The sequence below is a fragment of the Hasllibacter halocynthiae genome (assembly GCF_003003095.1).
GTDB lineage: Bacteria > Pseudomonadota > Alphaproteobacteria > Rhodobacterales > Rhodobacteraceae > Hasllibacter > Hasllibacter halocynthiae.
Window position 1 is genome coordinate 218,738 of record NZ_PVTT01000001.1, and the last position, 219,678, is coordinate 438,415.

A 219,678-nucleotide genomic window follows, 5' to 3' on the forward strand; every position below is an offset into this window, starting at 1 on the left:
GCCTACCGCGAGACGCGCGACCAGATCCGCGAGCGCATGGTCAGCCGCTTCGGCGAGCCCGGAGCGTAGCCCGCCCGCCACCTCGGGGCCAGCGCGGGGCGACCTCCTCTCGGTCCGACGCCGCGACTTGAAAACCGTGTCCTTCCGTCGCATATGCGCCCGGCCTCCAATCGGAGGCAGCTGCAAGGAGTGCTCATGGCCAAGGAAGAACTGCTCGAATTCCCGGGCGTCGTGAAGGAGCTCCTGCCGAACGCGACGTTCCGTGTCGAGCTGGAGAACGGCCACGAGATCATCGCGCACACGGCGGGAAAGATGCGCAAGAACCGCATTCGTGTGCTGGCTGGCGACAAGGTACAGGTCGAGATGACGCCCTACGACCTGACCAAGGGCCGCATCAACTACCGCTTCAAGTAGTGCGACTGATCCTCGGCTCCGGCTCGCCCCGGCGGCTGGAGCTTCTGGCGCAGATCGGCGTGGTGCCTGACGAGATCCGCGCTGCCGATATCGACGAGACCCCGCGGAAGGCAGAGTTGCCGCGCCCCTACTGCGTCCGCATGGCGCTTGAGAAGTCCGAGGCGCTGGAGGTTCGTGCGGGCGAGGTCTTGCTGACTGCCGACACCACAGTCGCCGTGGGCCGCCGCATCCTCGGCAAGCCGTCGGACGAGAGCGAATGCCGGGCGTTCCTGTCCCTCCTGTCCGGGCGTCGCCACAAGGTCGTGACGGCCGTTGCGATGCGCACCGCCGGTCGCACGTGGCAGCGGGACGTCGTCACGACCCTCAAGATGAAGCGGCTGGCGGGCGAGGAGGTCGATGCCTACCTCGGCACCGGCGATTGGAAGGGCAAGGCGGGCGGCTACGGCATCCAAGGGCCTGCAGCGGCCTTCATCCCCTGGCTGCAAGGATCCTATTCGGCGGTGGTGGGCCTGCCGCTGGCCGAGACGCGGGGGCTGCTGACGGCAGCGGGCCTGCCATGAAGGGGCGCGTCGCCGCGCTCGGGATCGTGGAGGGGCGCCAGGTCGCGGGCCTCGTCGTCGATGGGCGGGTCGAGGATCTGCTGGTCGAGGGACCCGGCCTCGCCCCTGGGGCGGTGCTGCGGGGGGTGGTCGACAGGCCGCTGAAGGGCACGGGGGGGGTCATCGTGCGCCTGCCGGGAGGCACTGGTTTCCTGCGGGGCGCGAGGGGGCGTCGCCCCGGCGAGGCGATCCTCGTTCAGGTCGTCGGCTGGCCCGAAGGTGGCAAGGCCGTACCGCTGACCGACCGCGTCGTCCTGAAGTCGCGCTACGCGATCGCCACGCCGGGCGCGCCGGGAATCAACGTCTCCCGCGCGATCCGTGACGAGGACATGCGCGACGAGCTGACAGTGCTGACCCGCGAGGTGCTGGTGGACGCGCCCCTGCCGGACGGGGTGGGACTGATCCTGCGCTCCGCCTGCGAAGGCGCTGACATGGACGCGGTCGCGGCGGACGTGGCGGCCGCCGCGGGCCTGGCCGCGCAGGTACTTGGCGATGCCGGGGGTGGGCCCGAACTCCTCGTCGATGGCCCTGACCCTCATGTGGCCGCATGGCGCGACTGGGATGCGCGGCCCGACGACGCCCCGGATGCGCTAGCTCGGCACGGCGTGCTCGACGCGCTGGACGCGCTCTCCCGCCCCGACATGCCGCTGCCCGGCGGCGGCACGCTCGCGGTCGAGGCGACGCGGGCGCTGGTTGCTGTGGACGTGGACACGGGGTCCGATCGCTCGCCGGCCGCGGGTCTCAAGGCCGGGATCGCCGCCATGCGCGAGCTGCCCCGCCAGCTCCGCCTCAGGGGGCTGGGCGGCATGGTGGTCGTGGACCTCGCGCCCGTGCCGAAGAAGGACCGTCGCCAGATCGAGGCGGCGCTGAAGGCCGCGCTGCGCGCCGACCCGGTCGAGACCTCGGTCGCGGGCTGGACGCCTCTCGGCAATCTCGAGATGACCCGCAAGCGCGAGCGGCTGCCCCTGTCGGTAGCCCTTTCCCGGCGCTGACCCCACACCCATATCGGCGGAGAAGGAGATGCCGATGGCTTGCCCGATCTGTTCGAAGGAGGCGGACGCCAAGTACCGCCCGTTCTGCTCCAAGCGGTGCGCGGACGTCGACTTGGGACGCTGGATGACGGGCGCCTATGCTGTCCCCTCGCGCGATCCCGACGACGCCGAGAAGGCCGCCGACGCGTTCGAGCGCGGCATCGGCGACTATCCGACCCGGCACTGACCGGGCCCCTCTTGCGGCACCTGGGAGGGGTCGGTAAGGGATGCGGACCCCGCGGAGGCCCAGCTTCCGAAGGACCCGGTGCCTGGGTAGCTCAGGGGTAGAGCAGTGGATTGAAAATCCTCGTGTCGGTGGTTCGATTCCGCCCCCGGGCACCATCTCATCCTATCTGTCCCGCGGTCGCCTCAGCGCCTCTCTGATGGGGCATCTCCGGCGTCATGATTTCGGCGCCGATCCTTTTCGGCAGCCGCCTCGTGACGAAGGCGCGCCTCCCGTGCGGGGGGTGCGGTCCGGTCGGCCGCCGGGTCCGGGCGGCACGTGCTGATGCCGGGGGCGGTCAATGGAAGTCGCGCGACTTCGGAATGACGCGTGCCTCGCGCGGATGGGTGCGAGGCACCTGAGCCATCGCGTCCACCTGGTGCGGGATCGGCTTGGTCGGATGGTCGCCGCGCACGGTGACGGCGCGCATATCCTCGTTCGAAAGGGCGGCGAGGCGATCCGATCGGTCGTAGAGCGCCTCGGCCACCAGATGCGTGACCCGCCCATCGGACTGAACCGTTCCTTCCACGGCCATCAGGCGAGCAGACATGATCCGTCCCCGCCACAGCGCAAACCGATCGGGCCAGATCACGAGGTTGATCACCCCCGTCTCATCCTCGAGCGTAACGAAGCACACCCCCTTGGCGCTGCCGGGCTTCTGGCGGACGAGGACCAGCCCGGCCGCCTTCGCGCGCCGCCCGTGGCCGACTTCGCGTCCCAGGGCCCGGGCGGGAACGTAGCCCTGCCGGGCGAGCGAGGCGCGAAAGAAGGACATGGGGTGGCGCCGCAAGGAGAGGCGGGTGGTCTGATAGTCGGCGACCACCTCCTCCGAGGAGGGCATGGGTGGCAGCGCCACCGGACGATCGGGCCCTTCGGATCGGGCGTGGGCGGCGTCGAACGCGGGCAGGGCGCGTCGATCCCCGAGCGCGTTGACGTCCCACAGAGCCTCGCGCCGGGCGCGGCCCAGCGAGGCGAGCGCGTCTGCCTCCGCGAGAAGGCGCATGGCGCGGGCGTCGAGGCCCGCCCGGGCCCGCAGGTCGGTCGCGTCGCGGAACGGGCCCTCGGCGCGGGCCCGGGATATCCGCCTCGCGTCCTCCTCGCCGAAGCCGTCGATCTGGCGCAGGCCGAGGCGCAGGGCGTGCATCATCATTCCTGCGCGGGGGCCCCAGGCCCGCGGAACGGAAGGCTCGGGCGCTCCGCCGTCTTCCACCGATCGCGTCCATCCGGCCGCCGGGGGCGAAGGCGCCGCAGTCCCGTCCCCGCCGGCCCGGCTCGCGGCATCAACGCGGCGTGGCCCATCATCCTTCGCCGGCTCCAGCGTGCAATCCCATTCCGAACACGAGACGTCCGCTGGCCGCACCTTGACCCCGTTCTCGCGCGCGTCCCGCACGATCTGGGCGGGTGCGTAGAACCCCATGGGCTGCGAGTTCAGCAGCGCAGCCGCGAAGGCGTCCGGAAAATGGCACTTCATCCAGGACGAGACGTAGACCAGCTTGGCGAAGCTGGCCGCATGGCTCTCGGGAAAGCCATACTCGCCGAAGCCTTCGATCTGGGAGAAGCAGCGCGCGGCGAACGCGCGCTCGTAGCCCCGCGCGACCATGCGTTCGACCATGCGCTCCTTGTAGGACGAGACCTTGACCCCCTTGTCGCGGAACGTCGCCATCGCCTTGCGAAGCTGGTTCGCCTCCGCGGGGGTGAACTCGGCGGCGACCATGGCGATCTCCATCGCCTGCTCCTGGAAGATCGGCACGCCCAGGGTCCGGCCGAGGATGTTCTCCAGCTCCATCGGGTCGTGCCCGGGACCCGGCCGGGGATACTCGATCGTCCCGATCCCCGAACGCCGCTTGAGGTACGGATGGACCATGTCCCCCTGGATCGGCCCCGGACGGACGATCGCGACCTCGATCACGAGGTCGTAGAAGCACCGTGGCCGCAGCTTCGGGAGCATGGCCATCTGCGCCCGGCTCTCGACCTGGAAGACGCCGAGGCTCTCGCCGCGGCAGAGCATGTCGTAGGTCCGCGCGTCGTCCTTCGGGATGGTGTGCAGCTCGTGCCGAGGACCGCCATGGGCGGCGATCAGGTCGAATCCCTTGGCCATGCATGTCAGCATTCCCAGAGCGAGGACGTCCATCTTGTAGAAGCCCATCGCATCGACGTCGTCCTTGTCCCATTCGATGAAGGACCGCTCGGGCATGGCGCCGTTGCCGACGGGGACCAGCTCGGTCAGGGGGGCGTTCGTCATGACGAAGCCGCCCACGTGCTGAGAGAGGTGCCGGGGCAGGCCGATCAGCTCCCGTGCGAGCTTCACGCACAGGGTCAGCCTCCGGTCGCTCATGTCCAGGCCCGCCTCGGCCACGCGGTCGTCGCCGACCTGGCCCTCGAAGTGGCCCCAGATCGTCCCGGCGAGCTTGGCGGTGACGTCCTCCGTCAGCCCCAGCGCCTTGCCCACCTCGCGGATCGCGCTGCGGGGGCGGTAGTGGATCACCGTCGCCACGAGGCCGGCCCGGCGGCGCCCGTACTTGCCGTAGATGTACTGGATGACCTCCTCGCGGCGCTCGTGCTCGAAATCGACGTCGATGTCGGGCGGCTCGTTGCGCTCGGCCGAGAGGAACCGCTCGAAGAGGAGCCTGTGCTCGTCCGGGTCGACGGCCGTGATCCCCAGGCAGTAGCACACGGCGGAGTTCGCCGCCGAGCCGCGCCCCTGGCAGAGGATCGGGACCGGACGGGTCCGCGCGAAGCGGATCACGTCGTGGATGGTCAGGAAGTAGCCTGCGATCCCGCGTGCGCGGATCAGCTCGAACTCCTTCTCGATGGCCTTGGCAACCTTCCCGGGCACCCCCTGGGGATAACGCTCGGCCGCCCCCTCCCAGGTCAGGTCCTCGAGATGTTCCTGGGGGGTCTTTCCCGGCGGCACCGGCTCGTGCGGGTAGTCCTGGCGTAGCTGGTCCAGCCGGAAGCCGATCCGGTCGGCCAGTTCGCGCGTGGCGCGGATCGCATGGGGCCATTCGCCGAAGAGGCGGACCATCTCCTCCGGGGGCTTGAGGTGACGCTCGGCGTTGGCCTCGAGGAGAAGGCCGGCCCCGTCCACCGTGACGCCGTGCCGAATGCATGTGAGGACATCCTGCAGAGGGCGGCGGGAGGGGACGTGGTAGAGCACGTCGTTCGTCGCCAGAAGCCGCAGCCCGTGCCGACCCGCCAGGGCGTCTAGACGATTGATCCGCGCCCGGTCGTCGCCCCGGTGAAGGTGGCTCGCCGCGAGATATCCCATTCCGGGCAGCGCCGCGGCGAGGCGCGCCAGATCGCCCTCGAAGGCATGGAGGTCCGGCTTCGGCAGGGCGATCAGATGCAGCCCTTCGGCATGCCCGGCCAGCATGGGAAGGGTGATCTCCGTGACGTCCTTCGCCTGCCACTTTCCTTCCGGCGTCTCCATCTTGCCCCGGGAGAGGAGCGAGGAGAGGCGGCCATAGGCAGCGCGATCCTGGGGATAGGCCAGAAGCTCGGCCCCGCATGTCAGGGCGAGGCGGCAGCCGATCAGGGCATCAACATGGGCCGTGCGCCCCTCGACCATCATGCGGACGGCCCCCGCGAGGCTGTTGCGATCGGCAAGGCCCACCCTGTCATAGCCCAGGAGGTTCGCCGTGGCGGCAAGGTCCATCGGCTCGGACGCGCCGCGGAGAAAGGAGAAGGCCGAGGCCATCCCCAACTCGACGAAGGGGGCGGGCGGGTTCGGGTGGAACCGCTCGTCCGGCGCGAGGGTGCGCTTGGCGGGGCCGTCGTTCAACGGCATGGCGCAGCCTCCCGGAGGGGGGCAAGGGACAGCCCGCCCGCGGGCGGCGGGGGCGGCACGCTGCTCCAGGCAGGGCCGCGGGGCGTGGGGCACGACTTCGGCGGGGATGTCCTCGCCGACAAGGAGAGGGCGGGGCGCCCTTGCGTCCCATGCCGCGCCGCGCCGGCCCGGCGCGCCATGCCGACATCAGGGCCTTCCGGGCAGGGCGAGGGATTTTCGCCCCTCGCCCGCATGCCCTTCGACTCCGTCCATGCAAGCATCCTGGGTGCCCGTGAAGGCGGCGTTCCCTCGCGCGGCCCGGTGGCGGAGGCCGAGATGCCGAGACGGGCGGGGGTGCCTTCTTCCGGTCCGCGCGCGCCGCTCATGCGAAGAGGCCGTGAAGGTACCAGGCGGGCCAGTCGCCGCGTCCGTCGTCATGGGTGCCTTCGCGGTAGATCCAGAAGCGCCGCCCGTCCGCGACCTCGACCTTCCAGTAGTCGCGCAGCCGCGTGCCGGGCCGGTCGCGCCACCATTCGGGGGCGATCCGTTCCGGCCCCTCCCGGCGAGCCACGTCCATGGACACGCCGCGCCAGGCGAAGCGGCGGGGCGGGCCGTCGGGCATGGCATGGATCACGCGCACCTCCTCGGGGTGCGGAAAGAGGCGCAGGGGCCGCTCGGAACGGGCTGGCGAGGAGACGAAGGCGGTCTCGACCGGCGGGGCGTCGATGGCCGGCACGGGGCGCTCGCACCGTTCGGGCAGGTGGCTCTCGCGCCAGTCGGTCCAGGTGACCGCGCGTGGGCCGAAACGGGCGGTCAACCGATCGACGAGGGCGCTCAGGTTCCCTTCGGGGTCCGCGCGACCCGTCAGGTCGGTTTGACGGGCATCCATCCGCTCGGCGCGCACGGCCTCCAGCACGGCGAGGTCGAAGCCGAAGCCGGGGTCCATGTTGTCCAAATGGCCGGCCAACAGCCGAGCGACATGGCCCGCGTCCCGCGTCGCCGCAGCGGTGGAGACCCGAGCCTCGCGCCGTTCGCCGTCGATGCGGTAGATCGTCAGCCGAAGGAGGCGCGCGCCCACCCCCTCGCGGTCCAGCGCGCGGCAGAGGTCCACCGCCAGCCCCTGGAGGAGGGGGGCCACGTCCATCACCGGCTCGACCAGCCGGGCGCGGGCGAGGAAGCGGGGCACGTCGGCGTCGGGGACGACCGGCTCGGGCATCCTGCCCGTCGCACGGTCGAGTTGCAGCACCGGGTCTGTCAGCCCCCTGCGGGGCGGGAAGCGCCGGGCCAAGGCGACGCGGTCAACTTCCGAAAGGGCACCGATCGTCTTCAAGCCCACCCGTTCCAGAAACTTCGCCTGGTCCGCGCCGATCCGCAGTGCCCTGACGGGCAGAGGGGCGAGCGCCGCTTCCAGGTCCTCCGTCCCGACCACCGCCCGCGCCGGGCCGAACCGGGCCAGCGCCCATGCCGCCCCGCGCGTGGGCGCGACGGCCGTGCGGGTGGACAACCCGAGAAGGCCTAGCCGCTCCTCGATGTCGAGGAGGGTTCGCTCGGCTCCGCCCTGCAGGTGCTCCGCGCCCGTCAGGTCCAGGACCAAGCCGTCCGCGCCGTCGGTGGCCGTCCAGGGACACCAGCGGCGCGACCACCCCGTCAGCCGGCGCAGCGCGTCCTCCTCGAAACGGAGGTCCGCATCCTCGACGTGCAGCGGGGGATAGGCCGCGCGGGCGTCCACGATGCGTTGCCCGATCCGGATCCCGGCGGCCTCCGCCCCGGTGCTGAGCGCATGGATCACCGCACCGTGCGCCCCTTCCACCTTCAGGGCGACGAGGTCGTCGTCGGAGGGCAGGTCGCGTTCGCGTGCGGCGGTGCGACGCCACAGGTCCATCCCGAAGCGCGGCAGCCAGACGGAGGCGATCGATCGGTGCTGGGTCATTCCTACCCTCCGGCACGCATGGGAGAGGGGCGGGGCGGGGCGGGGCACGGGGAACGGCGTCCTGGCCAGCCAACGCAGCGGCGCCTCTCGAACGAACGGGGCCCGTGTCCCGAAAGGGTCCGCAGAGCGAAGGGGAGGGAGCGGGCGTGAAGCCGTTCCGGCCGCACCTCGGTGAGATCATGTGGCCTGCGAGGCCGCGACAGCGCGCCGGTCGTGGCGGGAGCCATCCGGTTCATGCCACGAAGCCATCCATCCCCCCCGCCGGCCGGAGGTCCTTCGGGCGCCCTTGCCGCCATCCGGTCAGCCCATGAAGACGCGGCCTTCCATCCCCGAAGGCCCGCTCCTTGCTGCGGCTTGATCCGGCAGAAGGCCTTCGCCGCCCTCATTGCAGAACGTCCATTCGCCGGGTGGGCGTCCCTTCGCGCGTGTCAGCGCCGCGCGCCATCGTGGGCATCCCGGCGCGGCGGGATCGTGCGGATGCGCCGCCGCCGGTGCGGAAGCCAGCCTCCAGCGCGCGCGTGCTGCCGACAAGCCGGCGGCGTCCGCCCCTCGCAGGAGGATCGCCGGCACGCCCGTTGCCTTGGCCCGAAAGGCCAGGCGCTGCGTCGCCACCATGTCGAGCGTGGGCGACCGGCCGTCCACCTCGCCCACCACGGCTGCGAGGGCGTTGCATCCCAACCCTTCTTCCATGGCGCGAAGGGCGTCCCTCGGGTGGCCGACGCGGACCTGCAGTATCGGTCCCTCCAAGCCGAATGCATGTCGCAGCCCCGCTTCGTAGAGGACGCCCCCCTCGCGGCGCGAGGCATGATCCTGCACCCAGAGCACGGGTCCGTCGCGCCCCGCCGCCAGCGCGGCGGCGAAAGCTGTCGCCGCGGCATCCATGACATGCATCCCCGAGACGTCGTGCAGCAGCCCAGCCACCTCCAGCGGACCCGGCGCCGATGGCGCATTCCATGTGGCGCTCGTCCCTTCCAGTCCGCGATCCTGGGCCGGGATGCCTCCACGGCTTCCCGAACCGGAGGTGCGTTGCAACGGGTGGGGCGGGGTGGCGCATCGAGGCATCCGTTCTCCGACTCGGGATATTTGTTCACCTAATGTTCTGCAAAAGATTCGGGTTCCGGCTCAAGCGATTCTTGCTCGGCACCCCGACATTCGGCAGCGCGCCCCCCGGTGAGAGGCTCGCCGGTGCGGCGACTGCCCCTTCAGGGCGATCATCCGTGCCCACGGCGAACAGGCTTCTTCATGCCTCCGCTGCATAGGGACGGGTGGTGGATGCAGGCGGCGAAGCCGCTGAGGCAGGGAAGCCGGCTTCACTCTCTAGCGGGGGGCGTCCCCCCGCTAGAGCCGCCGAATCGGCGTTCTCTTCCCCTCGTCGAGGAAGGGGATCTCTTCGGGTGGGTCCTCGCCCCGCGCGGCCGCGATGACCTCCTGGAGGGCGATCTCCGTTACGAATGCGATCTCGCGTCGGGGCGCATCTTCCAAGGGCACCCACTCCAGGGGCTCCAGCTCGCCCGATCCCGCTAGGGCGTCGGGGTCGTCCGCTAGGGCCCGTGCGTCGGCCAGAAGGAAGCGCGCATCGAAACGCCGGGAATGCCCGGGCGGAGTGACCGCGCGGAAGACGAAGCGCAGCGCGCCCGCGTCGGGGCGAAGTCCGAAACCAGGCCATCCCTTCGGTTCGGGACCCGGCACGCCGAACCGCAGCCCCGTCTCCTCCCAGAGCTCCCGCAGCCCGGCGGCGGCGATGGCGTCCGGAACGCCAGGGCACGGCCGCACGAGCGTCACGCCGGCGTCGTCCGGATCGACGGCGCCGCCGGGGAAGACCCATTTCATCGGCATGAACACCGCGCCGCTGCGGCGGCAGCCCATCAGGACGTGTCCCTCCCGCAGAAGCGCCACGGTCGCGGCGTCGCGGATGGCCGTCAAACGAACGCCTCGTTCCGCCCCGCCCACATCCACCCTACCATCGCCCCCTTGAAACGTGGCAGGAGGAACAGCGAAAGCACGAGCGCGAGGCCGCCGAACACGGCGAAGAGATGCAAGGGATCGGGCCGGACCTCGACGAAATAGACGTGCAGGGGCACTACCAGAAGGTGGCCGACGAGCAGGATCGTCAGGTAGGCTGGCCCGTCATCCGCCCGCACGCGTGACAGATCGAGGTCGCAGACAGGGCACTCGGTCCGCAGCTTCAGGTAATCGTGCAGGATCCGTCCTTCGCCGCAGCGGGGGCACCGGGTCCGCAGGCCCCGCCAGATCGAGCGGGCCATGGGGCGTTCTTCGGTATCGGGCTGATCGGTCATCATGCCTCCATCGAACGGCAGAAGGAACGCCCCCCCGCGACGGGCCCCTCGTCCCACCTTGCAGAATATGGGTCAATGCAGGGGCACCGCGGGACGTTCCAGCCTCCCGAACGGCCATGTCCGACGAGATGCGGCCGCCGGCAGCCGCCTTCAAGGCTTGCGCGCCGGCGGCGCTGCCCAATGCCGGGAAAAGAGCCCGATCCGTTTCGCCGCCGCCGAAGCGCCGGCTCTTCGCACCGCACGCTTGGCCCATGCGTCGCACGGCGCTAGGCGGCGTTCCGACCCACCGTCACCCGATCCCGGCCCCCGCCCTTCGCGCCGTAGAGCGCGCGGTCGGCAGCCTCCATCAGGCGCTTGACAAGGGCCGGCCCCTCCGTCCCGGCCAGCTTGCGACCTTCCGCATAAGCCACGCCTATGGAGAGCGTCATGGGAATGGACGTCTCCTCGTGCTTCACGGGCATGGCCGCGACGAGGCGGCAGAGCCGCTCGGCCGCCGCGGTGGCGAGGGGAAGCGAGGTGTCGGGCATCACGACGAGAAACTCCTCCCCGCCGATCCGGCCCAGCATGTCGACGCTTCGCAGGTTCTCGCGCATCCTTCGGGCGACCTCGACCAGCACCGCATCGCCGCCAGCGTGCCCGTGCCTGTCGTTGACGGCCTTGAAGCGGTCGAGGTCGAGCACGAGCAGCGCGAGGTCGCGCCGCTTCGTCGTCGCGGCCTCGGCGGCCCGCTCGAGATGCGAGATGGCATAGCGCCGGTTGAAAACCCCTGTCAGCGGATCGGTCACGGCCATCTGCAGGCCGTCCCGCACGTGCTGGCGCAGGCGGTCCCGCTCGCGCTTGCGGGCGAGCTGATGGTCGATCCGGAGCGCCCATTCCCCCGGCTTCGACTCTGCCGAAAGCGCATCGTCCACCCCGAGATCGAGTGCGAGCGCCGAGGTCCCGGTCTCGGCCTCCGGCAGGACGGCGAGGATGCCCGCATGCCGCGTTGCCACCCGCGCGCGCAGCTCGGGCACCAAGCCTGAGATCGTCTCGGCCGCGCCACCGGGCTCGCTTCCCGTGCCATCGACGAGCAGGATGTCGATCGGCGCCTCGCCGAAAGCACCGGCGAGCGCATCGTCGGGATCGGCGAGCGTGAGCGTATGGGGCAAGCTCCCGCGCAATTCGTCCAAGAGGCGGGAGCCTCGCGCCCAATCCGCCGTGACGAGCGACACGCGGGCAGGTGCGTCGTCCTCGCCGAAGGCGGCCGGACCTTCGGCGAACCCCAGCGCACGGGACGTGCCTTCGCGCAGCTGAAGCTCCTCCGCCGCATCCGAGCCACGTAGGAGCGAGCGGATTCGCGCGAGTAGGTGCCGCTCGTCTACGGGCCTCGCGAAGACGTCCTCCGCCCCGGCGCGAAGGTGGGCGATCCGGTCGAGATCCGGCGCATCGCCGACCACGATGATCGGCACGCCCGACAAGGCGGGATCCGCGCGCAACCGGCGGCAGGTGCCGGGGCCGCCCAGCTCGGCCGACAGAACCACCAGCTTGGGTCGCCTGAGGCGCGCGACGCGCCGCGCGGATGCCGGAGAGTCCGCAAGATCGACCTCGTAATGCGCGGCGGACAACTTGACCTTGAGGACGATCCTGTTGGTCGTCACGTCATCCGCGATGAGGATTCGCCCCGTCATGGCATACGTTCCTCCCAGCCCGGCCGCGCCCCCCGCGCCGCCGATGGCCATGAGCGAGCATGGGGGGATAAAGGTTAACGAAACCTTTAACGGATGAGGGAGAGCGGAATGTCGCCGATCACCTATGGCCCAGAGGCCGCGGAACGTATCGCCTTGAGCGCCTTGGCCTTCATCGCGGCCGATGAAGAGATCGGCGGCGCGTTCCTCGGCGCGACGGGTGCGACGGCCGATGATCTGAGGGCCGCCGCGACCGATCCGGCTTTCCTCGTGTCGGTGCTCGACTTCTTGACGGGCCGGGACGACTGGACGTTCGCCTTCGCGGAGGCGGAGGGGCTGCCTCCGGAGGCGCCGCTGGCAGCGCGCCGGGCGTTGCCGGGCGGCGAGGAAGTCGCTTGGACCTGACGCTTCCCCAGCCGTTGCCATCCGGGTGCCGATCCCGTTGGGACCGAGAAGCCGGAGCAAGCCGTACTGCCCCCTGAAGAGGCAAGCCCGACGTTCACGTAACGACCGATATGAATGACTCGTTGCCCATTCTCGTAGGGGGCCGGCTAGCCATCTACCTCCGGAAAGGCGTCCATCTCCTCGGCGGGGGCCGCCACCACGACCCTCAATCCGTTGCCACCCATCTCCGCCAGCACCGCGATACGGTCGAGCGGCACCGCGATATCCGTATCGAAGAGGCCGAAGAGGCCGCCTTCGCCTATCACCGCAGCCTCGATCCCCTCGAAGGTTTCGGCATCTGCCGGCCACCACGAGTCGAGCGTGCCGATCCGTGTCCCGCCCAGATCGTAGGCCCGCACCCTGAGAAGCTGGGAGGGGTCCATCGTGCGGTAATCGACGATCTCGAAATTCTCGGGAACAGCCGAGTTCGGCAGCAGGTCCGGCGCGGTCAACGGCGTGGCAGCCGTATGGGTGGGCGAGGACAGTCCGGTCTCGGCATCCCGTTCGACCGGCACCTCCGCCTGATCCGGCGCGTCCACGATGAGGGGGACGACTTCCGGCTCGTTGTCCAGCAACGTGTCGGCGTGGGCTGCCGGGACGAGCCAGAGAAGAGCCACCGACGGGACGATCGCCGCCTTGGCGGCGGCCTTGCCGAGCGTGCGTGCCGATCGGCGGGAGCGGGGAGGGCATGGCGTTGCCACGGGACGGGCGTCGTTCCCCTCGATCCGAGGGTCGCGTTCGTTTCCGGCGGGGAGCTCCTCCGGCGCCGGCGAGGGTGCGTCGCAAGCCGTCTCGTCAGGCGAGGCGGGGGCGGACCGGGACATGTCATGCATGGAGAACCTCCGATGGCGCGCGATGGCGCCGGTGCGTGTGCGCTGGGGGCCGAACGCCGGTCACTGGGGGAAGGGTTCCGGGCGTTGTCGCCGCACCCCGCACGGTCTAGCGGGGCCCTATGACGATCCGTGGTATCCTCTTCGACAAGGATGGAACCCTCTTCGACTTCCAGCGCACCTGGGGGCCTTGGGCGGTCGGGTTGACGGCTCGGCTGGCCGAGGGAAGTCCGGCCTGCCGCGATGCCCTTCGCAAGGCGATGAAGCTCGATCCCGAAGCCGCCCGCTTCGCGTCCGACAGCACGGTGGTCGCCGGCACCGTGCGCGATCAGGTCGCCCTCCTGCTTCCACACCTGCCCGGCTGGACGGCGTCCTCCCTCGAGGAGCGGCTGAACCGGGAGGCGGCGTCGGTCGATCCGATCCCGGCGACCGACCTGCCCGCCCTGATGGCGGCGCTGCGGGCGAGGGGGCTGGCCTTGGGCGTGGCGACCAACGACGGCGAGGCTTCCGCCCGAAGGCAGCTCCGGCACGTGGGCATAGAGGACGCGTTCGACTGGATAGCCGGCTACGACAGCGGCTGGGGCGCGAAGCCGGCGCCCGGACAGATCGAGGGGTTTCTGGCCGCGCTCTCCCTGCCCGCCGGGGAGGTGCTGATGGTGGGCGACGCCCTTCACGACCTTCGCGCTGCGAAAGCGGCGGGCACCCCCGCGCTGGGCGTGCTCACCGGTGCCGCCCGCCGTGCGGACTTGGCACCCCATGCGATGGCCGTCCTGAACGACGTGGGTGCCCTTCCCGGCTGGCTCGATGCCCGTGCGGACCGAGCCCCGGCCATGATCTGACGGAAAGGTTCCACCAGTTGGCGAGAGCCTCAAGCGTGGTCGGGCAACGAGCAAGAAGGACGGGCCGGAACCTCCGGGTACGAAGGCGGCGCCCCGCTACCAGTACCCGACATTCTCCATCGACATCCAAGGTTCGGCCGGGGGTTTGGCGTCGCCTCGTTGGAGCAGCTCGACGCTCACGTTGTCGGGTGAGCGGACGAAGGCCATGTGCCCATCGCGGGGCGGGCGATTGATCGTGACCCCGGCGTCCATCAGCCGCTGGCACGCTTCGTAGATGTCGTCCACTCGGTAGGCGAGGTGGCCGAAATGGCGGCTGTCGGAGGGCAGCGCCTCGTCGCCGTCCCAGTTGTAGGTCAACTCGACGTCGGCATGACCGTCCTGCTGGCCCGGCGGCGCCATGAACACGAGGGTGAAGCGGCCCTGCTCGTTTTCGATGCGGCGACGCTCGGTGAGGCCGAGAAGCTCGTAGAACCTCTTGGACGCGTCGAGGTCCTTAACCCGGACCATGGTGTGAAGGTACTCGATGGCCATTCAGCCCTCCCGGTGGATGCGGTCGCGATAGACGATCGTGACGGTCACCCACGCTACATAGAGCAGAAGGTACCACGAGCCGAATTTGGAGACGGCGACGAGATCCCAGCGGTCCTGTCCGGCATAGGCCCAGGTCCCCGAAAGGGTGCCGGCGTTCTCGGCGCCCCACAGCAGGAGCGCTGCGGCCAACGCCGCGACCGGCAAGCGGACCACGACGCGGCGGTGAAGGGTCATGCGTACCCGCGCGCGCCAGAAGAGGACAAGCGTCAGCGCCATCAGCGCCCAACGGGCATCTGGCACGAAGTGGTGCGCCCAGAAGTTCACGTAGATCGCCCCGCCCAGCGCGAAGGCCGCCCAGTGCGGCGGGTAGGGGGCGATGCGCATGTCGAAGAGACGCAGCGCCCGGGCGATGAAGCTGCCGACGGACGCGTACATGAACCCTGTGAACAGCGGGACGCCGAAGGCCCCGAGCGTCCCCGCCTCGGGGTAGGACCAGGAGCCGGCGGAGACCTTGAACCACTCCATCGCCGTGCCGGTCAGGTGGAAGAGGACGATGACGAGCGCCTCGCGCGGCGTCTCCAGCCGGAGGGCCAGCATCCCGACCTGCACCGCGAGCGCGTAGAGCACCAGGAAGTCGTAGCGCGCGAGCGGCCAGTGAGGCTGCCAGACGGCGGCCGTCAGGACGATGGCCAAGAGGAGCAGCGCGCCGAAGAGGCCGGCCCGGACCAGCCGCGCGGGCAGCGACAGCCACCCGGACAGGATGCCGGGCGCGGTCCGGGAAGGCTGGGCGCGGTTCATCCCCACTCGTTGCCATGGCGGGCCGGTGGGCGGAACCGTCCGTTCGCGCCCGGCGACGGGGGGGGCGCCGCGGGCACTCGGGCTTCGGATCGCTGGGCCGGCGCGTATGGCGCGCGCACTACGGCCCCTTCCGGGGACTGATCGGGGCGCTTGCCGTCCAGCCGGGGCGGGGAGACGGTGGACGCCCGATTCCGCCGGAGACGCCCATGCCCCTGTCGCCCGACCAGCAGGCCGAGATCGACGCCCAGCGCGCCGAGACCCGGCCCACCCGCCGTGCCGTGGCCGAAGGGATGGAGGCGCGCCTCTACCGGGCCGAGCCGGTGCTCGACCATGGCTTCGTGCGGGCGATCGACTACATGGGCGACGACGCCGCGATCGTGCAGGCGGCGCGGGTCAGCTACGGGCGCGGCACCAAGGCGGTGCAGAACGACGCTGGCCTCATCCGCTACCTCATGCGGCACTGGCACAGCACCCCGTTCGAGATGTGCGAGCTGAAGCTGCACGTGAAGCTGCCCGTCTTCGTGGCCCGCCAGTGGATTCGCCACCGCACCGCCAACGTGAACGAGTACTCCGCCCGCTACTCGATCCTCGATCGGGAGTTCTACGTGCCGGACCCTGCCCACCTCTCGGCGCAGTCGGAGGTGAACGCCCAAGGCCGCGGCGCCGTGCTGGAGGGGGAGGAGGCCGAGCGCGTGCTGTCCTGGCTGCGCGAGGATGCGGGCCGGGCCTACGACCACTACGAGGCGATGCTGTCCACGGACGGCCAGCAGGGCCTCGCGCGCGAGCTGGCGCGCATGAACCTGCCGGCATCCGTCTACACGCAGTGGTACTGGAAGGTGGACCTCCACAACCTCCTGCATTTCCTGCGCCTGCGCGCGGACGCCCACGCCCAGTGGGAGATCCGGGCCTATGCGGACGCGATCTGCCGCATGGTCGCCGACTGGGTCCCCCTGACCTGGGCCGCCTTCGAGGACTACCGCCTGGGCGGCGTGCAGCTGTCGGCGGCGGGGGTGACCTGCTTGAAGCGGATGCTGGCGGGGGAGAGAGTGACGCAGGAGACGAGCGGGATGTCGAAGGGGGAATGGCGGGAGTTCGAGGGGGTTTGGGGTGGCTGAACGGAACGCGACACTAAGCGCGCGCCGGGCATATTTCTCTGAAGAGTTCGATAGCTCTCTCGAAGACCTGCTGATCGCAGTATTTCAGAAGGCAGACAAGCCGCGAGATCGTGTCTATACGGCGTCAAGCGGTAAGTCGTTTGTCTTCGGGTCGGTCGACCGAATGCCCACCAATCAGGGCATATTCGTTCGAATCTTTGAGTACGAGGAAGGCGCGACAGGAGTCGTCGATCTAGACTATGATTCCAAGACAGCCGACATCGAGGAATTGCTACCGCCAGGAAAGCGTCACTTCCTTCTGACGCAGATTGTCGTTCTAATAAGAAAGAATGAAATATTTGCCTGCGGTTTGGGAAACAAGAACGGCATAATTTCTCAAGCAATCAGAAGTCTGGGGCTTAAGAACGGCGCCATCTCGGAACAGACTGTTGTGGCAATCCACGATTTGCCGGCTTCTGCTACAGTAGAAGAGATTCGAAGGGTCGGTATCCGAGAAATCGTACTGCCTGTCTCGGATTACTTACAAGCACTTCCGCCAACTGCGGGATTGGGCAGTTTGGGCGCAGCATTGTTTGAGAGAGCAAAAGACAAGAGTGTGCACAAAAAGCGCCAAGCTACATCAGGCCGTCTGATTTTGAAAAGAAATCGGTTCAAGAAAGACGAACTTCGGAGGGATGAGTGGTTAACGTCTGTAGGGATTGCAGCCATTAATGACGATGAAGTAGAGAGCTTCACCATTGTCCTTGAGAGCGGGAAGAAGATCACCGCTTCGCGAACCAAGAGGCAGAAAGTCGCCAAGCTGAACCGGTTCGGAAATACCGTTAGTTATCTGTCCGCAAAGAATGCAATCCTTACCTTTGTCGGGGAGCTAGACGAGGACGATGCGGTGATTGAGTAATGCTCGTTCGGTACGCCATAGCAATACTGATCGGAGTGACCGCCGCTGGGTACGGATGGAGCTACCCACAGGCTCTCAGCGATTTGACCGAGCATATAGTTGCCGCATTAAGTGTGGTAAGTGCCGGTTCTCTTGCGGTCTTTGCTATCATTGCAAGTCGCTCGACTACCATTACCAACGATAAATTAGGTACGAGAGATCGTATCGAAGCTGGCCTACGTCGAGAGAAGGAACTCTTGAGCAAGCAGCAGCAAATCTACTTCGGTCTCCTCCTAATTGGGATCATCGCAAGTTTGACGCTGTCAGCGACAGTAAGTGTTATCGCCGTGGACAGTTACTTTGCAAGGACAATTGGAGCAGTATCTGGTTTTTTGATTGGGGTAAGCTTCGGAATCGGGTTTTCGATCCCAGTGCTGATTTCGGAGCTAATAAATACGACAAGAGAGCTGCGTTGACGCGGCGGGCTGAAGCCCGCCCCACGTCAAACCAACTCCAAATCCGTTGCCAGCTGCCGTCCGTCGCGGCCCTCGCTCAGCTCGTAGCGGACCTTCTGGTCGTCGGCGAGGCCGGTCAGGCCCGAGCGTCGGGCCGCCGAGATGTGGACGAACACGTCCTTGCCGGCATCGCCGGGCGCGGGGAGGCCGCCGCCGTCCCCTTCGGCCCGGACTCGGAACCCTCCCCCCCCTCGTCCGTTGGCGCAGCAGAAACGGACGGAAGGAGGCCCCATGGCCGACGAGTACATCACCCCGCGCGCGGTCGCGGAATCGACGTTGGACCGGGGCGGGCGATCCGCCTGGGGGGCCATCTTCGCCGGCACCGCCGTCGCCTTGGCGCTGTTCCTCGCGCTCCTGCTCCTGGGCCTCTCGCTCGGGTTCGTGAACATCGACCCGAACCAGCCCGACCCGCTGAACACCCATTTCGTCGGCGCCGGCATCTACCTCTTCGTCGCGCAGCTCGTCGCGCTCGGCGCGGGCGGCTACGTGGCCGGGCGCCTCGCGGGCGTCCTTCACACCATCGGCAGCGCGCTGCACGGCGCGACCGTCTGGGCGCTGACCACGCTGGTCGCCGCCTGGCTCGCCACCACCGCGGCGTCGGGCCTCTTCTCGCTCGCCACGGGGGCGGTGACGTCGGCGGCCTCGGCCGTCTCCTCGGCGACGCAGGCGATCATCCCGGACGATCTGTCCCTGCCGGACATCAGCGCCTCGTCCTTCTCCTTTGACGACCTTCCCGACCCCGTCCAGCAGACCCTGCGCCGTAACGGGCTGACGCCCGAGAACTTCCAGGCCGAGGCGCGCGAGGCCTTCCGCGACGTGGTCTCGCAGCGCGAGCAGCGCCAGATCGTGCAGGAGGGGCAGGCCGCCCTGCGGGACGCCATCGCCAGCCCCGGCGACATCGGCCGCGACGCCGAGCAGTTCGTCGAAGGCGTGTTCGGCCGTGGCGGCATCCTCGGCGAGGAGGACCGGCGCCAGGCGGTCGAGGTCATGCAGCGCCGCTTCGGCATCAGCCCCGCGGACGCGGAAGCCTTCGTGGCCGAGGTCCAGGCCGACGCCGAGCGGCTGCAGGCCGAGGCCGAGCAGGCCGTCGAGGCCGCCAAGCAGGAGGCGATCGACGCCGCCGCCGCCGCGAACGAAGCGCTGCGCACCGCCGGCATCCTGGGGTTCATCGCCTCGATGATCGGACTGGCCGCCGCCGTGGGCGGGGCCGTCGCCGGTCGGGTGAAGTTCATCGCCTGACGGAACGGGGGCGCCTTCGGGCGCCCCTTCTCACACCAGCTCGAGGTCGGTCGCCAGCTCCCGGCCGTCGCGTCCCTCGGACAGCTCGTAGCGGACCTTCTGGTCGTCGGCGAGGCCGGTCAGGCCGGACCGCTCGACGGCGGAGATGTGGACGAACACGTCCTTCCCTCCTTCGTCCGGCGCTATGAAGCCGTAACCCTTCGTCGTGTTGAACCACTTGACCGTCCCCATGGGCATGGGTCTTCTCCTTGCGCGTCCCGGGGGGCATGCCCGCCCCTCCCGAAAACCTTCCCGCCGCGCTTCGGCGCTTGTCCAGCGGGAGGTTGACCCTAGGGTAGCGGCGGCGGGGAACCGCCCAAGGAGGCGGCGATGGCGACGATCTGGGGGCTGAGGGCGTGCGACGCATGCCGCGCGGCACGCCGGGCGCTGCCCGAGGCGCGGTTCATCGATGTGCGCGCGGACGGGGTGGCGGAGGCCGACCTCCGGCGCTTCCGAGAGGCGTTCGGCGAGGCCCTCGTGAACCGGCGCTCGGCTACTTGGCGCAATCTCTCGGGGGCCGAGCGTGCGCACGACCCTCTCGCCTTGCTGATGGGCCATCCGACGCTGATGAAGCGCCCGGTCGTTGAGGACGATCAGGGCGCGCTGAGCCTCGGCTGGAACCCCGCCGGCTGAGCGCCGAAGGCCAGCCGGTCGAGGGAGAGGGGCCCCGCGCCTTTAAGGACTAGGACGAGGAAGGCGAGGGTCCAGAACGCCCGCTCGTCCGCGAGCCCCTGGGCGCGGTCGAACCACGCGCCCAGTTCGGCCCCGTGACCCGTCACATCGACGAAGGTCTGGACCGCAACGAACCCGATCATTCCCAGCGCGGCGAGCCGCGTGAGGAGGCCGAGCACGATCGCGAGGGGCAGGAGGAATTCGGCCCAGGTGCCGAGGAAGGCCACCGCCCGGTGGATCAGGCCGAGTTGCGAGAGGTCGTAGGCAGCCGCCTCGACCGCGCGCGGGAAGATCTGCGCGTAGGCCCCGAGCGAGAGCGAGAAGGGCGTGCCTTCGAGCTTCGTCAGCGCACTGGCCCAAAAGTACCAGAGGAGGGTGCCGGCGAAGACCGCCCGGGCCAGCGTGGGCAAAAGCCAGTCGCCGGCGCGGTTCAGACGGACCCGGATACCGGTCAGCATGAGGTCACGCCTCCAGATCGGTCAGCGCGCCGGCTTGCAGCCAGGCAGCTAGGAGGGGGGCGAGGTCGGCGCCCTCGGCCGCGTCGCCGAGCGGCACGCCGTCCATGAGGGCCCGCGTGACGGCAGCGCCGCCCGGTGGCAGGAGGGTCGCGACGGGATGGAAGCCCCGGCGGCCGACGAGCACCTCCTGCGGGCCGTGGCCCGGCTTCGGCCCGTGCTGGGCATTGGCGGCCCAGATGGCGTGCACCGGGTGGGACGAGGCGAGGGTCCAGGCGGCGGGCGCGAAGTGCAGCCGCGCCGTCACGAGCGCATCGGGGGCAAGCCTGCCGAGGCGGGCGGTGTCGAGCGCGGGGGCATCCGCGGCGTGGTAAGCGCGGCGCAGCGCCAACTCGAGCCGGGCGACGTCCGGAAGATAGGGAAGCGGCGCGGCCGGTCCGAACCCTGCGAGGAAGTGGGGAAAATCCTCGCCCCAGCGGGTGAGCATGGGCGAGGCGGGGGGATGGGCGCGTAGGAAGACGCCGGCCATGGCCCGAAAGAACCGCTCTCCGACAAGCTTGGCGACGACCGGGAAGCCGTTCGCCAGCGCTTCGGTGAGCGAGGCGGCGACGTTGTTGCGGTAGACTGCGAAGCGCCTCGGGGACGTGGCGCCCGCAGGCCCCGTCAGCCCCGCCGGAGTGGCCGCCCGGGGGTCGAGCAGGGCGGCCCGAAACGTCCCTTGGGTGACGATGGAGGTCATCGGACCGGGGCCAGAAGGGCTTCGGCCCGCTCGGCCTCGGCACGCAAGGTCGGCCAGTCGGGAACGTCGTTGTCCCATTCGATGAGGGTCGGCCGGGGACCGGCCTTCTCCAGCACGTGGCGGTAAAGCGCCCATACAGGGTCTGCGACCTCGCGTCCGTGACTGTCGATGAGGAGGGGCGCGCCGTCTTCGTCCCGGTCTTCGTCGTGCCCGCCGAGATGGAGTTCGCCCACGGCATCGAAGGGGAAGGCGTCGATGTAACCTTCCGGCGAGAAGCCGAGGTTGGTGGCCGAGACGAAGACGTTGTTCACGTCGAGGAGCAGGCCGCAGCCCGTGCGGCGCACGACCTGCCGGAGGAACTCGGTCTCCGGATAAGTCGATTCGGCGAAGAGGAGGTAGCTCGACGGGTTCTCCAGCAGCATCCGGGTCCCCGTCGCCTCCTGCACCTCGTCCACGTGGTCGCAGACCCGGGCGAGGGTCGCCGCGGTGTAGGGCAGGGGCAGCAGGTCGTTCAGGTACTCGGGCGCGCCGTCATGGGCCAGATGCGTGGCCCACGCGAGATGTTCGGAGAAGGAGGCGGGCCGCGACCAGCCGATCAGGTGCTTCAGCCGGGCGAGATGTTCGGGGTCGAGCCGCCCTTCGCCGCCGATCGACAGGCCGACGCCGTGGACGGAGAGGGGGAGGCGTTCGGAAAGGGCGCGGAGTTGGGCCAAGGGGCGGCCGCCGGCACCCATGTAGTTCTCGGCATGGACTTCGATCCAGCCGACGGGGCCGGGATCGTCCATCAGGCCGTTGAAGTGGGCGGCCTTGTAACCGACGCCCGGGGCATGCGGCAGGGAACGGGGCGTGGCGTCGAGCATCGAGCGTCTCCCGAGGGGGAGGCCCGCACGCCGGGGAAAGGAGCGTGCGGGCCGGGGGCACGCCGCCTGTGGCGGCGCGACGAGCGGGGATCAGGCGGGCAGGTCGCGGTCGAGCGCCTCCAGCGAACCCATCCGTTCCATCCCGTCGGCAGCGTCCGTGACGGTGATCTCCTCGCAGGTGCCCGTGGGCACGAGGGTCCAGGCGTTGCCCTGGTAGTCGATTGTCGAGGTGCCGGCGCAGGTGGTGCCGGGGCCGGCGGCGCAGTCGTTCTCGCCGGCGAGCGAGACGCCGTAGCACTTCTCGGTCTCCTGGGCGGCGGCGCCGTGGGCGGCGAGGACGGCGGCGACGGAAGCGGCGGCAGCGAGCGCCTTCGTATTGGTGGACATGATGCGGTTTCCCTTCGGGAGTCTCGGCGGGCGGCCGGACCGTCCGGCGACCTCGGGGATCAGGCTAGGGGGAGGGGGGGATCACGGACGATACACAGCCGCGTAGGTGACGGTGCCGTGAGCGATCTGGCAACCGCCGTGAAAGGCGCGGCCTTGCAGAAATATCAAAATTCGCAGCGAAAAGAAGGCGTTGCGGATTGCGGCGGCCACCCGGTCCGGATGCAGCCCTGCACGCGCCCTGCCGCCGATGTTACGGGCCGGGCGCCGCAGCTTCGGGTGCGGGTCCGGGCCGATCGCGCCGCCGTGAAGGCCGCAGAGGCGTGGCCCGTGACCTCAGCGAAGATCCGGCGGAGTCGCCTCGGCCGCGAGGGACGCCGCCGCCTCCTCCAGCGGGAGGACCCTCGTGCGCTTGTCGCCGAGGCGCCGGAGGGTGACGGTTCGCTCTTCGACCTCGCGCTGGCCGAGGGCGAGGATCACGGGCACCTTCGCGAGGCTGTGCTCGCGCACCTTGTAGTTGATCTTCTCGTTGCGGATGTCTGCCTCGGCCCGGATGCCCATCGCGCGCAGGGTCTCGACCACCTCGGAGGCGTAGGCGTCGGCATCCGATACGATGGTGCTGACCACCACCTGCCGCGGCGCCAGCCAGAGGGGCAGGTGCCCGGCGGAATTCTCGATCAGGATGCCGATGAACCGCTCGAACGAGCCGAGGCAGGCGCGGTGCAGCATGTAGGGGACGTGCTTCTCGCCATCCTCGCCGACATAGCTCGCCCCAAGCCGCGCAGGCATGTTCGGGTCCACCTGGAAGGTGCCGCACTGCCAGACGCGGCCGATGGCGTCCGTCAGGTAAAAGTCCAGCTTCGGCCCATAGAAGGCGCCGTCGCCCTCCTCGACGCGGTAGGGCACCCCCGCCGACTCGATCGCCGAGTGCAAGGCACCCTCGACCCGGTCCCAGGACGCGTCTGACCCGACCCGCTTCTCCGGCCGGGTGGCGAAGGCAATCTCGAACGTCTCGAATCCGAGATCGCGGTAGACGCGCGACAGGAGCGTGATGAACTTGGCGCACTCCGCCTCGATCTGGTCCTCCGTGCAGAAAACGTGCGCGTCGTCCTGCGTGAAGCCGCGCACCCGCATGATCCCGTGCAGCGCGCCCGACGGCTCGTATCGGTTGCAGGCGCCGAACTCGGCGAGGCGCAGGGGCAGGTCGCGATAGGACTTCAGGCCCTGGTTGTAGACCTGCACGTGGCAGGGGCAGTTCATCGGCTTCAGGGCGTTGACCGACTTCTGCTGCGCGTGCTCCTCGTCGACCTCGACGATGAACATGTGCTCCTGGTACTTCTCCCAGTGGCCCGACGCCTCCCACAGCTTCCGGTTCACGACCTGGGGGGTGTTGATCTCGCGGTAGCCGTCCGCGTTCTGGCGCCGGCGCATGTAGTCCTGCAACGTGACGTACAGCGTCCAGCCATTGGGGTGCCAGAACACTTGGCCGGGCGCCTCCTCCTGCATGTGGAACAGGTCCATCTCGCGGCCGAGCTTGCGGTGGTCGCGCTTGGCAGCCTCCTCCAGCATCATGAGGTGGGCCTTCAGCGCCTTGCGGTCCTTGAAAGCGACCCCGTAGATCCGCTGCAGCTGCGGGCGCGCGCTGTCGCCCAGCCAGTAGGCCGAGGCGACCGACATCAGCTTGAACGCGTCCGCGGGAAGCTGCCCGGTGTCCTGCAGGTGCGGGCCGCGGCAGAGGTCCATCCAGGGCCCGTGCCAGTACATGCGCACGTCCTCGCCTTCCGGGATGCGGTCGATCAACTCGACCTTGAAGGGCTCGCCCGCCTCTTCGTAGTGCCGGCGGGCGCGATCGCGGTCCCAGACCTCCGTGCGCACGGGGTCGCGGGCGGCGATGATCTCTCTCATCCGCGCCTCGATCCGGCCGAGGTCCTCGGGGGTGAAGGGCTCCTCCCGGTCGAAGTCGTAGAACCAGCCATCGCCGCGCACGGGGCCGATGGTGACCTTCGTATCAGGCCAGATCTCCTGCACGGCGCGGGCCATCACATGCGCGAGGTCGTGGCGGATCAACTCCAGCGCGGCCTCGTCGTCCTTCATCGTATTGACGGAGAGCGCGCCGCCCTCGGACAGGGGCCAGGCGAGGTCGACATGCCGGCCGTCCAGCGTCGCGCTGACCGCCTTCTTCGCCAGCGAGGGCGCGATGTCGGCGGCGACCTCGGCGGCGGTCGTGCCGACGGGATAGGCGCGCTCGGCGCCGTCGGGCAAGGTGAAGGTGATCTGGGGGGATGCGCCGTCCACGGGCGTGCCTCCTCGTCGGTTCGGCGCCTACGGGTGCGCCCGGTTGCGGGTGATGGCGATGTGGTCGGACGAGGCCGCCCTGTCAACGAGGTGTTGACCGGGATCAAGGCGGCCGGGCGGGCGGGGTGTCATACCGTCCCTCAGGCAGAGGAGGGATCGATCCATGGGCACGATCTTGGTCGCGACGGACATGAGTGCGCGGGGTGACCGCGCGGTCACGCGGGCGGCGGGGCTGGCCAGGGCCCGCAAGGACGCGTTGCGCATCTTCTGCGCGGTGGACGAAGTGGCGGACGCAGCCTCCACGCTGGCCCGGATCGAGGCCGTGGAGGGGGCGTTGCGCCGGGTGGCGGAGGGGATCGACGGGGTGGAGGTCTCCTCCGCCTGCGAGGCGGGCGCCCCAGCCGAGCTGGTTCCGAAGGCCGCCGCGGAGGCGGGGGCCGCGCTCGTCGTCCTCGGCGCGCACGGGAGCCGCGGTCTGGCCGAGATGGTGCGGACGCCGACGCTGGTGCGGATCGTGCGGGCGCTTGACCGTCCCGCGCTGGTCGCCCTCGGTCGGCCGGAGGGATCCTACGGCACCGTGATCGTCGGCTGGGACTTCTCTCCCGCGGCGGCCGAGGCGCTCGCCCTGGCGGGCGATTTCGCGCCGGACGCCTCGATCATCCAGGTCACGGCCACGCACGAGCCATACTATGTCGTCGGTCAGGCCGTCTCCTACGCCACCCTGCCCGAAGAGCAGCACGCCGAGCTCGAGCGAGAGATGCGCGAGGCGGTGCCCCCCGGTCTGCGTGGGCGGACGGGCGATCCCGTGGTGCGCATGGGCGGGCCGGGCGTCGCGCTCCTGGGCGCGGTCCGGGATGGCGGCGCCGACCTTCTCGCGGTGGGCCGGCATGCCCGTTCGGGCTTCGTGCGGATGCTCCTCGGCGAGACGTCGAGCGACATGATCCTCTCCGCGCCTTGCGACGTGCTGGTGGCGCCGCCCCGCGGCTAGGCGACGCCGTCCATCCGGCCGATCACGGTCTCGCCGGTCTCGAGCCAACTCTTGAGGTTCGAGGCGAAACGGGCCCAGCCATCCTCCGCCCTGTCCTGGGCGGCGTCGCCGTAGTGCTCGATCGTGAGGCGCTGGGCGGCGCCGACCGCCTGGAGGCGGAAGACGACGCGGGACGTGGTCGGCGGGTCGGCCCATCCGGGCGTGAAATCGACCGCGAGGCGGGATTTCGGCAGGGCTTCGACGACCTTCTGCGTCAGCACGGTCGCGTCGCCGACATGGTGGGTCTGCACGTCGCCGGTAGCCGTCAGGTCGCCCCGCGCGGCGATGCCGGCGAAATGGTGGCTGGCGACGGCGCCGGCCCGGGTGAGGGCATCCCAGAGGGCATCGCGGGTGCAGCGGATGTAGGTCATGTGGACGTGGTCGGGCTCCATGGCGCGGAGGCCTCCGCTTCCCAAAGGTGATCGCCGCCGAAGTTGGCGGCCTCGCCCGTCTCCAGCCAAGTCTTGAGCCCGGCTAGGCTGCGGGTCCAGCCATCGGCCGTGCCCTCGGAATGGTGGTGCTGCAAGCCCGTATGGGTAACAGTCAGCTTGCAGAATTCGCCCTCGATCTCGATGTCGTAGATGACCTGCGAGGTCTTTGCGCCTTCCTCCCATTTCGGCTCGAACGTGGTCACAAGGCGCGTCTTGGGCGTGACCTCGACGTCCCGGGCATGAAGTGTCTCGGTCCCATCGGGAGTGCGATAGATGACGAGGCCGCCGTTCCGCGCCGCGCTCTGACCGAGAAAATTCCACTTGTCGTAGGTCCCTGCATCGGTAAGCGCGTCCCAGAGGGCGTTCTGGCTGCAGCGGATATAGGTTCTGAGGACGAAGTCGGGGGCAGGATACATGTCGGTCTCCAGTCTAGCCTTCAGGTCGAGGATCGCCCCTACCGCGGGGGCGACCCGGAAAGGCTCGATCCATCGCTCCAGCGCCTCGGCGAGGGGGACGGCGTTCAGGTAGTGATGGATTAAGCGTCCCCGCCGCACCCGGGTCACGAGGCCCGCCGCCTCCAGCGCCTTGAGGTGCTTGGCGACCCCGAAGCGCGACATGGCCAGCCCCGCCTCCAGCTGGGACAGGGTCTGCCCGTCCTCTCGGCGCAGGGCGTCGAGTAGGAGGCGTCGGCTGGGATCGGCGAGCGCCTTGAAGACCGAATCCATGGTTCGACCTAATAGGTGACAGAATGGTCACATGTCAACGCAGGTCACGAGATGGATCGCGCGGCCCTTCGCCGTTTCGCCCGCGGACGGGCTTGCCCTTCGGTGCGCGGGCGGGCCTTCTCGGCGGGAAGAGCGGAGGGATTTGATGCCGGACTATCTCGACACGCCGCAGGAACGACGGATCGCTTACGAGCGGACGGAGGGGACCGGCCCCCCCGTCCTGTTCCTCGGCGGGTTTCGGTCGGACATGCAGGGCGGCAAAGCTATCCACCTGGAGGACTGGGCCCGGCGCACGGGCCGTGCCTTCCTGCGCTTCGACTATTCAGGCCATGGCGAGAGCGAGGGGCGCTTCGAGGACGGCACGATCGGGCAGTGGGCCGAGGACGCGGAGGCCGCGCTCGGTCTCGTGGACGGGCGGGCGGTGCTCGTCGGCTCTTCCATGGGGGGGTGGATCGCCCTTCTGCTGGCCCGGCGCGCGCCCGAACGGGTGCATGGGATGGTGCTGGTCGCCCCCGCGCCCGACTTCACCGAGCAGGGGCTCTGGAACGGATTCGACGATCTGATGCGTGCCAAGCTGATGCGCGAGGGACGGGTGGCCGTGCCTTCCGATTACGGCGATCCCTACATGATCACGAAGGCGCTGATCGAGGACGGGCGCCGCAACCTCGTCATGGACGCCCCGCTGGAGGTTCCCGGCAAGCTGCGGATGCTGCTGGGCACGGCGGACACGTCCGTTCCGGTCGAATGGGGCACGGACCTTCTGGCCCACGTGGGAAGCGCGGACGCGCGGCTGACGCTGGTGAAGGACGCAGGCCACCGCCTCTCCGAGCCGCACGAGCTGGGCTTGATCGCGGGCGCCGTCGAGGACGTGACTTGAGGGCGCTTGGCAGATGGCTGGCGGGGGCGCTGCTCGTGCTGGCCGTTCTGGCGGCGGGGATCTGGACCTTCGGACCGCGGGCGACCGCCGAGATGCCCGAGGCGGCGGTCGCCGTGCCCGGCGCGAACGAGGTCGATGCCTGGCTCGCCGGGAGGGAAGGCGCGGTGCCGGGCATCCGGCCCGGAGCGGAGAAGCGCGTGATCTGGGCTGGGATGCCTGGCGAGCGCACGGAGTGGGCGGTGGTCTACGTCCACGGCTTCTCCGCCACCTCCGAGGAGATCCGGCCCGTGCCCGATCGGGTGGCGGATGCGCTGGGCGCGAACCTCTTCTTCACGCGGCTCGCCGGGCACGGGGTGGACATGGGCACGGGCGGCGATCGCCTCGCCGAAACGACCGCGCGCGAATGGATGGACGACACGACGGAGGCCGCGGCCATCGGCGCCGCCATCGGCGAGCGCGTCCTTCTGGTGACGCTGTCGACGGGGGGAACGCTCGCCGCGCTGGCGGCTGAGGAGGGGCTTCTGCCGCCCGAGATCGCCGGCATCGCGTTCCTCTCGCCCAACTTCCGCATCAACAACCCGCTCGCCGACCTCATCACGGCCCCGGGCGCGCCGATCTGGCTGCCGCTGGTGGGGGGGCGCACGCGGTCCTTCGAACCGCTCAACGACGCCCATGCGGAATGGTGGACGACGGCATACCCGTCGGCGGCCGTCTTCCCGCTCGGCGCCGCCGTCGCGGCTGCCCGTGCCGGCCGCTACGAGGGACCGTTGCCGCCGGCCCTGTTCCTGTTCGACCCCGAGGACCGGGTGATTGATCACGAGGCCACCCTGGCCGTCGCGGCGCGCTGGCCGGGCGAAGCGCTAGTCACGAGGATCGACGTGCCGGACGAAGGGGGCGACCCCGAGAACCACATTTTAGCAGGGGACATCCTGTCGCCGGCGATGACCGACACGGTGACGGAGGCGCTGCTGAGATTCGCCCGGGGATTGTGACGACGGTTTGCACACGTGTGCAAAATCCGCTTTCGGGCAGGCGCGGCGCGCGTTAAGGGTGCCGGCGAGCCGCTCGACGAGGAGGACCCGAATGGCCGAGCATCTGAAGATCGCCCGACCGGAGGCCGACCGCGCGGAGGACGACGCGAAGGTCCGGGCCGTGGTCGAGGCCGCGCTGAAGGATGTCGAGGCACGAGGCGACGTGGCCGTGCGGGAGATGTCTGTCCGCTTCGACGGCTACGAGCGCGAGGGCTACCGCCTCGGCCGCGAGGAGATCGACGCCCTCGTCGGCGAACTCTCCGAACGCGAACTGGCCGACATCCGCTTCGCCCACGACCAGGTGGTCGCCTTCGCGAAGGTTCAGCGCGACTCCATGCTCGACGTGGAGGTCGAGACGATGCCCGGCGTGGTCCTCGGGCACCGTCACATCCCCGTGCAGTCGGTCGGCTGCTACGTGCCGGGCGGCAAGTTCCCCATGGTCGCCAGCGCGCACATGTCCGTGGCGACCGCGAAGGTCGCGGGCGTGCCCCGCATCGTGGCCTGCACACCGCCCTTCAAGGGCAAGCCGAATCCCGCGGTGATCGCAGCGATGGACATGGGCGGCGCCCATGAGATCCACGTGATCGGCGGCATCCAGGCCGTCGGCGCTATGGCCCTGGGCACCGAGGCGATCCCGGCCGTCGACATGCTGGTCGGTCCGGGCAACGCGTTCGTGGCCGAGGCCAAGCGCCAGCTCTTCGGACGGGTGGGGATCGACCTCTTCGCCGGCCCGACGGAGACCATGGTGATCGCAGACGACACCGTCGACGCCGAGATGGTCGCGACGGACCTGCTGGGCCAGGCCGAGCACGGCTATAACTCGCCCGCGGTGCTGCTGACGACGTCGCGCGGGCTGGCCGAGGGGACGCTGCGCGAGATCGATCGCATCCTCGGCATCCTGCCGACCGCCGAGACGGCTCGCGCCTCCTGGGAGGAGTACGGCGAGGTGATCCTCTGCGCCGATCACGACGAGATGCTTCAGGTGGCGAACGACATCGCGTCCGAGCATGTGCAGGTGATGACCGACAGGGACGACTGGTACCTGGAGAACATGCATTCCTACGGCGCCCTGTTCCTGGGTCCCCGCACCAACGTAGCGAACGGCGACAAGGTCATCGGCACGAACCACACCCTGCCGACGAAGAAGGCGGGGCGCTACACGGGCGGGTTGTGGGTCGGCAAGTTCATCAAGACGCATTCCTATCAGCGCATCACCACGGACGAGGCGGCGGCGACCATCGGGGAGTATGGCTCGCGACTATGCATCCTGGAGGGCTTCGTCGGCCATGCCGAGCAGTGCAACCTCCGCGTGCGTCGCTATGGCGGGCGGAACGTTCCCTATGGCGAGGGCGCGCCGCATCGCGAGGCGGCGGAGTAGCGGCGGCGGACGCTCCCGCCCGCTGGGACTCGCGGCGTCCCGGGGCCGGGGGCCTTGCGCTTCCAGTTCCGCCGCGGGGTTATTTCCACTGGCAGAGAAAGGCCGCGAGATGGGCTTGGACGGGTTTCGACGGGCGCTCTATGCCGGCGACCACAATGCGGCGCGGGAGGACCTGCTCGCAACCTGCGCGCCGGATGCGCGCATGCATCTCTTCACGCCCGCCGGGGACCGCGAGGGGCCGAAGGCGGCCTGGGAGGCGATCTGGGCGCCCCTGCTCGCGGCGATGCCGGATCTGGAGCGGCGCGACCACATCTTCGTCCGGGGCGGCGCGCCTTCGGGCGAGTGGGTCGGCTCGTCGGGTCAGTACTGCGGCACCTTCCGGCACCCGTTCATGGATATCCCGGCGACGGGGCAGGTGGCCCATCTGCGCTTCGCGGAGTTCTTCCGGATTGATGGCGGACACGTCGTCGAAGCCCACGTCCTCTGGGATTTGCCGGAGCTGATGATGCAGGCGGGGGTCTGGCCGATGGGGCCGTCCCTGGGCCGTGAGATGAACGTGCCGGGTCCGGTCACGCAGGACGGACTGGGCCCGCACGACGCCGCGCGAACCGCGGCGTCCGAGGCGCTGGTGCTGTCCATGCTCGACGGCATCCAGAAGCACGAGGCCGAGGGGCCCGATGCGATGGGCCTGGCGGAGCACTGGCACCCGCACTTCCTGTGGTACGGCCCCTCCGGCATCGGCACCGCGCGGGGGGTCGAAGGGTTCCGCCGCTGGCACCAGATCCCCTTCCTCGAGGCCATGCCGGACCGGGTCGGGGGCAACGGGCGCGGCGCGCTCTTCGCGGAAGGGGACTACGTCGCCTACACGGGCTGGCCGGGTATGGAGATGACCGTGACGGGGGCCGGTTGGCTGGGCATCGCGCCAGCGGGGCAGCGGATCACCATGCGGTCCCTCGACTTCTGGCGGTGCGAGGACGGGTCGATCCGCGAGAACTGGGTGCTGATCGACCTCATCCACGTCTGGAACCAACTCGGCGTGGACGTGCTGGCGCGGATGCGGCAACTGGCATCCGCGCGAGGGATCGTCGTAGGGGGCGAGCCGGTCTTCCCCTACTCCGAGAAGACGCACGTCAGTAGATGATGCCGGCTTGGCGGCCGGACGGGCGCGGACACTGCGTGGCGGGGCCGGGCCGCCCCCGCTCCGGCAGCGGGGCCCTCGGGCCGCTTGCGGCAGCCGGTCGCAGGGCGTAGTCTTTGCACACGTTTGCAAGAAAGGTCCGCTCGTGATCCTTCCCCGCACCCCATCCTTTCGCCTCGACGGCCGGCGGGCTTTCGTGGCGGGCGGATCTCGCGGGATCGGCCTCGGCTGCGCGGCGGCCCTTGCCGAGGCCGGGGCCGCCGTGACCATCGGGGCGCGCGGCATCGGCGAGGCGCAGCGTGCCGCTGCAGCGATCCGCGATGCAGGGGGCGAGGCGCATGCCGTTCCTCTGGATGTGACCGAAGTGGCCGCCGTGCGGGACGCGCTGGCCGAGCATGCGCCCGACGTTCTCGTCAACTCGGCGGGGCTCGCCCGCCATGCCCCGGCCCTGGAGACGACGGAGGCCGATTTCGACGCCGTCGAGGCGGTGAACGTGAAGGCCGCGTTCTTCCTCGCGACAGAGGCCGCGCGCGGGATGAAGGCCCGCGGCGGTGGCAGCATCGTCCAGATTGGCTCGCAAATGGGGCATGTCGGCGGGGTCGATCGCGCGATCTACTGCGCCACCAAGCACGCGGTGGAGGGCATGACCAAGGCCATGGCCATCGAATGGGGGAAGGCCCGCGTGCGGGTGAACACCGTCTGCCCCACCTTCGTGCGGACCGACCTGACGGCCGCGACGTTCGCCGATCCCGAGAAGCGCGCCTGGATAGAAGGCAAGGTCAAGCTGCCCCGCGTCGCCGAGGTCGAGGACGTTATGGGCGCGGTCCTGTTCCTTGCCTCCGACGCGGCGGCGATGGTGACGGGCACCCATCTGCTGATCGACGGCGGCTGGACGGCGGGATGAGCGGCAGGGTCACCTCCGCCGAGGTTGCCGCCCGCGCCGGCGTATCGCGCAGCGCGGTCTCGCGCGTGTTCTCCGGCGCGTCCGCCTCCAAGGCGACGGAGCGGAAGGTCAGGAAGGCGGCCGCCGATCTGGGCTACCGGCCGAACGTCCTGGCGCGATCGCTCATCACCGGGCGCAGCAGGATCATCGGGCTCGTCGTGTCCTATCTCGACAACCAGTTCTATCCCGACGCGCTGGAACGCCTGTCCGAGGCATTGCAGGCCGAGGGCTACCACATCCTCGTCTTCACCGCCCCGGAGGCCGAGGAGCCCGACGCCCTCGTCGAGCAGATGCTCGACTATCAGGTGGACGGGATCATCGCCGCCTCCGTGACCATCGGGGGCGACCTCGCGGCCCGCTGCCAGGCGGCGGGCATCCCCGTGGTCCTCTTCAACCGAGGCCAGGATGCCAGCGGCCTCTCCCAGGTGACGTCCGCCAACCGCACGGGCGGGGCCGAGGTGGCGCGCTTCCTCCGCGCGGGAGGGCACGGGAGGATCGCGCAGATCACCGGCTGGCTCGGCGCCTCGACGGGCCGCGACCGGGCCGAGGGGTTCCGCGCCGCCGCGGGGCCGCTCGTCGCCGAGGCCGACGGCATGTTCGACCGCGACCGCGCGGCGGAGCTGGCCGCCGCTATGTGGCGCGACGCACGGCCCGACGCGATCTTCGTGGGCAACGATCATATGGCCTTCGGGGCGATCGACGCGCTGCGGTCAGAAGGCGCCGCGGTCGGGCGCGAGGTCTCCGTGGTGGGCTACGACGACGTCGCGGCCGCCGCCTGGGGGGCCTATGACCTGACCACGTTGCGCCAGCCCGCGCGGCGCATGGCCGAAGCGACGGTGGAGACGCTGCTGGCCCTCGTGGAGGATCCCGACCGGGGCGCCGCGCGGATCGAGATAGAGGGGCCGCTCGTCGTGCGTGGATCGGCCCGGGTGCCGGAGGGATGGGCATGAAGGACCTGAGCAACGAGACTTTCCCCGACTGGATCCTCCGCATCACGGAGGAGATCTGGGAGGGACGCGGCCTCGCGCCCCGGATGAAGGACTACTACGGCGCGGACTGCATCGTGCGGACCCCCATGGGCTTCTCGCGCGGCGAGCGGGCGATGACGGCCGCCACCTTCGCCACTCTGAACGAGATGCCGGACCGAGAGCTGCTCGGCGAGGACGTGATCTGGTGCGAGGAGGAGGGGGGCCGCCTCTCATCGCACCGCAACTGCTCGGTCGGCACGCACAGGGGCGGGGGCCTCTTCGCCGATGCGGGGACGGGGCGGCGGGTCGTGTTCCGCGCCATCGCCGACTGCTGGGAGGAGAACGGCCAGATCACCGACGAGTGGCTCGTGCGCGACAACGGCGCGGTGCTTCGGCAGATCGGGGTCGATCCGGCCGAATGGGCCGCCCGCGCCGTCGCGGCGGGTCGCCGCGCCTTCAACCCCGCCATGGATGAGGTAGGCCCCTATGGCGGCCGGGGCAACGAGAGCGAGTGGGGCGCACGCTACGCCGACTGCCTTTCGCGTCTCATGGGCGGCGAGCTGTCGGTTATCCCGGCGCTCTGGGACCGGGCCTGCCATTGCGAGTATCCCGGTGGGGTCGCCGCGCACGGCTGGGCCGAGGCGGACCGCTTCTGGCTGCCCCTCCGGGCGTCCTTCCCCGACGCGGAGTTCCGGGTCCACCACGTCATCGGCATGGAGGAGGCCATGATGCCCCCCCGCGCCGCGGTGCGCTGGTCGTTGACGGGCCACCATTCGGGCTGGGGCGCCTTCGGCGTGCCCACGGGCGCGCCCGTGCACGTCATGGGCATCTCCCACGCGGAGTTCGGCCCCTTCCGCGGCGGGCGGCACCGGCCGGGCGATTGGTCCGTGCGCCGCGAATGGGTGCTGATCGACGAGGCCGCGATCTGGATGCAGATCCGCGAGGCGACGGGGTGAGGGGGGCCTGCGAAGCGCGGGTTGGGCCCCCTCGCGCGCCGTCGCCGCCACCCCCGATGAGGTCCGCGTCATCCTCCAGCGCGGCCTCGATGCGCTGGCGCCTCAAATCGTCGCCCCCTGACACGCCCCCTGACACGGAGACCCCCCATGCCCCTCGAAGCTCCACGCACCGCCGAGGTCCAGGTCGTTCGATACGGCGAGCTGCAGCCCTGCAAGACGGCCTTCATCGACGCCCACACCCCGGGCTCGGACCGGAAGGAGAACTTCACCATCATCGGGGGCGGGGTTTCCGAATCGCCCGATCAGCACGTCCACATCACCACGCCGCACGGGTTCAACATCGGCGCGGCGGGCCAGCCGCCGCGGTGCCGCAACTCGCTCCACTCCCATCGCACGGCGGAGGTGTTCTTCGTCCTCTCGGGTCGCTGGCGCTTCTTCTGGGGGCGTTGGGGCGACGCCGGCGAGGTCGTGCTGGAGGAGGGCGACATCATCAACATCCCCACGGGCATCTTCCGCGGCTTCGAGAACGTCGGCACCGACTACGGGATGATCATGGCCATCCTCGGGGGCGACGACGCGGGCGGCGGGGTGATCTGGGCGCCTCAGGTGATCGAGGACGCGAAGGATCACGGCCTCGTCCTGGGCGAGAACGGTAAGCTCTACGACACGAAGGAGGGGCAGGCGTTGCCAGAGGGCGTGGCACCGATGAGGGTGCTGACGGAGGAGGAGCTGGCTGACTACCCCGAGCCCTCGACGCGCGACGTGCTGCCCCGGCACGTGGCGCGCTATCTCGACCTCGTCGCGCTGGCGGACCGCGCACCCGTGACGGTGATCGGCGAGCGGGGCGTGCTGCCCGACCGCCCGGGCTTCGAGGTGGCGCTGGTCACCCGCGGGTCGGCGACCCGGGAGAGGCACGACCACGACAGGCCCTCGGTGCTGATGCCGGTGGCGGGGCATTGGCGCGTCGAGTGGGACGGCGGGTCCGACATCCTCGCGCCCGGCGACACGATGTCGGTACCGGCGGGTCTGTCGCACGCCGCGTGGCCGTCGATGGAGGGGGACGCCGCGCTCTACCACGTGGTCGGCACGGGGGACCTGGCGGGGGCGACGTGGAAAGGGTGAGCCGCTGAGCCGCTCGGACCCCAACGCCGCCGTCTACGAGGCCGAGGCGGCGGCATGGGACCGCGACCGGCGGCGTGGCCTGGAGATCGAGGGCGCTTGGCTGCGCCGCTTCGTCGATGTCCTGCCTCCGAATGCGGCAGTGCTGGACCTCGGCTGCGGGGGCGGCGAACCGATCGCCGCGTGGCTGCGCGTTCGGGGCCTCGCGGTCACGGGGCTGGACCTGTCGGAGACGATGCTGGCCCTCGCCCGCGCCCGCCATCCGGAGGGCGACTGGCGACGGGGCGACATGCGGACTCTCGACCTGCCGGAACGGTTCGACGGCATCGTCGCGTGGGACAGCTTCTTCCACCTGACCCCGGCCGAGCAGCCCCCGGCGCTGGCCCAGATGGCGACGCATCTGCGGCGGGGCGGAACGCTGTTGACTACGGTCGGGCCGCGGGCGGGCGAGGCGACGGGCACCGTGGGCGGCGCTTCGATCTACCACGCCTCGCTCTCGCCCGCCGGATACGCAGCGGCTTTGGAGGCGGCGGGGCTGCGGATGACTCGCTTCGTGGCCGAGGACCCGGAGGCGGATCGACACAGCGTGCTGATGGCGGTCCGCGAGGGTTGAAGCCCGGCCCGCCCCCGTGCCACCCCCTCACAACCCTGCGACCGCAGACCGGAGACCACGATGACCATCCGCACCACGCACACCGGCTCGCTCCCTCGCACGCAGGAGGTCGTGGACATGATCTTCGCCCGGGAGAACGGCGAGGACTACGACCCGGGCGCCTTCGCCCGCACCATGCGCGAAGCGTGCTCTGAGACGGTGAGGAAGCAGGTGGAGGCCGGGATCGACGTCGTGTCGGACGGCGAGACGTCGAAGATCTCCTACGCGACTTACGTCAAGGACCGCTACACGGGGTTCGGCGGGGACAGCCCCCGCAACACGCCGGCCGACCTCAAGCTGTTCCCGTCCTTCTCGAAGCGGCTCAGCCAGGACAAGGGCGCGCCGACCTATGCCCGCCCGATGTGCGTGGGCGAGGTGCGGTCCAAGGGGCAAGGCGAGCTTCGGCAGGACATCGACAATCTCCTGGCCGCGATGGCCGAGCACGGGGCCTCGGAGGGCTTCATGAACGCGGCCTCGCCCGGCGTCATCTCGCTCTTCCTGCAGAACGACTTCTACCCCACCCGCGACGCGTACCTCTCGGCCCTCGCCGACGCGATGGCCGGGGAGTACCGGACCATCGTCGACGCCGGCCTGATGCTGCAGCTCGACTGCCCCGACCTCGCGCTCTCGCGGCACATGCTCTTCACCGACCTTTCGGACGAGGAGTTCCTGCGCATCGCCGCCACCCATGTCGAGGCGCTGAACGGCGCCCTGTCGGGCATCGACCCGTCCCGCGTGCGGGTCCACATCTGCTGGGGCAACTACGAGGGGCCGCATGTCTGCGACATCGGCATGGACAAGGTGCTGGACACGTTCCTTTCGGTGAACGCCTCGCACCTCCTCTTCGAGACGTCGAACCCGCGCCACGCCCACGAATGGGCTGTCTGGCGCGACCGGGCGGCGGACGTGCCGGAGGACAAGGTCCTCGTGCCCGGCGTCGTCGACACCACCACCAACTTCGTCGAGCACCCCGACCTCGTGTCCGAACGCCTGAGACGTTTCGTCGACATCTTCGGGGCCGAGCGGGTGATGGGGGGCAGCGATTGCGGCTTCGGCACCTTCGCCGGCTTCGGCGCCGTCGACCCCGAGATCGCGTATGCCAAGCTGGCCGCCCTGGTCGAAGGGGCGAAGAAGGTGGGTTGAATGCTGGGAACGATCACGCGCTGGCCGGGGGCGCGCGTCGCATGACCCCGGGCCCCGCTCTCGCCAAGGGCGGCGCAGAAGGTGCTGCACGCCATGCGGCTCCGCCGAAGCCCGGCCGCTCAAGCATGCACCTTCTCTGACGCGTTATGCGGATTGTGCCCGCCGCCTGCGCCCCCCCGGCGCCGCTGGTCCTCCTTCCGGGGATGATGTGCGACGCGCGCCTCTTCGCGCCGCAGATCGCCGAGCTGGGGCGGGACAGGCACCTGCACCTCGCCCCAATCACCGGCTCGGACCGCATCGCCCCACTTGCCGAGGCCGTGCTGGAGGCCGCGCCGCCGCGCTTCGCGCTCGCCGGCCTTTCCATGGGCGGGATCGTCGCGATGGAGGTCGTGCGCCGCGCCCCCGAACGGGTCGAACGGCTGTGCCTGATGGACACCAACCCGCTGCCCGAGACGCCCGAGATCGCCGCGAGCCGCGAGCCGCAGATCGCTCGCGTGCGCGCCGGGCGGCTGGTCGAGGTCATGCGGGACGAGATGAAGCCCAACTACCTCGCCCCCGGCCCGGGTCGGGGGGGCGTTCTGGACGCGGTGATGGAGATGGCCGTCGCCATGGGCCCCCTCGTGTTCGAGCGGCAGTCGCGCGCCCTGCAGACCCGGCCCGACCAGCAGGCCGCCCTGTCGGGCTACCGCGGCCCCTCGCTCGTGCTCTGCGGCAGGCATGACGTGCTCTGCCCCCTGCGCCGGCACGAGCTGATGGCGGCCCTCCTTGCCGATGCCGAGCTTTCGGTGATCGAGGATGCCGGCCACCTGCCCACCCTCGAGACGCCCAGGGCGGTGAACGAGGCGTTGCAGCGCTGGCTGGCGCGCGCGCCGCAGGGCTAGCGGGGCGGGGCGTCGTAGGGCGGCAGGGGCGGGCCTTCGGGAAAGGCGGCGGAGACCTCCTCCGGGGTGGCCGGACGGGCCTTCGGGTAGCGGCCGTCCGCTTCCATGAGCGGGTCGTTCCGCCAGGCGCGGCGGAACCGGGCGGCGGCCGTCCGCCGCGCGAACTGCGCGATCAGGTATCCCGCCCCCTCGTGCCGTCGCAGTCCGCCGGCGCGGCGCGGGGGCAGGAAGGCTCTGGCCTGCTCGGGGCCGAGGGCCTCCGGGTCGGCGAGGACGCGGTCCACGGGCCCTGCCACGGGCCAGCGGGGGGAATCGCCTGACGAGAAGAGAACGTCCCCGCAGCACCGCGTCCGCCATCGCCGCACGAACGAGCGGGGCGAGAAGCGCAAGGGTTCGATCAGATCGCGCCCGGCCGCGAAGGTCAGACGGTCCGGCGTCGTCTGGAAGAGGGCGACGCCGTCCGCACCGGGGTCCGCCGCCCCCGCGAGGCGCGCCGCGCCCCGGCAGGACTGGCAGAAGCAGCGCAGGTGCACCCCGTCCGAAGGGTCGAGCGTGCCGCGCACCGCGCCGCACCGGCAGGAGAAGGGCATCGTCATGTGGCCTATCTTGCCTCTCCGGCGAACCCCGGGGAAGCCCTAGACGGGGGTCCGCCCCCCGACCGGCCTGCCGGATCCGTCATGGATGGTCCTGCCGCGCTGCTCGCCCCGCGGCGCCGGCACGTCCGCATGGGCGTCGATGAAGTCCAGCACGAGCGGGCGTATGTCGCTTCGCCACGCTCGCCCCGCGAAGATGCCGTAATGGCCCGCGTCCGGCTGCAGGTGCGCCGCCTTCCGCCCGTGCGGCAGGCCGGTCAGCAGGTCCAGCGCGGCGAGGCACTGGCCCGGTGCGGAGATGTCGTCCTGCTCGCCCTCGACCACGTTCACGGCCGTCCGGTCGATCCGCCCGAGGTCGGCATGGACCCCGCCGACATGGAAGGCGTTGCGGGCGATCTCGCGCGCCTTGAAGATGCGCTCGACGGTGGAGAGGTAGAACTCCGCCGTCATGTCCATCACGGCGAGGTACTCGTCGTAGAAGCGGTTGTGCCGGTCGTGGTCGCCGGCCTCGCCCTTCGCGACGCGGATCGTCTGGTCCCAGAAGGCGCGCCCGTGGCGCCCTCCGTTCATGGCGATGAAGGACGTCAGCTGCAGAAGGCCCGGATAGACCATCCGCCCCGCGCCCCGGTGCTTGAACCCGACCCGCTGGATCGCGAGCTCCTCCAGCTGCCCCATCGTCATGCGGGCGCCGAAATCGGTGACCTCCGTGGGTGCCGCGTTGGGGTCCACCGGTCCGCCGATCAGCGTCAGCGTGGCGGGCTGGGCCTCGGGCGCCTCGGCGGCGACGAGGGCGGTCGCGGCCAGCGCCAGCGGCACGGGCTGGCAGACGGCGATCACGTGCAGGTCCGGCCCCAGAGCGCGCAGGAAGCCGGCGATGCAGGCGGTGTAGTCCTCGACGTCGAACTTGCCGGCGCTGACGGGGATGTCGCGGGCGTTGTGCCAGTCGGTGATCCAGACGTCCGCATCCGGCAGCAGCGACCGGACGGTCGAGCGCAGGAGCGTTGCGTAGTGCCCCGACATCGGCGCGACGAGCAGGATGCGCCGCGGCATGGCGGAACGGCCCGCGACGTCGAAGTGCAGCAGGTCCCCGAAGGCGCCGGGTCCCACGACCGTGGGCGTGACGACGTGGTCGCGCCCGTCCGCGCCGGTGACGGTGTCGATCCCCCAATCGGGCTTGGCCACCATGCGGGCGAAGCTGCGCTCCGCCACTTCGCCCCAGGCCGCCAGCGTCGCGATGACGGGGTTCGGCACGAGACCCAGGGAGGGCGCGCCGAAGAGCGCCTTCGCGGTGGAGCCCATCCACTGTCCCATGATACGCGAGGACTCCATGAGGTCGTAGCTCATCATGTAGCGCATGGCCGATCTCCCTGCCGCGGGACGGCGCGCGGCGGTGCGGCGCAGCGTCATGCCGCAGGTGCGAAGGTTAGCGGAGGGCTGTCCTGTGACAAGCGAGAAATCCGGTGACGCCACGGACATGTCGCGCCTGGGCGCCAACCTCGTCCGCGTCGAGGAGCTGTCCCAGCGCCTCGTGTCTGCGCTGTCGAAGGGCGGCAAGGTGCGCCCCTCGCTGCAGGGGCCGGGGCGGGACCTCTTCGCGCGGGCCGCCGCTGCCAGCATGGCCGACATGCTGAGCGACCCCGGCAAGATGATCGAGCATCAGACCCGCTACTGGGGCAGGGCGCTGAAGCACTACGTCGAGGCGCAGTCGCGGCTCGCCAAGGGGCAGATGACCCCGCCGGAGGACGCGACCGGGCGCGACAGGCGCTTCCGCGACCCCCGTTGGCAGGAGCATCCCTACTTCAACTACCTCAAGCAGCAGTACCTCATCGCGGCGGAGGCCATCGCGGAGGCTGCCGGCGACCTCCAGGGGCTGCCCGAGAAGGACCGCCGACGGCTGAGCTACTTCGCCGGGCAGATCGTCGATATGTTCAGCCCCGCGAACTTCCTCGGCACCAACCCCGAAGCCCTCGCCCGCGCGGTCGAGACGGAAGGCCAGAGCCTCGTCGACGGGCTCGAGAACCTCGTCCGCGACCTCGAGGCGAACGACGGCGAGCTCCTCGTCACGCTGGCCGACCGCGACGCCTTCGAGGTGGGCGGGAACCTCGCCACGATGCCGGGCGAGGTCGTCTTCCGCAACCGCCTCTTCGAGCTGATCCAGTACGCGCCCACGACCGGCGAGGTGCGGGAGGTGCCGATCCTGATCTTCCCGCCTTGGATCAACAAGTTCTACATCCTCGACCTGACCGAGCGGAACAGCCTGATCCGCTGGATGGCGGCGCAGGGCTTCACCGTCCTGGTGGTGAGCTGGAAGAACCCCGGCCCCGACTACGCGGACGTCTCGCTCGACGACTACGTGGCGGAGGGGTTCCTCGCGGCCATCGAGCAGGCGCGTGACGCCACCGGCGCGCCGGAGGTCAACGTCGCGGGCTACTGCATCGCCGGCACGACCCTCGCCCTGACGCTTGCGCTGATGAAGCGGCGGGGACTGGGCGGGGTGCGATCGGCGACCTTCCTCACGACGTTGACGGACTTCTCGGACCAGGGCGAGGTGGGGGTCTTCCTCGACGACGACTTCTTGGACGGAATCGAGGCCGAGACGCGGGAGGCGGGTGTCCTCTCTGCGCTCTTCATGTCGCGTACCTTCTCCTTCCTGCGGTCGAACGACCTGATCTACGGGCCTGCCATCCGGTCCTACATGATGGGCGAGCGGCCCCCCGCGTTCGACCTGCTCTATTGGAACGGCGACGCGACGAACCTGCCCGGGCGCATGGCGATGCAGTACCTGCGCGAGCTCTGCCAGGCGAACCGCTTCGCCGAAGGGGGCATCGCGGTCTGCGGCGAGACGCTTCGCCTCTCGGATGTCGATCTGCCGCTCGTCGCCATCGCCTGCGAGACGGACCACATCGCCGCCTGGGGGCAATCCTATGCCGGGATACGGAAGATGGGCGCGACCGACCGGACCTTCGTCCTCTCCGAGAGCGGGCACATCGCCGGCATCGTGAATCCGCCCTCGAAAGGCAAGTACGGCCACTACGTGAACGGCGACTGGTCCGGCGACGCGAATACCTGGCGCGCGGCGGCGGAGCGGCGCGAGGGTTCCTGGTGGCCGCTCTGGTCGGAATGGCTGGACCTCCGCAGCGGCGCCCTCGTCCCCGCGCGAACGCCAGGAGGCGGCCGCGCGACGCTGGGCCCCGCGCCGGGAACCTACGTGACGGAGGCGCCGGATCCCGGACGGAACGCGTGAGCCGCTGCCGCGGCGTCATTCTTTTCGCGGCAGTGCGGCATCGGACCCTTGCAGTGCTGCATTGCAGCATCCATGTTCCTCGCAGCCGCAGCGACGCGGGTTCGAGAGGAGCGAGATCATGATGAACAACGCCAACGACATGCAGAAGATGCTCGCCGACATGCTCGGCGCCTTCCCGATGGATACTTCGGCGATGCAGGACGCGTGGAAGACGCAGGCCCAGCTCGCCGAGAAGATGAGCCGCGTCGCCCTCGACGCCGCCGAGACCTCGACCGAGATCTCCGCCGGCTGGACGAAGCGCGCCCTCGCGAAGATGAACGAAGTCGCCGCCGTGAAGGACGAGCCCGCTGACTACGGCAAAGCCATGACGGACTTCGCCTCGGCCACCGCCGAGATGACCGCCGAGACGATGGCCCAGTTCGCGGAGGTGGCGAAGAAGGTCCAGATGGAGACGGTCGAGCTGATGCTCGCCGCGGGCCGCGAGGGCGCGCAGGACGGGGCTGCCGCCACCACCTCGGCGACCGGCGCCGCCGATGCGGCGGCTCAGAAGACCGCTGCGGCCGTCAGGAAGCCCGCCACCGTCAAGTGATCCCGGTGGCGGGGCGGCCGATCGGTCGCGCTATGTCGGCTCCGTCCTTCGAAGGCGCGCCCTCGCGGCGCGCCTTTTTCCGTTTGCGCCCGCTGCATGGAGGCCTAGGGTCGTTTCCGCGGCGCGGCACGGGGGAGGGCGAGACGATGGCGGCCAAGGGCGAGGGCGAGGGCGAGCCCCTCCTGATCAAGCGCTACGCGAGCCGGCGCCTCTACAATACCGAGACCTCCGATTACGTCACCTTGGAGGACATCGCGGCCTTCATCCGCGCCGGCCGGCAGGTGCGGATCGTCGACCTCAAGACCGGCGCCGACCTGACTAGGCAGTACCTCCTCCAGATCATCGCCGAACACGAGTCCAAGGGCGAGAGCGTCCTGCCTATCGAGGTGCTGACCGACCTCGTGCGGTCCTACAGCGGCGCGGCACGGTCCGTGGTGCCCGATTTCCTCAAAGCGTCCTTCGAGATGCTCCAGGGCGGCCAGTCCAAGATGCTCGAGAACATGACCGCCATGAACCCGATGGCCGGAATGCCGGGCTTCGAGGCGATGCGCGCGCAGCAGGCGGCCTTCATGAAGATGATGACGGGCGGCGTGGTCGACGCTCCAGGCCCCGAGGCGGGAAAGGAGGGCGAGCTGGACGACATCAAGAAGCAGCTCGCCGAACTGCAGGAGAAGCTCTCGCGCATGAGCTGAGGCCGCCGCGGCCCGGGCCGCCCCGTCAGGCGACCGCGTCGAACACCGATCCTAGCGCCTTCTCCAGCTTGCCGAACATCTCGTCGAACTGGGCGGGCGTCATGATGAAGGGCGGGCAGAGGACCACCGCCTGCCCGAGCGGGCGACAGATCAGGCCGACGTCGTGGCAGGCGTTCGCGATCCGCTCCGAGACTTGAAGATCGGCCGCGAAGGGCGCCTTCGTCTCCCTGTCCGCCACCGCCTCCAGCGCGCCCATGGTGCCGCGATAGCGCGCCTCGCCGATGTTGGGATGCCGGGCCAGACGATCCATCCCTTCGGCGAAGAGGGGCATGGTGCGGCGGACGTTCTCGATCAGGGGCTCGTCGCCGTCGGCCCCTTCAAGGATGACCTCGGCGGCCTTCAGCGCCACCGCGCAGCCGACCGGATGCCCCGAGGCGGTGAAGCCGTGCGGGAAATCCGTGAACTCAGCCGACGCGGCGAAGAGACGGTCGGCCAGCTCGGGCCCGAGGATCACCGCGCCCATGGGGAAGTATCCCGCCGTCATGGCCTTCGAGGCGATGATCGCGTCGGGGGTGAACCCGTAGCTCTCGCATCCCCAGGGCTCGCCCGTGCGGCCGAAGCCGGTGATGACCTCGTCCGCGATCAGCGGGATGCCGTGCTTCCGCAGGATCGGCTGGACTGCTTGGAAATAGCCCTCCGCGGGGGGGATCGCGCCGCCCGCGCCCATCACGGGCTCGGCCACGAAGCCGGCGATGGTGTCAGCCCCTTCGCGGGCGATAACCTCCTCCAGCTCCCGCGCCAGCCGCCGGACGAACTGGGCCTCGCTCTCCCCCTCGCGGGCCTCGCGCCAGTAGTGCGGGCAGGTGAGGTGGATGAAGCCGGGCAGGGGCAGGCCGAACACGTCGTTGTAGGGCTTGCCCGTCATCGATGCCGAGACGGCCGTGACGCCGTGATAGGCGTTGACCCGTGTCAGGATCTTCCGCGCCTCGGGCCGCCCCTCCATCCGGTTGAGGAACCAGAGCATCTTGACCAGCGTGTCGTTCGCTTCCGACCCGGAGTTGGTGTAGAACACGCGCCCCCGCTCGAACGGGGAGACCTCGACCAGCTTCTCCGACAGCTCGACGGTTCGGTCCGACATGCGCCCGAAGAAGGCGTGGTAGCCCGGCAGGCGCTCGTACTGCTCCTGCGCGGCGCGGATCAGGCCCCGGTGGTCCCAGCCCGCCACCATGTTCCAGAGGCCCGCGTTCGCGTCGAGGAAGCGGTTGCCGTCCGTGTCGACGACGTAGGGCCCCTCGCCGCGGGCCAGCACTGTGGTCCCCCGCTCGGCCAGCGTGGGGTAGTCGGTGAAGCCGTAGAGGGAGGCGCCCTCGGCGCGGGCTTCCCAGGAGTTGGGGGTCAGGTCCTTCATGCCTCCTGACTAGGCCCCCGCGGGCCGTCGGTCCATGCGGTGTCGCCGGTGCGGCAGGTGGCGACGGCGATCCGCCGCCGGAATCGGCGGGCCGCCGGTCAAATGCCCAGTCGGTCGCGCAAGGCGTACCAGCTCATCGCCGTGGCGAGCAGCGGGGTGCGGAAGGCCGTGCCGCCCGGGAAGGCGCGATGGGGCAGGGCGGCCATCGCCTCCCATCCCGGGGAGGGACCGGCGCTCGCCTCGGCCGCGAGCCGCCCGGCGAGGCAAGCCATGGCCACCCCGTGCCCGCTGTAGCCCGCGGCCGACAGCACGCCCGGCGCCATCGCCGCCATGTGCGGCATCCGCGAGATCGTGATCCCCAGCGTGCCGCCCCAGGCATGGGTGATCCGCACCCCGCGGAGCTGGGGATAGATCGCCTCCATCGGCCGCCGGACGAGCGCGGCGACGTCCTTCGGAAAGCGGTAGCCATAGCTCTCGCCCCCGCCGAAGAGGAGGCGGCCGTCCTCCGACTTCCGCCAGTAGTCGACGACGAACCGATCGTCATGGGCGGCGACGTCCTCGGTCAGCGGTCCGTCGAGCGGCTCGGTGGCGACGATGAAATTGTTGATCGGCATGACCTGCGGGCGCCCGAACCCCTCCAGGTAGCCGTTGCCCGCCAGGATCACCCGCTCGGCCAGGACCCGGCCGCGGTCCGTGTGGACCACGGGCCCGGACGACAGGCGGTGCGCGGGCGTCCCCTCGTGGAGCCGCACCCCCGCCGCCAGCGCCGCGCGCGCCATCCCGAAGGCCAGCCGCAGGGGGTGGATGTGCGCGCCGCCGCGGTCGAGCGAGCCGCCCGCGAACGCCTCCGACCCCGAGAGGGCCCGCGCCGCCTCGCGGTCCAGGGGCTCGTCGAGATGGTAGTCGTAGCGCGCGGCGAGATGGTCGGCGTAGCGGTGCGCCTCCTCCGCCGCCCTGGCGGAGCGGGCGAGGAAGGCGATCCCCGGGCGCCAGCAAGCTTCCGGGGCGTGGGCCTCGACCAAGCGGCGGCACTCGGCCACCGCGTCCTGACCCAGATCCCACAGGCGCCGCGCCGCGCCCGGTCCGTGCCGTGCCTCCAGGGTGATCTGGTCCACGCGCTGACCCGTCCCGACCTGCCCCCCGTTGCGCCCCGAGGCGCCCCAGCCGGCGCGCCGCGCGTCGAGCAGGACGACGTCCAGCCCCTTGGCCCGGGCCGCCAGCGCCGCCGCGAGGCCCGTGTAGCCCGCGCCCACGACGCAGAGGTCGCAGCGTACCTCGCCGCGGAGGGGAGGCTGCTCGGGCGGCGCTTCGGCGGTCTCGGCGTACCAGCTCGCCGGGTAGCCCGAGGGCGGGTCGTTCGCGTAGAGCAGCTTCACCGGCGTCCCCCGGACGGTCGGCGGCGGGCGGCCGGGATACGCGGGGCGCGCGGGCTCACACGCTGACCAGGAGGTGCTCGCGCTCCCAGGGGGAGATGACCTGGAGGAACTCGTCGTACTCGGCCGTCTTCACCGCCTCGTAGATGGCGCAGAACCTCTCGCCCATGAGGTCGCGGAAGGGCGCGTCCGCCTTGAGGGCGTCGAGCGCGGCGAAGAGGCCGCGGGGGATCGCCTCCTCCGCGTCGTAGGCGTCCGTCTCCAGCGGCGGCGTCGGATCCCGGCCCTCGCGAAGGCCGAGAAGGCCGCAGGCCAGCGATGCCGCGATCCCGAGATACGGGTTGCAGTCCATCCCGGCGAGGCGGTTCTCCACCCGCCGCGCCTCGGGCGGGGCGACGGGCACGCGGATGCCCGTGGTCCGGTTGTCGTAGCCCCATTCGAGGTTGATCGGCGCCGAGAAGTCCCGCGTGTAGCGCCTGTAGGAGTTCACGTAGGGCGCGAGCATCGCGATGGCCGCGGGCAGGTGGTTCTGCATCCCGGCGACGAAGTGGCGGAAGGCGGGCGTCTCCTCCTCGCCGTCCGAGAAGATGTTGACCCCCGGGGCGTCGAGGACGGAGTGGTGGACGTGCATGGCGCTGCCCGGCTCGCCCTCGATGGGCTTGGCCATGAAGGTGGCGAAGCAGTCGTGCCGCACCGCCGCCTCGCGGATCAGGCGTTTGAAATAGAAGATCTCGTCCGCCAGCTTCACCGGCTCGCCGTGGCGCAGGTTGATCTCGACCTGGCCGGCGCCGCCTTCCTGGGTGATGCCGTCGATCTCGAAGCCCTGGGCCTCGGCGAAGTCGTAGATGTCGTCGATGACGGGCCCGTACTCGTCCACCGCGGACATCGAGTAGCTCTGCCGCGCGGCCGCCGGGCGGCCCGAGCGGCCCATCATGGGCTCGATTGACCGGGCGGGGTCGGTGTTGCGCGCGACGAGGTAGAACTCCATCTCCGGGGCGACGATGGGGGTCAGCCCGTCGGCCGCATAGGCCGCGACCACGCGCTTGAGGACGTTGCGGGGGGCCATGGGAACCGGCCGGCCCTCGCGGTCGTGGGCGTCGTGGATGACCTGCAGCGTCGGGTCCTCCGCCCAGGGCGCCGCGCTCGCCGTCTCCATGTCCGGCGTCAGGATCATGTCCGGCTCGGTCCATTGGGCGCCGGTCTCGGCGTAGCCGCCCGTGATGGTCTGGTAGAAGATCGAGTCGGGCAGGTGGAAGCGGTCCTGGCGGGCGAACTTGGTGCCGGGCACGGCCTTTCCGCGCGCGATGCCCGGAAGGTCGGCGATCACGCACTCGACCTCGTCCGGGCGGCGGCCGTTCAAGTAGAGGCGGGCGGCCTCGGGCAGCCGGTCCAGCCAATCCCCGCCGCTGCGGTCGTCACGCATCCTGCACCTCCCGCACGCTCTCCAGCACCTCGAGCAGCTTCTCCGCGATCCGGTCGCCGTCCGTCGGCAGCGACGTGCCTTCCAGGGCGGCGTCCATCCGGTCGTCCTCGTAGTCGAGCGTGCCCTTCCGCTCGGGCACCATGAGGGCGATCCGCTCGTTCGTGAACTCGGGGTGCGGCTGGATCGTCCAGAGGTGCGGGCCGTAGGACAGGGCGGCCGTCGCGCAGTGCCCCGACTGGCCGACCACGCGCGCGCCGGGGGGGATCACCGTGACCTGGTCCTGGTGCCAGGCGTTGAGGTGCAGCCGGCCCAGCCCCTCGATCTCGTACTCGGTGCGACCCACGGCCCATCCTTCGGGAAACTTCTCGACGCGTCCGCCGAGAGCCTGCGCGACGATCTGGTGGCCGAAGCAGATGCCCACCGTCGGGACATTCGCCTCGTGCACGGCGCGAATGAAGTCCTCCAGCCGTGGGATGAAGGGCAGGTCCTCGTAGGCGCCGTGTTTGGAGCCGGTGACCACCCAGGCGTCGGCCTCGCGGGGGCCTTCGGGAAACTCCATGTCGACCACGCTCCACGTGCGGAACTCGCGCCCCGGCCCGCCCAGAAGGTCGCGGAAGGCCGCGTCGTACTCGCCGAGCCGTTCGAGCGCGGCGCCCGTAGTGTGACCGCAGAGAAGGATGCCTATCAGCACGGGGGACCTCGGTGGTTGCACCTGCAGCCTACGCTTGGCCGCGAAGGCTTCCAAGCGCCTATACGGTGTCGAGGTAGAGGTCCGCCCGCTCGGCCTCCGGGGTGTCGTCCCAGAGGGTGCGTTCCTGGCGCTTGGTGGCGACGAAGTTGCGGATCAGCTCGTCCGGCAGGATGCGCCGCGTCCACGGGTCCGTCTCGAAGGCGGCGATGGCATCGTCCCACGTATCGGGGATCGCCCGCAGGTCCTGCGCGTAGGCGTTGCCCGAGAGGGGGTCGGGCGGCTCGGCCCCGTCCTCGATGCCCGCCAGCGCCGCGCCCAGGACCGCCGCGAGGAGGAGGTAGGGGTTCACGTCGCCCCCCGCCACGCGATGCTCGATCCGCCGCGCCTCGGGCGCGCCCGAGGGGATGCGGATGGCGGCCGTCCGGTTCTCGTAGGCCCAGCCGATCCCCGTAGGCGCGTGCGCGCCGTCCACGAAGCGGTCGTAGCTCGTGCCGTGGGGGGCGAGGACCAGCGCGCTGGCCGGCATTGCCGAGAGGCACCCGGCGACGGCATGGCGGAGGGTGGCCGTCCCCCCCTCGCCCCCGTCGTCGAAGACGTTGCGCCCGCCCTCGTCCAGAACGGAGAAGTGGACGTGCATCCCGTTGCCCGAGTGGTCCGCATAGGGCTTGGCCATGAAGGAGGCGGCGAACCCGTGCCGCCGCGCCAGCCCCTTCGCCAGCAGCTTGAAGAGCCACGCGTCGTCGGCGGCCTTCATCGCGTCGCCATGCGCGAGGTTCACCTCGAACTGCCCCATGCCGGCCTCCGAGATGGCGGATTCGGCCGGCACGCCCATTGCCTCGCAGGCGGCGTAGAGGTCGTCGAAGAAGCCGTCGAAGGCGTCGAGCGCGCGCAGGCTCAGGATCTCGCCCCCGAGGCGGCGCTTGCCCGAGCGGGGCGAGGGCGGCGGGCGCAGCGCCGCGCCCGCGTCGTCGATCAGGTAGAACTCAAGCTCGGTCGCGGCGACGGGCGAGAGGCCGCGCGCCCGCCACCGCGCCAGCACCCATTCGAGGGCCTGGCGCGGATCGCCCAGGAAGGGGGCGCCGTCCTCGCGGAAGGTCCAGCAGGGCAGGAGGGCGGCAGGCGCGTCGAGCCAGGGCATCGGCACGAAGCCCCGCCCGCTGGGCCGCAGGAGGCCGTCGCGGTCGCCGCTCTCGAAGACCAGCGGGCTGCCTTCGATGTCGTCGCCCCGGATGTCGACGTTCAGCACCGAGAGGGGGATGCGCGTCTCGCCCGCCAACGCCTTGGCGGCGTGGCCTGCCGGAAGCCGCTTGCCGCGCGCCTGCCCGTTGAGGTCCGAAGCCGCGACGCGGATGGACCTGATCCCGGGTCGGGCGGCCAGCCAGTCGGCGGCGTTCATCGGACGATCTGCGGGCGGGCGCGGACGCGCCCCGCGGCGTCCGGCAGGTGCCGGTTCAGCCGCCGGTTCACGGCGCCGAACCCCGCGATGACCAGAAGCGTCAGCGCGACGAAGTAGAGGGCGACGATGGGGTAGGGCACGAACGGGTTGAAGGTCTTGTCCGCGAAGTAGTTCGCGTAATACAGCGCGTCGCCCATCTGCCGCCAGGCGGGGAAGCCCGAGAAGAAGACCAGCGTCGTCGCGTGGAAGAGGAAGATCGCCTCGTTCGTGTATCCCGGCCAGGCGAGGCGCAGCATGGTGGGGAAGGTGATCCGGCGGAACTTCGTCCACCCGGTCAGCCCGTACGCCTCCGCCGCCTCGAGGTCGCCCTTGGGGATCGAGCGCAGCGCGCCGAGGAAGATCTCGGCCGCGTAGGCCGAGGTGTTGAAGAATAGGACGATCAGCGCCCCGGCCCACGCCCGGGTCAGCCAGCCCGTCTCGACCGTCACGCCGAGGATCTCGAACCCTGCGCGCGGCAGCAGGACCAGAGCCTCGTAGGCGAGGAAGAACTGGATGAAGAGGGGCGAGCCGCGGAAGAGGAAGACGAACCAGTCCGCGGGCTTTCGCAGCAAGGCGTTCTCGGAGAACCGCGCCATGGCCAGCCCGACGGCGAGGAAGAACCCGAAGGCGAGGGCCAGCACCCCGAAATAGACGTTCCAGATCATGCCCGAGCCGATCAGCGTCACCTGCTGGCAGAGCGTGAAGTCCGACCGGGGCAGGAGCCGCTCCGAGGCCGGGATCAGCCACCAGTCCGAGAAGTCGTGCACGGACCGGAAGGCGTAGGCCCGGACGGTGTCCCAGCAGCTCATGCCGGGGCGCCCGCGGGGACGGCGCGGCGCAGCCGCTCGCCGGCCGCCGTCGCCTGCCCGCGCGAGAAGCGGCGCTGGACGCGGCCCAGCACGACCTCGGAGACCTTCGTGAGAAGGAGATAGAACGCCAGGAGCGCCAGGAAGTACCAGAGCCGCCAGTCGGGGTGCGGGTAGTCGAACGTGCTGGTCTTCATCGCCCCCAACTCGCGCGCCCAGTAGACGACGTCCTCGACCCCCAGGAGGAAGAGGAGCGGCGTGGCCTTCACCAGGATCATCCAGAGGTTCGACAGCCCCGGCAGCGCATAGGTCCACATCTGCGGCAAGAGGACCCGGCGCGTCGCCTGGCGGCGGGTCATGCCATAGGCCTCGGCCGTCTCGACCTGGGCGCGGGGCACGGCCCGCATCGCGCCAGAGAGGACGTTCGCCGCGAAGGCGCCGAAGACGATGGCGAAGGTCAGGACGGCGGTGGCGAAGCCGTAGGCCTCATGCATCCACTGGGGGGCCGAGTTCGAAGGCAGCTTGGCCGCGGCGCAGACGACGAAATCGTTGCCCTGCCTGACGGGCATCGGCCAGTCCGGGCAGAGGGCCTGGTGGCGCAGCCATTCGAACCCCTGGTCGAGGGCGATCACGAAGAAGAGGAAGAAAACTACGTCCGGCACGCCCCGGACGATGGCGGTGTAGCCCTGCCCCAGCCAGCGCAGCGGCGCCACGGCGGAGCGCGTCGCCAGCGCCCCCCCCAGCCCGAAGAGCAGCGCGAGCGGCGCCGTCACGGCCAGGAGGACGAGCACCGTCCCGAAGGAGGCGTAGAACGCCATGTGCTTGCCCGTGGTCAGGTAGCACGCCATCCAGCGCGCGCCCTCGAGGGCCGAAGGGTCTTCGCAGAAGGGGAACATGGGGCGCGGTGCCTGCCTTGGAGGACGGGCCGCAAGGGCCCGTCCCGGTTGGCCTTACTCGTAGACGGCGGCGTCCTCGCCGAACCATTCGACGATGAGGTCGTTCAGGCTGCCGTCGTCCTTCATGGACTGGATCGCGCCGTCCAGCGCCTCGCGCAGGTCGCCGTCCGATTCGCGCAGGCCCGCGCCGACGCCGCCGCCGAGGGGGACCTCGTCGCCGACGATCATCAGGTCGCCCGATTCGGCGGCGATGGGCAGGAGGTACTCGCCGTCGGCGAAGACCGCGTCCGCCTCGCCGTTGCGGACGGCGGCGACCGCCTCGTCGGGGGTCGCGAACTCGAGGAGGGTGGCGCCCGAATCGGCGACGTGGCCGGCCTGGATCGTGTTGACCTGCGCGGCCACCACGCCCCCTTCGAGATCCGCCCCTTCGTCCATCGCCAGATAGAGCGAGGCGGCGGGCGGGATGTAGTTCTGGGTGAAGTCGATGACCTCGTCGCGCTCGTCGGTGATCGACATGCCGGCCATGATCACGTCGTAGTTGCCCGAGACGAGGTTGGGGATGATCGAGTCCCAGTCGTTGCTGACGAACTCGCAGGCGAGGTCGGCGCGGGCGCAGAGCTCGGCCCCGAGGGCGATCTCGTAGCCGTCGAGATCGCCAGCGTCGTTGATGAAGTTGTAGGGGGGGTAGGCGCCTTCCGTGCCGATGCGGACGGTGTCCTGCGCGAGGGCGGCGGTCCCGAGCGCGGCGAGGGCGGTGGCCCCGAGGATGGTCTTCATGCGGTGGTCTCCCTTGTTGGATCGCGGGGCCGGGGCCGCCGCGTCCGTCCCAGCCTTACGCCCGGCGCCTGCGAAGACAAGGCCGCGGGGCCGCCGGACGGGCCCGTTGCCCGAATCGGCGGCGGCGGGCGGAGGGGGTCCGCGCGGCGGGCGCGGGCGGATGCACCGAACATTCGGCCGGGGTTTCGGAACATCGGGATACCAACGCCTTGCAACCCAGACCCGAGGCGGCGCCGGGCGCCGGGTCCGCACCGTACGCGGCGTTAACCCCGCCAAAGGCCCCCCGGCGCATCCTCTCCGGGCGAGGGGGGAGGCGTGCGGGATGATCCGACGAAGCACCGACATCGCCGGGGCCGGCGCCGCCCCGGGTGCGCGAGAGGGGCGCACGGACGCGGGCCGCGGGGCCGGCGAACGGGAGAGGTGCGCCGCCGGCGGACGCCCGCGCGTCGGAAATCGCGCCGGAGGCGGGCGCGCGGCCGGACCGGAGCGCGGGGCGGGGCGGGGCGATCCCGCCGCCGCGGCCTCAGGCGGCGGCCTGCCCGGCGGAGAGGAAGCCCTGGAGACGCTCGGTCCCCGGCGCGTCGAAGAGGCGCCCGGGCGGCCCCTCCTCGCAGACGAGGCCCTGGTGGAGGAAGACCACGTGGTCCGACACGTCGCGGGCGAGGCGCATGTCGTGGGTGACGAGGACCATCGTGCGCCCCTCCGCGGCGAGGGCCTTGATGACGCGCACGACCTCCTGCTCGAGCTCGGGGTCGAGGGCGCTCGTCGGCTCGTCGAAGAGGAGGGCCTCGGGCTCCATCGCAAGGGCGCGCGCGATGGCGACGCGCTGCTGCTGCCCGCCGGAGAGCTGTGCCGGCCACGCGTCCGCCTTGTCGCCCACGCCGACCTTGTCGAGATAGCGGCGGGCGGCGGCCTCGACCTCGACCCGATCGCGCCCGAGCACGGTGACGGGGGCCTCCATCACGTTCTGCAGCACCGTCATGTGCGCCCAGAGGTTGAACTGCTGGAACACCATGGCGAGGTTCGTGCGGATGCGCGTGACCTGCCGCGGGTCGGCGGGGCGGCGGTGGTGGCCCGCGCCGCGCCAGCGCACGTCCTCGCCCTTGAAGCGGATCGCGCCGCTCTGGCTCTCCTCGAGGAGGTTGGCGCAGCGCAGCAGGGTCGACTTGCCCGACCCCGACGAGCCGATGAGCGACACGACCTGCCCCCGCTCGGCGCGCAGGGAGACGCCCTTGATCACCTCGAGCTCGCCATAGGCCTTATGGATGTCCTCAAGTTCGATGACGGCTTCGGGCACGTGACCTCCCCCTGCGGCGTTCTTCGGACTAGGGCGCGAATTCCGTCCGATTGCAACGCGGACGGCGCGTCCGGCGCCCCCTCAGGCCGCGGCGGGCGGATCCGCGGGCAGGGGGACGGCGGCATAGGCGGCATCGGGCGGCACGGCGAGGGCGCGCCCGCCCAAGGCGCGGCGATGGGCGCCGGAAAGGGCGGCGAGGGCGTCGCGGACCGCCTCGCGAAAGGGCGCGGGGTCGGGGTGCCGGGTGACGAGCGTCTGGCCGGGGACGGGCGCCGTCCGGGGGCCCAGGTGCAGCGCGCGCGGCCCGCCGCCGAGCCGGGCGTCGATGGCCAGCGTCACGAGGTCCACGCAGGCGAGGTCGGCGCGCCCCTCGCGGAGCGCGGCGAGCGAGGCGAGGTGCCCGCCGGTCCGCAGGGTGGCGGGCAGCGGCGGCAGGCCCCGCGCGGCGCGCCACGCCTGCGCGGCGCCCCAGCCCGAATGCGAGCAGGGGGAGTTGTAGGCGAAGCGCAAGCCCTCGGCGGCCGGATCGCGCGGATCGTCCGCGCGCGAGACGAAGACCGAGCGGTAGAACCCCGCCGGGGTGTCCGGCAGGCCGTGGTCGAGGCAGCCTATCCTGACGAGGTCCCGATGCTCGCGCAGGAGGGGGCGGACGCAGACCTGCCCGAGCACGAGGTCGGCGCGGCGCCACCCCTCGCGGTGGGGGACCGTGCGGTCCAGCCGGTCCGGCGCCGCGATCCCGCGCGCCCGCAGCCCGTCCCGGATCGCGGACCAGAGCGCGTCGTGGGCGGCGGCGTTCCCGGGCCGGTCGTACATGGGCAGCGAGGCGAGCATGGCCCCCCCTACCGCGTCACGGGCGGGGGTCTAGGGCGCGGCCTCGACCCGCTGGCGGGCCAGGGCGCTGTCCTTGTCGGTCACGCCGAGAAGGTTCGCGAGCATCCTCAGGAGGCTGTCCTCCTCGGCGTCGCGCTCGCCGTCGGCGAGGGCCACGGCCCAGAGCGCCTCGATCACACCGATCCGCTCCTCCCAGGGGACGGAGTCCTTTATGGCGGTGGTGAAGCGGTGGGTGCCGGGGGCCTCGCGCTCGAGGTCCTCGCCCTCGCGCCGCAGGGCCTCGGCCGCGGCGGGGTCGAGCGCGTAGCGGCGCGCGAGGATGCGGTCGATGCGCGCGACCTCCTCGGGGGCGTACCGGCCGTCCGAACGGGCGATCCGCACCATGAGGCCGGCGAGCGCCCGGCGCTGGTCGAGGTCCTCGAGGGGCCGCGGCTCGGGCCCGTTGAGGGAGCGGAGGAGGTTGGAGAACATGGGCGGGAGCTAGGGCGCGGCGGCGCCCTCCTCAAGGGCTGGAACGGGGGCGGACTGTGGCCGGGGGGTCACGCCTTCGTACGAAATGACGCCTGGCGGCGCCCGGCGGGAACGGACATCCTATCTGTTGCTTGTGAGCCATATCCCGCCGCCGGAGCGCCGCCGCCCATGCGTCCAACCATCGCCGCCCTCTCGACAGCTGCCCTCCTCCTCGCGGGGCCGTCGCTCGCGCAGTCGAACGAGTTGGCCTTCTCCCTCCGGGGGGGGGTCGCCGCGGCGCCGGCCTATCCCGGCGCGGACGAGTACGAGGTGGGCCCCGACCTCGGCTTCTCATTCGGCTCGCTCGAATGGGCCGGCCGCTCCTTCGGGGGGGTGGACCGCACCGGCCCGGCGCTGCGCGGCAGCTTCCGCTACCTCGGCGAGCGCGACGACGAGGACTATCCCGAGCTCGCCGGCCTCGAGGACGTGGACCCCGCGCTGGAGCTGGGCCTGGGCGTGATCTACCGCCAGCCGTCCTGGCAGGCCTTCGCGGACGTGCGCCGGGGTTTCGGCGGGCACGAGGGCACCGTCGGGGAGCTGGGCGCGGACCTGATCCTGCGGCCGGGCGCGAAGACCACCGTGACCGCCGGCCCGCGCCTGTCGTTCGGGGACGGCGCCTATGCGGGCACCTATTTCGGCGTCGCCGAGGCGGAGGCCGACGCGTCGGCCTTCGAGGCGTTCGACGCCGAGGGCGGCCTTCTCGGCGCGGGGTTCGAGGTGGTGCACACCTACCGGCTGAACGACGACTGGGCCGTGGAGAGCGGCATCGGCTACGAGCGGCTGATGAACGACGCCGCCGACAGCCCGATCACGCGCGACGAGGACCAGTTCTCGGTCCGCGTGGGCATCAGCCGGGCGATCCGCCTCAACTTCTGAAGCATCCGCTTCCGCGGCGTGCCGGGCGCGCGCCTCGCCGAAGCGGTGGGGGGCGGCCGCCCCCGACCACGGCATGCGGGGCAGCGCGCGAGGCGACCCGCCTCGTCCCGGAGCATTGGAGCGAGGCCCGCCGCGGCGATGCGGGGGCGGCGGGCCGATCTCGCGCATGCGGGGCGGCGCGCGCACCGCGCCTGCCGGCCGCCGAGGCGCGGGCAGAGGAGCCGGCCTTCCCCCGGGGAACATGATGAGGGGAAGGGCGAGCGGCAGGGAGCCGCGTCGGCGCGGGGGCCGCTCCCTCGGCCCCAGGCGGAGGAGCGCCCCCCGGAACGAGTGGGGAGCCCCCACTCCTCCGCGTGCGGGGGTGACGCCTAACGACCTGATGCGAGCCCAGATCGCAGCCCCCCTCTCCGCGCGCGGGGTTGACCTCTCTGGGTCGCCTGCCTTCCGCGCTCCGCGACTCACCCCCCGCACGCGGGCGGTTGAACGGACCTTCAGGAGGTTCTGGAGGGTAATCGAGCCCACCCCCACCCCACGCGGGGGACGCGCAAGAGGCGGGGCCCACCGGGTGGAGAGGCGACGTCAGGGAAACGCGCGGGAAATGCGCGGGGGTCCGGGCCGACTGCACGGGACGGACGACGCCCATGCGCGGCCCGTGCGCGCGAGGGGCCGGGCCCATCGGTCGGGGATCGGCGCCAGAGGGCGCGCAGGGGAGGCGAGGGGTCCGGGCCGACGGCCGTAGCGGACAACGCCCATGCGCGGCCCGTGCGCGCGAGGGGCGGGGCCCATCGAGCGGGGAAAACGACGCGGGGGATGCGCTGGGGGCCGGCCGACTGCACGAAGTGGAGGATGTCCGGGCGGGATGCGCGGGGGCGGTCCCGCCCCGCGGGGGACGGCACCCGGGGGAGGGCCAGGCGCGGGGGCGGAACCGCTGCCCCCGGGGGGGCATTGGCACCCCGATGATCCGAACTCTCCTCCTTCTCGCCGCGCTGCTCGGGGGGCCGACGGCCGCCGTGGCGCAGGTTCCGGCCCCCGGTCCATCCGCCGCCGCCCTCGTCCCGGACGTGCTGCGGGTCGGCGTCATCGACCGCCCGCCCTATGCCTCGGTCGGCGAGGACGGGCTGCATTCGGGCTTCGTCGTCGGCATCTGGCGCCTCGTGGCCGAGCGCCTCGGGACCCAGACCGAATGGGTCACCATCGAAAGGGCCGAGGTCCGCGCCGCCGTGGCGAGCGGCCTCGTCGACCTCGCGCTGCCGGTCGACGCCGCCGCGCCCCTGGAGGTCGGGCTGGACCTGACGCATCCGCTCCATTCCTCGCATGTGGGCGTGGTGTCGAAGGCGGAAAGCCGCATCTGGTCGACGGTGCGGGGCCTCGCCTCGACCGAGTTCCTTCGGATCGTCGCGGGCCTCGCGCTGCTGCTGCTGGCGGTCGGCGCGCTGGTCTGGGCGCTGGAGCGGCGCAGCAACGGCGAGCAGTTCCAGCGCGATCCGGTGCGCGGGCTGGGCGACGGGTTCTGGTGGGCCGGCGTCACGCTGACCACCATCGGCTACGGCGACAAGGCGCCCGCCACGGTCGCCGGCCGCGCGGTCGCGATGCTGTGGATGCTGGCCGGCCTCGCGGTGAGCGCGGCGCTGACGGCGGCGGTCATCAACGTGTCGAACGCCGGCAGCGCGCCCGAGCTGCCCGAGGATCTTCGCGGCTACTCCGTCCTCGCGCTTCCCGAAGGGGCGGCGGCCGCGTTCCTCGCGCGCGAGGACATCGACGCCGGCACGCGCGAGGACGCGGAGGCGCTGCTGCAGGCGGTCGCGGACGGCGAGGCCGACCGGGCCGTGGGCGCGGCGCCGGCGCTCCGGGCTGCGCTGTCGGGGTCGGACCTGAACCTTCAGGTGCGCGAGACGCTTCTCGACCCGGTCCTCGTGGCCGTCGCGCTGCCGGAGGGAAGCCCCCTGCGCGAGCCGCTGAACCGCGCCATCCTGGAGGTCGTCACCTCCGAGGCGGGGATCGACCTCATCCGCCGCTACCTGCCGGAGGATTGAGGGCCCGCCCGCTTCCAAGGAGGAGGAGGGCAATCGGCCGTGGAAGTCCCGTTCGTTCCCGAAGGATCAGCGCAGGAAGGCGGAGATTTTCGCCTCGACCTCGTCGAGCGTCGCCCCCAGCCTGTTCACCTCGGTGTGGGAGCGGGTCATGTCCGGCGCGTAGCGCGAGATCAGATACTCGCGGCGGCGGGTCATCTCCGCGAGGTGCTCGGCGGTCTTCTTCCTGAGGCGCAGGGTTTGGCAGAAATCCGCGTCCACCAGATCGTGGTGCCGTGCCCTCACCTGCGCCGGGGGTGCGCCGCCGAACCTCAGGAACGCGTTGAGGAACAGCTCGACGGCGTGGATCGCGCAGAGGCGTGCCGGGGCGTAGGACAGCGGCCCGCCCGCACCGGCCGATCCCGGGAGCGCCCGCGCGGCAGCGGCATAGGCCGAGGCCAGGACGAGGATCTCGTCCGGCGTCGCGCTGCTGCCGGGGTAGCCGTCCGGGTCCTCGAGCAGGTCCTTCATCCGCCATCTTCCGCCTGCGGCGATCCCCGAAGGTTCTCGCGGCAATCGGGCGGAATGATGTCGCCGGGCGGACGGCGCCGGGCCGGTCGGGACCGCCCGGCCGGGCCTTCGGATCGGATCCGGCCGGATCTCGGCCGCCCGCCCGATCGCGCGTCAGACGAGGCGGGAGTTCTCCTTCGCGGCGCGCACGAACCCCTCGAAGAGGGGGTGGGGGTCGAAGGGCTTGGACTTCAACTCGGGGTGGAACTGGACGCCGATGTACCAGGGATGGCCGGCCGCCTCGACGATCTCGGGCAGGCGGCCGTCGGGGGACATGCCCGTGAAGCGCAGGCCGTTCGCCTCCAGCGCGTCGCGGTAGCGGACGTCCACCTCGTAGCGGTGGCGGTGCCGCTCCTCGATGCGGGGGGCGCCGTCGTAGACCTCGGCCACCTTCGATCCGTCCGCGAGAACGGCATCGTAGGCCCCGAGGCGCATGGTGCCGCCCTTGTCGTCGGTGACCTTCCGCTCGACCACGTGGTTGCCCTGGACCCATTCCTTGAGGTGGTAGACCACGGGCGTGAAGCGGCGGGGATCTGCGCCCGGCGGCGCCTCGTGGTCGAACTCCTCCGAGCCGGCGTCGGCGAGGTCGGTGAGGTTCCGCGCCGCCTCGATCACGGCCATCTGCATGCCGAGGCAGATGCCGAGATAGGGCACGCCGTGGGTGCGCGCGAATTCGGCTGCCCTGATCTTGCCCTCGGTCCCCCGCTCGCCGAAGCCGCCGGGCACCAGGATGCCGGAGAACCCCTCGAGCACCTGGGCGGGGTCCTCCCGCTCGAGCCGCTCGGAGGCGATCCATTCGGGGCGGACCTTCACCCGGTTGGCGAAGCCGCCATGGGTGAGCGCCTCGTTGATGGATTTGTAGGCGTCCTCCAGCTGGGTGTACTTGCCGACGACGGCGATCCGCACCTCGCCCTCGGGGCGGTCGATCCGGTCCTGCACGTCGCGCCACCGCGACAGGTCGGGCCGCGGCGCGGGCGAGATGCCGAACGCGTCGAGCACCGCCTGGTCCAGCCCCGCCTCGTGATAGGCGAGGGGGGCCGAGTAGATCGAGGGAAGGTCCTTGGCCGCGATCACCGCGTCCGGCCGCACGTTGCAGAAGAGGGCGAGCTTCTCGCGCTCCTTCTCGGGGATGTCGCCTTCGGAGCGGCAGACGAGGATGTCGGGCGCCAGCCCGATCGAGCGCAGCTCCTTGACGGAGTGCTGGGTCGGCTTGGTCTTCAGCTCGCCCGAGGCCTTCATAAAGGGCAGGAGGGTGAGGTGCAGGAAGATGCACTGGCCGCGGGGCTTGTCCTGGGCGAACTGGCGGATGGCCTCGAAGAAGGGCAGCCCCTCGATGTCGCCGACGGTGCCGCCGATCTCGCACAGCATGAAGTCGACCTCGTCCTCGCCGATGGCGATGAAGTCCTTTATTTCATTCGTGACGTGCGGGATGACTTGGATCGTCTTGCCGAGATAGTCGCCCCGCCGCTCCTTCTCGAGGACGTTGGTGTAGATGCGCCCCGAGGAGATGGAATCGGTCCTGCGGGCGGGAACGCCGGTGAACCGCTCGTAGTGGCCGAGGTCGAGGTCCGTCTCGGCCCCGTCGTCGGTGACGAAGACCTCGCCGTGCTCGAACGGGCTCATCGTGCCGGGGTCGACGTTGAGGTAGGGGTCGAGCTTGCGCAGCCGCACCGTATAGCCCCGCGCCTGCAGCAGCGCGCCCAGCGCGGCCGAGGCGAGGCCCTTGCCCAGCGACGAGACGACGCCCCCGGTGATGAAGATGAAGCGCGCCATTGGGACCCCCGGAGCAGGCCTGCCTGCCGTGTGCGTTGCGGTGTGGGACGTGTGCGGGTGGCCCCGGACGCGCCGCGTCACGGGGGGCCCGACTAGCGCGGCCCCGAGGGGGCCGCAATGGGCGGCGGCCTCAGTCGGCCGGCGGCGGGACGGGGACCACCTCGCCCACGGGGGCGGCGGGGGCGGCGGGGGCGGCGGGGGTCTCCTCGACCACCACGGGGGGAAGCGGCGCGTCCTCGGAGAGGGGGGCGATCAGGTCCTCGCCCGAGGGCCCCGATTCGCCGACGCCCAGACGATCGAGCACGGACACCCCCTCGGCCTGCTGGGCGGCGAGGATCGTCAGCGACAGCGAGGTCGCGACGAAGGCGATCCCCAGCGCCCAGGTCGCCTTGCCCAGCGCCGAGGTCGAGCCGCGGCCCGACATCGCGCCGCCGCCGCCCCCGCCCATCCCGAGGCCGCCGCCCTCCGACCGCTGAAGCAGCACCACGGCGATCAGCGCGAGGGCCAGCAGGAGATGGACGGTGAGAACGACGGTCTGCATGGGGGCGTGTCCCTGGGGAGAGGCAGGGCGCTAGCTATGCGGGCGCGGGAGGGGCCGCAACCCCGGCGTGCGGCGTCACGCCGGCGCGCCGAGATAAGCGGCCAGGACGTCGCGCGCGGCCAGGAGGTCGCCGCGGTGGACCGTCTCGCAGACCGTGTGGATGTAGCGCGTGCCCACCACGATCCCGACCGCCTTCGCGCCCGCCGCCGCCTGCTGCGCGGCCGCCCCGTCCTGCCCGCCCGAGCGGAGCATGGTGCGCTGGAAGGGGATGCCCCGCGCCTCGGCGAGGGAGGCGAACTCCTCCGCGAGGCCGCGGTCGGACACGAAGGAGCCGTCGCGCAGGTGCAGGCCGAAGCCGTCGCCCTGCCGGGTCGTGCGGTCGGCCTCGGGCACGCCGGGGGTGTCGCAGGCCAGCGTCGTGTCGATGCCGATGCCCACATGGGGCCGCACCGCGAAGGCGGCCGTGCGGGCGCCGCGCAGGCCGACCTCCTCCTGGACGGTGAAGGCGACGTGGATCTCGTCCTGGCCGCGCGCGTCCCCGAGGGCGCGGATCGCCTCGATCCCCAGCCAGCAGGCGATGCGGTTGTCCAGCGCCTTCGAGACGATCCGCTCGCCCATCTCCTGCAGGGGGCCGTCGAGGACGACCATGTCGCCGACGCGCAGCCGGTCCCGCGCCGCCTCGCCGAGGCCGGTGTCGACGAAGAACTCGGAGAGCTCGGGAACCTTCTTGCGGTCCTCGGGCGTGGCGATGTGGACCGGCCGCCCGCCGGGGTTGAGCACGCCGGGGACGTCGCCGTCGCGCGTGCAGACCGTGACCCGGCGCGCGAAGAGGGTGCGGGGATCGAAGCCGCCGACCGGCTGGATGTAGGCGAACCCCTCCTTCGTGACGTGCGAGACGAGGAACCCGATCTCGTCCATGTGGCAGAGCAGCATGACCCGGCGCGGGTCCCGCGCGCCCCCGGCCGCGTCCCTGCGGCAGAGCAGGTTGCCCATCGGGTCGGTCCGCACCTCGTCGAAGAGGCCGGCGACCTCGTCCTCGATCAGCGCGCGCACCCGGTCCTCGGCGCCGGGCACGCCGGGGGTCTGGGTCAGGCGCCGCAGGAGGTCGAGGTCGAGGGCGTGGTCCGTCATCGGAAGGCTCCGCAAAGGGTTTCGCGCCCAGGTTGCGACGCCGCGCGCCGAAGGTCCACCCGCCCGCGCGCCCCCCGCGCCTTGCCCCTTCAGCCGCGCTGCGGCAGATGCCGCCCCGGCATCGGCGGAGGGCGGGCATGGCGAACGTGGTGGTGGTCGGCGCCCAGTGGGGCGACGAGGGCAAGGGCAAGATCGTCGACTGGCTGTCGGCGCGCGCGGACGTCGTGGTGCGCTTCCAGGGCGGGCACAACGCGGGCCATACGCTGGTGGTCGAGGGCGAGGTCTACAAGCTGCACGCCCTGCCCTCGGGCGTGGTCCGGGGCGGCAAGCTCTCCGTGATCGGCAACGGCGTGGTCCTCGACCCCTGGCACCTCGCCGAGGAGGTCGAGGGGCTGCGGGGGCAGGGCGTGGAGATCACGCCCGAGACGCTGATGATCGCGGAGAACGCCGTCCTGATCCTGCCCCTCCACGGCGAGCTGGACCGCGCCCGCGAGGCGCAGGCCGGGCGGGGCACGAAGATCGGCACCACGGGGCGGGGCATCGGCCCGGCCTACGAGGACAAGGTCGGGCGCCGCGCCGTCCGCGTCGCCGACCTCGCCGACCCCGCCACGCTGGAGGCGCGGGTGGACCGGGCCCTAGTCCATCACGACGCCCTGCGCCGCGGCCTGGGGCTGGAGGCGGTGGACCGGGCCGCCCTCCTGGCGGCGCTGCGGGACATCGCCCCGAAGATCCTGCCCTTCGCCGGCCCCGCCTGGCATGCGCTGGACGAGGCGCGGGGCGCGGGGCGGCGCGTCCTCTTCGAGGGGGCGCAGGGCGCCCTTCTGGACGTGGACTGGGGGACCTATCCCTTCGTCACCTCGTCCAACGTCGTCGCGGGGCAGGCGGCGGCCGGATCGGGCGTGGGCCCCGGCGCGCTGGGCTTCGTGCTGGGGATCGTGAAGGCCTACACCACCCGCGTGGGCGAGGGGCCCTTCCCGACCGAGCTGCCGGGCGAGACCGGCGAGCGGCTGGGCACCCGCGGGTGCGAGTTCGGGACCACCACCGGGCGCAAGCGGCGCTGCGGCTGGTTCGACGCGGCCCTCGTGCGGCAGACCTGCACCCTCTCGGGCGTGCACGGGATCGCGCTGACCAAGCTGGACGTCCTCGACGGGTTCGAGCGGCTGCGCATCTGCACGGGCTACGAGCTGGACGGCCGGCGGCTGGACCACCTGCCCACCGCCGCGGACGCGCAGGCCCGCTGCGCCCCCCTCTACGAGGAGATGGACGGCTGGAGCGAATCGACCGAAGGCGCGCGGTCCTGGGCGGATCTGCCGGCGGCGGCGGTGAAGTACGTCCGCCGCATCGAGGAGCTGATCGGTACGCCGGTCGCGCTGCTCTCGACCTCGCCCGAGCGGGAGGACACGATCCTCGTGCGCGACCCCTTCGCCGATCGCTGATAGGGCGCTATCTTCCCTGCCATGCCGATGCCCTACAAGACCCGCCGCCGCCTCTCCGCGCTGGTGCTGATCGTGCTGCTGCCGGTCTATATCGCCTTCGCCTGGTGGCTGATGTCCCTCTTCGAGCGCCCGCCGATCCTTCTGGAGCTGCTGGTCTACGTCGCGCTCGGCGTGGCTTGGGCGCTGCCCCTGCGGCAGGTGTTCCTCGGCGTCGGGCAGGCGGACCCGGACGCCGGGCGGGGGGACTGAAGCCCCCCAAGGGGGGGGCGCTCAGCCCGTGCGCGCGGCGGGGCCGGGGCCGTAGCGCTTGGGGCCCAGCTTCACGATCCGCTCGTCCCGCAGGAGGTTGCCGAAGGCGCGCATCCGCGCCTCGCGATCCTCGCGGGTCTTGGGGGGGCCGAGAAGGCGCATCGCCTGCCGGCGCGAGACGCCGCCCCCTTCGGCGGCCTCGCGGGCGAGGAAGGCGACCGCGGCCTCCAGGCGCTCGTCCAGCTCGCCGGCCTCCGTCCGGGCGAGGAAGGCGTCGAAGCCGCCGGTCCCCTCCGCATCGCCGCCGGGCGCGTCGTCCGCAGGGCGGGCCGGCGCCGACATTCCGGCGTCGCCTCCCGCGAGGTCCGCGATCGCGGGGTCGACCTCGTGGACGGGGGCGGGCGCCTCCGGGGCTGGGGCGTCGTCCCCGCCCACCCGCTGCGAGGACACGAGCATCAGCGTCGGCTTGCGCCGGGGGCCCGGCCCGTCGCCCGGCGTCGTCGCGGCGAGGTCCTGGCGGAAGGCGTCCGCCTGCCCCTCGGCCCGCCGAGGGGGCGCGACGTCGGTGGCGCGCACCGCATGGCGTAGCCGCTCGAGCGCGGAGCGGCGGCGCGTGCTCTCCGGGGCGGCGAGACGCTCGTCCGTCTCGGTCATCAGGCGCGCGAGGGCGTCGTCGCCCCGGCGCCCGGCGGGCGGGTCGCCGGCCCGGTCGTCCTCGGCCGCGTCCCTGTCCGTGCCCGCGGCATCCGCATGGGGCGCCTCGGCGGGCTGCCTTGGCGCGGGCCCCTCCCCGTCCTCGCGGGGCGGGCCTTCCGGCGCGATGGCCTCGATCGCTTCCTCCTCCGAGGAGGCGGGGATCTCGACGGCCTCGGCGGGATCCTCCTGGTCCGCGCCCTCCACGGGGGGCTCGGCGGGATCCTCCTGGGCGGGATCGGCGCGGGCGGCCGAGGCGGCTTCCGCTTCGGCCCCCGCGACCCCGGCGTCCTCCCCCCCCGGCTCCTCCGGGGCGGCGTCCTCGCCGGAACCTTCGGGGGCCTTCGCGGCGATATCCTCCGGGACCGGCCCGGCGGCTTCCTCCTCCGACCCGTTCGGGGCCGCCTCGGCGGGCGGGGCTTCGATGTCCCCGACCTCGCGGGCCGCGTCCGCCTCGGCGGCGGCCAGCTCGGCCTCCAGCTCGGCCTCGGCTTCGGCGGACAGGGGCTCCGGCTGGGCGGCCATCGCCTCGGCGAGGGCGGCGCGCGCGGCCTCGGCCTCCGCCTCGCGGGCGCTCGCGTCCTCGCCCTCGGCGCGGCGGCGCGCGGCCTCCAGGTCCACGCGCTTCAGGCGGGCCACCCGGACCCGGCGTCCCCCGGCCGCGCGGCCCCCCGGCGCGGGGGCGGGCGCATCGTCCGCGCCGTCCGCCAGCCCCGCCGAACGCCTTCCGCGTATGCGCCGCCGGCGGGGCACCACGGCGCCCTCGGCCTCTCCGGCGGGTCCCTCCGCCGCCCGCATGTCGCCGCCCGGGGCGTGGCCCTCCCCCTCCGGCGCGTCCCGCGTCTCGGCCGCCTCGCCTCGCTGCACCTCGGCGCCCAGCACGGCCAGCAGGGCCGCGTCCGAGGACGGTCCCCCCTGCGGCCCTTCGATCCCGGGCCGGCCCGGGCCGTCCTCGTCGTCGTGGGCGGCGCCCGGCGCCCGGTCCTCGGTGTCGGGGGCGTCGGGGGCGTCTTCCTCCAGGGGCTGGCCGTCGCCGTCCGGCCGCTCCTCCGCGAGCGGGGCGGCGACGACGTCCCCCCCGCGGGGCCCCGCGGGGTCCCCGGTCCCTCCGGCGGGGGCGTCGGCCCGGTTCTCCGCGACGAGGGCGAGGCTGAGCGGAACCTTCCGCACGCCTTCCCCGCCCAGCAGGGCGGCGACCGCGTCCTCCACGTCCGCGCCGTCCGCCTCCGTGCCGTCCGGCCCCGGTTCGGCCCCCTCCCGCGCGTCACCCGCGCGGGGCGGGGCGGCATCGGCGGCACCGCCGTCCGCCTCGTCGCCGAGGAGAAGGGCGGCGAGGTCGTCCTCCGCCGCGATCCCGCCCTCGTCCTGGGGGGCGCCTTCGGCATCCTCTTCGTCCGCGAGGAGGGCGAATCCGTCCTCGGGCGCCTCCTCCTCGTCCTCCTCGTCGAGAAGGGCGGCGATCGGGTCCTCCCTCTCCTCCTCCGGCGCGGCCTCCGGCGCGGCGCCGGTGGGAGAGGGGTCCTGTCCCGCCGCCTCCGCGACGGCCTCGAGCAGGGCGGCGACGCTCGCGGGGCCTTCCCCGTCTTCCCCATCCTCCCCGTCCGCATCCTCGCGCGCGGCCCCTCCGTCGTCGAAGGCGGATTCGGGGGCGCTGGCGCCGGCGGCGCCTTCCCCTTCGGCGGGCCCGTCCCGCACCGCGTCCGCGGGGTCCCCGGCGAGCTCGGCGTCCTCCCGGGGCCCGTCGGCGTCGGGACCGGCCCACGCCCCGGGCACCGCGGCGGGGGGATGGCCCTCGCCGGTCGCGTCCGGCTCCGGCCGGGCCGCCGGGACCGGGTCGCTGGCCGTCAGGGCGATCCCGCTCTCCGTGGTGCGCCCCTCGACCGGGCGCTTGATCTCCCGCTCGGCGATCCGGGCGAGGTGGTCGGCGTCCGGCCGAGGCCCCTCGGCGCCGAAATGGCGGTCGTCGGCGGCGAGGTCGCGGAAGTACTCCGCCACGGAGCGCATCGTCTCGAAGTTGTCGTCGAACCCCTCGAGCGTGCAGGAGAAGGTGCCATAGGACACCGTGAGGATCTTGCTCGTGCCGACCATGGGGATCACCTGCCTGAATGCGTCCGCGGACGGTTTACGCCCGAATGAGCCGATGCTTTGCGCTCCGCAGGGAAATTTGCGGGGCGGGCCGAGGGCGAGATTGTGTCGAGGGACGGAACAATGCAACGCGGCGGCGATCCTCCGCCGGTGCTGACGGCGGCGGAACCGGTCGCGCTGGTCGGGGCGGGGCCGCCGGACGGCCTCCGGGCGGTGCTGTCTCGGGCCGGGCCGGTCGTGGCCGCCGACGGGGGCGCGGCGGCCTGCCTCGCCGCCGGGCGGGTGCCGGACGCGGTGATCGGCGACCTCGACTCGCTGGACGGGGCGGCGCGCGCCGCGATCCCGGCCGGGCGCGTGCACCGCATCGCCACGCAGGACGACACCGACTTCGAGAAGGCGATGGCCCACGTCCGGGCGCCCCTCGTCCTCGGCGCGGGGTTCCTCGGCGGGCGGGTGGACCATGCGCTGGCCGCGCTGGGGGCGCTGCCGCGCCTGCGGCCCTGCATCCTCGTCGGCTTGGAGGACTGCGCCTGCGCCCTGCCGGCGGGCGAGACGCGGCTGGACCTTCCCCCCGGCACGCGTGTGTCGCTCTTTCCCATGGGCCCCGTGACGGGAACCTCGGAGGGGCTCGAATGGCCGATCGACGGTCTCGCGCTCCGGCCGGCGGGGCGGGTGGGGACCTCGAACCGCGCGAAGGGCCCCGTGCGGCTGCGGATGGACGGGGCGGGGTGCCTCCTCATCCTTCCGGCGGCCGCGCTCGACGCGATGATCGGCGCCCGCCTGCGCGCCGCGGGCGGCGGATTCGCCGCGCTTCCACCTTCGGCCCCGTCCGGCTAAGCCGGGCCCGACCACCCCGGGGGAGCTGCGCGATCATGTCCAACCTCTCGCCCGTCGACCGGGCCAAGTTCATCGCCGCGCGGCGGGCCTGCGACTACGTCGAGGACGGGATGAAGGTCGGCCTCGGCACCGGGTCCACCGCCGCGTGGATGGTCCGCCAGCTCGGCGAGATGGTCCGCGAGGACGGGCTGCGCATCAAGGGCGTGCCCACCTCCTCGCGCACGGCGCACCTCGCCCGCGAGACGGGGATCGAGGTGATCTCCCTCGACGAGGCGAAGTGGCTCGACCTGACCATCGACGGCGCGGACGAGTTCGACGGCGACCTCGCCCTGATCAAGGGCGGGGGCGGCGCCCTCCTGCAGGAGAAGATCGTCGCGACCGCCTCCGACCGGATGGTGGTGATCGCGGACGCCGCCAAGGAGGTGCAGGCCCTCGGCGCCTTCCCCCTTCCCGTCGAGGTCGTGCCCTTCGGCTGGCAGACGACGAAGGCGCTCGTGGAGGAGACGCTGGCCGGGGTGGACGTCCTCGGGCGCGAGGCGACGCTGCGCATCAGCGGCGACGGCCCCTATGTGACCGACGAGGGGAACTACATCCTCGACCTCGCCCTCAGGCGGATCGGCAACCCCTGGCAGACCTCGCTGGTCCTCAACCAGATCCCCGGCGTGGTCGAGAACGGCCTCTTCGTGGACGTCTGCGACGTCGTGGTGATCGGCCGGCCGGACGGCGTGGTCGAGGTGCGCGACGTCGAGAACGGCGCCTCGACGCAGCGGGTGGACATCCTCGGCGAGGACGCGAACCTCTTCGCGGACGAATAGCGCCCGCCCCCCGCCCCGTGCGGGGGGGAACCCGCCCCTTCGGCCGGGGCGTTCGGACCGGCGCGCCCAAGGAAGGACATCCCCCATGGCCCACACGGCCCACGACTACGACCTCTTCGTCATCGGCGGCGGATCGGGCGGGGTTCGCGCCGCCCGCCGCGCTGCCGCGGCGGGCGCCCGCGTCGCCCTCGCGGAGGAGTACCGCCTGGGCGGCACCTGCGTGATCCGCGGCTGCGTGCCGAAGAAGCTGATGGTCTTCGCTTCCGAGTACGGGCCCGACTTCCACGACGCGAAGGCCTTCGGCTGGGATGTCCCCGAGGCGCCGGCGTTCCGCTGGCCGCCGTTCCGCGAGCGGCTGCACGCCGAGCTCGACCGCCTGGAGGGGGTGTACCGCCGCCTGCTGGAGGATTCGGGCGTCGAGGTCGTCGACGCCCGCGCGACGCTGACCGGCCCGAACGGCGTCGCCCTCTCGAACGGGCGCGAGGCGGGCGCGGACACCATCCTCGTCGCGACGGGCGGGCGCCCCGCGCTGCCGGACTTCCCCGGCGCCGAGCTCGGCCTGACCTCGAACGACATGTTCCTCCTCGAGGAGCTGCCGCGCCGCCTCCTCGTCGTGGGGGGCGGCTACATCGCCTGCGAGTTCGCCGGCATGATGAACGGCATGGGGTCCGAGGTCTGCATCTACCATCGCGGCGCCCAGATCCTGCGCGGCTTCGACGACGAGGCGCGCGGCCTCATCGCCGAGGGGATGCGCGACCGGGGCATCGACATCTCGCTCGGGACGTCCGTGCTGGAGATGCGCAGGAAGGACGACGGCACGATCTGGACCAAGTCCACGAACGGCCACGAGGGCGAGTTCGACGCCGTCCTCCTCGCCACGGGGCGCACGCCCAACACCGAAGGCATGGGCCTTCGGGAGGCGGGCGTCGAGATCACCCGCAAGGGCACGGTCTGCGTGGACGCCATGTCGCGCACGAACGTCCCCTCGATCTGGGCCATCGGCGACGTGACCGACCGCGTCGCCCTGACCCCCGTCGCCATCCGCGAGGCCATGGCCTTCGTGCGCACCCGCTTCGGGGGCGAGGACTGCCCCCCCGACCACGACCTGATCCCATCGGCCGTCTTCACCCAGCCCGAGATGGGCGCCGTCGGCATGACCGAGGAGCAGGCGCTCGAGCGGGACGTCCCGGCCGAGATCTACGCCACCTCGTTCCGGCCCATGCGGACCGCCTTCGCCGGCCGCCCCGACCGGGTGCTGATGAAGATGGTCGTCCACGCCGAGACGCGCGTCGTCCTCGGGGTGCACATCGTCAGCCCCGGCGCGGGCGAGATGATCCAGTTCGCGGGCGTCGCCGTGAAGGCCGGATTGACGAAGGAGCAGTTCGACGCAACCTGCGCCGTCCACCCCACCGTCGCCGAGGAGATGGTGACCATGGACGCCCCCGTCCGCACCCTCTGATACGGCCGCGCGCGACTCGCTCGGCTTGCGCGAATGGATGGAACACTACCCTTGGTGGTGCGCGTTCAAGGTTCGACCGGCCGACGCCAACCCCCCCACCGGCGTCCGGGCGGCCGGAGGATGAGATGAACGACCGCATACATGGCGGCGAGGCTGGGACGTCCGGCCGCGCGCCCGACGAACTCGCGGGCCGTCTGCGCCAGCAGAAGCTGCTCGCCGATTTCGGCGCCTTCGCCCTCTGCGCGGGCAGCTTTCACGAGGTCGCCGACGAGGCCGTGCGCGTCGCCGCCGAGGGCCTGGACGTCCGGCTGGCAAAGTATCTCCACTTCCGCGAGGCGGAGGGCGACCTCCTCATGCTCGCGGGGACCGGCTGGGGGCCGGGCGTCGTGGGAAGCGCCACCTTCTCCGCCGATCCAGGAAGCCCCGCCGGCTACGCCTGGCAGAAGGGCGAGGCGGCGATGGCGAACGACCTGCCCTCCGACGGCCGTTTCCGCACGCCGCCCCTCCTGGCCGAGCGCGGGGTCCGCCGGGCGATCAACGTGCCCGTGAAGGATTCCGGCCATCCCTTCGGCGTGCTGGAGGGCAACGACACCGCGCCCGGCATGTTCACCCAGGCCGATGCCGACTTCCTGCAGGGCATGGCGAACGTCCTGTCCGGCGCCATCTTCCGCGAGCGGCGCGAGCGCGAGCTGCGCGCCGCCGAGATGCGCCAGACCCTTCTCGCCGACGAGATGCGGCACCGCGTCAAGAACCTCTTCTCGGTGGTGCAGGCGGTCATCTCCCTCTCCCGGCGCGAGGCGTCGCGGAACGGCGCCTCGGACCCGCTCGCCCTCCTGACGGGGCGGATCGACGCACTGCGCGCGGCCGGCGAGGCGGGGCTGAGCGGCACCCGCGGCGCCGTCCCGACCGCCGAAGGGGGCGGGTGGGTCGACCCGATCGAGCTGTCGCGCCACGTCCTCGGCGCCTATGGCGACCGGATCGAGATCGAGGGCGGCGCGCCCGCGTTGACGTCGGGCCAAGCCGGCCCGGTCGCCATCATCCTCCACGAGCTCGCGATCAACGCTTTGAAATACGGCGCCCTTTCCGTTCCCGAAGGCCGCGTCTCCCTCTGCTGGAACGCGGCGGAGGGCGCCCTGCTCCTTCTTTGGCGCGAGGTGGACGGCCCGCGCGTACTCGGACCGCCCGAGGATTCGGGGTTCGGCCTGGGCCTGATGCGGCGCATCGCGGCGCCGCTCGGGGCGGACCTCTCGCTGGACTGGTCGCCGCCCGGCCTGGCAGTCACGCTTCGAATGATGCCGGAGGCGCGACCAGCCGCCGCTTGAATCCCCGCCGCGCGTCCGTAGGTAGGTGGCGAGCCAACAAGGGAAGGCATCGACGCGATGGCAGGCAATTCCGGCGGTCCCTGGGGATCGGGCGGCGGCGGAAGCCGTCCCCCGCGCGGACCCGAAGGCCCTGGGGGCCCGGGGGATCGTCCCCCCCGCCGCCCCGGACAACAGGGCCAGATCGAGATCGACGACCTCGTCCGCAAGGGGCAAGAGCAGCTTCGCGTCCTGATGGGCGGCCGGGGGCGGCGGCGCGCGGACGGCCCGGGCGGCGGCGGCGGCGGCGGCGGCCCCGCGCTGACGCGCGGCACGATCGCCCTCGTGGCGCTGGTCCTCGTGGTCCTGTGGCTCTTCGCCAGCTTCTACCGCGTCGACACCTCCGAGCGCTCGGTCGAGCTGTTCCTCGGCGATTTCTCCGAGATCGGCGAGCCCGGCCTCAACTTCGCGCCCTGGCCCTTCGTCACGGCCGAGGTCGTGCAGACCGACGTCCAGCGGACCGAGCAGATCGGCGTGAACACCGACCGCGGCGCCACGCGGGGCGCATCCGGGCTGATGCTGACGACGGACGAGAACATCGTCGACATCGACTTCCAGGTGGTCTGGAACATCACCGATCCGGCCAGCTTCATCTTCAACCTCGCCGACCCCGAGCAGACCATCCGGGCGGTCAGCGAATCGGCCATGCGCGAGGTGATCGCCCAACGCGCGCTGGCGCCGATCCTGAACACGGACCGCGACCAGATCGCCGACGAGGTGCGCCTGCTGATCCAGGCGACGCTCGACCGCTACGACGCGGGCGTGAACATCGTGCGCCTCAACCTCGACCGGGCCGACCCGCCGGGGCAGGTGATCGACGCCTTCCGCGACGTGCAGGCCGCCGAGCAGGAGCGTGACCAGCTCCAGCGCCGGGCGGATCGCGACGCCAACGTCGCCGTCGCCCAGGCCAACGGCCGCGCCGCGCGGGTCCGCGAGGAGGCCGAGGCCTACCGCGCCCGCGTCGTGAACGAGGCCGAGGGCGAGGCCGCGCGCTTCACCTCTATCCTCGCGGAGTACCAGCGCGCCCCCGAGGTCACGCGCACGCGCCTCTACCTCGAGACCCTCGAGGAGGTGTTCGGCCGCGTCGACAAGATCATCCTCGACGAGGCCGTGTCGGGCGGCCAAGGCGGCGGCGGCGTGGTGCCCTACCTCCCCCTCAACGAGCTGCGCCGCGGCGCGGGAGAGAGCCAATGAACCGCAACGTCTACCTCGCCATCGCCGGGGTCGTGGCCCTGGTGGTCCTCCTCTCCTCCGTCTTCATCGTGGACGAGCGCGAGAAGGCCCTCGTCCTCCAGTTCGGCCAGATCGAGCGGGTCGAGGAGGAGCCGGGCCTCAAGTTCAAGATCCCCTTCATCCAGGAGGTCGTGCGCTACGACGACCGGATCCTCGCGCTCGAGACCGACGTGATCGAGGTGACGCCCTCGGACGACCGACGCCTCGTGGTGGACGCCTTCGCGCGCTACCGCATCAGCGACCCGGTGCGCTTTCGGCAGTCGGTCGGCGCGGCCGGCCTCGCCTCCGCCGAGCGGCAGCTCGAGGACATCCTGACGACCCAGACCCGCGCGGTGCTGGGCGCCGACGGCGTGACCTCGAACACCATCCTCTCGCCCGAGCGCGGCGTGCTGATGGAGCGGATCGCCCGCGCCGCCGACGCGCGCGCCGCCTCGCTGGGCCTCGACATCGTGGACGTGCGCCTCAAGCAGACCGCGCTGCCCGAGCAGAACCTCGAGGCGACCTTCGCCCGGATGCGCGCCGAGCGCGAGCGCGAAGCCGCGAACGAACGGGCGACCGGCGCCCAGCTCGCCGAGGAGATCGTCGCCGCCGCCGAGCGGACGGCCGTCGAGACCACCTCGACCGCCGAGCGCGACGCCCAGATCATCCGGGGCGAGGCCGACGCCGCCCGGACGCGCATCTTCGCCGAGGCATTCAGCGCCGACACGGAGTTCTACGAGTTCACCCGCCACCTCCAGGCCTATCGCGAGGCCTTGGAATCGCAGGGGACCACCATGGTGATGACCCCGGACTCCGAGTTCTTCGACTACCTGCGCTCCAACAACCCCGGCGGCATCACGCTGCCCGAGGCGGTCACGAGCGCGCGCGTGCCGGCCCCGCTGGACCCGCCGCCGGCGGTGGAGGACGACGAGGGCGTCGAGGTACAGGTCGTCCCGGTCGAGCCGGCCGAGACGAACTGACCCCGGACGCGGGGGCCGGCTTCCAAGCCGGCCCTCCGCCGTCCCTCGCGGGCCCGCCACGGTCCCTCGGCGACCGGCGGCGGGCGCCTTTCCTTCAAGGGCGTCACGCGAAGGTGAGGCGGTCGTGGGCCGCGCGCCGTTGCGGCGGGGCCATGAAGGGAAAATATTGCGGCGATCGCGGGATCTGCGCCCGACCGCGTGCGGGCCCGCGTCCGGACATGCGACCGGCGGCCCCTCCGCGCCGCCCGACATGAGGGAGACCACCTTGATCCACTCCACCCAGCGCCTCGCGCTCGCCGCGGGAACGGCCATCGCCCTCGCGATGCCGACCGCCCCCTTCGCCCAGAACGTCACGGAGGAGGTGCCAGCGCGGATCGAGCGTCCCGTCTCCTTCGCCCAGCTCGCCGAGACGATCAGCCCCTCGGTCGTGAACATCACGACCACCACGGGCGTAGAGCGGCCCGCCGACGACATGCTGCCCCAGGTTCCCGAGGGCTCGCCCTTCGAGGACTTCTTCCGCGAGTTCCAGGACCGCCAGGGCCCGAACGGCCCGCGCCGCGGCAACGCGCTCGGGTCGGGCTTCGTGATCTCGCCCGACGGCTACATCGTGACGAACAACCACGTCATCCAGGGCGCCGACGAGATCATGATCGAGTTCTACCCCGGCGGCGGCGACGACGTCCTGGAGGCCGAGATCGTCGGCACCGACCCGAACACCGACCTCGCCGTCCTGAAGGTCGAGCCCGAGGGCGACCTCGACTTCGTCGACTGGGGCCCCTCCGAGGACAGCCGCGTCGGCGACTGGGTCCTCGCCATGGGCAACCCGCTGGGGCAGGGCTTCTCCGTCTCCGCAGGCATCGTGTCGGCCCAGGGACGGGCGCTGCGCGGGGTCTACGACGACTACATCCAGACGGACGCGGCCATCAACCGCGGCAACTCGGGCGGCCCGCTCTTCAACATGGACGGCGAGGTGGTGGGCGTGAACACCGCGATCCTCTCGCCCACGGGCGGCTCGATCGGGATCGGCTTCGCCATGTCCTCGGCCGTGGCCGAGGACGTCGTCGACCAGCTGATCGAGTTCGGCGAGACCCGCCGCGGCTGGCTCGGGGTGCGGATCCAGAACGTCGACGACGACCTCGTCGAGGCGCTCGGGCTCGACGACGCGCAGGGGGTGCTCGTGACCGACGTGCCCGAAGGCCCGTCCGCCGAGGCCGGGATCGAGTCGGGCGACGTCATCCTCTCCTTCGACGGCCAGCCCGTGACCGACGTGACCGAGCTGGTGCGCGTCGTGGCCGGCGCCGCCGTCGGCTCGGAGGTGGACGTCACCGTCTTCCGCGACGGCGAGGAGCTGACGCTGCCCGTCACCCTCGCCCGCCGAGAGGACGCCGAGGACGAGGCCGTGCCCGTCGCCGCCGAGAACGACGGCGCCGGCCCGGCGACGACCGAGGCGTTCGGCATGACCGTCTCCGAGATCGACGATGGCCTGCGCGAGGCGATCGGCCTCGGGGACGACGTCGAGGGGCTCGTCGTGGTCGAGGCCGACGACGACGGCGAGGCGTTCGAGAAGGGCCTGCGGCGTGGCGACCTCGTGATCGAGGTCGGGCAGGAGCCGGTGGACACGGTCGACGCGTTCGACGCGCAGGTCCAGGCCGCCCGCGACGCCGGGCGCCGCTCGGTGCTCATGCTGGTCCGGCGGGAGGGTGAGCCGCGCTTCGTCGCGCTCAACCTCGAATGATCGGTCCCTCCGGGGGATGACGGGGGCGCCTTCGGGCGCCCCTTCTCGTTGCGCCGCCCGCGCGCACCAGGCCCGGATCAGGGTCCGTAGCCCGAAGGGGCGCCACCAGGGGCCGGATGATGGATTCGCGTCCATGGGGCCCAGCATAGGGCCCAGACGTTAAGCGAACGTTGCCCTGGCGGACGATGCCCGAAGGTACCGTCAAAGACCTCGCGACGCGAAAAGAATCCGGGAAGGTTAAAGATCCACCACCACCCGTCCGCGCACCTTCCCCCCCAGGATCTCGGCCCCCAGCCGGGGCACGTCCTCCAGCGTGGCGGGCACGACCATCGCCTCCAGCTTCTTCATCGGCAGCAACTCTGCGATGCGGCCCCAGGCCCGCACCCGGTCTTCGTAAGGCTTCGTCACGCTGTCGATCCCCAGGAGGTTCACCCCCCGCAGGAGGAAGGGTATCACCGTCGCGGGAAGATGCGGCCCCCCCGCGAGGCCCACCGCCGCGACCGAGCAGCCATGTCGCATCTGCCCCAGGACCCGCGCCAGCATCGCGCCGCCGACCGCGTCGATGCATCCCGACCAGACCTCCGACTCGAGGGGGCGCCCCACCGTCTCGGCCAGCTCGGCGCGGGGCACGATCCGGGTGGCGCCGAGGTCCCTCAGATAGCCTTCCTGCTCGGGCCGGCCGGTCACCGCCGCCACCTCGCGCCCCATCGCCCCCAGGATCGCCGTCGCGACCGAGCCGACGCCCCCCGACGCCCCCGTGACGAGGACCTCGCCCGGCGGCAGGCCCTGATCCTCCAGCGCCTGGATGGCCAGCATCGCGGTCAGGCCAGCCGTGCCGACGGCCATCGCCTGCCGCAGGTTCAATCCTTCGGGCAGGGGCACCAGCCATTCGCCCTTCACCCGGGCCATCCCGGCATAGCCGCCCCAATGCGCCTCGCCCACGCGCCATCCGGTCAGCACGACCTCGTCGCCCGGCGAATACCGTTCATGGTCAGAGGTTTCCACGACGCCGCCGAAGTCGATCCCCGGCACGTGGGGATAGTGGCGCACCAGCCCCCCGCCGCCCGGCATCAGGCAGAGCCCGTCCTTGTAGTTCACCGTGGAATGGCAGACCCGCACGGTCACGCCGCCTTCTGCCACCTCGGGCAGATCGGCCTCCGAGAGCTCGCGGATCGCCGGCGCGGCGCCTTCTTTCTCGATCATGAGGGCGTCGAACATCACGCGGCTCCTTCGGGCATCAGGAAGAGGTCGGTCGCCTCCGGGCGCGCCCCGGCGGCGGTCAGCATGGCATGGATCTGGCCGCGGTGGTGGACCTGGTGGACGAACACGTGGGTGACCACCCGGCCCGCGGGGAGGGCCACCTCGCCCCCGGCCGAGGCCGAGCGCCAGCGCACCTCGCCGCGCAGGAACTCGTCCGTCAGCCCGGCGGCCCACCCGGCGAGCGCCGCGTCCGTCTCGCCCCGGCGGGACTGCAGGCGGCCCCAGTCCGCCTCCTGGCGCGGCGATTCGGCCAGCCCCGCCTCCGGCGCCGGCGTCCCCGTCAGCCTCGACAGCCAGAGCAGGTCCGCCCAGAGCAGATGCGACATCGTCCCGTGGATCGAGCCGAAGAAGGCGCCGCGGTCCCGCTCCCGCTCCCGCGGGGGGAGGGCGTCCGCCGCGCGCATCTGCGCCTCGTTCTGCCAGGCGTTGTAGCGGGCCATCATCACGGCCCAGTCGCGGTCGATCAGCGTGTCGGTCATGGCGTCCGGTCCTCTCGCGTCGCTCCCGTCACCACGCCGGACCCGGCACCGGGGTTCCGCCCCTTTCCCGCCCGTCGCGGGCCGCCCCGGCCGGGGCGATGGCGGAAGCGGTGGGATTCGAACCCACGGGACGGTTGCCCGCCCGGCGGTTTTCAAGACCGCTGCCTTCGACCGCTCGGCCACGCTTCCTCTCCCTCGGGCGGTTACCGCGCCGCCAGGCGAAGGGGAAGGCGCGACCTGCCGGACGCGGCATGCCGCCGACGAAGGGCGGCGCGGCTTCCCCCGCCCGGCACGAGCGGCTAGAATCCGCCCAAACGATGGGCAGGGTCCGGCAACAATCCGGGCGGAGGGGCAGCTTCATGGACAAGACGCGTCGCATCTGGGGCGCGCTCGCCCTGGCGGGACTTCTGGCAGGCTGCGGGGAGGAGGGGTTCAAGCCCTCCGCGCTCCTGCAGGGGGAGAGGGCCGAGGCGCCCGCGACCACCGTGATCGAGCAGCGCGACGTCGAGGCCCCGGAGGTGTTCCAGGTCACCGAGCCGGCGATATGGGACGGCCGCCCGTCTCTCGGGGGGATCTGGGTCGCCCATCCCGAGGTGCAGGAGCCCGAGCGCGTCATCATCCGCGATACCGGCTCGGGCCGCTTCGTGGTCGGCGCCCTCTTCCGGCGCGAGCGGCTCGGTCCCGGCCCGCGCCTCCAGATCTCCTCCGAGGCGGCCGAGGCGCTGGGGCTGATGGGCTCCGTCCCCGCCACGCTCGAGGTGACCGCCCTGCGCTCGGAGGACGTGCCCGTGACTGTTCCCGCCCCCGCGGCGGGCGGCCTCGACGCCGTGACCCCCATCGAGGCCACGCCGCTGGCCGGGCCCGACCTCGAGAATCCCTCCGAGGACGAGCTGCGCGAGATCGCCCTGGCCGGCATCGAGGCGCCGGCCGCCGCCGTGCCGCCGGCGTCGGACGTCATCGCCGCCCCCGCGCCGGACGCCGTGGTCCCGACGCGGCCCTTCGTGCAGGTGGCCATCTTCGGCGACGCGGCCAACGCCCGCCGCGCCGAGGCGGCGCTGGGGGGCGAGGGCCTTCCCGCGGCGGTCCGCGAGGAGGCGCAGGGCGCGCGCACCTTCTTCCGGGTCGTCATCGGACCCGCCTCCTCCTCGCAAGACCTCGACCGCCTCCTCGCGGAGGCCCGGCGCCTGGGCTATCGGGACGCCTACGCCGTCCGCAACTGACCGGAGATCCCGCCATGCTGCGAACCCTGCTCGCCGCCGCGATCGCGCTGACGCCCCTCGCTTCGGCCGCCTTCGACACCGAGGCGCGCGCCGCCTACGTGCGCGACATCACCACGGACACCGTGCTGATGGACCTCGACGCGGACACGCCGCTGCCGCCGGCGTCCATGTCGAAGCTGATGACCCTCTACATGCTGTTCGACGCGCTGCGCGACGGGCGGGTGCAGCTCGACGACACGTTCGGGGTCTCGGCCCGCGCGGCGGCGATGGGCGGCTCGTCCATGTTCCTGACCGAGCGGGACCGCCCCACCGTCGAGGAGCTGATCCGCGGCGTCTCCGTCCAGTCGGGCAACGACGCGACGGTGGTGATCGCCGAGGGCCTCGCCGGCACGGAGGAGGCGTTCGCGCGCCAGATGACGGACGTCGCGCGCGACCTCGGGATGACCAACTCGACCTTCGTGAACGCCTCGGGCTGGCCGCACCCCGACCACCGGATGAGCCTGCGCGACCTCGGCATCCTCGCCGAGGCGCTGATCACCGAGTTCCCCGACTACTATCCCTATCTCGGCGAGACGACCTTCGCCTATGACGGGCGCGTCCCCTCCAACCACAACAACCGCAACCCCTTGCTCTACCTGGACATCGGTGCGGACGGGCTGAAGACCGGCCACACGCAGGAAGCGGGCTACGGCCTCGTCGGGTCGGCGGCGCAGGGCGATCGCCGGATCGTGTTCGTCATCACGGGGCTCGACAGCGGCCAGGCCCGCGCCGACGAGAGCGAGCGGCTGGTCAACTGGGCCTTCCGCCAGTTCGTCGAGCGCGACCTCGTGGACGCCGGGACCCGGCTCGCCGAGGCCGAGGTCTCGCTGGGCGACGTCCCGTCCGTGGGGCTCGTCGTGGGCGAGGACGTGACCCTCCTCGTCTCCGCCCTCGCGCAGGACGAGATCGCCGCCGAGATCGTCTATGACGGCCCCCTCGCCGCGCCGATCGCCGCCGGCGACCCCGTGGGCGAACTGGTCATCACCCGCGACGAGCTGCCCGAGCATCGCGTCCCCGTCTATGCCGAGGCCGACGTCGCCGCGGGTGGGCCGATGGCGCGCATGACCCTCGCCGCGCGCCTCCTCGCCGGCGACCTGATCGCGCGCACCGGCCTCGTGGACGGGCCGGAAGGCGATGCCGTGGCGGCGCCGGAGGTCGAGGGCGCCGGCGGGTAGGGCGCTTCACCCCGCCGGGCGGCTCGGCTAGGCGGCAGGCATGACGGCGCGCTTCATCTCGTTCGAGGGCATCGACGGCTCCGGCAAGTCGACCCAGGCCCGCATGCTCGCGGACGCCATGCGCGGCCGGGGCGAGGGGGTCGTCCTGACCCGCGAGCCCGGCGGGTCGACCGGCGCGGAGGAGATACGCGCCCTCGTTTTGACGGGCGATCCCGGCCGCTGGTCGCCGGAGACGGAGATATGCCTCTTCACCGCCGCCCGGCGCGACCACCTGGAGCGGAGGATAATTCCAGCGCTGCAGCAAGGACGTACGGTCATCACCGACCGCTTCGCCGATTCGACCCGGGCATATCAGGGGGGCGAGGGCACCGGCCATGCCGGGTTGGTCGACACCCTCCACCGGGCCATGATCGGGCTCGAGCCGGATCGGACCTTCATCGTCGACCTTCCCCCCGAGGAGGGGCTGAAGCGCAGCTATCTGCGCGCCGCCAGGGCAGAGGAGGCGAGCCGCCTCGACCCGCAGGGCGATCCGCGATCGCAGGAGGAGGAGGTCCTCCTCTCGCAGCTCCGCAGCCGCGCGGGACGGGAGGCGGCCGAGATGCGCTTCGAAAGCCTGGGCCTGCCCTTCCAGCAAAGGCTTCGCGCGAACTTCTTCGCCATCGCGAAGGCGTTCCCGGACCGCATCCGCGTGATCGACGGCTCCGGCACGCCGGAGGCCGTCCACGCCCGCGTCCTGGCGGCGCTCTGATGGTGCGGGCCGTTCAGGTGCCGGAGGTCGAGGGCCCGCCCGAATCCGACCGCCTGCCCGGCGCGCCCCATCCGCGCGAGGCGCCCCGCGTGGTCGGCCACGGGGCCGCCGAGGCGCAGTTCCGGGCCGCGGCCCGGTCGGGCCGGCTGCACCACGCCTGGCTGCTGACCGGCCCGCGCGGCATCGGGAAGGCGACGCTGGCGCACCGCCTCGCCGCCTGGCTGCGCGCCGGGATGCCCGAGGGCGACGTGCCGGAGGACCACCCCGCGCTGCGCCGGGCCCGCGCGGGCGGCGAAGGGGGGATCCACGTGATCCGCCGGGGCACGAACGCCACCGGCAGCGCCCTCGCGCAGCAGATCAGGGTGGACGAGGTGCGCGCGGCCGCGCCCTTCCTGGGCCTCTCCGCGCCCGACGGCGGCTGGCGCGCGCTGATCGTCGACGCGGCGGACGAGATGAACGTCCAGGCACAGAACGCCCTTCTGAAGACCCTGGAGGAGCCGCCCGCCCGCACGGTGATCTTCCTCGTCGCGCACGCGCCCTCGCGCCTCCTGCCGACGATCCGCTCGCGCTGCCGGGTCCTGCGCCTCGCGCCCCTCGCCCCCGGCGAGACGTCCGAGGCGATGGCCCTCGCGGGGGCCGAGGCCGATCCTGCCCTGGGCGAGCTGTCGGGCGGCAGCGTGGGCGAGGCGATCCGCCTCGTCGCCGAAGGGGGGCCTGCCTTCTACGCCGATCTCGTGGGGCTCGTCGGGAAGGCGCCGGGGATGCCGCGGCCCGCGGCGATCAAGCTGGCCGAATCCTGCGCCGGGCCCAGAAACGCCGGGCGGCTCGACGTCGGGATCGACCTCATCGACAGGATGCTCGCCCGCCTCGCACGGCAGGCCGCGACCGGCGAGGCCGCCCCCGAGGCCGCCCCCGGCGAAGCCGCGGCCTTCGCCCGCCACGCGGGCCGCCCCCGCCGCTGGGCCGACCTCCACGCCGAGCTGGTCCCGCGCCTGCGCCATGGCCGGGCGGTGAACCTCGACCCGGCGGGGCTGATCCTCGAGGCGCTTCTTTCCATCGACGCGGCGGCAGGCTAGCTGCGGGCGGCCGGCGCGGACCCCGATCGCGCCGGCTTCCTCCATCCCCGCTTGCGCGGCACCGGCCCGCGCCGTAGCCGGTCGCCATGCCGCCCGCGATCACCGACAGCCACTGCCACCTCGACTTCGACGCCTTCGACGGCGAGCGCGAGGCCCTCGTCGCACGCGCCGCCGAGGCCGGGGTCCACAGGATGGTGACCATCTGCACGCGCCTGCCTGCCGCGCCAGGGGTGCGCGCGATCGCCGAGGCCCACGCTTCCGTCTTCTGGGCCGCCGGGACGCACCCCATGTCCGTCGCGGAGGAAGGCGTCCCGACGCCCGGAACCCTCGCGGCCCTCGCCGAGCATCCGAAGATGGTCGGGATTGGCGAGACGGGCCTCGACTACCACTACACCGCCGACAGCGCCGCCGCCCAGCAGGAGTCGCTGCGCGTCCATGTCGAGGCCGCGCGCCGGACGAAGCTGCCGTTGATCATCCACGCCCGCGACGCGGACGAGGACATGGCGCGCATCCTCCAGGAGGAGCACCGGGCCGGGCCCTTCTCCTGCGTGATGCACTGCTTCTCCTCCGGCGGGGCGCTGGCGAAGGCGGCGCTGGACCTGGGCTTCTACCTCTCCATGTCCGGGATCGCCGCCTTCCCCCGCTCGGCGGAGCTACGGGACGTCTTCGCCGCCGCCCCGCTGGACCGGATCCTCGTCGAGACCGACGCGCCCTACCTCGCCCCGCCCCCCCATCGCGGCAAGCGGAACGAGCCGGCCTTCGTCGCCCACACCGCCCGGGTCGGCGCGGACGTGTTCGGGATCGACTACGACGCCTTCGCCGCAGCGACGGAGGCGAACTTCGAGCGCCTGTTCTGGAAGACGGTCGCGGACCGGCCGCCGGAGGCCGCTTGACCCTGCGCTTCACCATCCTCGGCTGCGGCTCCTCGGGGGGCGTGCCGCGCCTGCCCGACGAATGGGGCGAATGCGATCCCTCGAACCCGAAGAACCGGCGCCGCCGCTGCTCGCTCCTCGTCGAGCGGGTGGGGCGGGGGGGCACCACGATCGTCCTCGTGGACACCTCGCCCGACCTGCGCGAGCAGCTCCTCGGGACGCGGACCGGGCGCCTCGACGGGGTGGTCTGGACCCATGCCCATGCCGACCACGTCCACGGCATAGACGACCTTCGGATGATCTACTTCCGCACCGGGACGCGCATCCCCTGCTGGGCGGACGAACCGACGCGCGCCGCGCTGCTCGCGCGGTTCGGCTATGCCTTCGCCGCGCCCGAAGGCTCGCCCTACCCGCCGATCTGCGACCTGCGCGACCTCTCCGGTCCGGTCGAGGTGGACGGCCCGGGCGGCCCGATCGGGGTGGTGCCGTTCGCGGTCGATCACGGCGCGACGCCCTGCCTCGGCCTCAGGATCGGCGGTCTGGCCTACGTGCCCGACGCCGTGGCCATCCCCGATGATAGCTGGCCGCATCTGAAGGGGCTCGACGTCCTCGTCGTCGACGCGCTGCGCCGCCGGCCGCACCCCACGCACGCCAACCTCGACCTCGCGCTGGATTGGATAGGGAGGGCCCGGCCCCGACGCGCCGTGCTGACGAACATGCACGTGGACCTCGACCATGCCGCCGTCGATGCCGAGACGCCGGAAGACGTCGCGCCGGCCCATGACGGCATGACCATCGAGCTGCCCGTCCCCCCCCGATGGAAGACCTGATCGCCGTCACCGGGCCGGTCTTCCTGGTCATCGGCTTCGGCTACGCCGCCCGCGGCACGGGGGCGATGACCGACGCCACGGTCGAGGGGCTGATGCGCTTCACCCAGAAGTTCGCGATCCCTGCGCTGCTCTTTCGCGCGATCTCGACCCTCGACCTCGGGGCGGAGTTCGACCCCCGCCTTCTCGCCGCGTTCTACGTCGGCGCCGTCCTGTCCTTCGCGCTGGGGGTCCTCGGGGCGCGGCGTCTCTTCGGACGGGGGTGGGAGGACAGCATCGCCATCGGGTTCGGCGCGCTCTTCTCGAATTCGCTCCTCCTCGGGCTGCCCATCACCGAGAGGGCCTTCGGGCCGGACGCGCTGGCGGGGAACTACGCGATCATCGCGATCCACTCGCCGGTCTGCTACGGCCTCGGGATCACGGCGATGGAGGTCGCTCGCGCCCGCGCCGCAGGGGCCGGCCTGGCCGGGCTGCCGCCGAAGGTCCTGCGGTCGATGTTCTCGAACGCCCTGATCCTGGGGATCGCGCTCGGCCTCGCGTTCAACCTCCTGGCGCTGCCGCAGCCGGCCATGCTGGCCGAGGCGCTGGACCTTCTCGTGCGGACGGCGCTTCCGGCCGCGCTGTTCGGACTGGGGGGCGTCCTCTGGCGCTACCGGCCGGAAGGCAGCCTGCCCACGGTCGCCTTCGTCTGCGCCCTCTCGCTCGTGCTGCATCCGGCGGTGACCTTCGGCCTCGGGACGTCCTTCGGGCTTTCCACGGACGCTCTGCGTTCGGCGGTGGTGACGGCGGCGATGGCGCCGGGGATCAACGCCTACATCTTCGCCGACCTCTATGGCCGCGCGCGCCGGGTGGCCGCGACGTCGGTGCTGGTGGGAACGGCGGCCTCGCTCCTCACGGCGCTGGGCTGGCTGGCGATGCTGCCGTGAAATCCGGGGACGCGGCGTCCGGCAAGCGAGCCTTCGCGACTTGGGGCCCATGAACGCGAAACGCCGCCCCGAAAGGGACGGCGTGTCATGGTGCGGTCGAGAAGACTCGAACTTCCACGGGTGTTACCCCACAGCGACCTCAACGCTGCGCGTCTACCAATTCCGCCACGACCGCATCGTCGGCGTGGCGGGGCGATATCCCCGCCGGCGGGCGCCCGCAACCCCTTCCAGGCATGATCGTACGGGCCGGACATGATCTTACGGGTGGCTCCGGGGGGCGGCGCGCGATAGGCGCGAGGGCATGGACGACGACGTGATCCTCACCGCCGCCCCCTCGCCCGCGCGCCGCTTCCTCGCGCTCGGGATATTGGGGGGGCTGGGCGCGCTCGTGCTCTGGATGGCCGCCGCGGCGCCGGACCTCTCGGCGGGCGGGCGCCTCGTGCTCGGCGTGCTGGGCCTCGGGGCACTGGGGATGGCCGGATGGCTGCGGGCCGCGACGCGGACCCGCCTCGTGCTGACCTGCGAAGCGCTGAGCGAGGAGGGGGGCGAGATCCTCGCCCCGCTCGCCGCCATCAGTCGCTCGGAGAGGGGGCCGTTTGCCGCCAAGCCCTCGGCGGGGTTCGTGCTGCGCCTGAACCGCGCTGTCGGCCCCGTCGCCTGGCGGCCGGGCCTCTGGTGGCGGCTGGGGCGGCGCGTCGGGGTGGGCGGCGTCGTCGCAGGGGCCGAGGCGCGGGCCCTGTCTGAAGCGGTGGCGGCGGCCGTCGCGGCGCGGGGCCCGACTACCTGAAGTCGATCGTCGTCGAGAACCGGGGGCGGGTGGCCGACCTCTCGGTCATCAGCTGGGGCGCCAGCTCGCCGAAGGACCGGATCGGAACCCAGGAGCGGAACACGTCGACGATCAGGAGGTGCTCGCCCGCTACCATCGGCGGGACGCCCCCGTCGCTTGCGATCGCCTCGTAGCTCGGTGCCCCCGAGACGCCGCCCGACTGCTCGGACCAGCGAAGGGAGTGGAGGAGTTCGCTGTCGGGATCGTCGGGATCGCTGAGCTCGGCGGTGACGAGCGATACCCTGATCGCCGTCTCGCCGCGCGAGGCGGAGACGAGCCGGAAGAGGGTGTTGTAGTCGTCGAGCATGCCCTGGGTAATCCGTTCCGTCTGCCGCGAAGCCAGGTCCGCGACCACGTAGTTCGCCCTGAGGGTCTTGGTGCGCGTGCTGAAGCCGTCCCAGAGGACCATCATCAACGCGCAGCCCATGAAGAGAAGCGGCCAGGTCAATGCGGCCTCGATCGACAGGACCCCGTCCTCGTCGCGGAAGAAGCGGCGGAATGCGGCGGCCATCCGGTGGGGGATGCGACGCGTCATGGGTTTAACTCCGGCTCGTGGACGAAGGCGTTGATCGAGACGATGCGGAAGTCGCCGTTCGCGTCCCTCGGCAGAAGGGCCAGGGGCCCCGCACCGGGGAAGAAGCTGTCGATCGGCATGCAGGCGCGTACCAGCTTGATCGTGTTCTGGAACCCCGGTGCGTAGGTCACCGAATCCGCGGGCACGAGGTCGGCGCCTCCGCGGGCGGCGCAGACCGAGGTGCTGCGCCAGGTCCCCGCGTCGACGTCCCTGAAATCGACGACCTCGACGATCAGGCTCGACTGGCAATCGCCGATGATCGCGACCTTGTCGCAGATGCTTTCCCGGAACTCGTCGTAGGAAAGCGGGCTGACGGTGCCGAGCCTCAGGTCGCGCGAGGCGATGTCGACGGCGCGGTCGAGCATCGCCGAGCGCGCCATCAAGGTCCCGACCTCGATGCCGAAGCACAGGAAGAGGAGCATCGCGGGCATCAGGATCGCGAACTCCATCGCCATGAACCCGTCCTCGCGCCTCGCCGCACGAGCCAGGCGGCGAATGACGCGTATCATCGGACGAGCCTCAGCGCGTTGATCTGCAGGGATATCTCCTCGAACGCCTGGGCCAGGCTGACCGTCTCGCTGTCGCTCGTGATCTCGGTGTCGTAGTAGTAGGACAGTCCGCTGGCGCAGTCGCGCAGGAGATCGCGGGCGTTCTTGCGGCGATTATCGCGCGTGGTGATGCCGTCCATCTCGAACCCGATCGTGTAGATGAGGATGTTCGGGCGGGTGTCCGTCACGGTGCGCTGCTGTCTCGCGAGGTTGCAGAGATCCATCATCCGGCTGTTGTGCCCCGCCCGGTCGTTCGTGTCCGAGCGCGGGTTGCTGATGACGCGCCAGTCGTCGTCGCTGACATGGCCTTCGCGGCGGGGATGCCAGTAGAGGGTGTTGGTGAAGTCGTAGATCGTGAACCGGTCGAACACCTCGGCGTAGGTCAGGCGCCGCAGCTCGCCGCCGATTTCGTCCCAGTCGTTCCGCTCTTCGTCGTCATCCCCCTCGCTCGTGTAGGGATAGCGCTCGAACCGCCCCACGTTGCTGCGCCGCTCCCGCTCCGTGACCTGGTCGTCGTTCACCCAGTACCAGAGGGCGTGCTGCTCCAGGTCGTCCTCCTCGAGCTCCGCATAGGTCTCGTACTCCGGGTCGGCGCCCGGGAAATGGGTCATGCGGGGATAGTCGGGCTGGGTGCCCCGGTCGTCCACGCCGCCGGTGCTGCGCCCGTCGTCGTCGTCCTCGGGGCGCCCCGTCACCTGCCGGTAGTCGCGCAGCAGGATCATGTACTTGCCGGTGGCGGTGTGCTGGAAGACGTTGGACAGGCCGTCGCCGCGCAGGGCGGGGTTGAGGTTCCGCTGGCCGTCCGGGTCGCCGTCGGTCATGAAGACGATGATCTTCACGTTGTCGTTGCGCGCGTAGCCCACAGGGCGGCCGTCCGCATCGGCGTCGATCGCGTTCTCGTCGACCAGGTCGGCGATGATCGGGCGCGCGCTAGGGTCGAGCAGGTTCACCGCCCAGCGCATCCCGTTGTCGATCCCGGTCGACGCCACAGGCTCGAGGGCGTCGATGGCGTCCACGAGGGGGCCGCTGCGGGTGGCGAAGGGGATCATGCGCCCGACGTCCACGCCGCCTGTCGCGATGCTGGCGTCGCGGGGGCACAGCAGCGTCTCGGGGCGGCGATAGGGGGCCCACTCGTGCCGCCCCTTGTCGTTGTGGATGAAGTGGTCCGCCTGGCGCATGTGCGCCGGGTTCAGCGCGAGGGTGTCGAATGCCTCGTCCTCGAAGGCCGCGCAGAATGACAGGTCGTGGATCAGCGGGGTTCCGGACGGGTCCGACGAGTTCATGAAGCGCCGCAGCAGATCCTCGCCGACGTTCACCGACATGGAGTAGGGCACCAGCGAGACGGTCGTGACGCCCGCCCCCACCTCGTCGTCCGTTTCGGGCAGGACGTCGATCACGAACTGCTTCGCCGCGTTCTGCATCGCCTCCAGGCGCCCGCTCGTGCGCATGGAGGTCGAGATGTCGAGCACCAGGCTGATCTCGACGTCGGAGGTGTTCTCCTCCGCGACGGCACCGCCGACCACGGGCAGGGTATCGAAGCCTAGCATCCGGATCAGCAGGGTGTCCTCGGGCCCGCGGGAGTAGGCCGAGACCCGGCGCGTGAGGCCGTTGTCGAAGACCTCCACGTCGAGGGGCAGGTCCTGCAGCCCTTCCACCGCCATGTAGTTCCGGACGACCGTCTCCTGGTCGCCGGTCTGGTCCAAGTCCGCTGCGGCCAGCACCGCGCGGTCCAGCGTGCCCTGCAGCCGGGCGCGCTTGTACTCGTTGTTGGCGACGTCGACCGCGAGGCCGCCGGCGATGACGATGAGCATGAAGATCACGACGGCCAGCCAGGTGAGGCCGCCATCCTCCCCCCGGAGGAACGCCCGCGCCCCTCGGCCCGTCTTCTCGAACGAAATCCGCGGCATCGCCAGCCTCCCGCAATCAGCATGTCGGGCGCGAACCGCCCCAGAGACCACTGCGCAGCGTATCGCGGCAAAAATGTGACGGTTCGATCTCGGAAACGGTTTGTTTGCACGGCGCGCGGGAGGCTTTTGCAAGGGGATGCGAAGCGCCGCGGTCCGCGCTAGGTCCACGGGGCGGCCGCCTCGGGCCGCTGCGGGAGAGGACGGACCATGGCCCATGACGGCGGCGCGCGCGGCGCCGAGCCCGGCTTCCGGGAGAGCGTGAACACGATGTTCGAGAGGGCCGCCGCCCTCTCGGGGCTCAGCGCCGGGTTGATCGACAAGATCCGCATCTGCAACTCGACCTACACGGTGCGCTTCGGCGTGCGTCTGCGGGGCGAGATCCACACCTTCACCGGCTACCGCAGCGTCCATTCCGAGCACATGGAGCCCGTGAAGGGCGGCATCCGCTACGCCCTGTCCGTCAACCAGAACGAGGTCGAGGCGCTGGCCGCGCTGATGACCTACAAGTGCGCCTTGGTGGAGACGCCCTTCGGCGGCTCGAAGGGGGGGCTTTGCATCGACCCGCGCGAGTGGTCCGAGGAGGAGCTGGAGAAGATCACCCGCCGCTTCGCCTACGAGCTGGTGAAGCGCGACCTGATCAACCCCGCGCAGAACGTGCCCGCCCCCGACATGGGCACCGGCGCGCGCGAGATGGCTTGGATCGTCGACCAGTACCAGCGGATGAACACGACCGACATCAACGGCCGGGCCTGCGTCACCGGCAAGCCCTTGAACGCCGGCGGCATCCAGGGCCGGGTCGAGGCGACGGGCCGCGGCGTGCAGTACGCCCTGCGCGAGTTCTTCCGTCACGAGAGGGACGTCGCCCGCACCGGCCTCTCCGGCGGGCTGCGGGGCAAGCGCGTCGTGGTGCAGGGCCTCGGCAACGTGGGCTACCACGCGGCGAAGTTCCTCCAGGAGGAGGACGGCTGCGTGATCGTCGGCATCGGCGAACGGGACGGGATGGTCTCGGGTCCAGGCGGGATCGACGTCGAGAAGGCGGCGGCCCACCTGCGGGAAACGGACGGCGTGAAGGGCCTTCCGGACGCCGAGTACGACCCCGACGGCGCCCGCGTGGTCGAGCTGGACTGCGACATCCTGATCCCCGCCGCGATGGAGGGAACGATCCACCTCGGCAACGCCGACCGCGTGATGGCGCCCCTCGTCATCGAGGCGGCGAACGGTCCCGTCACCGCCGGCGCCGACGAGCTACTACGCGAGCGGGGCTGCGTCATCATCCCGGACATGTACGCCAACGCGGGCGGCGTGACCGTGTCCTACTTCGAATGGGTGAAGAACCTCTCCCATATTCGGTTCGGGCGGATGCAGCGCCGGGCAGAGGAATCGCGCCACCAGCTCCTCGTCGACGAGCTCGAGCGGCTTTCGGCCCATTCCGGCGTGCCCTGGACGCTTTCGGACAACTTCAAGCGCGACTACCTGCGCGGCGCCGGCGAGCTGGAGCTGGTCCGCTCGGGCCTCGACGACACGATGCGCGAGGCCTACCAGGCGATCTCGGAGGTCTGGAACGCGCGCGACGACGTGCCCGACCTGCGGACGGCCGCCTTCCTCGTCGCGATCGAGCGGGTGGCGAGGTCCTATCGCTCGAAGGGGCTGTGAACGCGCGGCGTTCGGCCATGCCCGGGGAATGTGGAACGCCGCGCGGTGGTCGGCCGTTGGCCCTTCGACGCACGAGGAGGGTTCCATGACCGAGCCGAAGATCAAGAACGCCGACCGCCCGTCCGAGGATGTCGGCCTGCCCAAGACCGGGGATGCCGCCTCGGGGGCGGGATACCTGCGCGACGTCGACACGAAGAAGCACAAGGCGCAGACCCCCGAGCCGGCGGAGGCGCCGGACGACCTGCTGGAGGATCCCGACACCCGCGGCGATCACGGCCGCCCCGACTGAGGGCGGCTTCACGCCTGCCGGCGGGTTCCGGCGAAGGATGCCGCCCCTATGCCGGGATGGCGTATATAAGACGGAAGGAGCTTGCCGCGCCCCGGGGACCGAGACCCATGGCGACGGCGGCACGACGAGGGAGGTGAAAGGTGCGGAGCACGATCTTCATTGGCGGAGCGGCCGCGCTCCTCCTGGCCGGATGCGCAGCGGAGGCGCCGGACGGCGGCATCCCGCGGACGCTGCCCGGCCCCGCCGATGGCGGCGAGACCGGCGCCGCGGGCGCCGAGATCCGTGCATTCGCCGTGGAGGAGCAGCTGCGAGGGCAGGTGGGCCAGGATGCCGGCGGCGCGCGGGTCACAGGCGTGACGAGGGATGGCTCCGACGTCGCGATGACGATCCGGGTGGACGCCCCCGTCGACGCCTCGGCCGGGGCGCGGGTCGGCGACGCCATCGCCGGCACGTTCGCGCGGGGCCTTTGCGACGACGCCGGCCTTCTGGATTTCTTCGCGGGCGGGGGTACGCTCGCCGTCAGCGTGCGGAACGCGGGCGGCGCGGAGATCGCGCGACGCACAATCTCCTCCTGCAGCTGACGACTGCCGCTGCGGCGACCCTTGCCGGGCCCGCGCCGGGCGGGCGCGCTTCTCGCAAGACGGGGCAGGTATATGACGAAGGGGCAATCCGCCTGTAGCGGCAGATGCGGGCGCATGCCCTCGACTCTCGGCCGGCGGGGCCGATATTCCGGGGCATGGCGCTTCCGGATGGATTTCTCGACGAGCTGCGGAACCGGCTGTCGCTGGCGGACGTCGTGGGGCGCAAGGTTGTCTGGGACCAGCGCAAGTCTAACCGCGCCAAGGGCGACTGGTGGGCGCCGTGCCCGTTCCACGGCGAGAGGACTGCAAGCTTCCACGTCCTCGACCGGCAAGGTTACTACTACTGCTTCGGCTGTCACGCGAAGGGCGATGCCATCTCCTTCGTGCGCGAGACCGAGAATGTCGGCTTCATGGAGGCGGTCGAGATCCTGGCCACGGAGGCCGGGATGACCATGCCTGCCCGCGATCCGGACGCCGCCAGGCGCGAGGAGGCGAAGCGGGGCCTGTCGGACGTGGTGGAGGCGGCGTTCAGGCACTACGCGACACTTCTGAACGGCGCGGCGGCCAAGGATGCGCGCGGCTACCTCGCGCGACGCGGCCTGGGCGAGGAGGCCGTCCGCCGCTTCGGCCTGGGCTTTGCGCCCGACGCTCGGCGCGGCGTGATCGACGCGCTGGGCAAGAAGGGCATCTCCGAGGCCGAGGCGATCGCCGCGGGCCTCGCCGCGAAGCCGGACGGGCCGGGCGACGCCTATGACCGGTTCCGCGACCGCATCGTGTTTCCCATCCGCGACGCGCGGGGGCGGGCGGTGTCCCTCGCGGGGCGGGCCATGTCGAACGGGGCGAAGGCCAAGTACCTGAACGGCCCCGACACGGTCCTCTTCGACAAGGGCGCGATCCTCTGGAACGAGGCGAACGCCCGCGACCGCGCCCGGGACGGCGGGCCGGTGGTGTTGGCCGAGGGGTACATGGACGTCATCGCCCTCGACCTGGCCGGCATCGCCACGGTCGCGCCGATGGGGACGGCGGTGACCGAAGGCCAGCTCCGCCGGCTCTGGCGCCTCGCGGACGAGCCCGTCGTCGCGCTCGACGGGGATCGGGCGGGGCTGCGCGCGGCGGAGCGGATAGTCGACCTGGCCCTGCCGCTGCTGGAGGCCGGGCGCTCGCTGCGCTTCGCCCTCATGCCCGATGGCAAGGACCCCGACGACCTGATCCGCGAGAAGGGCCCCGAGGCCGCGAAGGAGGCGCTGGAGGGGGCGATCCCCCTCGTCGAGATGCTGTGGCGGCGGGAGACGGCGCGCCCGCTCGACACGCCCGAGCGACGCGCCGCGGCCGACAAGGCGCTGCGCGAGGCGATCCGGCGCATCCCCGACCCCGGCCTGCGCCGCCACTACGCCGACGCCATCCAGGAGCGCCGGACCGCCGCGTTCGGCTCGCGCGAGGCGAAGGCGCGAAGCGGCGGCTTCGCCCCGCGTGGGCAGGGGGGCGGACGGGGGTTCGGGCGCGGCTTCCGCGACGCGCCCCGGCCGGTGATCCCCGGCCCGGGCCGGGCCTCCGCCCTCGCGCGCGGGGGCGAGGCCGAGGTCGAGATCAGGGAGGGGCTGGTCCTCGGGGTGCTGCTCCTCCACCCCGGGCTGCTCGACGCCGTGGAGGACAGGATCGAGGCGCACGATTTCGGCCCGCTCTGGTCGCGCCTCGCCTCCGCGGTCCTCCAGCACGCCGCCTCCCCGGACCTCTGCGCAGAGAGCATTCCGGGCGGCGCCCTTGAAGCGTTGCGCGCCCGTCCCCACCTCCGCGAGCACCCGGCCATACGTGCTCCGGGCGACGCCGCGCTCGCCCTGGCGACCTTGCGCGAGGAGATCGGCAAGCTCGAGGCCGCGCGCGTGCTGGCTGCCGAGGTGGCCGAGGCCGCCGAGGCGCTGGAGGGGCTGCCGGGCGAGGGTACGGACTGGCGGCTGGGCCGCGCCGCCCGCGCCCATGACGAGGCCCGGCGCGCGGCCGCGGAGGACGACACGGTCTACGAGACGGCGCCGAACGGCGTGCCTCTCTCGCGCACCGAGCGGGAGGCGTGGGCCGAACTGGAGCGGCTTCTTCCCGGCGGCGCCCGGGACGGAGGCGAATGAAGCACCGGCGGGATTGCGGTTCCGCCGTTCGGGGTGTTCCCCGGGATCAGGCGGGATAAGGATTCGGTGGGCGAATCACCCCGAATCATCGGCGAATCACTATCGGGGCCCGGTGGGCGCCGAGCCGCCGAGGGAGGAGAGCGAGCGATGGCGAAGGACACGGACGGTACCGAAGCCCCCGATCGAGGCGAGGCGATGTCGCTCGACTTGAGCCAGGCCGCCGTGAAGAAGATGATCGGCGAGGCGCGCGAGCGAGGGTACATAACCTACGATCAGCTCAACGCGGTCCTTCCGCCCGAGCAGGTGTCCTCCGAGCAGATCGAGGACGTGATGTCCATGCTCTCGGAGATGGGCATCAACGTCATCGAGGACGAGGAATCCGAGGAGGAGGTCGAGGCGGCGAAGTCGACCGCCATCGCTACGAAGGAGCAGCAGGGCGGCGCCGTCGCCGTGGCGGGCAACACCTCCGAGAAGCTGGACCGGACGGACGACCCCGTCCGGATGTACCTGCGCGAGATGGGCAGCGTCGAGCTGCTGTCGCGCGAGGGCGAGATCGCCATCGCCAAGCGCATCGAGGCCGGCCGCAACACGATGATCGCGGGCCTCTGCGAATCCCCCCTGACGTTCCAGGCCATCACGATCTGGCGCGACGAGCTTCTGAACGAGGACATCCTGCTGCGGGACGTCATCGACCTCGAGACGACGTTCGGCGACCAGATGGGCGAGGAAGCGGCCGCCGCCCCCGTCGCCCCCGTCGCCGGAGCCGCCGGCCAGCCGGGTGAGAGGAAGCAGGAGGTCGACGCCGACGGCAACCCGATCCAGGACGAGGAGATCGACGAGGACGACGAGGACGACGTCGCGAACCTCTCGCTCTCGGCGATGGAGGCGCAGCTCAAGCCCCGCGTCCTCGAGACGTTGGAGGTGATCGCGCACGACTACGCCGAGCTCTCGGAGATGCAGGACAGCCGGATCAGCGCCCAGCTGAACGAGGACGGCTCGTTCGGCGAGGGGGACGAGGCGAAGTACCAGGAGCTGCGCGCGACCATCGTGGCGCTCGTCAACGAGCTGCACCTTCACAACAACCGCATCGAGGCGCTGGTCGACCAGCTCTACGGCATCAACCGGCGGATCATGTCCATCGACAGCGCCATGGTGAAGCTGGCCGACCAAGCCCGCATCAATCGGCGCGAGTTCGTCGATGCCTACAAGGGCGCCGAGCTGGACCCCGGCTGGATGGATCGCATGCGCGAGAAGTCCGGCCGCGGCTGGGCCTCGCTGTTCGAGCGGTCGACCCCGAAGATCGAGGAGCTGCGCGGCGACATGGCCCAGGTGGGTCAGTATGTCGGCGTCGACATCCCCGAGTTCCGGCGCATCGTCCAGCAGGTCCAGAAGGGCGAGAAGGAGGCCCGGCAGGCGAAGAAGGAGATGGTCGAGGCGAACCTGCGCCTCGTGATCTCGATCGCCAAGAAGTACACGAACCGCGGCCTGCAGTTCCTTGATCTTATTCAGGAAGGCAACATCGGCCTGATGAAGGCGGTCGACAAGTTCGAGTATCGCCGCGGCTACAAGTTCTCGACCTACGCGACTTGGTGGATCCGTCAGGCCATTACCCGGTCCATCGCCGATCAGGCGCGCACGATCCGCATCCCCGTCCACATGATCGAGACGATCAACAAGCTGGTGCGGACCGGGCGCCAGATGCTGCACGAGATCGGCCGCGAGCCGACGCCCGAGGAGCTGGCCGCCAAGCTGCAGATGCCGCTGGAGAAGGTCCGCAAGGTGATGAAGATCGCCAAGGAGCCGATCAGCCTCGAGACGCCCATCGGGGACGAGGAGGACAGCCAGCTCGGCGACTTCATCGAGGACAAGAACGCCGTCCTGCCGCTCGACTCCGCGATCCAGGAGAACCTGAAGGAGACGACGACGCGCGTGCTGTCCTCGCTGACGCCGCGCGAGGAGCGGGTGCTGCGGATGCGCTTCGGCATCGGCATGAACACGGACCACACGCTCGAGGAGGTGGGCCAGCAGTTCTCCGTCACGCGCGAGCGTATCCGCCAGATCGAGGCCAAGGCCCTGCGGAAGCTCAAGCACCCTAGCCGGTCGCGCAAGCTGCGCAGCTTCCTCGATCAATAGGGCGGAACCCGTTCCGCCATCCCTGGAGTCGCCCATGTCCTTCCTCAAGAAGCTCTTCGGCGGCGGCGGCGGCTCTGCGTCCGAGGTGCCGCCCGAGACCCATGAAGGCTTCACGATCCGCCCCGAGCCCGCGCCCGAGGGCGACAAGTGGCGGATCGGCGCGATGATCGAGAAGGACGGCCGGACCCATCACATGATCCGCGCCGACCTTCTGGAATCGCGCGAGGCGGCGGCCGACGCCTCGCTCCGCAAGGCGCGGCAGATGATCGACGAGCAGGGCGAGGGGCTGCTGGGCGGCTGATCCGACCCCGCGCGATCCGCGGACGCTTGACGGCGGCGGGGGCTATGGGGGAACGATCGGGGAACGCACACCGCCGGAGTCGCCCGCCATGACCGACCCACTCCTTCCCGCCGCGATTCTCTGCGGTGCGCTTGCGCTCCTCTTCCTCGTCCTCTGGCTCTCGGCCCGGGGGCACGCGCCCCGCGCGGCCTCGGCCGAGCGGCGGCTGGCGGAAGGGGCGGACCGGGCGGAGCGGGACGGCGCCGAGATCGTCCGCCTCTCCTCCGAGGCCGCGCGCCTGCGCGAGGGCGCCGAACGGCTCGAGCGCCAGGCGGAGGGCCTGCGGCAGGAACGGCGCGAGGCGGACGCCCGCGCCGAGGATCAGCGCCGCGCCATCCAGGCCACGCTGGACGAGGCGCGCGAGGAGGTCGCGGGCCTGCAGGTCACGAACGAGGGGCTGCGCCGCCAGCTCGCCGCGCGGGCCGAGCGGCACGACGAGGAGGTGAAGCTCCTCACACGGATGCGCGAGGACATGACCGACCGCTTCAAGGCGCTGGCCGAGCAGACCCTGAAGGATCAGGGCGAGCGGTTCGGCACCCTCAACCGCGAGCGGGTCGAAGCGTTGATGAAGCCCATGCGCGAGCAGGTCGACCACTTCCAGCGCGAGCTTCGCACCGCCCACGAGGGCGCCGCGAAGGATCGCGAGCGTCTGAAGGCCGAGATCGAAGGTCTCTCCCGCCGCTCCGAGGAGGTCTCGAAGGAGGCGGTCGCGCTGACGAACGCCCTGAAGGGCGAGAAGCAGCGCCAGGGCGCCTGGGGCGAGATGATCCTCGAGCGGGTGCTCGAGGACAGCGGCCTGCGCCGGGGCGCGGAGTTCGAGACGCAGTTCTCGGTCGACGACGGCGAGGGGGGCCGCCGCCGCCCGGACGTCGTGGTGCGGCTGCCCGGCGACAAGGTCGTCGTGATCGATTCGAAGGTCTCGCTGGTCGCCTACGAGGCGGCCGTGAACGCCGGCGACGAGGAGGAGCGCACGCGCCGGATGCGGGCGCATGTCCAGGCGGTGCAGAGGCATATCGACGAGCTCGCCGGGCGCGACTATTCCGGCATGGTCCGGGGCGCGGTCGACTACGTTCTGATGTTCATGCCGGTCGAAGGGGCGCTGGCCGCCGCGCTGGAGGTGCAGGACGACCTGACCTCGCGCGCCATAGCCAAGCGGGTCGGCATCGCGACGCCGACGACGCTGATGATGGCGCTCAGGACGATCCAGCATGTCTGGGCGGTCGAGCGGCGGGAATCCAACGCTGAGGACATCGCCCGCCGGGCGGGCCTCCTCCATGACAAGATGGCGGGGGTGCTTGAGGCGTTCGAGAAGGTCGGCGACCATCTGGACCGCGCCCAGTCGGAGCATTCGACCGCGCTCGACCGCCTCTCTCGGGGCAACGGCAACGTCCTGAACCAGTTCGACACGCTCCGCCGCCTCGGGGCTCGGACGCGGAAGGACATGCCGGTCGGGTTCGACGCCGAAGGGGACGAAGCGGCGGTGCTGCCGCCGTCCGTCGCCCCCCATGCGGCCGAGTAGGGCCTAAGGCCGTTCGTCCTCGCCCTTCTTGGGCGGGTAGTAGTCGTCCTTCCCGTCGGGATGCGGCTCGGCGTCCGTCATCGTCGTGACGGAGTTCGGGTCGTGCGTGGTGCCCGGCATGCGCCCCGCGGCCGTAGCGGCGCGGGCGCGTGCCATCTCGGCCTCCTCCGGGCGGGCGGCGCCCTGCGGCTCGCTCGCGCCGTCGCCATGACCGAGCGGGTCGGCACGTCCGCGGCCGCGCTCGTCTTCCGCGGGGCGGGGCCGCGCCTCGTCGCGGGCGGGATCGTGGTCGTGAGGGAACGCCGCCTCGCGGGCAGTCACCTCGCGGCCGTCCTTCGTGGGGTCGTTCCTTCCGGCCATGCCGTCCTCCAGTATGCGTGCGTCCGAGAGGGAACGCCTGCACGGGACCGGCGTTCCATATTCGGCCTGCCCTGGAAGGAGGACCACCCATGCTACGCGCCGTCCTGACCGCCGCCGTCCTTCTCGTGCCGGGGTCCGTCCTGCTGCCGGGACAGGGCGACGCCTACCCGGCCGACAACGGACTGCGGGTCTTCCCGACCGATGAAGGCGCGGTAGTTCGGTCCATGGGCGGCGCCGCCGCGCGCGAGTTCTTCTGCGCCGCCGCCGACTGGGCCGTCCACACGCAGGGCCTGCCGCGTGGGGCGTCGATCGTCCTGACGCGCGACGTGGCGCCCGATCCGGCGTTCGACGGGGCACGGACCGCCTATTTCGCCTTCGGTGCCGACGGGCGCGGCACCGGCCTCATCGTCCGGCCCCTCGCGGGCGAGAGCATGAGCGCGGCACATGCCCTGTTGATCTGCGACCAGGAAGGGCTGTTCGTCGATTGATCCTCTCCGAGATCGAGATCCCGACCCGCGGGCCCGGCCTAGTCGAGTTCACGGACCGGGCCCGCGACGGTCTTCCGGCGCGCGACGGCCTTCTGACGCTCTTCGTGCGCCACACCTCCTGCTCGATCCTCGTGCAGGAGAACGCTGACCCGGACGTCCGCCGCGACCTTCAGGCCTGGGCGGAGCGTCTCGTGCCCCATGCGGACGACCCCGGCATGACGTTCCTGCGCCACCGCGCGGAAGGCCCCGACGACATGCCCGCACACATCCGCGCGGCGCATCTTCCGGTTTCGCTGTCCATCCCCGTCATGGCAGGGCGACCGCTGCTGGGCACCTGGCAGGGCATCTATCTCTGGGAGCATCGGTCCCGCCCGCACCTGCGGCGGGTGGCGCGTCACTTCGCCTGATGGACCTCCCCCCGTGGAACCCGCCGGGGGAGGCCCGGACGTGAGGGCCGGGATGGCCTAGGACGCGGACGTCCGTCCATTCGAACCTCGCCCACCGGCCACGTCCACACGGCTCGCCCGTGCGCGCCCCCGCATCCTGTGCCCTGTGCGGGGGGCTTCCCCAAGGGCTCGCGCGGCGCCATAACCGAGGCGCAAGGGGAGGGACCCGTCCATGCGCTGCCCGTTCTGCGGAAACGTCGATACCCAGGTGAAGGACTCCCGACCCGCCGAGGATCACGCCGCCATCCGTCGCAGGCGCCACTGCACGCAATGCGGCGGCCGCTTCACCACCTACGAGCGCGTGCAGCTCCGCGACCTCGTCGTCATAAAGTCCAACGGCCGGCGCGAGGAATTCGACCGCGACAAGCTCTCCCGCTCGATCCGCATCGCGCTGCAGAAGCGGCCCATGGAGCCCGAGCGCATGGATCAGATCATCTCGGGCATCGTGCGGCGGCTGGAGTCGCTCGGCGACACGGACGTCCGCTCAGACCGGATCGGCGAGATCGTGATGGAGACGCTGCAGCGGGTCGATACCGTCGCCTATGTTCGCTTCGCCAGCGTCTACAAGAATTTCCAGGCCCCGGACGACTTCGAGGACTTCGTGAGCGAATTACGCCCCAAGGCCCCCGAGGGGTGACGGGGGCCGCTTCCGACGACCTGCGCTGGATGGACGTCGCCCTCGCCCTGGGGCGCCGCGGGCTGGGGCAGACCGCGCCGAACCCGGCCGTCGGCTGCGTGATCGTTCGGGAGGGCAGGGTGGTCGGCCGGGGCCGCACCGCCCCCGGCGGCAGGCCCCACGCGGAGCGGGTGGCCCTCGACTTGGCGGGCGCAGCGGCGCGGGGCGGGACCGCCTACGTCACGCTCGAGCCCTGCGCCCATCGGGGCGCGACGGCGCCCTGCGCGGACGCGTTGATCGAGGCCGGCATCGCCCGATGCGTCCTGGCCCTGCGCGATCCCGACCCCCGCGTGGACGGCGCGGGCGCGGCAAGGATGCGCGCCGCGGGGATCGAGGTGGTGGAAGGCGTGCGCGCCGGCCGGGCCGCGCGGGATCAGGCGGGCTTCCTCCTCTCGCGCACCGAGGGCAGGCCCTTCGTGACCCTCAAGCTCGCCGCGACGCTCGACGGGCGGATTGCAACCGCGACGGGCGAGAGCCGCTGGATCACCTCGACCGAGGCGCGCCGCCTCGTCCATGCCGAGCGGGCCCGCCACGATGCCGTCCTCGTCGGCGCGGGCACCGTGCGCGCCGACGACCCCGACCTTTCCGTCCGCGGCTTCCCCGTGCCCCGGCAGCCCGTGCGCGCGGTCCTCTCGCGCCGCCTCGACTTGCCGCTGGGCCGCCTCGCCGCCACGGCGCGCGAGGTGCCCGTGATCCTCGTCCATGGCGAAGGCGCGCCGGGTGACGCCCGGACCGCCTGGGATGCCGCCGGCGCAGAGCGGATCGCGATCCCGAGCCCGCGTGGACGGCATGTCGATCCCGCCGCGGCTCTACGGGCACTCGCGGGGAGGGGGGTGACGCGCGTGCTCTGCGAGGGCGGCGGCACGCTCGCCGCGGCGCTCCTCCAGGCGGGGCTGGCGGACGAGCTCCTCGTCTTCGGCGCGGGCGTCGCCCTCGGGGCCGAGGGGCGCCCGATGCTCGGTGCGCTCGGCGTGGATGCCCTCGCGGACGCGCCCCGCTTCGCCCTTCGCGAACTGCGCCCCGTGGGGCCGGACACCCTCGCGCGGTGGGGCCGTGCCTGAAGGCGGGCAGGTCCTGCGGAACCCTCCCTCGGTGCATCGCCTCATCGCCAGAGGTGGGTCCGGCCCGCCAGCAGGCCCTGCGCCTTCGCCAGCGCACGCAGGCCGGGGCCGCGACGGGGCACTGCGCCCGAGGCCAGACGCTCGATCGCCACCTCGACGGGGCAGGGCGCGTTCGTGGCCGGGTCGTGGTAGCGCGGGTAGTCGATCAGCGCCGCATGGACTAGCGCCTCCAGCGTCGCCGCGCCCCGCCGGGCGGGGGCGCCCTCCAGATCCGTCGTCAGCCCCCAGCCGGCATAGAACGGCACGCCGAGGCAGGTGACGGGCACCCCCCGCAGGAGGGCCTCGAATCCCAAGGTCGACGTCATGGTCCAGACTTCGTCCACGGCGTCCAGCAGCGCGGCGGCGTCGACCCCCTCCAGAACCATGTCCGCCAGCGCGTGCGCATCCGGCAGGGCGCCTGGCCGCAGCCCCCTCTCCACGTCGGGGTGAGGCTTGTAGAGGATCGCGGCACCCGGCCGCGCGGCACGCGCCGCCTCGAGCAGCGCCCGGTTCGTTCGGACCTCGCCCGCGCCGAGGCGGATCGACGCGTCGTCCTCGACCTGACCGGGCACCAGGACGCGCGGCCCGTCCGGCAGGGGCGGGACGGTGCCGCCGAGGTTGTACTTGCCCACCCCCGCGGCCCTGAGCGAGGCGATCAGCCGCTCCGCCCGCCGCGCTTCCCAGTCTCGCAGGGGCCGGACCGCCGCCTCTAGGTCGCTGGGCCGGGACGGGTCGTAGTAGAGGCCGCGCCCGTCGGTCACGAGGCTGAGCGGCGGGACGAGATCGGCCCCAAGCCCCCGCGAGCGGAGAAACCCGTCCTCGGCCCGCCGCAGGGCGGGCACGCCGGGAAGCTCGGCCGTTCCCCAGACCAGCAAGTCCCGGCCCTCCGCCTTTGCCTTCTCCACGGCGGGCACCGGGCGGTCCTCGAACGCGACGCGGCGCCAGCGACCGAACATCCGCTGGATCGACCTGCGCTTCCACAGTCGCATTCCGACTGCCACATGGCCGTGCCGGTCCTCGCGCCAGGCCCGAAGTCGCGCCTCGAGCTCGTCGAGGGCAGTCTCGAACGTGCCCTCGCGCCCCCGGAACCCGTCCCACCAGAACGGGTGCAGCAGCATCGCCCCAGCGAAGATCTGCGCACGCGTGAGCGTCCGGCCCCGGCGTGCCCGCGGCACGAGGCCTTCGGGCGCACGGTCGTCCGTCAGCCCCCAGCCCGCGTAGAAGGGCGCGCCGAAGACCGCCGGACGGTGCCCCGCGAGGATCGCGTCGAAGCCGCCCTGGGAGGAGAGGGTATAGACCCCCACCGCCCCTTCCAGCAGCGCGCGCAGGCCCACGGCCGGATCGGCCAGCTCGCCCGCGCCGGGCGCGTAGTGCCCCGGGCGATGACCCTCGGCCGTCTCCGGATGCGCACGGATCAGGATGCGGGCCCCGGGATGGTCCTCGCGGGCTGCGAACAGCATCTCGGCGAAGACGGCCTGTGTCCCGCGCGAGGCCGTCACGGCGGCGTCGCCCCGCGTCTGGTCCAGCACGAGGGCGTATCCCGGCTCCGGCGGCGGGACGGCGGGGTCGTGGGCCGAGTATTTCGATGCCCCCATCGCGGCGAGCCGCTCCATCCCGTCCCGCGCCCGCGACAGGAGGGCGGCGTCATCCAGCGGATGGGTCGCCAGGAGCGTCTCGAGATCGCTCGGCCCTGAGGGGTCGAAGTGCACGCCCGATCGATCGAGCGTCAGGCCCAGCGGCGCCTCGCCCGACCGCCCCGGCAGGACCGAGCGGATCGGCGCGTCCTCGATTCGCAGCACCGCCGCGCCCGTGCGCGCCGCGACCTGCCTGCCCCGCGCCGAGGCGGGCGAGGCGCCCCAGATCCCGACCGTTCCCCGGGCGTCCGGCCATCCGAGGCGCGGCGACCAACCGGCGCCGCGCAGCATCGCCCGCAAGCGGCGGTCGGTCAGGAAGCTGCGCGAGAAGACGTGGAGCGGGACCATCGGGTGCGCCTTCTTGCCGGAGAAGGGCGGCCCAGGCGAGGTCCCGCCCCCCGATCCTCAGCCACCCGCCAGCGTGTCCGGCAGCCCGGTCGCCGCCGTGGCCGCCCCGGTGATCGAGGTGATGATCCGCGTGAACTGCGCGTAGGGCGCCTCTGTCACGTAGACCGTGTCGCCGTCCCGGATCAAAAAGTCGCGCGCCTCGAAGAGGCCGTTCGGCCGCGTCAGGTCGAGGACGTAGATCATCCGCTGGGCGCCTTGGAGGTCGCCGCGGCCCAGCACCTGCGCGGCTACGGGCTCGGCCTCGTTGCGCAGGACGAACACGCCCGTCGGGTCCGCGGTGGTGGGCGAGAGGCCACCGACCTGCGCGATCGCCTCCAGCGCGCTGGTAGTCCTCTCCTCGAAGCGGACCTGCGTCTGCGCCCCCGTCGCGCCGAGCGCGGTGAAGGACAGCGGCGGGTTGTCCACGACGATCGCGTCGCCGTCGCGCAGCGCGATGTCGAGCGCCGGCTCGCGCAGGAGCTCGTCGTACCAGACGGACCTGGACCGCCCGGCCCGCGTGATCGTCACCTGCGCCGTCTCGGGGTTCGCGGGCACCGCACCGGCCGCCGCCAGCGCCGGCAGGAGCGTCCGGGTAGCCCGCTGCAGCGGCACCACGCTGGAGCCTGCTCCGGGAAAGACGATGGACACGGACGCCCCGTCGCCGGCCACGCGCTGGACGAGGACCTGCGGGTCGGGCGTCTGCTCGTCGAGGCGGGCGGTGATGATGCGCCGCAGCGCCTCGGGCGTCTGGCCGGCGGCGCGGATGCGGCCCGCATAGGGAACGAAGATGAAGCCGGATTCGTCCACCTGCAGCTCGGGCAGGGCGGCCGCCCCGGCGCCGCCCGTGGCCAGCAGCCCTTCCTCGACGTTCTCGAACACGGTCAAGCCGATGACGTCGCCCGGCCGGATCGTGTCCGCGCCGATGGCCCCGGCCGCCAGGAAGTGCCGGTCGAAGGTCAGCGCGGGCACCACGGCCGTCGCGCGGGTCACGCGGTCGTTCACCTCGACCACGAACGCGTCGCCCGAGCGCAGGACCGAGCCTTCGTAGATCTCGCCCTTGGAGGGGCCGATTCGCGGCAGGATCCCGCAAGCCCCGAGGCCGAGCACGGCCGAGAGGGCGGCCCCCGTCATGATCCGGGTCCGGCGGCCCGCGATGGATTGGCTCAACTGCCCGCCCCCCTCGTCCTGGGCCATGCCTCGGCGAGCGGCCCCCGGTCGTCCGTCGTTCGTGCGACGCTAGCGCGCGCCGTCGATCCGGGCCAACCGGCCCTCAGCGGACCACCCGCAGTTGTTGCCGGGGCGACGCACGGCCCGAGCTGAGCGCGTCGTAGGGATTCTCGGGGGCCAGGACCATGTCCACCACCTGCCGCAGGAGCTGCCGCCGCCCGCGGGCGCTGTAGAAGCCGCCCGCGACCTGCGAGGTCTCGAGGAGGTAGCGGCGGTAGTCCTTGTAGGCGCGGCTGTCGGGGCGCCCGGGGCGGGCGAAGAAGTCGGGAAGGGGCTGCGGGCTCACGAACTCCGGCTTGTCGTAGACTGCCGCGCCGAAGGTCTTAAGGGGCAGGCCGCGCCAGAGGACCTGCTGCCCGGCCGTGCTGTTCACCGTCACCGCGCTGCGCGCGTCGTCCAGCAGGCGGGCCAGCTTGCCGCCGGGCACGTAGTGGACGCGTCCCTCGACGCCGTGCCGGCGGGCGGCCGCGCGGACCGCGTCCCGGGGCCGTGCGCGCCCGTCCTCCAGGGGATGAGCCTTGAAGACCAGGCGGTGATGCGGCGGCGCCCCTTCCGCGAAGCCCCGGACGACCGTGTCGGCGAAATCCCGCGGGCTGGAGAAGTCGGAATGCGCGGTCAGCGAGGCATCGTGCGCGAGCTGCAGAAGGACGAGGTGGAACGGCCAGCCGCCGCGCTGGATGCGCGCGGTGACCCCGCGCCGCAACGCCGCCGCCGCCGGCATCCCGCCGAGGCGACGGGCGTGAAGCATCGCTTCCTGCCCGATGCCGATCGTCCGGTGCGGCCGGAAGGCCGGCCATCGCCGCGCGCCGAGCAGGACGGCCCCGTGATAGGCCGCGCCCCAGAACACGTGCTGGCGCGTGTCGCCCCAGTGGCCGGGCGTCTCCGGGCCCTCCATCCCGCTCGCGGCTAGGGCGGCGCGCATGTCCGCGATCGACGTCGTCATCAGCCGCGACCGGCCGTTCGAGCCGCCCCGTTCGTAGGTGACCCAGTAGGGCCGCATGTAGCCTTCCTCGAAGACATGGACGCGGATCCCCCGCGCTTCGGCGAGGCGGATCGCCTCGGCGTGGACGGGGCGGACGTCGCCGTAGAGGACGAGATCCGTGGTCCCCTCGCGCGACATGAGGTCATCGGCGAAGGCGGGCCACGCCTCCTGCGGGGCGTCGAAGCGCACGAACCCGGGGCCGTGCCAGAAGGCCGCGTCGCCGGCGTTGAAGCCGACGCGGCGGACCTGCGCCCCCGCGTCGCGCAGATGCCGGGCGAGCTGCGAGAAGAACGGCCCGTGCGGCCCCTGCAGCAGAAGGAACCGCCGGTTCGGTCCCCTGCCCGGATGGGCGGCCCTCACGATGTCCCCCTCGCGCGCATGCGCCATCGATATTCCTCGCGTGTGTGGAAGGCCATACCACGGAACATGGGCGGGACGATGGCGGCCCTTCCGGGGGGCGGAGGGGTGCCGTCTGGGCGCGGCGCGGCGGGGCGCCCGTCAGGAAGGCCCCGCCTCCCGCCGGACCTCCTGCTCCTGCATGCCGAGCCCGTCGACCAAGCCCGGGCGTTCCGATCCCGGTGTCTCGTAGTGGGAAAGTTTCGTGACTTTCTCCGTTCCAGCGATGTCGCGGGACGCTTCATGGATCGCCTGGCCGCCGGAGAGGTCCCAGACCGCCCCGGTGATGGGCGAGTTCCCCGGCGAGGCGAGCCGGCGGATCACCGCGGCAGCCGCGTCCACCTTCGGAAAGCGCCTCCGCGGGATCTTCGGGAGCATGTAGTCGATGTGCTTCCGGCTCATCTGGTCGAAGATCCGGGTGCGGGCGGCGGTCGGGGGCGCGCGTCGTCGGCGATGTCGCGATCCGCCTCCTCCTCGCCGATGGACTTGGCCGGGGTGATCACGGCCGCCTCCGGGACCGAACGGGCCGGATGTCGGGATTGCCCTCCTTCCCGGCGATCGAGGCGATGTTGACAATCGGGCCCCAACCCGCCGCCCGCATCGTCCCCGGCACGGCCCGGGTCACGGGGAACGTGCCGTCGAGGTGGGTCCGCACGCGATGCCTCCCCCCGTGCGGTCCCGCTCGAGCCGGTGTTCGACATGTACCGCGGCCGCCGAGGCGCACCGCGCCGTTGCGCCGAACCGGCCCGACGCGTAGTCCCGTCGCCATGTTCACCGGCATCGTCACGGACATCGGGGTCGTCCTCGCCCGCGAGGACAGGGGCGACGCCCGCTTCCGCATCCGCACCGCCTACGACATCGCCACGATCGACCTCGGCGCCTCGATCGCCTGCGACGGCTGCTGCCTCACCGCGGTCGCCCTCGGCGACGACTGGTTCGAGGTCGACGCATCCGCCGAGACGCTGTCGAAGACCGCCCTCGGCGGCTGGTCCGAAGGCACCCGCGTCAACCTGGAGCGGGCGCTGCGCGTGGGGGACGAGCTGGGCGGGCACATCGTCTCGGGCCATGTGGACGGCACCGCCCCCATCGCCGCGATGGCGCCTGAGGGCGACAGCCTGCGGATGGTCTTCGACGCCCCCGAGGACGTCGCACGGTTCATGGCCCCGAAAGGCAGCGTGACCCTGAACGGCGTCTCGCTTACCGTGAACGAGGTGGAGGGCGCGCGCTTCGGCGTGAACCTGATCCCCCACACGCGCGCGCACACGACCTTCGGCGACCGGAAGGAGGGCGACCGCGTGAACCTCGAGATCGACACCCTCGCCCGCTACGTCGCACGACTTCAGGAGACAGCAGGATGACGAAGCCGCTCGCCCTCGTCACCGGTGCCTCCGCCGGGATCGGCCGCGAGATCGCGCGGCTCCATGCGGCGCGCGGAGGCGACCTGATCGTCACCGCGCGCAGGGCCGACGCGCTCGAAGCGCTCGCCGTCGAGTTGAAGGACGCCCACGGGACCGAGACCCGGGTGGTCGCGCAGGACCTCGGCGCGGCAGGCGGGGCCCGCGCGCTGATCGACGCGGCGGGCGGGCGCATCCCCGACTACCTGGTGAACAACGCGGGCTTCGGGGGAACGGGCGCGTTCACCGACCGCGACCTCGACCGCGACCTCGCCATGATCGACCTCAACGTCACGCGCCTGGTCGAGCTCTGCCATCACTACGGGCGCGCGATGAAGGCGCGCGGTTCGGGACGCATCCTGAACGTCGGCTCGACGGCGGGCTTCGTGCCAGGGCCGTTCCAGGCGACGTACTACGCGACCAAGGCGTTCGTGAACTCCTTCTCGCAGGCCCTCGACGAAGAGCTGCGCGAGCACGGCGTCACCGTCACCGTCCTCGCCCCCGGCTATGTCGAGACCGAGTTCGCGGACGTCGCGCAGATGCGCCATACCGATCTGGTGAAGGCCGGCGGCGCCACGGCCGAGAGCGTGGCCGAGGTGGGCTACGACGCGATGCTGCGCGGCGACCTCGTCGCGATCAACGACCGCAGGCTGGCCGCCATGCTCCGCACGATCGGCCTCGCGCCCCGGCGGCAGGTGCTGAAGATGATACGCAAGCGCCAGCAGTGATGGCCCATGCGCCGCGCGGAGCCTCCGCCCCGGCAGGGCGGGCGCGAGGGCGGGGCAGGGGGGTGGTACCGCCTCCCCGGCTCGAACGGGGGACCTCTTGATCCACAATCAAGCGCTCTAACCTACTGAGCTAAGGCGGCACGCGGGGCCGCACCTAGCGCCCCCGGCGCCGTGCCGCAAGGGCGGCGAGGTTCCCTTCCCAGAGCTGCTCCACCGTGGCCTGCCCGAACGCCGTCACGGGCTCGGCCGCGGTCAGGCGCATCCCCTTGCGGGCATAGAGGCGACCCGCCGCGCGGTGGCTCTCGTGGGTGCGCAGGCGCAGGCCCCGCTGTCCCTTCGCGGCCGACCAGTCCACCAGGGCGTCGAACAGCCGGTCCGCCAGCCCCGTCCCGCGCGCCTCCGGCAGCACGAGGAACATCCGCAGCCGCGACCATCCGGCGCCGTCGTCCATGCAGAACACGCAGCCCACGCGCCGGTCCCCCGACCAAGCGATCCAGCCGCGCGAGAGGGGGTCCCCCGCCTCCAGGAAATTCGCCGCCACCCGCGCTACGAGGGCTTCGAAGGCCGGGCCGTAGCCTTCGTCACGGGCGTAGAGGCGCCCGTGCTCCATGACGGCCCAGCCGATGTCCCCGGGCGCGACGCCGCGCAACTCGCATGCCTTGTCCACTCGACAACCTCTTCCCGCCGGCCCATCTGCGCGCGTCGAAGGAGTACGCGACATGGGCATCAACGACGAGAGCGACGCCGAGGCCGGGCTGCAGATCGGCCCGACCGACAAGGGCATGGTCCGCATCTACATCGAATCGGGCGGGCACGGCATCCCGATGGACTTCGACCCCGAGGAGGCCGAGGAGATCGCCGACGAGATCAGGGCCGCCGCCGCCCGTGCCAAGGCGTTCGGCGCCTAGCCTGCGGACCAGCCCGGGTCGCGCGCGTAGGACAGGCGCTGGGCGGCGCAACGGGCGAAGCGCTGGGTCAGCGCCTTGCGCCGGGCGCCGGCCATCCGCTCCTCCGGGGCGGGGCGGTGGATCACGGCGTCCCAGGCGTCGGCCAGGATGATCCCGGTGCCGTCGGGCAGCAGCTCCTGCGGGAAGGCCCCGTCCACGGCCCAAAAGTAGCGGTCGCACCATTCGAGGTAGCCCTGCCACTTGCCGTCCGACTGGAAATCGGCGCGGGACGACTTGCACTCGACCACCCAGACCTCGCCCTTGGGCCCGAGGGCGCAGACATCCGTGCGGAGGCCGCGGGTCGGGCTGAACTCCTCCAGGCAGGCGAAGCCGTGAGAGGACGAGAGATGCCGCACCACGCCCCGCGCCAGGCGCTGCCCCGGCTGCATCGCGCCGAGCCGCTCGGCGTCGTCGCCGGGCCGGAGGTCGAGGAGCTGTCCCATGAGGTCGCAGCATGAACGGAGGGCGAACGGAAGCCAAGCGAGTCGGAAGGTCGCAGGGCCCCGCGCGCGGCTTCGCGCGGTCCGCGGTTCGCCGCGGGGCGGCGGGTCGCCCTGTCCGGCCGACATGGCCGTCGCGGCCCGCGTCCCCCTTGCCCGGACCTTCCCCCGCGCCTAGGTCGTCTGCCGTGACGGGTGCTGTCCTTCCCGTGCCGGGCGAACTATTCCGGTGGCCTTACGCACATCCGAGGGGGCTGGCGCTGACCGGATCTTGGTCCGGCTACCTGGCTCCCACCTGATTTATCAGGTCCTCGGGAATGCACCGACCCGACGGTCGCGTACGGGCCCGTCACGCTTTCCCCGCCTCGGCGCCAGCGTCCGCCCGGTCCCGGCATGCACGCGAACCGGCGCAGCCCGGCCCGTGCGGCGGGCGCGTCTCGTCATCCGTCGTCCGCTTCGGCGAGGCGGAAGACGGCGATGCCGCATTGCGCCCCGGCGAAGACGATCCCGTTGAAGAACCACAGCAGGAACAGCGCCAGCGCCGCCACGTCTGAGCCGAGGATCAGCCCCCGCAACCCGGCCGTGTCGGTGACGAGCAGGAGCGCGACGAACCCCGCGGCGGCCCCGAAGCCGATCGCGCAATGCCTCAGCCAGAAGCGGAAGATGGGCGGCACGGTCGACCCTCCTGGCGGCAGAGGTGGCGCGCGGCGCGCCGGCATCAACGCGCCTCGAACGCCTCGGGCCGCATCTCGCGCGCCATGTGGTCGAGGACGGCGTTCACGAACTTCGGCTCGCGGCCTTCGGGGAAGAAGGCGCGGGCGACCTCCACGAACTCGGTGATGGCCACCTTCGGCGGGGTATCTCCCTTCAGCTCGGCCCCGGCGGCCCGGAACAGGGCGCGCAGGGTCGGGTCGATCCGCTTGAGCGGCCAGCGCTCGACCAGGGCGCGGTCCGTCGCCTGGTCGATCCCGGCCTGCTCGTCCACGGCCCTTTCCAGGAGGGCGCGGAAGTGATCGACGTCGCCCTCCTCCATCTCGTGATCCTCGAAGCGCTCGCCGAAGCGGTGATCCTCGAACTCCCGCCGGACGGCGTCCACGGTGCGGTCCGTCACCTCCATCTGGTAGAGCGCCTGCACCGCGAAGAGGCGGGCGGCAGACTTGCGGCGACGGGCCTGCTGGCGAAGGGACTGCTTGTCGGTGTTCGGCATGGCGGCGGCAGGTAGGCGCGGCCCGCGAGGGGGTCAACCAGGGCCCCGGCGTCAGGCGCGCCGAGGCGCCCGCATCCTCATCTCGTCGCCAGCCGGAACCCCACGCCCTTCTCCCCCGGCCCGAGGGACCGTTGCAGCGCGATCAGGTGCAGCGCCGCGGCCGCCGCGCCGCCCGCGGTGTCCAGGCGGGCGGGGTCCGCGCGCTCGTCCGCCTGCTCCCGGTTCTCGACCGTGATGATCCCGTTGCCCACGCACGCGCCCGACAGGCCGAGCATGGTGATGGCGCGCGCGCTCTCGTTCACGACGACGTCGTAATGCGAGGTCCGGCCCCGGATCACGCAGCCCAGCGCGACGAACCCGTCGAACTCGCCCTGCCGGTGGGCCATCGCGATGGCAGGCCCGATCTCCAGCGATCCGGGGACGTTCAGGACCTCCCATGTCGCGCCGGCGGCCTCGATCACTGCCTTGGCCGAGGCCAGCTGGGCGTCGCCGACGGCCTTGTAGTAGTGCGCGATGACGATGGCGATCCGGGGCGCCTCGTCGAAGGCGGGCAGGTCGGCGACGTTGTCGGAATGTCCGGCCATGGGGGCTACTGCTCCGTGATGCGGCGGGTCGCGACGATCTCCAGCCCGTAGGCGTCGAGGCCGACCACCTTCGGGCGGGGCGAGTTGGTCAGCAGGACGAGCTTCGACAGCCCCAGCGACGACAGGATCTGCGCCCCCAGCCCGTATTGCCGCAATGTGCGCGGGCTCACCTCCTCCGAGGTCTGGAGCTTCATGTGCAGGTCGCGCAGCAGCACCAGCACGCCGCGCCCCTCCTCGGCGATCAGGCGCATGGCGTCCGCGAACTCCCCCGTGCGGCCCGCGGGACCCAGGCCGATCACGTCGAGCATCGGGTCGAGCGTGTGCATCCGCACGAGGACGGGCGCCTCGCCCGAGATGTCGCCCTTCATGAGGGCGATATGCTCGGCCCCCTCGGTCTGGTCCGTGTAGATGCGCAGGGTCCAGTCACCGCCGAACTCGGACGCGACGGTCTGCTCGTCGCGCATGGTCACGAGGTTATCGTGCCGGCGGCGGTAGGCGATCAGGTCGCTGATGGTTCCGATCTTGAGCCCGTGCCGCTGCGCGAAGGCCACGAGGTCGGGCAGGCGGGACATGGTCCCGTCCTCGTTCATGATCTCGCAGATCACGCCGGAGGGGTTCAGCCCCGCTAGCCGCGCGATGTCGACGGCCGCCTCCGTGTGCCCCGCGCGGACGAGGACGCCGCCCTCGCGCGCGCGCAGGGGGAAGACGTGGCCCGGCGTGGCGATGTCCTGGGGGCCCTTCGCGGCATCGATGGCCACCGCCACCGTCAGGGCGCGGTCATGGGCGGAGATGCCCGTCGATACCCCCTCGCGCGCCTCGATGGACGTCGTGAACGCCGTCTCGTGCCGGGACGAGTTCTGCGTCGCCATCAAGGGCAGGCCCAGCGCGTCCACCCGATCCGAGGCCAGCGCGAGGCAGATCAGGCCGCGCCCGTGCGTGGCCATGAAGTTGATCCTCTCGGGCGTGGCCATCTGCGCTGGGATCACGAGATCGCCCTCGTTCTCGCGGTCCTCGTGATCGACGAGCACGAACATCCGCCCGTTGCGCGCGTCCTCGAGGATGTCCTCGGTCCTGGAGATGACGTCGGACCAGTCGCGCTCGACCGGGCCAGGGGTCTCGTAGGGCAGGGGGTCGTTCTGGGCGTCGTCCATGGCGGTGGACCTAGAGGGCCGCGGGCCGAAGGGGAAGGCGCGTCAGCGCAGCTCGACCGTGCGCCGCAGCGTCCCGGCGGCGTCGTAGATCAGGATCGCGTCCGGCGTGGCCACCGCCAGCCAGTCCGGCCCGCGGGTGAAGGCGACGGGCTCGGCCCCTTCGGGAAGGTCCAGCGCGTCCGGCAGCGGGACGGTGCCGTCTGGCAGGCGCGTGACGAGCAGGGCGACGATCGCTAGGACCCCGAGGATCATCGTGACCGTCAGCGTCGTCACGAGCACCTTCAGGAAGCGCAGCTCGGGGATCGCGGGCTGCTGGGGATCGGGATCGGACATGGGGCGCCTCGTCAGGGTCGAGATCGGGCTAGAGCCCCCCGCGCGCCTCGACAAGGCGCTCGCGCGCGACGTGGACCCGGGCGCGGCCCTCTCGCGCTCGCGTATCGCGGCGTTGATCGCGGCGGGGGCGGTGTCGCGCGGCGGGGTGGCCGAGACCTCGCCCAAGGCCGCCGTCCGCTCAGGCGAGGTCTGGTCGATCGCCGTCCCGGACCCCGCCGAGAGCCATATCGAGGCCGAGGCCATCCCCCTCGCGGTCGTCTACGAGGACGACGCCCTGATCGTGGTGGACAAGCCCGCCGGAATGGTCGTCCACCCCGCGCCCGGCACCCCTTCGGGCACGCTGGTGAACGCGCTGATGGCCCATTGCGGGGACCGCCTGTCGGGCGTGGGCGGTGTCGCGCGGCCGGGCATCGTGCACCGGATCGACAAGGACACCTCGGGCCTTCTCGTGGTGGCGAAGACGGACGCGGCGCACGCGCACCTCTCGGACCTCTTCGCGCGACATGCGGTCCGGCGGGCCTATCTCGCGGTCTGCCATGGGGTGCCGGACGGGGGCGACCCGCGGCTGCGCGGGGTGCCCGGCGCCTCCCTCGAGGATGGGTGGGTGAAGGTCACCACCCGGCTGGACCGTCACCGCACCGACCGTCAGCGCCAGGCGGTGTTCTTCGACCGGGGCCGCCACGCCGTAACCCGCCTGCGCGTCCGCGAGGCGTTCCAGGGCGCCGCCCTCGTCGAATGCCGGCTCGAGACCGGGCGGACCCATCAGATCAGGGTCCATATGCAGCATATCGGGCACGGGCTGATCGGCGATCCCGTCTATGGCGGTCGCCGCAAGCTGCCGAAGGACGCCCCCGGCGCGGCCGAGGCCGCGGCCTTTCCCCGGCAGGCGCTTCACGCCGCCACCTTGGGCTTTCCCCACCCCGGCACGGGCAAGCCCCTCCTCTTCGAGAGCGCGCCGCCCCCCGACATGGCGGCGCTGATCCGCGCGCTGCGGGGGTAGGCGGGCGGCGGATGCCGGGGGACGTGTGCGCGGCCGCGGGGATGCCCGTGCGCCCGAAGGGGATTGGAACAGCGGGGACTCGCGGGTCATTCTTCTTCCGCCAGGCGCCCCGTAACCGTCGAGGCAGATATTGAACCGATCGGTTCAGTTCCTATATCGATACCCCAAGAGAGGGAGAGTGCATTTTGGCGACATACGCGAACCTTCCGGCCCCCTCGCCCGAGCAGGGGCTGAACCGCTACCTCCAGCAGATCCGGCAGTTCCCCATGCTGGAGCCGGAGGAGGAATACATGCTGGCCAAGGCCTGGGTCGAGCAGGAGGATACGGAGGCCGCGCACAAGCTGGTCACGTCCCACCTGCGCCTCGCGGCCAAGATCGCGATGGGCTATCGCGGCTACGGCCTGCCGCAGGCGGAGGTCATCTCCGAGGCCAACGTGGGGCTGATGCAGGCCGTCAAGAAGTTCGACCCCGAGAAGGGGTTCCGGCTGGCGACCTACGCTATGTGGTGGATCAGGGCGTCGATCCAGGAATACGTCCTGCGGTCCTGGTCCATGGTCAAGCTGGGGACCACCTCGGCGCAGAAGAAGCTGTTCTTCAACCTCCGCAAGGCGAAGAACCGCATCGGCGCGCTGGAGGAGGGCGACCTGCGCCCCGAGAACGTCGCGACCATCGCGAACCAGCTCGGCGTGACGGAGGCCGAGGTGGTCTCGATGAACCGGCGGATGGCCGGCTCGGACGCCTCGCTGAACGTGCAGGTCGGGGCGCAGGACGGCGATTCCGGCGCGCAGTGGCAGGACTGGCTGACCGATGACAGCGCCGACCAGGCCAGCGAGGTCGCCGAGCGCGACGAGCTGGAGGTGCGGCGCGAGATGCTCGCCGGGGCGATGGACGTCCTGAACGAGCGCGAGGCCGACATCCTCACCCGGCGCCGCCTGGCCGACGAGCCCGAGACGCTGGAGGATCTTTCCAAGGTTTACGGCGTCTCGCGCGAGCGGATCCGCCAGATCGAGGTCCGCGCTTTCGAGAAGCTGTCCGGCCGCATGCGCGAGCTGGCGGCCGAGAAAGGCCTTCTGGAGGAGGAGCCGGCCTAGACCGGCCCCCTTCGACCGAGCCGCGGAGCGCCCCCTTCGCGGGGGCGCTTCCTTTTTCACCGGAGGATATGCCATGGCTGGCGGATGGACGCGCGACGGCGCGGTGAACGAGCAGATCGAAGCCTCGATCCAGGACGAGCTGGCGCGCCTGCGGGCCCATCGCGCCCCTTCGGGCGAGAGCGCGTATGACTGCGCCGAGTGCGGCGAGCCCATCCCCGAAGCGCGCCGCGAGGCCCTGCCGGGCGTGAAGCTCTGCGTGGAATGCGCGGGCGGGCGCGAGCGGCGGCCCGAGGCGCGCGGCGGTATCAACCGCCGGGGCTCGAAGGACAGCCAGCTGAAGTGAGGACCGACCCGGCCGCCCCGCCCAGGCAAGCCGCATGGCGGGGCGGCCGCGATCAGGCGTCGAGCGCCTCCAGCTCGTCGATGAGGCCTTCGATCATCGAGAGGCCCTTGTTCCAGAAGGCCGGATCCGAAGCGTCGAGGCCGAAGGGCTTCAGCAGCTCGGAATGGTGCTTCGAGCCGCCGGCCTCCAGCATGGCGAAGTACTTGTCCTCGAAGCCTTCCTCGCCTTCCTGGTAAACGGCATAGAGCGCGTTCACGAGCCCGTCGCCGAAGGCATAGGCGTATACGTAGAATGGCGAGTGGACGAAGTGCGGGACATAGGCCCAGAAGCTCTCGTAGCCGTCCATGAAATCGAAGGCCGGGCCCAGGGATTCGCCCTGGACGGACATCCAGAGCGCGCCGATGTCCTCCGGCGTCAGCTCGCCCCTGGTGCGGCGGGCGTCGTGAAGCTTCACCTCGAAGTCGTAGAAGGCGATCTGCCGAACGACCGTGTTGATCATGTCCTCGACCTTGCCGGCGAGCAGGACCTTCCTCGTCCGGTCGTCCGGCGCCTCGGCCAGCATGGCGCGGAAGGTCAGCATCTCGCCGAAGACCGACGCCGTCTCGGCGAGGGTCAGGGGGGTGGCGGACAGCAGCTCGCCCTGCCGCGCGGCGAGGCGCTGGTGCACCCCGTGCCCCAGCTCGTGCGCGAGGGTCATCACGTCGCGCGGCTTCCCTAGATAGTTCAGCATCACGAACGGGTTGGCATCCGCCACGGTCGGGTGGGCAAAGGCGCCGGGCGCCTTGCCGGGCTTCACGGGCGCGTCGATCCAGCCTTCGGTGAAGAAGGGCCGGGCGAGGTCGGCCATGCGCGTATCGAACCCCCCGTAGGCGCCCATCACGGTCGCCTTCGCCTCGTCCCAGGGAACGAGGCGGTCGTCCTCCATCGGCAGGGGGGCGTTGCGGTCCCAGACCTGCAGCTTGTCCAGCCCGAGCCACTTCCGCTTCATCTCGTAGTAGCGGTGCGAGAGGCGGGGATACGCCTTCACGACGGCGTCGCGCAGGGCCTCGACCACCTCGGGCTCGACGTCGTTGGCCAGGTGGCGGGAGGCCATGGGGCCGTCGAAGCGGCGCCAGCGATCCTCGACCTCCTTCTGCTTGGCGAGGGTGTTGTGGACGCGCGCGAAGGTCTTCTCGTTCGCCTTCAGGACCTCTGCGACGGCGCGAGCGGCGGCCTCGCGCCTGTCGCGGTCCGGGTCGGTGAGGAGGTTCAGCGTCGCCTCGATCCCCATCTCCTCGCCGTCCACCTCGAAGAGGAGGCCGGCGATCGTCTCGTCGAAGAGCTTGTTCCAGGCCGACGCCCCGACGGTCGAGGCGTCGTGGAGGAACCTCTCCAGCTCGTCGGAGAGCTGGTGCGGCTTCATGGCGCGCATCCGGTCGAAGACGGGCTTGTAGCGGGCGAGATCGCCGGTGGTGAAGGTCCGCTCGTAATCCCCGTCCGGGATCTCGTTCATCTCGAGCGAGAAGAAGACCAGGGGCTTCGTCGCCTCGGTGATCCGGTCCTGGGCGTCCGACATGGCCTTGGCGCGGGCGGCGTCGGTCGTGTGCTGGTAGTAGCGCAAGCCGAAGAAGGACATCAGCCGCCCGGCCATGAGGTCGATCCCCTCGTAGCGCCGCACGCATTCCAGCATCCCGCCGGAGTCGAGCGAGGCGAGCCTTCCCTCGTAGTCCGTTGCGAAGGAAGCGCATTCCGTCTCGGCGCGCTCGAAGTCCGCCTTGATGCGGGGATCCTCTGGGCCGTCGTAGAGGGTGCCGAGGTCCCATTCGGGAAGCGTGCCGAGCGTGTCGTCGAGCATGGGTGTCTCCGGGTTCGGGTCGGTGGCGATGTAGGCGCGGCGGCCCGGGATGTGTAGCCGTGCCTAGAAGCCGTAGAGGCGGGCGGGGTTGTCCACGAGGATCCGCTGGCGGTCGCCGGGATCGGGCACCTGCTCCATGAACCGGTCGAGGAGCCTGCCGGCGTCGGGCATCGTGGCGCCGCCGAGCATGATGTGCGGCCAGTCCGAGCCCCAGAGGCAGCGTTCGGGATTGGCGGCGACGAGCGCCCGGACGAACGGGTCCGTGTCGTCCCAGTCGGGCGAGAGCCGGTAGGGCGCGGAGAGCTTCGCCCAGACGTTTCCGTCCTTCAGCGCGTCGCAAAGCGCGGCGAATCCGGGGGATCGCGGGCCAGGGCCCAGGTCCGAGGGCCAGCCGGCATGGTCGATCACGAGGGGGCACGGCAGGGCGCGCGCGTCCTCGGCCACCTCCTCCATGTGCCGGTCGGCATGGAGAAGCATCTGCACGTGCATCCCCCGCGCGGCGAGGCGGGGCGCGAGGGCCTTCGCGCCGGGCCAGTCGAGGACGCCGCCGTGCACGTAGTTGATCCGTATGCCCTTCGCGCCCCTCCGCGCGAGGTCGTCGAGCGTGCCGTCCGAGACGTCCCCGGTCACGAGGACGATCCCCCTGGCCATGTCGCCGAGACGCTCGACCGTCTCGAGCGTGACGGTGTTGTCCGTGCCGTAGAGAATGGACTGGACGATCACCGCGCGGGTGCATCCGAGCGTGTCGAGATGCAGCCGGAACAGGGTGAGCCATTCCTCGTAGCCGCCTATCTCGGCAGGGCTTTCCGCGTGGGTGCCCGACAGGGCGTGCTCCGGGCCCGACAGCATGTGGACATGGGCGTCGCAGGCCCCGAGGGGCGCGCGGGTGGTGGGCACCTTGGGCATCCGTGCGGGCGCCTCGCCGGCGGGGATGCGGTCCTGGGGGGCGTCTGGCATCGGTCGGTCCTTCTCTGGTCCGGCGCAGGTGGGGCGCGAGGGGTCTTCGTCCACCGCGTCAACCTTCGGTTCACGTTTCGCCCCTATGGTGGGCGTCATGCGACGAATCACCTTCATCGCATCCCTGGTCCTCGCGCTGATCCGCGGGGCGGGGGTGCCGGCGGACGGGGCCTCCGGGGGCGCCGGCGGGGAAGGTGCGCCCGGCGCACCGGCAGGGGTGCCGGAACGCGCGCCCTCAGCCGTAGGCGGCGAGCATCTCCTTCAGGTCGCCGAGGGTGTTGGCCTCGGCGATGGGCTTGTCGTGCCGCCAGCGGAGCATCCGGGGGAAGCGCAGCGCCACGCCCGACTTGTGCCGGGGCGAGGCCTGGATCCCCTCGAACCCGATCTCGAACACGTGGTGGGGCCTCACGGCGCGGACGGGGCCGTACCGCTCCAGCGTGTTGCGGCGGACCCAGGCGGTGATGCGCCGGAACTCCTCGTCCGTGAGGCCGGAATAGGCCTTCGCGAAGGGCGTCAGCTCGTCCCCGTTCCAGACCGCGAAGGTGAAGTCGGTGAAGAGGCCGGCGCGCCGGCCGTGGCCCTGCTGGGCGTAGATCATCACCGCGTCGACGGTCAGGGGGTCGACCTTCCACTTCCACCAGTCGCCCTTGCGGCGCCCGTCGCGATAGGGGCTGTCGCCGCGCTTGAGCATCACGCCCTCGGCCCCGAGCGCGCGCGAGCCCGCGCGGATCGCCGCGAGGTCGTCCCAGCCCTCGAAGGCGAGAAGGCGCGAGAGGTCGAGGGGCGCGTCCTTCGGCACCCCCTCCATCAGCCCCTCGAGGATCGCGCGCCGCTCGTCGAAGGGGCGCGCGCGGACGTCCCGACCCTGCCATTCGAGGACGTCGTAGGCGCGCAGCACGGCCGGCGCCTCCTGGAGCAGCTTCTTCGGCACCGTCTTGCGGCCGATCCGGGTCTGGAGGCGCGCGAAGGGCAGCGGGGCGCCCGCCTCGTGGTCCCAGGCGAGCACCTCGCCGTCGATCACGGTGCCGTCGGGCACGAAGTCGCGGGTGGCGGCCATCTCGGGGAAGCGGTCGGTGATCAGCTCCTCCCCGCGGGACCAGAGGTGATGCTCGCCCCCCCGCCGGACGAGCTGGCCGCGGATGCCGTCCCACTTGTGCTCGGCCCGCCAGGCCGCGGGGTCGCCGAGGCCCTCCGGCGGGTCGTCGAGCTGGTAGGCGAGGTAGAAGGGATAGGGCCGCGAGAGGTCCGCCGAAGGGTCGGGCGTCAGGATCAGCGCGTCCCAGGTGACGTCGTCGGGGGCCCACCGGCCCATCAGACGGTGGGCGATCTCGGCCTCCTCGATGCCGGTGGCCTGGGCGAGGGCGCGCGACATCAGCTTCTGCGAGACGCCGACCCGGAGCTGCCCGGTGATGAGCTTGTTGAAGAGGAACCGCTCGGTCCCGCCGAGCGTGTCCCAGGCGTCGAGCACGTCTGCGCGGCGCTCGGCCTCGGGAAGGGCGGCGAGCGCGCGGATGCGGTCGATCCAGCCGGAGAGGGTGAGGTCCGCCGTGCGAGAGGGGTCCGGCAGGACGAGCTGGATCGTCTCGGCGAGGTCGCCGACGATCGGGTAGCTCTCCTCGAAGAGCCAGAGGGGGATACCGGCGGCCCGGGCCGCCCATTCGCGCAGGAAGGTGGCGTTCACCGTGCGCTTCGGCCGCCGCCCGGAAAGGAGCGCCACGGTCCAGAGGCGGTCCCGTTCGGGCGCGTCCTCGAAATAGGCCTTCAGCGCGGCGACCTTGGGCAGCACCCGCGTGGTGGCGTCGAGCGCCTCGTAGAGCTGGGCGAAGCGCTTCATCCGGCACGCCCGGGAAGGGCGGTCCCGCGCCCGCGGGTGCCTGCGGACGGGGCGAGCGGCAGGGACGGTCCGGCCCGGCGGCCGAGCGCCCGTTCGCGGCGGAGGCGCGCCCGAGCCGCCGTCGAGGCACGGGGAGGGACGAGCGGCGCGTCGAGGGGCGGCGGCCGGGTCATGCGGCGTCCTCCGCCGTGCCGGGGTCGGGCGAATCCAGCGTCTCGCCCTCGTACTCGGTCTCGACGGGGCGGGCGTCGTAGCCCTGCTCGCGCAGCCAGCGGGCGAAGATGGAGGTGTAGCCGTGGGTGACGAAGACGCGGGTGGCGCCGGTGGCGGCGACGGCCTCGTTCAGGCCGGGCCAGTCGGCGTGGTCGGACATGACGAACCCCTTGTCCGCCGCTCGGCGGCGGCGGACCCCGCGCATGGCCATCCAGCCGCTCGCGAAGGCGGTGGCCGCCTGCGGGAAGCGGCGCATCCACGGCCCGCCCATGGCCGAGGGGGTGGCGACGACGAGGGCGCCGGGATGGTCCTTGATGCGCGTCTCGGGCGTCACGCGGATCGTGTCCGGCAGGCGGATGCCCTGGGCGCGCATGACGGCGTTGGTGTTCTCGACCGCGCCGTGGGTGAGGATGGGCCCGATGGAGGCGTCGACGGAGGCGAGGATGCGCTGCGCCTTGCCCAGGGCGTAGGCGCCGACGACGGCCGGGCGCCCATCGGCGGCCGCGGCGCGCCACCAGGCGTCGATGGCGGCGTTCTCCTCCTCGAAGGGGCGCCACTTGAAGACGGGCAGGCCGAAGGTCGATTCGGTGATGAAGGCGTGGCAGCGCACGGGCTCGAACGGCTCGGAGAGGCCGTCGGGCGCGGTCTTGTAGTCGCCCGAGGCGACCCAGACCTCGCCGCCCACCTCGACCCGGATCTGCGCGCTGCCGGGGACGTGCCCCGCCGGGTGGAAGGAGACGGTGGCCCCGCCGATCCGCCGCCGCTCGCCATAGGCGATGCCCTCCAGCACCGCCTCCGGGCCCAGGCGGTGGCGCATGACCGGCAGCGCGGCCTCCGTCGCGAGATAGCGGCCCATGCCGTCATGCGCGTGGTCCGCGTGGCCGTGGGTGACGAGGGCGCGGTCCACGGGGCGCCACGGATCGATGAAGAAGTCGCCCGCGGGGCAGTGGATGCCCCGTTCGGTGAAGCGAAGGACGTCGGCCATGCGGCTGAGTCCTAGCGCACGGGCCCGCGCGGGCCATGGGGCGCGTCCCTGCCCCGAGGGGACACCCGGTGCGCCATGGCCTGGGCCGGAAACGCGCAGGCGGCCGGATGACGGGCCTTCGGGCAGGGGGCCGGGCGGGCGCCCCTTGCGGAAGGTCCCGCCCCAGGACGAGGCATCCGGGCGTCCGGCGCGACTGATCCGCGCCAACGTGCCGCCCCCGAAAGGTCCGGCCGCCGGCATGCGCGCCCTGCCGTCCATCGTGTCCGCCGGCGAGGGCGGCAACCGGCAGATCGCCGCGCGAGCGCCCATGCCCCCGACGTGGTGCTGGCGGAGTGCTGGCGGCCCTTGCCCGGCCGTCGCCCGCGCGGCGGCCCCGAAGAACGCCCCTGGCTGCGGAGGACCGGCGGCCCCGCCCATTCGGGCCGTCCCGCCGTCCAATCGTTCCTCTGCGCTTCCGCCTGGCTTCCGCGTGCAGGCCCGCGCATGCGGCGGCGCCGCGCGCGCCTGCACGCCTGCGAGCAGGCAGCCTGCGCCTTCGAGCCTGCCCGCGTCCGCGCACGCCCACTCCGCGCACGTTTATGCCCGGGGGGTGGGCCGAGGGGGGGCGGCCATTCGGCGAGGGCTTCGGACGGGCGAGCCGGCCCGAGACCGGCTGGGGGCGGGCGGGGGCCGCGATCATGGACTGCCATGCGGTGCGCCCGATCCCGCGCCCGCCTGCGGGCGTCGCGGCGTGCGGCGCGCCTTCCGGGTTCGGGGCTTGGGGGCCTGGGGGCGTGTTCGGTGGTCGGGTTCGCGACCGGGCTCGAGGGGGCGGGCTTCGAGGCAGGGATCGGAAGGCGGGGTTCGGGAGGCCGGGGCCAGGGCTGGGGCCGGCGCGGGGCGGGATGCGGGACGCCGCGGGGTCCGGCGGTCGGGGCGGCATGGAAGGCGGGGCGTCTTAGGGGCCCTGCCGCCGGTGAGGCGGGCAGGGGGCGGGCGATCTCGACCTTTGGCGGGCGGAGGCCTAGGCCGGGGCGGAAGAGGGAGGGATGCGATGGGCGAGCGGACGGCGGGATTTCGGGCGCGGCTCGGCCGGGGCGGGCGGATGGCGGGGACGTTCCTGAAGACACCCGCGCCGGAGCTGGTCGAGGTGCTCGCGCTGTCGGGCCTGGACTTCCTCTGCCTCGATGCCGAGCACGCGCCCTTCGGGCGCAGGGAGATGGACCTCTGCTGCGGGATCGGGCGGGCGCTGGACCTGCCGATCCTCGTCCGCATCCCCGCCGCGCGGGAGGAGCACGCGCTGCAGGCCCTGGACGCGGGGGCGGTCGGCCTCGTGGTGCCGCACGTCCTGTCGGCCGGGCGGGCCGCGGCGATGGCGCGCGCGGCGCGCTTCGGGCGGGGCGGGCGCGGCTACGCGGGGTCCAGCCGCTGGGCGGGATGGGCGAGCCGGGCCATGCCGGACGTGCTGGCGCAGGACGCCGAGACCTGCGTGATCGCCCAGATCGAGGAGCCCGAGGGCGTCGAGGCGGCCCGCGAGATCGCCGGGACCCCCGGGATCGACGCGCTGTTCGTGGGGCCGGCGGACCTCTCGGTGGGATACGGGCACCAGTCCATCGACAACCCGGACGTCGCGGCCGCCTTCGCCGCCTGCCGCGAGGCGGCGGAGGCGGCGGGCGTGCCGCTCGCGACGTGGGTGCCGAACGCCGCGAAAGCGGCGGAGTGGGCGGACCGGGGCGTCACGGCCTTCGTCGTCGGGTCCGAGCACGCGTGGATGCTGGCCGGCGCGCGCGAGGCCGCGCGGATCGCGGACGGCTGAGCGGCGCGCCCCCACGGCGGAGGGCGCGGCCCACTCAGCGGCGCAGGTGCGCGAGGATCTGCGCGCGGAACGCGTCGCGCAGGGCGGGCCGCTCCATCAGGAGCTCGTGCTCGCCGCCCTCGTGGAGCACGAGCCTGCCGCCGGGCCAGCGGGCCATGCGGCTGCGGATGCGGGCCGGATCGACGACCCGCTCGGCGGTGCCGAGGCCGGTCAGGCAGGGCACGTCCGGCGAGGGCGCGCGGTGGAGGCGGCGCATCTCGCGCAGCGCCTCCCATAGCCAGCCGAGCGAGGGGCCGCCCAGCGCCAGCGCGGGAACCTCGGCGGTCTGACGGCGCATCCAGTCGAGGGTCTCCTCGTCCGTGGTCAGCATCCCCGCCTCGGCCGGCACGTCGGCGACGGGCGCGGGGCCCCGGCCCGGCGCGTAGCGGTTGGCCCGCCCCGTGCGCCCCGCGAGCCAGGAGAGGGCCCAGGCGAACGGCCGCTCGTGCCGGGCGATCTCGATCCCCCACATGGGCGCCGAGAAGGTGGCCGTCGCCACGGACAGCCCCTCGCCAAGCGCCCGCAGCCCGATGCAGCCGCCCATGGAATGCGCGAGCAGGTGCCGCCGGCCGCCCCCGCAGAGCGAGACGAGCGCCGCGACGTCCCGCTGGTAGTCCTCGAAGCGCACGACGTGGCCGAGGGCCGGGTCGCCGTCGAGCCGGTCCGAGAGGCCCTGTCCGCGCCAGTCGATGGCGAGGACGCGGAAACCCTCCGAAGCGAGCCAGAGCGCGGTGGGCCAGTACTTCTCGACGTATTCGGTGCGGCCGGGAAGAATCAGCACCTCCTCGGCGGCGTCCTGCGGGCCGACGAGGAGCGTGCGCAGCCGTACCCCGTCCGCCGCCCGTATCCAGCGCGCCCTCGTGGGCGCGTCGGGCTGCGGGTCGCCCGCGGGGGGGCGTGCGACCGCCCGGTGGAACGGCGCGTCGCCCGGAGAGGTCGCCTCGCCGTCCACCGCCCGCGCCCCCCGCGTCAGGAGAGGGCCGAGCCCAGCTTCATCGCCTCGCCCATCGAGCCGTCGACCTTCAGCTTGCCGGTCATGAAGGCGGAGGTGGGGTTCATGTCGCCCTCGAGGATGGCGCGGAAGGTCTCCGCGTCGGCGGTCATGGTGACGTCGGCGTCTTCGCCCGCATCCGCCGCCTCGCGCGCGCCCTGCTGGTCGAGCATGATCGCGCCCTCGTCTTCGATCACGAACTTGGCGGAGCCGTCGAAGCCGCCGTCCAGCTTGGCGTTCAGCTTCCGCACGGCTTCGTCGATGACTTGGGACATGGGCTTGGGCCTTCCTTTGTCGGCGCGGGCCTTCCGCCCGGCGCGCGTGGGTCTATGTTGGGGGATATGGAACGGATCGCACCCCCGCCCAAGCGTGCCGTGGCGTCCCTTGCGCTGGCCGCTGCCCTGGCCGTCGCCGCCGCCGCGCCCGGCGGACCCGCGACGGCGCAGGACGCCCTTCCCGAGACGCTTCCCCATGCCTCGCCCGGCGGCGCCCCCGCCGCGGCGCCGGAGCGCCCCGCGCCCCGCGTGCCGGAGACGGCCGAGGAGCTGCTGGAGGCCTTGCGGATCGCGCCCGAGGGGCAGCACGACCGCATCGCCCAGCGGATCGAGCGCCTCTGGTCCCGGTCGGGCAGCCAGAGCGTCGACTACCTGCTGAAGCGGGGCCGCGACGCGCTGGAGGACCAGGATCCGGAGGCGGCGATCGACCATCTGTCGGCGGCGATAGACCACGCGCCGGACTTCGCGCAGCCCTATGTCGACCGGGCGGAGGCGTACTACCTGGCCGGGCGGCCGGGCCTCGCGCTCTACGACCTGCGCCGGGCGATCGAGCTGGAACCCCGGCATTACGACGCGCTGGCGGGCATGGGCCTCGTCCTGTCGGAGCTGGACGAGCCCGAGATCGCCCTGGAGGCGCTGCGCGGCGCCCTGGCGATCCACCCGGCCTATCCCGACGTCGAGGCCCTGATCGAGATGATCGAGGCGGAGCTGCAGGGCACGCCGATCTGACGGACCCCCGGAAGGGCATCCCATGAGCAATCCAGAAGGACGGGTCACCGCCGTCCTCGGCCCCACCAACACCGGCAAGACGCACTACGCCATCGAGCGGATGCTCGCGCACGGCACGGGCGTCATCGGCCTGCCGCTGCGGCTGCTCGCGCGCGAGGTCTACGACCGCTGCGTCGCCGCGCGGGGGCCGAACGCCGTGGCGCTGGTGACGGGGGAGGAGCGGATCGTCCCCGCCCGCGCCCGCTACTGGGTCTGCACGGTCGAGGCGATGCCCATGGGGCAGGGGCACGACTTCCTTGCGGTGGACGAGATCCAGCTCTGCGCCGACCCCGAGCGGGGGCACGTCTTCACCGACCGCCTCCTGCACGCGCGGGGGCGGCACGAGACGCTGCTCCTGGGGGCGGACACGATGGCCCCGGCGATCCGCGCCCTGGTGCCGCGCGCCCAGTTCCTGCGGCGCGAGCGGTTCAGCACCCTGACCTACACGGGCGAGAAGAAGATCAGCCGCATGAAGCCGCGCAGCGCCATCGTCGGCTTCTCGGTCGAGAACGTCTACGCCATCGCCGAGCTGCTGCGCCGGCAGCGGGGCGGGGCGGCCGTCGTGATGGGCGCGCTGAGCCCCCGGACGCGCAACGCGCAGGTGGAGATGTACCAGGCGGGCGAGGTCGACTTCCTCGTCGCGACGGACGCGATCGGGATGGGCCTGAACCTCGACGTGGATCACGTCGCGTTCTCCTCCACGCGCAAGTTCGACGGCACGCGGATGCGCCCCCTCCAGCCGGGCGAGCTGGCGCAGATCGCGGGGCGCGCGGGGCGGCACACGGCGAACGGCACCTTCGGGGTGACGGGCGAGGCGGCGCCGCTGGACCCCGAGGTGGTCGAGGCGATCGAGGAATCGCGCTTCCTGCCCGTGCGCAAGCTGCAATGGCGCAGCAGCGACCTGCGCTTCGGATCGGTCGGCGCGCTGCTCGCCTCGCTCCAGCAGCGGACGGAGAACCCCTGGCTCTCGCGCACGCGGGACACGGACGACCTGTCCGCGCTGAAGGCGCTGGCCGAGGACGCGGAGGTGCGCCGCCGCGTCCGCGCGCCGGCGGATGTCCGCCTTCTCTGGGACGTGTGCACGATCCCGGACTTCCGCGGCATCGGCCCGGGGGAGCATGCGGCGATCCTGACCACCATCTTCGGCCACCTGGGCGAGCTGGGGCGCGTGCCGGACGACTGGTTCGCGCGCCAGGTCAAGCGGACGGACCGGGTCGACGGGGACATCGACACGCTGTCCAAGCGCCTCGCCTACGTGCGGACTTGGACCTATGTCGCCCAGCGCGCCGGCTGGCTGGATCAAGGCGAGCATTGGCGCGGCGAGACGCGCGCGGTAGAGGACAGGCTGTCGGACGCGCTGCACGAGGCGCTGACCCGGCGATTCGTGGATCGGCGGACGTCCGTCCTGCTGAAGCGCTTGAAGCAGAAGGAGGCCATCGTGGCCGAGGTGAACGCGGAAGGCGAGGTCATCGTCGAAGGGCAGCCCCTGGGCCGGCTGGAGGGGTTCCGCTTCCGCCCGGCGAAGGGCGGCGGCGACGCGGGCGAGGCCAAGGCCGCCCGCCAGGCGGCAGCGCAGGTCGTGGGCCCGCAGATCGCGCGGCTGGCGGACCGGTTCTACAACGCCCCGGACACCGAGATGGACGTGACCGAGCAGGGCGGCCTGATGTGGGGCGACCAGGCGGTCGGCAAGCTCGTCCGCGGCGACGATCCGCTGTCGCCGAAGGTGCATCCCTTCGTGGACGACGGCGCGGAGGCGGAGGTGCGGGACAAGGTCGCGCGGCGGCTGCAGCACTTCGTGGACCGGCGGGTCGCCGCCCTCTTCGAGCCCCTGATCGCGATGCGGAAGGACGAGGCGCTGACCGGCCTCGCCCGTGGGTTCGCCTTCCGGCTGGTCGAGAACCTCGGCGTGATCCCCCGCGGCGACGTCGCGCGCGAGGTTAAGGAGCTGGGGCAGGAGGATCGCGCGCTCCTGCGGAGGCACAAGGTGCGGTTCGGGCAGTTCACCGTGTTCGTGCCGGACCTGCTGAAGCCCGCGCCGACGCGCCTGCGGCTGGTGCTGTGGGCGCTGTCGAAGGGTCTGGACGAGTTTCCCGAGGCCCCGCCGCCGGGCCTGGTGACGATCCCCGCCGAGAAGGGGGCGGCGCCCGGCTACTACGCGATGGCCGGCTATCGCGCCGCCGGAGAGCGGGCGGTCCGGATCGACATGCTCGAGCGGCTGGCCGACATGATCCGCGGGGAGGACACACGCGGCGGCTTCGAGGCGAAGGCCGACATGCTGTCGATCACCGGGATGACCCTGGAGGGCTTCGCCGACCTGATGCGCGGCCTCGGCTACAAGGCCGAGCGCGGCGAGCGCCCGAAGCTCCGCGCCGGACGCCCGCCGGCCGAGCGGCCGGGCGAGACCCCCGGCGAGCGGCCGGGCGAGCTGCCGGACGTTCCCACCGGGCCCGACCGTCCCGACCCTATGCCCGAGCCCGCGCCCGGCCCGGATCTGCCCCCCACCCCGGCCGGCCCCCCGGGCACCATGGAGGCCCCTGCCGAACCCACCGCGGACGGGGATGCCGCGCGCGAGGACGGGGGGGAGGCCGTGGACGCCGCGCGCGCCGAGCAGGCCGTCGAGGAGGAGGCGCGCGGGGCCGCGCCGGCCCCAGGCGGGCCCGAAGAGGCCGCGGCGGGTTCGCAGGCGGGCGAGGGGGCTGCGCCCTCCGGCGGGGGGGCCGCGGTGTCCGACGCCTCCACCGGGTCCGAGGCGGAGGCGCCCGCGGAGGCCGAGAGGGAGGTGTTCTACACCTTCACCTGGGCCGGAAGCCGCCCGAACCGCCAGGGGCGCCGCCCGCAGGGCCAGGAAAAGGGCCGGTCCCAGGGCAGGCAGGCGAAGGGGCCGAAGGGCAAGGGCGCCCAGGGCGGCAAGCCCAAGACCTACGCCGCCGCGCCGGACCGGCGCAGCAAGGACCGGATCGATCCCGACAACCCGTTCGCTGCCGCGCTGGCCGGCCTGAAGAAGTAGTTTGGAGGGGCCGCGCGAGACGCAGCGGTTGGACCGCTGGCTCTTCTTCTGCCGCTTCTTCAAGACCCGTGGCCTCGCCGCGCGCCTGGTCCAGGAGGGACGCGTCAGGATTGACGGCGAGGCCACGGGCAAGCCCCATCGCGGCGTCGCCCCGGGTGACACGCTGACCTTTCCCCAGGGCCGCCGGGTGCGCGTCGTACGCGTCCTGTCGCTGCCGCCCCGGCGCGGTCCCGCCCCCGAGGCGCGGGCCTGCTACGAGGATCTGTCCCCCCCGCCGCCGCCCCGCCCGGACCACGTTCCCGATGCGCCCCGCCGCGAGGAAGGCGGCCGCCCCACCGGGCGCGACCGCAGGAGGATGGACCGATTGCGCGGTGAGGGGCCGGGGGGCGGTTGAACCCCGCCCGGGCGGTGGATACGTCCCATCGCGAGAAGCGGCGGCGCCGACGCAAGCGGCAGCGCCGACGACCGCCGAGCCGAAGGGACGCAGATGACCTACGTCGTCACCGAGAACTGCATCGCCTGCAAGTACACCGATTGCGTCGAGGTGTGCCCCGTGGACTGCTTCTACGAGGGCGAGAACGCCCTCGTGATCCACCCGGACGAGTGCATCGACTGCGGCGTCTGCGAGCCGGAATGCCCCGCCGATGCGATCCGGCCCGACACCGAGCCGGACATGGAGAAATGGGTCGAGTTCAACCGCAAGTACTCGGAGATCTGGCCGGTCATCATCACGAAGAAGGACCCGCTCCCCTCCGCCGAGGAGATGGACGGCAAGCCCGGCAAGATGGAGCTCTTCTCCGAGGAGGCCGGCGAGGGCGGCTGAGCGGCCCCCCCCTATTCCCGCCCGCGGGACCGTCCCCCGGGCGTGGCTGGGGGCCTGCGGCCTTCCCGAGGGGGCCCGACGTCCGCGACGGGCGGGCTCCCTTGGGGCGGGGCGCGATCCGTGATACCGGCCCGCTTCACCATACCCCGGAGGACCATCCCCGAATGGCCAAGAAACGTGCTTTCGAGATCGGCGAGAATGTCGTCTATCCCGCCCACGGCGTCGGCACCATCACCGGAATCGAGACCCAGGAGGTCGCGGGAACCGAGATGGAGCTGTTCGTCGTCGATTTCGCCAAGGACAAGATGACCCTGCGCGTCCCCACCGCGAAGGCCGAGGCCGTCGGCATGCGCGCCCTCGCGGCCGGGGACATCGTGGACAAGGCGATGAAGACCCTGAAGGGCAAGGCCCGCGTGAAGAAGGCGATGTGGTCGCGCCGCGCCCAAGAATACGAGCAGAAGATCAACTCGGGCGATCTCATCGCCATCGCCGAGGTGGTGCGCGACCTGCACCGGACGGACGACCAGCGCGAGCAGTCCTATTCCGAGCGGCAGCTCTACGAGGCCGCGCTGGAGCGGCTGACGCGCGAGATCGCCGCCGCCAAGGACATCCCCGAGGATCAGGCCGGGTCCGAGATCCAGTCCGTCCTGGCGTCCCGCGCGCCCGCGACCCCGCCCGCCGAAGCCTGAGGCGGGCCCCTCAGGCGGCCCCTTCCTCCGGGGGCGTCCCGCCGGCCGCGTCCTTCTTCCGGCTCTCCTGGAGGGAGGCCATGATCGCGGCCTCCATCTGGCGGTTCCCCTCGCGGGCGCGGGCCATGTAGGCCGCGTTCTCGGTCAGGGGGACGTCCGGGTCCCAGACGTCCGCGAGCTCGCGCAGGTTGTGGCGGTCCTGGGCGTAGAACGCCTGCTCGGCGCGCGCGGCCTCGTAGTCGGTCAGGCCGAGATGCTCGAGGACGTAGCGCCCCGCGCGGAGCGAGGAGTCGAACATCTCGCGCACGATGTCGTCCGCCCCCGCCTCGTAGAGCTCGTAGACGTGCAGGCGGTCGCGGGCGCGCGCGACGATGTGCAGATCGGGCCGGCGGCGCCGCGCCTCGCGCACGAGGCGGGTCGCGGCGTCGCGCACGTCGACGGCCACCACGAGGGCGGCGGCGTCCCTGAGGCCGGCGGCCTCCAGCACCTCCGGGCGGGTCGGGTCGCCCAGATAGGTGCGGAACCCGAAGCGGCGCATCGTCTGCACGATGGAGAGGTCCGCGTCGAGCACGGTCGTCGCGAAGCCCGAGCCCGAGACGAGGCGGTTCACGACCTGCCCGAAGCGACCGACGCCCGCGATCAGCACCTCGCCCTGGTGGTCGACCTCGTCGGGGGGGTGCTGCTCGCTTTCATCGCCCATCCGGCGCACCGCCGCCTCGTAGAGGATGAAGAAGAGCGGCGTCAGCAGCATCGAGAGGGCTACGACCACGAGCAGCGTCTCGGGCAGCGCGCCGGGCAGCGCGCCCTGTCCCCGCGCGAAGGCGACGAGGACGAACCCGAACTCGCCCGCCTGGGCGAGCGACAGGGTGAAGAGCGCCCGGTCACGCCCCCCCAGCCCGAAGGCCAGCGCGAGCCCGAGGAGGATCGCCGCCTTCAGGGCCATCAGCCCCAGCGTCAACGACAGCAGCGTCATCGGCGCCGCGGCGATCAGCCCGAAGTCGATGCCCGCCCCCACGGTGATGAAGAAGAGCCCGAGGAGGAGGCCCTTGAACGGCTCGATGTCCGATTCCAGCTGGTGCCGAAACTCGGACCCGGCGAGGACGACGCCAGCGAGGAAGGTGCCGAGCGCGGGCGAGAGGCCGACCATGTTCATCAGCGTCGCGATGCCGACGACCAGCAGGAGGGCGAAGGCGGTGTACATCTCGCGCAGGCCGGCCCGGTCGATGAAGCGGAAGGCGGCCGGGATCAGGTAGACCCCCGCGAGGATCACCGCCCCGACCGCGGCGAGCGTGGCGAGGGTCACGCCCCAGGCCGGCATCCCGTCCGTCAGCCCCAGAAGGGACGCGGCCAGCGCCTCGGCCGGGACGGCGGCGGCGTCCGCCGCGGGGGCGGCGTGGCCGTCGCCGCCCGTCCCTTCCGTCACCGCCAGCAGCGGGATCAGCGCCAGCATCGGGATCACGGCGATGTCCTGCGTCAGGAGGACCGAGAACACGTTGCGCCCCCCGCCGGTCTGCATCAGCCCCTTCTCGTCCAGGGTCTGCAGCACGATCGCGGTGGAGGAGAGGGCGAGGATCGCCCCCACCGTCAGCGCCGTGCGCCATTCGAGGCCGAGGAGGGTGGCGACGCCCGCCACGGCGCCGGCGGTCAGCGCGACCTGCAGCCCCCCCAGCCCGATCAGCTTGCGGCGCATGTCCCAGAGCGCGCGCGGCTCGAGTTCGAGGCCTATGAGGAACAGCATCATCACTACGCCGAACTCGGCGACGTGCTGCACCTGCGAGGTCTCGGCCCCCACGAGGCCGAGCACCGGCCCGATCGCGATCCCCGCGAGAAGGTAGCCGAGCACGGAGCCGAGCCCGAGGCGCGTCGCGAGCGGCACCGCCACCACGGCGGCGAGCAGGTAGATCGTCGCCGAGAGGAGCGCGGCATCCATGCCCCGCAATAGCGCGCCGCGCCCGCCGCAGCCAGCGCGCGCGGGGCTTGCGCGCGGGGGCGCGCCCGGGCCAGTGTCCGCCCGATGAAGGGATGGGTCACAGCGGCGGCCGTGCTTCTCGCGGCCGGGACGGCGGCGGCTGAAGGAACCGGCGGCACGGGGCCGGGGGCCAGCGTGGCGGGAGGCGGCGGGGGTGCCGTCGCGGCCCCGCCGCCGCGGCACCCCGCGCTGCAGCCGCTGCCCCGCCCGGCGGACTGGGCCCGCCTGTCGCGCGCGGGGCAGGGGCCGGCCCCAGACTGGGCGCTGCGCCTCGCCTGCGAGGGCAGGGGAAGCCCCACCGCCTGCGTGCAGGTGTTCCGCAGGATGCCCCCCCAATCGCGAGGGTATCCCGTGCCCTTCCTTTGCCGGGCTGATGCCGGTCCCGAACGGCGCTGCGTCGCCGAGACCGCCGTGGCCCGGGGCGAAGCGATCACCCTCTACCGGCTGGAGGGTGGCGGGCGCGCGGAGGTGCGGACCGGCCCGCCCGCCATGCTGGACGGGGCGGAGGCGGCGCGGGAGGGGGCCTGCTGGCGCGCGGGCGAGCGGTCCTTCTGCGCCCGCCCCGGCTGAACTGGGCCTAGACCGGCAGCGGCGCGCCGGCCTTCAGCTGCTGCATCACGATCTGCGAGCGCACGCGCCCCACCGCGGAGTGCGGCAGCAGCCGCTCCTGCACGAGGCGGTTGAGCGCGGCGAGGTCGGCGCACCAGACGCGCAGGAGGTAGTCGGCGTCGCCCGTCAGGGTGAAGGCCTCGGTCACCTCGGGCAGCGTCTCGGCGAGGCGGGCGAAGGCGGCGTGCTCGTCGCGGCCGTGGCTGGCCATCCCGACCTGGACGAAGGCCTGCACCCCGAGGCCCGCGGCGCCGGGGTCTATGCATGCCGCGTAGCCGCGGATCGGCCCTTCCTCCAGCCGCTGGCGGCGCCGGCCCGCCTGCGAGGCCGAGAGGCCCAGGCGCCGTCCCAGCTCGTCCGAGGTGAGGCGCGCATCGCGCTGGAGAAGGCGCAGGATCTCGCGGTCGGTGTCGTCCATGCGAGTATCCTGCATCGGGGGCGGGACCGGCGCAACATCGCCGCATCCGCAGCTGATCGTGCGCCGAGAATGCGCGGAACGCGCATCCCCATCAGGCTAGGTCACGGCCGAGCCACCGAGGAGGAGAATTTCATGGGCCCCTTCCCGCACGACGCCCCGGCCACCGGCATCACCGAGGACAACCCGGCCGGACTGGACGGATTCGAGTTCGTCGAGTTCGCCGGCCCCGACCCCGAGGCGATCCGCGAGCAGTTCCGCCGCATGGGCTACGCCCATGTCGCCACGCACCGCCTTAACGGGGCCCAGCTTTGGCAGCAGGGCGACGTCTCCTATCTCCTCGGCCTGGCCGAAGGCTCGCACGCGATGCGCTTCGCGGGGGAGCACGGACCCTGCGCCCCCGCCATGGGGTGGCGGACCGCCGACGCCCGCGCGGCCTTCGACCACGCGGTGGCGAGAGGGGCCGAGCCGGCGTCCGAGGGGCTGACGATGGACCGCCCGGCGATCCGGGGCATCGGAGGCAGCCTGATCTACTTCGTCGACGGCCACCGCGAGGGGTCGGTCTACAACGACGAGTTCGACTGGCACGCGAAGGCGCATCCCGAAGGGGTCGGCTTCCACTATCTCGACCACCTCACGCACAACGTCTTCCGCGGCAACATGGATCGCTGGTTCGAGTTCTACGGCCGGCTGTTCAACTTCCGCGAGATCCGGTTCTTCGACATCCAGGGGCGGCACACGGGACTGATCTCCCGCGCGCTGACCTCGCCCTGCGGGCGCATCCGCATCCCTATCAACGAGGACAGGGGCGAGACCGGGCAGATCGTCGAGTACCTTCGACGCTACAAGGGCGAGGGCATCCAGCACATCGCCGTGGGCACGGACGACATCTACGGATCGGTCGCGGCCATCGCCGAACGGGGCCTGACGTTCATGCCGCCGCCGCCCCCGGCCTACTACCCGATGTCGCGCGACCGCGTGCCCGGCCACGAGGAGCCGCTGGACCGGATGGCCGAGCACGGCATCCTGATCGACGGCGAGGGGACCACGACCGGGCCGGACGGCACGCGCGACACGTCGATCCTGCTGCAGATCTTCTCGAAGACCATGATCGGGCCGATCTTCTTCGAGTTCATCCAACGAAAGGGCGACGACGGCTTCGGCGAGGGCAACTTCCAGGCCCTGTTCGAGGCGATCGAGCGCGACCAGATCGAGCGTGGCGTCCTCGAGGCCGGCTAGGAGCCGGGAACCTCGATCACCACGGCGCGGCCGCCCCGGACGTATTGCAGGCGGTCGCCCTGGATCGCCTGCACCCGCCCGCCGTCGAGGCGGTCGCCGACGCGGACCCGCTCGTACCGGCCGGAGGGCAGGCGCACGAGGGCGCGGGGCTGCGCGGTGCTGCCGTACACGCCGATCAGGTTCACCCGTCGCAGGCGGATCGCGTTGTCCTGCGTCGCCGTGCGGGCCACGGAGGCGCTGGTCGGGATCGCCGGCGCCGACGAGGGGGCCGCCTGCGTGGGGGGCGAGGCGGCGCGCTCCTGCTCGGCGCGGGCCTCCCGGATCGAGGTCGCGCGGGACGCGAGGCCCGAGGGACGGTCCCCCGGCCGGAGGGACCGGACGACCGCATAGACGGAGGCGCCGGGCACCTCCTCCTCCAGGGCGGCCTGGGCGTCCTCCGGTCGGAACAGGGAGGCGCCCGCGGCGGCCACGGAGGCGGCGGCGAGCGCGGATTCGATGCCTTCGGAATCGACGGAACGCTCGCCCGCCGTGGCGGCGCCTGGCCGCCCGGCGGGTCGGCCTGCGACGATGTCCGGGCCAAAGACGAGACCTGTGACGAGGCCCGTCTCTGGCTGAGGCGCGGCTTCGGCCGTCGCCCCCCCGCGCGCGGGGGGGCGGCCTTCGGTGCCGAAAACGAGGTCCGCCGCGCCGGAGGCCTCGGCCGTTCCGCCGGAGGTGCCTGCGGCCCCGGGGCCCTCTGCCGGCGCGGTGGCGGGCGTCGCCCCGCCAAGGATCGCCGACGCGGCGGCGGCCGCGAGGGCTTCGGCCTCGGCGACCTGGGGGCCGGAACCCTCGTCCGCGGGGATGGCGGCGGCGACCCCATTGGGCAGGACCGCCGCACCGGCGGGGGCGGGACGCGCGGAGGGACGCGCGCCCGCGAGGCGGAGGTCGGGCCGGGCCGCGCCGGCGGGCGCGGGCGATGGCGGACGCTCGGGCGGGCGGCGGGGCGGCTGAGCGGCGAACACGGTGACCTGCCCAGGCGCGAGCGTGCCCTCCGGGGTCGCGGTCACGAGACCGCGCTCGTCCAGCTCGAACACGATGTCGGGCCCGGTGGGCGGGAACGACACGAGGATCGGCGCCGCCTCGGCCGGCACGTTGCCGGGCGCGCCCGGGACGGGGCCGGCGGACGGGGCGCCCTCGGCCGCGCCGGGCAGGCGGACGGGTCCGCCGACGCCGGCGGGGTCCGGCAGCGCGCGGGGCGCGAGCTGCCAGATGCCGGTCGCGGCATAGGAGGCACGGGCGTCGGCCTCGCCGGGGTCGCTTTCGGTCGCGGCGGTCTCGATGGCCGACGGGAAGGGCGCGGGCGGCGCGATGTCCACGGTGGCGAGGCGAGGCCGCTCCAGCTCGGCGGGGGGCTGCGCCGCGGGCTCCACCTCGCCCGGGGTCGGCGCCGCGGCGTCCACGGGGGCGTCCACGGTGGCGTCCGCCGGGGCGTCCACGGTGGCGGGGGTCACGGGCCCGGGCTCGGGCGCGGCGATCACGACCGGGGCGGGTGCTGCCGAGCCTTCCTCTTCCGGCGCTGGATCGGCTGCCAGGATCACGGGGGCCGCGGCCTCGGGCACGTCGGCGAGCGGATCGCCCTCCATCAGGCTGCGCCACGCCCACCACGTCCCGCCCGCGAGGGCCGAGACGACGAGGACCACCGCCAGCGCCAGCGCGGCGGCCGCGGGCCAGCGCGAGGGCTCCTCGAAGTCGCGGGCGCCGAAGATGGTCATGGCCTCCGCCTCGTCGCGGGGCAGCGGCGCGGGCGCCGGGGGCACCGCGACGGGGCGGGAGGGGGCGGGGGCGGCGCGGGCCTCCTCTCGGCGGCGGCGCAGCTCGACGAGGAAGCTCGGCTCGGCCTCGTCGGCCTCGTCGGCCTCGTCGGCATCGTCGGCGGGGGCAGGGGCGGGGTCGCCGCTCCGCGCGAGGCGCGGGGTGGTCACGGGGACGGCGTCGTCCCCCTCGGGCGTGGAATCCGGCCGCGGGGGCAGGAAGGCCGGAAGGCCGCCCCCGTCGGGATCGGCGTCCGCCATGGGACGCGCCGGGGCGGGAAGGTCCCCCGGCGCGCGCGGCCCTTCGGGGTCGCGGCGCGCCACGAAGAGGGGCGGCGCGACGGGCGAGGGATCCGCCGAAGGGGGCGGCAGGTCGGCGGCGGCGCCGAAGCTCAGCCGCGAGGCGGTGGCGCCGAGACGCGCGGCGGGCGCCATAGGGTCGTCCACGTCGCGCGGCGCGGAGGGCTGGAAGACAGGAAGCGCGGGCGGGGGGCCGGCGTCGGGTCCGACGACCCGGATCGGCGGTCCGCCACGCCCGGGGGTCTCGCCCTCCGGAAGAAGGTCGGCGGCGGTCTCGGCGGTTCCGAAATAGGGCTCGGCCCGGAAGCCGGCGGCGGGGCCCGGCCGGCCCACGTGGCAGAGGGGCGCGAAGCCGTGCGCGGCGGCGAAGCCGTCCGCCTCGGCCAGCGTCTCGCGCGCCACGACGGCGAGGAGGCGCGCGTCGCCCGTCCCGTCCTGCAGGTCGAAGGCCAGTTCGGAGACGTCGTGGCCCGTCCGCTCCTCCAGCGCGGCCTCGGTCGCGGCGAGGCGCTCGGCCGGATCGGCGCCCGGCGCCTCGACCGTGAGATAGAGGATCTGGCTGTCCGGGATCACGAGCCGGACGGGAACGCGCGCGCCCTCCGGCAGCTCGGCGGCGGCGCGGGCGCGCAGGTCCGCGAAGGCGGCGTCGCGGTCGGGGTCGTCGAGGCGCACGCTCCCCATCTCGCGCCAGCCGTCCGGGCGCCTGACGAGGAGGGAGACCGCCTCGTGGTCGAGATCGAGCGCATGTCGCGGATCGTTCACCGGCGCCTCCGTCCCTCGGCTCGGCGGCCCGTGCCCCGTCCCCACGGGGCGGCGAGAGGGCCGCCCCTCCTTTGCTAGACCAAGGGGGCGGCCGGGAAAAGCCGGTGCCTCGCCCGAGGCGGGAACCCGCCCGGCCGCGCGCCGCTCAGGCGGCGGCCTGGGCGAGGGCCTGGTCGAGATCGGCGATCAGGTCGTCCGCGTCCTCGATCCCGACGGAGACGCGCACCACCTCCGGGTCGGCCCCGGCGGCGCGCTGCTGCTCCTCGGTCAGCTGGCGGTGCGTGGTGGAGGCCGAGTGGATCACGAGGCTGCGCGCGTCGCCCAGGTTCGCGACGTGCGAGAAGAGCCGCAGGTTCGCGATCAGCGCGACGCAGGCATCGTAGCCGCCCTTCGGCGCGAAGGTGAAGAGCGCGCCCGCCCCCTTCGGGCAGATGACCTTCGCCCGCTCGTGGTAGGGCGAGGATTCCAGGCCGGCATAGGTCACGCGGTCCACGCGGGGGTCCGCCTCCAGCCAGCGGGCGACCTTCTCGGCGTTGGCGACGTGCCGGGCCATCCGCAGGCTCAGGGTCTCGACCCCCATGAGGGTGTAATGCGCCGCCTGCGGGTTCATCGTCATCCCCAGGTCCCGCAGCCCGATCGCGACCTGGTGGAAGGTGTAGGCCATCGGGCCGAACGTCTCGGCGAACCTGAGGCCGTGATAGGCGGGCTCTGGCTCCGACAGGGAGGGGAACTTGCCCGAGGCGGCCCAGTCGAAGCGGCCCGAATCGATCACGCAGCCGCCCGTCACCGTGCCGTTGCCCGTCAGGAACTTGGTGGTCGAGTGGACGACGACGGTCGCCCCCATCTCGATCGGACGGACGAGCCAGGGGGTCGCGCTGGTGTTGTCGATGATGAGCGGCACGCCCGCCGCGTCGGCAATGCGCGCGATGGCCGGCACGTCCATGACGTAGCCGCCCGGGTTGGCGATGGCCTCGCCGAAGAGGGCGCGGGTGTCGTCGTCGATGGCCGCGCGCACGGCGTCCTCGTCGTCGAAGTCGACGAACCGCGCCTCCCACCCGAACCGCTTGATGGTCTGGGTGAACTGCGTGACCGTGCCGCCGTAGAGGCGGGTCGAGACGACGATGTTCCGCCCCGGCATCATCAAGGGGAACAGGGCCATGATCTGGGCCGCGTGCCCCGACGAGCAGCAGGCCGCGCCCGCGCCCCCCTCCAGGGCGGCCAGCCGGTCGGCCAGCGCCTGCACGGTCGGGTTCGTAAGGCGCGAGTAGATGTACCCCACCTCCTGCAGGTTGAAGAGGGCGGCGGCGTGGTCGGCGTCGCGGAAGACGTAGGCGGTGGTCTGGTAGATCGGCACCTGCCGCGCGCCCGTCGCCGGGTCGGGCTTCGCGCCCGCGTGGATCTGCAGCGTGTCGAAGCCCTGGGCGTTCTCATCGGTCATGGCGGTCCCTCCTGCCGGGGTTTGTGCGCCGCGTCGGCTAGAGGGTCCAGCGCCGCATGGCGACGGGGCGTCCGGTCACAGCGCCCCGAGACGGCCGAGCGCGGCCTCGATCTCGGCCAGGCCCTCCGGCGGGACGGGCGTCTGCGGCGGCGCGGGGTCGCCGCAGTCGAGGCCCTGCAGCCGCAGCCCGGCCTTGATCGCCGCGGCGAGCTGGTAGCGCGCGAAGAGCTCGTTCATCGACCAGAGGTCGCGCTGCAACGCCATCGCCGCGTCCCACCGCCCCGCCCGGCAGAAGTCGTAGAGCCGCACCGACGCCTCCGGCACGAGGCAGGAGGGGCCGGCCATCCAGCCCCGCCCGCCGATCAGCATGACCGCCGCCGTGACGTGGGAGGAGGCGGCGAAGACCCCCAGCCGGTCCCCCAAGCGGTTCAGGATCGTCAGAAGGCGCCCCGTGTCCGTCGACGCGTCCTTCAGGTACGCGATGCGCGGGTGCCGCGACAGCCGCTCGAGCGCGCCGAGGCCGAGGTCGCTGCGCTGGAAGCTGGGATTGGTGTAGAGCGTCACGGGCAGGCCCGTCGCGTCGGCGATGGCCGTGAAATAGGCGACCACGCCGTCCTCGGGGACGGGGAAGTAGGCCTCCATCACGGCGAGGATGCCGTCGGCGCCCAGCGCCTCCCATTCGCGGGCCTGCGCCACGGCGTCCGCCGTCGCGGTGGCGGCCGCCCCGGCGATCACCGGCACCCGCCCGGCCGCGGCCTCGACCACCGCCTCGACCACCGCGCGCTTCGCGTCCCGGCCGAGATAGGCGAACTCGCCCGTCGAGCCGAGCGGGCAGAGGCCGTGCACCCCCCGTCCGATCAGGTGCTCGCAAACCCGCGCGAGGGCGCCGCGGTCCACCTCGCCGGCCGGGGTCAGCGGGGTGGGCAGATAGGGGATCACGCCGTGCAGCTCGGTCATCGCATCCACAACCCTTGAGACTTCAGCCTGTTGCGGACCGCTTGCTCCTTGCGGGGCAGGCCGTCCTCGAAGAGGGCGCGGGCCCTGCGGCCGCGGTTCTGGTAGAGGAACAGCCTGAACGGATCGTAGCGCTTGAGCACCTTCTTCACCGGGTTCGGCGCGGCCGCGGCCCGAAGCGCCTCCAGCGCGGCATTCGTTCCGGTCGCCCAAGCCAGCGGCAGGGCGCGCCAGTGCCAAGTGGCCCCGTCGTCCAGCGCGGCGAATCCCGCCCCGGGCCGCCCCCCGCCGAGGGAGTGGACGACCAGGGGCAGCACCACCTGATCGAGCCACGGGTCGTAGGACTGGAACCGCGCGGCCGCCGGCGGGTCGTCCCGCACCCGCGCGGCCCAGTCGGCGTATCGCTCCGCGAAGGGGCCGGCTTTCGGCCCGCAGAACCAGCCCGCGTTGAAATAGAGGTTCCGCCGCCAGGCCCCCGGGGGATGGTCCGTATCCAGCGACGAGGCGTAGTCGAGGTCGAACATCCCGTAGAGCGAGGCCCATATCTCCTCCCGCTCGGGGCCGTAGAGCGTGTACTCCGTCGGCCAGGTGTCGCTGCGGTTCATCGAGGCGGTGGGCGCGGAGGTCGCGACCGGCAGCCCGCCGAGAGGCGCGAGAACGGCCGTGTCGCTGTCCAGGAAGAGGAACCCCCGATCCGGCTCGAGCACGCGCAGCGCCTCGATCTTGTTGCCGTGGGGGTAGTCGTGGCCGAAGCGGCGGCTCTCGAACGGGCGGATCTCGGCCCCGAGGTCGTGCAGGAGGCCGCGCTGCGCGTCGTCCATCCGCGGATCGTCCGGCCAGAGGGGGCCGGGCTGCGGCTCGGCCACGATCAGCCGTCCCGGAAAGCCGCGGTCGTGCGCGGCAAGGGTCGCCGCCAGAAGGCACGCCTCGTACCCGACGCGGCCCCGCTGGCCCACCGCCAGAAGATCGAAGCCGCCCCCATCGGGCGGCCGGGCGGGATCGACGGTTGGTCCGGGGGGCATGGGACGTCTAGTATGGCGGCTGGCGGGGCGGCGCAACGCGGCCTCGCACGCCATCGGAGGACACGCGTGATGCTCGAACTCTTCTTCCTGGGCGGCCTGGTGGTCGCAAGCGTCGTCGGGACGGCCGGCGTCCCGATGCAGCCGATCCCGCCCGCCGCCTTCGACGCCACCCTGCCGCCTCAGGGCGAAGCCGCGGCCCGGCCCGCCCTGGCACCGATCCCGACCTTCGCCCCCGAGGAGGACACCGGCCAGTTCACCACCGCCGCGGAGGTCCGTCCGATCCTTTCGCGGACGAAGGATCAGTGGGTCTCCCTCAGGGAGTTCGAGGGTCAGGACCTGCTCTACTTCACGCAGATCGACAGCTGGCGCTGCGGCCTGTCGGAGGTGCGCGTCTCCGTGAACGGCGGCCCCCTCGACGTCCGCGAGATGGAGCCCTGCTACCGCGACGCCGACACGCCCAACGAGATCCGCGGCGAGGTGGCGCCCTACCGGACCTACGGCGCGGGCGAGGTGGGGCAGGTCGCGCTGCAGATCGTCTACGACGACGGCACCTCGGACGTGGCCACGTTCGACCGCGCCCAGATCGAGGAATAGCGCCCGGGCCGCGCCGCCGGCACGGGAGGGGCCCGTCCCTTCCCCCCGGCGCGGACCGCGGGGCCGCCTAGCCCGACAGCAGGAGGCGTGGCAGCCACATCACGATGGCGGGGAACGCGACGAGCGCCGCGATGGTCAGCGCATCCGCGATGAAGAAGGGCGTCACGCCGCGGAACACGTCCTGCACGGAGAGGTCGTCGCGCACGCCGGCCACCACGAAGCAGTTCAGGCCGATGGGCGGGGTGATGAGGCAGAACTCGGCCATCTTCACGACGATGATGCCGAACCAGATGCCCACCTCGACCGAGGAGAGGCCGAAGGGGCTGTCCGCCGCCGCGACCCCGGGCCCGCCGTTCAGCGCGATCACGGCCGGGAACACGATGGGCAGCGTCAGCAGGAGCATCCCGATCGCGTCCATGAACATGCCCAGCACCGCATAGGCCAGCAGGATCAGGACCAGCGTCATGTAGGGCGACTGCTCCAACCCGCCGATCCAGCCGGCGAAGGCCGAAGGCAGGTCCGCGAAGCCCAGGAAGCGCACGTAGATCAGCACGCCCCAGATGATGGTGAAGATCATCGCCGTCAGCTTGGCCGTCTCGAGGAGGGCCGAGGCCAGGTCGCGCCATCCCATCCCCTTGGCCAGCGCGATGACGAGGATCAGCGCCGCCCCGAGCGCGCCGCCCTCCGTGGGCGTGCCGAAGGCGTCGCCGAACGGGTTGTAGACGAAGAGGATGATGATCGCGATCACCCCCACGATGGGCAGGGCGCCCGGCAGCGAGGCGAGGCGCTGGCCCCAGGTGAACCCCCGCACCGGCGGGCCGAGGCCCCGCCACGCGACCGCCATCCCGACGACGAGCCCGCCGTAGACGAGGGCCGAGAACGCCCCCGGCACGAACCCCGCGAGCAGCAGCGTGCCCACGTCCTGCTCGACGATGATGGCGTAGATCACGAGGATCGCCGAGGGCGGGATCAGCGAGGCCAGCGTGCCGGCCGCCGCCACGACGCCCGCGGCGAAGCGCCGGTCGTAGCCGATGGACAGCATCTCGGGGATGGCGATGCGCGCGAACACCGCCGAGGTCGCGACGGAGGCGCCCGAGACGGCCGCGAATCCCGCCGTCGCGAAGACCGTCGACACGCCGAGGCCGCCGGGCAGCCATCCGACCCAGCGCTTGGCGGCCTCGAACAGCGCCCGCGTCAGCCCAGCATGATAGGCGAGGTAGCCGATCAGGATGAAGATCGGGATCAGCGATAGCGCCTGGGACGCGACCTTGGAATGCGGCACCTGGCCCGCCTGCTGCGCGGCGACCGAGATGGCCCAGCCCAGCTCGCCCCAGGCGTAGTCCTTCTTCTCCCAGAAGTTCCAGACGAGGCCCGCGAGCCCTGCGAGCCCTGCCGCGAAGCCGACCCGCATCCCCAGCACCACGAGGACGAGGAGGAGTCCCGTCACCCAGAGGCCCATCTCCAGCGAGGTCATCGTTCCCCCTTCGCCGGTCGCGCGGACCCCCGGCCCCCCGCGGTGCGGGCCGCGCCCTTCATCGGCCGGCCCGCTCCAGGGCGGCGGCCTCGGCGGCGGCGACCTCGGCCGCGCTCTCGATCAGGGGGACGGCGACGGGCCGCTCCTCGCCCCGGGCGAAGGCCCGTCCGAACCCCCAGAGCTGCAGCGCCAGCCGCAGCGACAGGATCGCGAAGGCGACCGGCACGACCAGCTTCGCCGGCCAGAGCGGCAGGCCGATGTCGATGGACGAATCGCGCGAGAAGCGCGGCATGTCCCAGTCGAAGCTTCGCCCGAAATGCTGCCAGGTGCCCCAGCACAGCGCGACCGCCAGCGCGAGCGTCAGCAGCGTCGTCAGCCATTCCGCCGCCCACAGCGTCCGCCCCCCGAGCCGCCCGATCACGATGTCCATCCGGACGTGCCCGCCCAGGCGCTGCGTGTAGGAGATGGCGAGGAAGGCGATGAAGGGCATCGCCAGCTCGATCCAGTCCACGTAGCCCGAGAGGGGCCGGCCCAGGAAGTTCCGCCCCCCGACGCTGACCACCGCAAGGGCCATCAGCCCCAGCACCGCGAGGCCCGCGATCAGCGCGAGCCAGCCCTCCACGCGAAAGAGCGCGCGGTCGAGGCGGCTCAGCGCGGAGCCGTCCGAGAGGATGTTGGTGGGGCCGGCCATGGGGTCGGGTTCGGGGCAGGCCGGGAAGGGCCGGCCCCGCGCCGATCAGCCGTCCTGCTCGACCATGCCGGTCACGAAATCGTAGAGCTCCTGCGCGGGAAGGCCGCGGGCGGCGTTCTCCTCGATCCAGGCCTGGGCGGCGGGCTCGGCGACGGCTTCGCGGAAGGCGGCGAGGTCCTCGTCGGAATAGGTCACCTGCTCGATGCCCTTCTCGTCCAGCATCGGCCCCCAGGCGTCCATCGTCGCGCCCTCGTAGTTGGTAACGTAGTAGTCCAGCGCCTCGTCCACGGAGGAGAGCAGCGCCTCGCGGTACTCGTCGGGCAGCGCCTCCAGCGCGTCGGTGTTCACCACCACGGGGCAGTTCACCGTTCCGGGGTTCAGGTTCGTGGTCCACCAGTCGGCGTTCTCGACGGTGCCGAAGCTCATGTGGGCGTGGGGGGCGAAGCTCGCGGCGGTGATGACGCCCGAATCCATGGCCTGCCGGACCTCGGACGCGGTCATGGAGGTGGGGACGGCGCCGACCTCCTCCATGGCGCGGCCGATGCCGCCCGTCGCGCGCACCGCCAGGCCGGCGTAGTCGTCCAGCGTCCGGGGCGCCTCGCCGGTGCCGACGATGTTGTACTGGGGCAGGGGGCTGGGCATCAGCAGCGTCGCGTTCCAGCGGGACAGATCCTCCTGCACGGCGGGATGCTCGTAGAGGGCCTGGCTGATCTCGCGCTCCTGCTCGAGGGTCGAGATGCCGAGGAAGGGCAGCTCGAGCACGGTGATCGAGGGGTTCTTGTCGGCGTGATAGCCCGCGCAGAACTGGGCCATCTCGAAGGCGCCGATCGAGATGCCGTCAAGGTTCTCGCGGTTGTTGGAGAGCCCCCCGTAGGAGATGTTCAACGTGAACTCGCCGTCCGTCTTCTCCTCGACCAGCTCGGCCAGCTTCTCGACGTGCTCGGTGAAGGCCCGCCGCGCGCCCCAGAGCGAGACGTCCCACTCCTCCGCGAAGGCGGGCAGGGCGGTGGCGGCGGCCGTGGTGGCCAGGACGATGTGACGGAGCATGACGCTTCCTCCCGTTGGGTCGCCCTCTTCGGCGGGGCGGATGCGCGCACACTAGCCATGGGAGGGGGAAAGGGAAGGCGCGCCGTGCCGCCTTCCCGGAAAGGTCATCGGGACGCGGGGGCCGTGCCCGATTCGTGGTCCATGCCCCCGTGGCCGGCCCCATCGCGCGCGCCCCGGGCCTCGACGTCGAACACCACGTCCAGCCTGCCGGCGTCGCGGAAGGTCAGCGTCGCGGGGATCTCGGCGCCCTCCTCCAGCGGGCCGGCGAGGTTCATGAACATCACGTGCAGCCCCCCCTGCGCCAGGGTGACGGTCTCACCCGAAGGCAGCTCGATCCCGCCCGCGACCTCGGACATGCGCATGACGCCGTCCTCGTTCGTCATCTCGTGGAGCTGGACGATCCCCGCCACCTCCTCCGGGATCTCGGCGGAGAGGAGGACGTCGTCCGCGCCCTCGTTCGTGATGGTCATGTAGCCCCCCGCGACGGGCGCGCCCGGCGGAGTGGCGAAGACGAAGGGGTGATCGACGGTGATGCCGCCCACCGCGTAGTCGTGCGCGAGGGCGGGGGTTGCCGCGACGAGGATGGCGGCAGCTTGGAAAAGTCTCATGTCGGCCTCTCTGGCTTAATCGGAAGGGTGCTCGTGGATCAGGCAGGAAGGGGCGGTCCATGGCTCGGCGGCGGTCCGCGCCAAGTGGCGCGCGCGGGCAGCGCGGGCGGCGGCGGAAGGGCCAGCGCGAAGACGGCGGCCAAGGCCCGCCAGGCGTCCGGCGCCGCGGCGGGCGGCGGGGGCGGCGCGGCGGGGGCGCAGCGCGCAAGCTCCGGCAGGTCGACCTCGACCGGGACGCCGCCGCGCAGATGGATCACGCGCATCCCGTCGCCGGCGCAGATCACGACCCTCTCGACGCCCGGCGCCAGCCCGGCCAGCGCCGCGCCCATCTTCGGCGCGAGGAGCCCCAGGAGCACCGCCAGCGAGAGAATCAGCCGCATGGCCCGAGGGGATGGATCGTCCGGCCGGGACGGGCAAGACGTGGCGATTCGTGTCTCGGGGGACACATACGGCGGGGCGGATCGACCTCTCCGATCCTTTGCGGCGCGTATCGCGGCCTCCACAGTTCCGCTGCGGCAACCGCTTGTCTAAGCTGCCGCCACATTGACGACGAACTTTCATCCAGAGGACGACATCAGATGCACATTTTCAAAGCCGCCCTCCTGTCGGCGGTCGCCCTGCCGGGCGCGGCATGCGCGAACGGGTTCGGCGAGGATCGGCCCTGGCAGTTCCGTACGCCGGCCGAGCGGCAGGTCCTCCTGCAGCAGGAGCAGACGCGCCTGAACTTCATGATCTTCGAGCAGTCCGGCCTCGGGGCCGCGGGCCTCGGCGGGCAGACCGGCAACGCGATCACGATCAGCATCTCGGGCGACGGCGACAACACGATCGACGTCGGGCAGGAGAACACCGGCGACCAGACGATCCAGGATGCCGAAGGGTCCGGCACGAACACGGTCGGCGGGGCAGGCGCGTCCGCGCCGGCGGCCCTCGCCCCCACGCCCGAGCAAGGGGTGCAGGACGCCGCCGCGGCCCTGCAGGCGCTGGACTGATGCGGGGCCTCCTCTCCTCCGTCGCCCTGGTCGGCGCCATGGCGTCCTGCGGCCCCCTCCCGCCCGAGCAGAGCCTGCCACGCGCCAGCTACAACGGCCCGATCCCGGTCGTCGCCGCGACGCCGGCGGACGCTGCCCTCGCCTGCCTCTCCCGCAGCCCGGAGGTCCGGCGCGACGGGACGGTCTTCGCCGTGCACCAGATCGGCGACCTGACGCAGAAGATCGCCGTGGACGAGACGGGGGGATACGTCCCGCGCGACGTTGCCGGGATGCTGGTGACGGCGCTCTCCCGGGCGGGGGTGTCGCAGGTGAACCGCATCAACACCACCGTCACCGAGTTCGAGATCGCCCGCGCGCGCGAGCAGATCCTGGGCGACGGCGGCCCCGTCTTCGTCGAGGGCGAGCAGCTGCCCTACCGCCCGCTCGAGCGGGGGGCGCTGCGCGGATCGGACGTGGTGATCGACGGCTCCATCACGCAGCTCGACTTCAACACCTATTCGTCCGGCGGGCAGATCAGCCTGTTCGGCGCTGGCGCGGGGCGGCGCACCTTCGCGCTGACCGTGGGCGCGGACGTGCGCGTCACCGACACCCGCTCGACCGAGTTGGTGATGGCGCAGGCCTATTCGAAGCAGGCCGTGGGCGTGGAGGTGTTCGGGTCGGTGTTCCGCTTCTTCGACGACGAGCTCTTCGACGTGAACATCGGCCGCGAGAGCCAGGAGGGCCTTCATGCCGGCCTTCGCTGGATGCTGGCCGAGGCCGCCTACGACATCGTCGCGCGCGTGACGGGCCATGACGGCAGCTGCGACGCCCTCCTCCCGCCGGGCGCGGCCGCGCGGCCCGTCGCCGTGCCCGTCGCCGCGCCTGTCGCCGCGCCCGTCGTCGTTCCCGTGGTCGAGCCGGCGAGCGCCGCGATCGTGGTCGAGCCGGCATGAGGGGCGCGATGCTCGCGCTCGCGCTCGGGGCGGCCGCCCAGGCCGCCCCCGCGCAGCAGGCGGCTTACGACCCGGAGAGCTTCCTCGACGCGATGGTCCGCTACCGCACCCTCGCCGCGACCTGCGAGGAGGTGCTTCCCGGCTCGCCCATGGGCGACAGCGCGGAGGTGCGCCTGTTCTTCGAGGCTTTGGACCAGGTCGAGCCCGCCGGGACGGATCTGCGGCTTGGGCGGCTCCTGGATCGCCTGGTGCGATCGCATGGCGCCTCGATCTGCCAGGAGCGTCTGACCCGCAGCGCCCTTCGCTATGGCCAGGAGGCGGTGCGCTACCAGGCGGGCAAGGGCGAGGGCTGGCCCAACGCGCCCCGCATCAGCGCAGGGCCGTGGTGCGCGTCCGTGTCCTGCGCGGAGCTGCTCTTCTAGGTCAGCGCTCGATGGCGGCGGCGTTGCCGACCTGCCCGTGCGCGCCCTGGCCGATGCCGACGGCGCTCTGATCCTGGCTCGCGCCCTGGACCGCCGACACCTCGCCCCCCGCCCCGCCGGGCGAGGGGCGGATGCTGAGCACGTTCACGAGGTTCGTGGAGCCTTGGGAATAGGCCGTCCCGGAGGCGTCCAGATCGGCCAGGGTCGTGCCGACGAGGACGTTCTCGACCGTCTGCGACCCTTCGGAGATCTGCGTCAGGTTCGTCACCGTCCGCGCCTCGACGAAGTTCGCGATGTTGACGCCGTTCTGGTTCAGGCTGACCGGGATGCCTCCCGCGGCGTCGAAGGTGTTCGTCACGACCTGCTCGCCGGTGAAGATGCGTGCGACGTCGCGGATCTCGTCGGCGACGAGGACGTTGCCGACGTTCGTGCCGTCCTGCCGGATGTCGACCGCCGAGGAGGCGTCGTTCACGACGCGCTGCACCGAATCGGCCGGGAACAGCTGCTCGCCCGCGCCGATGGAGATGCTGGCCGTCACCACGTTGGCCACGTTCAGCCCTTCCTGCCGAAGCTCGCCTGCGGGCGCGGTGGAGGCGAAGCGGTTCGCGACCGATTGCTCGGCCCCCGGGCCGAAGGCCTGCGAGATGCGGTCGACCTGCTGCGCCGCGATCACGTTCGCGATGTTCTGTCCGGTCTGCTCGATCGACGCCCCGCCCAGGCCGCTTTCGGCCAGCAGCGCGTTCTCGACCGTCTGCGTGCCGACGAGGCGCTGCGTCGCAGCGCGGACGCGGATGCCTTCGGTCATCATGACGTTGGCCGCGTTCGTGCCAGACTGCGCCAGCGCGGTCTGACGGCCGGAGAGGCCCGGGCCGCCCACGGTCAGCGCGCCCATCGCGCCCCCGTTCAAGATCGTGGTGTTCCGGCCCGTCTGCGCCCCGTCGAAGAGCTGCGTCATGGTCGTGCCGCCGTCCTGGGCGCCTGCCGCCATGGGGATCGCGGCCGCGAGGAGCATCGTGGGGATGGTGCGAACGGACATGGGGACCCTCGGGGCACGCGTGGGGCGGCGGCGGCCTTCCGGCCGCCGCCGCGATCGTCATCGATCCGCGATCACTCGCCGGTGATGGTGCTGATCGAGTTGGCGACGTTCGTCGTGGCCTGCGTCACCATCGACAGATCGTCCGCGTGGAAGATCGCGTTGCTCGAGAACTGGACGCCGTCGAAGGTCTGCGTCAGGTCGGACGCCCCCGCGAGGTCCGGCAGCGCGCCGACGCTCAGGATGTTCGCGACGTTCGTCGCGGACTGCCCGAAATTGTCGATGTCGGCGTCGATCGAGGTGTACCACGAGCCGTTCTCGGCGACGTTCGTGGCCGTCTGGTCCGACCCGAGCGAAAACTGCGCGATGGTGCCTTCGGGCAGCGCGACCTCGGCGATGTTGATGCCGTTCAGCGCCGTCTGGTCGATCACGTCGGCCAGCTCGCCCATGTCGTCGAGCTTCGGCTCCTCGCCGCTGAGGCCGAGGTCGCGGAACTCGACGTAGTTGGACGCGTCCTGCACCGAGTCCTCGTAGTTCTGCTCGATCGCGTCGGTCGCGACCCCGCCGACCGTCAGGACGTTGGCGATGTTCGTCGCCGCCTGGAGAAGGTCGTTGATCTCCGCGTTGCGCCTCGTGTCGTGCGCGACGTTCGCAGCGCTCTGGTCGGAGTCGGTGAGCTCCTGCAGGAGCGTGCCGTTCAGGTCCTCGGAGATGTCCGCCATGTTGATGACGTTCGTCGCATCCTGGGTCGACTGCAGGACGTCGTCCGTGTTCGTGTCCGTGATGCCGTCGCGGATGTCGAGCTCGTTGTAGGCGCTCTGGAAGATGTCGTCGCCGTCCTGCTGCATCTCGAAGGCGGCGCCGATGCTGTTGACGCCGTTCACGTCCTCGAGCGTCGCGAGGTTCAGCGCGTTGGTCGCGGCCTGCGAGATGTCCTCGCTGGTCGCCGGGCCGGACAGCTCGATGTCGTTGAACGCGTCCTGAACGACCTCGTCGGCGTCCTGGTACAGCGTGTTGACGTCCGGCAGGCCGCCGTCCTCGCCCACGCCGCCAATGCTGTTGAGCACGTTGGTCGCGTCCTGGGTGACGCCGGACAGATCGGCCGAGTTGAAGGACGCCGGTCCGGAATCGAGGACGTTCGAGGCGACCTGCTCGAAGTCGATCCCCTCGTTCCCGTCGTCGAGGTCCGCGTCCTGCAGAACGTCGTCGAGGTTGTCCTCGAGCGAGATGAGGTTCGCCGCGTTCACCGCCGTCTGCGCGACGTCGGTCGCGTCGTCGGCGATCTCGATGCTGTTCAGCGCCTCCTGAAGTCCTTCGATGGTCTGCGTGATGTCGGTCTGCTCCGCCATGGCGGGGAGCGCGAATGCGGCGACGAGCGCCGTGGTCGTCATGAGCTTCAAGGTCGTTCTCCGTCCTGTCGCGGGGACGGAAACAAAAACCCGCCGGCCCGCCTGTTGGATGTACCGGACGTTACAATGCCGGCTCGTCTCCAAGGTGGGGGGGGCCGTACGAAGCCGGAGGAATGCCCGGTCTTCGTGTCTGCCAGCCGCTACCGTGCCCTTGGGACGAGCACGGGGTCGCATCGGAGGGAGGACGACCTAAAGTCGGCAAAAACCTTACATGTCGCACCCTGCGGTTGACACGGGCGCGATCTCAGATGGTTGCGGACCGGGATTTGCATCTCACGCAAAGGTGACCCTACGGAATATTCCGTAGCTGAGCGAACGAATCCGGGTGACGCGGGGTCACTCAGCAGTTAGCCTAGGGTCACTTTTACCGACGGTCGGTTAAGACCAACCACTTTTTCACCGTGGCGGTGCAATTGGGCGATTCTGTGCCCCGACCGTTACAAAGACGCGGCAGTTATCCGCCGCCTACGTTCGATGCTACATTTCCATGCAGGAGTTCAGGATGTCGATTATCTTCCATCCCGCTGATCGGCCGGCTCGATCCGGGGCGCTCGCGCATCCTTCGCAGGATTGCGCCGCGGACCCCTCCGGCCCGATCCCGGCGCAGCTTCTGGAAGCGCTTCTCGATCCCGGGCATCCCCAGAACGCCAAGTCGCCGCTCTGCCAGTCCGGACCGCCCGCCCGCCGCAGGCCGGGCGTCGCCCACGAGATCCAGCACCTCAGCCCGCGCGAGCGCGACGTCCTCGTCCTGTGGTCCCGTGGCCGTACGCTGAAGGCCATCGCCGCCGAGCTGGGCATCTCCCCCAAGACGGTCGAGACCTACAAGATGCGGGGCAGCGCCAAGCTCGGCCTGCGCGGGCGCGCCGCCGTCAGCGACTACTTCGCATTGCTCGCCGCCCTGAGCTGATCGACGACGCCATCGGGGAAGGGTGGTGGACCCAACGGGAGTGGAATCGAACCGCCTGTTTGAAGTCCTCCAGGAATGGGAACACCATCTCGCACCTTTTGATCTAAGCGATCTGAGGTGCGGCGATGGGCACCTTAGATAGACGTTTCAATAAGTTAGCGAAAGAACAGCGGCCTAAGTACCCGCCGCCGTTCTCGCTCCGCTTGACCTTCGAAGAGCGGGCGAAGCTGGACATGTTGCGGGGCAGCATGCCGCTGGGGCGGTATATCCGCGAGCAAGTGCTCGGGGATGATGCTGCGCCGCGCAAGAAGCGTGGGCGCTATCCGGTCAAGGATCATGAAGCCCTCGGGCGTGTTCTCGGCGCGCTCGGATCGTCGCGCCTGTCCTCCAACCTCAACCAACTCGCCCGCGCCTCCAACACCGGCTCGCTTCCGGTCACGCCGGAGACGGAAGCCGACATCAAGGAAGCCTGCGAGGCGGTGATCGCCATGCGCAAGGAACTGATGCTGGCGCTCGGCAGCATGCTTGAGGGGGGTGAGCCATGATCTTGAAAGGTTCCCAGCGCGGCAACGCCGCGAAGCTCGCTCGCCACCTGATGAACGTTCAGGACAATGAGCATGTCGAACTGCACGAGCTGCGGGGCTTCATCTCTGATGAGCAGCTACTGGATGCACTGTTGGAGGCGCAGGCCGTGGCCAAGGGCACACGCTGCCAGCAACATCTGTTCTCGCTCAGTCTGAATCCGCCGGAAGGCGAGCGCGTTGATGTCGCAACGTTTGAGACGGCCATCGATATGGCCGAGCAACGGCTCGGCCTGGATGGACACCCGCGCGCCATTGTCTTCCATGAAAAAGAAGGCAGGCGGCACGCGCACGCCGTCTGGTCGCGGATCGATGTCGAGACAATGACGGCCAAGAACCTGCCGTTCTTCAAGCGCCGCCTGATGGAAGTCTCGAAAGAGCTGTATCTCCAGCACGGCTGGGACATGCCGAAGGGCATAGTCGATCAGGCCTTGCGCAACCCTCTGAACTTCACCCGCGCCGAGTGGCAGCAAGCCAAGCGGGCGATGGCTGATCCGCAGCTCGTCAAGGCCATGTTCAAGCAGGCTTGGCAGGCCTCTGACAACGCCGAAACCCTGCAAGCCGCGCTGAAAGAAAAAGGCTTCTTCCTTGCGCGTGGTGATCGGCGCGGCGTTGTCGCGCTCGATTATCAGGGCGAAATATATGCGCTCGCCCGCTGGTCGGGCGTGAAGACGAAGGATGTCAAAGCCCGCTTGCCAGAAACTGACAAGCTGCCGAGCGTGCAGGAGCGCCGCGAGGAAATCGCGCGCGCCATGAGCGGCCAGCTTCACAAATACGCCCTCGAAATCAACAAAACCTATTGTCAGAAGTATCCGTCAATCGAGTTCAAGCGCACGCAGGCCGTGGAGCGTCACCGCGTCGAGCGCAAGGCGCTGGATCAGATGCAGCGCGCACGCTGGGACAAGGAGACGGCGGCGCGCGCCGCGCGCCTGCCAAAAGGCATCGGCAGTCTGTGGAGCCGGGTCACGGGGAAATACTCCAAGATCAGGACGCAGAACGAGCTGGACGCCTGGCAAAGCTATATCCGTGATCAGGCCGAGCGGGACTCGATGGTCGCCCGTCAGCTCGATGAGCGCCAGCAGCTCCAGCGCGCCATCAAGCAGATACGCGAGAAGCGCACGCAAGAGATTGCGGAGCTGCACCTTGAGCTGAGCGCCTACCTGATGATGGAGCGCGACCATGCCGCCACAGCCAGGATCAAGCCCGAGAAGGCGAAACAACCGGACCAAACACCGAAGGACAAGACCCGCGAGCGGGACCGCTCACGGGATAACGGCCCTGATTTCAACCTCTAAGCATAGAAAGGAAACTCTTATGCGACATACACTTATGCTGAACCTGGACGAGGCGCATGCTCGCCAGCTTGATGAACTGCGCCAGCATTTTCACCTGGCGGCGGAGGACACAGTGCGCCTGCCATTCGTCTGACGCACGCCCGGCACAAGCAAAAACCGGACGTTTTGGTGCCGGAGTTCAAGCCTCGCGCAGCGCGTGATGACTGGCACGACGAAGACGACCACACACCGGAGTAAGTTCGCCGCCCCCAGAACCTGTTGATGCCGTACCAGCCGCAAAGCTAAGCTACGCTGAACGCCGTGGGGGCTTTGATGGCTGGTACTTGAACATGACTCTTACATCACAGAGTTGCCCGCACTGCGGTGGGGTTGCAAACGGCGGTGAATGCTATCGCTGCGGCTGGGTGCATCCCGAAAAGGTCCACGGGGCAAAACCGCCCCCCCAGAAATCGGCTCCATCGCCGCCTCCACCTAAGCCCGAGCCCAAGCCGAATTCAAAGCGATCACCGAAGACACCACCAAGGATACCTAGCCAGCCATTGAAGGCTGCCGAAGCGCCCAAGAAAGAAGCGCCCGGCTTCTTCAATATAGATTTCATTGCCATTGCCGGTTTCTTCAACCTGAAGGTCGTGGCGATTGCATGCATAATTTTGATGGCTTTGGGTTTCTTCTCTCGAAAGGACATACCATGGCAACCCGGAGGCACGCATCCATCGCGGTCAAACGTTATCGCCTCTGAACAAGAAGGCGTTTGCATACCTGCGCCCGGTTACACATGGACCGGCGACGAGAGCGACGAGGTTGCCTGGAGCGGCGGGCAGCTTCATCCCAATGGCAAGCTTGTATCAAGTTTCTACGAGAATGAATGGTTTCCAGCGGACGAAGTCGTGGTCGATTATACCCCTTCAGGAACACCGATACTCAGAGGCCGCGAAAAGGACGCTGCTCCTGTTATTGGAGCCTCAGGCGTTCTGCCCGGACGCCCGTTCCTAGCCAGTAGCGCAGGGGATAGTCAAATTCTTCTGATGTACAGCGATCCTGACTCCGCCACGCAAGATATTGACCATTTTGTTTACGGGACAGAATACAGGTGGCTTGCCGCAGTCCTCAATGATGGGGAAATACTAGAGGTGGATAGATGGGTTCCTGTTGTCTTTTCTCGCGATTTCCGGGAATCGTCGTCTGTTCTTGTTATCGATCATCACGACCCGAATTTTTTGAATAATGGGTTTGATCCAGAGATTCACACCGGATCGTCCTATCCTCTCGAAAAAACGTCATCGGCGACACCTGCTGGAAGGTAGAGAGCTTACTCTGGTGCCGCAGTTCGAGCCGCGCGCGAAGCGCGCCGGCTGGTGCGGCGACAAAGATCACATGCCGGAAAAACGCCGCCCATGCGAAGGCGGCATTAGCGCTAGAGCAGATCAAACAAGCTGGTTTGCTGCGGCAGACTGTCCAGCAAATCGAGATGGGCGAAGTCGTTGTAGATATGAGCGTATTTCAGGCTCATCGACGTGTGGACGGCTTCGCTGCAATTCGGGACTGGCTCCCCTGCGTGGCTTCTGCGGTAGGCATGAAGTTCTCGTGCGACTTCGCGGTAGCGCGAGATGTTGGCGCTCAAAGAGTGCTGAACTTCGCCGCGGATTTTGCTGAGCAACTGCGAGCGCTGCGGCTCCGGCTTGCCCGCCGCAATGAGGATTTCTTCCTGCCGGTATCCTTTGTACCCGGCGAGACGGGCCTCGAAACGGATGACCTTCGGGGACAGAACCTCGCCGCCCAGAAGGTAGTACCATGGATGGCCGGGACGGTAGCCGCGTGTGTCGGGGGCGCTCATGAGCGCCCCGCTTCGTTCGCGGTTTCGGCGGGCTCTTCCAGCGGCATGCGCAGGACGATCCGGCCATTGATCGGGCAGGTCTCAAGTTGGAGCGTGTAGCCGCGCTCGTCCTTGTGCTTCCATGCGGCTCCGACCTTGTTCCAGAAGGACTTCTCGCCTTTCTGGGTGACGTGCCAGGCCAGATAGTCCGGCGCGTTGAGGGGTAGTGTCTGGTTTGTGTTCTCGCGTGCCATGATCTTTGTCTCCTTGTCTTTCGGGTTGGCTTGCTAACGCCCTCCCGATGGGCCGGAGCGAAGGATCAGGCTTCATGTTCAACACGGATTTTTGGAGCGGGCAGAGCATTGAAGGCTGAGCCGCTTCGGCCAGGGATTTGGGGCTTTTGTCGCAAGCCCACGCGGGAGACGAAGGGGATCGATCAGCACGGCCTAGAAAGCTGGCCAGCCTGACGATCAGCCGCGAGCCGGACCAGCCGCCGCTCGCCATTATCTCACCATCGAAATAGAGCATCTGGAACAAGGCCGCGCCGCTCATGGTGATGCACGGGAACGCCCGTGCAAATGCTGCTGCCAGACCTCGCCCGATAGGCCGCCCGTCCTGCCAGCGCTGCCGGAATTCACCGCCTCAAACCGATATCGAAGCGCTCCATGCGCATCCGCCTGTTTGCAGGATCAAGTTCCCCTCCCGAACCATCAGCGCCTTCATGGGCCGATGATGGTGTGCCGGGGCCGAAAGGCCCTGAGTGGTTCGGGGCCTCCTTGAAGCAAAAGGAGGATACGATGAAACTCGTCTCACGCTTTGAAGCGGCATCCCGCAGCACGGCAGAATTGCACGGCCTGTTGGCCGAGGCTTTCAACGCCTTTGCCAGCGCACCGCGCGCCAGCCAGGAGCGCCGCGCCGCGCTGGCCTCGATGCGCAATATCGAAGATGAGCTGGCGACACGTTCGCCAGGTCTCTAACCTCAAGCGGCTGGCCGTGAGGCCAGCCGCTACCATCGTGATACTTCTGCTGGGAAGGAGACCACTATCCTATCGAAACTGTTAGATTTTTGTTGCTCCAGACAGTATTATTTTGAGAGTGCGGAACGGCGAACAAATGAATCCGAAGCAAAGAATTCGGATCGCCACGAACATGGCGCGGCGAAAGGCATCGTAATGATTCCCGAAATTTCAGAGTTTAGCTATGGATTTGCATTGACCAACGAGATTGTTGGCTGGTTGCCTCTGTCCGCCGCCCCGGTCTTTCCAAGCCTCATTGAGGAAGGTAAAGAAAACGGCGGTTATGATGTCAAGCTAGATAAGCCTGGCGCGCCGCTGTATCTGCAATTCAAGCGTGCTGACTATATGACACGCTCAAGCGCTACCGAGATCAAGCACTATGGCTTACCGCTCTCACTGCCTTTCCACAGGTTTCCCATTACACAGCGAAAGAAGTCCTTTCAGCACACATCATTAGTGGAACTGGACGACGGAACAAACCTGGTGTTCTACGCTGCTCCGCGCTTCCACATGGTTTCGGAAATCAATGATGCGTGGCGAAGCGTGCAAGTTGCGGGGCGCTCAATCTTTGTCGCCCCTAGCATGATTGGGTTGATTCACGATGATGATAAACACCACGTCGCATACGATGCTCAGCATGCCTATTTCTGTTCGGAGCCGAAGGAGATTTCTCCCCTTACTGCAAGTGCGTTAGGCGAGAGAATTCTAGAGCGCGTGGCCAGCGATAGCAGGCCAGTCCGAGAGCAATTGCCGGAATGGCTGGGTAATATTCGGTCGAGACGAGCTCAAGCCCGTCAGACGCAACAGAAGATCGTAGCGGAAATCGTGGCTGTCAGGCGTGCAGTGAGAGCAACGCCGGACGACACTGACGAAATCTATGCTGCCGTCCCCAGCGGGCGTGCTGCGCTGGATTCTGGGGAGCAGGAAACGGCTGTCCCATCAGGGCCCGAAATAAGGGAGAGTAGACCGCTCTCACCAGAGGAGCAGACCCTTAGGGCTATCAGTGACGAGGCGCTTCATGGCTTTGGCGCTCAACTCTTTGTCGTGCAGCCCAAGAGCTAATATCCGAAAAAAGTCCCTGGTTCTGGGCGTTCACTCATCTTTCGGACCGCGAATAAACTCATCAAACGCGCTCAGGTCATGCTGCAACGGGGTGGTCATTCCCGGCAGTGCGCGGATGCCATCAGCGACGTTTCGGCGATTGAGTGTGCCGATGCTGTATCGTCCGTTTTCAAGTTCGTAGTCGAGGGAGCCGCAGAAGTAGTTTATTCGTCCGTAACCTGGCCGCAGTGCCACCGATCCAGATTGTCTGCGAACCTCGTGTTTGGCCAGCGACATTCTAAGATGCTCTAGCTGCGTAAAGAGGACGTGGATGCGCATCAAGTCGGCTTCGGCACGCTGAATAAGACTTGCGTCTCGGATGACTTCTTCTAGTTGCTTTGCGCGCATTTGTTTCGCCATGTGCAAATAGCCTTCATTCCTCGTCAGCGCTTCAACTTTGGCCGACAGCCCGCCGGAATTTGACCACTTGATGATATCCCTGCAGCGCTGCCGCCAAGTCCGCAGGATTTCATAGGCCATAAAGAGCCACATTTGCGACTGAGCATTGAGGAAAGATGGTGATGCGCCAGGGGTGCGCTCGGACTCGATCAATTCTCTCAACACATCGTATTCAAGTTCCATGATGAACTGGTCAACGGCGTCAAGGTTGAAGGCCTGCATGCTGAGAAAAGGATCGTCGCCAAAGAACGTCAGCGAACATAAAGCGCTTCGTAGCGCGCCCGGCTCGATAGCTTCGGGCCGCCTGTAATCGGGTTCATGATCTTCTGGAGTATAGTCGTCGTTTTGTTCATTACTTTTCGTTTTTCAGCCTTAGTAATCTAATCCCAACCGCGCCGGATGTCCGTTCGTTTGCACTCAGGGCATTGCACAGCAGAGGTCGGCCTGTCCCGAAGGCGGGCCTCGCGTTGCTCGGCCTCGCTCAGAACTTCGGTCTCGAAGCGGTGTCCGCAATTATTGCATCGAAATCTGACAGTATCAGTCATAGGAAATTCCGGCTTGTTGCAAAACTTCCGCCCAAAGCGTTTCAGCGGCGGTTTCTGGATTCATGCGGCGCTCGTTATGGGAGAAGCCTACCGAGCCTTTAAGATGAAGCTCATACTCATCAGCCTCGACACTGAACCAGCCATTCGCTGTGTTCTCGGCGGCATCTTCGGAAAACGAATAGTAGACGTCGCCGAAGTGATGCTTGCCGCGTCCGCCATGTACGGTGAGATGCGCTGTCCCATGACCCAGACCGCGATTGACAATGACGCAACCGAACGAAGTATCGGAGTAATCGGTAAAACGTCCGCGCAATCCTTCTACGGAATCCAACTCCTTAATCGCGCTCTGAAAGTACGATCTTATGGCCCGAAAGGCGCTCTCCCGATACTCGGCCTTGTCGATGTCGTCAAACTCGCGCCGGACGCGGTATCGCCGCTCCGGCGCTGATTGCTCTGCAGCATCACTTTTGTCCGGCGCGGCAGTAGTATTGCCCTTCGGCACAGATGCGGGTGGCTCGTGATGCAGAATCCGGCGTAGTTCCTGCACGACATTCAGATACGCCGTGTTCGGGTTCGTCCAGTCGCTGATTGGTTTTCCGTCTTTCGGCAAGGCCTTAAGTGCACGCAGCCGCGACGCCGCCCACTCGCAAGGCTCGATGATGATCGGAACCACGCGGGCTTGCCGGGCGTCGTGGCGCTCCAGAGCCCGATTCATCTCGGTTTCAACGCAGTAATCCGATGCGAGGAAGTCAGGGCTGACGAGAAGCAAGAACAACCCGCAGCTTTCGAGCTGCTCTTTGATTTCGGCGTCCAGTTCATCCCCGGCCAGAATGTCGCGGTCATACCATGCTTCAATGCGCCCTTCGCGTTTTAGCGAGGCAAGATGAACATGCAGGCGCTCCAGAGCGCCGCTGTCGCGGTGAGAGTATGAGATAAAAGCCTTCACTGCCTCTTACTTGCCTTTCTTGCCGCCATGCTTGGTCGGGTCGGCCATCTTATACTGCTGGCCGGATTTCAGCGGCGGAGGCAGCGGCTCGCCCTTCGTCACGGTGCGCTCGATGCCGGTTGGCCCGCCGCGCGGACCTGTGATCTCGTACTGTCCGCTGCGCGGGGCCTTCTCACCGGGCTTGTATGTCTTTGCCATCGCTGTCGTCCCCTACATCCTGTGTGAAGTTTATGGAGACTCGCAACATAGCATGTTCCGCTCGGAACACAAAGAGAACACCTCTTGAGCGGCTGGCCTGAGGGCCAGCCGCGAAACTTTTCTGCGTCAGGGGAAAGTCGCCGCTTACGCGGCGACTCCTTCCTCTCTCTCTTCTTCCTCGATCAGCGATTGCAGACCGTGCAGGAAATCTGCGGTGCGCTGCGCATGGGCGGCGGCGGCAAAGATCGCGCGCTTGTCGTCCTTCAAAACCTTAAGCCAGCTCTGGATATAGGCGGCATGGTCGGTGCCAGGCTCGGGGGTCAGTTCCAGATCGGCGCAGAGGACGCCGCGCCCAGCTCGGCCACCAGCTCTTCGCGGGCGTAGCCTTCATCACCCCAGCGCTTGCGGCCAAAGTCACGATCAAGGCGGGTTTTGTGCTTCGTCCAGTGGGTCAACTCATGCGCGAGGGTCGCATAGTAGGCTTCGGGGCTGCGGAACGTCTCGAAGGCGGGCATCTGCACATGATCGCTGCCGCCGCTATAGTGGGCGCTGTTGCCGCCGTGGCGAATGTCGGCGCGGGTTGCGGTGAAGAACCCTTCCGCGTGCTCGATGCGTGACGCGGGATCAATCACAGGATCGGGCTTTGTGTAGTAGTGCTCGGGCAAGCCTTCGATCTGCTCGACATTGAAAACGCTGTAACCCTTCATGAACGGAATTTTGCGCTCTTCGTCCTGCCCGTTCTCGCCTTCTTCCGTCTTCGTGATGGTGTTGGCGTAGACCACCAGATTTCCGCGCTCGCCCTTCTTGACGAACGCCCCTAGCTCTTTGGCTTGGCGGAACGTCATCCAGTACGGGGAGAGATAACCGGCCTCGACGCTCGCGCCCCACAGCATCAGGATATTGATACCGTTATAGGGCAGCCCGTTGTGCCGTAGCGGCTTGGTGATCCGCCCCTCAAGGTTGCCGCTGCTCCACGGCTTGAGCCAGCTCAGTTCGCCCTTTTCCAGATCGGCAACGATCTTGTCTGTTACTTTCTGATGAACATCTGCTTTCATGTCTTTTTTCCTCCTTTGGAATAGTCGGTTGCGCATGCAACCGGACTAGGCCCGCGCCAATGAGCGGGGGGAGGCCGTCCAGACCACGGGCGGCGGAGGGGGATCGCCCGTCCTGCACGACCGAAGGGAGGAAGGATGGGGAGACCGCCGCCTGTGTCCGAAGCCATAGCGAAGGACTTGGTCTTGACGGATGATGGGGCCGGAAGGCCCCCGGAAACGAAACGCAAAAACCCGCGCGGCTCCTACCCAAGCCGCGCTCGTCCGAGAGGGGCGCACGGGTGCGCCCCGACCCTCACGCGAGGGATGGAAGCCAGCAGGGCCGAGACTACAGGCTCGGTTCACGACAGCCCGGCCTCGCCCCCGGCGAGGCGCGAGCGAAAGTCTCCTGATATCAGTCACTTACGTGCAGAGTAGCGAGCACTTGACCAAAGGGCAACGCATCGCAAGAGAGCTGCCAGCCGGGCGATCCGCAATTTACAGTATGCGGGGCTTGCTGCTACACAACATACAGCGAAGAAACTCAAGAATCGTGTGGGGCAGGAATGGGACTGAACGGCGCAGTCGCGACATTGATGGAAGCAGACAGCGCGTCAGCCTTCAAAAAGATCAGAGCGGAACTTCTGGACGAATATCGCCAGGATCACGAATACCCCTGGATTATCGGCTATTCCGGCGGCAAAGACAGCACGCTCGTCGCGCATCTCGTCTTCGAAATGCTCATGGGCTTGCCGCCAAGCGAGAGAAAGCGCCCCGTCCATATTGTGGCCAATGATACGCTGGTCGAAAGCCCCCTTGTCGTTCAGCATATTATCGACAGCGTTCAGGAAATCGAGAACGCAGCAAATGCCTTCGGCCTGCCTGTTCTGACCAAGATCACACGGCCTGCGCCCGAACAGTCATTCTGGGTGAATTTGATCGGGCGCGGCTATCCATCCCCGAACCGCTCCTTCCGCTGGTGCACCGACCGGATGAAAATCCTGCCCACCAGCCGCTACATCAAGAGCCAGGTGGATGAGGCCGGACAGGTCATCCTGCTCCTTGGCGTGCGCCGCTCGGAAAGCTCGACGCGCGCCGCCTCTGTTGGGCGCTACGACAACGGCGAGCGCCTGAACAAGCACAATGATCTGATCGGCTGCATGGTCTTCCGGCCTATTGTCGAGCTGCACACCGATGATGTCTGGGAGTTCCTGGCGCTGCACGAGCCCCCATGGGGCGGCTCGCATCTCAAGCTGATCGGCCTTTACCGTGAGGCCAGCGGCGGCGAATGTCCTGTGGTCACGTCCAAGGACGACGCGCCGTCATGCGGCACCACATCCTCGCGCTTTGGCTGCTGGACGTGCACGGTGGTGGAGAAGGATCGGAGCCTGGAGGGCTTTGTTGAGTACGGCTACACCGAGTTCGGCCCGCTGCTGGACTTCCGTGACTGGCTCGTCACCATCCGCAATGATCCCGAGCGCCGTCAGGCGCGGCGGCGCGACGGGCGGATCACGATCACAGACGGCGGCACCTTCATCCCCGGCCCCTTCACCTTCCAGACGCGCGCGGAAATCCTGGCTAAGCTACGGGCACTGGAGGCGGAAACCGGACAAGTCTTGATTTCAGAAGAAGAAATCGGTCTCATCCACGACATCTGGGCGGGGGAGCATGCATCTTACGCGAGCGCGAGACCCTTGAGCGTCCGTGAGGTGAGGAAGGAGAAGTAAGATGCCGCGCAACGTAGTTGTCTTGCTCGACAACGCCGATGGTCGGGCAATGATCAAGGATGCCTGCAAGGCCAGCGGCCTTCTTTTCTCAGAGTTTGTCGAACTGGTGCAAGCGGAAGTCGAGCAAACCGGCAAGCAGCGCCGCGCAGGCCTGTGGGACTCCTTTGATGATATCCTCGACCGCATTCAGGTGGACGAATAAACACGCATGTATATTTCTCAGATCACGCTTCGCGACTGGAAAGCCTATACCACGGCCAGCTTTGATTTCCCGCGGCCAACGGCTGACAAGAATATCATCCTGATTGGCGCGCCGAATGGCTACGGCAAAACAAGTCTCTTCGAAGCCATTGTGCTCGGGATGTTCGGGCGCGACGGCCTGCCGCTGATCGCGCGCTCGCCCTTCTCGGGCGGTGATAAAGAGCGCCTGGCCACATCCTACAAGAACTTTCTCGAAAAGGCGCTGCACAGAGGTGCAACGGCTGCGGGGCGCAATTCGTGCTCGGTCAAGCTGGTCTTTGTCGATGATGATGACGAGCCGCTGGAAATCCAGCGCATCTGGCACTTCAACGATTCCGGCATCTATCGCCCGCAAGATGAAGAGGTCCACATCTTCCAAGGGACGACGCGCAAGGCGGTCGGCCCCGGTGCCTTGCAGGGCGCGGAACGCACGAACTGGTTCCGGGATTACATCGCCGAGAACCTGCTTCCCTTCACGCTCGCGCATTTCTTCATGTTTGACGGCGAACAGGTGAGCGTACTCGCCGAGCGCGAGATGTCGGCGCAGGTGCGCGCTGGCATCGAAGGCTTGCTCGGGATTCCGGTGCTGAAAACGCTGGCGCGGGACTTGCGCTCTTATGCCGAAGTGCGCCGCAAGGACTCGCCGAATGTCTCGGACAAGACGATTGAGAAGCTGGAGTTGGAGCGCCACCAGCTCACCTTCGAGTATGAGAAGAAGTCCGAACGCTATACCGAAATCGAGCCCTCGCTCGCTGAACTCAAGGAAGAGCGCGAGCATCTGACGCGCGAACTGGCCAGCTTCGGAGCGGGCTCGCAAGCCCTGCTGCAAGAGCAATTCGAGCAGATCAAGAATTATGAGCGCGCCATCGAGCAAGGCCGCGCCCAGCTCGAAGACCTGATGATGAAGGACATTGCCCTTGCGCTGTCCGGCCTCGGGCTTCGCGAAGCCCTGAAAGAGCGTCTTGCTGGTGAGGGGGTGCGCGAGCGCTGGGAGAGCGGGCGCAATCAAGGTGATAGCAATCTGGAGCGCTTCATCAGCGCGGTCGATAGCGGCATGGAGGGCATCGATCCGGCGCTCAGCTCCGGCCAGCGCAGCGCCGTGCTGGATAGCGCCCGCAGTGCCTGGGAAAAGCTGTGGTTCCCACCGCCGGAGAACTGCGCGGACGACTATCTGCACCCCTATCTGAACGAGGTCGAGCGGGCGAAGGTGATCGACCGCCTGGATGAGCTGGACGAGCTCGGCGCGCCCGCCATTGTCGAGCTGTTGAACATGATCGCGTCCAATGAGGATGCGCTTCGCCGCTTGCAGGAGGAAGTGACGCGGACGGAAGCCGTCGCCCCCCATGTGGATTCCAAGCGCGAGCGACTGTCTCAACTGAACGGAGAGATTCAGGCGCTCGATCAGGAAATCGGCGCGCTGAAACGTGAGATGTCGGCGCTGGAAGCGCAGATAAACCAGAAGAACACTGAACTGACCAAGCTGGCCGGACAATGGGACCAGGCCAAGCCTTCGGTGCGCCGCGCCATGCGCGCTCTGAAAGTGGCCTCGATGGTCGATGAGATCGTGGCCAAGGCCGTGCCAAGCCAGATCGAAGCCATAGCCTCAGCGATGACCAAGGCGCACCGCTCGATGGCGCACAAGAAAGACTTGGTCGAGCGCATCGCGATTGACGAAAACTGCGATGTCAAGCTGCTGAACACGGACGGGATGGACTTGCGGGGATATGACCTTTCGGCGGGCGAGAAGCAGATATTCACCCAAGCTCTTATTTCTGCGATCTCATCCGTGTCAGGGCGCGGCTTTCCCATGGTGGTCGATACGCCGCTCGGGCGGCTTGATATCGAGCACCGCAAGGGCGTGCTGAACCATCTTGTCCAGCGTGAGCATCAGGTGATCCTGCTCTCGACCAACACAGAAGTCGTGGGGGAATACTTGCGGGAAATCGCGCCGCATGTGCAGAAGAAATATCTGGTCCATTTCGAGCGGGTCGGCGATATCGGCCAGTCCACGGCGCGGCCCGGCTACTTTGAAGAGACGGAGGCAAGGGTATGAGCCTGTCTCTGGTTGAAGTTGCGGGCGCGAATTTCCGCACCGATGAGCAAAGCGATACCCTGAACACCGCCTTCATGGGGCGGCTCGGGATGAGGAAGCGCTATCTGCCAGCGCGCCTTGCCATCTCGCGCTCACTGGCAATTGCCGCGCCGCCGCCGCTCCTGGGCGATGAGCTTGATCCCGGCAAGGTCATTAAGGGCGATACGCTCTTTGGCACGGGAACGGCGCTGTCAGTCTGGGTAGCGCTGATCGCGCAGCGGGCTGGCCAGCCTGATCTGGACGTGCGGGGGCTGATCGCGCTGGTCGGCGCGCACTGGAAGCGCGGCCTTGGGCATCTCGATAAGGATTGGGAGCAATCCGGCCAGGACGTGACCAAGTTCATCAAGCGCCTCGTGGAAGTGGCCGAGCTGCCGATGGCAGGTGGTTCGCTCCCCGGCGTCGGCGGCACCGTCTCGGGCGCGACCTTCTCCAGCGGCCAGATTGAAGTGCCGATTGGGGAAATCGGCGAAGATGCCACCACGAAAGAGAAGGTGCTCTGGAACGTCAACGGCAAAGGCGGCTCGCCCCATAGCGCGATCATGGGCGGTAGCGGCTCGGGCAAGACCGTCATGGCAGCGGCCATGCTGCGGGCGATCCGCGAGCAGGCATCCGTGCCGATGCTGGCTTTCGACTTCAAGGGCGATCTCTCCGACTTCTCGGGTACGCGAGGGCAGACACCGCTCGGTGAAGCTTTCGAGGCGCAGGTGATCGAGCCGCCGCGCATGCCGATCCCGCTTGATGTGCTTCGGCTCACCGCCAGCGATCAGTACGGCATTGATGAAGCGGCGCTGCGCTTTCGCGAGTCCTTCTCCCGCCTGAAAGGCAGCCGCCTTGGTGATCGCCAGCGATCTGCCGTCCATGAAGCCGCCAGCCGGGCGCTCAAAAGTGAAGAGCCGTGCGAGTTGCATCACATCCGTGACCGCCTGCTTGAGGTCTATCAGGAACACGAGATGAAGGAGGACGGCGCAACGGCCAGCATGGAAGAGCTATGCCGCTTCCCGCTGTTCAAGCCGATGCACTCCCCTGCCGAGTTCTTCCAGAAGAGCTGGATCATCAAGCTGCCGCCGAACGTGCCGGAAGACAGCCGGACGATTGTGGTCAATCTGCTTCTGGACGCGCTGGATCAATATCTCAATAGCCTGGTAGATGCCGCAAGCAGCCCGGACGGCGCGCGCGGCCTGCGCATCATCTGCATGATCGATGAAGCCCACCAAATTCTGAGCACCAAGCTGCCCTCGCTCTCTCGGCTAATCCGCATGAGCCGCTCGAAGGGCGGCGCGATCATGCTGGTCTCGCAATCGCCGGACGATTTCTCCGGCGAAGATGATGATTTCCTCGACCAGATGGGGCTGGTCGGCGCGTTCTCGACTAACGCCAAGCCGGGCAGCGCTGCCCGCGTCCTCGGCAAGGGCGTGAACCTGACCACATTGCAGACGGGCCAAGCCTATATCCGGCGGCGCGGCGATCTGGCAGCGCGCAAGATCAAGGCTTGGTAGCGGGTAGGCGGTGGATTCATCAGGTTGAGCATGCAGGAAGATACGAAATCAGATGTATATCGTCGTTTCTGGAATGAATTGAAGCGACGCACAAAAAGCCCACTGACGGATTTGACCTTCATATTCTACGTCTTCTTCGGCGTCCTTGTATTTGGAGGGCTGGGCGTATGGATAGAGGTCGTGAAGACTTACATTCCCGGCCAATCTGGAGACATGCAGGGCATACGTACCGCGCTCAGCGTTTTCTATCCTGCGCTGATCGGGGCCGCATCATTGCAGCTTGTCCTGGAGTCGGTCAGGAAGTCAGAAACGCTCATGTCGGTCTTTGCCGTCAGCGCGCTCTTGATCATGATAATCGCGGCGATACTACTCGGGCTCATTGAATTCTTTCAAAGCTCAGCGACATTGGTATTCTGGGCGTCTTGCGCGCTATCTGTCTTGGGAATCTGGGTTTGGGTTGTGACTAATGCAGATAATCCCGATCTTAAGACCAAGCCGAATCCCGAGAATGCAAGCGGAGGCGATGTTTCCCGAAAGCTCAAGGGTGACGTCACTGGATTCCAGGAATGAGCAGCTTCACCTTCCCTTACGAAACGCGCGCCCTGCGGGTCGAACAGCGCCTCGGAACATTCTACGTCGTTTCCCTTCCCTCAGAATTGCTATTGCAGGTCGCCGCCAGCGACAGGATGCGCGCCACCTTGAACGCGGACGGCACGGGCTACACGCTGGAAGGGACACAGCGTCTTGTGCAGGACAAGCGCTTGAACGAGATCGCCGACTATATCAACCGCGTCGATTCCGCTTTCCCGAATTCCATCATAGTTGCCGCTAACTACGATCTCGAGACTGGGTTCGACCAAGGAGAGCTGGAATACATCTCCACTGAGGAAGAAGGAAAGCCTCTTGACGCATCTCGCGTCTGGACAATCACCGAGTCGGAAGATGGTTGTCATACCCTGACAATCCCATCGTCCGACAAGCTGGCCGCGATAATTGACGGTCAGCACCGCCTGTTTTCGTTCGCACGTGCGGAAGCCACGGCCATGCAGAGCACAAATTTATTGTGTTCGGTCTTCATCGATCTGCCGAAAGCTCTTCAAGCGCAGATATTCGCGACGATTAACTCGACGCAGAAACGCGTGGACCGTAGCCTGACCTACGAGCTCTTTGGCTACAATGTGTCCGATGAGGATGAGGAATACTGGACGCCGGACAAACTGGCGGTGTTCCTCACGCGCAAGCTTGGGACTGATGCAGACTCACCGCTTCAAGGCAGGATCACTGTTGCTCCCAAGCGGGATGCTGCCCTGGAGGAACTTGCCGAAATGGCAAGGTGGCGAGTTTCCACAGCGGTCATTGTCGATGGGATATTGCGGCTCTACTCCAGCAATCCCAAGCGGGACGCCAATCTCATGCGGAAGGATGAAGCCAGCCCACGCAGTGAGCTAAGAAACGGCCCTAAAGACAACACACCATTGCGGGATGTTTTTATCGACGGCAATGATGCGCTGATCTACAAGATGGTACTCAATTACCTAAAAGCAAGTGAAGACATCTTCTGGAGTAAGGCCAGCGAAGAGTCGTTCATATTTCGTACCATTGGCGTCCAAGCAATTTTTGACATCCTGCGGAAGATCGCGGCACGCTCGCTAGAGGCGAGAAATATCCGCGTCGAGTATTTTTCTGAAATCCTGGAGGACGCTCGCGGCATCGATTTTTCTGCAGAGCGTTTCCGTAATCCATCAGGCTCTGGTCGAACGGTCATCAGGCGGGCCATTGAGGAGACAATCGGGATTGCATAGCAGCGCTCTCTGCGGCGGCTTAGCTTTCCGAAGCAGAGATGCTCATGGCGACCCAGCGGATGTTACTGCGACCAAGCAGGTCCGCTTGCTCATCCAACTTTCCAGCCTTCAAGGAGAGTTCCGCGAGTTGGTCTTTCAGAGCCTCTTCCGAGACTCGGTAAATGCCGCGCGCAGGTTCGGAGGGGCCGATCCGCAATGTGAGGTAAATCTGTCCGCCCGGTTTCAGTAGGCTGGCAAGCGTTTCGAGCGCCTGCTCTCGGTCATCCGGTTTGACGTGCATCCAAACGGCGCTGAGGATGATGAGATCGAACGTCTCGCCTGATGCCCGTGTCTCGGCAAGGCCCGGCAGGCTGTCCTGACGCCACTCGATTTCAGGCGGCGGATGAAGCCGCCTGCCGATGGTTTGCATAGCTTCCGAAGGCTCGACGGCCACGATCCGGTGTCCGTTCGCTGCAAACCATGAGGCATCGCGCCCTGTACCAGCGCCGACATCAAGCACCGCAAGCGGGCCGTCCTCGAAATGCTCGTTGATGAGCGTGAGCAGCGCCGGGTGGGCAGTTTCCAGCGACAGAGTTTCGTAGCCGTCCGCGAGGCTGGCCGCGTGCTGCTCATAATAGGTCAAGGCGGGGTCTTGCGGCATGATGCCAAACACCTCTTCACGGCTGGTCCAGGCAGTAGCGATCAGAAGAATCAGACTGAGGATCGCTGCGAGGCCTAGCATGAACTGGAACAGGGAACGAACAAGGAACGGCTTGTTGTACCACTGAGTGCCCTTGGCGGAGACATGACCGGCTGGATATGTATTCTCCAACCAGTCGAGATGCTGCTGCATGACGAATCGCAGACGCAGAATGATGACGAAGAGCGCGCCGTTTCCCGCAGCCGCGAGAAATAGCAGCGCCACCTGGAAGAGCGGAAAATCCTCAACGCGTGAGACGCCGAACCACAGTCCACCGGTGAGCGTCATCGAGATCAGCGGAATTTGCCACATCTGCTGGTTCAATGAGCGAAACGAGGCATGGTTCTGGTCGAACGCGGCCTTGTGCATCTCGTGTTCAATTTCTTCCGGCGTCACGCTCTTCATTCCAGTTGCAGGTGCTTCTCGGGCCTCACAGTAGCGGGACGCTTGGCGGCAAACCAGCCGGGATGGCAAGGCCGGGGTTTCAGGGGGAGGCGACAAGCCCCATGATCGAGTTCAGCGCCGATGCGCTGGCGGCATCCAACCGGCGGACGGTTGGTCAGGGGTCCAGCGGGGCAGGAACGCCCCTTGGTCGATGGGATGGTTCCAAGGCAAGGGTAGCTATGAAGTGCTCCCTTCCTGGTCTCGATGAAATCGTCTCCATGACATGGCGCGTATCCAAACTGCGGAAGGTTGGTCTCCATGAAGTGGTCATGGGGGTATTGGGGGTGGCAGGAACGCTCCCCCTGATTGGTGGTGCAGTCGGCCAGACGCTGCGAGTGGGTTCCAATGGGGCGCGATAGCCCCGTGGTCCGCCTGAAAGGATCGATGGGTGCAGGGAGAGCGAAGTCTTCCGCGAGTGGTTGATCGGCGATACGATCTATGGCTCTGGAACGGGCTCAATGCCCTGTAAGAGACACCAGCCGGGGGGATGCAACGGGGGCGCGCAGCGAGACCCTTTGCCAAGCAGTTTTGTACTACAAAACACAGCTTGCGGTCCGACTTAATGTAGCAGTTATCATAACGGGGCGGGTAAGTAGTACAAAGGTAATAAGGAGCTAAGAAAAGAAAGCATGCGTTCATTCTCAACTCGGATCGGCCAGGCAAGCTAACCACGTTGATGGTGTCTACTGGCAGGCGTTTCCACTATTGTGCAGTACAGCAACGTCACCAGCAGTAAGCACCCTGTCATAGATGCGGACTTCATCGATCCGACCCTGATAGTATTGAGTCGCACCTGGTCGTATACCAAAGCGAAGATTTGCTAGGCCACTAGCATCAGCATCCAAAGTCGATCCGCTGCTGTAATTACTATTATTGATGTACATTTGTGTTTCACGGGTTGTGTAATCCCAAGTGACTACCGCATGGTACCACTGATTATTGTTGATGATAAATGAGGACTAAACCTTTAAACTATTTCCAAATAGATCGCTGTCAAAACGCGCCGGCGGCCCTTCACCTCTTAGCCGCAACTCATACGTGTCGCCACTTCCAAAAAATCTTGATTCTGTTCCTACAGCAGTCGGATAAATCCACATCGAAACGCTGCCAACATTCGGAATAGGAAAATTACTGATATCGACATAATCATTCGTGCCGTCAAATTGGAGTACATCACCTTGGACGCCAGCCACCCAAGAACTGTTGATGTCCATGAGCGTCATCGTTCCATCATGTCCGCCAACGCTGTCTGCGACAGTAACGGACCCGGTCCCATCATCGAAACTCCAGTAGGAAATCAAGCCGTCGCTAACACAGCCGGGTAACACAGTGCCCGGACATTGCCAGTCCGTACCGTTGCAGTACTCGGCGCAGCTCGTGGCGGAGTTGTAGCGGATCGCGCCTGCGATGGTGCCGTCGCAGGTGCGGGTATCCGCGCCAGGGATGATCGAGCCGCCAGGGTCCACCCCGCCACGTCCGTCCCAAGAAGTCTGGGCGTAGCCAGCGGCGCCCCACAGAATCATAACGCATATAACCAAAGCCTGAAAAATGAAAGTCTTCAATAAATTTCTCCTATTCTATTTTCCCCAATCCGTCCACTGGTAACTCCCGAGCTTGTCGGTGCAGACTTGAATGACTGCTCTCTGAGCATAAAGAGCAGAAATCTCGTCACCGCTCAGTTGCTTCTCGTATAAACGCACATCATCCAACGCGCCATCGAAGCCACCTGAACTACCATTTCGCAGGTTCCCCAATATTACTGACGCAGCAGGATTTGTCATTCCGTCTGTTGCGGGGGATGTTTCAGCTTGTTTATTTCCGTTTACATACATCTGTAACCCCGCAGCCCCGAAGCTTACGACGACGTGCGTCCATGAATTGGCTTGGATTGGAGAGTCTGACGTTATATATGTCTCTGTTACGCCATCATCTACGTAAAGCATAATTTCGTTTGGATCGAGCCCATTGGTGCTTGTATTGAGACGAACGTGAAAATCTCCAGCGTTACGTCCAGAGTTGTCCTTCGAGAACACAAAGCGGTTCGCGGCATCCGAAGCGTTTGCCGTTCTAAACCAAAATGAGACTGCACCATTAACGATGTCAAGCATGGTGCTGGAGGCCATCTCGATAAATTCAGTGTTTTGAGACGAGAAATCGAGCGCGCCGCCAATAATTCCCTGGACGCCATCGTTTACTCCATCTAATCCACCGCCCATGGTGCCGTTCAAGCCATTACCTGTACTGTCGAAAGCGGTTGTCCCGGCTGTCTCGTCCAATTTCCACCATGCTACGAGACTGCCTTCGTAGTGAACATTTCTCATTGCGCCCTCTATGCCAGCAACGCAAGTTCGGCTGTCGTAGCCTGGGATGACAGCTCCACCCCCTGAGACATCAAGAGACGTTTGTGCACGCGCAATCTCGCCATTCAGTGCCATTGCAAGGATGCCGATCAACAAGGCACGTGCCGTCCAAGAGGTCATTTAACCTCCTGTGCGGATTTCTCCATTATATCGCCTCCGGCGTCGCGCAAAGTCTCGCCGTACTCGATGTTGCCACGCACTTTCAGACCATCGCTGGTCAGGCGCGCCTGCTCGATACCGTCGATGATGAACCGGATTTCGCTCGCCTCCTCATCGACTTCGATGCGTGTTTCCGGCACTTTCTCCGACTCCACTACTGGTTCTTGAGCAAAGGCTGGAACTGATACCAAAAGAATTGTGATGGCTAATAGTTTTCTCATTTTAATCTCCCCATCATTGATTTTAACCAATTATTTCTTAATATTCGGTAAGTTGCAATGAATTAATTCATTTGGCATTATTTCAAGAGCATCCGCAATATCCGCCATACTAATTTAGTCGGCATCCCAAGCTTCTGCCGGTTTCCGATCCGTTTCCGGTCCGTCACCCGGTGAGCGCATCGCAGGATCGGCCTTCTCATCAGACATGTGAAGCACGGCGCAGTGCGCGCTGTGCAACGCAACCTGATGAGAAGGACCCAACATGAAACCTGATAAACCCACACCGCTCCCGCCCGAGGCATACATGCAGGGCGGCGGTGCTCCCCGTTTCAAGCAAGTCGCGGCCTTCGCGCTGGCAGCTCTACTAGAGCTGTCAATGCTGGTGCTGCTGGCCTCGACCTACACCGAGACCATGGGGCTGGCCTCCAATCAATACCTTTGTGATCTGCCCGGCGCTGGCGGCCTGTTCTGCATCATTGATGAGGACATGACCGTCTCGCACCTGCTGGCCTTCCTGCTGGCGGTATTTTCCGTAGCGGTGCCGATCATGATCTGGACGGCGGTGCTGGATGAAAACATCCACGAAGACCCGCGGGCCTGGCTGGCCAGCCCGATGAACCGCGTCAAGGCGGGCATGGCGGGGCTGGTCTACGGAGCTGTCGTCGCGCTGGAGGTCGTCAACCTCTACACCCTCATCGCTCAAGAGGCCGCGCCCAATCCCTTCGGCGCGGCGCAAGACACCTCTGCCATGATGGATTTCCTCGCCCAGAACCAAGGGCTGGGCGTCTTCGTCGCTCTTCTGATCGCGCTGGTGAACACCGTGCTCGCGCTGATGACCGTCCGCGCCTCCCGCTCCCTTATTCAGAAAGGCTGAACAATGCTCTCGAAGTACATCACATCAACAATTCTTGCGGGCGCGATCACGATGCAATCTGCCGCTACCGCCAAAGCATGGGGCGAGACAGACGAAGGTCCGACCTTCTTCATCGTCATCGAAAACGGCGGCGTTGTCACCGATCCTGAAGGCCAGATGGTTACGGCCCGGCATTTGCTGGGCGAGCTGACGGAACTGCGACGCAGACGGGCAACGCGAGACTCCACAATCCACATCATCACTTCCGCGAACCCGACAGAAATCACCTGGTCGGGCACGCCGGAACAGCTCTCCCAGCAAGGGGCACACGTACTGGAAGCCATCCAGTTCCGCCCGACCTGCTCGGACCTTAACCTCGCCTGGCAGGAAGTGCGCAACAATGTGCGCATCACAAGGCCGGACGATCTGCGCCTGGTACAGATCGGGCCGTTCATCCATGCGGGCTACCCTTGCGATGAAGGGGACGGGCTGATCACGCTGCCCCAAGCCGTGCCTGCAGACGTGCAACTCGGTAGCCTTGCGGTGGAGGCCAGCTTCCTGCGGCTTCTGAACGTCCACGCCGATCAAGACGAGATGGTGCTGGAGCATCTGGAAAGCGCAGGAGCGCTGGAGCACGCCCGCGCCGGGGCGCTTGATTTCGACCTCATGGATGCAGCGCGAACGCGCAGCAATCTCGGCAGCATCCTGGGGAGGAACTGAGCGATGGCTATTCGTTCCCTCCTGCTGTCCTCGGCGCTAGTAGCGACCCTGGGCAGTGCAGCACTCGCCGATAACCCGGTGCGGATCGATGATCCGCGCTCCGGTGGCTCGCCGGTCAGTATCGGCATTCAGGAACAAAGTGCAGGCGGCACTGTCGCCTTGAGGCTCGCCCCCCGCGTCGATCAGAATGTCACGGCTGATCTTAGCGTCGAGCGCTGGCTGGATTTCAAGAATGATATCTTCTTGAACATCCGCACCGATCCGGCACTGGTGCCAAGCGCCCGCGTGCTGGAGATGGTGGCCTCGATCCGCATAGTGGATGATTATGGCGCGGTCATCGCCAGCGATTACGATATCAACGCGGAGCACGATATCGTTCTCGCCTTCTCAGGCGGCTCGGCGGAAATCACCCACATCGCCCGAGATGATCAAGGTCTGATCATTACAGCGCTCGTCCGTGATGAAGCCGGGAACGTCATCGATCCGCCGCAAAGCGCACTCGCGCTCTACACCACGGGCGGCGAAAAGCTTTGCTTCACAGAAGAGGTGATCAACGCGCGAGAAGAAGTCCGAGAGGATATCTTCGCGCCAGGCAGCGCATCAACGATCCCCATGACGTTTGCGGTGTTGATGGATCGCTCTGGCTCAATGGCTGGCCACATGGAAGAATTGCAGGATGCGGCGCGCGGCTTCATCGATGCGCTGCCAAACCGCGCCGGGTGCTTGGTCGGCGCATTCTCCGAAGGCACGGCTAGCTTCGCACCTGACGAGGGGTTCGGCTTCTTCCAGTGCCGCGCTCGGCACTTCCCGATGAGCGGCCTTCAAGCTGGCGGCGGGACGGACCTCTACGGCTCGCTGGCGCATCTCTACGATTGGATGAACCAGAGCGCCCTCGAAAACCATCAGCGGGCGGTCATCATCATCACGGATGGGGCGGTCAACCGGAACCTGGAGCGCGAAGCAGAAGTGATTGCCGCGAAGGGCGATGTTGTCACCTTCGTTTATTTCCTGGGCGGCGATGAAGAGCGCTTCCTGCAATCCCTGGCCGATAGCTATCTCAGCCACGAAGGGGATTTGCGAGATGAGTTGCCCCGCTTCTTCAACGTGGTGCGGGACGTCTATACCAGCCAGACCGTGCTGCGGCAGAGCCAGTGCGCGGCAGAAGAAGGCGCGGGGCAATGATGCCTCGCGATCTCAAGAAAGAGCAGGCCCAGCGGCGGCTCTGGAGCTTTGATCCGGACGCCCACGGCTCTGCGAGATGGGCGGATTCCGCCCATCTCACCGCGCGGGGCTATGGCCCCGCCGGTCGCCATACGCTCGGCTACCTGCCAGCGAAGGACGCCAAGAGCGGCGCAGTGCGTGTCTCCTACGGCGGGGACCGGCATGAGCTGATCGTCGCCCCCACGCGCGGCGGTAAGGGGGTTTCGGGTGCAATCCCCCGGCTGCTGGAGCACCCTGGCAGCGTCATTGTGCTTGATATCAAAGACGGTGAGCTGGCGCTCATCACGGCGCTCTATCGCCGCGATGTGCTGGGCCAGAACCTCATCATCATCGATCCGTTCGATGTGGTGGCAAGCAGGCTGGGTGTGCCGCGCGCCTCCTTCAATCCGTGCGCCCGCATCCAGCCCTTTGGCGATGATGCCTTCGATGATGCCATGCTGGCCGCCGATAGCCTCATCATCCACGATGGCGGAGCCGACAGCCATTGGTCGGGCGAAGCCGCCAGCTTGATCGCAGGACTGCTGCTCTACGCCGCCGAGCATGGCACGGCGAGCCTCAAGTCCGTGCGCCAAGCGCTGAATTCGAGCCGCGATGAATTCCGCAGCCTGATCGATCAAATGCTGGCCTCGCCATTTGATCTCGTCAGGGCTGCTGGCGGGCGGATCGACAACAAGGAAGAGCGCGAGCTTTCCGGCGTCATCTCGACCGCACACCGCAATACCCATTTTCTAGAAAGCCGCCGATTGGCGTATGCGCTTTCTGAGCAAAGCTTTAATTCCAAGGACATCGGAGAGCGTACCAGCATTTACATCGTGCTGCCCGCGCGCCGGATCGGCACGGCGCGGCGCTTCCTGCGCGTTGTGATTGGCGCGCTCATCGCCGCGATCACCACGCTGCCGCAAAAACCGTCCTCGCCGGTCATGTTCCTGCTCGAAGAAATGGCCACGCTGGAGCGTATGGCGATCATCGAGCAAGCGGTCGGCCTCATGGCAGGCTTTGGCATGCAGTTCGTGATGGTCGTGCAGGATTTCACACAGCTTAAGGACCTCTACAAGAACCGCTGGGAGAGCTTCCTCGCCAATAGTGCATCCATTCAGTGCTTCGGCACAAATGACCGATTTACGGCGGATTACCTCTCGGCGCTATGTGGGCAAACCAGCCTGCACCAGCTTAGCCTCGATAGCGCCATGGAGCGCGCGCGGCTGCTGGGCGATCCAAGTTTACGCTCGGCTTCCGATGCCAGCCAGCCACGTCGCCTGATCACGCCGGACGAGCTGATGAGCCTGCACCCTGCCGTGCAAGTTATTGCTCTGGCTGCGGCCCGTCCGGCAATCGGCTATCGCCCCGTCTATTTCTTGGAGAAGCGTTTCAGGGGCCGTCAAGGACGGCCCCTCTATGGCACTCACCCGAGCCGCGCGGGCCTGCCGATCAGCCGCGCCGTGGACTTCACCGCCCCCGGCCTCGCGCTCGGCGCGCTGCTTGGCGACTATCTGGACGTGGGGTGAGGCATGGCAAAGTTCCTCATCCTCACCGCCGCCAATATCGTCTTTGGCTATGCCGCGCTTGTCATCTTGGCGAGCGGCACGATCAATCTGCCGCTCTTCCATCCGTATTTCGCGCAAGTCATCGGCTTGGCCGGACCTATCCCGCTGCTGGTCTCGGCGCTGTGGAGCGCTCTCGCGCTTTGGCAAGTGCGGAAGGTGTCCGGCATGCGCACGGTCGATCTGCCGGATGTCTCCGGCGCGCTAGCACGGGGGCAGCACGATCCGGCGCGTCTCGTCGCAAATGGTCCAAGCGGGCCTGAGAGAATGGCCCGCGGGCTGATCTGGCTAGCGCTCTTCGCCCTGCCGGTCTGGCTGAGCTGGCCGCTGCCCTTCCTTTGGCCAGCCATGATCTACGGTCTTTGGTTGCTCATGGGGTTGATGCTTCGGATTTAACAAACGGCAAGCAATTTTTTGTTGTGTAACACCAATAAATTATGTCGGAATAAAATATTACCGCTTTGCCGTAGAGAAGTATAACTTACGGGGCTGGCAGTTTTGCCAGCCCTATTTTTTTCGGACACTTGTCTTAGTTCATCTTATTTCTAGAGCTTTCTGCGTTTAGCCAGTTTATTGACCCAGAGGGCTTAAATCGATAAAGAAGTTTATGGCAAGACATCCTGAAGACATATTTTGCCACAGATAAAATCCTTTTGAACAGGGGGGCCTCTGAGGTCAGCACTCATGTGCTGGCCTTTCTTTTTATCGATGACTCTACTATCATCAAACTTTTAATTTAATTTGTGGAGATATTACACCAATGCCAAGTACTGGTTTCTTGAGAAGATATGGGATTCTAAGTGTGAAGACGGGTAACATAAGGATTGAGCCAGATGGCATTTACTTTGAGGCGCAGTGGAAGAGCGATAAGGGAGAGGATTGCAACAGCAGCATTTTTGTCTATTACGAACAAGAAAGGTCATTTGTTACGATCTCTGTTGTTGAAACGAAGCAAGGCCGCGAGGATTTTCGCAAGATGTACTTTCCCGAAACACTCGCTATCGCATCACCGGGCATGTTCAGAATGGTTTGTGATACGCTCAGTGCCTGCAATGATCCTCTCGCGCGCAACATCGTATCTTTGATCTTGAAAGAGGCGCAAGTGCCTTGAACGCTTATGTCCGTATGTACTGACCCCGAAGCGCGCGAGACGCTTCGAGGTCTGAGCCATCCTTTAAACCGGAGCCTCTAGGCCCCTACCGCTGCAAGGGTTATTGAGGCGGCAATACAATTCGATCACTCGCACGCGGTTGTAGGTGATCGGGCTGGCGTAGCGCCTGGGCGCTGAGCCGCACGGGGCGGCTTCAAGGAAGAGCCCCATCCAACGATTGCCGATATCGGAGAACATCTCCAGAATTTCGGGGTGCCGGAACGGGCGCTGATCAGGGAAATACAGGCGGCCATCGTAGTCCTCGATTTCGACCAGAACGCGCCGCCAGGCAGCGTAGGAACCAACTTCTTCATGCATGGCGCGGGCGGGCTGCCAGATGCGCTCTCTGTAAAGGCGGCGGTTGGCGATGTGGTGATCGGCCAAAACGGTGATCTTCTCGTCCTTTGTGCTGGTGGTATCAAACATGTGCGGGCTTTCTCATGGTTATGTTGTCATGGGTTTGCTTTCGTGAGGTGCTGGTGTCGGCATGCGTGTTCATCGGTCTCCTTCTCTTCCGGCAGGGGCCTCTTGCCTGTGCTGGAGGGGATGTGGGAAGCTTCCGAGAATTTTCAGATTCGGGGCTCGAACACGGGGATAAATGAAGATCAAAAATTACACTCTTTTCATATCATTAGGCGATACAAACTGCCTCTCAGAACGACCGTGAAGAACCGCTACTGCATAGGCTCGCAGCTGCCCGAGGCGACCTTTCGGGCGCTCGCGCGCGCCTACTTCGTGGGCGAGAAGACCGAAGAGGCAGCGCGAAGCCTCAAGCTCAGCCAGGCTACGGTCAAGAACCTCTACCGCCGCATCACTTACAGGCTGATTGATGACTTTGAGCTCTTCGAGTTCCACCGTCAGCTCTTGACGGACTGCTTCGAGACCGGCGGGCGGCGCGTCGAGACGCTCAAGCGCTGCCTGTGGCAGTGTCCGGGAGACAAGGGCTATGGGGAGCTTCCTGATCGCGATATCTGCGCCGAGTGTCCGTTCGCCGCCGAGTTTCGGCAGGACATGCAGTTCGACCACGCGGCACTGACCATGTTTTTCGAGCGCCGTTCGCTTGCGCCTCTGACCTCGTTCAGTTTCGTCAACCGCGCTGCCTATATGTTTGCTCAGAAGCGCTTTCTGTACGGCCCAGTTGCAGAACGCCGCCGCCAGGCCGGGCAATTCATTAAGGTGCTTAAAGCGAGGCCGCTCGGCTCAACAGGAACAAAGGAGCAAATCGCAGACCGCTATGTGAACCTCAAGGGTGTTCGACCTCTCTGGTATGTCGCCACTCACAACGAGGCGTACTACTTGCCGGATCACGAGATGATGTGATGGCGTCTTTCGCATCCGTTTCCAACTATGTGCAGGCAGCCTTCTCGAGCAGCGTCAAACCTCCAAGGCATGGGTCGCCAGATTTCCATCATCGATCAACGATGATGGGAAACTTGATGCCAAAGAGAAGAACCAGAACCGGAAAGCAAGCGCAGCCGCAAATTTGCGGTGCGCGCATAAATTATGCTAAACTGAAAGTAGATAGAGGAAGTCAAACTTCCAAAAGCGCGGCTGAGCCAGATGAAGCTCTGCGCGGCCACCAAAACTCCAAGGCCAACGACATTGAAAACCAAGGGCACGGTCTAACCGGCGCTCTTGCGCCCCAAAGCGCGGCAACGCGCAGATGGGTAGGTATTGTCATGGATGGAAATGGTTTTGAGAATGCGCCCGATCTTGGCAGTGCTCTCAGTATTGCGATTGATGAAACGGGCAAGCCGAAATGCCGGATTGATTATAGCCGGTATGAGAATTTCTTTGATGATCTTGATGTCAGCGATGCTCAGAAACACCAGATGATCGAGATGCTGTTCATCATTGGTCATGCGTTCTACGATGCTGGCTTTGCTTACGAATTCGTGGGCGGCCCCTGTGGAAAACTTGAAGAAAGTGAGGATGACTCTGCCGCAGCATCGCAAGATGTGGTAGGCTCATCCTCGATCACCCTAAGAGAAACGTTCAACCTGTGCGCGGCTGAGTAGCTTCGCGCGAAGACAAGGAGGAGTCATGAATCATGCAGTAAAAAATGTGGAGGCCGGGACGAGCGCGCTGATCTATTGCCGCGTCTCGGACAAGAAGCAGAAAACGCAAGGCCACGGCCTTGAAAGCCAGGAGCATCGCTGCCGCCAGTTCGCCGAAGAGCGCGGCTATGATGTCGAGATGATCTTCCCCGACGATATCACCGGGGGCGTGGATTTCATGAAGCGGCCCGGCATGCGCGCCATGCTGGCCTATTTGGACGCGCAAGCTGGCAAGCCGTATGTCGTCATCTTCGATGATCTCAAGCGCTTCGCCCGCCATACAGAGTTTCACTTGAAGCTGCGCCGCGAGTTCGCGCAGCGCGGAGCGCGCGTCGAATGTCCGAATTTCAAGTTCGAAGATACGCCCGAAGGCGTGTTCATCGAAACCGTGATCGCTGCGCAAGGTCAGCTTGAGCGCGAACAGAACCGCCGCCAAGTCATCCAGAAGATGACTGCCCGCGTCGAGAAGGGCTACCATGTTTTTCATCCGCGGGTCGGCTACCAATACACAAAAGACCGCGTGCACGGCAAAATCCTCTCGCCTGATGAGCCCGTGGCCTCCATCGTGCGCGAAGCGCTTGAAGGCTTCGCTGCCGGGCGTTTCCGCTCTCAGGTCGAAGTGAAGCGGTTCCTGGAAGGCAAGCCAGACTTCCCGAAGAGCGGAAAGAGCGGCTATGTCCATCCGACTAAGGTTCGGGAAATGCTGGAGCGCTCCGTCTACGCAGGCTGCGTCGAGGCCCCGAATTGGGGCGTCTCCTTACGTAAGGGCTATCACGAGCCTCTGATCAGTTTTGCCACATACGAGCGTATTCAGGAGCGCCTGAAAGGCACGCTGAACGCTCCAGCCCGCAAAGACATTAATCAGGACTTCCCGCTGCGCGGCTTCGTCCTGTGCGATGATTGCGGGGAGCCGATGACATCGTGCTGGTCGAAGGGGCGCAGCCAGCTCTACCCATACTATCTCTGCGACACGCCCGGCTGCTGCTCCAAACGTAAGTCGATCCGGCGCGCAGATATCGAGGACGGCGCAGAAAGCCTCCTGCGCGGCCTTCAACCAGCCAAGCAGCTCTTCAAGCTGGCCAAGGCCATCTTCACCGATATCTGGGAGATGCGCCGCTCTGAGGCGGCTTCCGCCCGCGCCATACTGGAGACGCAGCTCCATGAGACTGGCAAGCAGATTGAAAATCTACTTGACCGGATCATGAGCGCTTCCAGCCCGAGCGTAATTGGGGCTTATGAGAAGCGCATAGCTGAACTGGAGCGCCAGAAGATCAGACTGACTGAGAGAGCCGAGTCGGCAGTGCCCAGCGAGGCACGCCTAAGCGAATTTATCGAACCGGCCCTGACATTCCTCGCAAACCCTTGGAATATATACACAAATGGAAGCTTCCCCCTCAAGAGAACGGTGCTCAAACTGGCCTTTGCACAGCCACTGAGATATAGCCGGAATGAGGGTTATCGAACCGCTGAAATCACCTTCCCTTTCAAGGTGTTAGCGGATTTTCAGTCCCTAAAGTGCGGGGTGGTGGGCGACCCTGGAATCGAACCAGGCGTGGGTCTCCCCGGCGGAGTTACAGTCCGCTGCCGCACCTTGCAGCTCGTCGCCCGTCAGGGCCGCGGCCCGGACGGCGCGGAACTAGGCGGCGCGGCACGGGGCGTCAAGCCGGCCCGTGCCGCGCCCGGTCCGGCCCCCGCGCGAGGTCGCGGCCCCTATGGCACGCCCGACAACCCGGTTGCGCGGCGCCGGCCGCGCGCGCAGTTGGCGGTCATGAGAAAGCCCAAGCACATCGTCGAGAAGGAGCGGGCGCGCCGCGCCGAGGGGCGGCGGACCCACTGGCTCTTCGGGTTGCACGCCGTCGCCGCCGCGCTGGCGAACCCCGCCCGCGAGAAGCTGCGCCTCGTCGCCACCCGCAACGCGCTGGAGCGGCTAGGCGACCTGCACGGCGTCGAGCCGGAGCTGGCCGACGCCCGCAAGTTCCCCGCGCCGCTCGATCCCGGAAGCGTGCATCAGGGCGCCGCGCTCGAGACGCGGCCGCTGGAATGGCCCCCCTTGGGCGACCTGGCGGACGGGCGGCCGCTCGTGATGCTCGACCGGGTGACGGACCCCCACAATGTCGGCGCGATCCTCCGCAGCGCCGAGGTGCTGGGCGCCGCCGCCGTCGTCGCGCCCGCCCGTCACGCCGCGCCCGAGACCGGCGCCCTGGCCAAGACGGCGTCCGGGGCGCTCGAGCGGCAGCCGTATCTGCGCGTCGGCAACCTGTCGGAGGCGATCCGGCAGGTCCGCAAGGCGGGCTACGTGGCCCTCGGCCTCGACGGGGGGGGGGATGCGGCGATCCACGACGCGCTCGCCGCCGATCCGCGTCCCGTCGCCCTCGTCCTGGGGGCGGAGGGGCCGGGCCTGCGGCACGGCACGCGCGAGGCGGTCGACCGGCTGGTGCGGATCGACGCAGCCGGGCCGCTCGCTTCGCTGAACGTCTCCAACGCGGCCGCGATCTCCCTATATGCCGTCAACCGGAGGGACGGATGACCAAGATCGCGACCTGCTGCTACTGCGGCACCCGCGCCGCGCTGCGTTTCGACCGCGGCCGCCACGAGCTCGTCTGCGCGAGCTGCGGCGCGCCCCTGCACGAGATGAAGGCGCTGAAGAAGGGGCACGAGAACGCGCCCCGCCACGACCTGATCCAGCCCTCCGCCGTCCGCGGCACCGCCTGGGCCGCGGCGGCCGCGGGCCTCGCCGGCGCTGCGCTGGAGGGGAAGGGCAGGAAGAAGGGCAAGAAGGGCAAGCGCCGCAAGTCCTTCGGCAAGAAGCTCTTCGAGGAGGCGTTCGACTTCGTTGAGGACATCTTCGACTGACGTTCCAGTCACGTCCCCGGCGCCCTATCCCCGCCCCGCCTTCTCCTCGATCCCGGAGGTTCCGGCGCGGCGGGCCAGCTCGGCCTCGACCTCCGCGAGGGTGACGTCCCGCGCCGCCAGCATCACGAGAAGGTGGTAGAGCACGTCCGCCGCCTCGCGCACGAGGGCGTCGCGGTCGCCCCGCACCGCCTCGACGATGGCCTCGATGGCCTCCTCGCCGAACTTCTCGGCGCATCTCTCCGGCCCGCGGGAAAGCAGCTCCGCCGTCCAGCTCGTCGACGGGTCGGCGCCCTTCCGGGCCTCGACGGCCTTCGCCGTGCGGCGCAGGGTCACGTCGCGGACGCCGGGCGCATGGGGATGCCCGCCGCCTCCATGTGGCGCTTCGCCTCCGCGATGGTGTGGGTGCCGAAGTGGAAGATGCTGGCCGCCAGCACCGCGGAGGCGCCCGCCCGCACCCCCTCGACCAGATGGTCCAGCGTGCCGACCCCTCCGCTCGCGACGACGGGAACCGGGACGGCGTCGCCGACCGCTCGGGTCAGCTCCAGGTCGTATCCCGCCTTCGTCCCGTCCCCGTCCATCGAGGTCAGCAGGATCTCCCCCGCGCCGCGCTCGGCCATGTCGCGGGCGAAGCGGACCGCGTCGATCCCGGTTCCGCGCCGGCCGCCATGGGTGAAGATCTCCCACCGGCCGGGCGCGGCCCGCTTGGCGTCGATGGCCACGACGATGCATTGCGCGCCGAACCGCGACGCCGCCTCGCCCACCACGTCCGGGTTCGCCACCGCGGCCGAATTGAAGCTGACCTTGTCCGCCCCTGCGAGCAGCATGGCGCGCACGTCCTCGGGGGTGCGGATGCCGCCGCCCACCGTGAAGGGGATGAAGCACCGCTCGGCCACGGCCGAAGCCAGCTCGCGCACCGTCTCGCGGTTCTCGTGGCTGGCCGAGATGTCGAGGAAGCACAGCTCGTCCGCGCCTTCGGCGTCGTAGCGGGCGGCGATCTCGACTGGGTCGCCCGCGTCGCGCAGGCCGGTGAAGTTCACGCCCTTCACGACGCGGCCGTTCGCCACGTCGAGACAGGGGATGAGGCGGGTCTTCAGCATGGCCCTGGCCTTAGGCGGAACGACGCCGCATCGCAAACCCGTGACCGGGGCGGGGCAGGGGACGCGCTAGGCTCGCCCCGTCCCTGAAGGAGAGACCTCGCATGCGCCCCGCCATCCTCGCCCTCTCGCTGCTCGCCGCGCCGGCCGCCGCCCAGACCATGATCGACGTCGAGACGGACCGTTCCGTCCCCGAGGCCGTCGCCGCGCTGACCGACGCGGTCGAGGGCGCAGGCGCCCGCGTCGTCGCCACGGTGGACCACCAGGCGAACGCGGCGACGGTGGACGCTGAGCTGCGGCCCCTGACCAAGGTGATCTTCGGCAACCCCGCACTCGGCACGCCGATCATGCAGGCCGATCCCCGCGCCGGGATCCTCCTGCCGCAGATGGTCCTCGTGTGGGAGGACGCGGACGGACAGGTCCGCCTCTCCTATCTCGACCCGGCGGAGGCGATGGGGGGTCTCGACGTCCCGCCCGAGCTGCTGGAGCCGGTCGCCGGCGCGCTGCGGAACCTGACGGCGGCGGCGGCCGGCTGACGGCGGCGCCTCAGCGCAGGGCCTCCAGCGCCGCGCGCAGGTCCAGCGCCCCGTCGTAGAGCGCCCGGCCCGAGATGGCGCCCGCCACGGTCCCCGTGTCCCTCAGCGCGACGAGGTCGGCCAGCGACGACACGCCCCCCGAGGCGACGACCGGGACGGCCACCGCGCGCGCCAGGGCGTCCGTCGCGGCGACGTTCGGCCCCTTCATCGCGCCGTCCCGGTCGATGTCGGTATAGACGATCGCCGCGATGCCCGCGTCCTCGAACCGCCGGGCCATGTCACCGGCGTCCTCCTCCGTCTCCTCGGCCCAGCCGCGCGTCGCGACCCGGCCGCCCCGCGCGTCGAGGCCCACCGCCACGCGCCCCGGGAACGCCGCCGCGGCCTCGCGCACCAGCCCGGGCTCCTCTACCGCGACCGTGCCGAGGATGACGCGCGCCACGCCCCGGTCCAGCCAGCTCTCGATGGTGCCCATGGTGCGGATGCCGCCGCCCAGCTGCACGGGCACCTCGCCGGCGGCATGAAGGATCGCGCCCACCGCCTGCGCGTTGGCGGGCCGACCGGCGAAGGCGCCGTCGAGGTCGACCACGTGCAGCCATTCGCACCCGGCGGCGACGAAGCTGGCCGCCTGCGCGCCGGGATCCTCGCCGAAGACGGTGGCGGAGGACATCTCGCCCCGCAGGAGGCGCACGCAGGCGCCGTCCTTCAGGTCGATGGCGGGAAAGAGGATCATGGGCGGCACTCCTTGGCCCCGGGCCCGTGCCACGGGCGGACGGCGCGGGAAACCCCCGGACGCCGCGTCACCGTTGCCCCGGCCCTTCCCTGGCGGAATGCTCGCCGGAGGGAGACCAGAGGGAGGCCCCCATGAAGAAGCTCATCGCCGCCGCCGCGCTCGCGCTGGCGGGCACCGCCGCCGCCGCCGACCCGATCGAAGGCATCTGGCAGACGATTCCCGACGACAACGGGAACTTCGGCTTCGTGCAAGTCGCGCCCTGCGGCGCGAACTACTGCGGCAGCCTGATTCGCGCCTTCGACGGCGCCGGGAACGAGATCGGCAGCCCCAACGTGGGCCGACAGATCATCATCGACACGTCCTCGGACGGGAACGGCGCCTATTCGGGGCAGATCTACTCGCCCGACCGGGGCCGGACCTATTCCAGCCGCCTGCGCCTCTCGGGCGACAGCCTCTCCGTGTCGGGCTGCGTCCTGGGTATCTGCCGCGACGGCGGCACCTGGCGCCGGGTCCAGTAGGGCGCCGAGGGGCGGGCGGCCCCGTCCGGGTCGCCCGCACCCGCGCTCACGGGTCCCAGCGCAGGAAGTTCGCGATCAGCCGCAGCCCGGCCTCCTGGGACTTCTCGGGGTGGAACTGGGTTCCAAGGCGGTTGCCCTCCGCCACCACGGCCGTGACCGGCCCGCCATAGTCGGCGGTGGCGAGAAGCTGCCCCTCGTCCAGCATCTCCATCTGCCAGCCGTGGACGAAGTAGGCGTGCGCTCCCGATCCGATCCCCTCCAGCACCGGATGGGGGCGCAGCACCGAGAGGTCGTTCCAGCCCATGTGCGGCACCGGCCGCCCGCCGGCGTCGATCCGGCGCACCTCGCCCGCGATCCAGCCCAGCCCCGGCGTCTCGCCGTGCTCGAAGCCGCGCCGCGCCATCATCTGCATCCCGACGCAGATGCCGAGGAAGGGCCGCTCGCGCGCGACCTCCTCCACCGCCTCGCGCAGGCCCGAGGCGCCGAGCCGCCCCATGCACCAGCGGAACGCCCCGTCGCCGGGCAGCACCAGCCGGTCCGCGCGCCGCACGGCGTCCGGATCGCCCGTGACGACGATCTCGCTTCCCTCCGGGGCCATGCGCCGGAATGCCTTCTCCGCCGAATGAAGATTGCCCATCCCCGCATCGACGAGGACGCAGCGCCCGCTCACAGCGCCTCCTTCGTCGAGGGCAGCCGTCCCCCCCCGCGCGGGTCCTCCTCGACGGCCATGCGCAGCGCGCGGGCGACCGCCTTGAAGATCGCCTCGACCGCGTGGTGCGCGTTGACCCCCCGCACGAGGTCCACGTGCAGCGTGACCCCTCCGTGGACGCTGAGCGCCTGGAAGAACTCGCGCGCCAGCTCGGTGTCGAACGTGCCGATCCGCGCGCTGGTGAGCCGCGCCTCCCAGACGAGGTATGGCCGGCCCGACAGGTCCAGCGCGGCGCGCGCCAGCGCGTCGTCCATGGGCAGCGCGCACTCGCCGTAGCGGCGGATGCCCCGCTTGTCGCCCAGCGCCTCGCACAGCGCCTGCCCGAGGGCGATGCCCGTGTCCTCGACGCTGTGATGGTCGTCGACATGGGTGTCGCCCTCGCAACGGACCTTCAGGTCCAGCATCCCGTGCCGGGCGATCTGGTGCAGCATGTGGTCGAGGAAGCCTACCCCGGTGGCGATGTCCGCCTCGCCGGTGCCGTCGAGGTCCAGCTCGACCGTCACCTCCGTCTCCGCCGTCTGGCGCGTCACCGACGCCTCGCGCATGGCCCGTTCCCCTCCCGTCCCGTCCGGGCGGGGCGATAGCGGCCCGGGGGCGCCTTGCAAAGCCGGCGCGGCGCGATTCGTGGCCCACCCGCCGGGCGGGGCTTGAAATGACCCCGCCCGCGCGCTTCATCATGGGGGCCGGCGCATTCCCGCCGACGCCGCGTCTGGAAAGGACAGACCATGCGTCTCCTCGTCCTGCTGCTCTCGGCCTCGCTGGCCCTCCCCGCCGCCGCGCGCGAGACGCGCACCGTGCTCGGCATCACCTACGAGACCTCCGAGGACTTCGCCGACCTGGAGTCCCGCGACGGCTCGGTCCGCCTCTCCACCGGCGGGGCGGTGGTGACGGTGACGCCGGACGGCACGTTCCTCGGCGTCGGCCGCATCGCGCCCCGCCCGCGCGAGTCGCTGCAGGTCCGGCAGGAGGAGGGGAACCTCAGCATCGCGGTCGACGGCGTCGTCGTGTGGCGCGGGCCGGCGGGGTGACATGACCCAGCGCGTCTTCGTCCAGCTCCGCTGCCGTCCCGGGACCACCTACGCGGTCGCGGCCGCGCTCGCCCTGCGCGAGCTCCACTCCGAGCTCTACTCGACCAGCGGCGAATGGGACCTTCTGCTGAAGGTCTACGTCCCCGGGGGCGAGGATGTCGGCCGCTTCGTGAACGAGCGGCTCCTCGCGGGGGTGGACGGGATCGACCGATCGCTGACGACCATGACGTTCAACGCGTTCTGACCGGCCCGGACGGGCCGCCACGAATGGCCGGGGACCGGATCGGCCGGGTTCGTATCGGATGGACCGATGGAGCGGGCGATGAGATTCGAACTCACGACCCTTACCTTGGCAAGGTAATGCTCTACCCCTGAGCTACGCCCGCGCGCCATCGGTGAGCGGGCAGATACCGGCGGCGCCGGGGGGGTTCAACCCCGGATCGGCACAAACTGCCGGGGCAGGGCCCCCCCCGTTGCGCGCCGGGCGTTGCACCGCGCGCAGCCCTCACGCCTCGTTAACCTCTGGCCGCTAGAACCTCTCCCGCATGCAACGGACGGCCGACGACCGGCTCGCGCCCACCACGCCGCATCGAACGGCAGGGCGTCCGAGCCCCGGGGGACGGACAGCGGGGGGAGACCCCCGACGAAGCGAGACAGGCCGGTCAGGCCGATAGGCCGATCGACACTCCGATCGCCCATCGCACGGGCCGATCGACATACGGGCGGGACAAGAGGCGACCCACCCGGAACGCATAGGGCAGCGGGAAAGCTGCCAACGCGTCCCCGGCTGGGTCCACCGACCCTGCGCCGGGACGCCGGCGTTCCGGCCCCCGCTTCCGAAGCGCTCAGCCCTCCGCCGCCGCGGCCCGCCTGGCCCGGCGCGCCCGCCAGAGGTTCAGCGCCTCCACGCCCCCCGCGAAGGCCATCGCCGCATAGATGAACCCGCGCTCGACATGGTAGTGGAACCCGTCCGCCACCAGCGCCATCCCCACCATCACGAGGAAGGCCAGCGCCAGCATCTTCGTCGACGGGTGCGTCTCGACGAACCGGGCGATGGGGCCGGCGGCGACCATCATCACGCCGATGGCCACCGTCACGGCGGCGATCATCACCTCGACATGGTCCGCGATCCCCACCGCCGTGATCACGCTGTCCAGCGAGAACACGAGGTCGAGCACCATGACCTGCACGACCACGCCCGCGAAGGCCGCCTTCACCGCCTCCTTCCGGACCGTCTCGACGCCGCCGGTCTCGACCTCGTCGAATATCTCCGTCGCGGCCTTGTAGATCAGGAAGAGGCCCCCCGCGATCAGCACCACGTCGCGCCAGGACAGCTCGAACCCGAAGGGCGCGGCGAAGGGCCGGGACAGGGACACGATCCACGTGATCGAGAAGAGCAGGAGGATGCGCAGCACCAGCGCGCCCGAAAGCCCGATGATCCGCGCGCTGCGCTGCTGCTCGCGGGGCAGGCGGCCCACGGCGATGGACAGGAAGATGACGTTGTCCACACCCAGCACGATCTCCAGGATCGTGAGCGTGAGGAAGGACGCCCAGACGGCGGGGTCGGAGAGAAGCCCGATCACGCCGCCGGGCCCCCGGCGCCCACAGCGCACCCGGCCATCAGGACCGCCGCAGGAACCGGCGGGCGATCTGCCAGATGGCGAACCACTTGAAGAGCCGTCTCATCGCAAACCTCCCTCGGCGCCGCGTGCGGCATCCGAACGCCGCCAGGGCCCGGGCGGTTCATCGCGCGCGCCATTTTCCCGTGGGAAGGGGAAGGCCGCTACTCCAGCTCGACCAGGAGGTCCTTCGCGTCGATCTGGGCGCCCGGGGTGACGTGGACGGCCTTGATGGTCGCGTCCCGCTCGGCGGCGATGCCCGTCTCCATCTTCATCGCCTCGATCGTCAGGAGGAGGTCGCCGGCCTTCACCTCCATGCCCGGCCGCGCGGCGATCGACGCGACGACGCCGGGCATGGGCGCGCCGACATGCGCCTCGTTCCCGGGCTCGGCCTTCGGGCGGGCAACCACGTCGCCCTGCACGGCGCGGTCGGGCACCCGGATCGTGCGCGGCTGGCCGTTAAGCTCGAAGAAGACGCGCACCTCGCCCTCGGCGTTGGTCTCGCCCACGGCGGCCAGCCGGACCTCCAGCGTCACGCCGGGCTCGATCTCGGCGGAGATCTCGTCGCCCGGCTCCATGCCGTAGAAGAAGGCGTGCGTCGGCAGGGCGCGGACGGGGCCGTACTCCTCGTGGCGGCGGGCGTAGTCCTCGAAGACCTTCGGGTACATCAGCCAGCCCATCAGCTCCTCGTCGGTCGCCGCGCGCTTCAGCTTCCCCTCCAGCTCGGCCCGCGCGGCGCCGAGGTCGACGGGCGGCAGGTGCTTGCCGGGGCGGCCCGTCAGGGGCTTCTCGCCCTTCAGGACCTTCCGCTGGATGCCCTTCGGGAAGCCCCCCGGCGGCTGGCCCAGGTCGCCGCGCATCATGCCCACGACCGAGTCGGGGAAGGCGACCTCGACGGACGGGTCCTCGACCTCCTCGCGGGTCAGTCCCTGGGCGACCATCATCAGGGCCATGTCGCCCACCACCTTCGACGAGGGCGTGACCTTCACGATGTCGCCGAACATCAGGTTCACGTCCGCATAGGTCTGCGCGACCTCGTGCCAGCGCGCCTCCAGGCCCATGGACCGAGCCTGCGCCTTCAGGTTCGTGAACTGCCCGCCGGGCATCTCGTGAAGGTAGACCTCCGAGGCGGGCGCCTGCATCCCGCTCTCGAAGGCGGCGTAGTGCAGGCGCACGGCCTCCCAGTAGTCGCTGATCCGGCGGATGGCCGCGACGTCGAGGCCGGTGTCCCGCCCCTGCCGGGCCAGCGCCTCGACCACCGTGCCCAGCGTCGCCTGGGAGGTGTTCCCCGACAGGGCGTCCATCGCGCAGTCCACCGCGTCCACCCCCGCCTCGGCGGCGGCGAGGATTGTCCCGATCGCCCCGCCGGCGGTGTCGTGGGTGTGCAGGTGGACCGGGATCGACACCGCGTCCTTCAGCGCGCGGACCAGGTCGCCCGCCGCCGTCGGCTTCAGCAGCCCGGCCATGTCCTTCAGCCCCAGCACGTGCGCGCCCGCGGCCTCCAGCTCCTTCGCCATGGCGACGTAGTAGCGCAGGTCGTACTTGGACCGCGCCGGGTCCGCGATGTCGCCAGTGTAGCAGACCGTCCCCTCGCAGATCTTCCCGGCCTCCTGCACGGCGTCCATGGCGACGCGCATGTTCTCGGTCCAGTTGAGGCTGTCGAACACCCGGAAGAGGTCCACGCCCGATTCGGCGGCCTGCAGCGTGAAGGCCCGGACCACGTTGTCGGGGTAGTTCGTGTAGCCCACCCCGTTCGACCCGCGCAGCAGCATCTGCGTCAGGATGTTGGGCATCCGCTCGCGGATGTCGCGCAGGCGCCGCCAGGGGCTCTCCTGCAGGAACCGATAGGCGACGTCGAAGGTGGCGCCGCCCCAGCACTCGACCGAGAAGAGGTCGGGCAGCATGTGCGCGTAGGCCGGCGCGACCTCGATCATGTCGCGCGACCGCATCCGCGTGGCCAGCAGCGACTGGTGCCCGTCGCGCATGGTGGTGTCGGTGACGAGCAGCCGCTCCTGCGCGAGCATCCAGTCCGCGACGCCCTCGGGCCCTCGCGCCTCCAGCAGCTGCCGCGTGCCGGCGGGCGGGGCCTCGGGCGGCACCTCCGGCGCCTTCGGCGCGCGCGCCTCGGCGGGGGGCAGGGGACGGCCCAGCGTCTCGGGGTGGCCGTTCACCGTGACATCCGCCACGTAGCGCAGCAGCTTCGTCGCCCGGTCCCGCCGCGGCTTGAAGTCGAAGAGCTCGGGCGTCGTGTCGATGAACTGGGTCGAATACTCGTTCGACAGGAATTTCGGGTGCTTCAGCAGGTTGATGACGAAGTCGATGTTCGTCGCCACGCCGCGGATGCGGAATTCGCGCAGGGCGCGGTCCATCCGCTTGATCGCCGCCTCGGGGGTGGGCGCCCAGGCCGTCACCTTCTCCAGGAGCGAATCGTAGTAGCGCGTGATGACCGCGCCCGAATAGGCCGTGCCCCCGTCCAGGCGGATGCCCATCCCGGTGGCGCTGCGGTAGGTGGTGATGCGGCCGTAGTCGGGGATGAAGTTGTTCGCGGGGTCCTCGGTCGTCACCCGGGTCTGGATCGCGTGCCCGTCGAGCTTCACGTCGTACTGGCTGGCGACACCCGTGGCCTCGACCAGCGACTTGCCTTCCGCGATCAGGATCTGGGCGCGGACGATGTCGATGCCGGTCACCTCCTCGGTGACGGTATGCTCGACCTGCACGCGGGGGTTCACCTCGATGAAGTAGAACTCGCCCGTGTCCATATCCATCAGGAACTCGATCGTCCCGGCGCATTCGTAGCCGACATGCTCGGCGATGCGCTTGCCCAGGGCGCAGATCCGCTCGCGCTGGGCGGAGGAGAGGTAGGGCGCGGGCGCCCGCTCCACGACCTTCTGGTTGCGCCGCTGGACCGAGCAGTCCCGCTCGTAGAGATGGTAGATGTTGCCCATCCGGTCCCCCAGGACCTGCACCTCGACGTGCCGGGCGCGCTGGATCATCTTCTCCAGGTAGCCCTCGTCGTTGCCGAAGGCGGCGTCGGCCTCGCGGCGGCCCTCCAGCACCTTCTCGCGCAGCTCGTCCGGGCCGTGGATCGCCCGCATCCCGCGCCCTCCGCCGCCCCAGGACGCCTTCAGCATCACCGGATAGCCGATCTTCCCCGCCTCGCGGGCGATGGCGTCCCAGTCGCCGCCCAGCACCTCGGTCGCGGGGACGACCGGGACGCCGGCCTCCTGGGCGACCTTGCGGGCCGACGCCTTGTCCCCGAGGCGACGCATGGTCTCGGCGCGCGGGCCGATGAAGACGAGGCCGGCCGCCGTGACCGCGTCGACGAACTCGGGGTTCTCCGAGAGGAGGCCGTATCCCGGATGCACCGCGTCCGCGCCCGATTCGCGCGCGACGCGCACGATCTCCTTGATGGAGAGGTAGGCCTGGACCGGCCCCAGCCCCTCGCCGACGCGGTAGGCCTCGTCCGCCTTGAAGCGGTGCAGGCCCAGCTTGTCCTCCTCGGCGTAGATCGCGACGGTGCGCTTTCCCATCTCGTTGGCGGCGCGCATGACGCGGATCGCGATCTCGCCCCGGTTGGCCACGAGGATCTTCTGGAAATCGGCCATCGGCACGGGGCCCCCATCGGTCATGCTGCGGTTGCGAAAGGGGTCTAGGCGGTGGGGCGGGCGCGGTAAACTGCGCGCGGCCGCGATCCCCGAAACGTCGAGACCCCCCGCCTGGGGCGAGGGGCCTCTTGCACACACACAACGAAGGTTCCGTTCCTAGGACCGGAAGCGTTGCGCCCTTCACTTAAGACCGATCGGCCGCCGATTGGAAGGCCTATGTCACCCCATGGTTGCATCATTGTGACGCGGATGCCGCACTCTGCATCGCGGCGCGGGCGGCGGGCGGCGAACGGATGGCGAACGGGGGCTTCCAACGATCGGGCCGGCGCGCTACCTGACGGGGCATGCCCATGGATGACGAAGCCGCCTTCGAAGCCGCCGCCGCGCCTGCCGCGCCACGTCGGGGGGACGGCCTCGCCGCGCGTGCGATGGGCGCGATGCCCGGCGCGACCGACTATCTGAGCGACTTGAACGACGCCCAGCGCGACGCCGCCACGACGCTGGAGGGGGCGGTCCTGATGCTGGCAGGCGCGGGCACGGGCAAGACGAAGGCCCTGACCGCGCGCATCGCGCATCTCGTCCGCACCGGCACCGCCCGCCCGAACGAGATCCTCGCCGTCACCTTCACCAACAAGGCCGCGCGCGAGATGAAGGACCGGGTCGCCCGCGCGACGGGCCTCGTGGAAGGGATGCCTTGGCTCGGCACCTTCCACGCCATCTCCGTCAAGCTCCTGCGGCGGCACGCCGAGCTGGCGGGGCTGAAGTCGAACTTCACCATCCTCGACACGGACGACACGATCCGCCTGCTGCGCCAGGGGATCGAGGCGGCGAACATCGACACGAAGCGCTGGCCGCCCCGGCAGCTCGCCGGGATCATCGATTCGTGGAAGAACCGCGCGATCCGCCCCGGCGCTGTCCCCGCCTCCGAGGCCGACGCCTTCAACGGCCATGGCCCGCGCCTCTACGCCGAGTACCAGCAGCGCCTGCGCGACCTGAACGCCTGCGACTTCGGCGACCTGCTGCTGCACGTCGTGACGATCTTCCAGAACCACGAGGACGTGCTCGCGCAGTACCGCCGCTGGTTCCGCTACATCCTCGTGGACGAGTATCAGGACACCAACGCCGTCCAGTACCTCTGGCTTCGCCTTCTCGCCGGCGGGCACGGCAACATCTGCTGCGTGGGCGACGACGACCAGTCCATCTACGGCTGGCGCGGCGCCGAGGTCGGGAACATCCTGCGCTTCGAGAAGGACTTCCCCGGCGCCAAGGTCGTCCGGCTCGAGCAGAACTACCGCTCCACCGGCCACATCCTCGCCGCCGCCTCCGGGGTGATCGCGGCCAACAAGGGGCGGCTGGGCAAGACCCTCTGGACCGCGGGGGAGGAGGGGCACAAGGTCCGCCTCATCGGCCACTGGGACGGCGACGAGGAGGCCCGCTGGACCGGCGAGGAGATCGAGAGCATGCAGCGCGGCACCCGCGGCATGCGCCCCTTCGGCCTCGACGAGATGGCGATCCTCGTGCGCGCCTCGCACCAGATGCGCGCCTTCGAGGACCGGTTCCTGACCATCGGGCTGCCCTACCGCGTGATCGGCGGCCCGCGCTTCTACGAGCGGCTCGAGATCCGGGACGCGATGGCCTATTTCCGCCTCGCCGTCTCGCCCGACGACGACCTCGCCTTCGAGCGGATCGTGAACACCCCCAAGCGCGGCCTGGGCGAGAAGGCGCAGCAGAAGATCCAGGTCGCCGCCCGGTCCAACGACCTGTCGCTCCTCGAAGGCGCGCGCCTCCTGGTGCGCACGAAGCAGATCGGCGGCAAGGGCGGCGCGGCCCTGGCCGAGTTGGTCGACGGGCTCGGGCGATGGCACCTCATGGTCCGCGAGGAGGCGAGCCATGTCGAGACCGCCGAGACCATCCTGGAGGAGGCGGGCTACATCGCCCACTGGCAGAACGAGAAGACCCCCGAGGCCCCCGGCCGGCTGGAGAACCTCAAGGAGCTGGTGAAGGCGCTCGAGAACTTCGAGAACCTCCAGGGCTTCCTCGAGCACGTCGCCCTCATCATGGACAACGAGCAGGAGGAGGGCGGCGAGAAGGTCACCCTCATGACCCTCCACGCCGCCAAGGGCCTCGAGTTCCCGGCCGTGTTCCTGCCCGGCTGGGAGGACGGCCTCTTCCCGTCCCAGCGCGCCATGGACGAGGGCGGCCTCAAGGGCGTCGAGGAGGAGCGGCGCCTGGCCTATGTCGGCATCACCCGCGCGGAGGAGTGCTGCACCATCTCCTTCGCGGCGAACCGGCGGACTTACGGGCAGTGGCAATCCTCCATGCCGTCGCGCTTCATCGACGAGCTGCCCGAGGAGCATGTCGAGGTGCTGACCCCGCCCGGCCTCTACGGCGGGATGGGTGCGGCCGGCGGCTCGATGGCCGCCAGCGCCTCGCCCGAGATGCAGACCCTGGCCGAATCCCGCATCTGGCAGCGCGCGCAGGAGGCGGACGTCTACGCCTCGCCCGGATGGCGGCGGATGCAGGCCCGCGCGGGCGAGCGGCCCGCCCGCGCCCCGGCCGAATCGCGCACCACGATCGACATGACCGCCGACAGCGCCTTCACCGCCGGCGACCGGGTGTTCCACAAGAAGTTCGGCTATGGCGAGGTCCGCGCGATCGAGGGCGACAAGCTGGAGGTCGCGTTCGACAAGGCCGGCACGAAGAAGATCGTCGCCCGCTTCGTGCTTCCCGCCGAGGGTGCGGGCGACGTCCCGTTCTAGGCCGGAGGGCGGGCGTCGTCCTTCGCCGCTCCCGTCATCGGGGCGGGCCTTCGCCACCCATGACCGCATGCGGATCCGCGGCGTTCGCCGGCAGGGCAAGAAAAAGCGGCGGTGCCAGGGAGGAGGCACCGCCGCCAGTGAAAGAGTGCCCCAAGGGAGGAAGGGACGCTCGTCTTCTCCCGCGTCGCCCCAAGGGAGGAAGGGGCGGGCGGGAAACCTGTGTCAGCGGCCGTAGACGGCCTCGCGCGCGGCGGCCTTCACGCCCGAGCGCGACAGGCCCAAGTCGGAGAGCTCGCGCGCCGTGAGCTGGTCGAGCTCGCGGATCGTCCGGCGATAGAGCACCCAGTCCAACGCGCGCGCGCGGACGTCGCGAAGGGTGGCGACGAGGCCCGTGCCGTAACCGGCGTTGCGGGCGATGCGGATGTCGTTGGCCAGTGCCATTGGGTCGTCCTTCGGTGTCCTGCAGGCCCGCCCCCATGGCGGACCGGTCCGGGACCGTCCTGCGGCCCCTCCGGCCCTCGGGGCCCATCCCCGCGCCGGTGATCCACATCTACGCGCTCGCCGTCCCCAGACAATCCGCTGCGGCTGCATTGCCGCCATGCAGCATCCGCATGCCGCCTTTCCGGGCATCCCCGCGCCGGGTCTTGCGCCCGCGAGGGGCACGGCCATCTAGACCCGTGGAAGAGGGGGCCCCGCATGACCGATCGCACCGCCGTAGAGAACGCCCTTGCCGGGATCCCGCTACCGGGCGGCGGCAGCCTCGCCGGGGCGGACCTCGTGCGCGCGCTCCGGGTCGAGCCGGGCGAGGCGGGCACGCGCGTCTCCTTCGTGATCGAGGCGCCCGACGCCCGGGCCGCGCAGGCCCTCGCCCCCGTGCGCGACGCGGCGGAGCGGGCCGTCGCCGCCCTGCCGGGCGTGGCGGGCGTCTCGGCGGTGCTGACGGCGCATGGCGGACCGTCCAAGGCGCCGCCGCCGCCGGACCTGAAGCCGGGGCTGAAGATCGGCCGTCACCCCGATCCGGCCCCCGCAGGCCCGCAGCCCGTCGCCGGGGTGGACCGCATCCTCGCGGTCGCCTCGGGCAAGGGCGGGGTGGGCAAGTCCACGGTAGCGGCGAACCTCGCGGTGGCGCTCGCGCGGAAGGGTAGGCGGGTCGGCCTCCTCGACGCCGACATCTACGGCCCGTCGCAGCCCCGCATGATGGGGGTGCAGAAGCGCCCCGCCTCGCCCGACGGCAAGACGATCCTTCCGCTCGAGGCGCACGGGGTGCGCTTCATGTCCATCGGCCTGATGGTCGATCCGGACAAGGCGGTGGTCTGGCGCGGCCCCATGCTGATGGGGGCGCTGCAGCAGATGCTCAACCAGACCGAGTGGGGGCGCCTCGACGTCCTGATCGTCGACCTGCCGCCCGGCACGGGCGACGTGCAGCTCACGCTGTGCCAGCGGGCGCAGGTCACGGGGGCCCTGATCGTCTCGACGCCGCAGGACGTCGCGCTGATCGACGCGCGCAAGGCGATCGATATGTTCGCCACCCTCAAGACCCCCGTGCTCGGGCTGATCGAGAACATGGCCCACCACACGTGCGAGAGGTGCGGCCACGTCACCCACCCTTTCGGAGCGGGCGGCGTGCGCCACGAGGCCGAGCGCATCGGCGTGCCGTTCCTCGGCGAGCTGCCGATCGACTTGGCCACGCGGGTGGGCGGCGACGAGGGTCGGCCCGTCGCCGCGGACGAAGGACCCGTCGCGGAGGCCTTCGCGACGCTCGCCGACCGATTGGTGGGCGGCGGCATGGCCTGAGGTCGATTCGCCGGGTCCGCATGGGCCGGCATGGGATTCGGCACCTCTTCGGAACATCCGGCGAACGAAGTGTGGCGTCCTCCGGGCCATGTCCCAAATCCATCCACAGAACGGTGCTTGTTGTCCACAGATCGGGCGTGATCATGCCCATGCGGGTAGCCGGCTCGGGAAAAAGTTCGGGCCGTCCCATCGCACCGTCCGGCACAACATCTGGTAACTGAACCGCCGGTTTTACTGGATATTCCCCGCGCCAGCCCACAAACGCCGCCGGCCCACTCGCCTTCCGCGTGCACTGCTTCCCATGAAATCCCAAACTTCGGCGTTGCTTCCCATCCCGCCGATATGGCATCCCATCTACACGACGAGGGACGGGCACCAGGGTCGGACAAAATCGACCTGAGGCTTGAAAAAAACAAACGAAACAGGCGGGTAGCATACAGGCAACCGTTCTTCGGAGTGTGAGAGAGATCCGGCGCGCATGCGAGCAGACACATCCCCCCAGACGTGGTGTGCGCTGTCGGTGACAGGCCCGGAAGGGTCCAGGAGGGGTCTCGCGGTGGCAGCGGCGAGGCCCTTCTTGCATCCTGGGGTTACGTCATGAGGCCGACGTTCCGGGGCAACTTCCGCAACAAGCTGGACGCGAAGGGCCGGGTGTCGATCCCGGCCGACTTCCGCAAGACCCTCCTGGCGAACGACGACGCCCGCTCGGACGACAACGCGCGCCTCCTCGTCGTCTACGGCAAGCACGTGCGCGGGCACCTGGCCTGCTACTCCGCCCGCTCGGCGGCCGAGTTCGAGGCGCGCATCGCCATCCTGCCCGACGGCAACGCGATCAAGAACTTCTACCGCCGCAACTTCTCGGGCATGAGCCGGGAGTACGTCGTCGACGACACGGGCCGCCTCGTGCTGACGGCCGAGATGCGCGAGAAGGCCGGCCTGGAGGGCGAGGCGTTGTTCCTGGGCACGAACGACACGTTCGAGATCTGGAACCCCGACGCCTGGACCGCCGCCACCGAGGACGAGGACGCCGCCGTCCTGGCCATGCTGGAGGGCGGGGCGGATCCTCTCTCCCTCCTGTCGGCGGAGCTGGCGAAGCTCGCCCCGGAGGGCTGAGTGCGCCGGACGGAGAGCGCGCCCCACGTCCCGGTCCTGATCGACGCCTTGATCGCGGCCGTCGCGCCGGTGCGCGGCACCTGGCTGGACGGCACGATGGGGGCGGGGGGATACGCACGCGCGCTGCTGGCGGCGGGGGCGGGCCGGGTGATCGGCGTCGACCGCGACCCGCTCGCTCACGAGATGGCGATGCGGTGGGGCGCGTCCTACGGCGACCGGCTGGCGACGCGGCTGGCCAACTTCGCCGATCTCGACGCGGTCGCGAAGGAGGCCGCGCCGGAGGGGCTGGCCGGCGTCGCGCTGGACCTCGGTGTGTCGTCCATGCAGATCGACCAGGCCGAGCGGGGCTTCTCCTTCGCCAAGGACGGCCCCCTCGACATGCGCATGGGCGGCGACGGCCCTTCGGCATCCGACTTCGTGAACGAGGCCGCCGAGGACGAGATCGCCTTCGTCCTGCGCGCCTACGGCGAGGAGCGGCAGGCCCGCCGGATCGCCCGGGCCATCGTTCGCGCCCGCGCCGAGGCGCCCATCGCGACGACCCTGGCCCTGGCGGAGGTGGTCGCCTCGCAGTTGCCGCGCCCCAAGCCCGGACGCTCGCACCCCGCGACGCGCGCCTTCCAAGCCATCCGCATCCACGTCAACGACGAGTTCGGCGCCCTCGTCGCGGGGCTCGAGGCGGCCGAGCGCGCCCTGCCGGAGGGCGGCTGGCTCGCGGTGGTGACGTTCCACTCGCTCGAGGACAGGGTGGTGAAGCGTTTCCTGGCCGCGCGTGCCGATCCGGGCGGGCCCGTCAGCCGCCACGCCCCCGCGGTCGAGGGGCCGGACCCTAGCTTTCGGGTCACGGTGAAGGGCGTTTCGCCCTCGGAGGGCGAACTGGCCGTGAACCCCCGCGCCCGATCGGCGAGGCTGCGCGTGGCGCGACGGACGGACGCGCCGCCCCTGCCGCCCGTGCGCAGGGGCCTTGGGCTGCCGGGGGAGGGACGACGTTGAAGGGACTGGCGATCCTGGGCGTGGCCGGCACGCTTCTGGCGATGGCGTTCTTCGCCTACCGGGAGAACGACCGCACGCATGCCGTGCTGCGCGACCTCGCCCGCGTCGAGCGCGACATCGGCCGCACCCGCGAGAGCCTCGCCATGCTCGAGGCGGAATGGGCGTTCCTCAACCGTCCCGAACGGCTGCGGGACCTCGCCGCCATGACATGGGAGCAGCTCCGCCTCGAGCCCATGCGCCCTTCCGCCTTCGGCCGCATCTCCGAGGTGCCCTATGCCGACGAGCTGCCCGACCCCGTCGGCGCCGACATGACCGGCGGCGTCCTCCTCGCGGGCGAGCGGCCCTGATGCGCGCGCCCCTGCGGCCCCTCGCGCGGATCCTGCCGGCCCGCGCGCGCGGCGAGGACACCGCCCCGATCGAGGCCGAGAGCCGCCGCGTCCGCGCCCGCGAGGCCGGGCGCCGCGCCCACCGGACCGCCCAGCTGCGCCTCGCCCTGCTCGGGCTGTTCTTCGTCGGGGCCTACGGCGCGGTCGGAATGAAGATGGCCGTGATCGCCGCCACCCCCCCGGCCGAGCCGCTGCGCGCCGGCAGCGCCGCGCCCTTCGTCGCCACCCGCGCCGACATCACCGACCGCGAGGGGCGGGTTCTGGCGACGAACCTGGCCACCGCGGCGCTCTACGTGCAGGTGCGCGACCTCGTGGACCCGCGCCGCGCCGCGGACGGGCTGGCGGCGGTGTTCCCCGATATGGACGCGGACCGCCTTCACGCGCGCTTCACCTCGGGCGCGCGGTTCATGTGGCTGCGCGGCTCGCTCTCGCCCGAGCAGCAGCAGGCAGTGCACGACATCGGCGATCCGGGGCTCCAGCTCGGGCGGCGCGAGCGGCGCCTCTATCCCGGCGGCAACCTCGCCGCGCACGTGATGGGCGGGGTGCGCTTCGGCGACCAGGCCGTCGACGCGGCCGAGATCGTCGGCATCGCCGGGATCGAGGCGGCCTACGACGAATGGCTGTCCGACCCCGCCAACGAGGGCGCCGCCCTGCGGCTGACGCTGGACACGCCAATCCAGGCCGCCATCGAGGAGGTCTTGGCCGGCGCCGTCGGCATCTACGACGCGCTCGGCGCCTCGGCGGTGCTGATGCACGCGGAGACGGGGGAAATCGTCTCGATCGTGTCGCTGCCGGATTTCGACCCGAACGACCGGCCGGTCCCGCTCCTCGAGGGCTCGCCGGACGAGAGCCCGCTCTTCAACCGCGCGGTGCAGGGCGTCTACGAGCTGGGATCGGTGTTCAAGATCTTCCCGGCCGCCCAGGCGCTCGAGCTTGGGCTGGTCGAGCCGTGGACCATGATCGACACCAAAGGGCCCCTGCGGACGGGCGGCTTCGCGGTCCGCGACTTCCGCAACTACGGCGACGAGCTGTCGCTCACGGACGTGATGGTGAAGTCGTCCAACATCGGCACGGGCGAGTTGGCGCTGATGATCGGCCCGACCCGGCAGCGCGCCTTCCTCGACACGCTCGGCATGCTCGACGTGACGCCGGTCCAGCTGCAGGAGGCGCGCCGGTCGGTGCCCCTCCTGCCGCCCCGCTGGGGCGAGACGGCGTCGATCACCATCTCCTACGGGCATGGTCTGTCGGTCTCGCCCGTCCATGTCGCGGCCGGGTACGCCGCGATGGTGAACGGCGGCCTCCTCGTCGAGCCGACGCTGGTGCAGGGCGAGGGCGGCCCCACCGGCGCGCGCGTGATCTCCGAGGAGACGAGCGGCCAGACCCGCGACATGCTGCGGCAGATCGTGACGCGCGGCACCGCAAGCATGGCCGAGATCCCGGGATACTTCCTCGGCGGCAAGACAGGCACCGCCGACAAACCCCGCCCGACGGGGGGCTACTACGACGACCGGGTCATCGCGACCTTCGCCGGCGCCTTCCCGATGCACGACCCCGAATGGGTGATCGTCGTCACCCTCGACGAACCGGAGGAGACCTCGGGCCGCGAGGTGCGCCGCACCGCCGGCTGGACCGCCGTTCCCGTCGCGGCCGAGATCGTCAGCCGGGTCGCGCCGCTGCTCGGCATGGCACCCGACATGGAGCGCCAGGATCCCCACGAGTTCACGCGCGCCGCGCATGAGTGACGGCGCGGCGTCCGGCGCTTTAGGATGTAGCGGGCCGGGCGGGGCTGCGATAGCGGGGGCCGGATGAAGACGCGCACCCTCTCCTCGCTGGGGCTGACGGCCCCTTCGGACGTCGCCGTGACCGGGCTTTCGGTCGACAGCAGGAAGGTGGGCCCCGGCGAGCTTTTCGCCGCCCTGCCGGGGTCGGCCGCGCACGGCGCGCGCTTCGCCGCCATGGCCGCCGAACGGGGCGCCGCCGCCATCCTCACCGACCGCGAGGGGGCCGGGATGCTTCTTGAAGGGGTGCCGGTCGTCGTGGCCGAGGACCCGCGCGAGGCGCTGGCGCGTGCCGCCGCCCTCTGGTTCGGCGCGCAGCCCGAGGTGATCGCGGCCGTGACGGGCACCAACGGCAAGTCATCGGTCACTGCCTTCGTGCGCCAGATCTGGGAGGGGCGGGGGATCGCGGGGATCAACCTCGGGACCACGGGGGTCGAGGGGGCCTGGACCGCCCCCACCGCCCACACCACGCCCGAGCCGATCACGCTGCACCGCCTTCTATCCGAGGCGGCGGCGGCGGGCGTGACCCATTGCGCGCTGGAGGCGTCCTCCCACGGGCTGGACCAGCGACGCCTCGACGGGCTGCGGCTGCGGGCGGCGGGGTTCACGAACTTCTCCCGGGACCATCTCGACTACCATGGCACGTTCGAGGCCTACTTCGCCGCCAAGATGCACCTCTTCGAGCGGGTGCTGCCCGAGGACGGCATCGCCTGCGTGAACATCGACGACCCGAAGGGCCTCGAGGTCGCCGCCATCGCCCGCGAGCGGGGGCAGGACGTCCTGACCCTGGGTGCGACCGAAGGGGCGGACGTCCGCCTCCTGGCGACGCGCTTCGAGGAGGACGGGCAGAGCGTCCGCTTCGACTGGCGCGGCGGGGTGCACCAGGTCAGGCTGGGCCTCGTCGGGGACTTCCAGGCGGCGAACGCCCTGATGGCCGCCGCCCTGGCCCACGCCTGCGGGATGGAGGCGGGCGAGGCGATCGAGGCGCTGCCGAGGCTGGGCACGGTTCGGGGGCGGATGCAGCTCGCCGCCGTGCGGGCGCGGGGCGGGGCGATCTTCGTGGACTACGCCCATACGCCAGATGCCGTGGCGACGGCGCTGCGGGCCCTGCGCCCCCACGCCATGGGCCGCCTGATCGCCGTCGTCGGCGCGGGCGGCGACCGCGACCGCGCCAAGCGACCCCTGATGGGCCGTGCCGCGGCCGAGCATGCCGACGCGGTGATCGTGACGGACGACAACCCCCGGTCCGAGGACCCCGCGGCCATTCGCGCCGCCGTCCTGGAAGGCGCGCCCGGCGCGCTGGAGGTCGGCGACCGGGCCGAGGCGATCCTGCGCGGCACCGCGATGCTGGGGCCGGGCGACGTCCTGCTGGTCGCGGGCAAGGGCCACGAGGCGGGGCAGGAGGTGGCCGGGACCGTCCACCCCTTCGACGACGTCGAGCAGGCGTCCATCGCCGTCGCCGCCCTGGAGGAGGCCGCCCGTGGCTGAGCCGCTGTGGACCGGGGCGGAGATCGCCGAGGCGACGGGCGGCGCCCTCAAGGCGCCGTTCGACGCCGCGGGCATCGACATCGACACCCGCACCTTGCGGCCCGGCGACCTCTTCGTGGCGCTGACGGCGGCGCGCGACGGGCACGATTTCGTCGCGGACGCCCTGGCCGAGGGGGCGGCGGGCGCCCTCGTCTCCCGCGTGCCGGAGGGGGTGCCTGCGGACGCGCCCCTCGTGGTCGTGCCGGACGTCCTCGCGGGGCTGGCCGCCCTCGGGCGGGCGGGGCGGGCGCGCACGAGGGCCCGGGTCGTCGCGGTGACGGGCAGCGTCGGCAAGACCTCCACGAAGGAGATGATGCGAACTGCTTTCGGGGCTCAGCGGCGCACCCATGCCGCGCAGGCGAGCTACAACAACCACTGGGGCGTTCCGATCACCCTCGCGCTGATCCCGAAGGACGCCGAGATCGTCGTCGCCGAGATCGGGATGAACGCCCCCGGCGAGATCGCGCCCCTTTCGGACCTCGCGCGGCCGCACGTCGCGCTGATCACGGCCATCGCGCCCGCGCATCTGGAGGCGTTCGGCCGCATCGAGGGCATCGCCGAGGAGAAGGCGAGCATCGTCAGCGGCCTGACGGGCGAGGCGCATGCCGTGCTTCCGGCCGACGCGCCGACCTTCCCGATCCTCCGCGCCGCAGCGGAAGCGAAGGGCGCACAGATCCGCACTTTCGGGACGCGGGGCGACTGGCGGCTCGGCGACGTGACGCCGAAGGACGGGCGTACCCGCTTCCACGCCGCAACGCCGGCGGGCGCGCTCGAGGTGACGCTGGACGCGGCCGGCCGGCACTTCGCGTCGAACGCCCTGGGGGTGCTGGCCGTCGCGGAAACCCTCGGCCTCGACGTGGAGCGCGCGGCGCGCGACCTCGGCCGTTGGCGTCCGGCGGACGGGCGCGGGGTGCGCGAGACGGCGCGCCTGCCCGGCGGAGGCGAGGTCACGCTGCTGGACGACGCGTTCAACTCCAACCCCGCCTCGCTGGGGGCGGCGCTGGAGGTGCTGGCCTCGACCCACCCCGGTCCCGAGGGGCGGCGGATCGCCGTCCTGGGCGACATGCTGGAGCTGGGCGAGGACGAGGCCACTATCCATGCGGCCGTCGCGGACGACCCGCACATGGCGGCGATCGACCGGGTCCATGCCGTCGGCCCGCTGATGCGCCACCTCCACGACGCGCTGCCGGCGAACTGCCGCGCCGGCTGGCATCCGGATGCCGCGGCCGCGGCCGCGGCGGTGGGCAGTATGCTGCGGGCCGGCGACGTGGTGCTCGTGAAGGGAAGCAAGGCGTCCAAGGTGTCCCGCGTGGTGGCGGCGATCCGGGCGTCGGGACGGGCGGACCGCCCGGAGGGAAGCTAGGCGATGCTCTACTGGCTCAGCGCGCTGTCGGATGGCGGCGACATCTTCAACCTGTTCCGCTACATCTCGTTCCGGGCGGGCGGCGCGTTCTTCACGGCGCTGGTCTTCGGGTTCGTGTTCGGCAAGCCGCTGATCGCGTTCCTCACGGCCAAGAAGGCCGGCCAGCCCATCCGCGACGACGGGCCCGACGGCCATGCGCGAAAGGCCGGCACGCCGACGATGGGCGGCGCGCTGATCCTCGGCGCGCTGTTCCTGGGCACGCTCCTCTGGGCGCGCTGGGACAATCCATGGGTCTGGATGACGCTCTTCGTCACGGCGGCCTTCGGCGCGATCGGCCTTGCGGACGACTGGCAGAAGGTGGCCCACGCGAACCCCAGGGGCGTGCCGGGCAAGCTGCGCTTCGGCATCGGCCTGCTCGTCTCGGCTCTCGCCGCGCTGTGGGCCGCGTGGTGGCATCCGCCGGCGCTGGAGGGGGCGCTGCTCTTCCCGTTCTTCAAGGACGCGGTCCTCGACATGGGGATCGTCTACGTCCTCTTCGTGATGGTGGTGATAACGGGGTCGGCCAACAGCGTGAACCTGACGGACGGGCTGGACGGCCTGGCGGTGATGCCGGTCATGATCGCCGCCGCGACGCTGGGGATCATCGCCTACGTGGTCGGGCGCGTGGACTTCACGGACGCGCTGGTGATCTCCTACGTGCCGGGGACGGGCGAGATCGCGGTGTTCTGCGCGGCGTTGATCGGCGGGGGCCTGGGGTTCCTGTGGTACAACGCGCCGCCCGCGGCGGTGTTCATGGGCGACACCGGGTCGCTGGCGCTGGGCGGCGCGCTGGGCGCCATCGCGGTCGCGACGAAGCACGAGCTGGTGCTGGCCATCGTCGGCGGCCTCTTCGTGGTCGAGGCGCTGTCGGTGATGGTCCAGGTCCTCTACTTCAAGCAGACCGGGAAGCGCATCTTCCTGATGGCCCCGATCCACCACCACTTCGAGAAGAAGGGCTGGCCGGAATCGCAGATCGTGATCCGGTTCTGGATCGTGTCGATCATCCTGGCGCTGATCGGCCTCTCGACGCTGAAGATCCGATGAGCGCGGTCCGCGACGGTGCCGCGATGATCGCCGGCATGGCGCCCGAGCGCAGGCCCGGCGCCTGGACGTTCGCGGCGTGCGAGGGCACGCCCCCGGCGGGCGCCATCGCCACCTTTTGCGAGGTCGAGGGTTGGTCCTGCATCAGGCCTGCCGCAGAGGGGGAGGAGGCGTTCGCGCTGATCTCGCTGCGGGTCCACTCGGCGCTGGACGGGGTCGGGCTGACGGCGGCCGTCTCCGGGGCCTTGGCGCGGGAGGGGATCGCCTGCAACGTGGTCGCGGCGCTGAGGCACGACCATCTCTTCGTGCCGGAGGCGGACGATGCCCGCGCGCTCGCGGTGCTGGAACGGCTGTCGGAGGGATCGCGATGAGGCGCGCGCTGGTCACGGGCGGCAACCGGGGGATCGGACGGGCCATCGCCGCAGGCCTGCTGGCCGAGGGGCTGGAGGTGGTGATCGGCGCGCGAGACCCCGCCGCCGGGGCCGAGGCCGCAGACGCGCTCGGCTGCCGGTCCGTCGCGCTGGACCTGATGCGCCCCGAAACCTTCGCGGACGCATTGGCCCAGGCGGGCGACCTCGACGTCCTGGTCAACAACGCGGGCGTCCTGCGGGACGTATCGCTGCTGGACGATGACGGCGCCTTCGAGGAGGCGATGCAGGTCATAGTCCGCGCGCCGATGGACCTGATCCGCCGGGTCGCGCCGGGCATGGGCGCACGGGGCTACGGGCGGATCGTGAACGTCTCCTCGGGCTGGGGCTCCTTCGCCGAGGGGCTGGGCGGGCCGGGAGTATACGGCGTGGCCAAGGCCGCGTTGAACGCGCTGACCCACGTCCTGCCGCGCGACCTGCCCGATGGGGTGAAGGTCAACGCCCTCTGTCCCGGCTGGGTGCGCACGCGGATGGGCGGCCCGAACGCCGCCCGCTCGCCGGAGGAGGGGGCGGACACGGCGATCTGGCTCGCCACCCTTCCGGTTGACGGCCCCACGGGCGGCTTCTTCCGCCGCCGGAAGGCGATCGGATGGTGATGGCGCGGAAGGCGGCGGGCGCGCGGGCCCGCGCCGACAGGGAGCCGCAGGCGGGCCCTCGAGGGCGCGCGCTTCGTCCTGGGGGCGGCCCGGCCAAGCCGGGCGTGGCCCCGCCAAGGGCCTTCGGCGGGGCGGGAACGTGATCCCGGTGCGCGGCCTTTGCGGCGCGCGCGTGGGCGTGCTCGGGCTCGGGCGCTCCGGCCTGTCCGCCGCCCGCGCCCTCGAAGCGGGGGGCGCCGAACCCATGCTCTGGGACGACGGCGCGGCGGCGCGCGCCCGGGCGGAGGCCGAGGGCTTCGCGTCGACCGACCTCCGGGACGACGTCGGGCGGTTGGACCTTCTCGTCGTCTCGCCGGGAATCCCGCACCTCTACCCCGCGCCGAACCCCGTGATCGCGGCGGCCATGAGGGCAGGCGTGCCGGTGGACAACGACATCGGCCTCTTCTTCCGTTCGCTCGCCACGCCGGAATGGGACCGGATGGATCGGCCGCCGCGGGTAATCGCGATCACCGGCTCGAACGGGAAATCCACGACCTCGGCACTCGTCCACCACCTCCTGTCCCATGCCGGACGCGCGGCGCAGCTCGCTGGGAACATCGGGCGCGGCGCCCTCGACATCGATCCGCCGGGTGATGGGGGCGTCGTGGTCCTCGAGCTGTCGAGCTACCAGACCGACCTGGCCCGCGCGCTGACGCCCGACGTGGCCGTGTTCACCAACCTCTCGCCCGATCATCTCGACCGGCACGGGGGCATGGGGGGCTACTTCGCGGCCAAGGCGCGCCTCTTCACGGAAGGGGGGCCGGACCGGGCGGTGATCGGTGTGGACCAGGTCGAAGGGCGGTTCCTCGCGATGCGTCTCGCCGAGGCGCCCGCCGACGACCGCGTGATCCGCGTCTCTACAGCGCCGCCGGAGGGACCGGGCTGGACCGTGTCCGCCGTGGAGGGCGTCTTGGAGGAGCGTCGCAAGGGCCGGAAGGTATCCATGATCGACCTGCGGGGGATTCCCGGCCTGCCTGGCGCGCACAACCACCAGAACGCCGCGCATGCATTCGCCGCCTGCCGCGCGCTCGGCCTCGGCCCACGCGAGATCGGGGCCGGGCTGGCGAGCTTTCCCGGCCTGCCGCACCGCTCGCAGCTCGTCGCGGAGATCGGCGGCGTGCGCTTCGTGAACGACTCGAAGGCGACCAACGTGGACGCCGCCCGGCAGGCGCTGCGGGCCTTTCCGCGCATCCGCTGGATCGTCGGCGGGATCGAGCCCGAAGGCGGCATCGCGCCCCTTGCGGACGAGGCGGGCGCCGTCGCGAAGGCCTATCTCATCGGACACGCGGCCGAACGGATGGCCATTCAGATCGCCGCCGTCCCGCAGGAGGTGTGCGGCGACCTCGCCACCGCCGTCGCCCGCGCCGCCGAGGAGGCCGAGCCCGGCGATACGGTGCTGCTGGCCCCTGCCGCCAAGAGCTTCGACCAATTCACCGACTTCGAGAAGCGGGGCGAGGCGTTCGTCGAGGCGGTGCGCGCCCTGCCGGGCCGTTCGGACCGTTAAGAAGCCGCGCATCCGCGGCCCGGCCGTAAACCCTTTGGTGACGGTTTCCGTGGCATCTCCTTCCGTGGCCGGGCGCGGAGGATGCGATGCATGGGCTGATGAACCGGGCGGTGCAGGATTTTCTCACCGTCACCTACGGCGAGGCTGCCTGGCGCAGCATCGCCGCCGAAGCTGGCGTGCCCGAGCGCGGGTTCGAGGCGCTGCTGACCTATGACGACGCGCTGATCGGGGTCGTCCTGCGCGTCGCTTCGCGGCGCCTGCGCAAGCGGTCCTCGGACCTGCTCGAGGACATGGGGACGTTCCTCGTCTCCCACCCGCGAATGGAGCGGGTCCGCCGCCTGCTCCGTTTCGGCGGATCCGACTTCGACGATTTCCTCCAATCGCTGGAGGATCTGCCGGCACGTGCGGAGTTGGCCCTGCCGACCCTCGACGCGATCCCCCGCTTCGTCCTGCGGGACGACGGCAGGGGACGCTTTCTGCTGACCGCGACATACGCGATCCCGGGCATCTCGCACATCATGATGGGGGCGCTCAGGGCGATTGCGGACGACTATGGTGCGCTCGTCCTGATCGAAGCGGTCGAGCCGGCGGAGGGACGTCCCGATGACGGCGAGAGCGTCCGCATCACTCTTTCTCTCGCGGATTTCAGGGCGGGGCGGGGCTTCGACCTGGCCGGCTCGGGCGAGGGGCGGGGCGGATGACCGGCAGCCCCCTGATGCTGCGTCCCTGCGCACTGGACCGGCTGATGCCGATGCACCTTGCGCTGGACGGGTCGGGGCGCGTCACCTCGGCCGGGCGCACCTTCGCGCGGCTGGCCGGGGTCGATCCGGCCGGGCGGGCGGTGTTCGACCTTTTGCGTTTGCGCCGGCCGGAGGGGGTGGCGGACGTGGACGGGTTGCGCTCGGTCGTGGGGCAGAAGCTCCACCTCACCCTCCTGCACGCGAACCTCAGGCTGGCTGGGATCGCGGTGCCTGCCCGTGGCGGGGCGGGCAATGGGCTGCTGCTGAACCTCTCGCCCGGCCCGGGCGTGGTCGCGGCGGTGCGGCGGTTCTCCTTGTCGAACGGGGATTTCGCGCCGACCGATCTCGCCAACGAGCTGCTCTTCCTGGCCGAGGCCAACGCCGCCATCGCCGCCGAGGCCGCGGCTCTGACCGCCCGCTTGCAGAACGCGCATTCCGATGCGGAGGAGCGGTCCTTCACGGATGCGTTGACGGGCCTACGAAACCGCAGGGGGCTGGATCAGGCGATGGATACGCTCGCCCGCGGGGGGGGACGGTTCGCCATGCTCGCGGTCGATCTCGACCGGTTCAAGGCGGTGAACGACGCGATGGGCCACGCAGTGGGAGACACGGTGCTGCGTGCGGCGACGGAGGCGATGGTCCGCGCGGCGCGGGCCGCCGACCTCGTAGCGAGGATCGGCGGGGACGAGTTCGCGATCCTCCTCTACGGCGCGATCCCCCGCGATCGGCTGGGCAGGATCGCCGACGACCTGATCGCCGCGATCGAGCGGCCCATCCCGGTCGAGGGCGGCCTCGCCCGGATCTCCGCCTCGGTCGGGATCGCGATATCGGACGACCACGCCATCGGGGACGTTGCAAGCGTGACGGCGGCGGCGGACGCCGCGCTCTACGCCTCGAAGCAGGCAGGGCGGGGGTGCTGGACGCTGATGGGTGGGTCGACCGCGCCAGAGGCTTCCTGACGGGGAAGGGTCACGGCGCGGCTGGTACCCCGTAGGGGAATCGAACCCCTCTTTCCAGGTTGAAAACCTGGCGTCCTAACCGATAGACGAACGGGGCATCCCGCGCCGTGCCGCGTGATCTAACGGCCTGCCTCGGGGGCGGCAACCCCCGAAATCGCGCTTGTCAGCTTAGGCTTCCGCCGCGTCGATCAGCGCGAGCTGCACGCTTTCGCGGCCTTGCCAACGGTTCACCTCCAGCCGTCCGGCAAGGTGGAACCGCCCCCCCCCGTGGGACAACAGGCGCGGCCCGATCGGCCCCGACATCGCACCGAAGGCGATGACCTGAAGGCGTGGGCCGATCCCGTCCGACACGGTCAGTCGCAGCCCGTCCTGGCCCACGGGGCGGGCATCGTGGATGCGGACCTCGGGCACGGCGAAGCGGGGCGCGGACGCGCCTTCGCCCCAGGGGCCCGCCGCCTCGAGCTGGCGGGCGAGGGCCATGTCGCAGGCCCCCGGCATCAGCATGGAATCGAGCGCGAGGTCCGAAGGCTCGCCGCCGCCAGCCCCTTGCCGCGCCAGAAGCTCCCCCAGGCGCGCCATCGCCGCCTCGACGCAGCCCGCCCCTACCGAGAGGCCCGCGGCCATCACGTGCCCGCCACCCGAAGCGAGCTCCCCCGCCCGCGCCATGCGCGCCACGCACGAGCCCAGATCGACCCCTGCCACCGACCGGCCGGAGCCTTTCGCCATCCCGTCCGCGACCCCCAGCACGACCGCCGGCCGCCGGAAGCGCCGCGCGAGCTGTCCCGCGGTGATCCCGAGGACCCCAGGATGCCACCCTTCGCCGGCCGCCCAGACAAGAGGCGCATCGGGGTCGGCGTCCAGTCGCGCCTCGGCCTGGGCGAGGGCCGCGACGCGGGTCGCGCCCTCGACCGCCTTGCGCTCGGCGTTCACCTCCTCCAGCCGGTCGGCGAGGGCGGCCGCCTCATGCCGGTCGGCCGAGGCGAGGAGGCGGGCGCCGAGGTCCGCCCGGCCCACGCGCCCGGCGGCGTTGATCCGCGGGCCCAGGACGAAGCCAAGGTGATAGGGCGTCGGCGGTCCCGACAGACGCGCGGTAGCGGCCAGCGCTTCGAGCCCTGGCCGCCCCCCGCGGCCCATCGCGCGCAAACCCGCCTGCACGAAGGCCCGGTTCACCCCCATCAGCGGCGCGACGTCCGCCACGGTCGCGAGCGCCACGAGGTCGGTCATCCCCATCAAATCCGGGGCCTCGCGTCCGGCCCCGCGCCTCTGCCGGTTCGCCTCGACGAGGCAGAGGAAGGTCACCGCGGCCGCGCAGAGATGGCCCAGGGCGCCGTCCTCGTCCGGCCGGTTCGGATTGACGCAGGCGAGGACGGGGGGCGGGGTCTCGGTTCCGAGGTGGTGGTCGAGCACGATGACGTCCGTTCCTCCGGCCGCCTCCAGCGCCTCGTGCGCGGCGGTGCCGCAGTCGACGCATACGATCAGGTCGTGGGAGGCCGAGAGCTGCGCCATCGCCTCGGGGTTGGGTCCGTAACCCTCGCGCAACCGATCCGGGACGTAGAGCGTCGCGTCACGTCCCAGCGCGCGCAGCCACCAGATCAGCAGGGCCGCCGACGCACCGCCGTCGACATCGTAGTCCGCGAAGATCGCGATCCGCTCTCCCCGCTCGGCGGCGGCGTCGAGGCGGGTTGCGGCCCTCTCCATGTCCCGCAGGCCGCGGGGGTCGGGCAGGAGGTCCTTCAGCTTGGGCGCGAGGTAGGCGGCCGCCGTCTCAGCCCGCACCCCCTGACGGGCGAGCACCCCCGCGAGCGCGGCCGGAAGGCCCGTCGCCTGCGCGAGCGCCTCGCCCAAGCGTAGGGCGTCCGCCGAAGGTCCCGTCCACCGGCGCCCGGACAACGAGGATTCGACGTGAAGGAAGGCGGCGTCGTGATCGCGTGGCATGATCGGCAGGCTAGACGATGCGTCACCGCCGGGAAAGGCGGCGGGGGGCCGGGTGCGTCATGAGGGCCGGCCTTTCGCGACCTGCCCCGTCACCGCGCCGCCGAGCGGAGGCCGATGGCGCTCAGGGCGCGACGGCGGGTCCGCCGGTGGTGGGGTTGCGATAGGACATCCGCCGGATGCTGCCCGTCTTCGACCGCATCAGCACCGTCTCGGCCGTGAGGAAGCCCGGCTCGCGCTTGATGCCGTGGACGATTGAGCCGTCCGTCACGCCCGTCGCCGCGAAGATGACGTCCTGCGTGACGAGGTCGTCGCGCGCGTAGACCCGGTCGAAATCCTCGATCCCCGCCTTCTCGGCGCGGCCCCGCTCGTCGTCGTCGCGGAAGAGGAGGCGCCCCCACATCTGCCCGCCCATGCACTTCATCGCCGCGGCCGCCAGCACGCCCTCCGGCGCGCCGCCCGAGCCCATGTAGAGGTCGATGCCGGTCGTCGGCTCGGCCACGTGGATGATTCCGGCCACGTCGCCGTCCGTGATCAGCCGGATCGCCGCGCCGGTCTCGCGCAGCTCGGCGATCATCTCGGCGTGGCGGGGACGCTCGAGCGCGCAGACTGTGATGTCCTGCGGGCGGCAGGCCTTGGCCTCGGCCAGCGCGAGCACCCGCTCCTTCGGGGACATCTCGAACGAGACGACGTCCTTCGGCAGCCCCGGCCCGACGGCCAGCTTGTCCATGTAGACGTCGGGCGCGTGCAGCATCGAGCCGCGCGGGCCCATGGCGATCACGGTCAGGGCGTTGGGCATGTCCTTGGCCGTCAGGGTCGTCCCCTCCAGCGGGTCGAGGGCGATGTCCACCGAGGGACCGTTCCCGGTGCCGACCTCCTCCCCGATGTAGAGCATGGGGGCCTCGTCGCGTTCGCCCTCGCCGATGACCACAGTGCCGTCGATGTCGAGAAGGTCGAGCTGCTCGCGCATGGCGTTGACCGCGGCCTGGTCGGCGGCCTTTTCGTCGCCGCGCCCGATCAGGTCGGCCGAGGCCATGGCGGCGGCCTCGGACACCCGGGCGAGCCCGAGGGAGAGCATCCGGTCGTGGAACTTGCGGTTGGCAGCCATGCGTGGGGCCTCCGGGTCGGCATGTGCGTCGCGCGCAGCTAGCGCGCGCCGGGCGGGGGTGTCCACCTGGCAGTCCCCCGAAGGTGTTCCTGTGCCTCGCGAAGGTCTGGGGTCGGTCGGCCCGGCCGGTCAGACGGTCTCGATCCGCAGGGCCACGGGCGGCTCGGCCAGGACGCCCGAGGCCTCCGTCGCCTCGATAGCCTCGCGGATGGCGGCGCGGCGGGCGGGGTGGGTGACGATGAGGACCGGCGCGTCGCCCTCGTGATCGTACTGGCGCATCCGGTCGATGGATACGCCCCCTTCGCCGAGCGCGACGGCGATCTTGCCCAGGGCGCCCGGCTTGTCCTGAAGCGTCAGCCGCAGGTACCACGAGGCGGGGGCGGCCGACTGCGCCGGCGGGATCACCCGGAGCTGATCGACCGGGCGGCCGAAGGCAGGCACGCGCAGGCCGCGCGCGATGTCCATGACGTCGGACCAGACCGCGCTGGCGGTCGGGCCCTCGCCCGCGCCCGCGCCGCGCAGGACGATCTGGCCCGCGGCGTCGCCCTCCAGCACGGTCATGTTCGTCGCCCCTTCGAGCTGTCCCAGCGGCGAGTTCGCAGGCACGAGGCAGGGCGACATCCGCTGCTCCAGCCCGCGGCCCGTCACCTGCGCCACCCCGAGCAGCTTGATCCGGAAGCCTAGGTCGGCGGCGAAGCGGATGTCCTGGATCGAGACCCGCTCGATCCCCTCGATCTCGACCGCGTCGAAGGCCGGCGGGGTTCCGAAGGCCAGCGCAGAGAGGAGGGCGAGCTTGTGCGCCGCGTCGATCCCGCCCACGTCGAGGGTCGGGTCCGCCTCGAGGTAGCCGAGGGCGCTAGCCTCCTCGAAGACCTCCTCGTAGGGCAGGCCCGCGCCTTCCATCCGGGTCAGGATGTAGTTGCAGGTGCCGTTCATCACGCCCATCACGCGCGAGGTCTCGTTGGCGGCGAAGCTCTCCGACAGGACCTTGACGACGGGGATCGCCCCCGCGACGGCCGCCTCGTAGCGCAGGGCGGCGCCGTTCGCCTCGGCCAAGGCGGCCAGTTCGGCGCCGTGGAGGGCCAGCATCGCCTTGTTCGCGGTCACGACGTCCTTGCCGGCGCGCAGCGCGGCCTCGACGGCCGATTTGGCGGGGCCCGCGTCGCCGCCGATCAGCTCGACGAGGACATCGACGTCCTTTCGCGCGGCGAGGGCGGCAGGGTCGTCCTCCCAGGCGTAGTCGCCCAGGGGCATGCCACGGTCGCGGGACCGATCCCGCGCGGAGACCGCAGTGACGACGACGACGCGGCCGGCGCGGGCGGCGATCAGGTCGGCGTGCCGCCGGGCGATCTTCACGACGCCCGCGCCCACGGTGCCCAGGCCCGCGATTCCGAGGCGGAGAGGCTGCGTCATGCTCGGTGTCCCTTCGTCTGCCGCGCCGGTCCCTAGCGTGCGCCCCCGGGCGGGTCTAGCGCCCGAGGCGCGCGCGCTCCGCCTCGGTCAGGACTGGGTCGCGCAGCCGGGCCGCGCGCGCCTCGAGGTCGGACTGCCGGCCTTCCAACGCCTGGCCCGCCTCGGGGGAGAGGCGCTCGGCCGGGGCGGCGTCGAAGGCCGCCGTGGGAAGCAGGGAGGGGAAGGGGGCGTTCCGCGCCGCGGGCGGGATCGCGGCGTCGACCTCCGGAAAGGTCGCGCAGGCCGCGAGGGCCAGGGGCGGGAGGAGGGCGCGCATCAAGGCCGGACCCTAGCCGCGCCCGCCCCCGGGCGAAAGCCGTCAGGGCGAGAGGCATTCCTCGAACGCCGCCGACACGTCGGCCATCAGCGCAGGCCAGAGCGCGGGCCCGGGCTCGTGCGCGCGCCCCAGAGGGTCGAGCGTTACGACCGGTAGATTCCCGGCCGCGGCCAGAAGGCGCGCGTCCGCATCGGGCGGGGCGATGACGCACGCGGCCTCGCCGGCGATCGCGGACAGCTCGCGCAGTCGCGCCGCGCCGGGCGCGAGGTTGTCCACGTCCATGACCGCCCCGGCCGCCGGGGCGCCGACCCAGCGGGAGGCGTAGGCGTAGGCATCGTGCCCGGCGATCCACGGCCGCGCGTCGACCGCCGGCGGCGTCAGAACCTCCGCCGCGGCGACGAAGCTGTCGCGGTTCGCTTCATATGTGGGGCGCCCGTCGGGGTCGATCTCGGAGAGGCGCGCGGCGATCTCGGCCGCGAAGGCGGCGGCCGTTTCCGGGTCCAGCCAAGCGTGCGGATCGAGCGGGCCATGATCGTGCCCGGAATGGTCGCCGCCGTGATCGTCCTCGTCATGCTCTTCGGCTCCGTGTGCGTGCCCTTCTTCCCCGTCGTGGGGGTCCTCGACCTCGATCAGATCCAGGCCTTCGACATCGAGGAGCTCCAGCCGCAAGGCGTCGGGGGCCAAGGCCGACAGCGGCCCGCCGATCCAGGGGGTAAGGGCCTCTCCCATCAGGACGACGAGGTTGGCCTCCTCCAGCGCCGTCGCCTCCGACGGGCGGAGCGAGTGGGAATGCGGATCCGCGGCGCCCGTCAGCAGCAGCGCAGGCGCGCCGCGCCCCTCCATCACCGCCGCGACGAGCGAGTGGACCGGCGGGATGTCCGCGACCACCGCCGGAGCATCCGCGACGGCCGGCGAGGCGAGAACGGCGAGGGATAGGGCAAGACGCATGACGGGTCTCCGGGTTGCGGCCAGGGGAAGTGTTATACTATATCATCCGCTGTCAACCTCGGACCCTTGTATGATCGATTTCGCCCCTCACGACCACGATGGCTGCATCGCCTCGGCGCTCGCCGCGGCGGAGGAGGGCTGCGCCGCGCGCGGCCTGCGTCTGACCGACGCCCGGCGACGGGTGCTGGAGATCCTGCTCGAGTCGCATCGCGCCCTGGGCGCTTACGACGTGCTGGATCGCCTGCGGGCCGAGGGCAGACCGGCGCAGCCACCCCTGGTCTACCGCGCGCTCGACTTCCTCGTGGCGCAGGGTTTCGTCCACCGTATCGAGCGGCTGAACGCCTTCGTCGCCTGCGCCCGCCCCGGTGCCGAACATGCGCCGGCCTTCCTGATCTGCCGCGCTTGCGAGGCCGTCGCCGAGATGCCCGTGGCACCGGAGGAGGGGCGCCTGGGCAGCGCCGCACGGGCCACCGGCTTCGCCTTGGAGGCGACCACGTTGGAGGCCGAAGGACTGTGCCCGAACTGCCGGGGCGCCGTTGCATGACCAAGCTGATCGAGGCGCACGCCCTGCGGCTGGATCGGGGCGGGCGGACGGTCCTGTCCGATATCGACTTCGCCATCGCGGCGGGCGAGATCGTGACCCTCGTCGGGCCCAACGGATCGGGCAAGTCGTCCTTGGTGAGGGCCCTCATCGGCGCGCTCGAGCCTGCGGGCGGCACGGTGCGCCGCGCGGCCGGCCTGCGGATCGGCTATGTGCCGCAATCCATGGCGGCCGGATCGGCGATGCCGCTGACCGTGCGACGGTTCCTTTCCCTGCCGGAGCCGCGGACGGACGCCGAGGCCGAGGCCGCGCTTGCCGCCGCTGGGGCGGAGGGGTTGGGGCCGGCGTCCCTCGGGGCGCTCTCGGGCGGACAGCTCCAGCGGGTCCTCCTGGCGCGCGCGCTGGCCGGGGCGCCCGACCTCCTGATCCTCGACGAGCCGACCGCGAGCCTCGATCAACCCGGCGCTGCCGCTCTCTACCAGACGATCGAGAGGGTGCGGCGGGACGCTGGCTGCGCGGTCCTCATGGTCAGCCACGACCTCCATGTCGTGATGGCGGCGTCGGATCGCGTCATCTGCCTCAACGGCCATATCTGCTGCGAGGGCGCCCCCCACGTCGTCGCGGACGCGCCGGCCTATCGCGCGCTCTTCGGTTCGGGCACGGGCGGGGCGCTGGCCCTCTACCAACACGACCACGACCATTCGCACGATCACGATCACGATCACGGTCACGGTCACGGGCGCGACGGCGAGCGCTGCGAAGCCGTCGCGGGGCCGCGGGGTGCTTGACGATTTCCTGATCCGGGCCGCTCTGGCAGGCCTCGCGCTGTCGGTCGCGGCCGCGCCTCTGGGCTGCTTCGTGGTCTGGCGGCGCCTCGCCTATTTCGGCGAGGCGGTCAGCCATTCGGCCATCCTCGGCGTCGCCCTCGCGCTCGCGCTGTCGATCGCGCCGATCTGGGGGGCGCTCGCGGTCGCCGCGGGCATGGCGGTCGCGGTCGCGCTCCTCGATGCGAGGGGGCTGCCCGATGCGATCCTCGGAACCCTTTCGCACGGCGCGCTGGCGGCTGGGCTCGTGGCGCTCTCCCTTTCGGGCGCGCGGGTCGATCCTTCGGCCTTCCTCTTCGGCGACGTGTTCGGCGTCGCGCGTCAGGACCTCGCCGGCCTCTGGATGGGGGCAGCCCTGGTCGCGGCCCTTCTCGCCTGGCGCTGGCGCCGGCTGCTGACCTCGACGCTCGATGCCGATCTCGCCCGGGCCACGGGGATCGACCCCCGCCGCGAGGGGCTGATCCTCTCCCTCGCGCTGGCGGTGGCGGTGGCCATGGCGATCGAGGTGGTCGGGGCGCTGCTGACGGTGGCGATGCTGATCATACCGGCAACGGCCGCGCGGGGGCTCGCCCGCAGCCCGGAGGGGATGGTCGTGGCGGCCGCCCTGATCGGTGCCGCGTCCGTGGGCCTGGGGCTGGCTGCGTCCCTAGCGTTCGACACGCCGGGCGGACCGTCCATCGCCCTCTCCGCGGCGGCGCTCTTCGCCCTGACCTTGCCGCTCCGGAGAAGCTGACGGCCCAGGTCCTGCACGACGGACATCAGGGCGTCGGTGCGGGGCCGGGTGATCTGTGGATCGTTATTACGACCACTAGGCAGTAATCTACGATATATTTTTCATGTCGAAGGTCGGTCGCCAGATCTTTTCCTCATCTTCCCTGCCGAAGAAAATGATGGACGCCAATCAGGACCCGCGCCTACTGTAGAGAGGCAGGGGGGACACCGAGGTGGAGAGACCGACCGTACAGGACGTCGCCGATCATGCCGGCGTCTCCATCGCGACCGTGGACCGGGTGCTGAACGCACGCGGCGGGGTGACGGAGAAGTCCCGCGCCAAGGTCCGCTCGTCGGTAGAGGCACTGGGCTACGAGCGCGACGCCGCCGCGACCGCCCTTTCCACCGGACGGTCCGACCGGTTCGTCTTCGTGCTGCCGGAGGGGCCGAACGCGTTCCTCGGCGCCCTGCGCACGGCCATCGCCGCCGAGCGTCCCGCCGCGCGCCGCTTCCGCCAGTCGCTGGAGGTGCTGGACGTTCCCGCGTTCTCCTCGGAGTCGCTCGGCGCGGCGCTGGACGCGCTGGACCCCGGAAGCGTGACCGGAATCGCCGTGTTCGGCGCCGAAGGTATCGAGAGCGCGCGCGCCCTGGTGGGGCTTCGCGCCGCGGGCGTTCGGGTCGTCACCCTCGTCTCGGACCTGCCGGCCGAGCAGCGCGACGCCTATGTCGGCATCGACAACGTGGCCGCGGGCCGCACGGCGGCCCGCTTCCTGGGGCGTTTCCTCGATGCCGCTCCGGCGGATGTCATGGTGATCCTCGGCAGCGCGATCGCCCGCGACCATGTCGACCGGCGCCTCGGCTTCGACATGGTGATGCGCGCCGACTTCCCGCACCTGACGGTCGGTGCGTCGGCCGAAGGACGCGACGATGCCGATCTCGTCGAGGCGATCGTTCGCGGCGCGCTGACTGGCCGCCGCCCGCCCGCCGCCATCTATGCCGCCGCGGCGGGCACCCGGGGCCTCGTCGCCGCGCTGAAGGGGTTGCGGTCGCGCCCCGTCACCGTCGTGCACGAGCTGACGCCGCACAGTCGCCGGGCGCTCGAGGACGGGCTGATCGACCTCGTGATCGACCAGAACCCCGCGCAGGAGGTTCGGATGGCGATCGGGGCCCTCGCCGCGCTGCGCGAAGGGCGCGCGCCGCCAGCGGCACCGCTGACCCTCGACATCTACGTGCGGGACAACCTTCCCGCCCGCGCCGCCTGAGAGGAGGACCGGATGCCCCGCGACTACTTCCAGCGATCCGAACCCATCCCCTACGATCCCGAGGCAGGGCCGCTGGACCTTGCCTTCCGGCACTACAGGCCCGACGAGGTCGTGATGGGCAGGCGGATGGAGGACCACCTGCGCTTCGCCGTGTGCTGGTGGCACAACTTCGTCTGGGAGGGGGGCGACCCGTTCGGCGGGCATACCTTCGAACGGCCTTGGTTCCCGGCCGACACCATGGAGATGGCCCGGCACCGCGCGGACGAGGCGTTCGAGATGTTCCGCCTTCTCGGCGTGCCGTTCTACTGCTTTCACGACCATGACATTCGCCCCGAGGGCGAAACACTCGCCAAGTCCGTCGCAAGGCTGGACGAGATGGCCGACTATCTGGGCGAGAAGCAGGACGCGTCCGGTATGCGTCTGCTCTGGGGGACGGCGAACCTCTTCTCGAACCGCCGCTTCATGGCCGGGGCCAGCACCAACCCGGACCCGGACGTCTACGCCTGGTGCGCCGCCACGGTGAAGGCCTGCCTTGACGCGACGCACCGTCTGGGCGGGGCGAACTACGTCCTTTGGGGCGGGCGTGAGGGGTACGAGACGCTGCTGAACACGGACCTCGGGCGCGAGCTGGACCATATGGGCGCGTTCCTGTCGAAGGTCGTCGACTACAAACACAAGATCGGCTTCCGCGGCGCGATCCTGATCGAGCCCAAGCCGCAGGAGCCGACCAAGCACCAGTACGACTACGACGTCGCCACGGTCCACGGCTTCCTCCGCCGTTTCGGCCTGGAGGACGAAGTGAAGGTGAACATCGAGCAGGGGCATGCCATCCTGGCGGGTCACAGCTTCGAGCACGAGATCGCGCTGGCCAGCGCCCTGGGAATATTCGGCTCGATCGACATGAACCGGAACGACTACCAGTCGGGCTGGGACACGGACCAGTTCCCCAACAACGTTCCCGAGGTCGCGCTGGCCTACTACGAGATCCTAAGGGGCGGGGGCTTCGCCACCGGCGGCACGAACTTCGACGCCAAGCTGCGCCGGCAGTCGCTGGACCCGGGCGACCTGCTTTGGGCGCATGTGGGCGGGATGGACGTCTGCGCACGGGGGCTGAAGGCCGCCGCCGCCATGCTAGAGGACGGCACGCTGGAGCGCCTGCGCGCTGAGCGCTACGCCAAGTGGGAGGGGTCGGACCTCCTGGAACGGCCGCTGGAGGCCATCGCCGAGGAGGCCGTCGCGAAGGGCATCGATCCGCAGCCTCGTTCCGGACGGCAGGAGATGCTCGAGAACATCGTCAACCGCTTCGTCTGAGGAGGGACGCGCCATGAAGACGATCAAAGGCCCCGCGCTTTTCCTCGCGCAGTTCGCCGGCGACGATGCGCCGTTCGACACGTGGGACGGGATCACGAGGTGGGCAGCCGATTGCGGCTACGAAGGGGTTCAGGTGCCGTCCTGGGATGCGCGGCTGTTCGACCTCGCCCGCGCGGCGGAATCGAAGGACTATTGCGACGAGTTCCTCGGCCAGGGGCGTGCGAACGGTGTCGAGGTGACGGAGCTTTCCACCCATCTGCAAGGCCAGCTCGTCGCCGTGCACCCGGCTTATGACGAGGCGTTCGACGGCTTCGCCGTCGCCGAGGTGCGAGGCAACCCGAAGGCCCGTCAGGAATGGGCGGTGAGTCAGGTGAAGCTCGCCCTGCAGGCCTCTCGCAACATGGGGATATCGGCGCACGCGACGTTCTCCGGCGCCCTTGCGTGGCCCTACGTCTATCCCTGGCCGCAGCGTCCCGCCGGACTGGTGGAGACGGCGTTCGACGAGCTGGCCAGGCGCTGGCGCCCGATCCTCAACATGGCCGAGGAGTGCGGCGTCGACGTCTGCTACGAGATCCATCCCGGCGAGGACCTCCATGACGGCGTCACCTACGAGATGTTCCTCGAGCGGGTCGGAAACCACGCCCGCGCAAACATGCTCTACGACCCCTCGCACTACGTGCTGCAGGCGCTGGACTACCTAGACAACATCGACATCTACAAAGACCGCATCCGCATGTTCCACGTGAAGGACGCGGAACTGAACCCGACCGGGCGGCAGGGGGTCTATGGCGGCTACCAGTCCTGGGTGGACCGGGCCGGGCGCTTCCGCAGCCTGGGCGACGGGCAGGTCGACTTCGGGGCGGTGTTCTCGAAGATGGCCGCGAACGACTTCGACGGCTGGGCCGTGGTCGAGTGGGAGTGCGCCCTGAAGCACCCCGAGGACGGCGCGCGGGAGGGTTCGCAGTTCGTCCGCGACCACATCATCCGCGTGACCCCTCACGCCTTCGACGATTTCGCCGATGGCGGCACGGACGATGCCGCGAACCGCAAGATGCTGGGGATCGGGTGATGGAGAGGATCAGGCTCGGCATGGTGGGCGGCGGAGAAGGCGCCTTCATCGGGGGGGTCCACCGGATCGCGTCGCGGATCGACGGCCGGTTCGATCTTGTAGCGGGGGCGTTCTCGTCCACCCCCGAGCGGTCGCGCGCGTCCGGCGAGGCGTTGGGGGTCGATCCGAAGCGGACCTATGACGACTTCGCGGCGATGGCCAAGCGCGAGGCGCGGCTGAAGGACGGGATCGAGGCGGTCAGCATCGTGACGCCGAACCACGTCCACTACGCAGCCGCGCGCGAGTTCCTGAAGCGCGGCATCCACGTGATCTGCGACAAGCCGCTGACCTCGACCCTGGCGGACGCGAGGAAGCTGGTGGCGCTGGCGGAGAAGTCGGATGCGATCTTCATCCTGACGCACAACTACACCGGCTATCCGATGGTCCGGCAGGCGCGGGAGATGGTCGCCGCGGGCGAGATCGGCGTGATCCGCGTGGTGCAGGTCGAATATCCGCAGGACTGGCTGGCCGAGGACCTGGAGAGCACCGGCCAGAAGCAGGCGGGCTGGCGCACCGACCCCGAACAGTCGGGGGCAGGCGGCTCGACGGGCGACATCGGCACCCACGCCTACAACCTGGCGGGGTTCGTCACGGGCCTGCGCTGCGAAGCCCTCTCGGCCGACCTCGACAGCTTCGTCTCCGGCCGGCGCCTCGACGACAACGCCCACGTGATGCTGCGCTACGAGAACGGCGCGAAGGGGATGCTCTGGTGCTCCCAGGTCGCGCCGGGGAACGAGAACGGGCTGCGCCTGCGCGTCTACGGCGAGAAGGGCGGGCTGGAATGGAAGCAGGAGGATCCGAACTACCTCTGGCAAGCGCCGCTGGGCGAGCCGAAGCGCCTGCTGACGCGGAACGGGGCAGGGGCCACGGAAGGCAATCTGGCCGGCTCCCGCATCCCGGCCGGGCATCCCGAAGGCTACCTGGAAGGGTTCGCCAACATCTACGCCGACGCCGCCGAGATGATCTTGGCCGCGCGCGAGGGTGAGACGGCCGAGACGCTGGCCCCGACCGTACACGACGGACTCGACGGGATGCGCTTCGTGGACGCCTGCGTGCGGTCGTCGAAGAAGGACGCGGGGTGGGTGACGCTGTGACGGCCCCACTCGCGCTCCGGGACGTCGACCGCCATTTCGGGCCGGTGCAGGTGCTGCACGGCATCGGAGTGGACCTGCGGGCGGGCGAGGTCCACGCGCTGATCGGCGAGAACGGGGCGGGCAAGTCCACGACCATGAAGATCATGTGCGGCTTCCTTGTCCCCACGGGCGGCGAGGTGCTGGTCGACGGCAGGACGCGCCGCTTCGCTGACCAGCGCGAGGCCGAGGCAGCCGGGATCGTCATGATCCATCAGGAGTTCAACCTGGCCGAGCCGCTGACCGTCGAGGAGAACGTCTTCCTCGGCGCGGAGCTGCGGCGCGGGCCGCTCCTCGACAAGCGCACGATGCGGGAGCGGACGGCCGAGCTGCTGGACCGGCTGGATTGCCGGGTGCCGCCGACCGCGCGGGTGCGGGACCTTTCCAACCCCGACAAGCAGATGGTCGAGATCGCCAAGGCGCTGCGCCAGGAGGCCCGCGTCCTAGTCATGGACGAGCCGACGGCGGTGCTCACCACGGCGGAGGTCGACACCCTGCTCGAGCAGGTGGACCGGCTGCGCGCGGCCGGCACGGCCATCCTGTTCACCTCGCACAAGCTGGGCGAGGTGAAGCAGGTGGCCGACCGCGTGACCGTGCTGCGGGACGGAAGGGTGGTGCATCGGGGTCCGGCGGACATGTCCGAGCACGCCATGGCCAACGCGATGGTCGGCCGGGACGTCTCGGACCTCTACCCCGCGAAGGCCGCGCCACGCGGCGAGGTCGCGTTGCGCGTCGAGGAACTGGACGTGCCGGACCACGCCGCCGACGTCTCGTTCGAGCTGCGACGCGGCGAGGTCCTGGGCTTCGCCGGCCTGATCGGTTCCGGCCGGACCGAGGCGATGGAGGGGCTGGTCGGGCTGCGCCCGCACCGGGGCCGGATCGAGGTCGACGGCAGGTCCGTCACGATCCGCAGCCCGCGCGACGCGATGCGGGTAGGGATGGTCTATCTCACGGAGGACCGGAAGGGGCGGGGCCTCCTCCTGGACAAGGGGATGCGCGAGAACCTGACGCTGCAGTCGCTGCCGGACTTCTCCGGGCTGACCGTCGACACCGCCGCCGAGGAGCGGGCGCTGGACGACGCGATCGCCCGCTTCGACGTGCGCGCGCCGATGCGGGACGTTAAGGTCGGCAACCTGTCGGGCGGCAACCAGCAGAAGCTGCTGCTGGCCAAGACGATGCTTGCCGATCCCGAGATCGTCATCATCGACGAGCCCACCCGCGGCATCGACATCGGTACCAAGCAGCAGATCTACAAGCTGATCCGCGAGCTGGCGGACGAGGGGAAGGCGGTCATCGTCGTCTCATCCGAGATGCAGGAGGTCATCGGCCTCGCCACCCGCGTCCTCGTTATGCGCGAAGGGCGGATCGTCGGGGCGCTGGAGGGCGATCAGATCGACGAGGAACGGATCAACGGCCTCCAGATGGGCCTGGGGAGGGCAGCCGCATGACCGGTGCCGCCGCCACCGCGCCGCAGAGGCGGGACCGGAGCCACTCGCTCCTGGACCTCCACGTCCTCGGACCGATCCTCGCGCTCGCGGCGCTGATCCTTCTCGGGACCGGCATCTCGGCGACCAACGAGTCGACCTTTCTCTCGGCGTCCAACATCTCGAACGTCCTCTCGCGATCGGCCTTCATCGGAATCATCGCGGTGGGCATGACCTTCGTCATCACCGCGGGCGGACTGGACCTGTCGGTCGGATCGATGGCGGCCTTCATCGCGGGGCTGGTGATCCTGACGATGAACTCGCTGGCGGGGACCGTCGAGTCCGTGCCCATGCTGGTCCTCGTCGGGATGGGGGCCGCGCTTTCTGCGGGGCTGGCGGCCGGGGCGATCAACGGGTTTCTCGTCACCAACATGCGGATCGAGGCGTTCATCGTTACCCTGGGCACGATGGGCATCTACCGCAGCCTCGTCACCTGGCTTGCCGATGGAGGGACGCTCTCCCTCGACTTCACGCTGCGGACCGCGATCCGGCCCATCTACTTCGGCGGCTTCGGCTGGCTGACCTGGCCGATCATCGTCTTCGCCTTCGTCGCCGTCCTGGGCGAGCTGGTCATGCGCCGCACGGCCTTCGGGCGCTACTGCGCGGCCATCGGATCGAACGAGCAGGTGGCGCGCTATTCCTCTGTCAACGTGAACCGGGTACGGATGGCGACCTACGTGCTGCTCGGGCTGCTCGTGGGGGTCGCGACGATCCTCTACGTTCCCCGCCTGGGGTCCGCGTCGCCCACGACCGGCGTCCTGTGGGAGCTGGAGGCCATCGCCGCCGTCATCATCGGGGGCACCGTCCTAAAGGGCGGCTTCGGCCGGGTCTGGGGCACGGTGATCGGGGTGCTGATCCTGTCCCTCATCGGAAACATCCTGAATCTGACCGACGCCGTCTCGCCCTATCTCAACGGGGCGATCCAGGGGGTCATCATCATTCTCGCCGTCGTCTTGCAGCGGGAGAAGAAGGCCGGGACCTGAACGTCCCGGCATCCAAGGGAGGAAGCACAATGCACATGAAGGTCATTCTCGCGGGGACCGCGATGGCGCTGGCGCTGCCGGCCGCCGCGCAGGAGACGCAGACCGTCGGCGTCTCGATCCCCGCCGCCACCCACGGCTGGGCGGGTGGCATGAACTACTTCGCGCAAGAGGCCGTTGACC

Annotated in this window: 222 protein-coding genes, 7 tRNA genes and 2 pseudogenes (2 of these 231 only partly in view); 127 read left to right on the forward strand and 104 right to left on the reverse strand. The window is 70.2% G+C overall.

All coding sequences use genetic code 11. The annotated features are described in order from the left end of the window. The 6 genes from BCF33_RS01105 to BCF33_RS01130 all read left to right on the forward strand — a co-directional run. Window positions 1-69: the end of an arsenate-mycothiol transferase ArsC gene (locus BCF33_RS01105; RefSeq protein WP_106159113.1), read on the forward strand. It extends 384 nt beyond the left edge of the window; the window shows 69 of its 453 coding nt (coding positions 385-453); its start codon lies beyond the left edge, outside the window; its stop codon occupies window positions 67-69. Between the two features lie 126 nt (window positions 70-195). Further along, a complete protein-coding gene (gene infA / locus BCF33_RS01110; protein ID WP_007205486.1) occupies window positions 196-414 on the forward strand; it encodes a translation initiation factor IF-1 in 219 nt (72 codons plus the stop codon). Beyond that, complete coding sequence (locus BCF33_RS01115) at window positions 414-974, forward strand: Maf family protein (RefSeq protein WP_106159114.1); 561 nt, start codon at window positions 414-416, stop codon at window positions 972-974. The genes infA and BCF33_RS01115 overlap by 1 nt, the downstream gene beginning before the upstream one ends. Next, entirely contained in the window at window positions 971-2,005 is a 1,035-nt protein-coding gene (locus tag BCF33_RS01120) for a ribonuclease E/G (RefSeq protein ID WP_106159115.1), read from the forward strand. Before BCF33_RS01115 ends, BCF33_RS01120 begins: the two co-directional genes overlap by 4 nt. 34 nt (window positions 2,006-2,039) lie before the next feature. Next, window positions 2,040-2,231, forward strand: coding sequence for a DNA gyrase inhibitor YacG (locus tag BCF33_RS01125; RefSeq protein ID WP_106159116.1), 192 nt, complete (start codon window positions 2,040-2,042; stop codon window positions 2,229-2,231). Window positions 2,232-2,311: 80 nt separating this feature from the next. Beyond that, window positions 2,312-2,386 (forward strand) — tRNA-Phe (locus BCF33_RS01130). Between the two features lie 179 nt (window positions 2,387-2,565). Here BCF33_RS01130 and BCF33_RS01135 read toward each other — a convergent pair. The 6 genes from BCF33_RS01135 to BCF33_RS01160 all read right to left on the reverse strand — a co-directional run bounded on the left by BCF33_RS01135 (window position 2,566) and on the right by BCF33_RS01160 (window position 11,927). Continuing rightward, window positions 2,566-6,054 (reverse strand): error-prone DNA polymerase, encoded by a 3,489-nt coding sequence (locus BCF33_RS01135; protein WP_106159117.1) that lies wholly within the window; start codon window positions 6,052-6,054, stop codon window positions 2,566-2,568. A gap of 361 nt (window positions 6,055-6,415) precedes the next feature. After that, complete coding sequence (locus BCF33_RS01140) at window positions 6,416-7,963, reverse strand: Y-family DNA polymerase (RefSeq protein WP_245883680.1); 1,548 nt, start codon at window positions 7,961-7,963, stop codon at window positions 6,416-6,418. 300 nt (window positions 7,964-8,263) lie between these two features. Next, window positions 8,264-8,884, reverse strand: a complete 621-nt coding sequence (locus BCF33_RS01145; protein WP_146132759.1) for a hypothetical protein — start codon at window positions 8,882-8,884, stop codon at window positions 8,264-8,266. A gap of 417 nt (window positions 8,885-9,301) precedes the next feature. Continuing rightward, complete coding sequence (locus BCF33_RS01150) at window positions 9,302-9,919, reverse strand: NUDIX domain-containing protein (RefSeq protein WP_425432736.1); 618 nt, start codon at window positions 9,917-9,919, stop codon at window positions 9,302-9,304. After that, on the reverse strand, window positions 9,883-10,260 hold the full coding sequence (locus tag BCF33_RS01155) for a DUF983 domain-containing protein (protein ID WP_106160139.1): 378 nt from the start codon (window positions 10,258-10,260) through the stop codon (window positions 9,883-9,885). Before BCF33_RS01155 ends, BCF33_RS01150 begins: the two co-directional genes overlap by 37 nt. A 266-nt stretch (window positions 10,261-10,526) precedes the next feature. Further along, window positions 10,527-11,927: a diguanylate cyclase gene (locus tag BCF33_RS01160; RefSeq protein ID WP_158259327.1), complete on the reverse strand. Its 1,401-nt coding sequence runs from the start codon at window positions 11,925-11,927 to the stop codon at window positions 10,527-10,529. A 108-nt stretch (window positions 11,928-12,035) separates the two neighbouring features. Here BCF33_RS01160 and BCF33_RS01165 point away from each other — a divergent pair, with 108 nt between their 5' ends. Further along, on the forward strand, window positions 12,036-12,329 hold the full coding sequence (locus BCF33_RS01165) for a DUF3572 domain-containing protein (protein ID WP_106159120.1): 294 nt from the start codon (window positions 12,036-12,038) through the stop codon (window positions 12,327-12,329). 146 nt (window positions 12,330-12,475) lie between these two features. Here BCF33_RS01165 and BCF33_RS01170 read toward each other — a convergent pair whose 3' ends face one another. Continuing rightward, entirely contained in the window at window positions 12,476-12,985 is a 510-nt protein-coding gene (locus BCF33_RS01170) for a hypothetical protein (RefSeq protein WP_146132760.1), read from the reverse strand. A 335-nt stretch (window positions 12,986-13,320) separates the two neighbouring features. On the opposite strand from BCF33_RS01170, the gene BCF33_RS01175 reads away from it, so the two are divergent. Further along, on the forward strand, window positions 13,321-14,037 hold the full coding sequence (locus BCF33_RS01175; RefSeq protein WP_106159122.1) for an HAD family hydrolase: 717 nt from the start codon (window positions 13,321-13,323) through the stop codon (window positions 14,035-14,037). Window positions 14,038-14,133: 96 nt separating this feature from the next. Here the strand turns inward: BCF33_RS01175 and BCF33_RS01180 are convergent, their stop codons facing one another. Continuing rightward, the gene (locus BCF33_RS01180; protein WP_106159123.1) at window positions 14,134-14,568 is read right to left on the reverse strand and encodes a VOC family protein; all 435 of its coding nucleotides are present in this window, start codon (window positions 14,566-14,568) and stop codon (window positions 14,134-14,136) included. After that, window positions 14,569-15,366, reverse strand: a complete 798-nt coding sequence (locus tag BCF33_RS01185; RefSeq protein ID WP_106159124.1) for a DUF817 family protein — start codon at window positions 15,364-15,366, stop codon at window positions 14,569-14,571. Window positions 15,367-15,572: 206 nt separating this feature from the next. Here BCF33_RS01185 and thyX point away from each other — a divergent pair, with 206 nt between their 5' ends. The 3 genes from thyX to BCF33_RS13825 are packed head-to-tail and all read left to right on the forward strand — an operon-like array spanning window position 15,573 to window position 17,834. Then, window positions 15,573-16,481 carry an FAD-dependent thymidylate synthase gene (gene thyX / locus BCF33_RS01190; RefSeq protein ID WP_106159125.1) on the forward strand — a complete coding sequence of 303 codons (909 nt, stop codon included), beginning with the start codon at window positions 15,573-15,575 and terminating at the stop codon, window positions 16,479-16,481. After that, a complete protein-coding gene (locus BCF33_RS13820) occupies window positions 16,474-17,379 on the forward strand; it encodes a hypothetical protein (RefSeq protein WP_146132761.1) in 906 nt (301 codons plus the stop codon). The genes thyX and BCF33_RS13820 overlap by 8 nt, the downstream gene beginning before the upstream one ends. Beyond that, window positions 17,379-17,834, forward strand: coding sequence for a hypothetical protein (locus BCF33_RS13825; RefSeq protein ID WP_146132762.1), 456 nt, complete (start codon window positions 17,379-17,381; stop codon window positions 17,832-17,834). Before BCF33_RS13820 ends, BCF33_RS13825 begins: the two co-directional genes overlap by 1 nt. Window positions 17,835-17,860: 26 nt before the next feature. On the opposite strand, the gene BCF33_RS01195 is transcribed toward BCF33_RS13825, so the two are convergent. Beyond that, window positions 17,861-18,106 (reverse strand): cold-shock protein, encoded by a 246-nt coding sequence (locus tag BCF33_RS01195; RefSeq protein ID WP_106159126.1) that lies wholly within the window; start codon window positions 18,104-18,106, stop codon window positions 17,861-17,863. On the opposite strand from BCF33_RS01195, the gene BCF33_RS01200 reads away from it, so the two are divergent. Further along, on the forward strand, window positions 18,105-19,112 hold the full coding sequence (locus tag BCF33_RS01200) for a hypothetical protein (protein WP_106159127.1): 1,008 nt from the start codon (window positions 18,105-18,107) through the stop codon (window positions 19,110-19,112). The two genes, BCF33_RS01195 and BCF33_RS01200, sit on opposite strands and share 2 nt — an antisense overlap. A gap of 30 nt (window positions 19,113-19,142) precedes the next feature. On the opposite strand, the gene BCF33_RS01205 is transcribed toward BCF33_RS01200, so the two are convergent. Next, window positions 19,143-19,349: a cold-shock protein gene (locus tag BCF33_RS01205; protein ID WP_106159128.1), complete on the reverse strand. Its 207-nt coding sequence runs from the start codon at window positions 19,347-19,349 to the stop codon at window positions 19,143-19,145. 132 nt (window positions 19,350-19,481) lie between these two features. Between BCF33_RS01205 and BCF33_RS01210 the strand changes: the two genes are divergently transcribed. Continuing rightward, window positions 19,482-19,784 (forward strand): arsenate reductase family protein, encoded by a 303-nt coding sequence (locus tag BCF33_RS01210; RefSeq protein ID WP_106159129.1) that lies wholly within the window; start codon window positions 19,482-19,484, stop codon window positions 19,782-19,784. On the opposite strand, the gene BCF33_RS01215 is transcribed toward BCF33_RS01210, so the two are convergent. The 5 genes from BCF33_RS01215 to thrS all read right to left on the reverse strand — a co-directional run bounded on the left by BCF33_RS01215 (window position 19,745) and on the right by thrS (window position 24,556). Further along, window positions 19,745-20,281, reverse strand: a complete 537-nt coding sequence (locus BCF33_RS01215; RefSeq protein ID WP_106159130.1) for a DoxX family protein — start codon at window positions 20,279-20,281, stop codon at window positions 19,745-19,747. The two genes, BCF33_RS01210 and BCF33_RS01215, sit on opposite strands and share 40 nt — an antisense overlap. A gap of 4 nt (window positions 20,282-20,285) precedes the next feature. Beyond that, on the reverse strand, window positions 20,286-21,017 hold the full coding sequence (locus BCF33_RS01220; RefSeq protein WP_106159131.1) for an HvfC/BufC N-terminal domain-containing protein: 732 nt from the start codon (window positions 21,015-21,017) through the stop codon (window positions 20,286-20,288). Next, the gene (bufB, locus tag BCF33_RS01225; RefSeq protein WP_106159132.1) at window positions 21,014-21,877 is read right to left on the reverse strand and encodes an MNIO family bufferin maturase; all 864 of its coding nucleotides are present in this window, start codon (window positions 21,875-21,877) and stop codon (window positions 21,014-21,016) included. Before bufB ends, BCF33_RS01220 begins: the two co-directional genes overlap by 4 nt. A gap of 90 nt (window positions 21,878-21,967) precedes the next feature. After that, on the reverse strand, window positions 21,968-22,264 hold the full coding sequence (locus BCF33_RS01230; RefSeq protein WP_106159133.1) for a BufA1 family periplasmic bufferin-type metallophore: 297 nt from the start codon (window positions 22,262-22,264) through the stop codon (window positions 21,968-21,970). 333 nt (window positions 22,265-22,597) lie between these two features. Continuing rightward, the gene (thrS, locus tag BCF33_RS01235; protein WP_106159134.1) at window positions 22,598-24,556 is read right to left on the reverse strand and encodes a threonine--tRNA ligase; all 1,959 of its coding nucleotides are present in this window, start codon (window positions 24,554-24,556) and stop codon (window positions 22,598-22,600) included. Window positions 24,557-24,719: 163 nt separating this feature from the next. Here thrS and BCF33_RS01240 point away from each other — a divergent pair, with 163 nt between their 5' ends. Next, window positions 24,720-25,544: a universal stress protein gene (locus BCF33_RS01240; RefSeq protein ID WP_106159135.1), complete on the forward strand. Its 825-nt coding sequence runs from the start codon at window positions 24,720-24,722 to the stop codon at window positions 25,542-25,544. On the opposite strand, the gene BCF33_RS01245 is transcribed toward BCF33_RS01240, so the two are convergent. Both BCF33_RS01245 and BCF33_RS01250 read right to left on the reverse strand, forming a co-directional pair. After that, window positions 25,541-25,975, reverse strand: coding sequence for an SRPBCC domain-containing protein (locus tag BCF33_RS01245; RefSeq protein ID WP_106159136.1), 435 nt, complete (start codon window positions 25,973-25,975; stop codon window positions 25,541-25,543). The genes BCF33_RS01240 and BCF33_RS01245 overlap by 4 nt on opposite strands. Next, the gene (locus BCF33_RS01250) at window positions 25,951-26,739 is read right to left on the reverse strand and encodes an ArsR/SmtB family transcription factor (protein WP_106159137.1); all 789 of its coding nucleotides are present in this window, start codon (window positions 26,737-26,739) and stop codon (window positions 25,951-25,953) included. Before BCF33_RS01250 ends, BCF33_RS01245 begins: the two co-directional genes overlap by 25 nt. Before the next feature lie 145 nt (window positions 26,740-26,884). On the opposite strand from BCF33_RS01250, the gene BCF33_RS01255 reads away from it, so the two are divergent. From BCF33_RS01255 to BCF33_RS01305, 11 genes are all read left to right on the forward strand, one after another. After that, window positions 26,885-27,616 carry an alpha/beta fold hydrolase gene (locus BCF33_RS01255; RefSeq protein WP_106160140.1) on the forward strand — a complete coding sequence of 244 codons (732 nt, stop codon included), beginning with the start codon at window positions 26,885-26,887 and terminating at the stop codon, window positions 27,614-27,616. Then, window positions 27,613-28,608 (forward strand): alpha/beta hydrolase, encoded by a 996-nt coding sequence (locus BCF33_RS01260; RefSeq protein ID WP_106159138.1) that lies wholly within the window; start codon window positions 27,613-27,615, stop codon window positions 28,606-28,608. The genes BCF33_RS01255 and BCF33_RS01260 overlap by 4 nt, the downstream gene beginning before the upstream one ends. Window positions 28,609-28,699: 91 nt before the next feature. Continuing rightward, a complete protein-coding gene (gene hisD, locus BCF33_RS01265) occupies window positions 28,700-30,025 on the forward strand; it encodes a histidinol dehydrogenase (RefSeq protein WP_106159139.1) in 1,326 nt (441 codons plus the stop codon). Window positions 30,026-30,134: 109 nt separating this feature from the next. After that, a complete protein-coding gene (locus tag BCF33_RS01270; RefSeq protein WP_106159140.1) occupies window positions 30,135-31,166 on the forward strand; it encodes an ester cyclase in 1,032 nt (343 codons plus the stop codon). Between the two features lie 142 nt (window positions 31,167-31,308). Next, a complete protein-coding gene (locus BCF33_RS01275) occupies window positions 31,309-32,067 on the forward strand; it encodes an SDR family NAD(P)-dependent oxidoreductase (RefSeq protein WP_106159141.1) in 759 nt (252 codons plus the stop codon). Further along, window positions 32,064-33,056 carry a LacI family DNA-binding transcriptional regulator gene (locus BCF33_RS01280; RefSeq protein WP_106159142.1) on the forward strand — a complete coding sequence of 331 codons (993 nt, stop codon included), beginning with the start codon at window positions 32,064-32,066 and terminating at the stop codon, window positions 33,054-33,056. The genes BCF33_RS01275 and BCF33_RS01280 overlap by 4 nt, the downstream gene beginning before the upstream one ends. Next, window positions 33,053-34,030, forward strand: coding sequence for an ester cyclase (locus BCF33_RS01285; protein WP_106159143.1), 978 nt, complete (start codon window positions 33,053-33,055; stop codon window positions 34,028-34,030). The genes BCF33_RS01280 and BCF33_RS01285 overlap by 4 nt, the downstream gene beginning before the upstream one ends. 147 nt (window positions 34,031-34,177) lie before the next feature. Next, entirely contained in the window at window positions 34,178-35,152 is a 975-nt protein-coding gene (locus BCF33_RS01290; RefSeq protein ID WP_106159144.1) for a cupin domain-containing protein, read from the forward strand. A 100-nt stretch (window positions 35,153-35,252) separates the two neighbouring features. After that, on the forward strand, window positions 35,253-35,762 hold the full coding sequence (locus BCF33_RS01295) for a class I SAM-dependent methyltransferase (RefSeq protein WP_281260008.1): 510 nt from the start codon (window positions 35,253-35,255) through the stop codon (window positions 35,760-35,762). 60 nt (window positions 35,763-35,822) lie between these two features. Further along, window positions 35,823-36,944: a cobalamin-independent methionine synthase II family protein gene (locus tag BCF33_RS01300; protein WP_106159146.1), complete on the forward strand. Its 1,122-nt coding sequence runs from the start codon at window positions 35,823-35,825 to the stop codon at window positions 36,942-36,944. A gap of 146 nt (window positions 36,945-37,090) precedes the next feature. Then, window positions 37,091-37,825: an alpha/beta fold hydrolase gene (locus BCF33_RS01305; RefSeq protein WP_106159147.1), complete on the forward strand. Its 735-nt coding sequence runs from the start codon at window positions 37,091-37,093 to the stop codon at window positions 37,823-37,825. Here the strand turns inward: BCF33_RS01305 and BCF33_RS01310 are convergent. Both BCF33_RS01310 and phaZ read right to left on the reverse strand, forming a co-directional pair. After that, on the reverse strand, window positions 37,822-38,421 hold the full coding sequence (locus tag BCF33_RS01310; RefSeq protein WP_106159148.1) for a DUF6151 family protein: 600 nt from the start codon (window positions 38,419-38,421) through the stop codon (window positions 37,822-37,824). The genes BCF33_RS01305 and BCF33_RS01310 overlap by 4 nt on opposite strands. A gap of 39 nt (window positions 38,422-38,460) precedes the next feature. After that, window positions 38,461-39,774 carry a polyhydroxyalkanoate depolymerase gene (gene phaZ, locus BCF33_RS01315; protein ID WP_106159149.1) on the reverse strand — a complete coding sequence of 438 codons (1,314 nt, stop codon included), beginning with the start codon at window positions 39,772-39,774 and terminating at the stop codon, window positions 38,461-38,463. 118 nt (window positions 39,775-39,892) lie between these two features. Here phaZ and BCF33_RS01320 point away from each other — a divergent pair, with 118 nt between their 5' ends. From BCF33_RS01320 to phaR, 3 genes are all read left to right on the forward strand, one after another. Then, window positions 39,893-41,662, forward strand: a complete 1,770-nt coding sequence (locus BCF33_RS01320) for a PHA/PHB synthase family protein (protein WP_245883747.1) — start codon at window positions 39,893-39,895, stop codon at window positions 41,660-41,662. A 121-nt stretch (window positions 41,663-41,783) separates the two neighbouring features. Beyond that, the gene (locus tag BCF33_RS01325; RefSeq protein ID WP_106160142.1) at window positions 41,784-42,251 is read left to right on the forward strand and encodes a Phasin; all 468 of its coding nucleotides are present in this window, start codon (window positions 41,784-41,786) and stop codon (window positions 42,249-42,251) included. A gap of 146 nt (window positions 42,252-42,397) precedes the next feature. Further along, window positions 42,398-42,943 (forward strand): polyhydroxyalkanoate synthesis repressor PhaR, encoded by a 546-nt coding sequence (phaR, locus tag BCF33_RS01330; RefSeq protein WP_106159150.1) that lies wholly within the window; start codon window positions 42,398-42,400, stop codon window positions 42,941-42,943. Between the two features lie 25 nt (window positions 42,944-42,968). On the opposite strand, the gene BCF33_RS01335 is transcribed toward phaR, so the two are convergent. The 11 genes from BCF33_RS01335 to BCF33_RS01385 form a co-directional block, all read right to left on the reverse strand. Then, window positions 42,969-44,351, reverse strand: a complete 1,383-nt coding sequence (locus BCF33_RS01335) for an aminotransferase class III-fold pyridoxal phosphate-dependent enzyme (protein WP_106159151.1) — start codon at window positions 44,349-44,351, stop codon at window positions 42,969-42,971. A 98-nt stretch (window positions 44,352-44,449) separates the two neighbouring features. Further along, window positions 44,450-45,727 (reverse strand): NAD(P)/FAD-dependent oxidoreductase, encoded by a 1,278-nt coding sequence (locus tag BCF33_RS01340; RefSeq protein ID WP_106159152.1) that lies wholly within the window; start codon window positions 45,725-45,727, stop codon window positions 44,450-44,452. A gap of 55 nt (window positions 45,728-45,782) precedes the next feature. Further along, a complete protein-coding gene (locus BCF33_RS01345; RefSeq protein WP_106159153.1) occupies window positions 45,783-47,147 on the reverse strand; it encodes a glutamine synthetase family protein in 1,365 nt (454 codons plus the stop codon). Then, complete coding sequence (locus BCF33_RS01350) at window positions 47,140-47,838, reverse strand: type 1 glutamine amidotransferase (RefSeq protein WP_211292347.1); 699 nt, start codon at window positions 47,836-47,838, stop codon at window positions 47,140-47,142. Before BCF33_RS01350 ends, BCF33_RS01345 begins: the two co-directional genes overlap by 8 nt. Before the next feature lie 58 nt (window positions 47,839-47,896). Next, the gene (locus BCF33_RS01355; RefSeq protein ID WP_106159154.1) at window positions 47,897-49,234 is read right to left on the reverse strand and encodes a glutamine synthetase family protein; all 1,338 of its coding nucleotides are present in this window, start codon (window positions 49,232-49,234) and stop codon (window positions 47,897-47,899) included. After that, on the reverse strand, window positions 49,231-50,082 hold the full coding sequence (locus tag BCF33_RS01360; protein WP_106159155.1) for an ABC transporter permease: 852 nt from the start codon (window positions 50,080-50,082) through the stop codon (window positions 49,231-49,233). The genes BCF33_RS01355 and BCF33_RS01360 overlap by 4 nt, the downstream gene beginning before the upstream one ends. Beyond that, window positions 50,079-50,975: an ABC transporter permease gene (locus BCF33_RS01365; protein ID WP_106159156.1), complete on the reverse strand. Its 897-nt coding sequence runs from the start codon at window positions 50,973-50,975 to the stop codon at window positions 50,079-50,081. The genes BCF33_RS01360 and BCF33_RS01365 overlap by 4 nt, the downstream gene beginning before the upstream one ends. A 54-nt stretch (window positions 50,976-51,029) precedes the next feature. Beyond that, a complete protein-coding gene (locus tag BCF33_RS01370) occupies window positions 51,030-51,752 on the reverse strand; it encodes a transporter substrate-binding domain-containing protein (protein ID WP_106159157.1) in 723 nt (240 codons plus the stop codon). 523 nt (window positions 51,753-52,275) lie between these two features. Then, on the reverse strand, window positions 52,276-53,049 hold the full coding sequence (locus tag BCF33_RS01375) for an ABC transporter ATP-binding protein (RefSeq protein ID WP_106159158.1): 774 nt from the start codon (window positions 53,047-53,049) through the stop codon (window positions 52,276-52,278). An 81-nt stretch (window positions 53,050-53,130) separates the two neighbouring features. After that, window positions 53,131-53,880, reverse strand: coding sequence for a phosphate/phosphite/phosphonate ABC transporter substrate-binding protein (locus tag BCF33_RS01380; protein WP_106159159.1), 750 nt, complete (start codon window positions 53,878-53,880; stop codon window positions 53,131-53,133). 30 nt (window positions 53,881-53,910) lie between these two features. Beyond that, window positions 53,911-54,351: a tellurite resistance TerB family protein gene (locus BCF33_RS01385; protein WP_106159160.1), complete on the reverse strand. Its 441-nt coding sequence runs from the start codon at window positions 54,349-54,351 to the stop codon at window positions 53,911-53,913. A 168-nt stretch (window positions 54,352-54,519) separates the two neighbouring features. On the opposite strand from BCF33_RS01385, the gene BCF33_RS01390 reads away from it, so the two are divergent. Beyond that, a complete protein-coding gene (locus BCF33_RS01390) occupies window positions 54,520-55,266 on the forward strand; it encodes a MipA/OmpV family protein (protein ID WP_106159161.1) in 747 nt (248 codons plus the stop codon). A gap of 956 nt (window positions 55,267-56,222) precedes the next feature. Beyond that, window positions 56,223-57,299 carry an ion channel gene (locus tag BCF33_RS01395; protein ID WP_158259328.1) on the forward strand — a complete coding sequence of 359 codons (1,077 nt, stop codon included), beginning with the start codon at window positions 56,223-56,225 and terminating at the stop codon, window positions 57,297-57,299. A gap of 66 nt (window positions 57,300-57,365) precedes the next feature. Here the strand turns inward: BCF33_RS01395 and BCF33_RS01400 are convergent, their stop codons facing one another. The 4 genes from BCF33_RS01400 to BCF33_RS01415 form a co-directional block, all read right to left on the reverse strand. Continuing rightward, window positions 57,366-57,806 carry a hypothetical protein gene (locus BCF33_RS01400; protein ID WP_211292348.1) on the reverse strand — a complete coding sequence of 147 codons (441 nt, stop codon included), beginning with the start codon at window positions 57,804-57,806 and terminating at the stop codon, window positions 57,366-57,368. Window positions 57,807-57,959: 153 nt separating this feature from the next. Continuing rightward, a complete protein-coding gene (locus tag BCF33_RS01405) occupies window positions 57,960-59,618 on the reverse strand; it encodes a CTP synthase (protein WP_106159163.1) in 1,659 nt (552 codons plus the stop codon). Window positions 59,619-59,748: 130 nt separating this feature from the next. Continuing rightward, window positions 59,749-60,159: a preprotein translocase subunit SecG gene (secG, locus tag BCF33_RS01410; protein WP_106159164.1), complete on the reverse strand. Its 411-nt coding sequence runs from the start codon at window positions 60,157-60,159 to the stop codon at window positions 59,749-59,751. A gap of 75 nt (window positions 60,160-60,234) precedes the next feature. Continuing rightward, on the reverse strand, window positions 60,235-61,290 hold the full coding sequence (locus BCF33_RS01415) for a M42 family metallopeptidase (protein ID WP_106159165.1): 1,056 nt from the start codon (window positions 61,288-61,290) through the stop codon (window positions 60,235-60,237). Window positions 61,291-61,427: 137 nt separating this feature from the next. On the opposite strand from BCF33_RS01415, the gene BCF33_RS01420 reads away from it, so the two are divergent. Together BCF33_RS01420 and BCF33_RS01425 are read left to right on the forward strand one after the other, a co-directional pair. Then, a complete protein-coding gene (locus BCF33_RS01420; protein WP_106159166.1) occupies window positions 61,428-62,726 on the forward strand; it encodes an adenylosuccinate synthase in 1,299 nt (432 codons plus the stop codon). 21 nt (window positions 62,727-62,747) lie between these two features. Then, a complete protein-coding gene (locus BCF33_RS01425; protein ID WP_106159167.1) occupies window positions 62,748-62,975 on the forward strand; it encodes a DUF2842 domain-containing protein in 228 nt (75 codons plus the stop codon). Window positions 62,976-62,996: 21 nt separating this feature from the next. On the opposite strand, the gene BCF33_RS01430 is transcribed toward BCF33_RS01425, so the two are convergent. After that, complete coding sequence (locus tag BCF33_RS01430) at window positions 62,997-65,756, reverse strand: ICP22 family protein (RefSeq protein WP_106159168.1); 2,760 nt, start codon at window positions 65,754-65,756, stop codon at window positions 62,997-62,999. A 120-nt stretch (window positions 65,757-65,876) separates the two neighbouring features. On the opposite strand from BCF33_RS01430, the gene BCF33_RS01435 reads away from it, so the two are divergent. From BCF33_RS01435 to BCF33_RS01465, 7 genes are all read left to right on the forward strand, one after another. Then, entirely contained in the window at window positions 65,877-66,590 is a 714-nt protein-coding gene (locus tag BCF33_RS01435) for a thiamine diphosphokinase (RefSeq protein ID WP_106159169.1), read from the forward strand. A gap of 32 nt (window positions 66,591-66,622) precedes the next feature. Beyond that, window positions 66,623-67,405: a ribose-5-phosphate isomerase RpiA gene (gene rpiA, locus BCF33_RS01440; RefSeq protein WP_106160144.1), complete on the forward strand. Its 783-nt coding sequence runs from the start codon at window positions 66,623-66,625 to the stop codon at window positions 67,403-67,405. Window positions 67,406-67,490: 85 nt separating this feature from the next. Then, entirely contained in the window at window positions 67,491-68,864 is a 1,374-nt protein-coding gene (gene gorA / locus BCF33_RS01445) for a glutathione-disulfide reductase (protein ID WP_106159170.1), read from the forward strand. A gap of 125 nt (window positions 68,865-68,989) precedes the next feature. Next, on the forward strand, window positions 68,990-70,186 hold the full coding sequence (locus BCF33_RS01450; protein ID WP_106159171.1) for a sensor histidine kinase: 1,197 nt from the start codon (window positions 68,990-68,992) through the stop codon (window positions 70,184-70,186). 57 nt (window positions 70,187-70,243) lie between these two features. After that, entirely contained in the window at window positions 70,244-71,416 is a 1,173-nt protein-coding gene (hflK, locus tag BCF33_RS01455) for an FtsH protease activity modulator HflK (protein ID WP_106159172.1), read from the forward strand. Next, a complete protein-coding gene (gene hflC, locus BCF33_RS01460) occupies window positions 71,413-72,414 on the forward strand; it encodes a protease modulator HflC (RefSeq protein WP_106159173.1) in 1,002 nt (333 codons plus the stop codon). The genes hflK and hflC overlap by 4 nt, the downstream gene beginning before the upstream one ends. A 250-nt stretch (window positions 72,415-72,664) precedes the next feature. Continuing rightward, the gene (locus BCF33_RS01465) at window positions 72,665-74,149 is read left to right on the forward strand and encodes a Do family serine endopeptidase (protein ID WP_106160145.1); all 1,485 of its coding nucleotides are present in this window, start codon (window positions 72,665-72,667) and stop codon (window positions 74,147-74,149) included. A gap of 237 nt (window positions 74,150-74,386) precedes the next feature. Here the strand turns inward: BCF33_RS01465 and BCF33_RS01470 are convergent, their stop codons facing one another. The 3 genes from BCF33_RS01470 to BCF33_RS01480 all read right to left on the reverse strand — a co-directional run bounded on the left by BCF33_RS01470 (window position 74,387) and on the right by BCF33_RS01480 (window position 76,077). Further along, window positions 74,387-75,367, reverse strand: a complete 981-nt coding sequence (locus tag BCF33_RS01470; protein ID WP_106159174.1) for an MDR family oxidoreductase — start codon at window positions 75,365-75,367, stop codon at window positions 74,387-74,389. Further along, entirely contained in the window at window positions 75,367-75,888 is a 522-nt protein-coding gene (locus BCF33_RS01475) for a DinB family protein (RefSeq protein ID WP_106159175.1), read from the reverse strand. The genes BCF33_RS01470 and BCF33_RS01475 overlap by 1 nt, the downstream gene beginning before the upstream one ends. A 99-nt stretch (window positions 75,889-75,987) precedes the next feature. Continuing rightward, window positions 75,988-76,077: transfer RNA gene (locus tag BCF33_RS01480), tRNA-Ser, on the reverse strand. A gap of 170 nt (window positions 76,078-76,247) precedes the next feature. Between BCF33_RS01480 and BCF33_RS01485 the strand changes: the two genes are divergently transcribed. From BCF33_RS01485 to BCF33_RS01515, 7 genes are all read left to right on the forward strand, one after another. Next, window positions 76,248-77,108, forward strand: coding sequence for an SPOR domain-containing protein (locus BCF33_RS01485; RefSeq protein WP_106159176.1), 861 nt, complete (start codon window positions 76,248-76,250; stop codon window positions 77,106-77,108). A 14-nt stretch (window positions 77,109-77,122) separates the two neighbouring features. Then, window positions 77,123-78,322 (forward strand): D-alanyl-D-alanine carboxypeptidase family protein, encoded by a 1,200-nt coding sequence (locus tag BCF33_RS01490; protein ID WP_106159177.1) that lies wholly within the window; start codon window positions 77,123-77,125, stop codon window positions 78,320-78,322. Between the two features lie 40 nt (window positions 78,323-78,362). Beyond that, window positions 78,363-79,070, forward strand: a complete 708-nt coding sequence (gene tmk, locus BCF33_RS01495) for a dTMP kinase (protein ID WP_106159178.1) — start codon at window positions 78,363-78,365, stop codon at window positions 79,068-79,070. Beyond that, entirely contained in the window at window positions 79,070-80,146 is a 1,077-nt protein-coding gene (locus BCF33_RS01500; RefSeq protein WP_106159179.1) for a DNA polymerase III subunit delta', read from the forward strand. Before tmk ends, BCF33_RS01500 begins: the two co-directional genes overlap by 1 nt. Window positions 80,147-80,232: 86 nt before the next feature. Next, the gene (locus BCF33_RS01505) at window positions 80,233-81,039 is read left to right on the forward strand and encodes a TatD family hydrolase (RefSeq protein WP_106159180.1); all 807 of its coding nucleotides are present in this window, start codon (window positions 80,233-80,235) and stop codon (window positions 81,037-81,039) included. Continuing rightward, window positions 81,036-81,848, forward strand: coding sequence for an MBL fold metallo-hydrolase (locus tag BCF33_RS01510; RefSeq protein WP_106159181.1), 813 nt, complete (start codon window positions 81,036-81,038; stop codon window positions 81,846-81,848). The genes BCF33_RS01505 and BCF33_RS01510 overlap by 4 nt, the downstream gene beginning before the upstream one ends. After that, complete coding sequence (locus BCF33_RS01515; RefSeq protein WP_106159182.1) at window positions 81,836-82,771, forward strand: AEC family transporter; 936 nt, start codon at window positions 81,836-81,838, stop codon at window positions 82,769-82,771. Before BCF33_RS01510 ends, BCF33_RS01515 begins: the two co-directional genes overlap by 13 nt. Before the next feature lie 88 nt (window positions 82,772-82,859). Here BCF33_RS01515 and BCF33_RS01520 read toward each other — a convergent pair. Beyond that, window positions 82,860-82,946, reverse strand: a tRNA-Leu gene (locus BCF33_RS01520). Between the two features lie 126 nt (window positions 82,947-83,072). Here BCF33_RS01520 and BCF33_RS01525 point away from each other — a divergent pair. After that, complete coding sequence (locus tag BCF33_RS01525) at window positions 83,073-83,558, forward strand: hypothetical protein (protein ID WP_106159183.1); 486 nt, start codon at window positions 83,073-83,075, stop codon at window positions 83,556-83,558. On the opposite strand, the gene BCF33_RS01530 is transcribed toward BCF33_RS01525, so the two are convergent. Genes BCF33_RS01530 through BCF33_RS01540 form a run of 3 tightly spaced genes read right to left on the reverse strand, consistent with a single transcriptional unit; the run spans window position 83,551 to window position 86,626 of the window. Next, the gene (locus tag BCF33_RS01530; RefSeq protein ID WP_106159184.1) at window positions 83,551-84,132 is read right to left on the reverse strand and encodes a TadE/TadG family type IV pilus assembly protein; all 582 of its coding nucleotides are present in this window, start codon (window positions 84,130-84,132) and stop codon (window positions 83,551-83,553) included. The two genes, BCF33_RS01525 and BCF33_RS01530, sit on opposite strands and share 8 nt — an antisense overlap. Next, window positions 84,129-84,680: a TadE/TadG family type IV pilus assembly protein gene (locus BCF33_RS01535; protein ID WP_146132763.1), complete on the reverse strand. Its 552-nt coding sequence runs from the start codon at window positions 84,678-84,680 to the stop codon at window positions 84,129-84,131. Before BCF33_RS01535 ends, BCF33_RS01530 begins: the two co-directional genes overlap by 4 nt. After that, entirely contained in the window at window positions 84,677-86,626 is a 1,950-nt protein-coding gene (locus BCF33_RS01540) for a Tad domain-containing protein (RefSeq protein WP_158259329.1), read from the reverse strand. The genes BCF33_RS01535 and BCF33_RS01540 overlap by 4 nt, the downstream gene beginning before the upstream one ends. A gap of 207 nt (window positions 86,627-86,833) precedes the next feature. Between BCF33_RS01540 and BCF33_RS01545 the strand changes: the two genes are divergently transcribed. The 7 genes from BCF33_RS01545 to BCF33_RS01575 all read left to right on the forward strand — a co-directional run bounded on the left by BCF33_RS01545 (window position 86,834) and on the right by BCF33_RS01575 (window position 95,261). After that, window positions 86,834-88,279, forward strand: coding sequence for a Glu/Leu/Phe/Val family dehydrogenase (locus BCF33_RS01545; RefSeq protein WP_106160146.1), 1,446 nt, complete (start codon window positions 86,834-86,836; stop codon window positions 88,277-88,279). Window positions 88,280-88,364: 85 nt separating this feature from the next. Continuing rightward, window positions 88,365-88,568 carry a hypothetical protein gene (locus BCF33_RS01550; protein WP_106159187.1) on the forward strand — a complete coding sequence of 68 codons (204 nt, stop codon included), beginning with the start codon at window positions 88,365-88,367 and terminating at the stop codon, window positions 88,566-88,568. 140 nt (window positions 88,569-88,708) lie between these two features. Beyond that, a complete protein-coding gene (locus tag BCF33_RS01555) occupies window positions 88,709-89,149 on the forward strand; it encodes a hypothetical protein (RefSeq protein ID WP_106159188.1) in 441 nt (146 codons plus the stop codon). A gap of 155 nt (window positions 89,150-89,304) precedes the next feature. After that, complete coding sequence (dnaG, locus tag BCF33_RS01560; protein ID WP_106160147.1) at window positions 89,305-91,269, forward strand: DNA primase; 1,965 nt, start codon at window positions 89,305-89,307, stop codon at window positions 91,267-91,269. Window positions 91,270-91,416: 147 nt separating this feature from the next. Continuing rightward, entirely contained in the window at window positions 91,417-93,402 is a 1,986-nt protein-coding gene (rpoD, locus tag BCF33_RS01565; protein ID WP_106159189.1) for an RNA polymerase sigma factor RpoD, read from the forward strand. A gap of 34 nt (window positions 93,403-93,436) precedes the next feature. Beyond that, window positions 93,437-93,703, forward strand: a complete 267-nt coding sequence (locus BCF33_RS01570; RefSeq protein WP_106159190.1) for an HlyU family transcriptional regulator — start codon at window positions 93,437-93,439, stop codon at window positions 93,701-93,703. Window positions 93,704-93,791: 88 nt separating this feature from the next. After that, complete coding sequence (locus BCF33_RS01575) at window positions 93,792-95,261, forward strand: DNA recombination protein RmuC (RefSeq protein ID WP_106159191.1); 1,470 nt, start codon at window positions 93,792-93,794, stop codon at window positions 95,259-95,261. Between the two features lie 3 nt (window positions 95,262-95,264). On the opposite strand, the gene BCF33_RS01580 is transcribed toward BCF33_RS01575, so the two are convergent. Then, on the reverse strand, window positions 95,265-95,621 hold the full coding sequence (locus tag BCF33_RS01580; protein ID WP_106159192.1) for a hypothetical protein: 357 nt from the start codon (window positions 95,619-95,621) through the stop codon (window positions 95,265-95,267). A gap of 89 nt (window positions 95,622-95,710) precedes the next feature. Here BCF33_RS01580 and BCF33_RS01585 point away from each other — a divergent pair, with 89 nt between their 5' ends. From BCF33_RS01585 to ribD, 4 genes are all read left to right on the forward strand, one after another. Continuing rightward, a complete protein-coding gene (locus BCF33_RS01585; RefSeq protein WP_106159193.1) occupies window positions 95,711-96,109 on the forward strand; it encodes a hypothetical protein in 399 nt (132 codons plus the stop codon). Beyond that, window positions 96,109-96,516 (forward strand): secondary thiamine-phosphate synthase enzyme YjbQ, encoded by a 408-nt coding sequence (locus BCF33_RS01590; RefSeq protein ID WP_106160148.1) that lies wholly within the window; start codon window positions 96,109-96,111, stop codon window positions 96,514-96,516. The genes BCF33_RS01585 and BCF33_RS01590 overlap by 1 nt, the downstream gene beginning before the upstream one ends. Before the next feature lie 211 nt (window positions 96,517-96,727). Next, complete coding sequence (gene nrdR, locus BCF33_RS01595) at window positions 96,728-97,192, forward strand: transcriptional regulator NrdR (RefSeq protein WP_106159194.1); 465 nt, start codon at window positions 96,728-96,730, stop codon at window positions 97,190-97,192. Then, the gene (gene ribD / locus BCF33_RS01600) at window positions 97,189-98,292 is read left to right on the forward strand and encodes a bifunctional diaminohydroxyphosphoribosylaminopyrimidine deaminase/5-amino-6-(5-phosphoribosylamino)uracil reductase RibD (RefSeq protein ID WP_342747412.1); all 1,104 of its coding nucleotides are present in this window, start codon (window positions 97,189-97,191) and stop codon (window positions 98,290-98,292) included. The genes nrdR and ribD overlap by 4 nt, the downstream gene beginning before the upstream one ends. Window positions 98,293-98,333: 41 nt before the next feature. Here the strand turns inward: ribD and BCF33_RS01605 are convergent, their stop codons facing one another. The 4 genes from BCF33_RS01605 to BCF33_RS01620 form a co-directional block, all read right to left on the reverse strand. Beyond that, window positions 98,334-100,313: a capsular polysaccharide biosynthesis protein gene (locus BCF33_RS01605; protein ID WP_106159195.1), complete on the reverse strand. Its 1,980-nt coding sequence runs from the start codon at window positions 100,311-100,313 to the stop codon at window positions 98,334-98,336. 57 nt (window positions 100,314-100,370) lie between these two features. Further along, entirely contained in the window at window positions 100,371-101,483 is a 1,113-nt protein-coding gene (locus BCF33_RS01610) for a polysaccharide biosynthesis/export family protein (protein ID WP_245883749.1), read from the reverse strand. 139 nt (window positions 101,484-101,622) lie between these two features. Then, a complete protein-coding gene (locus tag BCF33_RS01615) occupies window positions 101,623-102,948 on the reverse strand; it encodes a capsule biosynthesis protein (protein ID WP_106159196.1) in 1,326 nt (441 codons plus the stop codon). A gap of 111 nt (window positions 102,949-103,059) precedes the next feature. Continuing rightward, on the reverse strand, window positions 103,060-103,359 hold the full coding sequence (locus BCF33_RS01620) for a hypothetical protein (RefSeq protein ID WP_106159197.1): 300 nt from the start codon (window positions 103,357-103,359) through the stop codon (window positions 103,060-103,062). A 365-nt stretch (window positions 103,360-103,724) separates the two neighbouring features. On the opposite strand from BCF33_RS01620, the gene BCF33_RS01625 reads away from it, so the two are divergent. Both BCF33_RS01625 and BCF33_RS01630 read left to right on the forward strand, forming a co-directional pair. After that, the gene (locus tag BCF33_RS01625) at window positions 103,725-104,315 is read left to right on the forward strand and encodes a riboflavin synthase (RefSeq protein ID WP_106159198.1); all 591 of its coding nucleotides are present in this window, start codon (window positions 103,725-103,727) and stop codon (window positions 104,313-104,315) included. Next, on the forward strand, window positions 104,312-105,079 hold the full coding sequence (locus tag BCF33_RS01630) for an SDR family NAD(P)-dependent oxidoreductase (protein ID WP_106159199.1): 768 nt from the start codon (window positions 104,312-104,314) through the stop codon (window positions 105,077-105,079). Before BCF33_RS01625 ends, BCF33_RS01630 begins: the two co-directional genes overlap by 4 nt. 63 nt (window positions 105,080-105,142) lie before the next feature. Here BCF33_RS01630 and BCF33_RS01635 read toward each other — a convergent pair. Continuing rightward, window positions 105,143-105,219 (reverse strand) — tRNA-His (locus tag BCF33_RS01635). Between the two features lie 14 nt (window positions 105,220-105,233). Next, complete coding sequence (locus BCF33_RS01640; RefSeq protein ID WP_158259330.1) at window positions 105,234-105,746, reverse strand: GNAT family N-acetyltransferase; 513 nt, start codon at window positions 105,744-105,746, stop codon at window positions 105,234-105,236. A 52-nt stretch (window positions 105,747-105,798) separates the two neighbouring features. Here BCF33_RS01640 and BCF33_RS01645 point away from each other — a divergent pair, with 52 nt between their 5' ends. Next, the gene (locus BCF33_RS01645; protein ID WP_106159201.1) at window positions 105,799-105,987 is read left to right on the forward strand and encodes a DUF6324 family protein; all 189 of its coding nucleotides are present in this window, start codon (window positions 105,799-105,801) and stop codon (window positions 105,985-105,987) included. On the opposite strand, the gene BCF33_RS01650 is transcribed toward BCF33_RS01645, so the two are convergent. The 6 genes from BCF33_RS01650 to BCF33_RS01675 form a co-directional block, all read right to left on the reverse strand. Then, complete coding sequence (locus BCF33_RS01650) at window positions 105,984-106,469, reverse strand: MmcB family DNA repair protein (RefSeq protein WP_245883682.1); 486 nt, start codon at window positions 106,467-106,469, stop codon at window positions 105,984-105,986. The two genes, BCF33_RS01645 and BCF33_RS01650, sit on opposite strands and share 4 nt — an antisense overlap. A gap of 437 nt (window positions 106,470-106,906) precedes the next feature. Beyond that, on the reverse strand, window positions 106,907-107,140 hold the full coding sequence (locus tag BCF33_RS01655) for a hypothetical protein (protein ID WP_106159202.1): 234 nt from the start codon (window positions 107,138-107,140) through the stop codon (window positions 106,907-106,909). Between the two features lie 44 nt (window positions 107,141-107,184). After that, the gene (gene nusB, locus BCF33_RS01660; RefSeq protein ID WP_106159203.1) at window positions 107,185-107,673 is read right to left on the reverse strand and encodes a transcription antitermination factor NusB; all 489 of its coding nucleotides are present in this window, start codon (window positions 107,671-107,673) and stop codon (window positions 107,185-107,187) included. A gap of 77 nt (window positions 107,674-107,750) precedes the next feature. Next, entirely contained in the window at window positions 107,751-108,257 is a 507-nt protein-coding gene (locus BCF33_RS01665) for a 6,7-dimethyl-8-ribityllumazine synthase (RefSeq protein WP_106159204.1), read from the reverse strand. Window positions 108,258-108,262: 5 nt separating this feature from the next. Continuing rightward, window positions 108,263-109,408 carry a 3,4-dihydroxy-2-butanone-4-phosphate synthase gene (gene ribB / locus BCF33_RS01670; protein ID WP_106159205.1) on the reverse strand — a complete coding sequence of 382 codons (1,146 nt, stop codon included), beginning with the start codon at window positions 109,406-109,408 and terminating at the stop codon, window positions 108,263-108,265. Between the two features lie 42 nt (window positions 109,409-109,450). Next, window positions 109,451-109,741 carry a DUF6476 family protein gene (locus tag BCF33_RS01675; protein ID WP_106159206.1) on the reverse strand — a complete coding sequence of 97 codons (291 nt, stop codon included), beginning with the start codon at window positions 109,739-109,741 and terminating at the stop codon, window positions 109,451-109,453. Between BCF33_RS01675 and BCF33_RS01680 the strand changes: the two genes are divergently transcribed. The 3 genes from BCF33_RS01680 to BCF33_RS01690 all read left to right on the forward strand — a co-directional run bounded on the left by BCF33_RS01680 (window position 109,740) and on the right by BCF33_RS01690 (window position 112,175). After that, window positions 109,740-110,741, forward strand: a complete 1,002-nt coding sequence (locus tag BCF33_RS01680) for an RluA family pseudouridine synthase (RefSeq protein WP_106159207.1) — start codon at window positions 109,740-109,742, stop codon at window positions 110,739-110,741. The genes BCF33_RS01675 and BCF33_RS01680 overlap by 2 nt on opposite strands. 185 nt (window positions 110,742-110,926) lie before the next feature. Next, window positions 110,927-111,832 (forward strand): RNA polymerase sigma factor RpoH, encoded by a 906-nt coding sequence (gene rpoH / locus BCF33_RS01685; protein ID WP_106159208.1) that lies wholly within the window; start codon window positions 110,927-110,929, stop codon window positions 111,830-111,832. Between the two features lie 73 nt (window positions 111,833-111,905). Beyond that, on the forward strand, window positions 111,906-112,175 hold the full coding sequence (locus tag BCF33_RS01690; protein WP_106159209.1) for a DksA/TraR family C4-type zinc finger protein: 270 nt from the start codon (window positions 111,906-111,908) through the stop codon (window positions 112,173-112,175). A gap of 52 nt (window positions 112,176-112,227) precedes the next feature. Here the strand turns inward: BCF33_RS01690 and BCF33_RS01695 are convergent, their stop codons facing one another. From BCF33_RS01695 to BCF33_RS01710, 4 genes are all read right to left on the reverse strand, one after another. Continuing rightward, window positions 112,228-114,009 carry a M3 family oligoendopeptidase gene (locus tag BCF33_RS01695; protein WP_106159210.1) on the reverse strand — a complete coding sequence of 594 codons (1,782 nt, stop codon included), beginning with the start codon at window positions 114,007-114,009 and terminating at the stop codon, window positions 112,228-112,230. Window positions 114,010-114,072: 63 nt separating this feature from the next. Further along, window positions 114,073-114,966, reverse strand: a complete 894-nt coding sequence (locus BCF33_RS01700; protein ID WP_245883683.1) for an amidohydrolase family protein — start codon at window positions 114,964-114,966, stop codon at window positions 114,073-114,075. Between the two features lie 235 nt (window positions 114,967-115,201). After that, entirely contained in the window at window positions 115,202-116,800 is a 1,599-nt protein-coding gene (locus BCF33_RS01705; RefSeq protein ID WP_106159211.1) for an ATP-dependent DNA ligase, read from the reverse strand. 169 nt (window positions 116,801-116,969) lie between these two features. Further along, a complete protein-coding gene (locus BCF33_RS01710; protein WP_106159212.1) occupies window positions 116,970-117,998 on the reverse strand; it encodes a ligase-associated DNA damage response exonuclease in 1,029 nt (342 codons plus the stop codon). A 1,033-nt stretch (window positions 117,999-119,031) separates the two neighbouring features. Between BCF33_RS01710 and BCF33_RS01715 the strand changes: the two genes are divergently transcribed. After that, window positions 119,032-119,793 carry an HpcH/HpaI aldolase family protein gene (locus BCF33_RS01715; protein ID WP_106159213.1) on the forward strand — a complete coding sequence of 254 codons (762 nt, stop codon included), beginning with the start codon at window positions 119,032-119,034 and terminating at the stop codon, window positions 119,791-119,793. Window positions 119,794-119,827: 34 nt separating this feature from the next. Here the strand turns inward: BCF33_RS01715 and BCF33_RS01720 are convergent, their stop codons facing one another. Both BCF33_RS01720 and BCF33_RS01725 read right to left on the reverse strand, forming a co-directional pair. After that, the gene (locus tag BCF33_RS01720) at window positions 119,828-120,784 is read right to left on the reverse strand and encodes an alpha/beta fold hydrolase (RefSeq protein ID WP_106159214.1); all 957 of its coding nucleotides are present in this window, start codon (window positions 120,782-120,784) and stop codon (window positions 119,828-119,830) included. Between the two features lie 17 nt (window positions 120,785-120,801). Beyond that, complete coding sequence (locus tag BCF33_RS01725; RefSeq protein WP_106159215.1) at window positions 120,802-121,098, reverse strand: SCP2 sterol-binding domain-containing protein; 297 nt, start codon at window positions 121,096-121,098, stop codon at window positions 120,802-120,804. A gap of 66 nt (window positions 121,099-121,164) precedes the next feature. Between BCF33_RS01725 and BCF33_RS01730 the strand changes: the two genes are divergently transcribed. From BCF33_RS01730 to BCF33_RS01750, 5 genes are all read left to right on the forward strand, one after another. Then, a complete protein-coding gene (locus BCF33_RS01730) occupies window positions 121,165-121,827 on the forward strand; it encodes a tetratricopeptide repeat protein (protein WP_245883684.1) in 663 nt (220 codons plus the stop codon). A gap of 22 nt (window positions 121,828-121,849) precedes the next feature. Then, complete coding sequence (locus tag BCF33_RS01735; RefSeq protein ID WP_106159216.1) at window positions 121,850-124,873, forward strand: helicase-related protein; 3,024 nt, start codon at window positions 121,850-121,852, stop codon at window positions 124,871-124,873. Window position 124,874: 1 nt separating this feature from the next. Beyond that, window positions 124,875-125,267, forward strand: a complete 393-nt coding sequence (locus BCF33_RS01740; protein ID WP_106159217.1) for an RNA-binding S4 domain-containing protein — start codon at window positions 124,875-124,877, stop codon at window positions 125,265-125,267. Between the two features lie 93 nt (window positions 125,268-125,360). Beyond that, window positions 125,361-125,696 (forward strand): ferredoxin FdxA, encoded by a 336-nt coding sequence (gene fdxA / locus BCF33_RS01745; protein WP_106159218.1) that lies wholly within the window; start codon window positions 125,361-125,363, stop codon window positions 125,694-125,696. A gap of 164 nt (window positions 125,697-125,860) precedes the next feature. Next, window positions 125,861-126,385, forward strand: a complete 525-nt coding sequence (locus BCF33_RS01750; protein ID WP_106159219.1) for a CarD family transcriptional regulator — start codon at window positions 125,861-125,863, stop codon at window positions 126,383-126,385. A 10-nt stretch (window positions 126,386-126,395) separates the two neighbouring features. Here BCF33_RS01750 and BCF33_RS01755 read toward each other — a convergent pair whose 3' ends face one another. Next, entirely contained in the window at window positions 126,396-128,315 is a 1,920-nt protein-coding gene (locus BCF33_RS01755) for a cation:proton antiporter domain-containing protein (protein WP_106159220.1), read from the reverse strand. A gap of 84 nt (window positions 128,316-128,399) precedes the next feature. Here BCF33_RS01755 and BCF33_RS01760 point away from each other — a divergent pair, with 84 nt between their 5' ends. Continuing rightward, complete coding sequence (locus BCF33_RS01760) at window positions 128,400-128,924, forward strand: hypothetical protein (RefSeq protein ID WP_146132764.1); 525 nt, start codon at window positions 128,400-128,402, stop codon at window positions 128,922-128,924. Window positions 128,925-128,931: 7 nt separating this feature from the next. Here the strand turns inward: BCF33_RS01760 and BCF33_RS01765 are convergent, their stop codons facing one another. Then, entirely contained in the window at window positions 128,932-129,381 is a 450-nt protein-coding gene (locus BCF33_RS01765; protein ID WP_245883685.1) for an Lrp/AsnC family transcriptional regulator, read from the reverse strand. Window positions 129,382-129,513: 132 nt separating this feature from the next. On the opposite strand from BCF33_RS01765, the gene hppD reads away from it, so the two are divergent. Continuing rightward, window positions 129,514-130,617, forward strand: coding sequence for a 4-hydroxyphenylpyruvate dioxygenase (hppD, locus tag BCF33_RS01770; RefSeq protein WP_106159223.1), 1,104 nt, complete (start codon window positions 129,514-129,516; stop codon window positions 130,615-130,617). Here the strand turns inward: hppD and BCF33_RS13970 are convergent. The 4 genes from BCF33_RS13970 to BCF33_RS01790 form a co-directional block, all read right to left on the reverse strand. Next, on the reverse strand, window positions 130,614-133,472 hold the full coding sequence (locus BCF33_RS13970) for a hypothetical protein (RefSeq protein ID WP_106159224.1): 2,859 nt from the start codon (window positions 133,470-133,472) through the stop codon (window positions 130,614-130,616). The two genes, hppD and BCF33_RS13970, sit on opposite strands and share 4 nt — an antisense overlap. Window positions 133,473-133,617: 145 nt before the next feature. After that, complete coding sequence (locus BCF33_RS01780; protein WP_106159225.1) at window positions 133,618-134,910, reverse strand: O-acetylhomoserine aminocarboxypropyltransferase/cysteine synthase family protein; 1,293 nt, start codon at window positions 134,908-134,910, stop codon at window positions 133,618-133,620. 75 nt (window positions 134,911-134,985) lie between these two features. Then, window positions 134,986-135,867 carry a dihydrodipicolinate synthase family protein gene (locus BCF33_RS01785; protein WP_106159226.1) on the reverse strand — a complete coding sequence of 294 codons (882 nt, stop codon included), beginning with the start codon at window positions 135,865-135,867 and terminating at the stop codon, window positions 134,986-134,988. Beyond that, on the reverse strand, window positions 135,864-136,886 hold the full coding sequence (locus BCF33_RS01790; RefSeq protein ID WP_106159227.1) for a hypothetical protein: 1,023 nt from the start codon (window positions 136,884-136,886) through the stop codon (window positions 135,864-135,866). The genes BCF33_RS01785 and BCF33_RS01790 overlap by 4 nt, the downstream gene beginning before the upstream one ends. A 69-nt stretch (window positions 136,887-136,955) precedes the next feature. Here BCF33_RS01790 and BCF33_RS01795 point away from each other — a divergent pair, with 69 nt between their 5' ends. Next, a complete protein-coding gene (locus BCF33_RS01795) occupies window positions 136,956-137,480 on the forward strand; it encodes a hypothetical protein (protein ID WP_106159228.1) in 525 nt (174 codons plus the stop codon). A gap of 67 nt (window positions 137,481-137,547) precedes the next feature. Here BCF33_RS01795 and BCF33_RS01800 read toward each other — a convergent pair whose 3' ends face one another. From BCF33_RS01800 to BCF33_RS01820, 5 genes are all read right to left on the reverse strand, one after another. After that, window positions 137,548-138,954: a TRAP transporter large permease gene (locus BCF33_RS01800; protein ID WP_106159229.1), complete on the reverse strand. Its 1,407-nt coding sequence runs from the start codon at window positions 138,952-138,954 to the stop codon at window positions 137,548-137,550. Window positions 138,955-139,012: 58 nt separating this feature from the next. Further along, window positions 139,013-139,645 carry a TRAP transporter small permease subunit gene (locus tag BCF33_RS01805; RefSeq protein WP_106159230.1) on the reverse strand — a complete coding sequence of 211 codons (633 nt, stop codon included), beginning with the start codon at window positions 139,643-139,645 and terminating at the stop codon, window positions 139,013-139,015. Between the two features lie 45 nt (window positions 139,646-139,690). After that, the gene (locus BCF33_RS01810) at window positions 139,691-140,692 is read right to left on the reverse strand and encodes a C4-dicarboxylate TRAP transporter substrate-binding protein (protein WP_106159231.1); all 1,002 of its coding nucleotides are present in this window, start codon (window positions 140,690-140,692) and stop codon (window positions 139,691-139,693) included. A 104-nt stretch (window positions 140,693-140,796) separates the two neighbouring features. Next, window positions 140,797-141,300 carry a copper chaperone PCu(A)C gene (locus tag BCF33_RS01815; protein WP_106159232.1) on the reverse strand — a complete coding sequence of 168 codons (504 nt, stop codon included), beginning with the start codon at window positions 141,298-141,300 and terminating at the stop codon, window positions 140,797-140,799. Window positions 141,301-141,338: 38 nt separating this feature from the next. Continuing rightward, window positions 141,339-141,680, reverse strand: a complete 342-nt coding sequence (locus tag BCF33_RS01820) for a hypothetical protein (RefSeq protein ID WP_106159233.1) — start codon at window positions 141,678-141,680, stop codon at window positions 141,339-141,341. 198 nt (window positions 141,681-141,878) lie between these two features. Here BCF33_RS01820 and BCF33_RS01825 point away from each other — a divergent pair, with 198 nt between their 5' ends. From BCF33_RS01825 to BCF33_RS01835, 3 genes are read left to right on the forward strand one after another with little or no spacing between them, the layout of a single operon-like run. Continuing rightward, window positions 141,879-142,289: a hypothetical protein gene (locus tag BCF33_RS01825; RefSeq protein WP_106159234.1), complete on the forward strand. Its 411-nt coding sequence runs from the start codon at window positions 141,879-141,881 to the stop codon at window positions 142,287-142,289. Beyond that, window positions 142,289-143,221 (forward strand): CsgG/HfaB family protein, encoded by a 933-nt coding sequence (locus BCF33_RS01830; protein WP_106159235.1) that lies wholly within the window; start codon window positions 142,289-142,291, stop codon window positions 143,219-143,221. Before BCF33_RS01825 ends, BCF33_RS01830 begins: the two co-directional genes overlap by 1 nt. Further along, window positions 143,218-143,643, forward strand: a complete 426-nt coding sequence (locus BCF33_RS01835; RefSeq protein ID WP_146132765.1) for a hypothetical protein — start codon at window positions 143,218-143,220, stop codon at window positions 143,641-143,643. The genes BCF33_RS01830 and BCF33_RS01835 overlap by 4 nt, the downstream gene beginning before the upstream one ends. 1 nt (window position 143,644) lies before the next feature. Here the strand turns inward: BCF33_RS01835 and BCF33_RS01840 are convergent, their stop codons facing one another. Then, on the reverse strand, window positions 143,645-144,679 hold the full coding sequence (locus BCF33_RS01840) for a hypothetical protein (protein WP_106159237.1): 1,035 nt from the start codon (window positions 144,677-144,679) through the stop codon (window positions 143,645-143,647). Window positions 144,680-144,750: 71 nt separating this feature from the next. Beyond that, complete coding sequence (locus BCF33_RS01845; RefSeq protein ID WP_106159238.1) at window positions 144,751-146,076, reverse strand: hypothetical protein; 1,326 nt, start codon at window positions 146,074-146,076, stop codon at window positions 144,751-144,753. 511 nt (window positions 146,077-146,587) lie between these two features. On the opposite strand from BCF33_RS01845, the gene BCF33_RS01850 reads away from it, so the two are divergent. The 4 genes from BCF33_RS01850 (at window position 146,588) to BCF33_RS13835 (ending at window position 150,172) form a co-directional block, all read left to right on the forward strand. Beyond that, window positions 146,588-146,992: a helix-turn-helix domain-containing protein gene (locus BCF33_RS01850; protein WP_211292351.1), complete on the forward strand. Its 405-nt coding sequence runs from the start codon at window positions 146,588-146,590 to the stop codon at window positions 146,990-146,992. A 203-nt stretch (window positions 146,993-147,195) separates the two neighbouring features. Then, window positions 147,196-147,537 carry a hypothetical protein gene (locus BCF33_RS01855; protein ID WP_245883686.1) on the forward strand — a complete coding sequence of 114 codons (342 nt, stop codon included), beginning with the start codon at window positions 147,196-147,198 and terminating at the stop codon, window positions 147,535-147,537. Then, window positions 147,534-148,868: a relaxase/mobilization nuclease domain-containing protein gene (locus tag BCF33_RS01860; protein ID WP_106159241.1), complete on the forward strand. Its 1,335-nt coding sequence runs from the start codon at window positions 147,534-147,536 to the stop codon at window positions 148,866-148,868. The genes BCF33_RS01855 and BCF33_RS01860 overlap by 4 nt, the downstream gene beginning before the upstream one ends. Window positions 148,869-149,407: 539 nt before the next feature. Continuing rightward, on the forward strand, window positions 149,408-150,172 hold the full coding sequence (locus BCF33_RS13835) for a hypothetical protein (protein ID WP_146132766.1): 765 nt from the start codon (window positions 149,408-149,410) through the stop codon (window positions 150,170-150,172). Window positions 150,173-150,282: 110 nt separating this feature from the next. Here the strand turns inward: BCF33_RS13835 and BCF33_RS01865 are convergent, their stop codons facing one another. Beyond that, the gene (locus BCF33_RS01865; protein ID WP_106159242.1) at window positions 150,283-150,702 is read right to left on the reverse strand and encodes a hypothetical protein; all 420 of its coding nucleotides are present in this window, start codon (window positions 150,700-150,702) and stop codon (window positions 150,283-150,285) included. Continuing rightward, window positions 150,699-150,935: a hypothetical protein gene (locus BCF33_RS01870; RefSeq protein ID WP_106159243.1), complete on the reverse strand. Its 237-nt coding sequence runs from the start codon at window positions 150,933-150,935 to the stop codon at window positions 150,699-150,701. The genes BCF33_RS01865 and BCF33_RS01870 overlap by 4 nt, the downstream gene beginning before the upstream one ends. Window positions 150,936-151,478: 543 nt before the next feature. Between BCF33_RS01870 and BCF33_RS01875 the strand changes: the two genes are divergently transcribed. Both BCF33_RS01875 and BCF33_RS13840 read left to right on the forward strand, forming a co-directional pair. Then, window positions 151,479-151,658, forward strand: coding sequence for a hypothetical protein (locus BCF33_RS01875; RefSeq protein ID WP_106159244.1), 180 nt, complete (start codon window positions 151,479-151,481; stop codon window positions 151,656-151,658). 195 nt (window positions 151,659-151,853) lie between these two features. Next, entirely contained in the window at window positions 151,854-152,759 is a 906-nt protein-coding gene (locus BCF33_RS13840) for a hypothetical protein (protein ID WP_146132767.1), read from the forward strand. A gap of 30 nt (window positions 152,760-152,789) precedes the next feature. Here BCF33_RS13840 and BCF33_RS13845 read toward each other — a convergent pair whose 3' ends face one another. From BCF33_RS13845 to BCF33_RS01895, 5 genes and pseudogenes are all read right to left on the reverse strand, one after another. Continuing rightward, the gene (locus BCF33_RS13845; protein ID WP_146132768.1) at window positions 152,790-153,419 is read right to left on the reverse strand and encodes a hypothetical protein; all 630 of its coding nucleotides are present in this window, start codon (window positions 153,417-153,419) and stop codon (window positions 152,790-152,792) included. A 315-nt stretch (window positions 153,420-153,734) separates the two neighbouring features. After that, window positions 153,735-154,688 carry a toll/interleukin-1 receptor domain-containing protein gene (locus tag BCF33_RS01885; RefSeq protein ID WP_106159246.1) on the reverse strand — a complete coding sequence of 318 codons (954 nt, stop codon included), beginning with the start codon at window positions 154,686-154,688 and terminating at the stop codon, window positions 153,735-153,737. A gap of 6 nt (window positions 154,689-154,694) precedes the next feature. Further along, window positions 154,695-154,886, reverse strand: coding sequence for a hypothetical protein (locus tag BCF33_RS01890; protein ID WP_106159247.1), 192 nt, complete (start codon window positions 154,884-154,886; stop codon window positions 154,695-154,697). A 144-nt stretch (window positions 154,887-155,030) separates the two neighbouring features. Further along, the gene (locus BCF33_RS14505) at window positions 155,031-155,153 is read right to left on the reverse strand and encodes a hypothetical protein (RefSeq protein ID WP_342747432.1); all 123 of its coding nucleotides are present in this window, start codon (window positions 155,151-155,153) and stop codon (window positions 155,031-155,033) included. 21 nt (window positions 155,154-155,174) lie between these two features. Next, window positions 155,175-155,977: pseudogene (locus BCF33_RS01895) on the reverse strand (ArdC family protein); the annotation flags it as partial. A 506-nt stretch (window positions 155,978-156,483) separates the two neighbouring features. Here BCF33_RS01895 and dndC point away from each other — a divergent pair. From dndC to BCF33_RS01920, 6 genes are read left to right on the forward strand one after another with little or no spacing between them, the layout of a single operon-like run. After that, window positions 156,484-157,644, forward strand: a complete 1,161-nt coding sequence (gene dndC / locus BCF33_RS01900; RefSeq protein WP_211292352.1) for a DNA phosphorothioation system sulfurtransferase DndC — start codon at window positions 156,484-156,486, stop codon at window positions 157,642-157,644. 1 nt (window position 157,645) lies between these two features. Further along, entirely contained in the window at window positions 157,646-157,846 is a 201-nt protein-coding gene (locus BCF33_RS01905) for a hypothetical protein (protein WP_106159248.1), read from the forward strand. 6 nt (window positions 157,847-157,852) lie between these two features. Beyond that, window positions 157,853-159,937 (forward strand): AAA family ATPase, encoded by a 2,085-nt coding sequence (locus BCF33_RS01910; protein WP_106159249.1) that lies wholly within the window; start codon window positions 157,853-157,855, stop codon window positions 159,935-159,937. Then, window positions 159,934-161,472 (forward strand): helicase HerA domain-containing protein, encoded by a 1,539-nt coding sequence (locus BCF33_RS01915; protein ID WP_106159250.1) that lies wholly within the window; start codon window positions 159,934-159,936, stop codon window positions 161,470-161,472. Before BCF33_RS01910 ends, BCF33_RS01915 begins: the two co-directional genes overlap by 4 nt. Window positions 161,473-161,502: 30 nt before the next feature. Then, window positions 161,503-162,042 carry a hypothetical protein gene (locus tag BCF33_RS13850; protein ID WP_146132769.1) on the forward strand — a complete coding sequence of 180 codons (540 nt, stop codon included), beginning with the start codon at window positions 161,503-161,505 and terminating at the stop codon, window positions 162,040-162,042. Further along, window positions 162,039-163,274 carry a DNA phosphorothioation-associated DGQHR protein 1 gene (locus BCF33_RS01920; protein WP_106159251.1) on the forward strand — a complete coding sequence of 412 codons (1,236 nt, stop codon included), beginning with the start codon at window positions 162,039-162,041 and terminating at the stop codon, window positions 163,272-163,274. The genes BCF33_RS13850 and BCF33_RS01920 overlap by 4 nt, the downstream gene beginning before the upstream one ends. A 19-nt stretch (window positions 163,275-163,293) precedes the next feature. Here BCF33_RS01920 and BCF33_RS01925 read toward each other — a convergent pair whose 3' ends face one another. From BCF33_RS01925 to BCF33_RS01940, 5 genes are all read right to left on the reverse strand, one after another. Then, window positions 163,294-164,358, reverse strand: coding sequence for a class I SAM-dependent methyltransferase (locus BCF33_RS01925; RefSeq protein WP_106159252.1), 1,065 nt, complete (start codon window positions 164,356-164,358; stop codon window positions 163,294-163,296). Between the two features lie 722 nt (window positions 164,359-165,080). Continuing rightward, window positions 165,081-165,347 carry a LamG domain-containing protein gene (locus BCF33_RS14520; protein ID WP_106159253.1) on the reverse strand — a complete coding sequence of 89 codons (267 nt, stop codon included), beginning with the start codon at window positions 165,345-165,347 and terminating at the stop codon, window positions 165,081-165,083. Window positions 165,348-165,356: 9 nt separating this feature from the next. After that, complete coding sequence (locus BCF33_RS13855; RefSeq protein ID WP_146132770.1) at window positions 165,357-165,959, reverse strand: LamG domain-containing protein; 603 nt, start codon at window positions 165,957-165,959, stop codon at window positions 165,357-165,359. A 15-nt stretch (window positions 165,960-165,974) separates the two neighbouring features. Further along, complete coding sequence (locus tag BCF33_RS01935) at window positions 165,975-166,877, reverse strand: LamG domain-containing protein (protein WP_106159254.1); 903 nt, start codon at window positions 166,875-166,877, stop codon at window positions 165,975-165,977. Then, window positions 166,874-167,137, reverse strand: coding sequence for a hypothetical protein (locus BCF33_RS01940; protein ID WP_146132771.1), 264 nt, complete (start codon window positions 167,135-167,137; stop codon window positions 166,874-166,876). Before BCF33_RS01940 ends, BCF33_RS01935 begins: the two co-directional genes overlap by 4 nt. A 262-nt stretch (window positions 167,138-167,399) precedes the next feature. On the opposite strand from BCF33_RS01940, the gene BCF33_RS01945 reads away from it, so the two are divergent. From BCF33_RS01945 to BCF33_RS13860, 6 genes are all read left to right on the forward strand, one after another. Then, on the forward strand, window positions 167,400-168,011 hold the full coding sequence (locus BCF33_RS01945; RefSeq protein WP_106159256.1) for a hypothetical protein: 612 nt from the start codon (window positions 167,400-167,402) through the stop codon (window positions 168,009-168,011). A 3-nt stretch (window positions 168,012-168,014) separates the two neighbouring features. Next, window positions 168,015-168,710: a hypothetical protein gene (locus BCF33_RS01950; protein WP_106159257.1), complete on the forward strand. Its 696-nt coding sequence runs from the start codon at window positions 168,015-168,017 to the stop codon at window positions 168,708-168,710. Between the two features lie 3 nt (window positions 168,711-168,713). Next, a complete protein-coding gene (locus BCF33_RS01955) occupies window positions 168,714-169,892 on the forward strand; it encodes a VWA domain-containing protein (protein WP_106159258.1) in 1,179 nt (392 codons plus the stop codon). Next, complete coding sequence (locus tag BCF33_RS01960) at window positions 169,889-171,436, forward strand: type IV secretory system conjugative DNA transfer family protein (protein WP_106159259.1); 1,548 nt, start codon at window positions 169,889-169,891, stop codon at window positions 171,434-171,436. Before BCF33_RS01955 ends, BCF33_RS01960 begins: the two co-directional genes overlap by 4 nt. Before the next feature lie 3 nt (window positions 171,437-171,439). Continuing rightward, a complete protein-coding gene (locus tag BCF33_RS01965) occupies window positions 171,440-171,868 on the forward strand; it encodes a hypothetical protein (protein ID WP_106159260.1) in 429 nt (142 codons plus the stop codon). A gap of 406 nt (window positions 171,869-172,274) precedes the next feature. Next, the gene (locus BCF33_RS13860) at window positions 172,275-172,583 is read left to right on the forward strand and encodes a hypothetical protein (RefSeq protein WP_146132772.1); all 309 of its coding nucleotides are present in this window, start codon (window positions 172,275-172,277) and stop codon (window positions 172,581-172,583) included. A 63-nt stretch (window positions 172,584-172,646) separates the two neighbouring features. Here BCF33_RS13860 and BCF33_RS01970 read toward each other — a convergent pair whose 3' ends face one another. Beyond that, window positions 172,647-173,048, reverse strand: a complete 402-nt coding sequence (locus BCF33_RS01970) for a hypothetical protein (protein WP_106159261.1) — start codon at window positions 173,046-173,048, stop codon at window positions 172,647-172,649. A gap of 237 nt (window positions 173,049-173,285) precedes the next feature. Here BCF33_RS01970 and BCF33_RS01975 point away from each other — a divergent pair, with 237 nt between their 5' ends. The 3 genes and pseudogenes from BCF33_RS01975 to BCF33_RS14265 all read left to right on the forward strand — a co-directional run. Then, window positions 173,286-173,942, forward strand: coding sequence for a sigma-70 region 4 domain-containing protein (locus BCF33_RS01975; protein ID WP_106159262.1), 657 nt, complete (start codon window positions 173,286-173,288; stop codon window positions 173,940-173,942). Continuing rightward, complete coding sequence (locus BCF33_RS13865) at window positions 173,942-174,640, forward strand: hypothetical protein (protein WP_146132773.1); 699 nt, start codon at window positions 173,942-173,944, stop codon at window positions 174,638-174,640. The genes BCF33_RS01975 and BCF33_RS13865 overlap by 1 nt, the downstream gene beginning before the upstream one ends. Before the next feature lie 25 nt (window positions 174,641-174,665). Further along, window positions 174,666-175,691 (forward strand): annotated as a pseudogene (locus BCF33_RS14265) (recombinase family protein); the annotation flags it as partial. A 511-nt stretch (window positions 175,692-176,202) separates the two neighbouring features. On the opposite strand, the gene BCF33_RS13975 reads toward BCF33_RS14265, so the two are convergent. Continuing rightward, a tRNA-Tyr gene (locus BCF33_RS13975) sits at window positions 176,203-176,286 on the reverse strand. A gap of 161 nt (window positions 176,287-176,447) precedes the next feature. On the opposite strand from BCF33_RS13975, the gene BCF33_RS01985 reads away from it, so the two are divergent. Then, the gene (locus BCF33_RS01985; RefSeq protein WP_106160155.1) at window positions 176,448-177,206 is read left to right on the forward strand and encodes a TrmH family RNA methyltransferase; all 759 of its coding nucleotides are present in this window, start codon (window positions 176,448-176,450) and stop codon (window positions 177,204-177,206) included. Beyond that, window positions 177,203-177,532, forward strand: a complete 330-nt coding sequence (locus BCF33_RS01990) for a hypothetical protein (protein WP_106159263.1) — start codon at window positions 177,203-177,205, stop codon at window positions 177,530-177,532. Before BCF33_RS01985 ends, BCF33_RS01990 begins: the two co-directional genes overlap by 4 nt. A 24-nt stretch (window positions 177,533-177,556) precedes the next feature. Here BCF33_RS01990 and BCF33_RS01995 read toward each other — a convergent pair whose 3' ends face one another. Together BCF33_RS01995 and hisF are read right to left on the reverse strand one after the other, a co-directional pair. Beyond that, a complete protein-coding gene (locus BCF33_RS01995; RefSeq protein WP_106159264.1) occupies window positions 177,557-177,865 on the reverse strand; it encodes a phosphoribosyl-ATP diphosphatase in 309 nt (102 codons plus the stop codon). Then, window positions 177,862-178,629, reverse strand: a complete 768-nt coding sequence (gene hisF, locus BCF33_RS02000) for an imidazole glycerol phosphate synthase subunit HisF (RefSeq protein ID WP_106159265.1) — start codon at window positions 178,627-178,629, stop codon at window positions 177,862-177,864. The genes BCF33_RS01995 and hisF overlap by 4 nt, the downstream gene beginning before the upstream one ends. A gap of 101 nt (window positions 178,630-178,730) precedes the next feature. Between hisF and BCF33_RS02005 the strand changes: the two genes are divergently transcribed. Then, complete coding sequence (locus BCF33_RS02005) at window positions 178,731-179,162, forward strand: DUF302 domain-containing protein (RefSeq protein WP_106159266.1); 432 nt, start codon at window positions 178,731-178,733, stop codon at window positions 179,160-179,162. A gap of 10 nt (window positions 179,163-179,172) precedes the next feature. On the opposite strand, the gene hisA is transcribed toward BCF33_RS02005, so the two are convergent. Continuing rightward, window positions 179,173-179,892: a 1-(5-phosphoribosyl)-5-[(5-phosphoribosylamino)methylideneamino]imidazole-4-carboxamide isomerase gene (gene hisA, locus BCF33_RS02010; RefSeq protein ID WP_106159267.1), complete on the reverse strand. Its 720-nt coding sequence runs from the start codon at window positions 179,890-179,892 to the stop codon at window positions 179,173-179,175. Between the two features lie 131 nt (window positions 179,893-180,023). Between hisA and BCF33_RS02015 the strand changes: the two genes are divergently transcribed. After that, window positions 180,024-180,410: a DUF2147 domain-containing protein gene (locus BCF33_RS02015; protein WP_106159268.1), complete on the forward strand. Its 387-nt coding sequence runs from the start codon at window positions 180,024-180,026 to the stop codon at window positions 180,408-180,410. Window positions 180,411-180,456: 46 nt separating this feature from the next. Here the strand turns inward: BCF33_RS02015 and hisH are convergent, their stop codons facing one another. Then, a complete protein-coding gene (gene hisH, locus BCF33_RS02020) occupies window positions 180,457-181,080 on the reverse strand; it encodes an imidazole glycerol phosphate synthase subunit HisH (RefSeq protein ID WP_281259995.1) in 624 nt (207 codons plus the stop codon). Continuing rightward, a complete protein-coding gene (gene hisB, locus BCF33_RS02025; protein ID WP_106159269.1) occupies window positions 181,077-181,664 on the reverse strand; it encodes an imidazoleglycerol-phosphate dehydratase HisB in 588 nt (195 codons plus the stop codon). Before hisB ends, hisH begins: the two co-directional genes overlap by 4 nt. A 180-nt stretch (window positions 181,665-181,844) precedes the next feature. Here hisB and BCF33_RS02030 point away from each other — a divergent pair, with 180 nt between their 5' ends. After that, window positions 181,845-182,147 (forward strand): hypothetical protein, encoded by a 303-nt coding sequence (locus BCF33_RS02030; protein WP_106159270.1) that lies wholly within the window; start codon window positions 181,845-181,847, stop codon window positions 182,145-182,147. 1 nt (window position 182,148) lies between these two features. Next, window positions 182,149-182,391 (forward strand): Lrp/AsnC ligand binding domain-containing protein, encoded by a 243-nt coding sequence (locus BCF33_RS02035; RefSeq protein WP_106159271.1) that lies wholly within the window; start codon window positions 182,149-182,151, stop codon window positions 182,389-182,391. 67 nt (window positions 182,392-182,458) lie between these two features. Here the strand turns inward: BCF33_RS02035 and BCF33_RS02040 are convergent. The 3 genes from BCF33_RS02040 to BCF33_RS02050 form a co-directional block, all read right to left on the reverse strand. Beyond that, window positions 182,459-182,533, reverse strand: a tRNA-Gly gene (locus BCF33_RS02040). 459 nt (window positions 182,534-182,992) lie between these two features. Continuing rightward, window positions 182,993-183,730 (reverse strand): TerC family protein, encoded by a 738-nt coding sequence (locus BCF33_RS02045; RefSeq protein ID WP_106159272.1) that lies wholly within the window; start codon window positions 183,728-183,730, stop codon window positions 182,993-182,995. A gap of 200 nt (window positions 183,731-183,930) precedes the next feature. After that, complete coding sequence (locus tag BCF33_RS02050) at window positions 183,931-187,371, reverse strand: pyruvate carboxylase (protein WP_106159273.1); 3,441 nt, start codon at window positions 187,369-187,371, stop codon at window positions 183,931-183,933. Window positions 187,372-187,715: 344 nt separating this feature from the next. Here BCF33_RS02050 and BCF33_RS02055 point away from each other — a divergent pair, with 344 nt between their 5' ends. Next, the gene (locus BCF33_RS02055) at window positions 187,716-190,130 is read left to right on the forward strand and encodes an ATP-dependent helicase (protein WP_106159274.1); all 2,415 of its coding nucleotides are present in this window, start codon (window positions 187,716-187,718) and stop codon (window positions 190,128-190,130) included. A 222-nt stretch (window positions 190,131-190,352) separates the two neighbouring features. Here BCF33_RS02055 and BCF33_RS13980 read toward each other — a convergent pair whose 3' ends face one another. Continuing rightward, complete coding sequence (locus BCF33_RS13980) at window positions 190,353-190,571, reverse strand: DUF1127 domain-containing protein (RefSeq protein WP_158259331.1); 219 nt, start codon at window positions 190,569-190,571, stop codon at window positions 190,353-190,355. A 255-nt stretch (window positions 190,572-190,826) separates the two neighbouring features. Here BCF33_RS13980 and BCF33_RS02065 point away from each other — a divergent pair, with 255 nt between their 5' ends. The 13 genes from BCF33_RS02065 to BCF33_RS02125 all read left to right on the forward strand — a co-directional run bounded on the left by BCF33_RS02065 (window position 190,827) and on the right by BCF33_RS02125 (window position 204,427). After that, a complete protein-coding gene (locus BCF33_RS02065) occupies window positions 190,827-191,924 on the forward strand; it encodes an Mrp/NBP35 family ATP-binding protein (RefSeq protein ID WP_106159276.1) in 1,098 nt (365 codons plus the stop codon). A gap of 597 nt (window positions 191,925-192,521) precedes the next feature. After that, window positions 192,522-193,037, forward strand: coding sequence for a division/cell wall cluster transcriptional repressor MraZ (locus tag BCF33_RS02070; RefSeq protein ID WP_106159277.1), 516 nt, complete (start codon window positions 192,522-192,524; stop codon window positions 193,035-193,037). Beyond that, the gene (rsmH, locus tag BCF33_RS02075; RefSeq protein WP_106159278.1) at window positions 193,038-194,027 is read left to right on the forward strand and encodes a 16S rRNA (cytosine(1402)-N(4))-methyltransferase RsmH; all 990 of its coding nucleotides are present in this window, start codon (window positions 193,038-193,040) and stop codon (window positions 194,025-194,027) included. After that, window positions 194,024-194,374, forward strand: a complete 351-nt coding sequence (gene ftsL / locus BCF33_RS02080; RefSeq protein WP_106159279.1) for a cell division protein FtsL — start codon at window positions 194,024-194,026, stop codon at window positions 194,372-194,374. Before rsmH ends, ftsL begins: the two co-directional genes overlap by 4 nt. Then, complete coding sequence (locus tag BCF33_RS02085; protein ID WP_245883687.1) at window positions 194,374-196,155, forward strand: peptidoglycan D,D-transpeptidase FtsI family protein; 1,782 nt, start codon at window positions 194,374-194,376, stop codon at window positions 196,153-196,155. The genes ftsL and BCF33_RS02085 overlap by 1 nt, the downstream gene beginning before the upstream one ends. A gap of 63 nt (window positions 196,156-196,218) precedes the next feature. Next, a complete protein-coding gene (locus BCF33_RS02090) occupies window positions 196,219-197,679 on the forward strand; it encodes a UDP-N-acetylmuramoyl-L-alanyl-D-glutamate--2,6-diaminopimelate ligase (protein ID WP_106159280.1) in 1,461 nt (486 codons plus the stop codon). After that, entirely contained in the window at window positions 197,672-199,081 is a 1,410-nt protein-coding gene (locus tag BCF33_RS02095; protein ID WP_106159281.1) for a UDP-N-acetylmuramoyl-tripeptide--D-alanyl-D-alanine ligase, read from the forward strand. Before BCF33_RS02090 ends, BCF33_RS02095 begins: the two co-directional genes overlap by 8 nt. Before the next feature lie 3 nt (window positions 199,082-199,084). Continuing rightward, complete coding sequence (gene mraY, locus BCF33_RS02100; RefSeq protein WP_106159282.1) at window positions 199,085-200,164, forward strand: phospho-N-acetylmuramoyl-pentapeptide-transferase; 1,080 nt, start codon at window positions 199,085-199,087, stop codon at window positions 200,162-200,164. Next, a complete protein-coding gene (locus BCF33_RS02105) occupies window positions 200,161-200,532 on the forward strand; it encodes an ACT domain-containing protein (protein ID WP_106159283.1) in 372 nt (123 codons plus the stop codon). Before mraY ends, BCF33_RS02105 begins: the two co-directional genes overlap by 4 nt. Continuing rightward, complete coding sequence (locus tag BCF33_RS02110; protein ID WP_106159284.1) at window positions 200,529-201,185, forward strand: SDR family NAD(P)-dependent oxidoreductase; 657 nt, start codon at window positions 200,529-200,531, stop codon at window positions 201,183-201,185. Before BCF33_RS02105 ends, BCF33_RS02110 begins: the two co-directional genes overlap by 4 nt. 139 nt (window positions 201,186-201,324) lie before the next feature. Beyond that, a complete protein-coding gene (murD, locus tag BCF33_RS02115; RefSeq protein ID WP_106159285.1) occupies window positions 201,325-202,728 on the forward strand; it encodes a UDP-N-acetylmuramoyl-L-alanine--D-glutamate ligase in 1,404 nt (467 codons plus the stop codon). Window positions 202,729-202,814: 86 nt separating this feature from the next. Continuing rightward, window positions 202,815-203,429: a heme NO-binding domain-containing protein gene (locus tag BCF33_RS02120; RefSeq protein ID WP_106159286.1), complete on the forward strand. Its 615-nt coding sequence runs from the start codon at window positions 202,815-202,817 to the stop codon at window positions 203,427-203,429. Then, window positions 203,426-204,427 carry a GGDEF domain-containing protein gene (locus BCF33_RS02125; protein ID WP_106159287.1) on the forward strand — a complete coding sequence of 334 codons (1,002 nt, stop codon included), beginning with the start codon at window positions 203,426-203,428 and terminating at the stop codon, window positions 204,425-204,427. Before BCF33_RS02120 ends, BCF33_RS02125 begins: the two co-directional genes overlap by 4 nt. A 22-nt stretch (window positions 204,428-204,449) precedes the next feature. Here the strand turns inward: BCF33_RS02125 and BCF33_RS02130 are convergent. From BCF33_RS02130 to BCF33_RS02155, 6 genes are all read right to left on the reverse strand, one after another. Beyond that, window positions 204,450-204,524 (reverse strand) — tRNA-Glu (locus BCF33_RS02130). A 71-nt stretch (window positions 204,525-204,595) separates the two neighbouring features. Next, window positions 204,596-206,362, reverse strand: coding sequence for a single-stranded-DNA-specific exonuclease RecJ (recJ, locus tag BCF33_RS02135; RefSeq protein ID WP_106159288.1), 1,767 nt, complete (start codon window positions 206,360-206,362; stop codon window positions 204,596-204,598). 121 nt (window positions 206,363-206,483) lie between these two features. Continuing rightward, window positions 206,484-207,467, reverse strand: coding sequence for a class II fructose-bisphosphatase (glpX, locus tag BCF33_RS02140; protein ID WP_106159289.1), 984 nt, complete (start codon window positions 207,465-207,467; stop codon window positions 206,484-206,486). A gap of 129 nt (window positions 207,468-207,596) precedes the next feature. Further along, the gene (locus tag BCF33_RS02145; protein WP_106159290.1) at window positions 207,597-208,880 is read right to left on the reverse strand and encodes a homoserine dehydrogenase; all 1,284 of its coding nucleotides are present in this window, start codon (window positions 208,878-208,880) and stop codon (window positions 207,597-207,599) included. Window positions 208,881-208,935: 55 nt separating this feature from the next. Beyond that, on the reverse strand, window positions 208,936-209,196 hold the full coding sequence (locus BCF33_RS02150; protein WP_106159291.1) for a hypothetical protein: 261 nt from the start codon (window positions 209,194-209,196) through the stop codon (window positions 208,936-208,938). Between the two features lie 42 nt (window positions 209,197-209,238). Beyond that, entirely contained in the window at window positions 209,239-210,144 is a 906-nt protein-coding gene (locus BCF33_RS02155; RefSeq protein WP_106159292.1) for a metal ABC transporter solute-binding protein, Zn/Mn family, read from the reverse strand. 70 nt (window positions 210,145-210,214) lie between these two features. On the opposite strand from BCF33_RS02155, the gene BCF33_RS02160 reads away from it, so the two are divergent. From BCF33_RS02160 to BCF33_RS02205, 10 genes are all read left to right on the forward strand, one after another. Then, window positions 210,215-210,688 carry a Fur family transcriptional regulator gene (locus BCF33_RS02160; RefSeq protein WP_106159293.1) on the forward strand — a complete coding sequence of 158 codons (474 nt, stop codon included), beginning with the start codon at window positions 210,215-210,217 and terminating at the stop codon, window positions 210,686-210,688. Beyond that, entirely contained in the window at window positions 210,685-211,473 is a 789-nt protein-coding gene (locus BCF33_RS02165; protein WP_106159294.1) for an ATP-binding cassette domain-containing protein, read from the forward strand. Before BCF33_RS02160 ends, BCF33_RS02165 begins: the two co-directional genes overlap by 4 nt. Then, a complete protein-coding gene (locus tag BCF33_RS02170; RefSeq protein WP_106159295.1) occupies window positions 211,466-212,242 on the forward strand; it encodes a metal ABC transporter permease in 777 nt (258 codons plus the stop codon). The genes BCF33_RS02165 and BCF33_RS02170 overlap by 8 nt, the downstream gene beginning before the upstream one ends. Before the next feature lie 211 nt (window positions 212,243-212,453). After that, window positions 212,454-213,482 (forward strand): LacI family DNA-binding transcriptional regulator, encoded by a 1,029-nt coding sequence (locus BCF33_RS02175; protein ID WP_106159296.1) that lies wholly within the window; start codon window positions 212,454-212,456, stop codon window positions 213,480-213,482. 12 nt (window positions 213,483-213,494) lie between these two features. Beyond that, a complete protein-coding gene (gene xylA, locus BCF33_RS02180; RefSeq protein ID WP_106159297.1) occupies window positions 213,495-214,793 on the forward strand; it encodes a xylose isomerase in 1,299 nt (432 codons plus the stop codon). A 13-nt stretch (window positions 214,794-214,806) separates the two neighbouring features. Further along, on the forward strand, window positions 214,807-215,862 hold the full coding sequence (locus BCF33_RS02185; protein ID WP_106159298.1) for a sugar phosphate isomerase/epimerase family protein: 1,056 nt from the start codon (window positions 214,807-214,809) through the stop codon (window positions 215,860-215,862). Then, window positions 215,862-216,995, forward strand: coding sequence for a Gfo/Idh/MocA family protein (locus tag BCF33_RS02190; protein ID WP_106159299.1), 1,134 nt, complete (start codon window positions 215,862-215,864; stop codon window positions 216,993-216,995). The genes BCF33_RS02185 and BCF33_RS02190 overlap by 1 nt, the downstream gene beginning before the upstream one ends. Further along, on the forward strand, window positions 216,992-218,479 hold the full coding sequence (locus BCF33_RS02195; RefSeq protein WP_106159300.1) for a sugar ABC transporter ATP-binding protein: 1,488 nt from the start codon (window positions 216,992-216,994) through the stop codon (window positions 218,477-218,479). Before BCF33_RS02190 ends, BCF33_RS02195 begins: the two co-directional genes overlap by 4 nt. Continuing rightward, the gene (locus BCF33_RS02200; RefSeq protein WP_106159301.1) at window positions 218,476-219,498 is read left to right on the forward strand and encodes an ABC transporter permease; all 1,023 of its coding nucleotides are present in this window, start codon (window positions 218,476-218,478) and stop codon (window positions 219,496-219,498) included. The genes BCF33_RS02195 and BCF33_RS02200 overlap by 4 nt, the downstream gene beginning before the upstream one ends. A 35-nt stretch (window positions 219,499-219,533) precedes the next feature. Then, window positions 219,534-219,678 carry the beginning of an ABC transporter substrate-binding protein gene (locus tag BCF33_RS02205; protein WP_106160158.1) on the forward strand. The gene runs 791 nt beyond the window's last position, so 145 of the gene's 936 nt are visible here — the first part of the coding sequence; the start codon lies at window positions 219,534-219,536; the stop codon falls past the right edge of the window.

Bases quoted from the DNA above. Each gene is read 5' to 3' on its own strand.
- infA (WP_007205486.1), top strand. From the start codon at position 196: ATGGCCAAGGAAGAACTGCTCGAATTCCCGGGCGTCGTGAAGGAGCTC.
- BCF33_RS01120 (WP_106159115.1), top strand. From the start codon at position 971: ATGAAGGGGCGCGTCGCCGCGCTCGGGATCGTGGAGGGGCGCCAGGTC.
- BCF33_RS01125 (WP_106159116.1), top strand. From the start codon at position 2,040: ATGGCTTGCCCGATCTGTTCGAAGGAGGCGGACGCCAAGTACCGCCCG.
- BCF33_RS01135 (WP_106159117.1), bottom strand. From the start codon at position 6,054: ATGCCGTTGAACGACGGCCCCGCCAAGCGCACCCTCGCGCCGGACGAG.
- BCF33_RS01140 (WP_245883680.1), bottom strand. From the start codon at position 7,963: ATGACCCAGCACCGATCGATCGCCTCCGTCTGGCTGCCGCGCTTCGGG.
- BCF33_RS01155 (WP_106160139.1), bottom strand. From the start codon at position 10,260: ATGACCGATCAGCCCGATACCGAAGAACGCCCCATGGCCCGCTCGATC.
- BCF33_RS01160 (WP_158259327.1), bottom strand. From the start codon at position 11,927: ATGACGGGGCGAATCCTCATCGCGGATGACGTGACGACCAACAGGATC.
- BCF33_RS01165 (WP_106159120.1), top strand. From the start codon at position 12,036: ATGTCGCCGATCACCTATGGCCCAGAGGCCGCGGAACGTATCGCCTTG.
- BCF33_RS01175 (WP_106159122.1), top strand. From the start codon at position 13,321: ATGACGATCCGTGGTATCCTCTTCGACAAGGATGGAACCCTCTTCGAC.
- BCF33_RS01180 (WP_106159123.1), bottom strand. From the start codon at position 14,568: ATGGCCATCGAGTACCTTCACACCATGGTCCGGGTTAAGGACCTCGAC.
- BCF33_RS01185 (WP_106159124.1), bottom strand. From the start codon at position 15,366: ATGAACCGCGCCCAGCCTTCCCGGACCGCGCCCGGCATCCTGTCCGGG.
- thyX (WP_106159125.1), top strand. From the start codon at position 15,573: ATGCCCCTGTCGCCCGACCAGCAGGCCGAGATCGACGCCCAGCGCGCC.
- BCF33_RS13825 (WP_146132762.1), top strand. From the start codon at position 17,379: ATGCTCGTTCGGTACGCCATAGCAATACTGATCGGAGTGACCGCCGCT.
- BCF33_RS01200 (WP_106159127.1), top strand. From the start codon at position 18,105: ATGGCCGACGAGTACATCACCCCGCGCGCGGTCGCGGAATCGACGTTG.
- BCF33_RS01195 (WP_106159126.1), bottom strand. From the start codon at position 18,106: ATGGGGCCTCCTTCCGTCCGTTTCTGCTGCGCCAACGGACGAGGGGGG.
- BCF33_RS01205 (WP_106159128.1), bottom strand. From the start codon at position 19,349: ATGCCCATGGGGACGGTCAAGTGGTTCAACACGACGAAGGGTTACGGC.
- BCF33_RS01210 (WP_106159129.1), top strand. From the start codon at position 19,482: ATGGCGACGATCTGGGGGCTGAGGGCGTGCGACGCATGCCGCGCGGCA.
- BCF33_RS01215 (WP_106159130.1), bottom strand. From the start codon at position 20,281: ATGCTGACCGGTATCCGGGTCCGTCTGAACCGCGCCGGCGACTGGCTT.
- BCF33_RS01220 (WP_106159131.1), bottom strand. From the start codon at position 21,017: ATGACCTCCATCGTCACCCAAGGGACGTTTCGGGCCGCCCTGCTCGAC.
- bufB (WP_106159132.1), bottom strand. From the start codon at position 21,877: ATGCTCGACGCCACGCCCCGTTCCCTGCCGCATGCCCCGGGCGTCGGT.
- BCF33_RS01230 (WP_106159133.1), bottom strand. From the start codon at position 22,264: ATGTCCACCAATACGAAGGCGCTCGCTGCCGCCGCTTCCGTCGCCGCC.
- BCF33_RS01240 (WP_106159135.1), top strand. From the start codon at position 24,720: ATGGGCACGATCTTGGTCGCGACGGACATGAGTGCGCGGGGTGACCGC.
- BCF33_RS01245 (WP_106159136.1), bottom strand. From the start codon at position 25,975: ATGGAGCCCGACCACGTCCACATGACCTACATCCGCTGCACCCGCGAT.
- BCF33_RS01250 (WP_106159137.1), bottom strand. From the start codon at position 26,739: ATGGATTCGGTCTTCAAGGCGCTCGCCGATCCCAGCCGACGCCTCCTA.
- BCF33_RS01255 (WP_106160140.1), top strand. From the start codon at position 26,885: ATGCCGGACTATCTCGACACGCCGCAGGAACGACGGATCGCTTACGAG.
- hisD (WP_106159139.1), top strand. From the start codon at position 28,700: ATGGCCGAGCATCTGAAGATCGCCCGACCGGAGGCCGACCGCGCGGAG.
- BCF33_RS01270 (WP_106159140.1), top strand. From the start codon at position 30,135: ATGGGCTTGGACGGGTTTCGACGGGCGCTCTATGCCGGCGACCACAAT.
- BCF33_RS01280 (WP_106159142.1), top strand. From the start codon at position 32,064: ATGAGCGGCAGGGTCACCTCCGCCGAGGTTGCCGCCCGCGCCGGCGTA.
- BCF33_RS01285 (WP_106159143.1), top strand. From the start codon at position 33,053: ATGAAGGACCTGAGCAACGAGACTTTCCCCGACTGGATCCTCCGCATC.
- BCF33_RS01290 (WP_106159144.1), top strand. From the start codon at position 34,178: ATGCCCCTCGAAGCTCCACGCACCGCCGAGGTCCAGGTCGTTCGATAC.
- BCF33_RS01300 (WP_106159146.1), top strand. From the start codon at position 35,823: ATGACCATCCGCACCACGCACACCGGCTCGCTCCCTCGCACGCAGGAG.
- BCF33_RS01305 (WP_106159147.1), top strand. From the start codon at position 37,091: ATGCGGATTGTGCCCGCCGCCTGCGCCCCCCCGGCGCCGCTGGTCCTC.
- BCF33_RS01310 (WP_106159148.1), bottom strand. From the start codon at position 38,421: ATGACGATGCCCTTCTCCTGCCGGTGCGGCGCGGTGCGCGGCACGCTC.
- phaZ (WP_106159149.1), bottom strand. From the start codon at position 39,774: ATGCGCTACATGATGAGCTACGACCTCATGGAGTCCTCGCGTATCATG.
- BCF33_RS01320 (WP_245883747.1), top strand. From the start codon at position 39,893: ATGTCGCGCCTGGGCGCCAACCTCGTCCGCGTCGAGGAGCTGTCCCAG.
- BCF33_RS01325 (WP_106160142.1), top strand. From the start codon at position 41,784: ATGAACAACGCCAACGACATGCAGAAGATGCTCGCCGACATGCTCGGC.
- phaR (WP_106159150.1), top strand. From the start codon at position 42,398: ATGGCGGCCAAGGGCGAGGGCGAGGGCGAGCCCCTCCTGATCAAGCGC.
- BCF33_RS01335 (WP_106159151.1), bottom strand. From the start codon at position 44,351: ATGAAGGACCTGACCCCCAACTCCTGGGAAGCCCGCGCCGAGGGCGCC.
- BCF33_RS01345 (WP_106159153.1), bottom strand. From the start codon at position 47,147: ATGCGTGACGACCGCAGCGGCGGGGATTGGCTGGACCGGCTGCCCGAG.
- BCF33_RS01355 (WP_106159154.1), bottom strand. From the start codon at position 49,234: ATGAACGCCGCCGACTGGCTGGCCGCCCGACCCGGGATCAGGTCCATC.
- BCF33_RS01360 (WP_106159155.1), bottom strand. From the start codon at position 50,082: ATGAGCTGCTGGGACACCGTCCGGGCCTACGCCTTCCGGTCCGTGCAC.
- BCF33_RS01365 (WP_106159156.1), bottom strand. From the start codon at position 50,975: ATGTTCCCCTTCTGCGAAGACCCTTCGGCCCTCGAGGGCGCGCGCTGG.
- BCF33_RS01370 (WP_106159157.1), bottom strand. From the start codon at position 51,752: ATGAAGACCATCCTCGGGGCCACCGCCCTCGCCGCGCTCGGGACCGCC.
- BCF33_RS01380 (WP_106159159.1), bottom strand. From the start codon at position 53,880: ATGCTCGCCTCGCTGCCCATGTACGACCGGCCCGGGAACGCCGCCGCC.
- BCF33_RS01385 (WP_106159160.1), bottom strand. From the start codon at position 54,351: ATGTTCTCCAACCTCCTCCGCTCCCTCAACGGGCCCGAGCCGCGGCCC.
- BCF33_RS01390 (WP_106159161.1), top strand. From the start codon at position 54,520: ATGCGTCCAACCATCGCCGCCCTCTCGACAGCTGCCCTCCTCCTCGCG.
- BCF33_RS01395 (WP_158259328.1), top strand. From the start codon at position 56,223: ATGATCCGAACTCTCCTCCTTCTCGCCGCGCTGCTCGGGGGGCCGACG.
- BCF33_RS01400 (WP_211292348.1), bottom strand. From the start codon at position 57,806: ATGAAGGACCTGCTCGAGGACCCGGACGGCTACCCCGGCAGCAGCGCG.
- BCF33_RS01405 (WP_106159163.1), bottom strand. From the start codon at position 59,618: ATGGCGCGCTTCATCTTCATCACCGGGGGCGTCGTCTCGTCGCTGGGC.
- secG (WP_106159164.1), bottom strand. From the start codon at position 60,159: ATGCAGACCGTCGTTCTCACCGTCCATCTCCTGCTGGCCCTCGCGCTG.
- BCF33_RS01415 (WP_106159165.1), bottom strand. From the start codon at position 61,290: ATGACGGACCACGCCCTCGACCTCGACCTCCTGCGGCGCCTGACCCAG.
- BCF33_RS01420 (WP_106159166.1), top strand. From the start codon at position 61,428: ATGGCGAACGTGGTGGTGGTCGGCGCCCAGTGGGGCGACGAGGGCAAG.
- BCF33_RS01425 (WP_106159167.1), top strand. From the start codon at position 62,748: ATGCCGATGCCCTACAAGACCCGCCGCCGCCTCTCCGCGCTGGTGCTG.
- BCF33_RS01430 (WP_106159168.1), bottom strand. From the start codon at position 65,756: ATGGTCGGCACGAGCAAGATCCTCACGGTGTCCTATGGCACCTTCTCC.
- BCF33_RS01435 (WP_106159169.1), top strand. From the start codon at position 65,877: ATGCAACGCGGCGGCGATCCTCCGCCGGTGCTGACGGCGGCGGAACCG.
- gorA (WP_106159170.1), top strand. From the start codon at position 67,491: ATGGCCCACACGGCCCACGACTACGACCTCTTCGTCATCGGCGGCGGA.
- BCF33_RS01450 (WP_106159171.1), top strand. From the start codon at position 68,990: ATGAACGACCGCATACATGGCGGCGAGGCTGGGACGTCCGGCCGCGCG.
- hflK (WP_106159172.1), top strand. From the start codon at position 70,244: ATGGCAGGCAATTCCGGCGGTCCCTGGGGATCGGGCGGCGGCGGAAGC.
- hflC (WP_106159173.1), top strand. From the start codon at position 71,413: ATGAACCGCAACGTCTACCTCGCCATCGCCGGGGTCGTGGCCCTGGTG.
- BCF33_RS01465 (WP_106160145.1), top strand. From the start codon at position 72,665: ATGAGGGAGACCACCTTGATCCACTCCACCCAGCGCCTCGCGCTCGCC.
- BCF33_RS01470 (WP_106159174.1), bottom strand. From the start codon at position 75,367: ATGTTCGACGCCCTCATGATCGAGAAAGAAGGCGCCGCGCCGGCGATC.
- BCF33_RS01475 (WP_106159175.1), bottom strand. From the start codon at position 75,888: ATGACCGACACGCTGATCGACCGCGACTGGGCCGTGATGATGGCCCGC.
- BCF33_RS01485 (WP_106159176.1), top strand. From the start codon at position 76,248: ATGGACAAGACGCGTCGCATCTGGGGCGCGCTCGCCCTGGCGGGACTT.
- BCF33_RS01490 (WP_106159177.1), top strand. From the start codon at position 77,123: ATGCTGCGAACCCTGCTCGCCGCCGCGATCGCGCTGACGCCCCTCGCT.
- tmk (WP_106159178.1), top strand. From the start codon at position 78,363: ATGACGGCGCGCTTCATCTCGTTCGAGGGCATCGACGGCTCCGGCAAG.
- BCF33_RS01500 (WP_106159179.1), top strand. From the start codon at position 79,070: ATGGTGCGGGCCGTTCAGGTGCCGGAGGTCGAGGGCCCGCCCGAATCC.
- BCF33_RS01505 (WP_106159180.1), top strand. From the start codon at position 80,233: ATGCCGCCCGCGATCACCGACAGCCACTGCCACCTCGACTTCGACGCC.
- BCF33_RS01515 (WP_106159182.1), top strand. From the start codon at position 81,836: ATGGAAGACCTGATCGCCGTCACCGGGCCGGTCTTCCTGGTCATCGGC.
- BCF33_RS01525 (WP_106159183.1), top strand. From the start codon at position 83,073: ATGGACGACGACGTGATCCTCACCGCCGCCCCCTCGCCCGCGCGCCGC.
- BCF33_RS01530 (WP_106159184.1), bottom strand. From the start codon at position 84,132: ATGACGCGTCGCATCCCCCACCGGATGGCCGCCGCATTCCGCCGCTTC.
- BCF33_RS01535 (WP_146132763.1), bottom strand. From the start codon at position 84,680: ATGATACGCGTCATTCGCCGCCTGGCTCGTGCGGCGAGGCGCGAGGAC.
- BCF33_RS01540 (WP_158259329.1), bottom strand. From the start codon at position 86,626: ATGCCGCGGATTTCGTTCGAGAAGACGGGCCGAGGGGCGCGGGCGTTC.
- BCF33_RS01545 (WP_106160146.1), top strand. From the start codon at position 86,834: ATGGCCCATGACGGCGGCGCGCGCGGCGCCGAGCCCGGCTTCCGGGAG.
- BCF33_RS01550 (WP_106159187.1), top strand. From the start codon at position 88,365: ATGACCGAGCCGAAGATCAAGAACGCCGACCGCCCGTCCGAGGATGTC.
- dnaG (WP_106160147.1), top strand. From the start codon at position 89,305: ATGGCGCTTCCGGATGGATTTCTCGACGAGCTGCGGAACCGGCTGTCG.
- rpoD (WP_106159189.1), top strand. From the start codon at position 91,417: ATGGCGAAGGACACGGACGGTACCGAAGCCCCCGATCGAGGCGAGGCG.
- BCF33_RS01570 (WP_106159190.1), top strand. From the start codon at position 93,437: ATGTCCTTCCTCAAGAAGCTCTTCGGCGGCGGCGGCGGCTCTGCGTCC.
- BCF33_RS01575 (WP_106159191.1), top strand. From the start codon at position 93,792: ATGACCGACCCACTCCTTCCCGCCGCGATTCTCTGCGGTGCGCTTGCG.
- BCF33_RS01580 (WP_106159192.1), bottom strand. From the start codon at position 95,621: ATGGCCGGAAGGAACGACCCCACGAAGGACGGCCGCGAGGTGACTGCC.
- BCF33_RS01585 (WP_106159193.1), top strand. From the start codon at position 95,711: ATGCTACGCGCCGTCCTGACCGCCGCCGTCCTTCTCGTGCCGGGGTCC.
- nrdR (WP_106159194.1), top strand. From the start codon at position 96,728: ATGCGCTGCCCGTTCTGCGGAAACGTCGATACCCAGGTGAAGGACTCC.
- BCF33_RS01605 (WP_106159195.1), bottom strand. From the start codon at position 100,313: ATGGTCCCGCTCCACGTCTTCTCGCGCAGCTTCCTGACCGACCGCCGC.
- BCF33_RS01610 (WP_245883749.1), bottom strand. From the start codon at position 101,483: ATGACGGGGGCCGCCCTCTCGGCCGTGCTCGGCCTCGGGGCTTGCGGG.
- BCF33_RS01615 (WP_106159196.1), bottom strand. From the start codon at position 102,948: ATGGCGCATGCGCGCGAGGGGGACATCGTGAGGGCCGCCCATCCGGGC.
- BCF33_RS01620 (WP_106159197.1), bottom strand. From the start codon at position 103,359: ATGAGCCGGAAGCACATCGACTACATGCTCCCGAAGATCCCGCGGAGG.
- BCF33_RS01625 (WP_106159198.1), top strand. From the start codon at position 103,725: ATGTTCACCGGCATCGTCACGGACATCGGGGTCGTCCTCGCCCGCGAG.
- BCF33_RS01630 (WP_106159199.1), top strand. From the start codon at position 104,312: ATGACGAAGCCGCTCGCCCTCGTCACCGGTGCCTCCGCCGGGATCGGC.
- BCF33_RS01645 (WP_106159201.1), top strand. From the start codon at position 105,799: ATGGGCATCAACGACGAGAGCGACGCCGAGGCCGGGCTGCAGATCGGC.
- BCF33_RS01650 (WP_245883682.1), bottom strand. From the start codon at position 106,469: ATGGGACAGCTCCTCGACCTCCGGCCCGGCGACGACGCCGAGCGGCTC.
- nusB (WP_106159203.1), bottom strand. From the start codon at position 107,673: ATGCCGAACACCGACAAGCAGTCCCTTCGCCAGCAGGCCCGTCGCCGC.
- BCF33_RS01665 (WP_106159204.1), bottom strand. From the start codon at position 108,257: ATGGCCGGACATTCCGACAACGTCGCCGACCTGCCCGCCTTCGACGAG.
- ribB (WP_106159205.1), bottom strand. From the start codon at position 109,408: ATGGACGACGCCCAGAACGACCCCCTGCCCTACGAGACCCCTGGCCCG.
- BCF33_RS01680 (WP_106159207.1), top strand. From the start codon at position 109,740: ATGGGGCGCCTCGTCAGGGTCGAGATCGGGCTAGAGCCCCCCGCGCGC.
- BCF33_RS01675 (WP_106159206.1), bottom strand. From the start codon at position 109,741: ATGTCCGATCCCGATCCCCAGCAGCCCGCGATCCCCGAGCTGCGCTTC.
- BCF33_RS01690 (WP_106159209.1), top strand. From the start codon at position 111,906: ATGGCTGGCGGATGGACGCGCGACGGCGCGGTGAACGAGCAGATCGAA.
- BCF33_RS01695 (WP_106159210.1), bottom strand. From the start codon at position 114,009: ATGCTCGACGACACGCTCGGCACGCTTCCCGAATGGGACCTCGGCACC.
- BCF33_RS01700 (WP_245883683.1), bottom strand. From the start codon at position 114,966: ATGCCAGACGCCCCCCAGGACCGCATCCCCGCCGGCGAGGCGCCCGCA.
- BCF33_RS01705 (WP_106159211.1), bottom strand. From the start codon at position 116,800: ATGAAGCGCTTCGCCCAGCTCTACGAGGCGCTCGACGCCACCACGCGG.
- BCF33_RS01710 (WP_106159212.1), bottom strand. From the start codon at position 117,998: ATGGCCGACGTCCTTCGCTTCACCGAACGGGGCATCCACTGCCCCGCG.
- BCF33_RS01715 (WP_106159213.1), top strand. From the start codon at position 119,032: ATGGGCGAGCGGACGGCGGGATTTCGGGCGCGGCTCGGCCGGGGCGGG.
- BCF33_RS01725 (WP_106159215.1), bottom strand. From the start codon at position 121,098: ATGTCCCAAGTCATCGACGAAGCCGTGCGGAAGCTGAACGCCAAGCTG.
- BCF33_RS01730 (WP_245883684.1), top strand. From the start codon at position 121,165: ATGGAACGGATCGCACCCCCGCCCAAGCGTGCCGTGGCGTCCCTTGCG.
- BCF33_RS01735 (WP_106159216.1), top strand. From the start codon at position 121,850: ATGAGCAATCCAGAAGGACGGGTCACCGCCGTCCTCGGCCCCACCAAC.
- fdxA (WP_106159218.1), top strand. From the start codon at position 125,361: ATGACCTACGTCGTCACCGAGAACTGCATCGCCTGCAAGTACACCGAT.
- BCF33_RS01750 (WP_106159219.1), top strand. From the start codon at position 125,861: ATGGCCAAGAAACGTGCTTTCGAGATCGGCGAGAATGTCGTCTATCCC.
- BCF33_RS01755 (WP_106159220.1), bottom strand. From the start codon at position 128,315: ATGGATGCCGCGCTCCTCTCGGCGACGATCTACCTGCTCGCCGCCGTG.
- BCF33_RS01760 (WP_146132764.1), top strand. From the start codon at position 128,400: ATGAAGGGATGGGTCACAGCGGCGGCCGTGCTTCTCGCGGCCGGGACG.
- BCF33_RS01765 (WP_245883685.1), bottom strand. From the start codon at position 129,381: ATGGACGACACCGACCGCGAGATCCTGCGCCTTCTCCAGCGCGATGCG.
- hppD (WP_106159223.1), top strand. From the start codon at position 129,514: ATGGGCCCCTTCCCGCACGACGCCCCGGCCACCGGCATCACCGAGGAC.
- BCF33_RS01780 (WP_106159225.1), bottom strand. From the start codon at position 134,910: ATGACCGATGAGAACGCCCAGGGCTTCGACACGCTGCAGATCCACGCG.
- BCF33_RS01785 (WP_106159226.1), bottom strand. From the start codon at position 135,867: ATGACCGAGCTGCACGGCGTGATCCCCTATCTGCCCACCCCGCTGACC.
- BCF33_RS01790 (WP_106159227.1), bottom strand. From the start codon at position 136,886: ATGCCCCCCGGACCAACCGTCGATCCCGCCCGGCCGCCCGATGGGGGC.
- BCF33_RS01795 (WP_106159228.1), top strand. From the start codon at position 136,956: ATGCTCGAACTCTTCTTCCTGGGCGGCCTGGTGGTCGCAAGCGTCGTC.
- BCF33_RS01800 (WP_106159229.1), bottom strand. From the start codon at position 138,954: ATGACCTCGCTGGAGATGGGCCTCTGGGTGACGGGACTCCTCCTCGTC.
- BCF33_RS01805 (WP_106159230.1), bottom strand. From the start codon at position 139,645: ATGGCCGGCCCCACCAACATCCTCTCGGACGGCTCCGCGCTGAGCCGC.
- BCF33_RS01810 (WP_106159231.1), bottom strand. From the start codon at position 140,692: ATGCTCCGTCACATCGTCCTGGCCACCACGGCCGCCGCCACCGCCCTG.
- BCF33_RS01815 (WP_106159232.1), bottom strand. From the start codon at position 141,300: ATGAGACTTTTCCAAGCTGCCGCCATCCTCGTCGCGGCAACCCCCGCC.
- BCF33_RS01820 (WP_106159233.1), bottom strand. From the start codon at position 141,680: ATGCGGCTGATTCTCTCGCTGGCGGTGCTCCTGGGGCTCCTCGCGCCG.
- BCF33_RS01825 (WP_106159234.1), top strand. From the start codon at position 141,879: ATGCACATTTTCAAAGCCGCCCTCCTGTCGGCGGTCGCCCTGCCGGGC.
- BCF33_RS01830 (WP_106159235.1), top strand. From the start codon at position 142,289: ATGCGGGGCCTCCTCTCCTCCGTCGCCCTGGTCGGCGCCATGGCGTCC.
- BCF33_RS01835 (WP_146132765.1), top strand. From the start codon at position 143,218: ATGAGGGGCGCGATGCTCGCGCTCGCGCTCGGGGCGGCCGCCCAGGCC.
- BCF33_RS01840 (WP_106159237.1), bottom strand. From the start codon at position 144,679: ATGTCCGTTCGCACCATCCCCACGATGCTCCTCGCGGCCGCGATCCCC.
- BCF33_RS01850 (WP_211292351.1), top strand. From the start codon at position 146,588: ATGTCGATTATCTTCCATCCCGCTGATCGGCCGGCTCGATCCGGGGCG.
- BCF33_RS01860 (WP_106159241.1), top strand. From the start codon at position 147,534: ATGATCTTGAAAGGTTCCCAGCGCGGCAACGCCGCGAAGCTCGCTCGC.
- BCF33_RS01865 (WP_106159242.1), bottom strand. From the start codon at position 150,702: ATGAGCGCCCCCGACACACGCGGCTACCGTCCCGGCCATCCATGGTAC.
- BCF33_RS01870 (WP_106159243.1), bottom strand. From the start codon at position 150,935: ATGGCACGCGAGAACACAAACCAGACACTACCCCTCAACGCGCCGGAC.
- BCF33_RS01875 (WP_106159244.1), top strand. From the start codon at position 151,479: ATGAAACTCGTCTCACGCTTTGAAGCGGCATCCCGCAGCACGGCAGAA.
- BCF33_RS13840 (WP_146132767.1), top strand. From the start codon at position 151,854: ATGATTCCCGAAATTTCAGAGTTTAGCTATGGATTTGCATTGACCAAC.
- BCF33_RS13845 (WP_146132768.1), bottom strand. From the start codon at position 153,419: ATGCAGGCCTTCAACCTTGACGCCGTTGACCAGTTCATCATGGAACTT.
- BCF33_RS01890 (WP_106159247.1), bottom strand. From the start codon at position 154,886: ATGGCAAAGACATACAAGCCCGGTGAGAAGGCCCCGCGCAGCGGACAG.
- dndC (WP_211292352.1), top strand. From the start codon at position 156,484: ATGGGACTGAACGGCGCAGTCGCGACATTGATGGAAGCAGACAGCGCG.
- BCF33_RS01905 (WP_106159248.1), top strand. From the start codon at position 157,646: ATGCCGCGCAACGTAGTTGTCTTGCTCGACAACGCCGATGGTCGGGCA.
- BCF33_RS01910 (WP_106159249.1), top strand. From the start codon at position 157,853: ATGTATATTTCTCAGATCACGCTTCGCGACTGGAAAGCCTATACCACG.
- BCF33_RS01915 (WP_106159250.1), top strand. From the start codon at position 159,934: ATGAGCCTGTCTCTGGTTGAAGTTGCGGGCGCGAATTTCCGCACCGAT.
- BCF33_RS13850 (WP_146132769.1), top strand. From the start codon at position 161,503: ATGCAGGAAGATACGAAATCAGATGTATATCGTCGTTTCTGGAATGAA.
- BCF33_RS01920 (WP_106159251.1), top strand. From the start codon at position 162,039: ATGAGCAGCTTCACCTTCCCTTACGAAACGCGCGCCCTGCGGGTCGAA.
- BCF33_RS01925 (WP_106159252.1), bottom strand. From the start codon at position 164,358: ATGAAGAGCGTGACGCCGGAAGAAATTGAACACGAGATGCACAAGGCC.
- BCF33_RS01935 (WP_106159254.1), bottom strand. From the start codon at position 166,877: ATGACCTCTTGGACGGCACGTGCCTTGTTGATCGGCATCCTTGCAATG.
- BCF33_RS01940 (WP_146132771.1), bottom strand. From the start codon at position 167,137: ATGAGAAAACTATTAGCCATCACAATTCTTTTGGTATCAGTTCCAGCC.
- BCF33_RS01945 (WP_106159256.1), top strand. From the start codon at position 167,400: ATGAAACCTGATAAACCCACACCGCTCCCGCCCGAGGCATACATGCAG.
- BCF33_RS01950 (WP_106159257.1), top strand. From the start codon at position 168,015: ATGCTCTCGAAGTACATCACATCAACAATTCTTGCGGGCGCGATCACG.
- BCF33_RS01955 (WP_106159258.1), top strand. From the start codon at position 168,714: ATGGCTATTCGTTCCCTCCTGCTGTCCTCGGCGCTAGTAGCGACCCTG.
- BCF33_RS01960 (WP_106159259.1), top strand. From the start codon at position 169,889: ATGATGCCTCGCGATCTCAAGAAAGAGCAGGCCCAGCGGCGGCTCTGG.
- BCF33_RS01965 (WP_106159260.1), top strand. From the start codon at position 171,440: ATGGCAAAGTTCCTCATCCTCACCGCCGCCAATATCGTCTTTGGCTAT.
- BCF33_RS01970 (WP_106159261.1), bottom strand. From the start codon at position 173,048: ATGTTTGATACCACCAGCACAAAGGACGAGAAGATCACCGTTTTGGCC.
- BCF33_RS13865 (WP_146132773.1), top strand. From the start codon at position 173,942: ATGGCGTCTTTCGCATCCGTTTCCAACTATGTGCAGGCAGCCTTCTCG.
- BCF33_RS01985 (WP_106160155.1), top strand. From the start codon at position 176,448: ATGAGAAAGCCCAAGCACATCGTCGAGAAGGAGCGGGCGCGCCGCGCC.
- BCF33_RS01990 (WP_106159263.1), top strand. From the start codon at position 177,203: ATGACCAAGATCGCGACCTGCTGCTACTGCGGCACCCGCGCCGCGCTG.
- hisF (WP_106159265.1), bottom strand. From the start codon at position 178,629: ATGCTGAAGACCCGCCTCATCCCCTGTCTCGACGTGGCGAACGGCCGC.
- BCF33_RS02005 (WP_106159266.1), top strand. From the start codon at position 178,731: ATGCGCCCCGCCATCCTCGCCCTCTCGCTGCTCGCCGCGCCGGCCGCC.
- hisA (WP_106159267.1), bottom strand. From the start codon at position 179,892: ATGATCCTCTTTCCCGCCATCGACCTGAAGGACGGCGCCTGCGTGCGC.
- BCF33_RS02015 (WP_106159268.1), top strand. From the start codon at position 180,024: ATGAAGAAGCTCATCGCCGCCGCCGCGCTCGCGCTGGCGGGCACCGCC.
- hisB (WP_106159269.1), bottom strand. From the start codon at position 181,664: ATGCGCGAGGCGTCGGTGACGCGCCAGACGGCGGAGACGGAGGTGACG.
- BCF33_RS02030 (WP_106159270.1), top strand. From the start codon at position 181,845: ATGCGTCTCCTCGTCCTGCTGCTCTCGGCCTCGCTGGCCCTCCCCGCC.
- BCF33_RS02035 (WP_106159271.1), top strand. From the start codon at position 182,149: ATGACCCAGCGCGTCTTCGTCCAGCTCCGCTGCCGTCCCGGGACCACC.
- BCF33_RS02050 (WP_106159273.1), bottom strand. From the start codon at position 187,371: ATGGCCGATTTCCAGAAGATCCTCGTGGCCAACCGGGGCGAGATCGCG.
- BCF33_RS02055 (WP_106159274.1), top strand. From the start codon at position 187,716: ATGCCCATGGATGACGAAGCCGCCTTCGAAGCCGCCGCCGCGCCTGCC.
- BCF33_RS13980 (WP_158259331.1), bottom strand. From the start codon at position 190,571: ATGGCACTGGCCAACGACATCCGCATCGCCCGCAACGCCGGTTACGGC.
- BCF33_RS02065 (WP_106159276.1), top strand. From the start codon at position 190,827: ATGACCGATCGCACCGCCGTAGAGAACGCCCTTGCCGGGATCCCGCTA.
- BCF33_RS02070 (WP_106159277.1), top strand. From the start codon at position 192,522: ATGAGGCCGACGTTCCGGGGCAACTTCCGCAACAAGCTGGACGCGAAG.
- BCF33_RS02085 (WP_245883687.1), top strand. From the start codon at position 194,374: ATGCGCGCGCCCCTGCGGCCCCTCGCGCGGATCCTGCCGGCCCGCGCG.
- BCF33_RS02090 (WP_106159280.1), top strand. From the start codon at position 196,219: ATGAAGACGCGCACCCTCTCCTCGCTGGGGCTGACGGCCCCTTCGGAC.
- mraY (WP_106159282.1), top strand. From the start codon at position 199,085: ATGCTCTACTGGCTCAGCGCGCTGTCGGATGGCGGCGACATCTTCAAC.
- BCF33_RS02105 (WP_106159283.1), top strand. From the start codon at position 200,161: ATGAGCGCGGTCCGCGACGGTGCCGCGATGATCGCCGGCATGGCGCCC.
- BCF33_RS02110 (WP_106159284.1), top strand. From the start codon at position 200,529: ATGAGGCGCGCGCTGGTCACGGGCGGCAACCGGGGGATCGGACGGGCC.
- BCF33_RS02120 (WP_106159286.1), top strand. From the start codon at position 202,815: ATGCATGGGCTGATGAACCGGGCGGTGCAGGATTTTCTCACCGTCACC.
- BCF33_RS02125 (WP_106159287.1), top strand. From the start codon at position 203,426: ATGACCGGCAGCCCCCTGATGCTGCGTCCCTGCGCACTGGACCGGCTG.
- recJ (WP_106159288.1), bottom strand. From the start codon at position 206,362: ATGCCACGCGATCACGACGCCGCCTTCCTTCACGTCGAATCCTCGTTG.
- glpX (WP_106159289.1), bottom strand. From the start codon at position 207,467: ATGGCTGCCAACCGCAAGTTCCACGACCGGATGCTCTCCCTCGGGCTC.
- BCF33_RS02145 (WP_106159290.1), bottom strand. From the start codon at position 208,880: ATGACGCAGCCTCTCCGCCTCGGAATCGCGGGCCTGGGCACCGTGGGC.
- BCF33_RS02150 (WP_106159291.1), bottom strand. From the start codon at position 209,196: ATGCGCGCCCTCCTCCCGCCCCTGGCCCTCGCGGCCTGCGCGACCTTT.
- BCF33_RS02155 (WP_106159292.1), bottom strand. From the start codon at position 210,144: ATGCGTCTTGCCCTATCCCTCGCCGTTCTCGCCTCGCCGGCCGTCGCG.
- BCF33_RS02160 (WP_106159293.1), top strand. From the start codon at position 210,215: ATGATCGATTTCGCCCCTCACGACCACGATGGCTGCATCGCCTCGGCG.
- BCF33_RS02165 (WP_106159294.1), top strand. From the start codon at position 210,685: ATGACCAAGCTGATCGAGGCGCACGCCCTGCGGCTGGATCGGGGCGGG.
- xylA (WP_106159297.1), top strand. From the start codon at position 213,495: ATGCCCCGCGACTACTTCCAGCGATCCGAACCCATCCCCTACGATCCC.
- BCF33_RS02185 (WP_106159298.1), top strand. From the start codon at position 214,807: ATGAAGACGATCAAAGGCCCCGCGCTTTTCCTCGCGCAGTTCGCCGGC.
- BCF33_RS02190 (WP_106159299.1), top strand. From the start codon at position 215,862: ATGGAGAGGATCAGGCTCGGCATGGTGGGCGGCGGAGAAGGCGCCTTC.
- BCF33_RS02200 (WP_106159301.1), top strand. From the start codon at position 218,476: ATGACCGGTGCCGCCGCCACCGCGCCGCAGAGGCGGGACCGGAGCCAC.